This window comes from Pseudomonas sp. B21_DOA, assembly GCA_030544685.1.
GTDB classification, from domain to species: domain Bacteria; phylum Pseudomonadota; class Gammaproteobacteria; order Pseudomonadales; family Pseudomonadaceae; genus Aquipseudomonas; species Aquipseudomonas fluorescens_AO.
On sequence record CP086683.1, the window covers coordinates 5756301 to 5940484 of the forward strand.

Here is a 184184-nt window from a genome sequence, read left to right on the forward strand (position 1 = left end):
TCGATGAACGGCATGTGTGATTCGCCGCCGACGAAGCGGTACGGCAGCTGTTCGCCCAATTGCTTGACGTCGGACAGGCCACGACCCATCAAGCGCTTGACCGAGAGCACGGTGTTCAGAGGATCGGAGGATGCCGCCAGCTTGGCGGACTCACCGACTTCAACGCGGTCGGCGTGATAACGCACGGCGGACGGCAGGATGACCTGCCCGTTGGCGTCGGCCAGCGGTTCGGAAAGACCACTGCGCAGCGCAGCGACCAGCGAATTGGTAGTACCCAAGTCGATGCCCACCGCCAGGCGACGCTGGTGCGGTTGAGGACTTTGGCCGGGTTCGGCGATCTGCAGTAGAGCCATGGTGATCAGGTCTTGTCTGTCTGTCAGCGTGCAATTCAGCGCAGCACTGGGTTAATCGTCGAGGCGCTCTTCCAGCTGGCGCACTTCGTAGGTGAGCTTGTCGAGGAACTGCATGCGCCGCATCAGGCGTTCGGCCTGTTCACGTTGCGCAGCATCATCCCAACAGGCTGCGAAGCTCTCATTGAGTTCTTCCTGAGCAGCTTTCAAGCGACGCTTGAATACCGCAACACCGTCGAGGTCGGCACTGTCCTGCAGATCTTCGAGCTCTTCGCGCCATTGCATCTGCTGCAGTAGAAACTCGGGATCGTGGACGGTGACCTCCATCGGCACTTCATGCCCGCTGATTTTCAGCAGGTAGCGTGCGCGCTGGGCCGGACTCTTGAGCGTCTGGTAGGCGTCGTTGAGCCGCGCCGATTGCTCGAGCGCCGAGCGCTGTTCGCGTTCGGATGCATCGGCAAAACGGTCAGGATGGACGCCGCGCGCCAACTCACGGTAGCGCGTGGCCAACTGCTCGAGATCCAGGCGGAAGCTCGGTTGCAGCTCGAATAAAGCGAAATGACAAGGAATACCCACGACCAGCCTCAGATGTTGAAGCTTTCGCCGCAGCCACATTCACCGCGCACGTTGGGGTTGTTGAACTTGAAGCCTTCGTTCAACCCTTCCTTGACGAAGTCGAGCTCGGTGCCGTCCAGGTAGGCCAGGCTTTTCGGGTCGATGATCACTTTTTCGCCGTGACTCTCGAACACCTGATCCTCCGCCACTACCTCGTCGACAAACTCCAGCACGTAGGCAAGGCCGGAACAGCCTGTGGTGCGAACACCCAGACGAATCCCTTCACCTTTGCCGCGCCCGTCGAGGGAGCGCCGCACGTGTCGAGCAGCCGCTTCTGTCATGCTGATAGCCATCGTTGACTCCTTACTCGTCGCCGAATCTTGAAATTCAGATCAAGCCTTTCTTCTGCTTGTAATCGCGAACAGCCGCTTTGATAGCGTCTTCTGCGAGCACGGAGCAGTGGATTTTCACTGGCGGCAAAGCCAGTTCTTCGGCCAGCTGAGTGTTCTTGATGGTTTCGGCTTCGTCCAGGGTCTTGCCCTTCATCCACTCGGTAGCGAGGGAGCTGGAGGCGATTGCCGAACCGCAACCGTAGGTCTTGAACTTGGCATCTTCGATAACGCCCTGATCGTTGACCTTGATCTGCAGACGCATCACGTCGCCGCACGCCGGAGCGCCGACCATGCCGGTGCCGACATCAGGATCTTCCGCGTTCATCTTGCCGACGTTGCGCGGGTTTTCGTAGTGGTCGATGACCTTTTCGCTGTAAGCCATGATTCTCAATCCTCACTCATCAGGGCCGCTCTTGAGACCCTGCAACTGCGCTGCGTTAACGCCGCGTCGCTACAGGATCTGTATCCGGCGGCTTCTATAGTTAGTGTGCCGCCCACTCGATTTTCGAGATATCGACGCCGTCTTTGTACATGTCCCACAGCGGCGACAGAGCGCGCAGCTTGGTAACGGCCTCGCAGACTTTCTGCGCGGCGTAGTCGATTTCTTCTTCGGTGGTGAAACGGCCGAAGGTAAAGCGGATCGAGCTGTGTGCCAGTTCGTCGTTGCGGCCCAGGGCGCGCAGTACGTACGAAGGCTCCAGCGACGCCGAGGTGCAGGCCGAACCGGACGATACCGCCAGATCCTTGAGCGCCATGATCAGCGACTCGCCTTCAACGTAGTTGAAGCTCAGGTTCAGGTTGTGCGGAACGCGGGCGGTCAGGCTACCGTTGACGTAGAGCTCTTCCAGATGCTCGACCTGCTTGTAGAAACGGTCGCTCAAGGCTTTGATGCGCACGTTCTCGGCAGCCATGTCTTCCTTGGCCACACGGAACGCTTCGCCCATGCCGACGATCTGGTGGGTCGCCAGGGTGCCGGAACGCATGCCACGCTCGTGACCGCCGCCGTGCATGGTCGCTTCGATGCGCACACGCGGCTTGCGGCTGACGTACAACGCGCCGATGCCTTTAGGGCCATAGGTCTTGTGGGCGGAGAACGACATCATGTCGACTTTCAGCTTCTGCAGATCGATTTCGACCTTGCCAGTGGACTGAGCGGCGTCAACGTGGAACAGCACACCTTTGGCGCGCAGCATCTCGCCAATGGCGGCGATGTCGTTGATGGTGCCGATTTCGTTGTTGACGTGCATCACCGACACCAGAATGGTGTCTTCGCGCAGTGCAGCATCAATCATCGCCGGGGTGATCAGACCGTCTTCGGTCGGCTCGAGGTAGGTCACTTCGAAGCCTTCACGCTCCAGCTGGCGCATGGTGTCGAGGACAGCCTTGTGCTCGATCTTGCTGGTGATCAGGTGCTTGCCCTTGGAGGCGTAGAAATGTGCCGCGCCCTTGATCGCCAGGTTGTCGGATTCGGTCGCGCCGGAGGTCCAGACGATTTCGCGCGGGTCGGCGTTGACCAGATCGGCCACCTGACGACGAGCGTTTTCGACGGACTCTTCAGCCTTCCAGCCGAACACGTGGGAACGGGACGCCGGGTTACCGAAGTTTCCGTCGACCAGCAGGCATTCACTCATTTTCTGCGCAACGCGCGGATCAACCGGGGTGGTTGCAGAGTAATCAAGGTAAATCGGCAATTTCATGGACTATCTCCTAAATCAGGGCTGGCGTGCCGCGGGTAGCTCTTCGGCTGTCATTCGACGGCGGACGCTTCAATCTTGTCCAGGCGTGGCGCCTTGCTGCTGCAACGGCGCTGGTCCTGACGCTGGGCCACTTCTTGTACCTCACGGCGAGTCACAAGGTCGGCCAAGCTGATACCGCTCAGAAATTCGTGAATCTGCAGGCTCAAGTCGCACCACAGATGATGGGTCAGGCAGGTATCACCGGAATGGCAATCGCCCTGGCCCTGGCACTTGGTGGCATCGACCGATTCGTTCACCGCATCGATCACCTGGGCGACCTGGATGCCCTGCATGTCGCGGGACAACTGGTAGCCACCACCCGGACCGCGAACGCTGGAAACCAGGTTGCTGCGGCGCAGCTTGGCGAACAGCTGTTCGAGGTAGGACAGGGAGATGCCTTGGCGCTCGGAGATATCGGCCAGAGACACCGGCCCGTGCTGCGCGTGCAACGCCAGGTCAAGCATGGCGGTCACGGCGTATCGGCCTTTTGTAGTCAGTCGCATGGACAGTTACCACGGAGTTCGGAATGGGCGGGAGTATGCAATTCCCGAGCATTTAAGTCAACTATAAGACCTAGTGCTTTAGTCGGGTTTACCCGCAAAAGAGCGCGCGCACTATAGCAAAGACGGGTTGCGGACAGCCAGCGCAACCGCGTGATCGTTCTTCGCGAGCAGGCTCGCTCCCACATTGGAATGCATTCATCTGTGGGAGCGAGCCTGCTCGCGAAAAGCAGCGCCGCGGTTCAGCCGGCTTTCGATTCGTCCTTGCCCTTGACGCATGCGAAGTCTTCTTCGCGCAGCTCAGGCAGATCTTTCGCACAGTAATTGCTGCCCAGATCCTTCAGCGCACCGCACATGCCCTCCAGACGGCCGTCCACCGCTTGCAGATGATCGAGCAACTGGCCGATGGCGCGGGCCACCGGGTCGGGCATGTCTTCGCTGACGCCGTAAGCGTCGAAGCCGATCTTTTCCGCCATGGCTTTGCGCTTGGCGTCCTGCTCTTCATCGGTCTTGACAATGATCCGCCCCGGAATCCCCACCACCGTGGCGCCGGGCGGCACTTCCTTGGTGACCACAGCGTTGGAGCCGACTTTGGCGCCTGCACCGACCGTGAACGGACCAAGAACCTTGGCCCCAGCACCAACTACAACGCCGTCTCCGAGAGTCGGGTGGCGCTTGCCCTTGTTCCAGCTGGTGCCGCCGAGCGTCACGCCTTGATAGATGGTGACGTCGTCGCCGATCTCGGCGGTTTCACCAATGACGATGCCCATGCCGTGGTCGATGAAGAACCGCCGACCGACCTTGGCACCCGGATGAATCTCGATCCCGGTCAGCCAGCGACCGAAGTTCGACACCAGCCGCGCCAGCCATTTAAGTTCGTTGCGCCAGAGCATGCCGGCCAGACGATGAATCCAGATCGCATGCATGCCGGGGTAGCAGGTCAGGACTTCAAAAGCGTTACGCGCCGCCGGGTCTCGATGGAATACGCTTTGGATATCTTCACGCAAACGCTCAAACATCATTCAATCCTTCCGCTTTAGAAGTTCGCCACGGGCCGCTTTCTGGGTTTCCGTGAGAATGCCACGCAAAATATTCATTTCCGCCCGGCTGACCGAGCTGCGTCCGTACAACCGGCGCAGGCGCGCCATCAAGTGCCGTGGTTTTTCCGGGTCGAGGAATTCGATGGCAACCAGCGTCTGCTCCAGGTGCTCATAAAAGCGCTCCAGCTCATCCATGGTCGCCAGCTCGGCGCTTTTCACCGAGGCCACTTCCTCTTTCTCGACTTTGCTCGGCTGACCCTGTGCGGCCAGCCAGGCCATGCGCACTTCATAACTCAACACCTGCACCGCCGCCCCGAGGTTCAGCGAACTGAACGTCGGGTCGGAAGGGATGTGCACGTGAAAATGACATCGCTGCAGCTCTTCATTGGTCAGGCCGGAGTCTTCACGACCGAACACCAAAGCAATCTCGGCGCCCTGCCCGGCTTCCTCGACCACCTTGTTGCCGCATTCGCGCGGATCCAGCAGCGGCCAGGGAATGCGGCGGTCGCGGGCGCTGGTGCCGAGCACCAGATTGCAACCGACCAAAGCATCTTCCAACGTGGCGACGACTTGCGCGTTTTCAAGGATGTCACCAGCACCGGAGGCGCGGGCGTCGGCCTCGTGGTGCGGGAAGACCCGCGGTTCGACCAGCACCAGTCTCGACAGACCCATGTTTTTCATGGCGCGCGCGGCCCCGCCGATGTTGCCGGGGTGGCTGGTGTTGACCAGGACGACACGAATGTTCTGCAGCAAGGGAGGCGCTCTCGGACACAGGAAAGGGGGCAAATCTTACAGAACAGCCTACCGTTAAGCTATGAAAGCGAACAGCGTCCTTCACCTGAAGAAAAGTTCTGATAGAATGCGCGGCTTTCTTTAACAACCTTAGGTGACACATCCATGCAGCCCATGCTGAATATCGCGCTGCGCGCCGCCCGCAGCGCCAGTGAACTGATCTTCCGCTCCATCGAGCGCCTGGATACCATCAAGGTCGACGAAAAAGACGCCAAGGATTACGTATCCGAGGTTGATCGCGCCGCTGAACAGAAAATCATCGATGCCCTGCGCAAGGCTTACCCGAATCACTCGATCCAGGGTGAAGAAACCGGCCTGCACGCCGGCACCGGCATCGAAGGCGAAGAGTACCTGTGGATCATCGATCCGCTGGACGGCACTACCAACTTCCTCCGTGGCATTCCGCATTTTGCAGTGAGCATCGCCTGCAAATATCGTGGCCGCCTGGAACACGCAGTGGTTCTGGACCCGGTTCGCCAGGAAGAATTCACCGCCAGCCGTGGTCGCGGCGCTCAACTGAACGGTCGTCGTCTGCGCGTCAGCGGTCGCACCAGCCTCGACGGCGCCCTGCTCGGCACCGGCTTCCCGTTCCGTGACGATCAGATGGACAACCTCGACAACTACCTGGGCATGTTCCGCGCCCTGGTTGGCCAGACTGCCGGTATCCGCCGCGCCGGCTCGGCGAGCCTGGACCTGGCCTACGTGGCTGCCGGTCGTTTCGATGCGTTCTGGGAGTCGGGTCTGTCCGAGTGGGACATGGCTGCAGGCGCCCTGCTGATTCAGGAAGCCGGCGGCCTGGTGAGCGACTTCACCGGCGGTCACGATTTCCTTGAGAAAGGCCACATCGTTGCCGGCAACACCAAGTGCTTCAAGGCAGTGCTGACGGCGATCCAGCCGCACCTGCCGGCCTCGCTGAAGCGCTAAGCTTTCCGCGAAACCAAAAGCACCCTCCGGGGTGCTTTTTTATGCCTGCAATTCCAAACAGCACAATTCCCTGTGGGAGCGAGCCTGCTCGCGAATGGGGCGTGTCAGCAAAGGAAATATCAACTGTTGGACCGTATTCGCGAGCAGGCTCGCTCCCACAGGTGAGAATCGCGTGTAGCCCTGAAACGCGGGTATAAAAAAGCACCCCACAGGGTGCTTCTTTTCACAACAGTAGCGCTTTACTGACCCGGCTCATTCTGCGACAGGATTAGCTTGCCTTCTTTGTCGACCGGAATCTGGTTGCCCGGATCACGATCCATCCGTACTTTGCCTTCCTTGCCATCGAGCGAGTAACGCACGTCGTAACCGACGACCTTGTCGCTGATGTCATTGACCGTGTTGCAGCGGGTTTGCGTGGTGGTGTAGGTGTCGCGGTTCTGCATACCTTCCTGCACCTTGTTACCGGCATAACCGCCGCCGACTGCACCGGCCACAGTGGCAATCTTCTTGCCGGTACCGCCGCCCACCTGATTACCCAACAGACCACCGGCTACGGCACCGATCGCCGTGCCGAGAATCTGGTGTTGATCCTTGACCGGCGCCTGCCGGGTCACGGTTACATCCTTGCATACTTCACGTGGAGTCTTGATCTGTGTCTTGACCGGCTCAACGGCTAATACTTGCGCATACTCAGGGCCGCTTTTAACCAGGCTGTAGGTGGCAACAGCACCCCCGGCTGTGACACCGACAGCACCCAATACCGCACCAACCAGCAACGACTTGTTCACATGAACCTCCTGACCATCACATGCGGGACGCGCCCGCGCTTCTCCCAGCCTTGGAGCACAAAAAAGGCGCGAGTTCAACTCGCGCCTTTTGTCAGCTGACAGCCGGGAAATCGCTAACCGTCATGGACGGTCGTCGACTTCCTTCTCGGTGTTGGCCGGAGGAATCAGATCCTCGGTGGTCAGGTTCAGCCAGATCAGCACCACGTTGGCGATGTAGATCGACGAGTAAGTACCCGCCAGTACACCGATGAACAGTGCGATGGAGAAGCCGAACAGGTTGTCGCCACCGAAGAACAGCAGCGCCGCGATCGCCAGCAGAGTGGAGATCGAGGTCGCCATGGTGCGCAGCAGGGTCTGGGTGGTCGAGATGTTGATGTTCTCGATCAGCGTCGCCTTGCGCAGCACGCGGAAGTTCTCACGCACCCGGTCGAAGACCACGATGGTGTCGTTCAGCGAGTAACCGATGATCGCCAGCACTGCCGCCAGTACTGTCAGATCGAAGGTGATCTGGAAGTACGAGAGGATCCCCACGGTCACGATCACGTCGTGGATCAGCGAGACAATCGCGCCGACCGCAAACTTCCACCGAAAGCGGAACGCCAGGTAGATCAGAATGCCGCCGAGCGCCAGCAGCATGCCGAGGCCGCCCTGGTCGCGCAGTTCTTCACCGACCTGCGGGCCGACGAACTCGACACGCTTGACCGTCGCCGGGTTGTCGCCGCCGACTTTCTGCAGTGCGTCTGCAACCTGATGGCCCAGCTGCGGATCTTCACCCGGCATGCGCACCAACAGATCGGTCGTCGCGCCGAAGTTCTGCACGATAGCTTCGTGATAACCGGAACTCGCCAGCTGCTCGCGCACCTTGGTGACATCCGCCGGACGCTCGTAGGTCAGCTCGATGAGTGTACCGCCGGTGAAGTCCAGGCCCCAGTTCATGCCCTTGGTGGCGACACTGAACAAGGCAATGACGGTAAGCAGCAATGTGACGCCGAACGCGAAGTTGCGAACGCCCATGAAGTTGATTGTACGTAACATGGCAGCCCCTTAAATCCACAACTTCTTGAAGTCACGTCCGCCAAAGATCAGGTTGACCATTGCGCGGGTCACCATGATGGCCGTGAACATCGAGGTAAAGATCCCGAGGGACATCGTCACTGCGAAACCCTTCACCGGGCCAGTGCCCATGGCGAAGAGAATACCGCCGACCAGCAAAGTGGTCAGGTTGGCGTCGAGAATCGCAGTGAATGCCCGGCCGAAGCCTTCGTTGATTGCCCGCTGCACCGTCATGCCGGCGGCGATCTCTTCACGAATCCGCGAGAAGATCAGTACGTTGGCGTCGACCGCCATACCCATCGTCAACACGATACCGGCGATACCCGGCAGGGTCAGCGTGGCGCCCAGCAACGACATCAACGCCAGCAGCAGCACCATGTTCACCGCCAGTGCGACGGTGGCGATGACGCCGAAGAAGCGGTAGATGGCGATGATGAACAGCGATACGAACAGCATGCCCCACAGGGAAGCGTCAATACCTTTGGTGATGTTGTCAGCACCCAGGCTCGGACCGATTGTGCGCTCTTCAGCGAAGTACATCGGTGCAGCCAGACCACCGGCACGCAGCAGCAGCGCCAGCTCGGACGATTCGCCCTGACCGTTCAGGCCAGTGATGCGGAATTGCGCACCCAGCGGCGACTGAATGGTCGCCAGGCTGATGATCTTCTTCTCTTCCTTGAACGTCTGTACCGGCACGTCTTTCTCGACGCCATCAACCACTTGCTTGGTGTAAGTGGTGACCGGACGCTGTTCGATGAAGATCACCGCCATGCTGCGACCGACGTTGGAACGGGTCGCGCGGCTCATCAGCTCGCCACCGTGGCCATCCAGACGGATGTTCACTTCTGGCGTGCCGTGTTCGCCAAAACCGGCCTTGGCATCGGTAACCTGGTCACCGGTGATGATCAGACCACGCTCGATCTGCGCCGGAGGACGATTGCCTTCGCGGAACTCGAACGACTCGGAAGTGGCTTTCGAAGCGCCCGGCTCGGCGGCCAGACGGAACTCAAGGTTGGCCGTCTTGCCGAGAATACGCTTGGCTTCGGCAGTGTCCTGCACGCCCGGCAGCTCAACCACGATGCGGTTGGCGCCCTGACGCTGCACGATCGGTTCGGCAACACCCAGCTCGTTGACGCGGTTACGTACCGTGGTCAGGTTCTGCTTGATGGAGTATTCACGGATTTCCGCCAGCTTGGCCGGGGTCATCGCCAGACGCAGCACCGGTTGACCGTTGAGGTCGGCCGGAACAATGTCGAAATCGTTGAAGTTCTTGCGGATCAGCGCACGGGCCTGTTCGCGGGAGTCTTCATCGCTGAAGCCCAACTGAATGGCACCGCCCAGTTGCGGCAGGCTGCGATAGCGCAGCTTCTCTTTGCGCAGCAGGCTCTTGACGTCGCCTTCGTAGACTTTCAGGCGCGCATCGAGGGCTTTATCCATGTCCACTTCGAGCAGGAAGTGCACACCACCGGACAAGTCCAGACCCAGCTTCATCGGGTGCGCACCGAGGTTGCGCAGCCATTGCGGGGTGGTCTGTGCCAGGTTCAGCGCGACGACGTAGTCATCACCCAATGCCTTGCGCACAACGTCTTTGGCCGGCAGCTGATCTTCAGCCTTGCTCAGACGGATCAGACCGCCCTTGCCGCCCGCCGTCAGCGTAGCCGCCTTGACGTTGATGCCGGACTCTTTCAGCGCTGTGCTGACGCGAGCCAGATCGGCGTCATTGACCTGCAAAGCCGTGCTGGCGCCACTGATCTGAATCGCCGGGTCATCGGGGTAAAGATTGGGAGCGGAATAAATCAGACCGATCGCCAGCACCGCCAGGATCAGAATGTATTTCCACAGAGGGTATTTGTTCAGCATCACGCCGCCCGTTATGAACGCGGGGCGCCTTGCGCGCCCCGTCGATTGAGTAGAAGTTGTTGCTCTTAGATCGCTTTCAGCGTGCCTTTTGGCAGCGTGGCGGCGATGGCGCCTTTCTGGAACTTCATTTCCACGGTGTCGGACACTTCCAGAACCACGAAGTCATCGGCAACCTTGGTGATCTTGCCGGCGATGCCGCCAGTGGTCACGACTTCGTCACCCTTCTGCAGGCTGCTCAGCAGGTTCTTCTGCTCTTTGGCGCGCTTGGCCTGTGGACGCCAGATCATCAGGTAGAAGATGACCAGGAAGCCGACCAGGAAAATCCACTCGAAGCCGCCGCCCATTGGGCTTGCAGCAGCCGGTGCAGCTGCGTCAGCCATGGCGTTAGAGATAAAAAAGCTCATTTAGCACTCCAGTTGCAAATGTTGAATCTTGGGGTCAGAAAACTCAGTCCAAAGGCGGGACGGGAAGTCCGCGTTTGGCGTAGAAGGCATCGACAAAGGCGGCCAATGTACCCTGTTGAATAGCCTCGCGCAAACCAGCCATCAGCACCTGATAATGGCGCAAGTTATGGATGGTATTGAGCATGCTGCCGAGCATTTCGCCGCACTTGTCCAGGTGATGCAGATAAGCGCGCGAGAAGTTCTGGCAGGTGTAGCAATCGCAGGTCGGATCCAGCGGCGATTCATCGTGGCGATGGAACGCGTTACGGATCTTCAGCACACCGGTATCGATGAACAGATGCCCATTGCGGGCATTACGGGTTGGCATCACGCAATCGAACATGTCCACCCCGCGGCGCACACCCTCAACCAGATCTTCCGGTTTGCCAACGCCCATAAGGTAACGAGGTTTGTCAGCGGGCATCTGACCCGGCAGATAATCCAGCACCTTGATCATTTCGTGTTTCGGTTCGCCCACCGACAGACCGCCGATGGCGAGGCCGTCGAAGCCAATCTTGTCGAGGCCCTCGAGCGAGCGCATGCGCAGGTTTTCATGCATGCCGCCCTGGACGATACCGAACAGCGCCGCGGTGTTGTCGCCGTGGGCATTCTTCGAACGCTGCGCCCAGCGCAACGACAACTCCATCGATACGCGCGCGACGTCTTCGTCAGCCGGATACGGCGTGCATTCGTCGAAGATCATCACAATGTCGGAACCGAGATCGCGCTGCACCTGCATCGACTCTTCCGGGCCCATGAACACTTTGGCGCCGTCGACCGGAGAAGCGAAGGTCACGCCCTCCTCCTTGATCTTGCGCATCGCGCCGAGGCTGAACACCTGGAAGCCGCCGGAGTCGGTGAGGATCGGGCCTTTCCACTGCATGAAATCGTGCAGGTCGCCGTGCTCCTTGATCACCTGAGTGCCGGGACGCAGCCACAGGTGAAAGGTGTTGCCCAGAATGATTTCCGCGCCCGTGGCGACAATGTCGCGCGGCAGCATGCCCTTGACCGTGCCGTAGGTGCCGACCGGCATGAACGCCGGGGTCTCGACGGTGCCACGGGGAAGGTCAGGCGACCACGACGAGCCTTGCCATCGGTGGCCAGCAACTCAAAGGACATTCGACATTCGCGACTCATTCTGTTTCCTCTGGGCCTGTCTGTTCAGGGGCAGTTGGAGCGGGATTGCGGGTGATGAACATCGCATCCCCGTAACTGAAAAAGCGGTAGCCGTTTTCAACGGCGGCCTTGTAGGCGGCCATGGTTTCGGGATAACCGGCAAACGCGGAAACCAGCATCAACAGCGTGGATTCCGGCAAATGGAAATTGGTCACCAGGGCATCGACCACATGAAACGGCCGGCCCGGGTAGATAAAGATGTCGGTGTCGCCACTGAACGGCTTGAGCACACCATCGCGCGCCGCACTTTCCAGCGAACGCACACTGGTGGTGCCGACCGCAATCACCCGACCGCCACGTGCACGGCACGCCGCCACCGCATCGACCACGTCCTGGCCGACTTCCAGCCACTCGCTGTGCATGTGGTGATCTTCGATCTTCTCGACACGCACCGGCTGAAACGTCCCCGCGCCGACGTGCAACGTCACGAACGCAGTCTCGACGCCCTTGGCAGCAATCGCCTGCATCAGCGGCTCATCAAAATGCAGCCCCGCCGTCGGCGCTGCGACCGCACCTAGACGCTGGGCATACACGGTCTGATAACGCTCGCGATCCGAGCCTTCATCCGGGCGGTCTATATAAGGAGGCAACGGCATGTGCCCGACGCGGTCGAGCAGCGGCAAGACTTCCTCGGCAAAACCCAGCTCGAACAGCGCATCATGACGCGCGAGCATCTCGGCTTCGCCACCGCCGTCGATAAGGATCTTCGAACCCGGCTTCGGCGACTTGCTGGAGCGCACATGAGCCAGCACGCGGTGCGCATCGAGCACGCGCTCGATGAGAATTTCCAGCTTGCCGCCGGACGCTTTCTGCCCGAACAGCCGCGCCGGAATCACCCGGGTATTGTTGAACACCATCAAATCGCCCGGGCGCAAATGCTCAAGCAAATCAGTGAATTGACGGTGTGCCAGGGCGCCGCTCGGCCCATCGAGGGTCAGCAGGCGACTACCGCGACGCTCGGCCAACGGATGGCGGGCGATCAGCGAATCAGGAAGCTCGAAAGTAAAGTCAGCAACGCGCATGATGGGGTTCGTCTAGCAGGGCCGGAAAGTCTAGCGGAAATATCAAAAATTGACCATGAAACGTGATTGACCAACGGTAATCACCTCTCTATACTTCGCCGCCATTGAGCCCTGATGGCGGAATTGGTAGACGCGGCGGATTCAAAATCCGTTTTCGAAAGGAGTGGGAGTTCGAGTCTCCCTCGGGGCACCACATAGCAGTATCTGAGAGTCTCTACCAGCCTCTCAGACCCAAAGAAACCGGCCACTTGGCCGGTTTTTTTGTGCCTGTCTGTCTACCCCTGTATCCCCTTATCCGTTGTATGCCTGTATCCCTGCTTGTATCCTGACTAAAATACCGAACTTTGGGATACAAGGATGAAGCGCGCAGACATCAAGCGCCGCCCTCTCGCTGACACGACACTTGCGGGATTGGAGCCGGAATTAAAGGAATACCGGGAGCTGGACGGAAACGGCCTCTACTTCAGGGTTAAACCTGATGGTGGTAAATCCTGGCAACTCCGCTACAAACGTCCGGCGGGCAATTGGGCTTGGATGGGGCTCGGGGGTTACCCGGAAGTAAGTGGCGCGCTGGCAAGGGACAAAGCTGCCGATCTACGCAAGGTAGTGAGTAGCGGTGCCGACCCCTAGAACAAAAGCGATCCGCAAAAGCTGCTATCGATGCGGCCAAGACCCGAACCTTTCGAGCTGCCGCTGATGCCTGGCTGAAGGCAAAAGAGGAAAAGGGTCTCGCACCCTCCACTCTCAACAAAATCCGCACCTACCTCGACAAAGACATACTCCCGGCACTGGGAGATAAGCCTTTAGACGAAATCACCCGTACCGACTGCGCGGAACTCCAAGCATCCATCGAAGCCCGGGATGCACACAACGTGGCGGAAAAATGTCGCACTTGGATCAATCAGATATTCGGGCGAGCCATCGGTTTGGGCCTCACGGAAAACGATCCGGGCAGTCGCCTACGAGATATTGCCGCTCAAGCCCCGAAGACTCAGCAGCATCCTCATTTGCTTGAGCCTGAGTTGGCAGAATTCCTCCAAGCACTCAAAAACACTCCCAGCAGGCTGACGGCCCGAACTGCTGCATGGCTCTGTATCTGGACCGCATCTAGACCGGGCATGGTTCGGTTAGCTGAATGGAAAGAGTTCGACCTTGATAAAGCGCTATGGACGACACCTGCCGCCAAGATGAAGATGCGCAGAGACTTCGTGTGTCCACTCCCTAAGCAAGCGCTTTCCGCTCTGAAAGAACTTCATTGCCTCACAGGTCGTAGTCGCTGGCTGTTCCCTGGGGTGGGCGCTAAGAACCCAACGATTAGCGAAAACACCATCAACAAGGTCTTCGCGACAGTTGGTTACAAAGGTCGCTTGGTTGGTCACGGTACTCGTCACACCGCCAGCACTCTGCTCAGGGAACACGGCTGGCCGAAAGAGCATGTCGAGGCGCAGCTAGCCCACAAAGAAGAGGGAATATCCGGGGTATACAACAAGGCTCAATACCTTGAGCACCGAGTGAAGATGATGCAGTGGTATGCAGATCACCTTGACGCCTTGGCAAGCGAGAAGGTGGTCAAGGGACAATTTGGAAAAGCGGTATGAATGCACTTATCCATACCACCTTCAAAATCCGTGTTACAGGTGTTACTCGTGTAACGGTGCCGGCCAAACACCCGGATTCATTGGCTTTTAACCCCGTTACACTCCAGCACGCCATTCCGTACACTCGATGTAACGCACGCCGATTGTGTAACGCTACAACAGGCCCCTCGCCTGCTGCGGGCCGACACTCCATCACACTTGGCCATAGCGCAAAGCCCGCTGGCTACGCTTCCAACTTGCAGGGCGCGGGACAGCGCGTTGCACGTCGAGAGCCATTCGCATGATTGATACCCACCCAATTTTGCACTCGGCGCTAACCGTTGGCCTGATCCAATATCTCTCAGAGCAGCCACTCTACGAGTTCTGCAATGAACAGATCACTGACGTGTGCGAACTGATAAATCAGTGTTGCATTCGCATCCAGACCGGCGACATCAGCAGCGACCTGAGCAGCATGTGCATCCAGACAACGATGCATGAGGAGGCTATTTTTCAGTACGCCTCAACCGACAAAAAAACCGTCTCGCGCATTGGGTTCGCCGATACAGCAAGTGTAATTCAGCATCGGAACGCGAGGCATATGCTGCCTACGTCATGGCATGCGCAGTAAAAGCGCTAAGCGCGCTAGCTGACTGGATGCGCTCCACCGAACAAGAGGCTTGGTCACATGTTGCCGAGCCTCCGACGGATTGGCCGTGGGACCTTTATTGTCAGGTTGTGGAAAGGCAGGTCGATCCTAACGAACGTATTGAGGCACTGGACCAGTACGTGCTGTTTTTGGAGCCCATAACATCCCTACCCTGCTTGATCAGTGACGAGCTGACCCCAATCGCTTACAGAGCCATCGAGAACGCCATCCGCACCAAGGGCGGCATCATCAGCGGGATGGAACGTAACGAAGAAATCGGCGCACGGAATACAGCAATTATTAGGCAAGGCCGACACTACGTCGCTAGCGGAATGTCACGGCGAGACGTGACCACGGCGGTTCACGCTTGGCTGAAACGGGAGGTATCCAAACCACTCAAACAGCGCGCTGAATGGGTGACACTGGAAACCGAAAAAGCACTAACCCGTAAAAGCGTGGAGGGAATCCTCAAGCGCAATTTTGTGGTGTGATCAATATTTCAATGTCATTTCAAATGGAAGTGAACTGCTCACCGCCGAGCAATCTCTAGACCATTGCTCTCGTTGTCCAAATCAATCGAGAGCAATACCTATGAACACCTCTGTCACCGATTTTCCCCGCAAGACTCCCGCCAACGCTGCCTCACTTTTTGATGCCGCTTCCACGTTAATCCGCATGCGGGAGGTGGAAGGCATCGTGGGGATAAAACGTTCGACCATCTACAAACTGATGCAGCGCACCGACTGCGGCTTTCCGCAGCCCGTCAAACTGAGCAACAGCAACGCACGCGGCGCCCCTGTCGCCTGGGTGCTTTCCGAAGTTCAAGCGTGGGCGCGCAGCCGCATCGAGGCACGTGATCAGGTGGCTGCATGAGCCACAAGACCGCAAACAACGCTTTGATGCACCCCTTTTCCGTGTTGCGTCGGATCGGTTTTTCGTCTCGCGTCATGCAGCGTCTTGAACGCTACCGCAGCCAGCAGGACAGGCAAGGTCGCGTTGTTAGCGTGCTCAGCTGGGCCGACGGTACCTGGTGCGCCCTCTCCCTCCATTGCGAAAAGACCGGGGCCGTTGTCGTCGACGAAGGCCAGCAAGTCGACGCCTACGAAGACGCCCGCTCCATGCTCAGCGGCGGATTTCTGCCCCTTCTTTCCCTGCGCTGGGAAGCCCATGCCTGAAACAAAAACGCCTCCGGGGACGATCCGGAGGCGTTGAGGTCAATCTACATGCACAAACAATTTATGCCGCACCTGAAAAATCCGCAAGCCATCAGCGCAGTTGCACTTTCGAAAAACGGACGTTACTCTCTGGCCGTCGCTGCAAAATCAGCGACCGGGTTTGGCGACCCGAGTTTAAGAAGGCGCACAGGCGCCCCCATCTCGATTGCAGGCGCTTTTTTGTGCCCGCATTCCTGCTTTATGGCGGCTGTGCGTGGGAGACCTTCGGGTCTGCCGGGTTCCTTCTTACCCGGTTCGCCAACCTGCGCACAGCTGCCACCCCAATTCGTTTGGCGACGAATCGTGGCAGTTCCCACTTAAGAAGGAGCTCCACCCATGCACGCCCTCAATCCGTCCAAAATTCGCGCTGCTGCACATCGTGCAATGGCTCTCGCCGCTTTACACGCCAACTCCAGTCTCGCTACACGCCTCTCCCGCTACAACGCTCACATAGCCAAAGCCCGCGCGCTCGAAACCGCAGGCGGTGCCCAATGAACAACGCCCTGAGTTTTGCCCTGCCCGAAGATCTGCTTTGCGTGAACCCAACTGCCGAAGCCGGTGTACCCATCGACGCCATCACCTGCGCCATTGACCGCGCTGACTCGGTACTCACGCTGCTTGAGGATCACTTCGAAAACGAATCCTCGCGCCTCGCCAATCACGTCATTGCCGCCGTCCTCTGGGACGTACGCGGCACCCTCGGCCTGATCAAAACACTGGCCATGCACGGTGACAACACTTCTACGCCTACAGTGCAGAAAGGTGGTGCGCTATGACCACCTCCACCACGCTGGGTCATGCCACCTTTTCCCGTGTCAATGCCACTGACCTCAAGCTGTTTCGCGTCAACGCCGGCGTGCCAGTCGAGGACGCACTAGAAATGGTGTCGTTGCTTCAGCATCACGCGAATCAACTCAATTTCGACGCTGCCATGAGTGACAACGGCGAGCGTTTCAGTTGGCCCGCCCTATACCTGGGCGAGATGGCCAAAGCATTGATCGACGACATCAACGACGCACTGTTTCTGCCGAGGGCTGACACATGAGCCAGCGCCCGAACAGCACTGCGAAACGTCCAAGCTTCGCCGACGTGAAAGCCGCCGCGCTGACAGACATTGATCGTGTCTTGTCGCATTGGCTGCCCAACGGCAAGCGCGTCGACGGCGGCAAGGAATACACGGCCCCGAATCCGACCCGCAGCGACAAGCGCGCCGGATCGCTCAAGGTCAGTTTGAGCAAGGGCACCTGGGCGGATTTTGCTACCGGCGACAAAGGCGGCGACCTGATCGATCTGGTGCGCTATCTCGACGGCGGCACCGACGTTGAAGCCTGCCACAAACTGGCCGACTGGCTGAACGTTGCGCCCGGCGTCGCCAAGACGAAAGCAGCACCGAGCAATCCCAAGGCAGCAACATGGAACGCCATCCAGCCGATCCCTACCGAGGCCATGAACAAGTGCCCGGCCAAGCACCGTGATCACGGTGTGCCGTCCAAGGTGTGGATCTACCGTGACGCGCAGGGGCAGCCCCTCATGGCGTTGTATCGCTTCGACCTTGGTCCGGATGAAGACGGCAAGCCGAAGAAGGTCTTTGCGCCCCTGACGTGGTGTCAGCGTGCCGATAGCCAAACCAAACAATGGCGCTGGCAGGGTCTGCCGGATCCGCGTCCGCTGCTGCGCCTTGATGAACTGGCCCAGCGCGCTGACTCACCGGTGGTTCTGTGCGAAGGCGAGAAAGCTGCGGATGCCGCCGCCGAGTTGCTGCCGGACTACGTGGCCACCTGCTGGCCGAACGGCTCCAACTCTTGGCACAAAGCCGACCTGACGCCGCTCAAGGGACGCGACGTTTTTGTGGCCGGACAACGACGACAGCGGTAAAGCCTGCATGGTCACCGTTGCCGAAAAGCTGCGCGAAATCGGCGCCGCCTCGGTCCGGGTCATCGCGCTGGAGGTGTTCAAACGCAAGCCGACGCTGAAGAACGACCGCGCCGCGTTCGCAAAAGGTGGTCAATGGGATGACGGCGACGATGCCGCCGATGCGCTCGCAAAAGGCTGGACCGCCGGCCACTTCACCGCGCTGGAAAACGGCGGCGAGCTGTTCGGTGTGATCGAGGAAAAGCCGGTAGTTGCCCAGGTGAAACCCGAGTCGGAACCGCAGCCGGAAGCGAAACCCAAAGCAGCGGCCAAGCGACCGGCAAAATCGAAAAACGACCTGATGCCCGGTGGCTTTCGCCTGACACCCGAAGGCGTGTTTTATGCCGGCGATGACGGCGAAGCACGCCCTGTGTGTTCGCCGCTGGCAATCCTTGCGCGCACCCGTGACGAGAAGGGCCACAACTGGGGTTTGCTGGTTGAGTTCGACGACCCCGACGGCACCAAGAAACGCTGGAACATCCCGGCACGCACCATGACCGGCGACTTCGGTAAGGACGTGCTAGGCCCGTTGGTGGATATGGGATTGCGTCTGGCCGGCAGTCGTTCGGGGCGTAACGCACGCAACGATTTGCAGAGTTACCTGGGCGGCTTCGACAGTGCTCAACGTGCGCGACTGGTCACCCGTTTGGGCTGGCATGACAACGCCTTTCTGTTGCCTGAGCAGCAGGTCGGCATGCACGCGGAACACCTGCACTTTTATGAAGCCGGCGCGCAGCTTCCGCCGATCAGCGAAGCGGGCACGCTCGAACAATGGCAGCAGCAGATCGGCGCGCTGTGCATCGGCAATCATCGCTTGGCGTTTGTCGTCGGTGTGGCCTTCGCCGGCCCCCTGCTGCACATGCTCGGCCACGAATCGGGAGGTTTTCACCTGTACGGCGACAGCTCGGGCGGCAAGACCACGCACCTGCAGGTTGCCGCCTCGATCTACGGTGGGCCCCGTCTGGTGCGCTCGTGGCGCTCGACCGACAACGCGCTGGAGTCGATCGCTGCCGCACATTCCGACGGGCTTCTGGTGCTCGATGAAATCGGCATGTGTGATGCCCGCATCATCGGCGAGACGGTGTACATGCTCGGCAACGGCACCGGTAAGGCCCGCGCCAATGATCGAGGCCAAGCAGGCCGGCAGGTGCAGGAATGGCGCCTGCTGTTTCTCTCTACCGGCGAGAAGACCTTGGCCCAGCACATGGCCGAAGCCAACAAGGAACTGAAAGCCGGTATGGAGGTGAGGATGCTCGCCGTCCCGGCCGATGCCAGCAAAGGCCTTGGCATGTTCGACACGCTCAACGGTTTCGAGGATGCCGCCGCCCTGTCCGACGCGCTCAAGGCGCGGGTAGCGAACTACTACGGCACCCCGCTCACCGCGTTCCTGTCTGCGCTGTGCGAACCCGGCAAGCGCCACGGCTGGGCGGCAATCCTGCGCCGCACATTGGAAGGCTTTATTGCCCAAGCGCTACCCGCCTCTGCCAGTGGTCAGGCACACCGTGCTGCGGCCCGCTTCGGCCTTGCAGCGGCCGCCGGCGAGTTGGCCACCGCGATGGGAATCACCGGCTGGCCGGACGGCACGGCCACCACCGCCGCACGTGTGTGCTTGAACGCCTGGCTCCACGAGCGCGGCGGCGCCGGTAACTTCGAAGGCGACGCGATCTTGGCGCGGCTGCGCCAGGTCATAGAGCGCTTCGGTGAAAGCCGTTTCACTCGCTGGGAATCGGCAGCGGCCAAGATCGATGAACACGGTCCGCGCACCATCGACCGCCTAGGTTTTCGCAAGACGCTGGAGCACGGCATGGGCGACACCATGCACACCACCAACACCTATTACGTGCTGCCGGAGGCATGGCGCTCCGAAATCTTCCGGGGCATGAACATCAACGCCGTGAACAAGGAGTTGTTGCAGCGCGGCGTGCTGGAGCCGGCCAGCGATGGCAAGGCATCGAGTCTGGTCCGATTGCCCGGACTTGGGCCCCAGCGCTGCTACATCGTGAAGAGGATTCCGGGAACGGATGAGAGCGAGGCTCGGGCTGCCTGAAGGCACGTCCGCTGATCGAGGTAGCGCCGGCTTATTCCCGGCCTCGCCAGCCGCTCATTCAACCCAAACCCATTTTTGAAGGAACAAGACAGATGAACGAATTCCACGCTTCTACCGAAAAACACGAACTGCTCAGCCGCGAGACCACCGGGCTGGCACGGCCGGTTTCGGACGACGCTGCCGCGACCGGTCATTGTGACAAGAAACAACGGTTGATCGACGAGATCAACCATCTGACCGCCCAACGCGATAAACACCTGAGCGTCGCTGAACAGCACCACACCAAGATGGCGCCGTTGGAGGCGCTATTGGAAGGCGACGAAGTCATCGAGGAGGAACGGCTGACCGAAATCCGCAAGGAGCACAGCAGCCTGAAAGTTCCTTACGACGCCAGTAAGCACCGTGCCTGGCTGCTCGATGCGAAGATCACTCGCCGCGAGAAACTGCTCAATCATGAAACCCTGATGGCGGGTTACACCGAGTCGATGGCGAACTGGAAAGCCGACGAACAAGAACTCAATGAAAAACGCGACAGCCTCAGCACCCGCTTGGCGCAGATCCAGCAGCAAGCGGAGGACGACATGACCAAGGCCCGGCAAGCCGAAACCGATGCCGCCACCGCCTACGCGCAGGCCGTGGCCTGGGGCGATACCGAGGGCGAAAAGAACGCCAATGCCGACGCGCAGAAGGCCGCGAAAAACCTCGCAACGGCGACCGAACTCAATCGTCGCCAGCACCTGATCATCACTGCGTTGGAACAGGAACTGGCCATCGTCGACCAGCACATTGCCGAGGCGCAGAGGGAATACAGTTCGACCCAAAAAACAGCGATGTACCTTGCCCGCACTGTGCTTGAAGAACAGTGGAACGAACAAGCGCAAGCGCTGATGGAGCTGGGCGGTAAGCTGTGGGCTACCGAAGGGATGCTTGGAGGCGAACACCTAAGCCTGATGAAGCTGGTACTTCCAAAAGAAGGCGAAGACTTCCACAGCTGGAACTGGCGCGAACTGTTGGAGCGATCCCGCCAATACAGCGTACAAGACGTCCTTTCACTGTAACTCGCTGAGCCACCGAAACAGCCTACGCAGGTAGGCTGTTTAAACCTCCACAGGCTACAAAATGATCATTCAAATAGACCTCAGAAACACTCCCAACTGGAAAGACCTACTGAAAGCACGAATAGACGCCTTAAAGGAAATTCTGGAATTCGTGGACAAACCCCGCATAAAAACGAAAGTCGAGATTCTCACCGTAAAATTGATCAAGGCCGAGATCATTAGCATACGAGAGTATCTGAAACTGTCAGAATAGCGCTGAACTTATGAGCCGCATGAACATTCAAACCTTCATCAAACAAACATAGGAAACAAACATGTCCAAACTTGCCGAATACCGTCAGTTGGAAAAACACCTCGCCGAGCAGCTCCAGGCACTGGAAGCGCTGAAGGGCGATTCCGGCTTGAAGAAAGAAATTGAGTTCGAAACCAAGCTGCGCGAACTGTTGGATCAGTACGGCTTTAGCCTCAAGCACATCATCAACCTGCTGGACCCACAGAGCACGAAGCGAAATCAAACGCCGGTTGCTGCACCAGGCAAACGCAAGCCTCGCGAGCTGAAAGTCTACAAAAACCCGCACACCGGTGAAGTGGTGGAGACAAAAGGAGGCAATCACAAGATGTTGAAGGAGTGGAAAACCAAGCACGGTGTCGATGAGGTCGAAAGCTGGCTGAGTAAATAATGCTAGTTTGATAAAAGGCCTCTTCTGAGGCCTTCTTCAATATTCGAATGTTATATTTTCTTATCCGCTGCCATTTCCACAGTAGCGCCCGACTGAAGTGATTGCCACAACATCATAGCACCTAAAAATTAGCCGATTGCTTATTCGAATCAAGCCCGAAATCGCTCACTCGTACGCCAATTTAAAAATCACCCCTTCGAACTGATTTTATCAACAATTTTCGATAGAAGCCTTAAAGTAGTTTCTGGCTTCACCGTGTCATACTTTAACTGCCTTACGACGAAGGCATAAGCGCCAGCCAATACAGACTCATCATTGGGTCCCAAGTCATGAGCCCATTCCCTACAGTATTCTATTACTTCTTTCAAAGGATTGGATTCGACATAGGCATCCATATTTGGCCATTTATCAATTACCTTCTCCAACTCTTGAGCGATACCCAAACTTTGACCATCAGGATGAAATAACATGCTTAGCTCAAGCGTGATCGGATCAAGGCAAGTATACCCAGGACCAACGTCCCCGAAGTCGATAAGTACCGGTGAAAATTTATCATCCACCAGAATATTCCCGCCGTGTAAATCCCCATGTGTACAAGATGACGATATCGCTACAGTAGCGAGTTCCAACTCAATTAAATGTTCCAATTTAAATTTTTTTACAATACTAGCAAAACCCTCATCAGAAAGGACTCTCCGCCTCACATCAGAAAGAAGAATCTTTTCGACCTTGCGAGCATCTGACCAGCGACTCAAGGCCTCGCGAACTTTAATTAACACCCCTGGCGCAGCAGATGGCTTCTTTATGAGCACATCAAAAAAGTTAACTTATACTCATCCGCCAGGAGTAAAAAATCCCCGAAAAACCTCTCAACCCCATGCAATGGTAACTTAACACCGGAGCAAACGCTCCCAGCCTCAAGTGCTTTACTTCAGCCTCATAAGCTGCTATTTCCTTATCTACATGTTTAATCAAACCAAGCTTACCAACACACTCCAATCTCACATGGCCAGCACCATCATAAACAGCAATCTTTAAAACAATTGCATCAGACAAGCCACCTAACCGATGGATCTTACACGAAACACCGCCATTTGATCGGGTAAAGACCTTTAAGGTTCTTTTTTGCTCGTCGGAAAGATCAATCTGCTTTCCACCTTTATTTATAATTACTTCGTCAGTCTCAGTAATCTGCGCCGCGAAGGTTTTTATTTTGTTGAATAAGGCTAAAGCATCCTCCTTAAGAAAATAATCAACTGTCGGTACCGACTGACCTGTGCCCCACAAATCAATACTTTGACCTTGGCGCACCAAATTAATTAAAAAAACACCCGGCTCAGAAGCAGTCAATATATAAACCGGCGTACCCGGAGCCACACTACGAGCGTGATAAAAAACTGATTGACCATGCTCCAACTCAAGATCAAACGCATCATCTATTGTTGGAATCTCTAAATCCAAAATTACAACATCAAAGAATTGCTCATTCAGAAAATCAACTGCACTCTTGCGACTTTCCGCGATTTCTACAAACGTATTCCCCAACTTTAAAATAGTGTCCCGCAATGTAGCAGCATAAGATTTATTATCTTCAACCAGTAGAATTCTCATATTCCCTATACCATCTCAATTCAAATATGGCGCCGCCTTCGAGGCTGTTAGAAACCAGCAGCTCTCCTCCATAGCTCGCATCGCATATTGAGCAGTTGCCAAACCATACCCCATATGCTGCTCGCCCCCGTGCTATGTTCATTCTTTTTACTACTGACCCCTACTCGAAGGGCGTCTGAGGGATTACCGGTGAACCCTGGACCTGAGTCCAATATAACCAAATAATTCTCATTTCCCGCCCTACCCCAATTTACTACGATTTCTGGAGGTTCTAACTTGCTGCCCTGGGCAACCGCTTCTCGAGCATTCCTCAGACCGTTAACGATGGCAAGTAATAGTGACCCTCGATCAGCCACAATCTGAAAGGTATCTGGGCCTGCAAACTGCACATTTATGTTGGCAAATTCTTTTCGATCAGCCGAGTAAATCTCGCTGATTAGCTCGGGCAAATCAAATTCGGAATAATTAGGTTTAGCAGATGCTTTTTTCAAATTCCTGATAGCTTTTAAAAGATCTGTCAACCTAGTGACTACTTTGTTTGTATCAGAGCTTTCGAAATCGGAAAATTCAATACTTGCTGACAATTTTAACTGGCCAATAACTGCTCCGAACTCATGCAGGATAGTACTCGTTACATCTTCAACGGCCCTAGCCATGATGCTTCGCACCATGCGTTCGGAAGGTTCGGATTGCTCGGCCTCCACATCGGAGTCTTGATTTACTACTGAAACCTCTACAGCCTTGATAGCCGTGAGTAGAGCCAACTTAGTCCATGAAACGGTCTCTCTTTGGAAAGCTGCCCTCAAGAAAGAGGGGCTTACTGAGTGAGGATTTGCTGCGAAAAATCTCGCGGCCCGCAAACGGACGTCAGGATTTTTCGATAAGATACTTATTTCGGCCTCATCGAGATTCATTAAAATTCATGACTCTGATAGAAGGAAGCTCTACTCTGGAATGCTTTCTTTCCGCCTTCCATGACATTTGTAATAGCCTGTACAGCTTCTTCGTCATTTAGCGATTTACACACCTGAACATAACCATGACGTCCATCCGAAGTCATCTCTATTATCAAGTCCGCTTCTCCCAGCACAGGTATATTTGCATTGTGAGTCGATAAAATAACTTGCCCCGAACCTCGTCTTTCCAGCAATGCCTTAATGACAGTGCTAGCTATAAACGCGTTATCCAGATGATCTTCAGGCTGATCAATAATCAACGTACGATCTCTGTGCTGCAATACAATCGATAAAATCACGGTACAACGCTGACCAGCTGAAAGCGACGCGACATCTTTATAAGACGTGCCATCTAAAAGTTGCAACTTAATGCTATCTTCGATCTCGCACGTAACAATTCCTGCGACACCGTATTCATTTAGGTGAGTCAATAGCCTTGCAGCACGATCGACCGGAATACCCACTATTTCTGAAAGAGTGATATAGTCGTAATCATCCACAAACTCCATAAGCTCTCGTGGACTCACCTTTCCTGATAAGCTAGCGGCAAGCTCGTTATATTTCATCCCGCTACCTCTTAGAGCGTCAGCAATTTCCCTCGTATATTCTAAATACTGTGCAGATCGCTCTAACTCAACTCGTATATGAGGCGACAAGGACAGATTTATTCGATCAATAATCTGCTGTCGCAGCGATGCTTTACGATCTTGCAGAGCTGCAAGCTCATCAAGTTTCTCGTTTCTTTTAGAACGCAGCGATAAAAGCCTGTTTTTGCGTTCAGTTAAAAGTTTTTGCCGCGACTGAATTTGAGCCGTATTTGCTTTAAGAATATTAATTTGACGTGCGAGCGTACCAGCGCCTTCTGCGTTTTTCTCAAGCTCCGCTCTAAGAGCTCGAGATCGCTTCTCAGACTCCATCTGATCAACACGTACTTTATCAACCTTTTCAGATGCTCGCTTTCGCATCAAATCAAATTTGCTTAGAGCACTATTCAGTTCATTTATAGCATCTAAATAATTCGGACGAAGGTCAGCTAGCGGATCCGAACCTGAACCATTATCCCAAGCTTCTAATCCAAAATCCTCAAATAGTCTATCTTCTAGAGCTCGAAACCAGTCTTCCGCCAACTCATTAAACCTCACCAGCACATCTTCTTGGACGGCGAGATTAGATACATGCACACTTAACGCACTCAGCTGAACTTGCTTAGCAACAACATCGTCGGTCGCACCCTCATATTGTTTTTGTTCTTGCTCCAGAAGTAAGATTTTCTTTGCAATTGACTCGTACTGTTCGACACCCTCGCTCAAACTCGAAAGTTCTCCTTCCAGGGCTCCGATCTCTTTATAAAGAGACTTTACAACACTTGCAATAGCTGCCTGTTCGTTACGTATAGAATTGCGATCAGTAATAAAACCGTCTATTAAACTAAGGCGCCCGCTATCACTCAAGCCAACTGTTTCGATCTCTGTTTGGGATAGAATAATAGGCATTGTGAATGTCGAGCTGGCACGAGACTCCTCTTCACCAGCGCCTCGTGAGATCGTGACATCATCCACCAAGTCAGACATTGTTACAGTTACTTCACCATCCTTTAGTACTTCACGAGCGTGCTCCAACGACCTTTTTTTGATTCCACCGTCAAACTTTTTGTACTTAAAGCATAACGAATTAGCTCAATGACAGAGGTTTTACCTGTTCCCCTGGCGCCTATTAATACGTTTAACCCCGGAGAGAACGGAATATCAACCCCATCGAGAAATCCGCCTTCAATTTGAATTCGATTAATATCCACTTCCTCTCCTTTGCATTAATCACTGTAAACGAGAAGGCGCATTGATTACGCTTCTGAACCGATCTGTATCATAGCCGCTTAACTAGCTCTGCCGCATTCAAAAACTGCCACTCGAAGCCCGTTGACGCTAGCGATACGATTTTCTACGCCAGCGCTATCTTCAGTCTGCATAAAATGCCAAGGGAATAGCTCCTCTTTCGGCCAACGTCATCCCTACCAGGTGGTGAGATGAGAGGCTAGGGCCGGGCAGCTAATGAGAGTTGAAGCTCAGCCTCTCTACCTTACAGTCCCAGCGGGCCTGCTGAAGGATCTCAGAGCTTCCCACTCTCCCTCATCCAACAACCCGTACCCACGTACTCTCTATAGCCGTCCCCGATGGTTGTAAAGATTTTCTAGCGGGGTGCGACGTACGTAAAAACCCGTCAAAGAGACTCGAACCTGTACCGCATTCAATTTCTTCGGACCTCCTAAGCTCTATCTCCGGTGTTAGCACCAAACAAAATCCGAGACTAGCTCCCTTTTTCTTCGCGTAACACAGACCGCCCCAGTAACACAGACATCTACCGCCTGAAAAAGGCGTGTTACTAGGAGAATAGTCAATGATTACAGATAGTTATCTTCTTTTGATACACCTGTAACCTGCGTTACACGGGTTTTCAGCGGGCTCCCCCTACTCCCCGGAGAGGGCCTGTTCCCCCAGCGAGGAAAGGGCAATCAATGGTAAGTCTTAGGCCTTCCCTAGACTTACCATTGATACGCGGAGTCGACCATCCGGTGAACCTTTTTGGTGGATGGGCGAACCGGGTAACCCCACAATTTATTAGTTAAATGCGCAGTGCAGGATGTTGGGGGACAGATAGGGCCCCTGAGTATTTCTGGATGACACGTGGCATGAAAACCGCGTGATCTCGGTAGATGACATTTTTTACATTGGTTGACAGCCGACTTGGTTGACGGCCCAAAGCCAGCACAATCAGCAACACCAACGGCATTGATACAAATCAGGTAACTACGCCCTTTTTTCAACGAATCCTTTCGATTTCAATGACTGAAATTTCAGTAAGCTGGGGAGCTTGCCGCTAACAAGATCCCGCGGGTTTCCGACCCCGTGTGCGCCAGATAACCACAGGGTCCCCAGTGGTTTTTTCCATGCATACCGGCACATCACCTGGAGGCCGGCCGGACAAATTTCCTTGAGACCCATCCCTCGATCTCTAGCCCTTCATGCTTGTAGGTAACGAGCAACCAGTCCCGGTTAGCCGAATCGATTACCTCGAGAGCAGCAAACTTCGGAAGGGTTAAAATTACATCGGATCTCATGCCAGGCTCCTCGCGGAGATTTACCGCTTCTACCTTTGTCAGACGAAAGCTGCGCCTCAAGTCTGCAGGCATATCGCACATCGCACTACGCACTACCTTGCGCGCCTGCGCTAATGACTCGAACGCTTGGAGCCGTTCCTGCACATCGCATACTGATTCGCGAAAATCATTCCACTTTGCCATTTCGGTATAGAACGTATGTAGGGCAGCAAGAAACAAAATCAAAAATGCCATCGCTTGGACGGTCAGTTTTTGATTACTACCTTCGTTCTGCAGCGACTGAACAATTTCAGCCTCAACGTCCTTTGAAGCAGAAAGAGCTCCAGCACTACCATATTCCGCTTGGCCGAGACCATCGAATGTGGTTGTACCGTCGCCCTCACACTCACCAATAAGGGACTCAATTTTTTCGGATCAGTTGCTACCAGTAAATTGAAAATTGGAGAAGCCTGGAGGGTCTCAAAGCTTCCTAGAATTGACCTCAAAGAGAGAGAAGAGGCGCTTGTATCTACCACCGCCATCATCGCTTTTAGCGAGTCCGACGGTTGTAGCATTCTTTCTATAGCTGTCAGTGCTGCCTGATATTTGCGGGTAGGAGCTATCGCTTTCTCATAGGCGTCGAGCGCTGCCTGATACTTGCGAGTAGGAGCCATCGCTTTCTCCATCGCGTCCAGTGCTGCCTGATACTTGCGTGCAGGAGCCATCGCTTTCTCATAGGCGTCGAGCGCTGCCTGATACTTGCGGGTAGGAGCCATCACTTTCTCGATCGCGTCCAGTGCTGCCTGATACTTGCGTGTAGGAGCCATCGCTTTCTCATACGCGTCGAGCGCTGCCTGATACTTGCGGGTAGGAGCCATCGCTTTCTCAATCGCGTCCAGAGCTGCCTGATACTTGCGTGCAGGAGCCATCGCTTTCTCATAGGCATCGAGGGCTGCCTGATACATGCGGGTAGGAGCCTTCGCTTTCTCCATCGCGTCCAGTGCTGCCTGATACTCGTGAGTGGGAGGAAGTTGCGGCTCATCCTCCAGCTGCTTACCGTATTCCTCGCCCGTCATCGAATCGCTCCCTAGTGAAAAAAGTAGATGTCGCAGAGCAGAAACGAGCCGTGCTGATGCGAAGCTTGCGTAGTATATGCAAGGTGGTGAGGAGCAAGTCCTTATGCAGAAACAAGCATTTTGTATCCCTACTTGTATCCCTTCGTTTAAAACAGCTCTACAGACCACAGCCCTTATGGAACACTCGAGTCTCCCTCAGGGCACCAACACAAGGAAAAAGGTCTTGCGAAAGCAAGGCCTTTTTTCGTCTGGACGAAAGTGGTAGGTGCAATGCCTACTACTAAAACGCCCGCCTGACGATTGAGCTTGAAGCGACCTGAATCACCGCATCGCTGAAACAAAAGGTGGCTTTTACCATCGAGGAATGCCAAACCGCGTGAAACCGTCCTCATAGCCTAGAGGCTATCTCCTTCCACATGTAGTCATAATTGTATTCCAGCCAACGTACCAACAGTTTGTCGTACTGCCTGCGAAACCAATTGCGCCGTCGCGCCGCGAGCCTCTCCTCTATCTGGGATCTGAGCCAATCAGGGTCGAACCCAGTCCATACAGTGGGCAGAACTGCAGCAATGTTTGTGAAACACACTGGTGCTACTTCTGAATAAAAAATCTTGTAGAGCACCGCTGGATCAACGCCCTTGAGCTGACGAACGACGTAGTCGTAATCAGTGGGGAAATGATTGAAAGGCTCTGATAAGGCATCTCTGACTCTAGTCAGTTGTGGTTCATTCAGAAGATGTCCCAATGCAAAAATCCTCCGATTCCTTATCCAGTAACTCGCTACCGTTTCGCCTGCAGATCTGCGTGTAACCGCACCGACGACAATCGTATGCATATCGCCATGGCGAGCCATGGCCAAAACTGACGTCATCTTGCCGAGCAACAGCTCAAGTCCAGAATCGGGCGCTTGCCCAACCTACTCCTTAGCCCCAAACATCCGCTCAGCAATCTCCCGCCCCCGCTCCACCCCTTCCTTCGTCAACCATATCGACTTGTTCCTGTTCACCGGATTACTGATCAAACCCTGCGCGTGCAAGCGGTTCATGATTTCGAAGTCATAGCCCTTCCACGCATTGCCGTCGTCGGAGCTATAGGCTGCCAGGAGAGCAAGGACGGCGTCGTCGATCAGTTTCATGTCGTATTCCATGATGGTCACTCCGCTGATGTTCAGTGTTTGTAATCAAAGCGTCGTATCAAAGTGGATGTCAATGCTGCGCGAGCTTGTAGGTTTTAGATGCCCGATTGCTGGTTGCCTCGCATGCGATCCCCGCCCGTATAATCACGTCCGCACGTCAAACCTCCTCTGGCGTTTCGCGCATTGGTTTCAAGCCCTCCACTTCACTGACAGACATCCCCATGGAAACCTCACTGGAAACCGTCGCCCTTTTCTCCCTCAAACTCGCCTACGAAGAAGAGGGCCTGAGCCCGATCCTGCGCGATGACATGGTCATGGGCGATTACCAGAAAGATGTTTTCGAGTTACTGGTGAAACGCGGCGATGTCGAGGCCATTCAGTTCAAGATGAACGAATGCCTGAACCTGGCGCTGAATGCTTTGGGCGGGGTCGAGAAGCCGTTGGGGCGGGAGTTGCGCAAGTTGTCGGCGGAGTTGGCTCAGGCGCGGTCGCTGGAGCAGTTGGGTCAGCCGCTGCTCGCGCTGAAGCTGTATTTGCGCGACATTCTTTGAGTGCCGCGCAATCGATGCTTACAGCAGATAGCTCGAGATGTACTTGGAAATTTCCACCATCGAGGTCTTGCCGGTGAATTCGAATTTCACTTTGCCCAGCGACGAAAAGTAGATCTCGAGTTCCGAATCCAGATCGAAGGTGCCCGAAGTTTCCACGGAGTAGGCGACGATGTTTTTGTAGGGCAGTGAGGTGAAATCCTTTTTGCTGCCGGTGATGCCCTGGACGTTGACGGCGATGATGCGTTTGTTGGTGAAGACCACGCCGTCACGCATCGCTTTGTAGGAATCGATGACTTGTTCGCCTTCCAGTAGCAGCGCGGTGACGCGCTCGGCGTACTCATCGTTCTGCTTGAGTTTGAAGAAGCCTTTGTTATTGAAGTCGATCATGTGTCCATCCTCTTGCTTGAGAAAATATCCTGGTATTTCTTTAAATCAGCGACGTGCCTTCAGCACTCTAATATCCGTTGGAAAGCCGTCAGCGCCAGCCAGTTTTTTCAAGCCCATGTATTGAAACTCACCATTGGGATCAATGTAGTCGCCCTTCTCTGCTTGCCCGCCGCCAACTATCGCAACACGCTTCACTTCGCCGCAGCCGCCATCCGACGGTCGCACCGTGTAGATCACATAGGGCTTCACGTATTGCGTGGCGCGGAAGTATTGGCCGCAGATTTCGTCGACGGTGATCAGCATGGTTTTCAGGCGGGCTTCGCCGTCGGTGTCTTCGTGCAGTTTCAGAAAGGAGATGTCGCCGACGTCGCTGTAGCCGAGGGAACGGGCGCGTTGGTAGGCGGGGAGTTCTTGTGCGCAATACGGCCCTCCTCCACACCCCGTTGCATTTGCGCGGCGAACTCGGCTTTGCCTTGGGCCAGGGTTGCCTCGGCGTGGGCGGCGACGTTTTCGCAGTGGGTGTACTCGCTGGAGTCGAGGTGTTGCGGTAGAAGGTTAAGGCGACGCTCGTTCATGGAGGCGAGGCTGTCTTGCAGGCCCGACGTGGCTGCATAGGCAGCGGAGACGCGACCGCTCTGGACGTCGGCGATTGTCTCCTGCATCCGCTGGCAATTGGCGAGGTAGTAATTCCAGCTGGCTTGCGGGTGTTCTTGCGCGAAGCTGAAGGTCGGGGTGATGACGGCGACAAGGGTGAGGGCGCCGAGCAGTGGCAGCAAACGGGCTGTGGAAAACATGGGTAGTCCATTACAGAGAAGGCATGGCGCGACGCTACTATTTTGCTATCTTGCCGTCCACTCTCAACAGGCGAACAAGTTGGTCGCCTCTGGCTCGTGGCAAGGAAAGAAATCCGATGGATGCTGTGTTGTGTTTGGTAGTCATGGCTGCAATGTGGTTCTGGGTGGTGCGCCAGCGCGGGCGATGGAATCTGTGGTTGGCGAACCTTGCCGGAGCGGGCAGCGCTGTGGTGATTGGCATTGTCTTCACACTGCTTTATAACGCGCTGTTCGGCACCACCATGGCAGCGCCCGGACTGCATAACAGCCTGGTGGTGTTCATGACCAGCGCGGGCGTTCTGGCGGGCGTGTGGTTGTGGATCGCCAAGCGTCGTCAGCCGGCGCATCCGGTTGCGCGTCAACTGCTCGCGGGGGTTTGTGGCTTCGCCGCCGGCATGATCACGTTGATGTTTCTGGCGGCGAATTATTTTCCGCAACCGTAGCCGGACGGCGCGTCTATTTTGCTATCTTGCCGCGCATCGTCGGCGCTTGCTGATCGTCTCGCGCCGCGCTTGGATTGTTGAAAGTTAAGGAAAGGACCAAATGGAGTTTCTGCGTTTTCTGGCGTTCGTCGCTGTCTGGGGTTTCATGTGGCGCTGGGTGGTGAAGAACCGCGGCAGCTGGAATATTTTCTACGGCAACATCGTTGGCGCGGCGGGCAGCTTCATAGTCGGGCTGGTGATGTTGTCGATCACGTTTTCGCTGTTTCCTTCGTCGTTCGATCACGAGGCGGCGCAGGCGCAAAACACGCCAGTCGTCGAGTCGACCTCTGTACTGCCTGAAGCCGAGGCAGTCACGCCCGCCACCGAGCTGAAAGATGCGCCGGTTTTTGCTGCCATCGAAGCGGATGACAAGCCTTCCCCGCCGGACTCCGCACTGTTGCCGAATAACGTCAGCCGAGCGCCGAAATCAATGGCGGTACAAACGGTGCTGAATCAGAGCGACTACGAGGGTCGCATGGCCCTGGCCGCGCTGAACAAGAAGTTGCGCAGTGACGCACAAGCCGACAAGTCGATGATCGCGTATGTCATGTGCAGCCCGTTTGTGACCAGCACCCTGCGTTATCCCGCTTCGGCGCGCTTTGCCGACAGCAAAGCGCTGGTCAGCCATCGCTACAAGGATCAGATCTACAGCTTCAGCAACAGCGTCACCGCGCGCAACATGAATGGCGACGATGTGACCTACCGTTTCGATTGTTCTGTACAAGAGCTGCCACGGGTTGATGCGACGGCCGGGGAATGGCGTTTGCTGGCGCTGACACTGCAAAAAGCCGACTCTTAAGGCTGATTTAAGGGATCAAGGCGCCGGCTGCGCTATCATCGCCGGCCTGTGCGCCTTGAGCTTTGCCCTCGATGTTTTCAACACCTGCTGACCTGATCTCGCTGCCTCCTGTCCTGGCCGGCCCGCTGCTGCGGCGGCTGGAGCCGACACGCGTGGTGCTGTGGCTGGTGGGCTCGCGTGAACTGGCGCTGACCTTGCGCCTGCAAGGTGTAGGAGATATTCCGCTCGATGCGCAGAAATGCACGGTCATTGCCGTAGGCCGTCATGCCTTCGTGCATCTGATCGACGTCCAACTTGAAAGCGCCCTGCCCTGCGACACGTTTATCAATTACGACCTGCTGATCGATGACGCCATCGGTATGGCTGAGTGGGCGCCTCATCTGCTTTACCCCGGCGCTACCTGCGCGAACCTCGTCGTGCGTTCGCGGATCGACCAATTGCTCCACGGCTCCTGCCGCAAGCCGCATCATCCGGCAACTGACGGTTTGCTCTGCGTCGACCAATTGCTGGCCGACGAAACCCAGCCCCAACACCGTCCTGCGCTGCTGATGATGAGTGGTGATCAGGTCTATGCCGACGATGTTGCCGGGCCGATGCTGCGGGCGATTCATGCCTTGATCGAGCGTCTGGGTCTGTTCGACGAGCACCTTGACGGTGCCGTGGTCAGCGACAGCGCCAAGCTCTATGAGCACCCGGCCAGTTACTACCACCGTGCGGATTTGTTACCGGCGCTGGAGAGCAACGAGACGTTGCGCGAGCGATTTTTCGGCGGTGCGCGTAAGCCGATTTTCACCAGCAGCAGTGCCGACAATCACCTGGTGACGTTCGCCGAAGTCATGGCCATGTACATGCTGGTGTGGTCGCCGACGCCGTGGTCGCTGATCAATCCGGGCGCTCCGACACTGACCCCGGAACGCCGCAAGCGCTACAACGCCGAGCACACGCGCATCGATGCCTTCAAGGCTGGCCTGGGCAACGTCGCGCGGGCGCTGGCGCATCTGCCGAGCCTGATGATTTTCGATGATCACGACATCACTGATGACTGGAATCTTTCTGCGCAGTGGGAGGAAACCGCCTACGGCCATCCGTTCTCCAAGCGCATCATTGGCAACGCGCTGATTGCTTATCTGTTGTGCCAGGGCTGGGGCAACAATCCGGACGCTTTCAAAGGAATGCTGGAGCAGACCGCGCAACTGAGTGCCAGCGGTGATGACGGCTATCTGGACATGCCGGTGCAGGATGATCTGATTGATCAGTTACTGCGTTTTCAGCAGTGGCATTTCGTGTTGCCGAGCACTCCGGCACTGGTGGTGATCGACACGCGCACCCGGCGCTGGCGTAGCGAGATGGCTCTCAAGCAACCGTCGGGCCTGCTCGACTGGGAAGCCTTGAGCGAACTGCAACAGGAACTGCTCGATCACCCGTCGGCAATCATCGTTTCGCCGGCGCCGATCTTTGGCGTGAAGCTGATTGAAACCGTGCAGAAGGTGTTCAGTTGGTGCGGTTACCCGCTACTGGTCGACGCGGAAAACTGGATGGCCCATCGCGGCGCAGCGCAGGTGATCCTGAACATTTTCCGACACTCGCGCACGCCCGGGAACTACGTGGTGCTGTCCGGCGATGTGCATTATTCCTTCGTCTACGAAGTCCTGATCCGCCACCGCAAGGCCGGCCCACGGATCTGGCAGATCACCAGCAGCGGCATCAAGAACGAATTCCCGCCAACGCTGCTGGAATGGTTCGACCGCCTCAACCGCTGGCTCTACTCACCGCGCTCGCCGTTGAACTGGTTCACCAAACGCCGGCTGATGCGCATCGTCCCGTACACGCCGGAACATGCCGAGGCCGGGGAACGGCTGTGGAACTCGGCGGGGATCGGACAGGTGTATTTCAATGAACAGGGGCAGCCGAGCGAGATTGTTCAGCACAACTCGAATGGGGCGGAGAAGACGAGGATGCTGGCGCCGGAGTTGGGAGATGGGCCAGACTGAAACCAGATCTGAGCATAGGTGGAGGGCCCGGCAACGGGCACTCCACCTGCTGACAATTACAGCAGATAAGGATTACAAGCCTCTCGGAAACGTCTCCGAAGTGCTTAAGTGATACTGGGCGCAATCACAGTCGACCTCGCTGTGTACCAACCTCTCGCAGGCCCACATCATGCAAACCATCACCTTCAGCAAAACCACAGCTCACCTGGCCTTGTCGATGGACCAAGCAACCAATGATCGCGAACCGTTGCTGATTACCAGGCGCGGTGCCGAACCGGTTGTGATGATAGGTCTGACTGACTATGAGTCACTTTTGCGGACAGTCAATTCGCCGTCCTTACCAGACACTCCGCAGCAGTGATTATGCAGATAGGGCTGACGACAACGTCCGCCCGACCCCTCTGACAATCATCCCTACCTCGCGCTCATCAATCGTCAACGGCGGCAGCAACCTGATGGTCTTGCCACGAGTGACGTTGATCAACAAGCCGTGATCCCGCGCAGCGATCAGCGTCAGGTCGCGCACCGGTTGTTTCAGCTCGATGCCGATCATCAGGCCCTGCCCCGGATTGCCAGCACGTTCGGGTTGTCTGCCAGTTCGGCGCGCAGGCGTTCCAGTAACCGTGCGCCCTGCACCCGCGCATTCTCCAGCAGGCCTTGCTCTTCGATGATGTCCAGCACCGTGCAGCCGACCCGGCAGGCCAGTGGATTACCGCCGAAAGTGCTGCCGTGGCTGCCCGGGGTGAACAGGTCGGCCGCGCGGCCACGGGCCAGGCAGGCGCCGATCGGCACGCCATTGCCGAGGCCTTTGGCCAGGGTCATGACGTCGGGCACGAAGCCTTCGTGTTGAAAGGCGAACCACTGCCCGGTGCGGCCGATGCCGGTCTGGATTTCATCGAGCATCAACAACCATGCGTGGCGATTGCACAGGTCGCGCAGGGCTTTGAGATAACCCGGCGGTGCGATTTGTACGCCACTTTCGCCCTGAATCGGCTCGACCAGAATCGCCACGATGCGCGTGCCGTGTTTGCGCTGTATTTGCTCCAGCGCCGGGAGATCGCCGAACGGCACTTTGACGAAGTCCCTGGCAGTTCGTTGAATCCCAGGCGCACTGCCGGGCCATCGCTGGCAGACAGCGTGCCGAGGGTGCGGCCATGAAACGCGTTGGCCATGACCACCACCAGCGGCTGCTCGATGCCTTTGCGCCAGCCGTAAAGACGCGCCAGTTTCAGTGCCGTCTCGTTCGCTTCGGCGCCGGAGTTGTTGAAGAACGCGCGCTCCATCCCCGACAACGCCGTCAGGCGTGTGGCCAGTTGTTGCTGCCAGTCGATGCTGTACAGGTTTGAGGTGTGCAGCAGCAGCCCCGCTTGCTCGCTGATCGCCGCGACGATGCGCGGATGCGAGTGCCCGACATTGGTCACTGCCACACCGGCAACGGCATCCAGATATTCGCGCCCCGCCTGATCCCACAGGCGCGTGCCCAGGCCCTTGGTGAAACTCAGGGCCAGTGGTTGGTAGGTGTTCATCAGGGCGGCGGTCATGACGTGAAACTCCATTGCAGGTCGGTGTTTTTGCAGTATGGTTAGCCACCTGAGCTGGATAAACCCGGGAAAACTTCAATCATTTAACAGCCGAGCTTGATAATGGATTTGTTTCAGTCGATGGGCGTCTACGTCAAAGTGGTCGAAACCGGGAGCATGACGGCCGCCGCTGCGAAGTGCGAAATGTCGACGACGATGGTGGGCAATCATTTGCGCGCGCTGGAGCAACGGCTCGGCGTGCAACTGCTGCAACGCACCACGCGCCGCCAGCGCCTGACCGAATTCGGCAGCGTCTATTATCAGCGCTGCCTGGAAGTGCTCGGCCTGGTGGCCGACTCTGAACGCCTTGCCGAACAAGCGTCGGACGAGCCGCGCGGCTTGCTGCGTATCACCGCGCCGCTGACCTTCGGCGTCGAACGACTGACCCCGGCTCTCAGCGAATACTCCTTGCTCTATCCGCAAGTGAAGCTCGACGTGGTGCTGACCAACAGCCGCCCGGATCTGCTGGAGAACGGCCTCGATGTCGCATTCCGCCTGGGCAATTTCGACCAATCCAACCTGATCGCCCGCCCCCTGATCGACTACACCCTGACGGTCTGCGCCTCCCTGAATACATCGCGCGGCGCGGCATGCCGCACACGCCACAGGATTTGCAGCAACACGATTGCCTGTCCTTCGCCTACCCGGCTGGCGATGACTGGCAATCGGTGGAAAAACGCTGGCGTCTGAGCGGCCCGGAAGGTGAAGTCCTCGTCGACGTCAGCGGGCCGATGCTGATCAACAGCTCCGCCGGTCTGCACCAGGCAGCGCGCAACGGCATGGGCATCATGATGCTGCCCGACGCGCTGGTGGAGCAGGATCTGCGCGACGGCAAACTGATCAGGGTAATGACGGACTACCAACCGCCGAGCAGGCCGATGCATTTGTTGTATGCGCAGGATCGCTATCGGTTGCCGAAGCTGAGACGCTTTGTCGAGTTTGCGATGCGTACTTGGGGAAACCCGCTGACGCCATGCTCGGAAAATAACGCACGCCGGGAAAAACCCCGACCACCAGACCGTTGCTCCGTGACAACGCCGCCCCGCTCCCCTAAATTAGTCGGCCTGAAAAAGACCTCGTGCTTTCTCGCCCCAACTCAAGTTAAAAAGTAGTGAAATTTCAATGTCCGATTTCAACACCGCTGAATCCGTAGTCACCCAGTCGTCCAAAGCGGAATACGAAAACTCCATCAATCTTTCACAACACCTGCCTCAAGCCAAAATCATCAGCGAGATGGTCCTCGACGCGTTCCAGTCGACCCGCGAGAGCGACCAGATCCGCGAATTGCGTGCGGCGATCCGTCAGGCGCATGACAGCTTTGATGACGACAAGGCGTACGAGCTGATGGGCGAACTCAAGCGCCTGAAAGACGCCGAGGCAGCCGACATTGCCGCGCTGGAAGATCTGAGCAGCAAGTTCTCGATCGGGCGCATTCTGTCCAGCTTCAAGGACGATCCGGCGTTTCAGGAAATCGTTTACGGTCTGGCGCTGAAAGTGCTGAATCAGACCCATCAGGCGATCAGCAACCCGAGCGGCGGCAAGAGCAAGGCCGCCAAAAAGAAAGAAGTGGAAATCTTCACCATCAGCAAGGACGGCGCCAGCGTAACCCTGCCGATGCGCACCCCGCGTTCACGTCTGAACGTTGATCGTGAGGCACTGGAATTCCTCGGCTTCACCTTCGTCGGTGAAGGCGATGAAGCCGAGCTGGAGAGCGAAACCTTCATCGATAACGCCGGCACGGAACAGGCGGTGAACCGCAAGAACATCATCACTGCCCTGCAGCAGCAGACCGCGTTTAATGGTTACAGCATCGCGGCGCAGTAATCTGCCAAGCGCTTGCGAAAAAGCCCCGCACTGAGATTCAGGCGGGGCTTTTTGTTGTCCGGCTTGTGATTCGTGAGGAGGCGAAAATCGTCGCCCCTCACCCCAGCCCTCTCCAGAGGGAGAGGAGCCGACTTGTGTGATTTTCAAACCTGAGTTCGGCCCGGTATTTCAGGTCGGCGTATATCTTGAGAGCCCCTCAGTCAGTCCCCTTTTCCCTCCGGGAGAGGGTCAGGGTGAGGGCAAACCGCTACCCCCTCAAGCCGAAGGATGCAACGCCGCAATCATGTCCACTTCAATCGCCGCATTCTTCGGCAACTGATAGACGCCAATGGTCGTGCGCGTATGCCGTCCGGCATCGCCCAGCACATGGTTGAACACGTCCGAAGCGCCGTTGGCCACTTCGCTCAGGTCGACAAAGTCCGCCGTCGACTTCACATACACCGTGACCCGCAACAACGCGCGGATCTTGTCCAGTGAGCCGACCGCATCGACGATCAGCGCCAGGCAACGCATGGCGCTGATGCTTGCGGCGGCTTGCGCATCCTTGAGGTTCAATTCCAGCCCCACGCGACCGGGATAGAGAATCTTGCCATTGACCCGCGGCACCATGCCGCTGATGTAGAGCTCGTCGTGCTGACGGATCAGCGGCGCGTAATTGCCACCGGCGGTGTTCTCGCCATAGATGTCGTAGTTGAGTTCTTCGGCCAGGGCGATAAAGCGCTCATCGCAGGTCATCCGTTCGGTCATTGCGCCCAGCCTTTTGATCAATGCACGGGTTGAGACAGTCGAGCACCGAAGGATGGCTTGGAGCTACTACTGTCGGGGTTGGATCCGAATCTAGGTCTTTTACCGAAGGGCCGCAACCGCAAACTGTGGGAGCGAGCCTGCTCGCGAATGGCAGCACCCCGAACGAGCATATTTCAGCCAACAAAAAACCCCGCACATCTCTCAACGTGCGGGGTTTTTCTGAAGCTTGCAAACCTTACGGCGCGTACGTCAGCAACAGCTCTGTCGGCACCTTGAAGTCCAGGGACATCATGACGCTCAACGCAGTGATGGTGAAGATCGAGAACACGAACAGCTTGCGTGCCCAGACGGTGTCATCGACTGCCTTGTAGCCGGTCCAGGCCATGTACAGCCAGTACATGCCCATGGCGGCGGCGACGGCGAGGTAGCTCATGCCGGCGTAGCCGCTGAAGGTCAGCATCAAGGTCGCCACGAGGAACGCCAGGATGTAGAGCAGGATGTGCTTCTTCGCCACTTGAATGCCGCGTTTCACTGGCAGCACCGGAATCGATGCGGCCAGGTAATCATTGAAACGGAAAATCGCGATGGCGTAGGAATGCGGCATCTGCCACAGGCTGAACATCACCAGCAGGGTCAGTGCGGCCATGTCGAAGCTGTTGGTCACGGCAACGTAACCAATCACTGGCGGCATGGCGCCCGACAGACTGCCCACCAGCGTGCCGTGAACCGACTTGCGCTTGAGGTACAGGCTGTAGAAGCCGACGTAGATGATGAAGCCGATTACCGCGAACAAGGCAGCCAACGGGTTGGCCACCTTGTACAACAAGGCAACGCCGAGAACACCCAGAATGGTCGCGTAAACCAGGGCCAGTTTCAGGGAGATGAGGCCCTGGACCAGCACACGATTCTTGGTGCGTTCCATCTTCAGGTCGATGTCGCGGTCGATGCAGTTGTTGAACACGCAACCGGAGGCCACGACCAGGGAAGTACCGATCATGGCGGCCAGAAACACCGCCAGATCGACATGCCCTTTCGAGGCCAGGAAGAACCCGCCTGCCACAGAAAGCACGTTACCGAAAATGATCCCCGGTTTGGTGATTTGGATAAAGTGCTTGAGCGACATCGGGTCTACCTCACTTCGCCATCATGTACGTGTGGATGCTGAACATGATCCACAGCGACAGGCCAACCAGCAGCACGATCACGATCGCCGTAAAGACGAATGCGATCACGTTGTTACGCTGTGCAATGGAACGGTCCAGGTGCAGGAAGTAATACAGGTGAACGATCACCTGGATCACTGCGAACAGCAGAACGATTGCCAGCGTCGTCGACTTCGGCAGGGTCGGGTACATCACCAGACCGAACGGAATGACGGTCAGGATTACCGACAGGATGAAGCCGATGGCGTACGACTTGACGCTGCCGTGGCCAGCATCGTGGCTGTCATGGGAGTGTGCATTAGCCATTACAGAGTCCCCATCAGGTAAACAACGGTGAAGACGCAAATCCAGACCACGTCCAGGAAGTGCCAGAACAGGCTCAGGCAGCTCAGACGGGTCTTGTTGGTCGACGTCAGGCCATGCTTGTTGACCTGATACATCATGATGCCCATCCAGATCAGACCGGCCGAAACGTGCAGACCGTGGGTACCGACCAGGGTGAAGAACGCCGACAGGAAGCCCGAACGGCTAGGACCGAAGCCCTCGGAGATCAGCAGGTGGAACTCGTTGATCTCCATGGCGATGAAGCCCGCGCCGAGCAGGAAGGTCATGAACAACCAGCCCAGGACCGCCTGCTTCTTGCCCTTGTACAACGCCAGCATGGCGAAGCCGTAGGTGATCGAACTGAACAACAGCAGAGCGGTTTCGCCCAGCACGTATGGCAGTTCGAAGATGTCGTGGCCCGACGGGCCACCGGCAACGTTGTTTACCAGTACTGCGTACACCGCGAAGATCGACGCAAAGAGAATGCAGTCGGTCATCAGGTAGAGCCAGAAACCGTATACGGTCATCTCGCCCGAGTCGTGGTGATGGTCATCGTGCCCATGGTCACCATGGGCGTGTCCAACATTGGTCACTAAGTTCGACATGGTTTAAGCCTGTTCCAACGAGGTTTCAACACGGGTGGCATTGGCCGGGATTTTCCTGCCGCGACCAGACGCTTGTGCTGCTCGGCTTCGATACGCTCGATAGTTTCAACCGGAACCATATAGCCCTGGTCGTCACGTGCAGCGTGAATCACGAAGTAAACGACGGTGCCCACCAGGCTCGCGATCGCCAGCCACCAGATGTGCCAGATCATCGCGAAACCGAAGACGGTCAACAGCGCGCCCATCACCACGCCAGTGGCGGTGTTGTTCGGCATGTGGATCGGCTCGTACTTGGCCGGACGCTGGTACGCAGTACCGTTTTCCTTGGCTTCGGTGAACGGGTCGATGCAGTCAGCCTTAGGCAGCACAGCGAAGTTGTAGAACGGTGGTGGCGACGAGGTCGACCATTCCAGGGTGTGTGCATTCCACGGGTCACCGTGATCGCAAACGTTCTCTGGCTTGTTGCGGTCACGCACACTGACGTACAGCTGGATCAGTTGGCAGGCGATACCGGCAGCAATCATCACCGCACCGAACATGGCAACGTACAGGTACGGTACCCACTCAGGGTTGGTGGTGGCGTTCAGACGACGGGTCATGCCCATGAAGCCCAGTGCATAGAGCGGCATGAACGCGACGAAGAAGCCCGAGATCCAGAACCAGAACGCTGCTTTACCCCAGCCTTCGTGCAGCTTGAAGCCGAACGCTTTCGGGAAGTAGAACGCGAAGCCAGCGATGTAACCGAATACCGCACCGCCGATGATCACGTTGTGGAAGTGCGCGATCACGAACAGGCTGTTGTGCAGCACGAAGTCAGCACCCGGGATGGCCAGCAGTACGCCGGTCATGCCGCCGATGGCGAAGGTCACCATGAAGCCCAGCGTCCACATTACCTGGCTGGTGAAGCGCAGACGGCCCTGGTAAATGGTGAACAGCCAGTTGAACAGCTTCACACCCGTCGGGATGGAAATCAGCATCGTCGCCAGACCGAAGAAGGCGTTGACGCTTGCACCCGAACCCATGGTGAAGAAGTGGTGCAGCCAGACCATGAAGCCCAGTACCGAGATCGCGCCCGAGGCGTAGATCATCGAGTGGTGGCCGAACAGTTTCTTGCCGGTGAACGCCGAGATCACTTCCGAGAAGATGCCGAATGCCGGCAGGATCAGGATGTAAACCTCAGGGTGGCCCCACGCCCAGAACAGGTTGACGTACATCATCGGATTGCCACCAAGTTCATTGGTGAAAATGTGGAAATCCATGTAACGGTCAAGGGTCAGCAGTGCCAGGGTAGCGGTCAGGATCGGGAACGAAGCCACGATCAGAACGTTTGCCCAGGTGCAGGTCCAGGTGAAGATCGGCATGTCCATCAGTTTCATGCCAGGGGTACGCATTTTCAGTACGGTCGCGAGGAAGTTGACCCCGGTTAACGTCGTACCCAATCCGGATAGCTGTAGCGCCCAGATGTAGTAATCCATACCCACGCCAGGACTGTATTGCAGACCCGACAGCGGCGGATACGCAACCCAACCGGTCTTGGCGAATTCACCGATACCCAGCGACAGGTTGATCAGCACAACGCCGGACACCAGCAGCCAGAAGCTCAGGGAGTTCAGGAACGGGAACGCAACGTCACGCGCACCGATCTGCAGCGGCACTGCAAGGTTCATCAGGCCAGTGAAGAATGGCATCGCCATGAAGATGATCATGATCACACCGTGAGCGGTGAAGATCTGGTCATAGTGTTCAGGTGGCAGGTAGCCAGGCGAACCCTCGGTGGCCATGGCCAGCTGGGTACGCATCATGATCGCATCGGCAAAGCCGCGCAGCAGCATGACCATGGCGACGATGATGTACATCACGCCGATTTTCTTGTGGTCGACCGAAGTCAGCCACTCGGTCCACAGGTACGTCCACTTCTTGAAGTAAGTGATCGCAGCGAACAGCGCCAGACCGCCGAGGGCGATCATGGCGATGGTCACCATCACGATCGGCTCGTGGAATGGGACTGCTTCCCAACTTAATTTACCAAACATCGTTTACTCCTCTGCCCCGGCAGCTGAATGCGAACCCGCGTCAATATCCGTGGCCGCCACTTCTTTCTCTTTCTTCTCGTGCTTCAGCGGCTTGCCCGGCTTCATACCTTCGTACTTGTCGACGATGATCTGGAACTGGTTCGGCGTGACCGACGAGTAGAGTTCGACTGGGTTGTTCTGGCTCGGTTTGGCCAGGGCCGCGTATTCAGCCTGATCAAGCTGTTTAGGCGACTTCTTGACTTCACTTACCCAGGCGTCGAAATCTTCCTGAGTGGTGGAGATAGCCTTGAATTTCATACCGGTGAAACCGGCACCGCTGTAGTTGGCGGAGATACCGTCCATTTCAGCGTTGCGGTCAGCGATCAGGTGCAGCTTGGTCTGCATGCCCGCCATCGCGTAGATCTGGCCGCCCAGGCCCGGGATGAAGAACGAGTTCATCACGGCGTCGGAGGTGATCTTGAAGTTGATTGGCGTGTGCGCCGGGAACACGATCTTGTTGACCGTGGCAATGCCTTGTTCCGGGTAGATGAACAGCCACTTCCAGTCCAGCGCGACGACTTCGATGGTCACCGGCTTGACGTCAGACTCGATCGGACGATACGGGTCCAGCTCGTGAGTCGAGATGTAAGTGATGTAACCCAGGGCGATGATGATCAGCACCGGGATGGTCCATACGGCCACTTCGATCTTGGTCGAGTGCGACCACTTCGGCGTGTAGACGGCGTTCTTGTTCGAAGCGCGGTACTTCCAGGCAAACAGGAAGGTCATGACGATGACCGGCACGACGACCAACAGCATCAGCAGCGTGGCGGTGATGATCAGGTTGCGCTGTTCCAGGCCGACCTGGCCCGTTGGATTGAGCAAGGTCATGTTGCAGCCTCCCAGCAACAACGTGCCGAGCAGCGGCACTAGGCCTAGTAATCTGGGGTACCTGTTTTTACTCATCTCACGACCTCTAAAGCAGCTTGCGCAATGCAGTTGGGTTTTGATCGCCAACACTTCACCCTGCCAAGGGTTGGCATTTTCTTTGGATTGAATAAGGGCCGCCCGTCGCGCGTCACACGCTCGACAAAACCTTGGGACAGCGTTCAGTTCTTATTCGAATTCGTGGTCAAAGGCCTTGTTACAGACCAATTCCATTTGGTGCGGAAAATTGGAAAGGCACCGACACCAGGGTGTCTTGAAAACCTCGCGGCTCGCTCGACACCCGACCTCCTGATCAGTTCCTTGATAAAGGCTGAACAGCGCCGGGAATTCAGTGCGGGCGATTGTAGATAGGTAGCGCCCTATACACCATGTCTTATCCCGAAATAATTTTTATCACTCAGAGCAACAATCCATCGCCATTTTTGCAAAAGTTGCGCAAGTTATCGAAAGCGTTTCTCAATAAAAGCGGCAAAATCTGCCAGCGTAACCGCCTCAAATCAGACAGCTCTGCACTCGATCTACAAACGCTGGAGCGGCGCAAAGCCCGATGTTCCAAGGGCTTCGCCCATCTGCCGGCGCCTGTTAAAACTGCCTGCTCTGGTACGTCCGTGCTCAAGCCGAAAACACTAAAACTGGCCAATGTTTTTATGTAACAGGCGGCCAATCCGCTGCATCCCGAGTCCCTGCGACAGCTCCTGTGTGACAACATGTCGCACATTTGCCGCACGCTCCATTGCCGTTCGTCACGGTGTTTTCACAAACGCTCTGAAATGCAAAACGCCTCGATTTTCATCAGCGAAAATCGGGGCGTTTTGTTTATCGGCAGCTCTGCCGAGAAGTTGACTCAGCGCAGCGCTTTTCGATTACGCGAAGTCAGCAACGGCACCAGAATGACCACCAGCACGAACGCCACCAGCGCCCATTGCGCCAGCGACAGACCGAGGATCGGCGGATACGGCGTCGAGCAGAAACCGTCAACCTGGAAGCCCAGCGGGAAGATCTTTGCCAGCGGCAAATCATCGACAATTGGCTGCAGCACATCGACGCCACAACTTACCGCCGGATAGAACTGCGTATAGACGTGATGCCCGGCCACCGCGACCCCGGCCAGCGCACAGATCACCACCAGCGTCTCGAACACGGTGATGCTGCGACGGCTGCGCATGCCCGCGCCGATGAAGGCGAACAGCGCAATCAGCAACAACGCATAGCGCTGCAGAATGCAGAGCGGGCACGGTGCCTCATCCAACACGACCTGCATGTACAACGCACCGCCGATCAACGCCAGGCAGATGATCCCCAGCAGCACCAGATAGCGCCGCTCACGTCCCAACCGCATCGTTTCCTCGCTCATTGCCTTTCCCTTGTAAGTCCATGGTCCAGCCGGCCGGCGGCTGGAATTGTCGCAAGTCTACACCGGGGCAATAAACGAAAGAGCGGTTAAGGAATGATTAACCAACATGGCTTTGCGGCGCGCAGGAGATTCGCGAGCAGGCTCGCTCCCACAATGGATCTGCGTCGGGCGCAAATCCTGTGGGAGCGAGCCTGCTCGCAAACGAGACAACTCGGTTTCAGATCACTCCAGAGCAGCAGCCGGCCCGAAGAATTCGTAGCGGCTCTGTTTCTCCGGCACGCCCAAGGCTTTCAGGTGCCGCTTGATCGCGCCCATGAATCCTTTAGGGCCAAGGAAATAGGCATCGACATCACGCTGCGCCGGCAGCCACTCGCCAAGCAATTCCTCGCTGAGCATACCGACCCTGTCCGCCGCCGGGCTCACGCCGTCTTCTTCGGCGTAGCAATAGAAGCGCTTGAGTTGCGGATGACGCGCCGCCAGCCCATCGACCCAATCACGGAACGCATGGACGCTGCCATTGCGCGCGCAGTGGATAAAGTGCACCGGACGTTCGGTCGCCAGCGCGGCTTCCAGCATCGCCAGCGTCGGGGTGATGCCGACGCCGCCGCTGATCAGCACCAGCGGCTTGTCGCTGGCCGCCAGGGTGAATTCGCCCGACGGCGGGAACAGCTGAATGCTCGAGCCAACGTGCAGTTGATCATGCAGATAGTTGGACGCGCGACCATTCGGTTCACGCTTGACGCTGATGCGATACTGGCCGTTACTGGCCAGGGCCGACAGCGAATAGTTGCGACGGATTTCTTCGCCGTTGAGGATCAGTTTCATGCCGATGTACTGACCCGGTTCGGCCGCAAGAATCGGCCCTTTGTCTGCCGGTTCGAAGTAGAACGAGGTGATTTCCGCGCTCTCTTGCACTTTCGCCGCGACGATGAATTCCCGCGCACCGCGCCAGCCGCCGACGGCGTGTTCCTTCTGGTCGTAGATCGCGGCTTCCGCGCCGATCAGGATGTCGGCCAGTTGCCCGTACGCAGCGCCCCAGGCACTCATCACTTCAGGCGTGGCGATCTCGTCGCCGAGCACTTCGGAAATGGCGCGCAGCAAGCAAGTGCCGACGATCGGGTAATGCTCCGGCAGAATCTGCAGGGCAACGTGCTTGTTGATGATCTTCGCCACCAGGTCGCCCAACTGGTCGAGCTGATCGATGTGCCGGGCATACATCAGCACGCCGTTGGCCAAGGCACGGGGCTGATCGCCACTGGCCTGGTGCGCCTGATTGAACAGCGGGCGTACTTCTGGGTATTCGGAGAGCATCATGCGGTAGAAATGCGTGATCAAGGCCTCGCCGCCGCTTTCCAGCAGAGGCACGGTGGATTTGACGATGGCACGATCCTGGACGCTAAGCATAAGGGTGACTCCTGCGCTTTCTTGAAAGATTGCCTTAGGGATATCAGCTTTCGTGCCAACTAATTAATCATTTAGATTCAACGACTTGAGATCTGCATAGTCATTTCGACATAGATCAGCGTATAGTCATCGCGACTACACCTTGTCTCTTTGACTACAAAAAACCATGACCGCCAAATCCCTGCTTACCGCCCTGCTGCCCCTGGTCGCCGACCTGTCCCGCGAACTGCCCGAAGGCGAGCGCTACCGGCGTTTGCTCGAGGCAATGCGCGCCTTGTTGCCCTGCGATGCCGCCGCGTTGTTGCGTCTGGACGGCGAATCATTGGTGCCGCTGGCGGTGGATGGCTTGAGTACCGATACCCTCGGCCGGCGCTTCAAAGTCAGCGAACACCCGCGCTTTGAAATATTGCTCGCCGGCACCGGGCCGACGCGCTTCGCCGCCGACAGCGACCTGCCCGATCCCTATGACGGTTTGGTCGATGGCCTCGACGATCACCTCGAAGTACACGACTGCCTCGGCTGTCCTTTATTCGTCGATGAAAAACTCTGGGGCCTGATCACCCTCGATGCGCTCGATCCCGAGCGTTTTGAACCGATCGAACTTGACGCCCTACAAGCCTTCGCCAGCCTCGCCTCGGCCACGGTCAACGCCGCCGAACGCATCGAACGTCTGGCCACCCGCGCCGAAGATGAACATCAACGCGCCGAGGTTTACCGCCAGGCCAGCGGCCAGCAGCACCGCGAAATGATCGGCCAGAGCAAAGCGCATAAACGTCTGGTGGAAGAAATCAATCTGGTCGGCGGCAGCGATCTCACCGTACTGATCACCGGCGAAACCGGTGTCGGTAAAGAACTGGTGGCCCAGGCCATCCACGCCGCCTCCCCGCGCGCCGACAAACCGATCATCAGCCTCAACTGCGCTGCCCTGCCCGACACGCTGGTGGAAAGCGAACTGTTCGGCCACGTGCGCGGCGCCTTTACCGGCGCCACCAGCGACCGTCGCGGCAAGTTCGAACTGGCCAACGGCGGCACGTTGTTCCTCGATGAAGTCGGCGAGCTGTCGCTGACGGTCCAGGCCAAGTTGCTGCGTGTATTGCAGAGCGGGCAGTTGCAGCGCCTGGGCTCGGACAAGGAGCATCAGGTCGATGTGCGCCTGATTGCGGCGACCAATCGCGATCTGGCCGAAGAAGTGCGCAGCGGTCGCTATCGTGCCGACTTCTACCACCGTTTGAGCGTGTATCCGCTGCGGGTGCCGGCGCTGCGCGATCGTGGACGTGATGTGTTGCTGCTCAGTGGCTTCTTTCTCGAGCAGAACCGCTCGCGCATGGGTCTCAATAGCCTGCGTTTGAACAGTGATGCACAGGAGGCGCTGCTCGCTTACACCTGGCCGGGCAATGTCCGTGAGCTGGAGCATTTGATCGGCCGCAGTGCGCTGAAGGCGCTAGGTAATTGCAAGGTGCGGCCGAAGATTTTGAGTTTGAGTGCGGCGGATCTGGATTTGCCCCGTGAGGTTGTGGATAACGTGGCTGCGCCTGCCAATGCAGACTTGGCGAATGTGATGCCGATGATCGGTGGTGACTTGCGCACCGCCACCGACGAGTTTCAGCGGCGGTTGATCAGCGCAGCGCTGGAGCGTCATCAGAATAACTGGGCGAGCGCGGCGCGGGAGTTGGGGGTGGATCGAGCGAATCTTGGCCGGATGGCGAAGCGCCTGGGGATGAAAAGCTGAAGCGCCAATAGCCTAAAGCCCACCCCATTCACGCCGATAACCCGGCATCAAAGGTTTCTGGCGATTTCCACTCTCGCCCATTCACAGAAGGTTCTTATGTCCTCCACCAAAGCCCGCGCAGATTCACTTTCGCTTCTGCTGTTTACCTTGCGCAGCGGCAAGCTGATGGCGATCAACCTGCTGAAAGTCAGTGAAATCATCCCCTGCCCGCCGCTGACCAAGCTGCCGGAGTCGCACCCGCACGTCAAAGGCATCGCCTCGCTGCGCGGTGCATCGCTGTCGGTGATCGACCTCAGCCGCGCGATCGGCGAGCGGCCGCTGGAAGATCCTAACGGTGGCTGCCTGATCGTTACCGATGTCAGCCGTTCCAAGCAGGGTCTGCACGTGCAGGCGGTGAGCAAGATCGTCCATTGCCTGACCACCGACATCAAGCCGCCACCGTTCGGCTCCGGCGGCTCGCGCGCCTACATCACCGGCGTGACCTCGGTGGACGGCACATTGGTGCAGGTGCTGGATATCGAAAAAGTCATCCACAGCATCGCCCCGGCGCAGATCGAAATGGCGCCGACCGACCTGACCATGGAAGACGCCGAAGTGCTCGGCAACGCCCGCATTCTGGTGGTCGACGACAGCCAGGTTGCCCTGCAGCAATCGGTGCACACCCTGCGCAACCTCGGCCTGCAATGCCACACCGCGCGCAGTGCCAAGGAAGCCATCGACTGCCTGCTCGACCTGCAGGGCACGGCGCAGCAGATCAATCTGATCGTCTCCGACATCGAAATGTCCGAGATGGACGGCTACGCCTTCACCCGCACGCTGCGCGAAACCCCGGATTTCGCTCACTTGTACGTCTTGCTGCACACCTCCCTCGACAGCGCGATGAACAGTGAAAAGGCCCGACTGGCCGGTGCCAACGCGGTGCTGACCAAGTTCTCCTCGCCGGAACTGACCCAACGCCTGATCGAAGCCGCCAAGCACGTCGCGGCCAACGGGCACTGAGTCTTGGCCGAAGCGTTTTGCTTTCTGCTGCGCCGCGATTTGAGTGAAGCGGTGCCGGATGCGCAGTGGCCTGCCGGGACTGAGTGGTCCGCCTACCGCGAGGAACTGGCGCCGGCAGTGCATCAGTTGATGCAGCTCGGACAGCTGGAAGGTGGCGGTCGAGTGCCGCCGCTCGAGGAATGGCAGCAGCGGTTTGTCAGCGATCCCGAATACGATCCCTCGTTGTGTTTCGTTGCCTGCGATGCCGGTGGCGTGGTCGGCGTGGCGCAATGCTGGACCAGTGCCTATATCAAGAATCTGGTGGTGCACCCGCGACTGCAGGGCCTGGGGCTTGGGCGGGCGTTGTTGCTGCATGCCTTCAGCGTCTTTCAACAGCGGCGCGAGGGGTTTGTCGATTTGCGGGTTCTGGAGGACAACCTGCGGGCGCGGCGGTTGTATGAGAGTGTCGGGATGGACTTGGTTCGGCGGGAGTTGGTCGCCGACTGATCCTCCGTTATCGCGAGCAGACTCACTCCTACATTTTAGAACGCATTTCAATGGTAGGAGTGAGCCTGCTCGCAATGGCGCCGGCACAGGCAACTTCCATCCTTCAGGCATACTCCAAGCTTGGCCATAACCAAGGATGCCCCAACCATGAAAGCCATCACCCTGGCCCTGCTCACCCTCTCCGCCCTCGCCTCCCAAGCCCACGCCTCCAGCCCCGACGCTTGGGCCGCCTACGACAAGACTGTCCTCACCAGTTGCACCAAGGCCAGCGGTCTGAAAAACGTCAAACCGGTCGGCACCCCCGCGCAATTCGATGACCGCGTCGGCTACACAGCCGTTCTGCTGCAAGGCCAATACCCGCAAAAACACATGAAAGGCCAACAAGGCAGCGAGCTGTGCCTGTACAACAAACAGTCGAAAACCGCGTACGTCACCGAGTGGGATTCGATTCGTCCGGTCGCCAAATCCCAGTGAGTGGCGCAGTCCTTGCTTCGATCCGGTTCTGTGCGATGGTTTTCCGCCGTCGTCTCACGTCCTGATTGAAGAAAGATCGCTCAATGAATACGAGGTTTTCCTGCGTAGGTTGCGGCAAGTGCTGCACCGACCATCATGTCCCGTTGACGCTGGCCGAAGCCCGTATGTGGGCGGCGGATGGCGGTCAGGTAATCGTGCTGGTCGAGGCTTTTCTCGGCAATGGTCTGGGCCTGCCGGCGCAGCAGCGCGAACATGCCGAGCGCCGTTCCGCGGTAGTCCGCAGTGGCACGACTGATGCGCATGTGGCGATCACTTTTGCCGCGTACAACGTCGGCCCCTGCCGGAATCTTGACGACGATCAGCGCTGCCGGATCTACGAGCGGCGTCCACTGGTGTGCCGGATTTACCCGGCGGAAATCAATCCCCACATCCCGCTCAATCCGGCTGCCAAGGATTGCCCGCCGGAGTCCTGGGAACAGGGGCCAGAGCTCATCGTGGGGGTGAGTTGGTTGATCGGGAACTGGTTGAGCTGATCCAGCGTTCGCGTCAGGCGGATCGGGATGACATCAGACTCAAGGATGTGATCTGCGCAACGCTGGGGATACGCACCACGGCGCTCAAGGGCGACGGGTTTACCGCGTACTTGCCGAACATGGATGCGTTTGCAGCGGTGATCGACCAGGTGAGCGCGCAACCGCTGGCGGCGCGAACCAGTGAATGGCTGTTTCATTTGTCCGGCGATGATGTCGCCGGGCAAGTGCTGGCAGCCGGGGGCAGGTGGTGACGGAACCGGCGCAGACATATGCGTTTATTTCATTGCGCGCGGCTTGATCTGATATTTGTGCTGTAGCGGATGTCGCTTTCGCGAGCGGGCTCGCTCCCACAGGTTTGGGTTCTACACAAATCCAATGGGGAGCGAGCCTGCTCGCGAAGAGGCCAGCACAAGCACCATCACTTTCCGATGTCAGCGCTTGCCCATCGACCGACGCGTGCCCGGCGGCGCCATGCCCGGGGTTTTGGTGTGGCCATTCTTCGCGCCATTCTTGTACCACGGCTGATTCGAGCCTTTCGCCGAAGCCAGCTCGCCCGGTTTGAACGGGAACTTGAACGCCGGGATCTCAGCCTTGGTTTCGCTGGCGTCAGCCACTTCAGCCGGGACGTCGCTCACAGCGTCGTCTACCGGCGGTTGGGTCGAGGAAGTCATAAAAGCTCCGGGAACAAAAAGTCGGCCCGATCAGTGAGCCGCAAAGGCGCGCAGTATACCTGTGCGCTCTGGCTCGGCATCTGAAGATTTGCGGGATGCGCTGAACGGCTGCCAGGCACTGTCACTGCGTGATGATATTTCAGTTCATGCGTTGTTGAACGTCACTCAACAATTGCGAGGTGCTCTCCAGCAACTGCTCAAGAAGCGCGTCATCTTCATCCATATAGCCTTCGTATTCGGCGAGATTGCGCCGGTCATGGCACAGCGCAAACAATCGCACCTGAACCTTGCTGCTTTGAGTGGTATGGATCAGACACTGGAATACCAGATAGCGCTTGTCCGATCGATAGCCACTCAGGCGAAGAGCTGTCAGCGCCAGCGCGTGAGCGGCGTTGTAGGCCAAATCGAACCGGCTGGAAAACGACAGTGTGCAAGTGTGCGCATCCTTGAGCCTGTCCAAAGCCGAGCGCATCAGACCTTCACACTCCTTCCGGTCAGGTGGCTCCGCTTTCAGTACACCGCTACGTAGAAGATTCTCCAGACTCTCGTTGCTGCCCATCCTTGGACTCCAAAGGGTTTGCCCCCGACAGATCGATTTTTTCCTGCTGCATCACTCGCATGACAAAACTGTTCTGTGCCGCCAGCTTACTGGCCCAGTCTTGCGGGGTGTACAGCGTCGGGTTTATGGGACGCCCCAATTGCTCCTCCAACGGCATGAGTCGCTCCATCAACTCACTGTAGTGCAGGCCTTCGCCAATCAGCATGAGATCTATGTCACTGAGTGTGTTCGCCGAGTTTTTGGCGATGGAGCCATACACGAACGCCCACGTGATCTGTTCGGCAAACGGTTCTAATGCCTGACGAAGAGGCTCGGCAACACCGAATGTCTTGCGCGTGATGCCCAGAAGCTCCGCGTAGATAGGACATGCGGGGTTGGCCTGGTAATGGGTCTGGTTACCCACTCGAGTCATACTGAGGATCCCGGCTCTTTGCAATCGATCAAGTTCACGCATCAGGCCGCCTTTGCCAACCTGTGCCCAGCGCACAATTTCGTTGGCGTAGAACGTCTGGTCAGGCTTGCCGAACAACAATCCCAACACTTTTTGCTGGGTGGCGGTGAACAGGGCTTCGCTTAAAGAAAAGTTTTCCACTTGGCCCGCCAAAGAGTCTCAAAAAGGGAACGATAGGTCCCTTTTAGGGACTTATCAACTCAACGGCAATCGCAGCCAGTGCAATTAACGTCGGAAACTGACAATCCTGACAGCCAGCCGTCACCCTGCCGACCGCCTGACCGGTTTATAACTGGCCAATCTGCCCAAACTCCAGACTTCGGCGCCGCGCATGTCCATCCAGAAAAACAAAATCCTGCTGGCCACTCTCCTGATTCTGCTGGCAGCCGCCGGCCTGTGGTTCGCGCTCAAACCAGCGCCGGCCAAACTGGCCAGTCCGACCGCCATCCCGGTACGCGTCGTAACGGTCAGCGCCAAAGACGTGCCGCGCTATACCAGCGGCATCGGCTCCGTACTCTCGCTCCACAGCGTAGTGGTGCGCCCGCAGATCGACGGGATCCTGACGAAGATCCTGGTCAAGGAAGGCCAACTGGTCAAAGCAGGCGACCTGCTCGCCACCATCGACGACCGCTCGATCCGCGCCAGCCTTGACCAGGCAAGGGCGCAGTTGGGCGAGAGTCAGGCGCAGTTGCAGGTCGCGCTGGTCAATCTCAAGCGCTACAAATTGCTCAGCGTCGACGACGGCGTGTCGAAGCAGACCTTCGACCAGCAGCAGGCCTTGGTCAATCAGCTCAAAGCCACGGCGCAAGGCAATCAGGCCTCGATCGATGCCGCGCAGGTGCAGCTGTCCTACACGCAGATCCGCTCCCCGGTCACCGGGCGCGTCGGTATTCGTACCGTCGATGAAGGCAACTTCCTGCGCATGACCGACACCCAAGGCCTGTTCACCGTGACGCAGATCGACCCGATCGCCGTCGAGTTTTCCCTGCCGCAGCAGATGCTGCCGACCCTGCAAAGCCTCATAAGCGATCCGCAACGCGCACCGGTCAAGGCGTACATCGGTGCCGACACCGACGGCGAAACCGGCAATCTGCTCGGCGAAGGTCATCTGACCCTGATCGACAACCAGATCAACGCCAACACCGGCACCATCCGCGCCAAGGCCGAGTTCGCCAATGCCAGCCAGAAGCTTTGGCCGGGCTTGCTGGTAACGGTAAAAATTCAGACAGCGGTAGATAAAGATGCGCTGGTGGTCCCGCCGACCGTCGTACAACGCGGACTCGAACAACACTTCGTTTACCGCGTGCAGGACGACAAGGTCGAGGCGGTGCCGGTGCAGATGGTTTATCAGGGCAGCGGTCAGGACATCATCAAAGGCGTCAACGCCGGTGACGTGCTGGTAACCGACGGCCAATCGCGGCTCAAACCGGGATCGAGCGTGCAAGTCATGAGCGAACCGCCGCAAGTGGTGCAGGCGGAGCCCAAGCCATGAGCTCGCACAAGGGCATTTCGACCTGGTGCATCGACCACCCGGTGGCGACAATCTTGCTGACCATCGCGCTGGTACTGGTCGGCGCAATTGCCTTCCCTCGCTTGCCGATTGCGCCACTGCCGGAAGCGGAATTTCCTACGATCCAGGTCTCGGCACAGTTGCCCGGCGCCAGCCCCGACACCATGGCTTCCTCAGTGGCCACGCCGCTGGAGGTGCAATTCAGCGCCATCCCCGGCATGACCCAGATGACCTCCAGCAGCGCGCTGGGCTCAACCCTGCTGACCTTGCAGTTCACTCTCGACAAAAGCATCGACACCGCCGCCCAGGAAGTGCAGGCGGCGATCAATACCGCCGCCGGCAAGTTGCCCAAAGACATGCCGACGCTGCCAACATGGAAGAAGGTCAACCCGGCCGACAGCCCGGTGTTGATTCTCAGCGTCAGCTCGACGCAAATGCCCGGCACCGAACTCAGCGACCTGGTGGAAACCCTGCTCTCGCGTCAGATCAGTCAGATCGACGGCGTCGGCCAGATCAACATCACCGGTCAGCAACGCCCGGCGATTCGCGTACAAGCTTCGGCGGACAAACTCGCGGCGATTGGCCTGACGCTGGCCGACATTCGGCTGGCGATCCAGCAAACCAGCCTCAATCTGGCCAAAGGTGCGCTGTACGGCGAATCGAGCGTCTCCACGCTGTCGACCAACGACCAGTTGTTCCACCCCGAGGACTACAGCCAGCTCATCGTTTCCTACAAGGATGGCGCCCCGGTTCACCTGCGCGATGTCGCCAAAGTCGTCAACGGTGCGGAAGATGCCTACGTGCAGGCCTGGGCCGGTGATCGTCCGGGGTGAATCTGGTGATCTCGCGCCAGCCCGGCGCCAATATTGTTGAAACCGTCGACCGCATTCAAGCCGCTCTGCCTGGTCTCGAAGCGATGCTGCCGGCCTCGGTACAGGTGAAAACCCTGATCGACCGCACCCAGACCATCCGCGCCTCACTGCATGAAGTCGAGATCACCTTGCTCATCGCGATCTTGCTGGTGGTCGCGGTGATGGCGCTGTTCCTGCGCCAGTTGTCGGCGACGCTGATTGTCTCGGCGGTGCTCGGCGTCTCGCTGATCGCCAGTTTCGCCCTGATGTACGTGCTCGGCTTCAGCCTGAACAACCTGACGCTGGTGGCGATTGTCGTCGCGGTCGGCTTCGTCGTGGACGATGCGATCGTGGTGGTTGAAAACATCCATCGCCATCTCGAGGCCGGCGACGATATGCGCGAGGCGGCGATCAAGGGGCCGGTGAGATTGGTTTCACCGTCGTTTCGATCAGTTTCTCGCTGGTGGCGGCATTCATTCCGTTGCTGTTCATGGGCGGTGTGGTCGGGCGCCTTTTCAAGGAGTTCGCCCTGACCGCGACTTCGACGATCATGATTTCCGTGGTGGTGTCGCTGACGCTGGCGCCAACCCTTGCCGCGCTGTTCATGCGTAAGCCGGTACATCACGCCAATGCTAAACCCGGTTTCAGTGAGCGCTTGCTCGGCTGGTACGAAAAGGGCCTGCGTCGCGCCCTCGACCATCAGAAACTGATGATCGGTGTGTTCGGGCTTTCGCTGGCGTTGGCGGTCGCCGGGTACATTTTCATTCCCAAGGGTTTCTTCCCGGTACAGGACACCGGGTTTGTCCTCGGCACCACCGAAGCCGCTGCGGACATTTCCTACGGCGACATGGTGAAAAAACACTTGGCGATGGCCGAAATCGTTGCAGCCGATCCGGCGGTGCAGGCGTTCTCGCACTCGGTCGGGGTGTCCGGCAGCAACCAGACCATCGCCAACGGGCGCTTCTGGATTGCTCTGAAAAAACGTGGCGATCGCGATGTCAGCGCCAGCCAGTTCATCGATCGCATCCGCCCGCAGTTGATGAAAGTGCCCGGCATCGTCCTGTATCTGCGCGCAGGCCAAGACATCAACCTCAGCTCCGGGCCGAGCCGTGCGCAATACCAATACGTTCTCAAGAGCAACGACGGCGCGACCCTCGCTACCTGGACCCAGCGCCTGACCGAAAAACTGCGCAGCAATCCGGCGTTCCGCGACATTTCCAACGATCTGCAACTGGGCGGCAGCATCACCCACATCAGCATCGACCGCAGCGCCGCCGCGCGTTTCGGCCTGACCGCCAGCGATGTCGACGAGGCGCTGTACGATGCATTCGGCCAACGGCAGATCAATGAATTCCAGACCCAGGTCAACCAGTACAACGTGATTCTCGAGCTGGACACCAAACAGCGTGGCAAGGCCGAAAGCCTCAACTATTTCTACCTACGCTCACCGCTCAGTGGCGAGATGGTGCCGCTGTCGGCCCTGGCCCGATTTGACGCGCCAACCATCGGCCCGCTGTCGATTGCCCATGACGGCATGTTCCCGGCGGCGAATCTGTCGTTCAATCTCGCCCCCGGCGTGGCGCTGGGCGATGCGGTGATTCTGCTCAATCAAGCCAAGGCCGAGATCGGCATGCCCACCGCGATCAGCGGCAATTTCCAGGGAGCGGCGCAGGCGTTCCAGAGTTCGCTGGCCAGCCAGCCGTGGCTGATTCTGGCGGCGCTGGTGGCGGTGTACATCATTCTCGGCGTGCTTTATGAAAGCTTCGTGCATCCGCTGACGATCATTTCGACCCTGCCGGCAGCAGGCCTCGGTGCGGTGATCATGCTGTGGATCTGCGGCCAGGACTTTTCGATCATGGCGTTGATCGGGCTGGTGCTGTTGATCGGCATCGTCAAGAAGAACGGCATCCTGATGATCGACTTCGCCCTTGAGGCGCAGCGCCAGCGCGGTCTGCCGGCGCAAGAAGCGATTTTCGAGGCGTGCATCACCCGGTTCCGGCCGATCATCATGACCACCCTCGCCGCCCTGCTCGGCGCATTGCCGCTGATGCTCGGCTACGGCACCGGCGCCGAACTGCGCCAGCCGTTGGGCATTGCCGTGGTCGGCGGTTTGCTGGTCAGCCAGATGCTGACGCTGTTCACCACGCCGGTCATATACTTATGGCTCGAGCGGCTGTTTCACCGGCACTCACACCCACCAGCCCCAACGCCCGCAACGGCACTGGCGACCACAGACTGAGGCGGTCATGCGCGTTCTGATTATCGAAGACGAAGAAAAAACCGCGGATTATCTGCACCGCGGCCTGACCGAACAGGGCTACACCGTCGACCTTGCCCGCGACGGCGTCGAAGGTCTGCATCTGGCGCTGGAATGCGACTACGCGGTGATCGTCCTCGACGTCATGCTGCCGGGGCTCGATGGCTTCGGCGTACTGCGCGCATTACGTGCGCGCAAGCAGACCCCGGTGATCATGCTCACCGCCCGCGAGCGCGTCGAAGACCGCATCAAGGGCCTGCGCGACGGCGCCGACGATTACCTCGGCAAACCGTTTTCCTTTCTCGAACTGGTCGCCCGCCTGCAAGCGCTGACCCGCCGCAGCGGCGGCCATGAGCCGGTGCAAGTGACCATCGCCGACCTGTGGATCGACCTGATCAGCCGCAAGGCCACCCGCGCCGGCACGCGCCTGGACCTGACGGCGAAAGAGTTTTCCCTGCTCAGCGTCCTCGCCCGGCGTCAGGGCGAAATCCTCTCGAAAACCGCCATCGCCGAGATGGTCTGGGACATCAATTTCGACAGTGACGCCAACGTCGTCGAAGTCGCGATCAAACGCCTGCGCGCCAAGCTCGACGGGCCATTCAACGAAAAACTGCTGCACACCATTCGCGGCATGGGTTATGTGCTGGAGAGCCGTGGTGTCCAGTAACTCGATTGCCCTGCGACTCAGCGGAATGTTCACGCTGGTGGCGCTATTGGTGTTTCTGCTAATTGGCGGCGCGCTGTATCAGCAGGTCGACAAGGGCCTGGGATTGTTGCCCGAAGCCGAGCTGGATGCGCGTTACAGCGTGCTCGAATCCACCGTAGGCCGTTACGGCACGCCGGAGCATTGGGTGAAGATCAACAACAAGCTCAAGCTGCTCGGCGAGGAAGACAAGCGCATCAGCTTCTGGATCAGCAGCGGTGATCCACGCTACGAATACGGCAACCTCACCCCGCAGATTCGCGCCGCCATCAATGGCCCGTTGGGCATGCACGATCTGCAACTGCCCGATCAACCCTACCCGCTGAAAGTACTGGTCAGTCAGTTCCCCGCCAAGGATCAGCGCCCGCCGCTGCGTTTCATGATCGGCATCGACACCGAGACGCTGCATCAGACCCAGCATCACTTGCTCATCGCCCTGATCAGTCTGGCGATTCTCGGCGTGCTGCTGGCCTCGGCATTGGGCTATTGGGTCGCAAGAATCGGTCTGAAGCCGTTGATCAAACTGTCGCAGGAAGCCCAGCGACTGGCACCACCGCTGCGCGCCGGACGCTTGCGCCTGTCGCCGCTGCCGCCGGAACTGGAACAGTTTGTCGAGTCGTTCAACTCGACCCTGGAACGGGTCGAACTGGCCTATTCGCGGCTGGAATCGTTCAACGCCGACGTCGCCCATGAACTGCGCTCGCCGCTGACCAACCTGATCGGCCAGACCCAGGTCGCGCTGACTCGCGGGCGCTCCGCCGAACACTATTTCGAAGTGCTGCAATCCAATCTCGAAGAGCTGGAACGGCTGCGTTCGATCATCAACGACATGCTGTTTCTGGCCAGCGCCGATCAGGGCAACAAGGCAACCAAACTGACCTCGACGTCATTGGCTGATGAGGTGGCAACGACGCTGGACTATCTGGATTTCATCCTTGAAGACGCGCAGGTTGAAGTGCAGGTCAGCGGCGATGCGCAGGTGCAGATCGAGGTCGCGCATCTGCGTCGCGCGCTGATCAATTTACTCAGCAACGCGGTGCAGCACACCGAACCGGGTCAAGTGATCGAGGTGCACATCGAAGTTGAAGAACATCAGGTGAGCATTGGCGTGGCCAATCCCGGGACGCCGATTGCCAGTGAGCATCTGCCGAGGTTGTTCGAACGGTTTTATCGGGTCGATGCCTCGCGCAGCAACAGCGGCAATAACCACGGGCTGGGGCTGGCCATCGTCAAGGCGATTGCGCTGATGCATGGCGGGGATGTGTTTGTGCGCAGTGATCGGGGCATGAACACCTTCGGCATTCACCTTCCGGTCTGAATGCTGCGCCAAGCCCTGTGGCGAGGGATTTATCCCCGCTCGGCTGCGCAGCAGTCGCAAAATCCTGTGCACAAGCTCTAAGAATCTTTGAGGCTGGAATTCTTGGGGCCGCTTCGCAGCCCAACGGGGATAAATCCCCTCGCCACAGGCCACCATCACGCACAGACCGGGTTGTTACCCGTGCCGATCTTTGCTTTAGCTGTAACAGTCATTTATGAAAATCATGCTGTTTCCCAACCTTCGGCAACCTTATCTTTGCCCGCACCAAACAGCACTCGCCAAGCGAGAAGGTTTTCAAGATGTCCAACAGTATGGGTATTGCCAGCGCATTCGTTTTGTCCTCATTGATCCTGTCGCCGATGGCGATGGCTGAAGAATCGCAAACGTTCGTTGCGCAAAAAGTCGCCCGCGCGCAGGCATTCGATCAGCATCAGGCCGAGGTGATGGCCAAGGCGCAAGACGCGACGCAGTCCCCGCAGGCCGCTAATTCCCAGACTCAAGCGCTCGAGAAAGACAGCTGAGTCGCACCGCGAAAGGTTTCCCTCGACGCGGTTGTTTGGCTCTTCCCGTTCAACCGTCGTCACTCCAGGCCGCTGCCGTTCAGCGGCCTTTTTCGTTGTGGTCTGAAAGCTGTCTGGTGCGTCTGTAACAACAAGAAACATCAAAGTCGCTCAAGAAACAGAGCGGCCCGCTGACCCAAGGAGCTCCACCGCACGTGTTTTACCCTGCCCGCCTCACCCCGCTGTTCATTGCAATTGCCGCAAGTATTGCCCCCGCCGTCCACGCCGATGAGTCAGCCCAACAGGGCTTCGTCGCAGGCTCGAGCCTCAATCTCAACGCCCGCAACTACTACATGAATCGCAACCGCCTGCAGAAGGCGGACGACAATATCGAGTGGGGCCAGGGTTTTCTCGGAGTGTTCCAGTCTGGCTATACAGAAGGCACGGTCGGCTTCGGCGTCGATGCTCACGCCATGCTCGGCCTGAAACTCGACGGTGGTGGCGGTACCGACGGTTCGAGCATCCTGCCGATCAGCGATGGCAGCGGCAAAGCGCCGGGCTCCTTCTCCACTGCGGGTGGCACGTTGAAGCTGCGCGCCTTCGATACCGAGCTGAAGGCCGGTGATCTGTTTCTCACCAACCCGGTGATTGCCGGCGGCGACACGCGCATGCTGCCGCAGACCTTTCGTGGCATCAGCCTGAGCAACCACAGCTTCGACGGCTGGCTGATCGAAGGTGGCCAGGCCAGCTTCACCAAGCCGTATAACCAAAGTGGCCACACGCGAATCGGCACGTCCTACGGCACGCTGGCCGATGGTGATGACAGCCAACACCTGAACTGGGCCGGTGTGGCCTGGAGCGGTGTTGAAGGCCTGACCAGCAGCCTTTATGCCTCTGAGCTGAAAGACATCTGGAACCAGTACTACTATGACCTCGACTACACCTGGCAACTGAACGATCTGGTCAGCCTCAACCCGGGCGTGCACTTCTATCACACGCAAGACACCGGCGAGGCGCTGCTCGGCGACATCGACAACAACGCTTACAGCGTGCATCTCACCGTCGGCATTGGCAGCCACAGCGTTACCGCCGCGTACCAGCGGGTCAACGGCAATACGCCGTTCGACTACATCAGCCAGGGCGACAGCGTTTATCTGGACAACTCTCAGCAATACTCGGACTTCAACGGCCCGAACGAACGCTCGTGGAAGCTGAAATACGCTTACGACTTCACCGGTGTCGGCATCCCCGGCCTGACTTCGGCGCTGTCCTATTCACGCGGCACGGTGGATCTGACCAAAGCCGATCCGGACAGCACAGCCTATGCCAACTGGTACAGCGCCGATGGCCGCAACGCCAAGCATTGGGAACGCGACATCGATTTGCAGTACGTCGTGCAAAGCGGCCAGGCCAAGAACCTGGCGGTGCGCCTGCAATGGGCGACCAACCGTGGCGGCAACGGCTACGGCGCGATTGATTCGGATACAGATGAATACCGCGTGATCATCGACTACCCGGTCGACGTCTTCTAAGATCGGCGCTGCGTTTTTCAGATCCTGTGATCTACCCTGTGGGAGCGAGCCTGCTCGCGAAAGCTGATTGTCAGTCAACATCTGTGTTGAATGACACACCGCTTTCGCGAGCGGGCTCGCTCCCACAGGTTCGTCCGGCGTCAGCCCAACTAAGCTTATGAAACCACTCCAACCGGCTCCCCATCATGATCGCCAGCCGCACGCCCTCCATCACAGGCCAGACCGGTCGCCCCGAGCGTCTGCTGATCCTCGGCAGTCTGCTGACCGTGATCGCGATGGTGTGCATCGTCACCTTCCTGCTGATCCGCGAGTACGCCAGTGCGCAGGAAACCGCCACCCGTCGCGCCACCACGATTGCGCAATTGATCGACGCCGACGTGCTGCGCACCGTCGAGCTTTACGACCTGACACTGCAAGGCCTGATCGCCGCCGCCCAGCGTGACGACCTGCAGAATGTCTCGCCGCAGATCCGCCATCTGGCGCTGTTCGATCGCTCGACCACGGCGCGCTTCAAGGGCGACATTCTCCTGCTCGACAAGCATGGCGAGGTGATCGCCGACTCCTCGCGCATTGAACCGAAACCGGGCAGTTTCGCCGACCGCGATTATTTTCTCGCCCACGCCTTCAACCGCGATATCGGCATGTTCATCAGCCGACCGTTCAAGACTCGCTGCGATTGTGAAGAGGCCGATCAGTGGCGCATCAGCTTCAGCCGGCGCATCTCCTCGCAGACCGGTGAATTCCTCGGCGTTGCCGTCGCTTCGTTGAAACTCGACTACTTCGACGACCTGTTCAAGAGCCTCGACATAGGCACTGACAGCACATTGAACATCATTAATAGCGATGGCGTGCTGCTCGCGCAGAAGCCGTACCTGCAAAGCGATTCAGTAGGCAAGAGCTTCGGCAATCGGCCCAACGTCGTGCGCATTCTCAATGACCGCGATGGCAGCGGCAGTTTCACCAGTACCTCAAGCATGGATGACCAGCGCCGGCTCTACACCTATTCGCGGGTGGGCAACCTGCCGTTGACGGTGATGGTGGCGCTGTCCAGCGAGGAGGTGTTTGGCACCTGGCGGCGCACGGCGATCCTGATCAGCGGCGCCACCGGCGTGTTGTGCCTGGGGCTGTTGTGGCTGACCTGGCTGCTCGCCCGGGAACTGCGTTTGCGCCATCGCGCCGAACGCGAACTGGCGCAACTGGCTGCAACCGATGATCTGACCGGTGTGGCCAACCGGCGCATGCTCGATCAGACCCTGCGCCACGAATGGTTCCGCGCCCAGCGCTCGGGCCAGCCGCTGTCGGTGATGATGATCGATGCTGACCACTTCAAAGCCTTCAATGACCGGCATGGCCATCAGGCTGGGGATCAGGTCTTGCGTGAACTGGCCAAGGTAATCACCGCGAACGTGCGGCGTCCGGCGGATCTGGTCGCGCGGTATGGCGGTGAAGAGTTTTCGGTGATCCTCGCCGAGACCGACAGCGCAGGAGCGCAGCAGATCGCCGAGCAGATTCGCCAGGCTGTGGAAAACTTGCCCTGGGTCGAAGGCGCTGAGCGGGCGATGACCGTGAGTATCGGCATTGCCACATGGACATCGGCGAGGGAGATGACGCTGGAGCAGCTGTTGTTCGCGGCGGACAAGGCGCTGTATCAGGCCAAGGAAGGCGGGCGTAATCGGGTGGTGGTATCAACCTGAAGTCTTGCAATGGAGGTAATGGCCCCATCGCTGGCAAGCCAGCTCCCACAAGGATTTGAGGTGCGCTGCAAATTTTTGTCTCACCCGTAAACCTGTGGGAGCTGGCTTGCCAGCGATGAGGCCGATAGAGACAAAACAAAAATCACAGGCATAAAAAAAGGCCATCCGAGGATGGCCTTCAAAAAACTAGAGAGGTTTTTACTTACACGGCCGCAACAGGGCGCATGTAAGAGATTGGTGCGGTGCTGGCGTCTTCGAACGTCACCACTTCCCACGCATCTGTCTGCTCAATCAATTTGCGCAGCAGCTGGTTGTTCAGTGCATGACCGGACTTGAAGCCTTTGAACTCACCAATCAGGCTGTTGCCCAGCAGGTACAGGTCGCCAATCGCATCGAGGATCTTGTGTTTGACGAATTCGTCTTCATAACGAAGACCGTCTTCGTTCAACACGCCATCAGCGTCGACCACGATCGCGTTTTCCACGCTGCCGCCGAGTGCGAGGTTGTGCTTGCGCAGGTACTCGATGTCACTCATGAAACCAAAGGTACGGGCGCGGCTGACTTCTTTTACGAACGAAGTGCTGGAAAAATCCACGCTTGCACTCTGGGTGCGGTCCCGGAATACCGGGTGATCGAAATCGATCTCGAAGCTCACCTTGAAGCCTTCGAAAGGGACGAAAGTGGCGCGCTTGTCGCCGTCTTCCACTGTCACTTCACGCAGGATGCGGATGAATTTCTTGGCGGCGTCCTGCTCTTCCAGGCCAGCCGATTGAATCAGGAATACGAAGGGTCCAGCGCTGCCATCCATGATCGGGACTTCGGACGCGGAGAGCTCGACGTAGGCGTTATCGATGCCCAGGCCAGCCATGGCCGAGAGCAAGTGCTCTACCGTGTCCACTTTGACGTCGCCATTGATCAGCGTCGTCGACATAGTGGTTTCACCGACGTTTTCCGCGCGGGCAGGAATCTGCACCACAGGGTCGAGGTCAGCGCGACAAAACACAATGCCAGTGTCGACAGGCGCAGGCTTGAGGGTCAGATAGACCTTCTCACCGGAGTGCAGGCCTACACCTGTGGCACGGATAATATTTTTCAGTGTGCGTTGTTTAATCATGGCTTGGGCCGCTTCAGCGCAAATTGCGAACTGGTATCAACAAAGGCTGGCGATGATAGCAGACCATGCCTTTGCTGAACACCAATCACCTTCATAGCCCTGATACATTCCATCAATCGGCCTGACGACGCAGGAATGCCGGAATGTCCAGGTAGTCCAGGTCATCCTGCGGATTCATCTTCGCGGCAGCCGCAGCACCGGCCTGAGCCTGATTGCGCATGACGGTCGGACGGTCCAGATCACGGTAGTTCACCGCTGGCTGCTCCTGACGGGCCGGAGCTGGTTGTTGCACCTGCGCCGAAGCCATCGAGGTGTGAACGGTGTTGTCGATGACCTTCACAGGCTTCTCGATTTTCGCGCCCAGACCGGTGGCAACCACGGTGACGTGCAGCTCGTCGCGCATGTCCGGATCGATAACGGTACCGACCTTGACCATCGCGTGCTCGGAAGCGAAGGCTTCGATAATCGAACCAACGTCGGAGTACTCACCCAGGGACAGGTCAGGACCGGCGGTGATGTTCACCAGAATGCCGCGCGCGCCTTGCAGGTTGACGTCTTCCAGCAGCGGGTTGCGGATTGCCGCTTCGGTGGCTTCACGTGCACGGTTCGGACCGCTGGCGCAGCCAGTGCCCATCATCGCCATGCCCATTTCGCTCATCACGGTGCGAACGTCGGCGAAGTCGACGTTGATCATGCCCGGACGCTTGATGATGTCGGAGATACCGCGAACGGCACCGGCCAGAACATCGTCAGCCTTGGCGAAAGCCGACAAGAGGCTTGCGTCCTTGCCGAGGATGGTCAGCAGTTTTTCGTTCGGAATGGTGATCAGCGAGTCGACGCTTTCCGAAAGCATGCGGATGCCTTCGTCGGCGATCTGCATACGCTTGCGGCCTTCGAACGGGAACGGACGGGTCACGACCGCAACGGTCAGGATGCCCATTTCCTTGGCCACTTCGGCAATGATCGGCGCTGCACCGGTACCGGTACCGCCGCCCATGCCGGTGGTGATGAACACCATGTTGGTGCCGGCCAGCACCTCAGCGATGCGCTCGCGGTCTTCCAGAGCGGCTTGACGGCCGACCTCAGGGTTAGCGCCTGCGCCCAGGCCTTTGGTCACGCCAGTGCCCAGTTGCAGGATGGTCCGCGCGCCGATGTTTTTCAGCGCTTGAGCATCGGTGTTGGCGCAGATGAACTCAACGCCTTCGATGTTGCTCTTGACCATGTGATTGACAGCGTTGCCGCCGCCACCGCCGACACCGATAACTTTGATTACCGGGCTTGCGGGGATGTTGTCTACGAGTTCGAACATTTTCCCTCTCCTTACATTCTCTAGTTTTTTCGCCTACTGCTGTTTGTAGCGGTGTATCTACTGCAGTTGCTTGCCGCTTGAAGCTTGTCGCTCCAGGCTGCTTTTAAAAATTGCCCTGAACCCACTTTTTCAGTCGGTCCAGCAGCGGCGCCTGAGGCTCTTCGCTGCTGTAGCTGTCGCGGCTGCCGATGCCGGAGAACGAAACTCCGTCGGACTGCTTCTGCAGGCCGTACATCAACAAACCGACGCCAGTGGAATAAATCGGGTTGCGCACCACGTCATCCAGACCTTTCACGCCATGCGGCACACCGAGGCGCACCGGCATGTGGAAGATCTCTTCGGCCAGTTCAGTGGCGCCTTCCATTTTCGACGTACCGCCGGTGAGCACGATGCCCGCCGGGATCAGGTCTTCGTAGCCGCTGCGACGCAGCTCGGCCTGGATCAGGGTGAACAGTTCGTCGTAACGCGGCTCGACCACTTCGGCCAGGGCCTGACGCGACAGTTCGCGCGGTGGACGGTCGCCAACGCTCGGCACCTTGATGGTTTCGCCGGCACCGGCCAGTTTGGCCAGGGCGCAGGCGTAACGGATCTTGATCTCTTCGGCGTACTGGGTCGGGGTGCGCAACGCCATGGCGATGTCGTTGGTCACCTGATCACCGGCAATCGGGATTACGGCGGTGTGACGGATCGCGCCTTCGGTGAAGATCGCGATGTCGGTAGTGCCACCACCGATGTCGACCAGGCACACGCCCAGCTCTTTCTCGTCGTCGGTCAGCACCGAGTAGGCCGAGGCCAGTTGCTCGAGGATGATGTCGTCGATTTCCAGACCGCAGCGACGAACGCATTTTTCAATGTTCTGTGCAGCGTTGACGGCGCAGGTGACCACGTGAACCTTGGCTTCCAGACGCACGCCGGACATGCCCAGTGGCTCACGCACGCCTTCCTGGTTATCGATCACGTAATCCTGCGGCAGGGTGTGCAGCACGCGCTGGTCAGCCGGGATCGCCACGGCTTGGGCGGCGTCGAGTACACGCTCAAGGTCCGCCGAGCTGACTTCGCGATCACGGATCGCGACGATGCCGTGGGAATTCAGGCTGCGGATGTGATTGCCGGCCACGCCGACAAAAGCCGAGTGAATGCGGCAGCCGGCCATGAGCTGGGCTTCTTCGATCGCGCGCTGGATCGACTGCACGGTGGATTCGATGTTGACCACCACGCCCTTCTTCAGCCCGCGGGACGGATGCGTGCCGATCCCGACGATTTCCAGCTGGCCGTCGTCCGCGACCTCGCCTACCAGCGCCACCACCTTGGAGGTGCCGATATCGAGACCGACGATCATTTTGCCGCTTTGCACGTTTGCCATGGGTCCTGCCTCTTCTTAATTCTTCGCAACAGCGGGTTGGGCTGTCGTCGGCGCTACGGGTTCCCGCCAGCCAACAGCGAGGCCGTTGGCGTAGCGCAGATCGATGCGCGCAATGTTCGTAATCTGCTCTTTCAGCGTCTTGTCATAGATGGCGATGAAGCGGCGCATCTTTTCCACCAGGTTGCCGCGTCCCAGCAGCAACTCGATGCCGGGGCCGGAACTGCCGGCACCGGTGGTCAGGAACCAGCTGCCGCGTTCACGCAATTCCAGGCGTGCAATCGAAAAACCCAGCGGGCGCAACATCTGGCTCAGCACCTGATACTGCTGCATCACCTGCTGCTGAGCCCGTTGTGGGCCGAACAGCTGTGGCAGGTGTTCGTAGTTCGCCAGTTCCTTGGGCGTAAACGCCTGACCCTGGTTGTTGAGCAACGACTCGTCGCCCCAACGCGCCACCGGCAATTGCTCTTCGAGGCGGATCACTACCTGATCCGGCCATACCCGCCGCACTTCGGCGTGGGCGATCCAGGGCATCTGCTCAAGCTCGGTACGCATACCGGCCAGGTCGATGGTGAAGAAGCTCGACGCCACGAACGGCGCGATCCGCTGCTGCACCGCCTGCTGGCTGATGTAGCTCAAGTCGCCCTGCACCGCGATCTTGCTGATCGGCCGGTCAGCGTACGGCAGCAAACGCTGCGCGCCTTCATAAGTACCAAAGCCCAGCGCCACCAGCAGCACCGGCCAGAACAGGCTTTTCAGAAAGCTGAAATTGGCTTTCGGCAGGCGCGCGGACATCGGCTCTTTCGCCACCATTCGACTGGCACCCCGCGGCACCGGCTTGCGGCCGGGTGCGGGTGGCTGATGTCTGAGATGAGCGCCTTGCATGGTCTTAACCTCGCGCCTCTGTTGCGCCTGCGTCTTCGACGCTGGCGGCCAGAATGGCCAGAACCAGTTGCTGGAAATCCAGACCGGCAGCCCGCGCCGCCATCGGCACCAGGCTGTGATCGGTCATGCCCGGTGCGGTATTGACTTCGAGGAACCAGAACTGCCCGTCGGCGTCTTGCATCACGTCCGCCCTGCCCCAACCGGCGATACCCAGCGCCTCACAGGCCTTGGCCGTGAGTTCCATGAGTTCCTGTTCCTTGGCCGCGTCCAGGCCGCACGGAATGCGGTACTGGGTATCGTTGGCGATGTACTTGGCGTCGTAGTCGTAAAATGTGTGCGGTGTACCCAGGGCGATAGGAGGCAACACCTGGTCACGCAGGGTGGCGATGGTGAACTCCGGACCTTGAATCCATTGCTCAACCAACACTTGCGAATCGTAGGTACTGGCCGCTTTCCATGCGTCGATCAACTCGGACGCAGAATTCACTTTGGCCATCCCGATACTTGAACCTTCATGCGCCGGTTTGACGATCAAAGGCAAGCCCAGTTCCGTCGCTGCCGAAATACAATCGGCTTCGCTGCACAGCACGGCGTGACGCGGCGTCGGAATCCCGAGGCTGTGCCAGACCTGCTTGGTGCGCAGTTTGTCCATGGCCAGGGCCGAGGCGAGGATGCCGCTGCCGGTGTACGGAATACCCGCGCATTCGAGCAGGCCCTGCATGCTGCCGTCTTCACCGCCGCGACCGTGGAGAATGATGAACGCACGGTCGATCTTTTCGCTGAGCAGACGCTGCAGGAAGTCTTCGCCTACATCGATACCGAACGCGTCAACGCCAGCGCTTTGCAGCGCCTCAAGCACCGCGTTGCCGGATTTCAGCGAAACCTCACGCTCCGCGCTCAGGCCGCCGAAGAGCACGGCGACGCGGCCGAAGTCTTTCGGCGCGATGGTGGAGAACAGCTTGGCGTAGGCAGCAGTCATTTCAACTTCCCTCGACCGGCGCCGCCACGGCGCCGGCGAACAATTCACTTTTCAACAGCTTCGGCGCGAGACCGCCGATATCACCCGCGCCCTGGCACAACAGAATGTCGCCGGCGCGCAGCAGCGGCTTGACCAAAGGCGCCAGGTCGACGCCACGCTCGATGTAGATCGGGTCGAGCTGACCGCGCTGGCGGATGCTGTTGCACAGCTTGCGGCTGTCGGCGCCCGGGATCGGCTCTTCGCCGGCCGGATAGACTTCCATCAGCAGCAGCACGTTGGCGTCGGCCAGTACATTGACGAAGTCGTCGTACAGATCACGGGTGCGGCTGTAGCGATGCGGCTGGTAGACCATCACCAGACGACGCTCCGGCCAGCCACCGCGTACGGCTTTGATCACCGCAGCGACCTCGGTCGGGTGGTGACCGTAGTCGTCGACCAGCATCACGTTGCCGCCGTCCACCGGCAGTTCGCCGTAGACCTGGAAGCGTCGACCGACACCCTGGAAGCCCGACAGGCCCTGAACGATGGCTTCATCGCTGACGCCTTCGTCGGTGGCGATGCAGATGGTCGCCAACGAGTTGAGCACGTTGTGGTTGCCGGGCATGTTCACCGACACGTCCAGCGGCTCGCGATCCGGGCGCAGCACGGTGAAGAAGGTCTGCATGCCTTGCTGGCGCACATTGATTGCGCGCACGTCGGCATCTTCGCTGAAGCCATAGGTCACGGTCGGACGTTTCACCAGCGGCAGGATTTCGCGCACCACCGGATCGTCCAGGCACATCACCGCCAGCCCGTAGAACGGCAGGTTGTGCAGGAATTCGACGAAGGTCTTCTTCAGTTTGTTGAAGTCACCGTCGTAGGTCGCCATGTGGTCGGCGTCGATGTTGGTGACCACGGCCACCAGCGGCTGCAGATGCAGGAAGCTCGCATCGCTTTCGTCGGCTTCGGCGATCAGGTAACGGCTGGTGCCGAGCTGGGCATTGGTGCCCGCTGCATTCAGACGACCACCGATCACGAAGGTCGGGTCTAGACCACCGGCCGCGAACACCGAAGCGATCAGGCTGGTGGTGGTGGTTTTGCCGTGGGTACCGGCGACGGCAATACCGTGGCGGTAGCGCATCAGCTCGGCGAGCATTTCGGCACGCGGCACCACGGGAATGCGGCGCTCAAGGGCAGTCGCCACTTCCGGGTTGGACGTGTTCACAGCGCTCGACACCACCAGCACATCGGCGGTAGCGGCGTTCTCGGCACGGTGACCGATGAAGATCTGCGCGCCAAACGATTCCAGGCGTTCGGTCACCGGCGACGCTTTCAGGTCGGAACCGGAGACTTGATAGCCCAGGTTCAACAACACTTCAGCAATACCGCACATGCCCACGCCGCCAATGCCGACGAAGTGGATGCGACGGATGCGGCGCATTTCCGGTTGTGGCATGGCTTTCTGATTCTCAACCATGGGCCACCTCCAGACAGGTATCGACCACGCTACGGGTGGCATCGGGTTTGGCCAGTCGGCGGGCCGCTTGGGCCATTGCTTCGAGTCGTTGCGGTTGCATCAAGACCTCTGTCAGGCGCGCGGCAAGATCCGCGGCACCAGTCGTTCTTTGCGGCATCAGGAAGGCTGCGCCTTCGCGGGCCAAATAATCGGCGTTGCGGGTCTGGTGATCGTCGATCGCATGGGGCAAAGGCACCAGCATCGAGGGCAGACCGGCGGCCGCCAGCTCACTGATGGTCAGCGCGCCGGCGCGGCACACCACCAGGTCAGCCCAACCATAGGCCTGGGCCATGTCTTTGATGAACGGCTGCACCTGCGCGTCCACGCCCGCGGCGCGGTAACGCTCGGCAGTCACTTCATCGTGATTTTTGCCGGCCTGATGAAACACTTCCGGGCGCAGGTCGGCAGCGACTTGGGCCAGGGCTTCAGGCAGCAATTTGTTCAACGGTTCTGCGCCGAGGCTGCCGCCAAGGATCAGCAAACGCGCTTTGCGCCCGGTCAGCGCCGGTCGCGATGTGTCGAGGAACAGCTCGCTGCGCACCGGATTACCGGTAGTACGGCGGCTGTCCGACAGAGTAAAGGTGTCGGGGAACGCTTCACACACTCGGGCGGCGAACGGCACCAGCAACCGATTGGCGGTGCCGGCGACCGCGTTCTGCTCGTGAACGATCACTGGCACGCCGGCCAGTTTCGCAGCAAGGCCGCCAGGGCCGGTCACATAACCGCCGAAGCCGACCACGCACACCGGCTTCAGGCGGCGCATGATCGCCCGCGCCTGCCATACCGATTTGAGCAGCATCAGCGGCGCCTTGAGCAGCGACAGCTTGCCCTTGCCGCGCAGTCCGCTGGCGTTGATCCGGTGCAGTTCAAGCCCGGCCGCCGGAACCAGTTCGTTTTCGATCCCGCGTGGCGTGCCGAGCCAGTGCACGGTGTAGCCGCGCGCCTGAAACTCGCGGGCACAGGCCAGCGCCGGGAACACGTGGCCGCCGGTACCGCCGGCCATGATCAATACGTTAGCGCCCATGAGTCGGCTCCTCGGCGAAGTCGCTCTCCTGGAATTCCATCTCTTCGCTGCCCAGGTGGGTTCGACTCTCCCATTCGATGCGCAGCAACAGGCCCAGACAGGCGCAGCAGATCACCAGCGAGCTGCCGCCGTAACTGAGGAACGGCAAGGTCAGACCCTTGGTTGGCAGCAGGCCGACGTTCACACCGATGTTGATCAGGAACTGACCAATCCACAGGAACGACAAGCCGTAAGCCACGTAAGCGGCAAAGAACTGCTTGGCCTTCTCCGCCCACAAGCCGATATACATGCCGCGAATACACACGAACACGAAGAGCGCGACGGTGCACAACGAACCGACCGCACCGAGTTCTTCGGCGAGTACCGAGAACACGAAGTCGGTGTGCGCTTCCGGCAGGTAGAACTGTTTCTGCACGCTGTTGCCCAGGCCGACGCCCAGCCACTCGCCGCGACCGAAGGCGATCAAGGCTTGCGACAACTGATATCCGGCTCCGAACTGGTCGGCCCACGGGTCAGCGAAGTTGGTCAGACGCGCCATTCGATAGGGCTGCATCTGAATCAGCAAAACCACCGCGCCGACCGCCAGCACCACCATCAGCGAGAAACGGAACAGCCCGACCCCGCCAAGGAACAGCATCGCCGCCGCCGCGCCCATCATGACTACGGTGGCACCGAAGTCCGGCTCCATCAGCAACAGACCGGCCATCGGCAACAGGACGATGAACGGCTTGAAGAAGCCCATCCAGCTCTCGCGCACTTCTTTCTGTCGGCGCACCAGATAACCGGCGAGGTAGATCACCACGAACACCTTGGCGATTTCCGACGGTTGCACGTTGAAGAAGCTGAAACCGATCCAGCGCATCGAACCGTTCACTTCGCGGCCGATGCCGGGGATGATCACCATCACCAGCAGGCCGAACGCACCGATCAGCATCATCCAGCCGAGGCGCTGCCAGGTGGCGATCGGGATCATCATGGTGACGATGCACGCGCCCAGGCCCAGCACCACGTAAATAAGGTGGCGAATCATGTAATACAGCGGGCTGCCCGACTGCGCCGCCGCCACTTCGGTGGACGCCGAGGCGATCATGATCAGGCCAAGCCCCAGCAGCGCCAGGCAACCGGCGAGCATCGGGAAATCGAGGTCGATGCCACGCCCGGTGATCAGCGGCGACGGGTACGGCTTGATGATGTTTCTCAGGTTCATGCCAGTTCCTCCACAGCGCGGACGAACTGGTGACCACGGTCTTCGTAATTCTTGAACATGTCGAAACTGGCGCAGGCCGGCGACAGCAGCACCACATCGCCCGGTTGGGCAGCGGCGCGGCATTGCGCAACAGCGTCGATCAGCGAGCTCGCGCGAATCAGCGGTACGGCATCGCCAATGGCTGCGCCGATGTTGTCGGAGTCACGGCCCATCAGCACCACGGCGCGGCAGTTGGCCGCCACCGGATCGCGCAAATCATTGAATTCGGCGCCTTTGCCGTCACCGCCGGCGATCAGAATGATCTTGCCGTCGATGTCCGCACCGAGGCCTTCGATGGCGGCCAGAGCAGCGCCAACGTTGGTGGCTTTGGAATCGTTGTAATAAGCCACGCCATCCAGATCGCGCACCCACTGGCAGCGATGCTCGAGACCAGCAAACGCGCGCAGCGCTGCGAGCATGGCGTCGAACGGCAGGCCCACAGCGTGACCCAGGGCCAATGCGGCGAGCGCGTTGGACTGGTTGTGCGCGCCGCGAATCTTCAGATCACGCACCGGCATCAGGTTCTGGAATTCGAAGGCCAGGTACTTCTCGCCATCTTCTTCGCGAATGCCGAACGCCTTGAAATCCGGCTTGCTCAGGCCAAAGGTCCAGCATGGCTGACCTTCGCCGATCAACGGACGGCTGAGGGCGTCCTGACGGTTGACCACAAACTGCTTCGCGCCACGGAAGATCCGGTGCTTGGCCAGGTGATAGGCCGGCAGACCGCTGTAGCGATCCATGTGGTCTTCGCTGATGTTCAGTACGGTGGCCACTTCGGCGTTGAGCTGGTCGGTGGTTTCCAGCTGAAAACTCGACAGCTCCATCACGTAAAGCTCGACATCATCGCTGAGCAGATCCAGCGCCGGGGTGCCGAGGTTGCCGCCAACAGCGACGCGTTTGCCAGCCGCAGCCGCCATTTCGCCAACCAGCGTGGTGACGGTGCTTTTTGCGTTGGAACCGGTGATCGCGACAATCGGCGCCCGCGCGTTACGCGCGAACAGCTCGATGTCGCCGGACATTTTCACGCCACGGGCCGCGGCGGCTTGCAGGGCCGGGGTCGCCAGCGCCAGGCCGGGGCTCACGTAGAGCTCGTCGGCACGGCAGAGGAATTCGACGTCCAGCTCGCCACAACGCACTTCCACGTGCGGATAGTCACGCTTGAGCGTGGCCAGTTCCGGTGGATTGTCCCGCGTGTCGGCGACGGCAAACGACGTGCCCCGGTTCGCCAGGAAGCGAACCAGGGACATGCCGCTCTTGCCGAGGCCGACAACGATGCGGAAGTGGTCAGAAGCGATCAGAGACACTCGTTCTACCTCAGCTTCAGGGTGGCAAGGCCGACCAGGACGAGAATCACGGTGATGATCCAGAAACGGACGATCACGCGCGGCTCGGGCCAGCCCTTGAGTTCAAAGTGGTGGTGAATCGGCGCCATGCGGAACACGCGGCGACCGGTCAGCTTAAAGGAGGCAACCTGAATGACCACTGACAGGGTTTCCATCACGAACACGCCGCCCATGATGAACAGGACGATTTCCTGGCGGACGATCACGGCGATGGTGCCCAGGGCCGCGCCGAGTGCCAGGGCACCGACGTCGCCCATGAACACTTGCGCCGGATAGGTGTTGAACCAGAGGAAACCAAGGCCGGCACCGATCAGCGCGCCGCAGAACACAATCAGCTCGCCCGCGCCAGGCACGTAAGGAATCAGCAGGTATTCGGCAAATTTCACGTTACCCGACAGGTAGCAGAAAATCCCCAGGCCGCCGCCGACCATCACGGTTGGCATGATCGCCAGGCCGTCGAGGCCGTCAGTCAGGTTGACCGCGTTGCTCGAACCGACAATCACGAAGTAGGTCAGCACGATGAACCCGGCGCCCAGCGGAATGCTGTAGTCCTTGAGCATCGGCAGGATCAGGGTGGTTTCCACCGGCGTCGCGGCAGTCATATAAAGGAAGATCGCTGCGCCGAGGCCGAACACCGATTGCCAGAAATACTTCCAGCGGCTCGGCAGGCCACGGGAGTTCTTCTCGATGACTTTGCGGTAATCGTCGACCCAGCCGATGGCACCGAACAGCAGGGTCACCAGCAGCACCACCCAGACGTAGCGGTTGCTCAGGTCAGCCCAGAGCAAGGTGCTGACGCCGATCGACGACAGGATCAACGCGCCACCCATGGTCGGCGTGCCGGATTTGGACAGGTGCGATTGCGGGCCGTCGTTACGTACCGATTGGCCGATCTGACGGTTCTGCAGAGTACGGATCATCCACGGGCCATAGCACAGCGACAAAACCAGCGCGGTCAGCACACCGAGAATCCCGCGCAGGGTCAGGTACTGGAAGACCGCGAAGCCTTTGTAGAACTGTTGCAGATACTCCGCTAGCAGCAGCAGCATTAATGTTTCTCCAGACTGGACCCGCACAGAGCCGCAACGATGTTTTCCATCGCTGCGCTGCGCGAACCCTTGATCAAAATGGTGGTGTTTGTGTCCTGCTCGGCGGCGAGGGCCTGGATCAGCTCGGCCTGTGTGCCGAAGTGCTGCGCCTGCTCACCGAAAGCGTTTACCGCGTGGACCATGTTCGGCCCGACCGCGTAAAGCGCGGAAACCTTGCCTCGGGCGTACTCGCCCACGTCGCGGTGCCCCTGCTCCGCCCAGTCGCCCAACTCGCCGATATCTCCGAGCACCAGGACGGTGCGGCCGGAAAAGCCGGCGAGTATATCAACGGCCGCGCACATCGAGGTGGGGTTTGCGTTGTAGGTGTCATCGATCACGCGCATGCCGTTTTTCGCCAGTTGCGCGACGGTGCGCCCCTTGACCGGTTGCACCGCGCCGAGGCCGGTGGCGATGCCGAACAGCGACACGCCCAAGGCGTGAGCAGCGGCGGCGGCAGCCAAGGCATTGGCGACGTTATGGGTACCAAGCAGGTTCAGTTGCACGCGCTCGCTACCCTCAGGCGTGTGCAGGTTGAACGCTGGGCAACCGCGGGCATCAGTGGCCAGATCACTGGCGTGAAAATTCGCTTCGCTGTTGCTCAGGGCGAAGGTCAGCACTTGGCGGCCAGCCGCACGGGTCTTCCAGATGCCGAAAGCCTTGTCATCGAGGTTGAGCACGGCGATGCCATCGGCGGCCAGGCCTTCGATGATTTCGCCTTTGGCTTCGACGATTTTTCCGGGCCGCCGAACTCACCGACGTGAGCGGTGCCGGCATTGTTCAGGATCGCCACGTGCGGCTTGGTCAGGCCGACGGTGTAGGCGATTTCGCCAAGACGCGAAGCGCCCAGTTCGATCACGGCCGAGGTGTGCTCCGGCGCCAGTTCGATCAGGGTCAGCGGTACGCCGAGGTCGTTGTTCAGATTGCCACGGGTCGCCAGCACCGGGCCGCGGGTGCGCAGAATGCTCGCGAGCATTTCCTTGACCGTGGTCTTGCCGCTGGAACCGGTCACCGCCGCCACTGGCTGGGTGAATGCAGCACGGTTCAAGGCGCCGAGTTGGCCCAGCGCCTGACGGGTGTCCTTGACCAGCAACTGCGGCAGCGCGCTGTCGGCGACTTCGCGCTCGACCAGTGCCGCCACGGCGCCTTTGCCGGCAACGTCGTTCAGATAATCATGACCGTCGAAACGCGGGCCGGTCAGGGCGATGAACAACTGGCCCGGCTGGATCGCGCGGCTGTCGATGCTCACGCCATTGAAACTGGCGTCGTCGCCAATCAGTTGGGCGTCGAGCGCGTTGATCAATTCGCTGAGTGCCAGGGCCTTAAGCATGGGCCACCTCCCACGCGGTCAGGGCATGATCGGCCTCGACCAGATCGGAAAACGCATGGCGCACGCCGTTGATTTCCTGATAGTCCTCGTGACCTTTGCCGGCGAGCACAATCACGTCGTCAGCGGTTGCGCCGGCAATCAGTTGCGCAATGGCCTGACCGCGACCGGCGACGAAGGTGACTTTATCCACAGCGGTGAAACCGGCGCGGATGTCGTCGAAGATCACAGCAGGATCTTCGGTGCGCGGGTTGTCGTCAGTGACCAGCACCTGGTCAGCCAGACGCTCGACCACTTCGGCCATCAATGGACGCTTGCCACGATCGCGATCACCGCCGCAGCCGAACAGGCACAGCAGTTGACCTTTGACGTGCGGGCGCAATGCTGTGAGAACTTTTTCCAGCGCATCCGGGGTGTGGGCGTAATCGACCACTACCAGCGGCTGCGTACCGCCACCCAGACGCTGCATACGCCCGGCCGGACCTTCGAGCTTCGGCAGCACTTTGAGAATTTCGTCGAGGGCGTAATCCAGGCCGAGCAAGGCGCCGACTGCCGCCAGAACGTTGCTCAGGTTGAAGCGCCCGAGCAATGTGCTGCGCAGGTGATGCTCGCCCTGCGGCGTGACCAGCGTGGCGCGCACGCCGTGGTCGTCGAACTGCGCTTCGCGACAAAACAGGTAAGCGCTGCTGTCGAGCAGGCTGTAGGTGATCAAACGCGACTCGCGTTTTTCCGCCGCCAATTGCCGGCCGAAATCGTCGTCGAGGTTGACCACGCGGCACTTCAGGTCATTCCAGGCGAACAGCTTGGCCTTGGCCTCCGCGTACGCCTGCATGGTGCCGTGATAATCCAGATGATCACGTGACAGATTGGTCATCACCGCCACGTCGAACGCCAGCGCTGTCACCCGCCCCTGATCCAGACCATGAGACGACACTTCCATGGCCACGGCTTTCGCGCCGGCCTTTTTCAGGTCGCCCAGCGTCGCTTGCACGGCAATCGGATTCGGCGTGGTGTGCAGGCCGCTTTCCAGCGCGCCGTAGAAACCGGAACCGAGCGTGCCGACGATGCCACAATGCTGGCCGAGCAGATCCAGCGCCTGCGCGACCAGTTGGGTCACGCTGGTCTTGCCATTGGTGCCAGTGACGCCGATCAGGTTCAAGTGATGACTCGGCTCACCGTAAAAACGCCCGGCAATGTCCGACAGCTGCGCCGCCAGACCCTTGACCGGAATCAGCGGCACGTCAGTGATCGGCAGCACGGTGGCGCCTTCGACTTCATAAGCCACGGCAGCCGCGCCGCGTTGCAAGGCATCGGCGATGTGCGCACGGCCATCGAAACGGCCGCCAGGTACGGCGAGAAACAAGTCGCCGGCGCGCACGTTACGGCTGTCCAGCGCCAGTTCACGGATCAACAGATCGTGGCCGGCGTGGGGAATATCTTGTTCAGACTTAATGACATCAGCCGCGCCCTCCATTGGCTTTCAGCGGAACGACCGGGGTGGCGTTGGCCTGCTGGGTGGTCGGCAGGTTGTCCGGGGTGACGTTCATCAGGCGCAGGGTGCCGGACATCACACGGCTGAATACCGGCGCCGACACCAGACCACCGAAGTAACCAGCCTTGGTCGGTTCATCGATCACCACAACGATGGCGTAACGCGGGTCGCTCATCGGACCGAAACCGGCGAACAGCGAACGGTAAGAGTTTTCTGCGTAACCCTTGGTGCCGACCGAAGTCTTGCGCGCGGTACCCGACTTGCCGCCCACGTGGTACGCCGGCACCTGCGCACGGAACACGCCGCGCGGTGCTTCGATCACTTGCTGCAACATGCCCTGCATGGTTTTCGCCACGGCTTCCGGCAGCACTTGCGTGGTCTGCGGCATCTTGTCGGTTTTGATCAGGGTCAGCGGCGCGAGGCGACCGTTGTTGGCCAGCGCCGAGAATGCATGCACCAACTGGATCGCGGTCACGGAAATACCGTAGCCGTAAGACAAGGTTGCAGTTTCAGCCTTGCGCCATTCGCGGTAGTTGGGCAGATTGCCGACACGTTCGCCGGGGAAGCCCAGGCCGGTGTCCTGACCGAGGCCGACTTTCTGCGCCAGACGGAAAATGGTTTCGCCGCCGATATCGAAGGCGACTTTACTCATGCCGACGTTACTGGAATTGATCAGGATGCCGGTCAGATCGAGCACCGGACCTTCGGTCTTCGACACGTCTTTGATGGTGTACTTGCCGATCTGCAACGAGCCCGGGTACACCTCGACGGTGTCGCTCGGTTTCCAGCGGCCGGTTTCGATCGCAGCGCTCATGGAAATGGCTTTCATGGTCGAACCCGGTTCGAACACGTCGATCATCGCGCGGTTGCGCATCATCGCCGGTTGCAGGTTGCGACGGTTGTTCGGGTTGTAGGTCGGCTGGTTGACCATGGCCAGAATTTCGCCGGTCTTCACGTCCATGATCACCAGACTGCCGGCCTTCGCGCCGTTCTCGATGATCGCGTTGCGCAGCTCGCGGTTGGCCAGGTATTGCAGACGCAGGTCAATCGACAACGCCAAGGGCTTGCCGGCCTTGGCGTTCTTGGTGACCTGAACATCCTTGATCAGCCGGCCCCGGCGATCCTTGATGACTTGTCGTTTGCCCGGCACCCCGGCCAGCCACTCGTCATAGGCCAGCTCGACACCTTCGCGACCGTGATCGTCGATATCGGTAAAGCCGACCATGTGCGCGGTGACTTCACCGGCCGGGTAGAAGCGGCGGAATTCTTCGATGCCATAAACGCCCGGCACTTTCAGATCGAGCACAGCCTGACCCTGCTCGGGGTCAGCCCGCGCACCAGGTAAATGAATTCTTTGTTGGCCTGGGCTTCAAGGCGTTCGCTCAGGGCTTTCGGGTTCTGGCCCAACGCGGCGGCGAGCGCTGGCCACTTCTCTTTGGCCGTCTGCATTTCCTTGGCGTTGGCCCACAACGTGGTCACTGGCGTACTGACGGCCAGAGGTTCGCCATTACGGTCGGTGATCAGGCCACGGTGCGCCGGAATCGGAATGTGCCGCAGGCTGCGCGCGTCGCCCTGACCTTTGAGGAAGTCACGGTCGACCACTTGCAGGTCGATGATGCGCCAGCAGATCGCCGCGACCATCAGGCCAAGCAGCGCCACCATCAAGCGGAAGCGCCATGGGAACAGTGCGCCTTCGAGTTTCATCATGGCGCCACCATTTTCACGTCAGCCGCGCCAGGGATGTGCATCTTCAGTTGTTCGGTGGCCAGCACTTCGATGCGGCTGTGCGCAGTCCAGGTGCTCTGCTCGAGAATCAGCCGGCCCCATTCGGCCTGCGCCTTGTCGCGCACGCTGAGTTCGTTATAAAGCGTGTTGAGCAATTGCCGGTTCCAGTGCGCGCTGTACGACACGGCAATGGCCGAAAACAGCACGCCGATAAACAGCAACAGCATCAGAAAGCTGCCGCCGGGCAGGGGTTTGGCGAAAAGCTTGCTCACCGCAACTTCTCCGCGACACGCATGACGGCGCTACGGGAACGTGGGTTGGCTTTGAGTTCGGCGTCGGAGGCCGTCTGCGCTTTGCCGTGGATTTTGATTTTCGGTTCGAAGGCGACGTGGCGAACCGGCAGATTGCGCGGCAGATTATCCGCCTCGCCTTTCACCAGTTTGCGCATGAACAGTTTGACGATGCGGTCTTCCAGCGAGTGGAAGCTGATGACCACAAGACGGCCGCCAACTTCCAGCGCGTCCAGCGCGGCGTCGAGGCCGGCTTCAAGATCGCCGAGTTCGTTGTTGACGTGAATGCGCAAACCCTGAAATGCGCGGGTGGCCGGGTTCTTGCCCTTTTCCCACGCCGGGTTGGCGACTTTCAGCACTTCGGCCAGATCGGCGGTGCGCTCGAACGGCTTGATGTCACGGCGCTCGGCGACGGCACGGGCCATACGCCCGGAGAAACGTTCTTCGCCGTATTCCTTGAACACCCGGGCAATTTCTTCCACCGGCGCGGTGTTGACGAATTCGGCAGCGCTGATGCCACGGGACGGGTCCATGCGCATGTCCAACGGCCCGTCATTGAGGAAACTGAAGCCGCGTTCGGCATCGTCGAGCTGCGGCGACGACACGCCGAGGTCGAGCAGAATGCCGCTGACCTTGCCGGCCAGCCCCTGCTCGGCAACCACCGAACCGAGCTCGGCAAAGCTGCGCTGCACAACGACAAAGCGGCCGTCTTCGGCCGCTAGCGTTTGCCCGGTGGCAATCGCTTGAGGATCCTTGTCGAATCCGATGAGTCGACCGTCCGGCCCGAGCTGGCTGAGGATCAACCGGCTGTGCCCGCCGCGCCCGAACGTGCCGTCCAGATAGCAGCCATCAGGACGTACGGCGAGAGCCTCGACGGCTTCGTCAAGCAGTACGGTGATGTGGTTAAAGCCGCTATCAATAGTCACAGGATCAAATCACGCAGTTCATCAGGCATCGCGCCCGGTTGTTGAATAGCAGCAAGGTCAGCGGCAGATACCGCATTCCATGCATCCTCGTCCCACAATTGGAACTTGTTCAGTTGGCCGACCAGCATCGCGCGCTTATCGAGCTTGGCGTATTCGCGCAAACGCGGCGGAACCAGAAAACGACCACTGCCATCGAGTTCGAGGTCGACGGCATTACCAATCAATAAACGTTGCAGGCGACGGTTCTCTTCGCGAAGCGAAGGAGTGCGCGCAACTTGGTTTCAATAATTTCCCACTCATCGAGCGGATAGACACACAGGCATGGATCAACGGCATCAATGGTCACGATCAATTGGCCGGAACTACGCGAATCGAGCTCGTCACGGTACCGGCTCGGCATGGCGAGACGGCCCTTTGCGTCGAGACTGATAGCGTTAGCTCCGCGAAACACGTCAGCGTTTCTCCAATTTTTATCGTTTTGAGCTCAAAAAACCCACTTCATGCCACTTTTCGCCACTTGCGCACACTATAGGAATGCGCCCACCACACCGTCAAGGCGCGGATTAAAGGAAAAGCCTTACAGAACGGAGATTTAGCGACGTAAAAGGAGGCTCAACGAGAATCTGACGTGAAGTTTTGGTCAATAACTTGATGCAGCACTGAAAGCTGCGCTCGAAAGTTAAAGTAGTTTGTTAAGAGTAAGATTTTTTCGGTATTACAAAGGCGCTTCGGCTGTTGATTGAAGCAGGGTGGGAAAAGGCTATTACCGCGTTTGCCGCTGCCGGAGTTTCAGACCAGGCCGGCTGATATTACACAGCCGCGTCTTCTTTGTTTCAAGCAGGGAAAGAAAAAGGTGGAGAGTCGATCTGTAAGCCGGGTTCTGTCTTGAACAGTCATTCGTCTACGATGGCCATCACTGGACATCTTTAGCAACCTACCCGGTCCCAGCGCGGGCCACGCCTTGGGACCCTATTTGGTCTTGCTCCAAGTGGGGTTTACCTAGCCACGAACTGTTGCCAGACGTGCGGTGCGCTCTTACCGCACCTTTTCACCCTTACCGGCGCTTGCGCGCTTAGGCGGTTATTTTCTGTGGCACTTTCCGTAGGCTCACGCCTCCCAGGCATTACCTGGCACTTCGCCCTATGGAGCCCGGACTTTCCTCCCCCTAATTTTCATAGAGGGCAGCGACTGTCCGATCGACTCTCCGCCGCGAAGGTTAACGGCAGAGCGCCGGAAGAACAAGCGCTAAAACCCTCCAGAGCGCCATGGGCGAAGGCTTACACGCCTTTCTGTTTATCCAGCGCCACCTGATACAGCACGTTTTTGCGCTCGCCAGTGATTTGTGCTGCCAGTGCCGCGGCGCGCTTGAGTGGCATTTCTTCGAGCAACAGATCGAGGATGCGCATAGCTTCGCTGCTGACCGCGTCTTCCGACTCCGGCGCGGTCCAGCCGGCCACCAGCACCACGCACTCGCCGCGCTGCTGATTGCTGTCGGACTCGACGAACCCACGCAGCTCGCTGAGCGGCAAGCCTTTGAGGGTTTCGAAGGTCTTGGTGATTTCCCGCGCCAGCAGAGCCTGACGCTCGCCGCCAAACACCGCTTCCATATCCTGCAGGCATTCGAGAATGCGATGCGGCGCCTCATAGAAAATCAACGTGCGCGGTTCTTTTTAACTGCCTCCAGACGCGCCTTGCGCCCGACCGACTTGGCCGGCAGAAATCCTTCGAAGATGAAACGGTCGGACGGCAAGCCCGCCGCCGACAGCGCCGCGATCAACGCGCAGGCACCCGGCACAGGCACCACGTTGATGCCGGCCGCACGGGCCTGACGCACCAGGTGATAGCCCGGATCGGAGATCAGCGGCGTGCCGGCATCGGAAATCAGCGCGACGTTGTCGCCCGCCAGCAACCGGGTAATAAAGCGGCTACCCTCATCCCGTTCGTTGTGTTCGTGACATGCGGCCAAGGGCGTGCCGATGCCGAAGTGCTGCATGAGGCGCGCCGAATGCCGCGTGTCTTCCGCTGCAATCAATGCCACTTCACGGAGGATCTTCAAGGCCCGGGCGCTGATGTCGTCCAGGTTGCCGATGGGCGTCGCCACCACATAAAGCGAGCCAGCAGCGGAATTCAAAGGACCTGGAGCAGTCAAAGCGCACACCTCGTGATCGGTAAAAGCGGCCATTGTAGCGCGTCACGAGGCTTGCGATACGCTCCGGCCGAGCGCGGTTTTTCGTCCGGTTGTGCGCTGCCGCAACATTTACTCCAGCTAAATTGACCGATTCACGCCAGTAACATCGCGCCCCGGCCAGTGCTTGGGTACAATTCCACGCTAATTTGATCGAGTATCAGGAACACTTACATGATCGCTTGCCTGCGGCTGTTCACTGCCCTCTGCCTCGCTGCCTTGTTGGCCGCGTGTGCCAGCTCCCTTCCTCCAGCCTTGGCGAACTTCCACGGACTCCGGACGCCAGCATCGAGCAACTGCTCGAACAGGCTGCCCAGGCTAAAACCCCGGAACAAGCTGCCCTGCTGCGCCTGAGCGCGGCGGACCAGGCTTACCGCCAAGGCAATGCCGGCCAGTCCGCGCAAATCCTGCAACAAGTGCCGGTGGAGCAACTCAAGCCAGGCCAGCAGATTTTCGCCAACACGCTGTCCGCCGAACTGGCCATGACGCGCAATCAGCCGAAAGCTGCGCTGACCGCCCTGAGCCATCCGAGCTTCCAGAAGCTCGGGGAAATGCCGGAAGAGCAGCAAGTGCGCACCGGCACCGTTCACGCCCGCGCCCTTGAAGCCGATGGCCAGACCCTGGCCGCTGCCCGCGAGCGTGTGTTCATCGCACCGATGCTCGAAGGCGAAGCGGCGAGCAAGAACCACGAAGCGATCTGGACCCTGATCGCCTCGCTGCCGACCGATCAACTGCAACCGAACACCACCGACGATCTCGGCGGCTGGATGGCACTGGCGCAAGCGGTGAAAACCGCCGGCACGCTGGAGCAGCAGCAAGCCGCGATCGACAACTGGCGCGCGCAGAATCCAAAGCACCCGGCGGCTGTCAACCTGCCGCTGCCACTGACCAAGCTCAAGGAACTGGCCAGCCAGCCACTGAGCAAAATCGCCCTGCTGCTGCCACAGGACGGCCAGCTGGCGTCGGTCGGCAAAGCGCTGCGTGAAGGCTTCATGGCCGCGCATTATCAGGCGCAACAGGCCGGCCAGAACCCACCTGCCATCGAGTTCTACGACAGCTCGAAGCTGACCTCGATGGACGAGTTCTATCGCAAGGCCCAGGCTGACGGCGTGCAACTGGTAGTCGGCCCGCTGGAAAAACCACTGGTCAAGCAACTGAGCACTCGCCCGCAACTGCCAATCACCACCCTCGCGCTGAACTACAGCGAAGGCGAACAAGGCCCGGCGCAACTGTTCCAGTTCGGTCTCGCTGCTGAAGACGAAGCTCGCGAAGTTTCCCGTCGCGCTCGTGCCGACGGCCTGCATCGCGCCGCGATCATGGTGCCGAAGGGCGAATGGGGCGATCGCGTCCTGCGTGCCTTCAGCCAGGACTGGCAAGCCAATGGCGGCAGTATCGTTGCCACCGAACGTGTCGATCAGCCGGTGCAACTGGCCCAGCAGATCGCCGACATGTTCCAGCTGCGTCAGAGCGAAGCCCGCGCCAAGAGCCTGCAGAATGTTGCCGGCACCAATGTCGCCGCCCAGCCTTCGCGTCGTCAGGACATCGAATTCATCTTCTTGGCCGCGACGCCGCAACAGGCACAGCAGATCAAGCCGACCCTGAACTTCCAGTACGCCGGTGACGTGCCGGTCTACGCGACTTCCCACGTGTACAGCGCCAGCGGCGACGTCAACCAGTACAACGACATGAACGGCATTCGCTTCTGCGAAACCCCATGGCTGCTGGAAACCAGCGATCCGCTGCGCCAGCAAGTGGCTGCGCAATGGCCGCAAGCCAATGGCAGCCTTGGTCGCCTGTACGCCATGGGCGCCGATGCCTATCGCCTGGCACCGCGCCTGGGTCAACTCAAGGCCCTGCCGGACAGCCGCATCGAAGGCCAGTCCGGCAGCCTCGGCATGACCCAGACCCAACGCGTTGTGCGCCAGCTGCCGTGGGCACAGTTCGTCAGCGGCCAGGTGCAGCGTCTGCCGGACACCCCGCGCTGATGCCCGACAGGTCACGCTCGCAAAGCGGCAAGGATGCCGAGCGCCAAGCGCTCGAACATCTGCAACAACAAGGTCTGCGCCTGTTGGCGCAGAACTGGTTATGCAAACGCGGCGAGCTTGATCTGGTCATGCTTGATGGCGATACAGTAGTATTCGTTGAAGTTCGCTACAGAAAAAACACTCAATGGGGTGGCGCGCTCGCCAGTATCGACGAGCGCAAGCAGCAGAAACTGATCTTTGCAGCACAGTATTTTCTTCAGCGCGAGTCGCGTTGGGCCAATTCCCCTGCCGCTTCGATGTGGTGGCGATCGACAGCCACCCGAATCAGCTGAACTGGTTGCAGAATGCTTTCGACAGTTGATCGCCTGCACCCTGCCCTGTTTTCGTCCGACACATTTTGCTCTTTGCTTTGCCGGCTGCACATTCACGTGCCGAACAGCCGCGCCACTTAAGGTCACACAGATGGACATGCAATCCCGAATTCGCCAGCTTTTCCAGGCCAGTATCGACACCAAGCAACAGGCGATGGACGTACTTGCACCGCACATCGAGCAAGCCAGCCAGATCATGGTCAACGCCCTGCTCAACGAAGGCAAAATGCTCTCGTGCGGCAACGGTGGCTCGGCCGGCGATGCCCAGCATTTTTCTTCGGAGCTGCTCAACCGCTTCGAGCGCGAGCGTCCGAGCCTGCCGGCGATTGCGCTGACCACCGACACTTCGACGATCACCTCGATCGCCAACGATTACAGCTACAACGAAGTGTTCTCCAAGCAGATCCGCGCGCTCGGCCAGCCGGGCGATGTGTTGCTGGCGATTTCGACCAGCGGCAACTCGGCGAACATTATTCAAGCGATCCAGGCCGCACATGATCGCGAAATGATTGTCGTAGCTTTGACCGGACGCGATGGCGGCGGCATGGCGTCGCTGCTGTTGCCCGAGGACGTCGAGATTCGCGTACCGGCCAACGTCACTGCACGTATTCAGGAAGTCCACTTGCTGGCGATCCATTGCCTTTGCGATCTGATCGACAGCCAACTGTTCGGGAGTGAAGAATGACCCCTAATCGCCTTGGCCTTCTGGCCTTGACCCTGTGCCTCGGCATCAGCGGCTGCACCTCGGTGGTGAATGCCAGCCGTGAAGCGCCGATTGAAGACGACCGCGGCACGCGTACCTTCGGCAGCAAGATCGACGACTCGCTGATCGAAACCAAAGCTGGCGTGAACATCGCCAAGGCCGATCCGGCCTTGGACAACGATTCGCACATCGTCATCACCAGCTTCAACGGCGTCGTCCTGCTCGCCGGCCAGACTCCGCGCGAAGACCTCAAGGCCAAAGCCGAACAGGCCGCAGCCAACGTCCAGCGCGTGAAGAAGGTGCATAACGAACTGCAAGTGCTGCAACCGTCCTCCCTGCTCGCCCGCCAGAACGATGCGTGGCTGACCACCAAGATCAAGACCCAGATGCTCACCGACGCCAGCATTCCTGGCTCGCGCATCAAAGTCGTGACCGAGAACGGCATCGTCTACCTGCTGGGCCTGCTGACCAAACAGGAAGCCACTCAGGCAACCAATCTGGTTCAGGGTGTGTCCGGTGTGCAGAAAATCGTGAAGCTGTTCGAATACATCGACTGACCGTAAAAGGCAGACACAAAAAGGCGATCCATCCGGATCGCCTTTTTTTATTTCACAACCTTCAAACTCGGCCGGCCACTCGGGCGTGGTGGCTCGCTGCTTGGTGGCGGCGAGTCGTCATCCGGATCGATGTCTTCCTCGTCGTCCATCGGCAACTCGAGGTCAAACACCATGCCCTGGCCGTTTTCCCGGGCGTAAATGCCCAGGATCGCGCTGATCGGCACGTAGAGACTGTGCGGAACACCGCCGAAGCGGCCTTCGAACGTCACCACGTCGTTGTCCATGTGCAGATGACGCACCGCACTCGGCGAGATGTTCAGGACGATCTGGCCGTCACTGGCGAAGCCTTGTGGCACCTGCACCGCCGGGTATTCAGAGTTGACCAGCATGTGCGGGGTGCAATCGTTATCCACAATCCACTCGTAGAGCGCGCGGACCAGATAAGGTCGACTGGAGTTCATAGCGGCTCCTTAAGCCTTAGCGCATATCGCGTTCGACACCAGACAGACTCGCCTGGAAAGCCTCACGCGCAAACTGACGCTCCATATAATCAAGCAGCGGCTTGGCCGGCCGCGGCAGTTCAATACCCAGAATCGGCAAACGCCAGAGTATGGGTAATAGGCAGCAATCCACCAGACTTTGTTCCTCACTGAGGAAGAACGGTTTGTCGGCGAACAGCGGCGAAACGCCGGTCAGGCTTTCGCGCAATTCCTTGCGCGCCACGACCCGTGCGGCCTCTTTGCTCTTGGGATCCAGAATCAGATCCACCAGCCCGCACCAGTCACGCTGAATCCTGTGGATCAGCAGACGGCTGTTGGCCCGCGCCACCGGATAAACCGGCATCAGCGGCGGGTGCGGGTAACGCTCATCCAGATACTCCATCACCACGGTCGACTCCCACAACGCCAGGTCACGATCGACCAGCGTCGGCAGACTGCCGTAAGGGTTCACCTCAATCAGTTTAGGCGGCTGGCGGCCGGCTTCCACGTAAATGATTTCGGCGCTGACACCCTTCTCTGCAAGCACGATGCGCACTCGGTGGGAATAGTGGTCGGCGGGGTCGGAGTAACAGGCCAACCGATTGGTCACGCCCATGGCGATCCTCCTCGCTTGTTGAGTTTGTCGGAACCGGAAAAACGCGCGCGCCCAGAGGGCACCTCCCGCAGGGTCTGACTGAGCAGACCCTGCTTTATCGGAGGCGCCCTTGGGCGCGCGCGATTAACAGCAATGCTTGAAGCGTATCAGTGCACGTCTTTCCAGTACTCACGCTTGAGCAGGTAGGCGAACACAAAGAAGAACGCCAGGTACAGCAAGACATAAGTACCGATGCGCTGATGTTGCAGCTTAACCGGGTTAGCCGAGTAAGCCAGGAAGGTTACCAGATTCTTGACCTTCTCATCGAACTGCTCTTCGTTCAGAGCACCGGACTTCGGCACGATGGTCAACTGATCGCACGCTTCATGAGTCAGCGGCGTGCCGGTCAGCGGATCGTATTGCTTCTTGCCGTCCTCGACGATCTGCACCTGTTTGCAGCCGACGACCTGGCGCCCCTGCAGGCCGACCAGCACGTTAGGCATGCCGACGTTCGGAAAGACCTTATTGTTCACGCCCCACGGACGCGCCGGATCTTCGTAGAACGACTTCAGGTAACCGTAGAGCCAGTCGGTGCCGCGCACGCGTGCAACCAGCGTGAGATCTGGCGGCGCTGCGCCGAACCAGGTCTTGGCGTCGGCCGGCTGCATGCCGATGTTCATGTGGTCGCCAATCTTGGCACCGGTGAACACCAGCTTCTCCAGCATCAACTCGTGCGGGATGCCGAGGTCATCGGCGACACGCTCGTAACGCTGGAACTTGGCGCTGTGACAGCCCATGCAATAGTTGGCGAAAGTCCGCGCACCATCCTGCAGGGCGGCTTTGTCGGAGACATCGATATCGACACTTTCCAGTTCCGGACCATGAACCTCAGCAGCAAAAACCAAGGAAGGCAGCGCAGCAAAAATCAGAGCAAGAAATAACTTTTTCATCAGCCAGTCACCCTTTCCGGAACCGGTTTGGTCTTCTCGAGCCGGGTGTAGAACGGCATCAGAATGAAGTAGGCGAAATAGAGGAAGGTGCAGACCTGCGACAGCAATGTGCGCCCCGGTGTCGGCGCCAGGACGCCGAGAATGCCGAGAATCACGAAGGAAATGCAGAACACCACCAGCCAGATTTTGCTCAGCCAGCCTTTATAGCGCATCGATTTCACCGGGCTTCGATCCAGCCACGGCAGCACGAACAGCACCGCAATCGCCGCGCCCATGGCGACAACGCCCAAGAGTTTGTCCGGGATCGCCCGCAAGATCGCGTAGAACGGTGTGAAGTACCAGACCGGCGCAATGTGCTCAGGTGTCTTGAATGCGTTTGCCTGCTCGAAGTTCGGTTTTTCGAGGAAGTAGCCGCCCATTTCCGGGAAGAAGAACACAATCGAGCAGAAGATGAACAGGAACACTACAACGCCGACAATGTCCTTCACCGTGTAGTACGGGTGGAACGCAATGCCATCCAGCGGGATGCCGTTTTCGTCTTTGTGCTTCTTGATATCGACGCCGTCAGGGTTGTTAGAACCGACTTCGTGCAGCGCCAGAATGTGCAACACCACCAGACCAAGAATCACGATTGGCAGCGCGACAACGTGCAAGGCGAAGAAGCGGTTCAGGGTGATTCCGGAGATCAGGTAGTCACCACGAATCCACTGGGTCAGGTCATCGCCGATCAGCGGAATCGCGCCGAACAGCGAGATGATCACCTGAGCCCCCAATAAGACATCTGGCCCCACGGCAGCAGGTAACCCATGAACGCTTCGGCCATCAGCGCCAGGTAGATCAGCATGCCGAACACCCAGACCAGCTCGCGCGGTTTCTGGTACGAACCGTAGAGCAGGCCGCGAAACATATGCAGATAAACCACGATGAAAAACGCCGAGGCGCCGGTCGAGTGCAGCAGTCGCAGGATCGAGCCGTACTCGACGTCGCGCATGATGTATTCGACGGAAGCAAAGGCCTCTTCCGCCGACGGCGTGTAGCTCATCGTCAGCCAGACACCAGTGACGATCTGGTTGACCAGCACCAGCAGCGCCAGCGAGCCGAAGAAATAGAAGAAGTTGAAGTTTTTGGTGCGTAATATTTGCTGAGATGGTCTTCCCACATTTTGGTCGCGGGAAAGCGCGCATCAACCCAATCCATGAACTTGCTCATCACGCTTTCTCCGTATCGACGCCAATGACAATCAGGTCATCGGTCTCATAGGAATGCGGGGGAACTGGCAGGTTCAAAGGCGCAGGTTGCGACTTGTAGACGCGGCCAGCCAGATCGTAGTGGGAACCGTGGCACGGGCAGAAATAGCCACCTACCCAGTCTTTGCCCAGATCCGCAGGTGCCACTTCGGGACGGAAAGTCGGTGAGCAACCCAGGTGCGTACAGATCCCGATCAGCAGCAGAATTTCCGGCTTGATCGAGCGTACTTCCGGGTCGACATAAGTGGGTTGCGTGGAGTTTTTGGAGGTCGGATCGGAGAGCTGACCCTCGATCTTCTTGAGATTCCCCAGGATTTCCTCGGTACGGCGGACAATGAACACCGGCTGGCCGCGCCATTCAGCAATCATCTGCTGGCCTGGCTCGATTTTGCTGACATTCACTTTCACCGGTGCACCGGCAGCTTTCGCCTTGGCACTGGGAAACCATGACCCCACGAACGGGACCGCAGCCCCCACCGCTCCTGCAGCACCCACCACGGATGTGGCTGCCACCAGGAAGCGACGCCGGCCTGCATTCACGCCGTCATTGCTCATTCAGTCCTCTCCCATCAGCTTTTTTGGCCTGTTAAATCAGGCGTCTACTAAATAAATCAAATGTTACTTATAAAAATTTTGCCCGAATGGTAATGAAAACCCCCAATTCTGACAAGGTTAATTCCCCGGGGCTCAGCCCCTTAAGCCTTGGAGTATAGGGGGTCTACGGCTGTGGCAAGTTGTCACAACGCAATTCTTTGATAAATCGCAGACATAAAAAAACGCCCGCTTCCGTGAGGAGGCGGGCGTTCTTTTGAACGCGGAAGCGGAATTAACGCTTCGAGTACTGCGGACGCTTACGCGCTTTACGCAGACCAACTTTCTTACGTTCAACTTCACGGGCGTCGCGGGTAACGAAGCCAGCTTTGCGCAGAGCGCTACGCAGGGTTTCGTCGTAGTCCATCAGAGCGCGAGTGATGCCGTGGCGGATTGCGCCAGCCTGACCACTTACACCACCGCCGATCACGGTGACGTAGATGTCGAACTTCTCGACAGTCTCGGTCAGCTCCAGCGGCTGACGAACTACCATGCGGGCAGTTTCGCGGCCGAAGAAGTTATCCAGCGAACGGTTGTTGATGGAGATGTTACCAGTACCCGGACGCAGGAAAACGCGTGCGGTTGCGGTCTTGCGACGGCCAGTGCCGTAATTTTGAGTCGCCGACATAATGAACTATTCCGTTAAATCTTCAGTTCTTGGGGCTGCTGAGCAGTATGAGGGTGTGCAGCGCCCGCATAGACTTTCAGCTTACGGTACATGTCGCGACCCAGTGGGTTTTTAGGCAGCATGCCTTTAACCGCGGTCTCGATCACGCGCTCAGGGGCCTTGGCGATCAGCTTTTCAAAGTTGATCGACTTGATGCCGCCCGGGAAACCGGAGTGGGAGTAGTACATTTTGTCAGTGGTTTTAGCGCCGGTAACACGGATCTGCTCGGCGTTGATGACGACGATGTAGTCGCCGGTGTCAACGTGAGGAGTGTACTCAGGCTTGTGCTTGCCACGCAGACGGCTCGCGATTTCGGTGGCCAGACGACCCAGGGTCTGACCAGCAGCGTCGACGACAAACCAGTCGCGCTTTACTGTTTCCGGTTTAGCAGTAAAAGTTTTCATTCTTTATAGCCTCAGGGGCCGCCTGTAAATAAGACGGCGGATCTTACTGAATAGTGCGTACTTTGACAAGTCAAAGGCAGCCGGATACAGACGCTTTCGGGGGCTCGGGTCGGCGCGTCCGTTCAACGGCAAGATTCTTCGGCGGCGGCGCATCACTTCCACTGCAGAAAGAGGTCGGCAATTATGCAGATTGCGAAAAATTTTTCAACCTGCTTTTATGATTGTTTTGCCCAAGGAGCACCCGATGGACTATCGCCAGCTAGGCCGTACCGACCTGAACGTGAGTGCAATCTGCCTCGGCACCATGACCTGGGGCGAGCAAAACACTGAAGCTGAAGCCTTCGCCCAGATCGAGCGGGCCAAAGAAGCGGGGATCAATTTCCTCGACACCGCCGAAATGTATCCGGTGCCGCCAAAAGCCGAAACCTACGCCACCACCGAGCGCTACATCGGCAATTACTTCAAGAGCCGCGGCGATCGCGCCGACTGGATCCTCGCCAGCAAGATCGCCGGCCCCGGCAATACCATCGACTACATCCGCGATAAAAACCTGCGGCACAACCGCCAGCACATCACCGAGGCACTGGACGGCAGCCTCAAGCGCCTGCAGACCGATTACATCGACCTGTACCAACTGCACTGGCCGGAACGCAGCACCAACTTTTTCGGACAGCTGGGCTACAAGCACAAGATCGAAGCCAACCTGACTCCGCTCGAAGACACGCTCGAAGCTCTCGACGAACAGGTGAAGGCTGGCAAGATCCGCCATATTGGCCTGTCCAATGAGACGCCGTGGGGCACCATGCGCTTTCTGGCTTTGGCCGAAGCCCGTGGCTGGCCGCGTGCGGTGTCGATCCAGAACCCGTACAACCTGCTCAACCGCAGCTTCGAAGTCGGCCTGGCGGAAATCGCCATTCGCGAACAGTGCGGCCTGCTCGCCTATTCGCCGCTGGCGTTCGGCTTCCTCTCCGGCAAGTACGAGGGCGGCGCTCGTCCACCAAAAGGCCGCCTGAGCCTCTACAGCCGCTTCAGCCGCTACTTCAACCCGCAATCGGAAGCGGCGTGCAGCCGTTACGTGGCCCTGGCCCGAGAACATGGCCTGGATCCGGCGCAAATGGCCCTGGCCTTCGTGACCCAGCAACCGTTCGTGACCAGCAACATCATCGGCGCAACGACGCTGGAGCAGCTGGACAGCAACATTGCCAGTTTTGATCTGAAATTGTCCGATGAAGTGCTGGCCGGGATCGAGGCGATTCACAAGGATCATCCGAATCCGGCGCCATAACTGACCGCCAAAAGCTTCGCGAGCAGGCTCGCTCCCACAGTGGAATACTGTACCTGTGGGAGCGAGCCTGCTCGCGAAGGGGCCAGTCGGATTACCTTGACAGCGGAACGCGGAGCGTCCCCGGCGGCATTCCCACGCAGAGCGTGGGAACGATCATCACAGCGACCGCGCAATAATCTCCTTCATGATTTCATTGGTGCCGGCATAAATCCGCTGCACCCGCGCATCCGCCCACGCCCGGGCCACCGGGTATTCCCACATGAAGCCGTAGCCGCCATGCAACTGCACGCACTCGTCGAGCACTTTGCATTGCAGGTCGGTGCCCCAGTATTTGGCCATCGCCGCCGTCGGCACATCGAGTTTGCCCTGCAGATGCAACTCCAGGCAGCGATCGACGAAGACCCGGCCGATCTGGATCTCGGTGGCCATTTCGGCCAGTTTGAAGCGGGTGTTCTGGAAGTCGGCAATCGCCTTGCCGAACGCCTTGCGATCACGGGTGTAATCCAGCGTCCATTGCAGCGCCGCCTCGGCCGAGGCCAGCCCGCCGATGGCCACGGTCAGACGCTCCTGCGGTAATTCCTGCATCAGATAGGCAAACCCAGCACCTGCCTGGCCGAGAAGGTTTTCTTTCGGCACGCGCACGTCCTGGAAGAACAATTCCGAAGTGTCCTGCGCCTTCATGCCGACCTTCTCCAGGCGCTTGCCCTTCTCGAAGCCTGGCGTGTTCGCCTCCACCAGAAACAGACTGGTGCCCTTGGCCCCTGCCTTGGGATCGGTCTTGGCCACCACGATCACCAGGTCAGCCAGAAAGCCATTGGTGATGAAGGTTTTCGAGCCGTTGATCACATATTCGTCACCGTCCAGCACTGCCGTGGTTTTCACCCCTTGCAGATCGGAACCCGCGCCAGGCTCGGTCATGGCAATTGCCGTGACCATTTCTCCCGAGACCAGTTTCGGCAGGTACTTGTGCTTCAGCGCTTCGCTGCCGTAATGCAGGATGTACGGCGCGACGATGTCCGAGTGCAACGAGAATCCGATGCCGGTCAAACCAAGACGACCGACCTCCTCAATCACCACGGCGCTGTACAAAAAATCCGCGCCCAGCCCGCCGTACTCCTCCGGCAGGTGCGAGCACAGCATCCCCGCCTCCCCGCCTTGTTCCACAGCGCGCGATCGATGTGCCCCTGCTTCTCCCACTGCGCGTGATACGGCACGGCCTCTTTTTCGAGGAACGTTCGCACGCTGTCGCGGAACAATTCGTGCTCGGGGCTGAACAGGGTTCTGGGGATCATGCGGCACCTTTCTTTGTTGTTGGAGGTATTCGGCTCACAGAGACTAAGCCCGACTCCTGCTACGGGACACTGGACACATCCGACAAAAAATAAGACGATCCAGCCGTCTGGTGACCACTTTCCCTTATAAAAACAAAACAAAAGTTGAATTATGTCTAAGCACGTCTCCCCGCCCTTGCGGCGCGTCAGCATCCTGGCCATCGACCGGGTTTTCGCTTACACCCTCATGCAGGCCAAGGATTTTTTCCATGTGGCCAGCCTGCGTTACGGCAAACAACTGGGCCACGGCCTGACGCCGGCGTTCGAAACGCGCCTGGTCAGCCCCGATGGCAAACCGGTGAAAAGCTTCAGTGATGTGATGATGCCGGTCGACGGCGGCCTGGAAAACGCCGACGTAATCATCCTTCCGGCGTTCTGGGACGATTTCGACACGCTGTGCAGCCGTTACCCGCAAATCCTGCCGTGGCTGCGCGAACAGCATGCGCGCGGCGCGGTGTTATGCGGCGAAGCCACCGGGGTGTTCTGGCTCGCCGAAGCCGGGCTGCTTAACGGCAAGGAAGCGACCACCTACTGGCGTTTCTTCAACGCCTTCGCCGAGCGCTTCCCCAAGGTCTATCTGAATCAGGACAAGCATCTGACGGACGCCGATAACCTCTATTGCGCTGGCGGCACCACCTCGGCCTGCGACTTGTATATCTATCTGATCGAACGCTTCTGCGGCTCGAACGTAGCGCAAGCGGTGGCCCGCGACATCCTTTACGAAGTGCAACGCAGCTATTCGCCGGGGCGTATCGGTTTCGGCGGGCAAAAGCTGCATCAGGACGTGATCATCCTGCAGATCCAGCACTGGCTCGAAGAACATTTCGCCGACAAGTTCCGCTTCGAAGACGTCGCCCGCGAGCACGGCATGAGCATCCGCAACTTCATGCGTCGCTTCCAGACCGCCACCGGCGACAAACCGCTGCACTACTTGCAGCGCCTACGCATCGAGACGGCCAAGGGTTTGCTTTCGGGCACGCGCAAGAGCATCAAGACCATCAGTTATGAGGTCGGTTACGACGATGCGAGCTTCTTCGCGCGACTGTTTCGCCAGCACACCGAACTGTCGCCGAACCAGTATCGGCAGCAGTTCCAGCAGGCTGCATAGCCCCCGAAGCAAATACAAAACCTGTGGGAGCTGGCTTGCCAGCGATAGCGGTTTGTCAGAGAAAGAAATATCACCTGACACGACGCCATCGCTGGCAAGCCAGCTCCCACAGGGATTGAAGTGCGTTCGAGTTTTTCTTCAGCGCATAAAAAGGGCCTGCAATCGCAGGCCCTTTTTGTTTGCCGAAAGCGGTTTAAGGCTTGTGCGCCCGCGACAGGAATTCGTGAGATTGCATCTCCAGCAGTCGGCTCAGCGTGCGCTGGAACTCGAAGGTCAGGCGTCCGCCGGTGTACAGATCCTTCAGCTCGACTTCGGCAGAAATGATCAGTTTGACGTTGCGATCGTAGAATTCGTCGACCATGTTGATGAAGCGCCGCGCGATGTCGTCGGTGGTGACACTCATCTGCTCGACGCCGCTGAGCAGCACGGCGTGGAAGATCTTGCCCAGTTCGATGTAATCGTTCTGGCTGCGCGGGCCGTCGCACAGTTCGCGGAAGTCGAACCAGGCCACGTCGTCGCAGGTGCGCAGAGCGCGGATTTCGCGGTTCTCGATGATCAGCACATCGTTTTCCACCGCCGCCGTGCACTCCGGCGTCAGTGCCTTGAAGCTCTTGCGCAGGCTTTCGTGGGCAGCTTCGTCGAGCGGATAGTGGAACAGCTCGGCTTGCTCGAGGTGACGCAGACGATAATCGACGCCACTGTCGACGTTGACGATCTCGGTGTTCTGCTTGATCAGGGCGATGGCCGGCAGGAAGCGCGCACGTTGCAGGCCATCCTTGTACAGACCGTCCGGAACGATGTTCGACGTCGCGACCAAGGTCACGCCGTTCTTGAACAGTTCTTCCATCAGCGTGCCGAGGATCATCGCGTCGGTGATGTCAGAGACGAAGAATTCATCGAAGCAGATCACTCGCGACTCGGCCGCGAAGCGCTTGGCGATGATGGTCAGCGGGTTCTTCTCGCCGCCCAGGGTTTTCATTTCCTCGTGCACACGCTTCATGAAGCGGTGGAAATGCGTGCGGGTCTTCTCCTTGAACGGCAGCGCTTCGAAGAAGGTGTCGACCAGGTAAGTCTTGCCGCGACCGACGCCGCCCCAGAAATACAGGCCCTTGACCGGTGCCTGATCTTTTTTGCCAAACAGCTTGCCGAGGAAGCCCGGCTTGTTCTGGTCGGCAGCGATCAAGTCGTCATACAGACGCTGCAGGTGACGCACAGCAGTTTCCTGCGCGGCGTCATGGAAGAAGTCCGGGCGTTTCAGATCAGCTTGATATCGTTCTAGGGGCGTCATAATTCGTTAGCAAGGCAACAAAAACGGGCCGTCACTGTAGCGACGGCCTGTGGGAATGGCAATCGGCCCTTGGTCGGGTCGCGCCGCCAATTAGTCCTGAGCCGGAGTCAGCGCGACGCGCAACGCCTCGATGGCGGCGTCCCGCGCGGCAGCGTCGGCGAAGGCCGGGCTGTCGCCCATGCACTCACCGGCCAGCCAGACGCTGAAGCTCAATTCTTCAGTGCGTACGTCCAGCGGCTCGCCGGACTGCAACTGTTTGGTCACCTGCCCGGCGGTTTTGCCGTCGGCGAAGTTGCGCGACAGCAGCAATTGCTCGCCATCGGCCGCCAGCAGACGGAAACGGAAGCTGCCGTCGTCCTCGCGGAAGCTGACGAAACGCGCGGCTTTCGCAGCTTTCTTCTTGGTGGTCGCGGCGACCTGAACCTGACTGACAAAAGAACGCAGGCCAACGGCTTCGCGCAGTTCGTTGAGGAACGGCGTGGCCACGGCGCGGGCCTTCTTCGCACCGATCTGCAGAATGTCTTCCAGATCCGCAGGACGTTCGATCAAATGGTGATACTTCTCGCGTGCTTCGCCCAGCTCGTTGTCGAGCAACTGGAACAGGCGATTCTTCGCCTCGCCCCAGCCCAGACCACCAAGCAATTCGCTGCGGAATTCGTCAGCCTGCGCCGGTGTGGCGAAGGCCTGGAACAGGGTGAACAGGTGCGAGTTGTCCGGATCTTTCGCTTCGCCCGGGGCCTTGGAATCGGTGACGATCCGCGAGATCGCGTCTTTCATCTCTTTGGCGCTGGAGAACAGCGGGATGGTGTTGTCGTAGCTCTTCGACATCTTGCGACCGTCGAGGCCCGGCAATGTCGCCACGCTTTCTTCGATCAGCGCTTCGGGCATGGTGAAGAACTCTCTGCCCTGGCCGAACAGATGGTTGAAACGCTGACCGATATCACGGGCCATTTCCACGTGCTGAATCTGATCGCGGCCGACCGGCACCTTGTGCGCGTTGAACATCAGAATGTCCGCCGCCATCAGCACAGGGTAGCTGTAGAGGCCCATGGTGATCCCGGCATCCGGGTCTTCACCCGCTTCAACGTTCTTGTCCACCGACGCCTTGTAGGCGTGCGCGCGGTTGAGCAGGCCCTTGGCGGCGACACAGGTCAGCAGCCAGGTCAGCTCGGGGATTTCCGGAATGTCGGACTGGCGGTAGAAGGTCACGCGGTCAACATCGAGGCCACCGGCCAGCCAGGTCGCGGCGATTTCCAGACGCGAGCGCTGGATGCGCAGCGGGTCATCGCATTTGATCAGGGCGTGGTAGTCGGCCAGGAAATAGAACGAATCGGCCTGGCTGTCGCGGCTGGCGAGGATTGCCGGGCGGATCGCGCCGGCGTAGTTGCCCAGGTGCGGCGTGCCGGTGGTGGTGATGCCGGTGAGAATGCGGGTACGGTTGGTCATGGGTAATCGCTTGTCAGACTGCAATCAATTCGAGAGACGCGGCAGCAGCAGATCCTTGAGATCGGTCAGCTTGCCGTGAAAAAGTGTCCGCATTCTGCCACTTTCAGCAGCTCATGGGGGCGCTGGAGTTGTTCCGACCACTGGTAGACCAGTTGCGGATCGATGACTTCATCGGTTTCTGGCTGGATCACAGTCAACCCGCCGTGCTGCGGCAGTTGATCCTGCTCACCCAGACGCATCACCGCCGGGGCGACCATGAACAAGTGCTCAAGCTGCACGCCCTGGGCTTCGAGACGGCCGCCGAGACTTGCTGCAACAAATCCGCCGAAGGAGAAACCGAACAGGGTCAGCGGCAGATCCGGGTGTTTTTCCCGCAGCCATGTGGCGGCTGCCTCGGCATCATCGACTTCACCAGTGCCCATGTCGTGCGTGCCCTGACTGGCGCCGACGCCACGATAGTTGAAGCGCAAGGTGATCAGGCCGGCGTCGCGCGCGGTGCGCTGCAGGGTCGAGACGACCTTGTTGAGCATGGTGCCGCCCTGCACCGGGTTCGGATGACAGATCAGCGCGATGCCACGCGGCTGCTCGTTATCCAGATAAAGGCTTTCCAATTGACCCACCGGGCCGTCAATCACTACAGGGGTTTCGCGCATCAGCAAGGGAGGAACTCCGTGACCTCGAATCGGGTCGACTCGTCTAGCAAATTGTCTGTGCCAATCTATTGCGAGTGAATCGCGGTATACAGCGCAGGTTCGAGCCGTTAACGTAAAGCAAAGCCGTTTATAGAGGAAGGACTCGTGGAACACTCGCTCTTAGTTTGGTTGTTACCGACTCTTGCCCTGGTTGTGGGTGTCGCCATTGGATTCCTGATCGCGCGCGTTGCGCCGAACGCCGCACCGAGCCGCACGCAGCGTCAACTGGATGATATCCAGGAGCGTTTCGACAGTTATCAAAACGAAGTGGTCACCCACTTCAACAGCACCGCGATGCTGGTCAAGAAGCTCACTCAGAGCTATCAGGAAGTGCAGGATCATCTCGCCGAGGGCGCCAACCGTCTGGCCCTGGACGAGCAGACCCGCCAGCGCCTGATCGCCGCCCTGCATGCGGATGCCGCGCAGGCACCGCGCGAACGCCTGACGCCACCGCGCGATCAAGAGCCGCCGCGCGACTACGCGCCGAAAAGCCCGAACTCGCCGGGCATGCTCGATGAGCATTATGGGTTGAAGAAATAATCGGGTTTCGCGCCCAACAAAAAGCCCCCGGACAATGCTGTTGTCCGGGGGCTTTTTTGTATCGGCTGATTTTGCGGTGACAACACTGGCCTCTTCGCGGGCAAGCCCGCTCCCACAGGGTCAGGTGTGGAACACAGATTTTGGGTACACCACCAATACCTGTGGGAGCGGGCTTGCCCGCGAAAGGGCCGGCACTGATGACACAAAAAAATGCCCGATCACAAGACCGGGCGTTTCTTCATCCAGGCAGTCGCTTATGGATACTGCTGCACGGTACCCGGCTGTTGCTGCTGACCACCATACTGCTGGCCCGGAATCGCTTTCAGGTTGACCTCGACCCGGCGGTTCTGCGCGCGGCCGTTGACGTCACCGTTACTGGCAATCGGGTTATCCGGGCCGGCGCCACGGGCCGACAGGTTGGCACCGCTGACGCCTTGCGAGGTCAGGTAGGTCGCCACGCTCTGCGCACGACGTTGGGACAGGTCCATGTTGTGCTGGCGGCTGCCGGTGCTGTCGGTGTAGCCGACGATTTCGATCTGGTTCTGGTTGAACTCTTTCAGCGAGTTGGCCAGGTTGTTCAGCGGCTGGTAGAAACTCGGGGCAATGTTCGCCGAATCGGTGGCGAAGGTGATGTTGCCCGGCATGATCAATTTGATCTGATCGCCCTGACGCTGCACTTCAACGCCAGTGTTGGCCATGCTCGCGCGCAATTTCTTTTCCTGCTGGTCGGCGTAGTAGCCGTAGCCTGCTGCGGAAGCACCGACAACGGCGGCGCCGATCAAGGCGCCCTTGCCACGGTTGTCGTGACCGATGGCGGCACCGGCGAGAGCGCCAGCGAGCGCACCGAGGCCACCGTATTTGGCGGTTTTGCTCATGCCTTGCGAGCCACCGTCGGCCTGACCCTGATTGTCATACGGGTTGGGCGAGGCGCAGCCGGACAACACGGCCACGGCAGTAGCGACAATAATCAAACGACGCGTGGTGAACATGGAGAGCTCCTGGTTTTTGCATTCTGTTGGTGCAGCGGCCACTGCTTAACTAATGGACCTGCGCCGGCGTTGGATCATGACAATGCGCAAAAATTCCACCGCACACCCGTGACAAAAAATTCAGGCACGCACAAACGGGTTCTCGCGCATCTCATCACCCAGGCGCGTATCCGGCCCGTGCCCGGTGACCACCGTCGCGTCCTCGTCCAGCGTATACAGCCGCTGCTTGATCGAACGCACGATGGTCGCCTGATCGCCGCCCCACAAATCCGTACGCCCTACCCCGCGACGAAACAGCGTGTCGCCGGCTATCAACAGCTTAGCCTCGGAAAACCAGAAGCTCATGGAACCGGGTGTATGCCCCGGCGTGTGCAGCGCGACGCCGCAACCACAGGCCAGTTCTTCATCATCGCTCAACCAGCGATCCGGCGAAGGCACGGGCGTATACGGCACACCGAACATCTGGCATTGCATTTCCAGGTTGTCCCAGAGGAATTGATCTTCCTTGTGCAGATGCAGGGTCGCACCGGTTTTCTCTTTCATCTGCCCGGAAGCCAGAAAGTGATCGAGATGCGCGTGGGTGTGGATGATGCTGACGACTTTTAGGCCATGGGCATCGAGGCGCGCCATGATCAGGTCAGGGTTGCCGCCCGGGTCGACGACGATGGCTTTTTTCGTGATCGGGTCGCCGATGATCGTGCAGTTGCACTGCAAAGGGCCGACGGGGAAGGTTTCGCGAATGAGTGCTGAATTCGGAACGGTCATAGGAATCCTGAGCTTAAAGCATGGCGGTGACATCAAGATTCTACGTCACACGCCGATACATATCGCCCGAACAGTTTTTTGACGCCATCAATCGGAAAATAGTGGCCATATAATGTCAAAGCTGTTTTTTTTCGTGCAAAATCAAACCTTGTAGCGGCCACATTTTGGGAAGGGCCGCAGCCTACCTCAGGAATTCTTCATGCCACGCCCTACTGGTTATACCGACACCTGGTCCGCTTCATTGACAGGGCTAGCTCCTGTTGACAGCCTCATTTCCGGCTATAAATGGGAAAGCACCAAGTGGTACTCCCCTGCGGCAGTGACCAGTCTTACCTACAGTTTCATCGTCCCTGGTGTCTCGGTCTTCGCACCGAACTACAGCGCTGACAATGAACCAAAGGCCGCCTACGCGCTGACAAACACACAGAAATTGGCGGTAATGGGCGCGCTGGATAGTTGGGCCGCGGTGGCGAATATCACCTTTCAGTTGACCGGTGAATCCTCGACGAGCGTGGGCGACCTGCGTTTCGGCGGTTACTCATTACTGGACAACGATGCAGCAGCCTGGGCTTACACTCCTTCCGAAAAGCCTAATGGCGGCGATGTCTGGATCGGACCGAACACTAGTGAAGCATTTCCGGACAAGGGCACTTATGACTTCATGACATTCGTTCATGAAATCGGTCATGCCATTGGCCTGAAGCATTCATTCGCACCATCAGCCAACAATGCCATCACGCTCGCTCCGGCGCTGGATGACGTCGCGTTGACCGTCATGAGCTATAACAACAATTACTCGTACCTGCCGACCACTCCGATGGTGCTCGACATATTGGCGATCCAGAGCCTGTATGGCGCCAATACCCAGTGGATGACTGGCAACAACGTGTACTCCTGGGCGCCGACACAATCTGTGTTTGAAACCATCTGGGATGCCGGCGGAGTCGATACGATCGATGCGAGCAACCAATTGGCAGCCGTCAGCCTTAACCTTAACGAAGGACAGTACAGCACGATCGGTCAGGCCTTTACTGACCAGGCCGGCAATGCCTTCAATCAAGGTCTGGCGATTGCATACGGCGCGAAGATAGAAAACGCTACAGGTTCGGTTTTCAATGACACGCTGATCGGCAACGCGCTGGACAATCAACTCAATGGCATGGCGGGTGCCGACAGAATGGAGGGTGGTGCTGGCAACGATATTTATATCGTCGAGAACGTCGGCGACGTGGTCGTCGAAACCGGTACTTCGCTCTCGGAAATCGACATGGTCTACTCCTACGTCGACTACACCTTGGGCAATAACGTCGAGATATTGAATCTGGTTGGTAGCGCAAATCTCAGCGGTACCGGCAACGCGTTGAATAACACCCTGTCCGGCAACGATGGCAACAACGTACTGGACGGCGGCCTGGGCGCCGACTTCATGGCTGGCGGCGCTGGCAACGATACTTACATCCTCGACAACGTCGGTGACGTGGTCAGCGAGACCAGCACCCTGGCCAGCGAGATCGACACCGTCCGCGCCTCGATCAGCTACGCACTTGTCGCCAACGTAGAAAACCTCACGCTCACCGGCACTGCCAATAACTACGCCGTCGGCAACGCGCTGAACAACGTATTGATCGGCAATGACGGCAACAACCAACTGGTCGGGGGCAGGCCTCGACACCATGATCGGCGGCAAGGGCAACGACGGCTATGGCGTCGATCAGGCGGGAGAACTGGCGCTGATTCAGGAATATGCCAATGAGGGTAACGACACCATCGTCATTGAGTACAGCGCCACCGCGCAGACCAGCACCGTCAGTCTGGACCAGAGCAATCTGCAAAACGTCGAAAATCTCATCATCAGCGGCGCAGGGGCGTTCAACCTGACGGGCAACGTGCTGAACAACACCCTGACGGGCAACAGCGACGCCAACTTCATCGATGGTGGCTGGGGCGCAGATACCATGATCGGCGGCGCCGGTAACGATACTTACATCGTTAACGACATCGCGGATGTGGTGGTCGAGACAGGTACCTCACTCTCGGAAATCGACATGGTCTATTCCTACGTCGACTACACCTTGGGCAACAATGTCGAAATCCTCGCTCTGGCAGGTGCTGCAGACCTCAAGGCTACCGGTAATGCCTTGAACAACACCCTTTACGGCAACGATGGTAATAACGTACTCGACGGTGGCCTGGGTGCCGACTTCATGACGGGCGGCGCTGGCAACGATACTTACATCCTCGACAACGTCGGTGACGTGGTCAGCGAGACCAGTACCCTGGCCAGCGAGATCGACACCGTCCGCGCCTCGATCAGCTACGCACTTGTCGCCAACGTAGAAAACCTCACGCTTACTGGCACTGCCAATAACTACGCCGTCGGCAACGCGCTGAACAACGTATTGATCGGCAATGACGGCAACAACCAACTGGTCGGGGGCAGGCCTCGACACCATGATCGGCGGCAAGGGCAACGACGGCTATGGCGTCGATCAGGCGGGAGAACTGGCGCTGATTCAGGAATATGCCAATGAGGGTAACGACACCATCGTCATTGAGTACAGCGCCACCGCGCAGACCAGCACCGTCAGTCTGGACCAGAGCAATCTGCAAAACGTCGAAAATCTCATCATCAGCGGCGCAGGGGCGTTCAACCTGACGGGCAATGCCCTGAACAATACTCTGACCGGCAACAGCGGCAACAACGTACTGGACGGCGGCCTGGGCGCCGACTTCATGGCTGGCGGCGCTGGCAACGATACTTACATCCTCGACAACGTCGGTGACGTGGTCAGCGAGACCAGCACCCTGGCCAGCGAGATCGACACCGTCCGCGCCTCGATCAGCTACGCACTTGTCGCCAACGTAGAAAACCTCACGCTCACCGGCACTGCCAATAACTACGCCGTCGGCAACGCGCTGAACAACGTATTGATCGGCAATGACGGCAACAACCAACTGGTCGGGGGCAGGCCTCGACACCATGATCGGCGGCAAGGGCAACGACGGCTATGGCGTCGATCAGGCGGGAGAACTGGCGCTGATTCAGGAATATGCCAATGAGGGTAACGACACCATCGTCATTGAGTACAGCGCCACCGCGCAGACCAGCACCGTCAGTCTGAACCAGAGCAATCTGCAAAACGTCGAAAATCTCATCATCAGCGGCGCAGGGGCGTTCAACCTGACGGGCAACGTGCTGAACAACACCCTGACGGGCAACAGCGACGCCAACTTCATCGATGGTGGCTGGGGCGCAGATACCATGATCGGCGGCGCCGGTAACGATACTTACATCGTTAACGACATCGCGGATGTGGTGGTCGAGACAGGTACCTCACTCTCGGAAATCGACATGGTCTATTCCTACGTCGACTACACCTTGGGCAACAATGTCGAAATCCTCGCTCTGGCAGGTGCTGCAGACCTCAAGGCTACCGGTAATGCCTTGAACAACACCCTTTACGGCAACGATGGTAATAACGTACTCGACGGTGGCCTGGGTGCCGACTTCATGACGGGCGGCGCTGGCAACGATACTTACATCCTCGACAACGTCGGTGACGTGGTCAGCGAGACCAGTACCCTGGCCAGCGAGATCGACACCGTCCGCGCCTCGATCAGCTACGCACTTGTCGCCAACGTAGAAAACCTCACGCTTACTGGCACTGCCAATAACTACGCCGTCGGCAACGCGCTGAACAACGTATTGATCGGCAATGACGGCAACAACCAACTGGTCGGGGGCAGGCCTCGACACCATGATCGGCGGCAAGGGCAACGACGGCTATGGCGTCGATCAGGCGGGAGAACTGGCGCTGATTCAGGAATATGCCAATGAGGGTAACGACACCATCGTCATTGAGTACAGCGCCACCGCGCAGACCAGCACCGTCAGTCTGGACCAGAGCAATCTGCAAAACGTCGAAAACCTCATCATCAGCGGCGCAGGGGCGTTCAACCTGACGGGCAACGTGCTGAACAACACCCTAACGGGCAACAGCGACGCCAACTTCATCGATGGTGGCTGGGGCGCAGATACCATGATCGGCGGCGCCGGTAACGATACTTACATCGTTAACGACATCGCGGATGTGGTGGTCGAGACAGGTACCTCACTCTCGGAAATCGACATGGTCTATTCCTACGTCGACTACACCTTGGGCAACAATGTCGAAATCCTCGCTCTGGCAGGTGCTGCAGACCTCAAGGCTACCGGTAATGCCTTGAACAACACCCTTTACGGCAACGATGGTAATAACGTACTGGACGGTGGTGCGGGCAAAGACACGCTCATTGGAGGTAACGGAGCGGACACCTTCGTCTTCCGCGCAGTCAACGACATGGGCGTGGGCGCCAGCCGTGACGTGATCACCGATTTCAGCAGCCTGCAGGGCGACAAAATCGACCTGACGAAATTCGATGCGAACCTGCTGCAAGGCGGCATGGACGGTTTCACCTTCATCGGTGCCAATGACTTCACCGGTGCCGGGCAACTGCGCTTCGTCGACCACGTACTGTCGGGCAATGTCAGCGGCAATGCCGGCGCGGACTTTGAAATCCAGCTGGTGGGTGTGAACAGCTTCAGTGCCAACGATCTGGTGGCCTGACGCCCTGTTCAATTGCCAGGCCAGCAACCCCGGCAGGTGAACTGAAAACAAACGCCCCGACTGGTTCGGGGCGTTTGTTTTTCTGCCGGGTCATGGCGCGATCTCAATAGAGCAATCCCAGTTCCTTGGCGCGCGCCACTGCCTGGGTACGCCGCTCGACGCCCAGTTTGCTATTGATGTGGCTGGCATGGGTTTTCACGGTGTGCAGGGAAATGAACAATTGCTCGCTGATCTCCTGATTGGAACAGCCCTGAGCAATCAGGCGCAGCACCGCCAATTCACGGCTGCTGAGTTGTTCGGTGACAGAACTTTCCACGGTCGGGCGCAAGGCTGCTGTGGGAAAATGTGTAAGCAATTGCTGGCTGACCGCGTTGCAAGTGAGCGCCTGCAGTTGTCCTCGCAACCAGCCGGGATGAATCTTCAGCAACGCATCAAAAGGTTGAAAGGCGCCGCCGGCAGCAGCTTCCAGCGCCAGATTCAAGGTTTTGCGCGCTTCGGGCTCGCGTCCACCCGACAGCAATAAGGCCACTTTCTGTGTCAGTGCCATCACGCTGAGCAACTGCCGCCCAGTACGCTGACCATTCTCATGCAACACGTTCAAACGTCCTTCGGCAAGCATCGGCTGCCCTTGAATCATGTCGAGCAGTGCCTGCTGCAATTCGACGTGCAACGGCAATTGCGGATGGAATTCCGGCGGTGCCGCGGCGCGTTCACCGGTGTAGGTCTGCCCCAGTCGCGCCAACCAGGCTTCGGCCAGATCGGTGCGCCCCTGCGCCAGCCACAGTTCGCATTTGACCAGCGTGATCATCGCCAGATAGTAGATCGGCGGCACGTCCCAGATGTGCATCAGGCGTTCGGCTTCGGCGAGTTCGGCGAAGGCCTTGGCGAACTCGCCACAGGCGCCGTCCAGGCGGGCGATCACGCAGTGACCGATCAGCACGCTGATGTCGCGACAGGCGCGCGCCTCGCCGATGCCGGCCAGCAGACGCACGCGTGCGGCCTGCGGCTGCAAACGCATCGCCAGCAGGAAACCTTCATACAACGTCAGCCGCGCGCGTACGGCGTACAGTCGTTGCGGCGACAGACCGCGCAAGCGCTCCAGCCCCTGATGCACTTCATCCAGCGCACGCAGAATCTCGCCCCGCGATTGCAGAACCCGCGCCCTGTCGTAATGCGCCAGTGCTTCGAATAATGGATTGCCGACGCGTTGCGCCAGCTCGAGGGATTCGCGATTCAGGCCACGGGCGCGCCACAGATCGCCGTCGGCGATCGCCAGATTGGACAAGGTCGACAGGCACATCAGCCGCTGGCCGTAACGCTTGGCCGGCAGGCTCTCCAGCGCCTCGCCGCAATAGCGCAGGGTCAGTTCGCGATGGCCGCGCCCGCGAGCGATGATCCCGCTCAACGCCAGCCACTGCGCCAGCATCGACTTCTGCGCAGTGGCCGAAGGCGCCGGCAGGAAGCGGCTCAAATGGCTGGCCAGTTCTTCGGCGGCATCGAGCTGACAGGCCAGCCCCAGCGCCCAGCTATAGAGCACGATCAGCCGTGGCGTGCTGATCAGCAGGCTGTCGGGCAAGTCCATTTTCCAGCGCAGCAGCATGCCGACGTTCTGTTCGGCGAGCAGCTGCTCTTCGGACAGGTTCTGTACCAGATTCGCCGCAACATCGAGATGCCCGGCACGCAGTGCCTGCTCAACCGCTTCGTCGAGCAGGCCTTGTGCATTGAACCAGCGGCAGGCGCGCAAATGCAGCGTGGCGTTGGGCACCATCGCCCGGGCGATTGGCCGGCTGCGCAGCAAGTCAGAGAACAAATGGTGATAGCGATACCAGTGGCCGTGCTCGTCCAGCGGCACCAGAAACACTTGGTGGGCGAGCAGAAAGCGCAGGATCTCCGCGCTGTCATGAGCTTCGCGGACCGCATCGCACAGCTCGCTGCAAAAGCGTTCCTGCGGGGCGGTTTCGTAGAGAAACGATTGCACTTCGGCCGGCAGGCAATCGATGACTTCTTCGAGCAGATAATCGCGGATCAGCCCTTCCCCGCCGTTCAGTGCTTGCGGCAGCGCGGCATCGTTGCCCGCCTCGGCCACCGCCAGCAGCCAGAAGCGCAGGCCGGCAACCCAGCCTTCACTGCGCTGGATCAGGCTCTCCAGTGCCTCGCCGCGCAGTGAGCTGCTGTGGCGATCGAGCAAGGTCAGCGCTTCGTCGTGGGTCAGGCGCAAATCCTGTTCGTGCAGTTCTAGCAACTGCCGCGACAGGCGCAGACGCGCCAGATGCCAGTCCGGGCGCTGGCGGCTGGTGACCATCACCAGCAAGCCATCGGGTAAATGATTGAGGAAAAATTGCAGGCAACGATCCAGCACCGGCCCCTGGGCGAGGTGGTAGTCATCGAGAACCAGCAGCAACGGCGCGGCAGGATCGAGATGCAGCGCCAGCTCATCGAGCAGACCGTCGAGCCATTCTTCAAAAGCAAATGGCTGATGGCGCTGACGCATTTTCAGCAGGCCAAGAGCACCGGCGCCCAAGGCTGGAAAATAGTCCTGGAGACCTTCAAGCAAGCGCTCAAGAAAACGTCCGGGATCGCTGTCCCGTGGACTCAAGCCCAACCAGAGACTTTGCCAGTGCGACGGCAGGCTCTGACAGAACTCCACGGCCAGCGAGCTCTTGCCGAACCCGGCCGGGGCGCTGACCAGCAGCAACCGACCACCGAGCCCGGCCTGCAGACGCTGGCACAAACGCGGCCGCAAGACATAGCCATCAGGCAGCGGCGGGCGGAAAAAACGCCCGTCCAGTGCTGCGACGGTGATGCTTGCGGGACCCGGAAGTGGGGACAGATCAGTCATGGCCGGCTCTTGTTCGAAGGCGATTGGCGGCGTTGCAGATGTCCGCAGCCTAGCCTTAAACGAAGAGGTAATGAAGGTCGCTGCTACAAATGGCTACAAAAAGGCTACAGACACAAAAACGCCCCGAACCGGTCGGGGCGTTTTCACGAGGATGCGGCCTCGGGTTTACCCAGGTTTAGCGAACGCCATCCTGACGCAGAGCGGCCGGGGTGAAGTCGCTGGTGGTGGCGGTGAAGCCGAAGTCATAGGCCTGCTTCTCTTCGTTCTTCATGCCCAGTGCCAGATAGCGGCCGGACTGCAGGTCGTAGAGAGTTTCGAGGGCGTACCACGGCACTTGCTTGTCGTAGTAGTTCTCGGCATGCGCCTCGGCTACGCGCCACAGTTGACCACGACCGTCGTAGTGGTCGATGACCGCTGCCTGCCAGGTGTCCTCGTCGATGTAGAAGTCACGCTTGGCGTAGATGTGGCGCTGGCCTTCCTTCAGGGTCGCGACGACGTGCCAGACGCGGCGCAGCTCGTAGCGAGCCAGGTCCTGGTTGATGTGGCCGGCCTTGATGATGTCCGAGTACTTCAGTTTCGGATCGTCGAGCTTGTAGCTGTCGGAGGCGATGTACATCTCTTTCTTGCCTTCGAGCTTCCAGTCGTAACGATCCGGCGCACCGTTGTACATGTCGAGGTTGTCCGAGGTACGCAGGCCGTCGGCGGCAGTACCCGGGCCGTCATACGACACTTGCGGTGCACGGCGCACACGACGCTGACCGGCGTTGTAAACCCACGCCGAACGCGGCTCCTTGACCTGATCGAGCGTCTCGTGCACCAGCAGTACGCCACCGGCCAGACGCGCCGGCGCGGTCACTTTCTGCTTGAAGTAGAACAGGATGTTGCCCGGGTTCGCCGGATCGTAATCCTTCATCTTGTCGCGGAACACAAACTGGTCCTGGAAGTACACCAGGCTGTACGAGCCGTTCGGTTGCGGCGTGGCCTGGGTCACCAGACGGGTCACGCTGCCACCGCGATAGCGGGTGATGTGGTTCCAGATCACTTCCACGCCGGTTTTAGGAATCGGGAACGGCACGGCGGTATCGAAGTTTTCCAGACCGTTGCCGCCGGACACCAGATTGGTGCTGGTGGCGTTCTTCTTGATGGCGGCGAACACGTCATCCGGCACGGTGGCGCCGCGATGGGACGGATAGACCGGCATCTTGAAGGTTTCCGGGTAGCGCTTGAACATCGCGTACTGACCCGGGGCGAGCTTGTCCTTGTACTTGTCGACATCCTTGGCGGTGATGGTGAACAGCGGCTGCTCACTGGCGTAAGGGTTGGACAGGAAGCCCTTGCTGTCGACGCTGCCGGCGTTTTTCGGCAGTGGTTTCCAGGCTGGGATCGAGCCGTCGGCATTACCGGCCATTTCTGCGCCCATCGGCGTCAGGCTTTTGCCCAGCTTATCCGCTTCGGCAGCAGGCACCGCCGCCATGACGCTGGTCGCCAGCAGCGACAGGCCCAGAACACCGGCGTGGAACAGACTCTTTGTTATTTTCATAAATTCGTTCGTCCTGAAATGCAGTGCTTAGAAGTTCACGCCGAAGCTGAGCGCCACGAAGTCGCGGTCATCCACGGTGGTGTACTTGCCGTCGAAGAAATTGGTGTAGGCCAGGCTCGCGGTGTAGGTGTTCTGGTATTCGGCATCGACGCCCAGGCTGACCGCTTTGCGACCTTCCTCGAAGTTGCCGCCAGGGCCTGGCGAGTAACCGCTGACGTCGTGGGACCAGGCCACGTTCGGCTTGAGGTTCACGCCGGCAAACACGTCGTTGTATTCCCAGATTGCCCGGCCACGATAGCCCCACGACATCGAAGTGGTAAAACCATCGTTGTCGCAATTGCGGCTGCGGTTGTTCTGAGGCGAACCCGGGCCGGCGCCGTTGATGGTGCTGTTGTTGAGAATGTTGGCGCAGGTATTGATCCCACCGGTGGCTGGCAACTCACCCGGGCCGTAGACCGGATCGCGGCCATAACGCTTGTCGGAACGGCTTTCCAGGCCACCGACGTAGGTCGCGCCGACTTCACCAACGAGGGTCAGACGGCTGGCGCCCATGACCTGATCGAAGAAGTGCGTGAAGGTCGTTTGCAGTTGGGTGATTTCCTTGCGCTCGTAACCATGCAGGTCCTGGCCTGGCACGCCAGTGAGCAGCGAAGCGTTGGTCAGCGCTCCGCCCAATGGGCGTACGCCGGCAAACAGGATGTCGGTGGAGTTCAGTTGTACCGGCGCGTTCGGACGGTAGCTGATCTCACCGCTCCACGCCGTACCGGTAGGCAGGGTGGTGGAGAAGCTCAGACCGTAGAGACGAATGTCTTCCGGGTATTCGATGAAGTAGTTCGAGTTGCCCGCAACCAGCAGCGGTGCGAGCGCGGCAAACGGCCCTGGCAGACCGGCGGCGGTGTTGTACACCGATTGCGGTGCACCGGTGGCGCTGAAGATCGGCGCACGGCTGTGATAGTTCATGAAGTAGGCGCCGAACTCGGTGTCGAGTGGCTCGAACATGTATTTGAGGGACGCGCCCCACTGACCGCTGTCGCGCGCGTCACGGTCCGGCCCACGGCGCACCAGCACGCCCTCTTCGTCGACGTTGACACCGTTGGCGGCCAACGGCCCCAAAGCGATCGCCGGAATCTGCGAACGCTTGTTCAGTACGCGCAGATTGCTGTCGCAACCGTCGGCTACGATGTCCGGCTGGGAGAAGAAGGTGCCGCAGTTGTCGACGACGGTCTGGTCCCATTCCAGTTGGTAGAACGCTTCGGCCGAGAGGTTATCGGTAAGGCTCTGGGACACGTAGAACATGTTGACCGGAATCAGGCCTTCCTTGATCTCGGCGCCCGGACGACGGAACGCGGAGACGTCGATCGGGTTGATCGAGTTGATGCCGCCACCGATGAAGGTACTTTCACCCCAGCTCACTACCTGCTTGCCCAGACGCACGGAACCCGGCTGATCGGCAATCGCGTAGTTGTGGTAGACGAAGGCGTCGAGGATCTGTCCGCCGGAGGACTTGGCGCCCTCTTTGCGGTTGCTGTCGCTGATGTCCTTGAACTGGCGGCTCTCGTCCTTCAGTTCGAAGTCGTACCAGTACTTGCCACGGACGAACACGCCGGTGTCGCCGTATTTCAATTCAAGGTCATGGATACCCTTGAAGATCTTCGAGAAGGTCTCGCCGCTCTTGAAGTTGGCGTGACCGTCATCGGAAGTCTGCGACAGGCCACGGCCGCCGTTGTTGACGCCGATAAGGTTCTTGTTCGGGCTCTGAGTAGACCAACTGGCGCCGATCGACAGGGACGAGTCGAACTGGCCTTCGATTTCACCGACGTTGAAACTGACGCCGAATGCAGGCCCGGCGAGCGAGGAGGCAAGACTGACCGCCAGAGGCAGTTTCGCCCGGCGCCAGAACTGGTTTACTGAGGTCATCGACGCTACTCCATGTGCATTATTGTTATGGCAGTGAGTACTTTTAAAAACGCTGTGGAGGACCGGGCGCCAAGGCTGCCCGAAATCGTTCCAGAGTTGCTCGCCCCGATCAGTGCGTGTGCTCCGTTTTCAAAAAGTCCTTGAGCGGACTATAGCCAGCGGGTGGTAGTGCTTGATCCCTCTAAAGTGTGATTTGCAGCCGCCAACCACTCTGGAACAGTCCTTTCGCCAGTCCGACACACGTCGGCACGGCAAGGATGGCTGATTTTTCGATTTCACAAGCCAAGCGCTTGCTTGGTGGGTCTGGCGCGCCGGTTTCGGCGCGCCAGCAGACACTCAAAGTGTCGAAAGGAAGGTGCTGTTGTTGGCCTGCCATTCAGTGATGTCGAGGCGGATGCGCTTCTTGTCGAGCTTGCCGACACTGGTCTTGGGAATTTCGGTAACAAGGGCGATCTGACTGGGAATCGCCCACTTGCTCAGGTGCCCCAGCTCGACGAACGGCTTGAGGTGTTCCTTGAGCTCGCGTGCACCAATCACCTGCCCTTCGCGCACCACCAGCAAGGCAAACGGGCGCTCGCCCCACTGCGGATCGGCGATGCCCACCACTGCTACTTCGCGTACCGCCGCGTGACGGCTGATGAGGTCTTCGAGGTCGAGGGAGGAGATCCACTCGCCGCCGGTCTTGATCACGTCCTTGATGCGATCACGGATGTCGATCACGCCCATGCTGTCGAGCGTGGCGACGTCACCGGTGTGCAACCAGCCACCGGCCCAGAGCTCGGCGCCCTTCTGCGGCTCGTTGAAATAACCTTCGGTCAGCCATGGCGCGCGCAGCACCAGTTCGCCCTGGGTTTCGCCGTCGGCCGGAAGGAAATTGCCATCGCCGTCGACAATCGCCGCTTCGACCAACGGCCCTGGCACACCGGCCTTGATCCGGTAAGTGGTGCGCTCGTCTTCGCTGCCGGCCATCAGTTCGTCGTTGAGGTGCGCGCAGGACACCAGCGGCCCGGTTTCCGACATGCCGTACGCGGCCGTCAGCTGAATGCCACGGGCCTTGGCATTTTCATAAAGACTGCGATTGAGCGCGCTGCCGCCGATGACGATTTTCCAGCCGCCGAAGTCGGCACCCTGCGCGGCCTTGGCGTTGAGCAGCATCTGCAGGATGGTCGGCACGCAATGGGAAAAGGTGACCTTCTCCTTGCGCCACAACTCCACCAGATACTCCGGGTCGTAGCGCCCCGGATAAACCTGCTTGAGCCCGAGCATGGTCGCCACGTACGGCAACCCCCAGGCGTGGACGTGGAACATCGGCGTGATCGGCATGTACACATCGTTGGTGCCGAGCAGCCGCACGCTGTCGATCGAACCCATGATCGTCGCCACGCCGATGGTGTGCAGCACCAGTTGCCGATGGGTGAAATACACGCCTTTCGGATTGCCCGTGGTGCCGGTGGTGTAGAACGTGGTGGCCACCGAGTTTTCGTCGAAGTCCTGGAAATCGTATTGCGCACTCGCAGCGGCCAGCAGTTGCTCGTATTCGCCGACGAGGTTGGGCAGCTCTGCGGTTTTCTCCGGGAGATCGGTCAGCAGCAGGGTTTTCTCGACCGTGGTCAGCTGCGGCGCGATGGCCTGGTACAGACCGACGAACTCGCTGTTGACCAGCACGAAGCGGTCCTCGGCGTGGTTCATGGTGTAGAGGATCTGCTCGGGCGACAGGCGCACGTTGATGGTGTGAATCACCGCGCCGATCATCGGAATGGCGAACATGCATTCCAGGTAACGGTGGCTGTCCCAGTCCATCACCGCCACGGTGTCACCGGCCTTGACCCCGGCAGTCGTCAGCACATTGGCCAGCCGCGCGACGCGTTCGATCAGAGTTGGATAACTGTAGCGCAACTGGTCGCGGTAGATGATTTCGCGGGTTTTCTCGTAACGGGCGCCGGACATCAGCAGCCGTTTGATCAGCAATGGATACTGGTAGGCCCCATCGGCCGGCGGAATGACCCGAGTCTGCAACATAAGAATCCCTTTTCTGACTGCACGGTGTTGGCGGAGAGATTCGTACTCTAGTGCGCCTGCATGACAGTCAAATCAGCCAAAGGAATGATTTGCAGAGCCGTACAAATGCTAGCTTTGCGCCAGCATTTCGGGCCGAAGTTGAAGAAAACACGACCTGTGCGAGCGAGCCTGCTCGCGAAGGCGTCGGGTCAGTCGACATTTTTGTCGACTGGACTGGCGCTTTCGCGAGCAGGCTCGCTCACACAGGGATTGATGTGTTCCAGTTCTCAATGCATCTCGGTGAACGCGATTTTCACACCGAGAGCAATCAGCACCGCGCCCATGGTGCGGTCGAACCAGTGCCCCATGCGGGCGAAGCCGGCGCGCACGCGTTGTTGGCTGAACAGCATCGCCACCAGGCAGAACCAGATCGCCGTTGCCAGCGCCAGGTACACGCCATAACCGGCCTGCACCGCCAGCGGCGTGTGCGGGTTGATCACCACGGTGAACAGCGAGAGGAAAAACAGCGTGGCTTTCGGGTTCAGGCCGTTGGTGACGAAGCCCGAGGTGAACGCACCCCGCGCAGTTCGCACGCCGGCTTCCTTGTGCAAGTCATCGGTGACGGTTTTCGCCGGTTGCGCGCGCAAGGCCTTGAAGCCGATGTACAGCAAGTAAGCCGCTGCCGCCCACTTCAACGCATTGAACAGCACAATCGACTGCGAGACGATCAGACCGATGCCGAGCAACGAATAGCCGACATGCAGGAAAATCGCCGTGCCCACGCCCAGCGCGGTCCAGGTGCCGGCGCGACGCCCATGGGTCACGCTCTCGCGCACGACCACGGCAAAGTCCGGGCCGGGACTGGCGACGGCGAGCAAGTGGATCAGGGCAACGGTCAAGAACTCGGTCCAGTACATGGGGGCTCCTCTTGGATTGATCGATCACATCGTTGCCATGCTGTAGACGCAACTTTTGTGGGAGCGGGCTTGCTCGCGAATGCGGTGTCCCATTCAACCTTTGCATTGACTGACACACCGCCTTCGCGAGCAAGCCCGCTCCCACACGAGACGGCACTACTTCAGGGCTGAGTAACCAATTGTTTCATCTGGTAGGCTCGGCAGAGTACGCCCTCCGCTCACAGCACAAAAGGTACAGTTGATGACGAACACGCGCCGCGCGGTATTCCTTGATCATCCTTCGCTGGATCTAGGCGATCTGGACCTCGGTCCGTTGCGCGAATGCTTCAGCGACTTGCAGCTGTTCGCCCAGACTCTGCCGGAACAGGTCAGCGAACGCCTGCACGGCGCCAGTGTGGCGATCACCAACAAAGTCGTGATCGACGCGGCCGCGATGGCTGCCAACCCGCAACTGAAACTGATCCTGATCAGCGCCACCGGCACCAACAATGTCGACCTCACTGCCGCCCGCGCCCACAGCATCACCGTGTGCAATTGCCAGGCTTACGGCACGCCGTCGGTGGCGCAACACACGATCATGCTGTTGCTCAACCTCGCCACGCGCCTGGCCGACTATCAGAAAGCTGTGGGCGAAGGCCGCTGGCAACAGGCGAAACAGTTCTGCCTGCTCGATTACCCGATCGTCGAACTGCAAGGCAAAACCCTTGGCCTGCTCGGCCATGGCGAGCTCGGTGGCGCCGTGGCGCGACTGGCCGAGGCGTTCGGCATGCGCGTGTTGCTCGGGCAGATTCCCGGGCGCCCGGCGCGGCCGGATCGTTTGCCGCTGAATGAACTGCTGCCGCAGATCGACGCGCTGACCCTGCATTGCCCGCTCAACGAGCACACCCGGCATTTCATCGGTGCCCGCGAATTGGCCTCAATGAAGCCCGGCGCATTTGTGGTCAATACCGCTCGCGGCGGCCTGATCGATGAGCAGGCGTTGGCCGACGCTCTGCGTATCGGCCACCTCGGCGGCGCGGCGACCGATGTGTTGAGTGTCGAGCCACCGACCCAAGGCAATCCGCTACTTGCGGCCGATATCCCGCGCCTGATCGTCACCCCGCACAATGCCTGGGGCAGCCGCGAGGCGCGCCAGCGTATCGTCGCCCAACTGAGCGAAAACGCCGAAGCGTTTTTAGCGGTGAGGCGCTGCGGGTCGTCAGTTGATAAACTGCGGCACTTTTTTCAAGGAGCAGTTATGGATCCGCGCAGTGAAGTACTGCTTCGTCAGGCCGAGTTATTCCAGGGTTCGCTGCTGTTGGCCGGCCTGCCCGCCGATGATTTGCTCGGGCGTCTGCCGAATGCGTTCGGCTGGTGCTGGCACGCTGGCGACCAAGCCGCACTGGACGCGCGTTTCGAGGGCCGCAGCCAGTTCGGCGTGAATGTCCCGGAGCGCGAGTTTGACAGCGCTGTGGTGTTCCTGCCCAAGTCCAAGGACCTCACCGATTACATCCTCAACGCCGTGGCGTCGCGTCTGGCCGGGCGCGAGGTGTTTCTGGTCGGGGAAAAACGCAGCGGCATCGAAGGCGCGTCGAAACAGCTCAACCCGTTCGGCAAGCCGCGCAAACTCGACAGCGCTCGCCACTGTCAGCTCTGGCAAGTCACCGTGGCCAATGCGCCTGAAGCGAAATCGCTGGAAAGCCTGGCGCAGACGTACGAACTGCCGCTGGCCGAAGGGCCGTTGAAGGTCATCAGCTTGCCAGGCGTGTTCAGCCACGGTCGTCTGGATCGCGGCAGCGCCCTGCTGCTGGAGCATCTGGACAAACTGCCGAGCGGCCATCTGCTTGATTTCGGTTGCGGTGCCGGCGTGCTCGGGGCTGCGGTGAAACGTCGCTATCCGCACAATCAGGTGACCTTGCTCGATGTCGACGCATTCGCTGCCGCCAGCAGCCGCCTGACCCTTGCTGCCAACGGCCTGGAAGCGGAAGTACTGACCGGCGATGGCATCGATGCCGCACCGATGGGTTTGAGCGCGATTCTGAGCAATCCGCCTTTCCATGTCGGCGTGCATACCGATTATTTCGCTACGGAGAGTTTGCTGCGAAAAGCGGCGAAACATCTGAAAAACGGTGGCGAACTGCGCCTTGTGGCGAACAGCTTCCTCAAGTATCAGCCGCTGATCGAGGAGCACCTAGGCGTGTGTGCGATCAAAGCCGAAGGCAACGGCTTCCGGATTTACCGGGCCAAGCGCGGTTGAAAATTTGTTCTTGCCCAATCGGATTTGCCTAGGCAGAATCCGCTCCGTCCTAGGGAGTAGTCTCCCACGAGCGCCATGCTCGTCCGGCATACGTCAACATACTTGATCCTCAGATCATGGCGTATGCGACCCAAGCGTCCGCACCAGACGGATCGCAGGGTTTGACAAGACCTATGACACGCACACCTTACCCGGGGCGGGAAGGCTGTACGTGTCATAGCCGTGTCGACCCGCCCCTTAGGAAAACCCTGATGCTGGACTCGTTACTCGTTCCCACCGCAATCGTTGCCTTGGCCGAAATCGGCGACAAGACGCAACTGCTCGCGCTGATTCTCGCCGCTCGCTTTCGCAAACCCTGGCCGATCATTGCCGGGATTGTCGCCGCGACCCTGGCCAACCACGCAGCAGCCGGTGCGGTAGGCGCCTGGTTCGGCAGTTTCTTCTCCGACGCCGTCCTGCACTGGATCCTCGCCGCCAGCTTCGCCGCCACGGCGCTGTGGACCCTGGTCCCGGACAAAATGGATGACGACGAAGCCAGCACGGCGCGCAAGTTCGGGCCGTTCCTGACCACGCTGATCGCGTTCTTCCTCGCGGAAATCGGCGACAAGACGCAGATCGCCACGGTGATGCTCGCCGCGCAATATCCGGAACTGTGGCTGGTGATTATCGGCACCACCGTGGGCATGCTGATTGCCAACGTGCCGGTGGTCCTGGCGGGTAACTTTGCCGCAGAGAAACTGCCGCTGACCCTGATCCGCCGCCTCGCGGCTTCGGCGTTCATGATTCTGGCGATTGTTGCGGTTTATAAAGCGATGCAGAGCAGCGGCTGGGTTTAACCCCGTCTACTGAACTACCCAAAACCTGTGGTGAGGGGATTTGAAGGATCGTTCCCACGCTCTGCGTGGGAACGATCATTGGCTCAGGACTTCGGGGCTTTTTCGTACAGCGGCATCACCTTCGGAATCGCTGCCTGCAACGCAGCAATGCGGCTGCTCGATGCCGGGTGAGTGCTCATGAATTCCGGCGGCGCGCCTTCGGAAGCCTTGCTCATCTTGTCCCATAGAGTGATCGCTGCGTTCGGGTTGTAGCCGGCGCGGGCGGCCAGTTCCAGGCCGATCAGGTCGGCTTCGTTTTCGTTGGCGCGGCTGTTGGGCAAGGTCATGCCGTAGTTGGCCACGGTGTCGGCCAGCGCCAGGCTGTCCTGACCCAAGCCGAACAAGGCACCGGCGCCCTGCTTGGCCATTTCCATACCATAGGCCTTGGACATCGCTTCACGACCGTGCTCGCGCAGGGCGTGGGCAATTTCATGGCCCATGACCGCAGCGATTTCGTCGTCGGTGAGTTTCAGGCTGTCGATCAGCCCGGTATAGAAAATGATCTTGCCGCCGGGACCGCAGTTGGCGTTGAGCTCATCGCTCTTGATCAGATTGACTTCCCATTGCCACTGCGCCGCGTCCGGGCGGAAGGTCGGCGCCTGGGCGATCAAGCGGTTGGCGATGGTCTGCACGCGCTTGGCTTCCGGGCTGGTCTTGTCCAGCACACCCTTGCTCGACGCCTCGCCGACAGTCTTCTGATACGACTGCGCGTACATCTGGTCGACCTCTTGCGAGGACAGCATGCTGAACATGTACTGCTTGCGCTCCACGCCCACAGCGCCGCCGCTGGTGGTGTTGACCGACTGACAACCGGCCAGCAACAGCGCTGCGCTCAGTGCACTTGTAACCAATGTCTTGTTCATTCAAAAGCTCCCTGAAAACCTGAGGCGTATCCTAGGCGGCTAATTGTATTGGCGCCAGATACAACGCACATTCACCTAAGGCCGCAAGACTGGCTGGAAATTCCTCAACGCGCATTGAATCCGCCGTGCACCGATCCATCAGCGACATCGCGCGGCGATTCCGACCAACGTCTCTCATGGCCCCGCACACCCCGCCGATAAATCCCTCGCAGATAGTCCTCTTGCGTGCGGAGCTCCCATGAAGTTCAAGTCGATCCAGTTTTCCGTCGCCGCCCTGGCCGGCGCCATCGTTCTCAGCGTGGTCGCGGCGCTGGTGCTGTACGCGCTGTTCTCCGGCGCTCGCACTCAAGAGATGGTGCAACAGCGCACCCAGGCGCAGTTCGAGCAAGTCATCGAGCAGCGCCTGACTTCGCTGGCGCAGACGCAGGTCAGCCAGATCCAGCGCGAACTCGAAGCGCCGCTGCTAATTGCCGGCGGTCTGGTGCGCGTCAACGCCCTGCTCGGCACAAACGGCGCGGATGGCCAGCCGCGCCTGAGCGTCAGCCGCGAGCAACTGATCAGCCTGATCAAGGAAAACGTCGAAAAAACCCGAAGATTCTCGGCACCTACATTGGCTGGGAAAAAACGCGCTGGACCACAATGACGCGGCTTACGTCGGCAGCTCTGTGGTCGGTATCGATCCTGCCAACGGGCGCTTTTTGCCGTGGTGGTTCCGCAATACCGACGGCAGCCTGGGCGTGGACAAACTGGCCGATGTCGACGATCAGAAAACCCTGTCCACCGGGGTGCGCGCCAGCGAGTACTACCTGTGCTCGAAAGAGACGAAGAAACCTTGTGTGATCGACCCGGCACCGTACAAGGTCGGCGACAAGATCGTCATGCTCGCCTCGTTCATCGAACCGATCATGGTCAACGGCGCGTTTCAGGGCATCGTCGGCGCCGACCTCTCGGTGAACTTCATTCAGGACATGCTCCTCGCCGCCAACCAGAAGCTTTACAGCGGCGCCGGTGAAATGGCGCTGGTCGGCGGCAACGGTCGGATCGTTGCCTACACCAAGGATTCGAGCAAATTCGGTGAAAAAGTCAGCGACATCCTCGACGCCGAACAGACCAGCAACCTGGCCAACCTCAAGCGCGACGAGGTGACTTATTCGGTCAATCAGGCCAAGGGCCGCATCGAGTTGTACCTGCCGTTCGGCATCGGCCAGACCGACGCACGCTGGACGCTGATGCTGCAATTGCCGCTCAACGCGGTCATGGCCGATCTGCAAAACCTCCAGGCCGATCTTGATGCCCAGCGCAAATCCGACACCTTCGGCATGGCCATGGTCGGCCTGGTCATCGCCGGCATCGGCCTGCTGGTGATCTGGCTGGTGGGCCACGGCATCGCGCGGCCACTCAAGCAAATGGTCGCCATGCTCGATGACATCGCTCAGGGCGAAGGCGACCTGACCCGGCGTTTGAGCAGTGACCGCAGCGATGAACTGGGCTCGATTGCCAAGGGCTTCAACACCTTCCTCGCCAAGTTGCAGGCGATGATCACCCAGGTGGTGACCTCGGTGCAGAGCGTCAGCGATTCCTCGGAACACACCGCTGACATCGCCATCCGCACCAACATCGGCGTGCAGAAACAAATGGCCGAGATCGATCAGGTAGCGACTGCGGTGCAGGAAATGACAGCCACCGCCCAGGACGTGGCACGCAACGCCACCCAGGCGGCGCAAGCGGCAAGCCACGCCGATCAGGCCGCCAGCCAAGGCATGCAAATCGTCCGCGACACATCCAATTCAATTGGCGTGCTGGCGGTGGAAATCGGCAAGGCTGTCGACGTGGTGCAGACGCTGGCCAAGGACAGCGAAAACATCAACGCCATTCTTACCGCCATTCGTGGCATCGCCGAACAGACCAACCTGCTGGCACTGAACGCCGCGATCGAGGCCGCGCGGGCCGGCGAGCAGGGTCGCGGTTTTGCCGTGGTTGCGGACGAAGTGCGCAATCTGGCGCAGAAAACCCAGAAGGCCACTGAAGAAATCCAGAGCATGATCCAGCAGTTGCAACAGGGCACCCGCGACGTAGTGCGTGTGATGGAAGACAGCCAGAACCGCACCGACGAAAGCGTGCAACACGCGGCAAAAGCGGCCGAAGCGCTGGAGACCATTACCCAGGCGGTGTCGGTGATCAACGACATGAACACGCAGATTGCCAGCGCGGCGGAAGAGCAAAGCGCAGTGGCCGACGACATCAACCGCAATGTGATCAACATCGGTCAGGTGGCGAATGAAGTGGCCGGCGGTGCGGATGAATCGAGTTCGGCGAGCGCCGGGCTGACCAAACTGGCCGAGCAGCAGCGGCGGTTGATCAATCAGTTCAAGGTTTGATCTTTAGATCCTCTTCGCGAGCAGGCTCGCTCCCACAGTTGGATTGCATTCACATGTGGGAGCGAGCCTGCTCGCGAATATGCCGGCACAGATCACTCATCAAGCCGGGGTGAGGCACTCCGGCCCATTCAACTTCGGATCATTCACCAGATTCGCCAGCACCCGCTCACGCAGCGCTGCCGGCTCACTGGCGAGCAAACCCTGCAAGACATGCAGCGGCGTCTCGGGATCGAGCCATGCCGCCTGCCCCGCCTCATCAAGAATCAATGGCCGCCGCTGGCTCGCCGCAGACTGAGTGATCACTGCCGTGCTCAGCCAGACCTGCTCCTGCACCGGATACGCTTCCCAGATCGCGGCGAAAAACAACGACGAGCCCTCCCCGGCGTCAACCAATACGGCCGCTTGCGCTGGGTGCCGCGCCATTCGTAGAAACCGTTGGCTGGCAGCAGGCAGCGGCGCAGACGCAGCGCCTCACGAAACATCGGTTGCTCGGCCACGGTTTCGGCACGGGCATGGGCCGGGGTTTTCGACAGATCGGTCAGCCACGGCGGCGTCAGGCCCCAGCGCGCACGGGCCAAGGTGCGTTGGCCGTCTCCGTCGGCACGCAGCATCAACACCGAATCATTGGGGAAATGTTCCACTGCGCCTGCTGATCGGCGGGAAAACCTGGCAGGGCCGCGAAATCGCGGTTCCAGCGAAACAGGGCATAACGTCCACACATGGGGCAACACAACTCTGAATAAAACCAACGTCAGCCTAACAGACCAGCGTCCCGGGGAAGCTTTCCGGTTCGTCGCCGGGCAGTGGCAGCGCGGCATTGTACGCGGTGATCAGCTCGCGGGCGTATTCGGCCTGATCGTTATCCACCGACAACCCGAGCAGTCCGAAAATCGGCAGTTCGCCCGTGCCGCCGACCAGATCACGGCCGATCAAGTGCGCTTCGATCCCTTCATTGGCGAGCATGCCCTTGAGCATTTCGCCTTCCATCAGGCTTGCCGGCTCGTAGATACGCTGCATACGCGGCCCTCACTCGTTTTCGCTGAAGACTTCAAGATGCCACTCTTCTTCGTGCACCTGCAGGACAAAGGTGATCGGACGACAGCACACCTGGCAGTCTTCGATATACGTTTGATCCCCACCGGACAAATCCAGAGTGGTCTCGACTTCCTCACCGCAATACGGACATTCATACACTGCATTTTCCAGCATCGCGGTCTCCCCAGTGACTTGTGCGTATAATCGCCGGTCTATTTGCAGGGCTATTTTTGTCTGACTACTTTTCAGACCATGCCCTGCGGGTTTTCGATCAAACCCTTTACTTACCCTAGCCGTTTCCAACAAGAGAGCATGATGGGCGAATTCGATGCCATCCGACCTTACGACGACAGCGAAGTACCTGCGGTACTGGCAAGGCTGCTCGGCGACAAGGCGTTTCTAGATATCCTCACCCACTTCCGCTTCCCGCGTTTTGCCGGTGCCTTCGGCTGGATGCTCAAACCTCTTATAGCCCATCGGCTGCGTCGTGAGTTTGCCGACGTGAATTCCGTGGCTACCTTACAGGACAAAGTCGAGTTCTACGTCGACCACACCATCGAGCGCGCCACCGACGGCGTGACCTATACCGGTGTCGAGCAATTCAAGTCCGGCAGCGCCTACCTGTTCATCGCCAACCACCGCGATATCGTCATGGACCCGGCCTTCGTCAACTACGCCGTGTACCATGCTGGCCTGCCGACGCCGCGCATCGCGATTGGCGACAACCTGCTGCAAAAGCCGTTTGTCAGTGACCTGATGCGCTTGAACAAGAGCTTCATCGTCCACCGTTCGATCACCGGCCGGCGCGAGAAAATGGCTGCGTATCAGCTGTTATCGGCATACATCAACCACTCGATCCGCAACGATTGCGCGTCGATCTGGATTGCTCAGGCGGAAGGCCGGGCGAAGGATGGCGATGATCGTACCGAGTCGGCGATCCTCAAGATGTTCCATATGAGCCGCAAGGACGAGCCGTTCGGCGAAGTGATCCGCTCGCTGAACGTCACCCCGGTGTCGATCAGCTATGAATACGACCCGTGCGACCAGGCCAAGGCCCGCGAGCTGTACATCCGCGCCACCACCGGCACCTACGCCAAGGCGCCGGGCGAGGATGACGTGAGCATTGCCAAGGGTATCACCGGCTACAAAGGCCGGGTGCACGTGAACTTCGCCGCGCCGATCACCGAGGTGTTTGAAGACACCAAGCAATTGGCGATCGAGATGGACAAGCAGATTCTCGGCGGCTACCGGTTGTTCCCGGTGCATTACCTGGCGTACGCGCAATGGGCGGATGCCGACCCGCAACTGAATGTGCCGAAGGCGGCCGAAGTGTTCCCGGCTGACGAACTGGCCAAGGCGCAGGATGAATGGCAAAGCAGACTGGATGCCTGCCCCGCTGAGCATCGCCCGTACCTGGTGCTGCAATATGCGACGCCGGTGCGCAATCAGTATCGGGTCAAGGCTGGGTTGCCGCTGTAGGCAACAGCGGTGGCGAGGGATTTATCCCCGCTGGACTGCGCAGCAGGCCCTGTTTTTCTCAGGTAAAAACTTGGGAGCGCTGCGCACTCCAACGGGGATAAATCCTCTCACCACAGGGTTTGCTTTTGCTTTTAAAAGCGGGTGCTGATCCAGGAGACGATCAGGGCCAGCCCCAGGCAAGCAAAACCAAAACGATAGAAAAACCGGTTCATGCGCAACGTCGCCCAATCGAGGATCGGCTCGGCATTCGGCTGCGCCTGACGCTGTGCCGCCAGGCTGGCCTGCGCGCGCTGCTCACGGCGGCGGGTCGCGTGCAGCAACCAACTGCCCGGAAAGGCCAGGAGCAAGGCCAGCAGATTGATCAATTTGGCGGGATGGGCGGTAAACAGCGTCATCAAGTGCAGCGACATCACAGACCTCGAACTTAACCGGTGTGGCAGACGCCAGACCGACGACCGCGGCGCGGATTCTACCCAAACCCTGACGCCCTGCCCCAGCCTTTGCGACAAATAACCTGAGAATCGACCGATGGCTGCCCTGTGTCATGGCATCGTCACGTGGATGCTTCACCCTGCGCGCCTCGAAACCCGAATGGAATGCGACATGCTGCACGCGGAAAACCAGGATCGCCTGTACCTCATCACCCCTTATGACGACCAGCAAAGCCTGGTCGGCAGCCTCGCCTTCAACGTGCAGGACCGGCACTGGCTGGTGTATTGCGCGCTGGGCGGGCATCAGCATGCGGATTTGCCTGAGACCGACTTGCTGACCGGCGTGAGCGTGCTCGATTTTTATTCCCAGGCTGCTTGAAGCACCGCAGATCCCCCTGTGGGAGCGAGCCTGCTCGCGAATGCATTGGGTCAGTCAACATTGCTTCGAATGAGCCAGCGCTTTCGCGAGCAGGCTCGCTCCCACAGGTTTCTGCGGTATTCAAAACATGCGGCCACAAAAAGCCCGTGCTCATCGCTGGCCCCGGGCTTTTTCACATTCGCTGCAAACTTACTCAGCGAGCACCTGACCCACAGTCGGGTCCTTGAACAGACGCGTCAGTGCGTCACTCAATACATCGCTGACCAGTTTGGTGTTGGTTTCCTGATTCGGCGCCATGCCGAAGCGCTGGTCCAGCGAAGCGCCATAACGGCCGCTGTAACGGCGGTTGGCGTTCTGCACGTCGGAACGGAAGGTCGCGCCGATGGTGGCCTCAGTCACGTACATGCCTTCTTTCGGCGACTGATATTTCAACTCGGCAAGGGTCACGGTCAGTTGCGGCGCGTTGGGTGCGCTGGTGGTCGGGGTGAAGCCGAGCAGGCGCACCGCGGCTTCGGCCTGGGCCTGCAGCTTGGGCAGGATCTGCTCGCGCTGCACGGTGATGGCGCTGGTTTCCGGGTACAGGCCGCCACGGGTGCCGAGGGTTGGCGACGGACGACCGTCGACCACACGCACGATGACCGGCTGCCCGCGACCGACCGCTGGCAGTTGCGTGGTCAGCTTCGGCTCCGGATTCAGTTGTTGCGGGCTGTGGGCGCAGCCGGCGAGGGTCAAACCGGCGACAGTGATCAAACCGAACAACAGGCGTTGCAACATGCTCTTCTCTCCAGAATCAGGCACAAACAGGCCGGCAGTATAGCGGTGGGCCACTGCGCGTAACCAGCGCCGCACAGTGAATACTGAAATGTCTGACAAACCACGCCGAAAGCGGTTCCTGTCACACATTCTTCACCGTCCATACACCCTGGCGTCATGGCTCGCCGACAAGCTTCAAAGCAGTCCTCTTTCAAGGAACTCTGCCATGCGTTATCTGATCTCGCTGTTCGCCCCACGCCCGCTGCATCGTAGCTTCGCCCTGCTCGACCGCAACGGCCATTGCCAGGCGTTCAAGCAGTGCAGCCTGCAACCGATGGGCGACGGCTGGGTGGAAATCGAAGAAATCCGCCTGACCTGGTTGAACCAGCCGCTGCCCGCCAGCGCCCGGGTCGTACCGCGACAAATGCGCGCACGCGGTCAGGTGCAGTTGAGCATCTGACCGGATGCCTAAGAAAAGTCATTAAACACGAGCAACTGCGCGCATTTCTTCGCTACAATCTCCCCCGATTATAAGGACGTCTCCTGATCGGGCCCCGCAACAGCGTCAATGCGCATGCATCGACATCAAAATCGCCCACAGAGAGCCGCCCACACAGATCGAGTGAAGTTGGCGCGCTTGCCTGTTCTTCCGGCAAAAACCCGCTTTTCGCGAATCTGCAGAGCTGTCAATCGCTCGGCCACCGCGTTGTTTCGCCCTTGCGGGCAGGTGCCAGGCCAAGGCAGCCCTTTTTGAGGTTCACGTCTTCAAAAGAGCGTGAAAAAAACGGGTTTTCACAACTTCACAAGAGTGTGGCGAGCAAATGAATAGTTTTGCGTCTGAACATGCACCATTAGCGTCTGAAACAGCCCAACGACACAGGACCGGGTACACCTCGAACATCGGAGCCTGAAGCCTGTCCGCTACGGATTTGGTTGCACGAAAACGGATGACTCGACCATAAGTCGAATTGCCAGCCCTGCGTGAAAATGCGTTCATGGAACGCTTGAAACCAGGCCGCACGCATCCGTCGAAGTTGCGAAAAATTGCGAAGATCCGGACATGGCCAACCTGACCACGGATAGCCCGGGCCCACTGACCTGCCCTGGAACGCCTGGCAGCCATGCCGACAATTTGGTGCTGCAGATTTGGGAGACGCGTTAAATGGCGCATAACGAAGCAGTCGACGTAGTTCTGGTAGGGGCCGGCATCATGAGTGCCACCCTGGCCGTACTGCTCAAAGAGCTCGACCCCGCGATCAAGCTGGAAGTCGTCGAGCTGATGGATTCCGGTGCTGCCGAGAGTTCCAATCCGTGGAACAACGCCGGTACCGGTCACGCCGGCCTGTGCGAGCTGAACTACACGCCGCAGGCCGCCGACGGCAGCGTCGACATCAAGAAAGCCGTGCACATCAACACCCAGTTCGAGGTGTCGAAACAGTTCTGGTCGTATCTGACCAAAAAGGGCACGTTCGGCTCGAGCAAATCCTTCATCAGCCCGGTGCCGCACCTGAGTTTCGTTCAGGGCGAGAGCGGCGTGTCGTTCCTCAAGGAACGCTTCAATGTCCTGAGCAAGCACCACGCATTTGCCGACATGGAGTACACCGAAGACAAGGGCAAGATGGCCGAGTGGATGCCGCTGATGATGCCGGGCCGCTCGCCCGACGAAGTCCTCGCCGCCACCCGCGTGATGAACGGCACCGACGTCAACTTCGGCGCCCTGACCAATCAGTTGCTCAAGCACCTGAGCAGTGCCCCGGACACCCAGGTCAAATACTGCAAACGCGTGACCGGCCTCAAGCGTAACGGCGCCGGCTGGACCGTCAGCATCAAGGACGTCAACAACGGCAACACGCGCGAAGTCGACGCCAAATTCGTCTTCCTCGGTGCCGGTGGCGCGGCACTGCCGTTGCTGCAGGCTTCGGGCATCGAAGAAAGCAAAGGCTTCGGCGGCTTCCCGATCAGCGGCCAGTGGCTGCGTTGCGACAACCCGGAAGTGGTCAAGCAGCATCAGGCCAAGGTCTACAGCCAGGCCGCTGTGGGTTCGCCACCGATGTCGGTGCCACACCTCGACACTCGCGTCGTCGACGGCAAGAAATCCCTGCTGTTCGGGCCGTACGCCGGTTTCACCACCAAGTTTCTCAAGCACGGCTCCTTCATGGACCTGCCGATGTCGGTGCGCGCCGGCAACATCGGGCCGATGCTGGCGGTGGCGAAAAACAACATGGACCTGACCAAGTACCTGGTCAGCGAAGTGATGCAGTCGATGGAACAGCGCCTGGAATCCCTGCGCCGTTTCTACCCGCAGGCGAAAGCCGAAGACTGGCGCCTGGAAGTGGCCGGCCAACGGGTGCAGATCATCAAGAAGGACCCGAAAAAGGGCGGCATCCTGCAGTTCGGTACCGAACTGGTCGCGGCGAAAGACGGCTCCCTTGCTGCTCTGCTAGGCGCTTCGCCAGGCGCGTCGGTGACCGTTTCGATCATGCTCGAGCTGATCGAGAAGTGCTTCCCGGCCAAGGCGTCGGGCGAGTGGGCAAGCAAACTGGCGGAAATCTTCCCGGCCCGCGAGAAGGTTCTGGAAACCGATGCTGCGCTGTATCGCAAGATCAACACGCAGAACAACATCGCCCTGGAACTGGTTGAAGAAAGCAGCGAGACGCCAAGCTTTGCTTGATCGCGCCGCATGAAAAAACGCCCCGTTCGGGGCGTTTTTTTGCCTGCGATCTTTTGATCCTAGCCGCGAGCCTTCTCGATCAATTCGATGTACTCAGCGGCGTTACGCTGATCCTTGATCAGTTCAACAAAAGTCCTGCCCTGCTCATCCTTGCCATCGACGTCATAACCGGCTTCGACGAAGAAACCCAGAAAGCGCTCAAAGTCATCGATACGCAAACCTCGATAAGCCTTGATCAGTTTGTGCAGCGACGGCGAAGTGGCGTCGACCGGCTCAAAATCGAGGAACAGCTTGATCTGCTCATCGCCGATCTCGTCACCAATCACTTGTTTCTTATCTTTACGCATTGCCGACTCCAGCTCGCAGACATGACACGGGGCGGGCAGTTTACCCCTGCCCGACCGCCCGGCTCAACGCGGACGAATCGCCCCGGTGTGCAAATCGGCCCAGATATGGCCGTTGGCATAACTGAGGAACTGCACATACACCGTGTCATTGCGCAGCAGATCCATCACCACGCGGTATTGAGCGAGCGGATAGAACAGCGTCAGGGTTTTGCTCTTGTCGTCGTAGGCCGGTTTTTTCAGGCTTTTGCTCTCACCGTCGAAACTCACCAGCACCTGAGAAATGCTCGCACCTTTGTTCAGCGACTTGCCTTTGAGGCGGATCAACAAGGATGAAGTGACCGGAATCGGCTGTTGATTGGACTGGCGCTGCGCACCGACCACCACCGAATACTCACCGACCTGCAGCAGTTGCTGTTGCTCGGGTTCAGCATCACGCAGGGTCAGATCGTCCGGCGGCAGGAATTGGCTGTGCATCGGCGCGGCGGACAGGGGCAGGCTGAGGGACAGCAACAGGGCGGCGAGGCTGCGGATCAAGAGGCGCATGACAGGCTCCGGGAGGCGGGGCCGAGCACTCTAGCATGGGTAACGCGGATGGATCAGCACACACAAAAACACTGTGGGAGCGAGCTTGCTCGCGAAGGCGGACTGACATTCAAAACAGATGTCGACCGATACACCGCTTTCGCGAGCAAGCTCGCTCCCACATTTAGATTGAGGCGCGGATTACATGCCTTTAACGGCGTAAATCCCGTTGGCATTGCGCCAGTAGCCTTTGTAATCCATGCCATAGCCGAAGATGTAACGGTCAATGCACGGCAGGCCGACGAAATCGGCTTTCAGATCAGGACGTGCCTTGCGGTCGTGGTCCTTGTCGATCAGCACGGCGGTATGCACCTTGCGCGCGCCGGCGTGTTTGCAGAAGTCGATGATCGCGCCCAGGGTGTGACCTTCATCGAGGATGTCGTCGATGATCAGCACGTCGCGGTCGATGAACGAGACTTCCGGCTTGGCTTTCCAGAACAGGTCGCCGCCGCTGGTTTCGTTGCGATAACGGGTCGCGTGCAGGTAGGACGCTTCCAGCGGGAATTGCAGATGCGTCAGCAATTTGCCGGAGAAGATCAGGCCGCCGTTCATCACGCAGAACACCACCGGATTGCTGTCAGCCAGTTGTTCGTTGATTTGTGCACCGACGCGGGCGATGGCCGCTTCGACTTCAGACTCGGTGTACAGGCAGTCAGCCTCTCGCATGATTTGACGGATATGCTCGAGATCAGCGGACATGGCGCTCTCCAAGGGGTTGGCGGAATTGGAAAAGCGGGCAAAGGTACGCATCCCGCGAGGTCGAATCAAGCTCTTATGGACTAACGTACAGAATGTCCTATAGGACATCACCCTCGGATAGATTAATCTAGGCCGGTTTTTTTGCCCGCCGCCGGAGCCTTTCCCATGCCCATCCTCGAGATCCGCCATCCGCTGATCCGTCATAAACTCGGCCTGATGCGCCGCGCTGACATCAGCACCAAGAATTTCCGCGAGCTCGCTCAGGAAGTCGGCGCCCTGTTGACCTATGAAGCTACAAAAGATCTGCCGCTCGAATCCTACGACATTGCCGGTTGGTGCGGCACCGTGTCAGTGGAGAAGATCGCCGGCAAGAAGATCACCGTCGTGCCGATCCTGCGTGCCGGTATCGGCATGCTCGAAGGCGTGCTCAGCCTGATCCCGGGCGCCAAGGTCTCCGCTGTGGGCGTTGCCCGCAACGAAGAAACCCTGCAAGCGCACACCTATCTGGAAAAACTGGTACCGGAAATCGATGAGCGCCTGGCGATGATCATCGACCCGATGCTCGCCACCGGCAGCTCCATGGTTGCCACCATCGACCTGCTGAAAAAGGCCGGGTGCCGCGACATCCGCGCGATGGTCCTGGTCGCCGCGCCGGAAGGCATTGCTGCCGTCGAACAGGCGCACCCGGACGTGACCATCTATACCGCGTCCATCGATGAGCGCTTGAACGAGCACGGCTACATCATTCCTGGGCTTGGCGACGCCGGTGACAAGATCTTCGGCACCAAGCAGAAGGACGCGTAACCATGCAGCAAGAGTTCAACGATCCGCTCTGGCGCACGGTGCTGTCCGGCGCGCAGATGCTGTTCGTGGCTTTCGGCGCCCTGGTGCTGATGCCACTGATCACGGGCCTGGACCCGAACGTGGCACTGTTTACCGCAGGTCTGGGGACAATCCTGTTTCAGATCGTCACTGGGCGTCAGGTGCCGGTGTTTCTGGCGTCGAGCTTCGCCTTCATCACGCCGATCATTCTCGCCAAGGGCCAGTTCGGCCTTGCCGCGACCATGGGCGGGGTGATGGCGGCCGGTTTCGTCTACACCTTCCTTGGCCTTGCCGTGAAGATCAAAGGCACCGGCTTCATTGACCGTTTGCTGCCGCCCGTAGTGATCGGTCCGGTGATCATCTCCATCGGCCTGGCCATGGCGCCGATTGCCGCGAACATGGCGATGGGCAAGGCCGGTGACGGCACCGAGCTGATCCACTATCAGACGGCGATGATGATTTCCATGCCGGCGCTGCTGACCACGTTGATCGTGGCGGTATTCGGCAAGGGCATCTTCCGTCTGGTGCCGATTATTTCCGGCGTGCTGGTGGGTTTTGCCATGTCGTTCTATTTCGGCGTGGTCGACACGGCGAAGATTGCTGCGGCGCCTTGGTTCGCCCTGCCGCATTTCACCGCGCCGGAGTTCAACTGGCAGGCGATTCTGTTCATCGTTCCGGTGGCACTGGCCCCGGCGATCGAGCACATCGGCGGCGTGATTGCCGTGGGTAGCGTGACCGGTCGCGATTACCTGAAAAAGCCGGGCCTGCATCGCACCCTGCTCGGTGACGGCATCGCCACCACCGCCGCCGGCCTGTTCGGCGGCCCGCCCAACACCACTTACGCTGAAGTGACCGGCGCGGTGATGCTGACCAAGAACTACAACCCGAAAATCATGACCTGGGCGGCGATCTTCGCCATCACTCTGGCGTTCATCGGCAAGTTCGGCGCGCTGCTGCAGAGCATTCCGGTGCCGGTGATGGGCGGGATTCTGTGCCTGTTGTTCGGTTCGATTGCAGCGGTGGGTATGAACACTCTGATCCGTCACAAGATCGACCTAGGCGAGGCGCGCAATTTGGTCATCGTCTCGGTGACGCTGGTGTTCGGCATCGGCGGCGTGCTGGTCGGCACCGGCACCGGCCCTGATGACTTCGGCCTCAAAGGCATCGCGCTGTGCGCGGTGGTGGCGATTGCGCTGAACCTGATCCTGCCGGGCAATGACGGCTGGAAGCAGAAGAAGGCGGATGAGCCGCTGATTTAACCCCCGCAATGATCGTTCCCACGCTCCGCGTGGGAATGCCTCAAGGGACGCTCCGCGTCCAGTGGCGCGGAGCGTCACGGGCTGCATTCCCACGCAGAGCGTGGGAACGATCACTGTGTGAGCGAGCTTGCTCAGAGGGCCAGCGGCGCTCGTTCGCAGAGCGTGGCCAACGCCTTGGCCCATTGCGGGTCGTCGTTCAGGCACGGCACCAGCAGCAACTCCTCGCCCCCGCTTCGCGGAACTGTTCCTTGCCGCGATCGCCGATCTCTTCCAGCGTCTCGATGCAATCGGCGACGAACGCCGGGCACATCACCAGAATCTTTTTCACCCCGCTTTTGGCCAGTTCATCCAGCCGCGCTTCGGTATACGGCTCGATCCATTTCGCCCGGCCCAGGCGCGACTGAAACGACACCGACCATTTGCCGTCCGCCAGCCCCATGGTTTTAGCGAAGGCGGCGGCGGTACGGAAACACTGCGCGCGATAACAAGTCGCCAATACCGCCGGCGAGGCGGTCTGGCAGCAATCGGCGCCCTTGAGGCAGTGATTGCCCGTCGGGTCGAGTTTGCTCAGATGCCGCTCAGGCAAGCCGTGAAAGCTCAGCAGCAGATGATCGTAATCCTGCTGCAGATGCGGACGCGCACTGGCGGCCAGTGCTTCGATGTATTCCGGCTGATCATAGAACGGTTGCAGGATCGACAACTGCACGTCGAGTTTCTTCTCGCGTAGCACGCGTCGGGCTTCTTCGATCACCGTGGTCGTGGTGCTGTCGGCGAACTGCGGGTACAGCGGCGCCAGCGTGATCTTCTTATGTCCCGCTTTGACCAGACGCAGCAGACAGGTTTCGATCGACGGCTCGCCATAACGCATCGCCAGATCCACCGGGCCGTGTTTCCAAGTGCGGGTCATCTGCTCCTGCAAGCGGCGGCTGATTACCACCAGCGGCGAGCCCTCTTCCCACCAGATCGAGGCATAGGCATGTGCCGATTGTTCGGGACGCTTGATCAGGATCAGCGACACCAGCAACCGCCGCAGCGGCCATGGCAGGTCGATCACGTAGGGATCCATCAGAAATTGATTGAGGTAGCTGCGCACATCGGCCACCGAGGTGGAGGCCGGAGAGCCCAGATTGACCAGAAGCAAAGCGTGATCGGTCATGCAACGTCCTATTTCAGAGGCGGCTGGAGAGGTCATCCAGGGCCGCGCGTAAATCCGTAAAGCGGAAGCTGAAGCCCGCTTCCAGCAAGCGTGCCGGCGTCGCGCGCTGGCCGCCGAGCAATAACAGTGACAGCTCGCCGAGCATGACTTTCAGCGCCAGGGTCGGCATCGGCATGAACGCCGGGCGGTGCAATACACTGCCCAGGGTCTTGGCAAATTCGCGGTTGCGCACAGGTTTCGGCGCGCAGGCATTATAAGGACCGCAGGCCTGATTCCGGTGCAGAAGAAAATCAATCAGGGCGATTTGATCGTCGATGTGAATCCACGGCATCCACTGCCGACCATTGCCCAAAGGCCCGCCCAGCCCGAGTTTGAACGGCAGCAGCAGGCGCGACAAAAGCCGCCCTCGGCCGACAGCACCAGACCGGTTCGCACCAGCACCACGCGAATGCCGAGGTTCTCGGCACGCAAAGCGGTTTCTTCCCAGGCGATGCACAACTGACTGGCGAAATCGTCGATGCCGGGCGGCGACTCTTCGGTCAATTCGCGCTCGCCACCGTCGCCATACCAACCGATCGCCGAGCCGGAAATCAGCAGCGACGGTTTCTGCACGCGAGTTTCCAGCCACACCAGCAGCGTTTCCGTCAGGGTGATGCGACTGCTCCACAGCAACGCCTTGCGTCGATGGGTCCAGGGACGGTCGGCAATCGGCGCACCGGCGAGATTGACGATCGCATCCAGCGGCTCGTCGCCGAGGTCCTCCAGACGGGCTATCCCGCGCACCTGCGCGCCGCAGATCTGCGCGACTTTTTCCGCGCGGCGACTCCACACCGTCAGGCGATGGCCCTGCTCCAGCCAGTGCCGGCAGAGCTGACGTCCGATCAAACCAGTACCGCCGGTCAGCAATATGTGCATGACATCTTCCTCGCGTGGCGTTTAACCCGGATCACTAGTCTATTTTTATAGGCAGGGATCTTTTCTATCGGGCAGGCTCTATGGTTTAACAATAGGCCAAGCTGTCAGAACGAGAACGCTAGAAGTTATACCAAAAAACAGAATTGTACAGGTTTCATCGACGGCGTAGTCTGTACAGAAAGGTAAACGAGGCCCCTATGACTGTACCTATCGCAATCATCGGCACCGGCATCGCCGGGCTCTCCGCCGCCCAGGCTCTGACAGAGACCGGGCATACCGTTCAACTGTTCGATAAAAGCCGCGGCAGCGGCGGGCGCATGTCGAGCAAGCGCAGCGACGCCGGCTCGCTGGACATGGGCGCTCAATACTTCACCGCGCGCGACCGCCGTTTCGTCACCGAGGTGCAGCGCTGGCAGAGTCAGGGCTGGGCCGCCGAGTGGACGCCGCAGCTGTACACCTTCCAGGGCGGGCAACTGAACATGTCGCCGGACGAGCAGACCCGCTGGGTCGGCACGCCGCGCATGAGCGCCATCACCCGTGGTCTGCTCGATGGCCTGGACGTGCAGTTTGCCTGCCGCATCACCGAGGTCTATCGCGGTGAGGAACACTGGCATTTGCAGGATGCCGACGGCGGCACCCACGGCCCCTTCAGCCATGTGGTGATCGCCACGCCGGCACCGCAAGCCACCGCGTTGCTGGCCGCCGCGCCGAAACTGGCCGGCGTCGCTGCCGGGGTGAAAATGGAGCCGACCTGGGCCGTCGCTCTCGCCTTCGAAACCCCGCTGGACACGCCAATCGAAGGCTGCTTCGTACAGGACAGCCCGCTCGACTGGCTGGCACGCAACCGCAGCAAACCCGGGCGCGACAGCACTCTCGACACGTGGGTGCTGCATGCAACCAGCGCCTGGAGCCGGCAGCATATCGACTTGTCCAAGGAAGCGGTGATCGAGCATCTGCACGGCGCGTTCGCCGAACTGCTGCACAGCGCCATGCCTGCGCCAACCTTCAGCCTCGCCCACCGCTGGCTCTACGCCCGGCCCGCCACTGGCCATGAATGGACCACACTGGCCGATGTCGATCTGGGCTTGTACGCCTGTGGCGACTGGTGCCTGTCGGGTCGCGTCGAAGGGGCCTGGCTGAGCGGTCAGGAAGCTGCACGTCGCTTGCACGAACACCTGCAATGAATCGCATCAATCCACGCAAATTGCTGCTGTCGAAATGGACAGCAGCCCACCCGCAAAACCGCGAAAAACATTTTCTGGTCACCGAACTGATCCGCGACGAGGAAGGTACGGTGCTGGAGGTTGAATTGCAGGCGGTGCTGACCCAGCGCAGCGAGCGACTGGATTGGCGAACGCTTCAGGACAATGAACACTGGCTATTGGGCTGGAAATAAATTCCCCTGTAGGAGTGAGCCTGCTCGCGATGCGGTATGTCAGGTAGAAAATGTTTTGGCTGACCCACCGCCATCGCGAGCAGGCGCACTCCTACAAAAAATCTTATACAAAACATTTGACTTGTACATCCATCGTTCTATGCTGAGGAAAAGTTGTACAGCGATAACTCTCTGTACAGGTATAGATTCGAGGTGCTCATGTCTACTGCTTCCCTGTCCAAGCCGAAGATCGCCATCAGCGCCTGCCTGTTGGGCGAAGAAGTGCGCTACAACGGTGGGCACAAGGAATCGCGGCTGTGCAGCCGTACCCTCGCCGAATATTTCGACTTCGTCCCGCTGTGCCCGGAGGTCGCGATCGGCATGGGCATTCCCCGTGAGCCGATTCGCCTGATCGGCGATCCTGAGCAACCCGAGGCAGTCGGCACCGTCGACCGGACCATCAATGTGACCAGGCCGCTGGCCGAGTACGGCGAGAAAATGGCCGCCGAGTTGCGGGACCTTTCCGGCTACATCTTCATGCAGCAGTCGCCCTCCTGCGGGTTGGAGCGGGTCAAGGTCTATCACGCCAACGGCGCGCCAGTGAATGGTGGCGGACGCGGCATCTATGCACAGGCATTCTGCGCACAACATCCAGACTTGCCGGTGGAAGAAGCTGGGCGCCTCAATGATCCGGTGTTGCGGGAAAATTTCATCACCCGTGTATTGGCCTACAGCGCCTGGCAGCAAGTGCTCGCCGAGGGCCTGAGCCGCCGCGCCCTCACCGAATTCCATTCGCGCTACAAGTACCTGCTGATGGCGCACAACCCGCTGCAATACAAAAACCTCGGCAAGATGCTTGGCAACATGGCCGACAGCGATCCCGCCGAACTCGGCCCGCGCTATTTCAGCGAACTGATGGCCGCGCTGAAGAAATGCGCCACCCGCGGCACCCATTGCAACGTGCTGCTGCACCTCAGCGGATATTTGAAACAATCGCTGAGTGCCGAAGACAAACAGGAAATGCAGCAGGTCATCGGCCAGTACCGCCAAGGCATTGTGCCGCTGGTGGTGCCGTTGACGCTGCTCAAACACCACTTTCGACTCCATCCGGATCCGTACATCGCGCAGCAGGTTTACCTGCAGCCGCATCCGGAAAACCTCAGTCTGCGAAACGCGATCTAATGAACGATAAAACCGACAGCAGCGCCCAGGAAGACCTCGGCGCCGACTTCAAGAAAGCCCTCGACGAAGGCTGGTTGCCGATCCGCGAAGTCGCGCGGCAGACCGGCGTCAACGCCATTACCCTGCGTGCGTGGGAACGCCGTTACGGGTTGGTGGTGCCGCAGCGCACGCCCAAGGGCCATCGACTGTATAGCGCCGAACATGTGCAGCGGATCATGGCCATCCTCACCTGGCTCAACCGTGGCGTTGCGGTCAGCCAGGTCAAGCCGCTGCTCGACGCGCCGCAGGCCTTTACGGAAACCGTGGAGAACGATTGGCAGCGTCTGCGTCAGACCTTGCTGTCGGCAGTCACCGCGCTCAATGAACGCACCCTGGATGACAGCGTCAATCAGGCTATTGCCCTCTATCCGCCCCGAACCTTGTGCGAGCAATTGCTGATGCCGCTGCTGGCCGAGCTCGAACAGCGCTGGCAGGGCCAGTTCGGCGCACAGATGGAGCGGACGTTTTTCTTTTCCTGGTTGCGCAGCAAATTCGGTGCACGCATCTACCATAACAACCGCCAGCTGCATTCGGCGCCGCTGCTGTTGATCAATCATTCCGACCTGCCGCTGGAGCCACATCTGTGGCTGTGCGCATGGCTGATCAGCAGTGCCGATTGCCCGGTGCAAGTGTTCGACTGGCCACTGCCGGCCGGTGAACTGGCGCTGACCGTGGAGCATCTGCAAGCCCGTGGCGTGCTGCTGTATTCGAGCAAAGCCATGCAACTGGCGCAGTTGCCCAAGCTGTTGGCGAACGTCAATTGCCCGACCTTGATTGCTGGCCCCACGGTGCACATTCACCACACCGAGTTGTCCGCACGCACCGCCCAGACCGCCGATCTGTTCCTGGCTGAAGATCCGCTTGCCGCACACCAGGCGCTGCTCGAGCGCGGATTGATTTGATGATGGGTTTAATCACATGCAACTGATCTGGCTGCGCAGCGACCTGCGCCAACATGACAACACCGCCCTCGCGGCCGCCGCAGCGCGCGGCCCGACTGTGGCAGTGTATCTGTTGAGTCCGCAGCAATGGCTGGAGCACGACGATGCGCCGTGCAAAGTGGATTTCTGGCTACGCAATTTGCGCGAACTGAGCCAGAGCCTCGGCGCGCTGAACATTCCGCTGTTGATTCGCAGCGCGCCGCACTGGGATCAGGCGCCAGCAGAACTGCTCAAGCTGTGCCGGCAATTGAAGATCGAGGCGGTGCACGTCAACGAGGAATACGGCGTTCACGAAAGCCGCCGCGATGAAGCCGTGGCCGAAACGTTACGAGCCGAGGGCATTGAGTTCCACAGCTATCTGGATCAGTTGCTGTTCAAACCCGGCACAGTGCTGACCAAGACCGGCACCTACTTCCAGGTGTTCAGTCAGTTCCGCAAGGTCTGCTACGAACGCCTGCATCGCTCGATGCCGGCGCTGGTCAAAGCACCGGGCAAACAGGCCGCGCTGGATATTGCCAGCGATGCGATTCCGGAGGCGGTCAAAGGCTTCGCCACGCCGAGCGAATCCCTGCGCGCCTTATGGCCGGCCGGCGAGCAAGAGGCGCGACGGCGGCTCGACACCTTCACCAATGCGCAGATCGACTACTACCGCAGCGAACGCGACTTCCCGGCCAAACCCGGCACCAGCCAGTTGTCGGCCTACCTCGCCGCCGGGGTGATCTCGCCACGCCAGTGCCTGCACGCCGCGCTGCAAAGCAATCAGGGCGAATTCGAAAGCGGCAAGGTCGGCGCGGTGACGTGGATCAACGAGCTGCTGTGGCGCGAGTTCTACAAACACATTCTGGTTGGCTACCCACGCGTCTCGCGCCATCGCGCCTTCCGCCCGGAAACCGAGGCGCTGGCCTGGCGCAATGCGCCGGAAGAACTCAAGGCCTGGCAGGAGGCACGTACCGGACTGCCGATCATCGACGCGGCAATGCGTCAACTGCTGGAAACCGGCTGGATGCACAATCGTCTGCGTATGGTCGTGGCGATGTTCCTGACCAAAAATCTGTTGATCGACTGGCGCGAGGGCGAACGCTTTTTCATGCGCCACCTTATCGACGGCGACCTGGCGGCCAACAACGGCGGCTGGCAATGGAGCTCATCGACCGGCACCGACTCGGCGCCGTACTTCCGTATCTTCAACCCGTTGAGCCAGTCGGAAAAATTCGATGCCGAAGGCGTGTTCATCAAGCACTGGTTGCCGGAACTGGCCGGGCTCAACAAGAAGGAAGTACACAATCCGGCGGCCACCGGTGGGCTGTTCGGCGTGGCCGATTATCCGGCGCCGATCGTCAATCTGAGCGCCTCACGCGAGCGTGCATTGAGCGCATTCAAGAACCTGCCATCGCGCCAGCCTGTCGGCGGCGGCGATGAGTGAATTCCTGCGCAGTTTCGCCCGCGAGTTTTCCGGGTTGAACAAAGACAACCTGCATCGCTTGGGCGAGCTGTACAGCGACGACATTCATTTCACCGATCCGCTGCACGAAGTTCAGGGCCTGGCACAACTGCAGGATTACTTCAGTGAGCTGTACGCCAACGTCAGCGGTCTGCGTTTCGATTTTCATGGTTTCGACCAGATCAGCGACGGTGAAGGTTACTTGCGCTGGGTCATGAGTTATCGCCATCCGCGTCTGGCCAAGGGCCGGGAAATCAGGGTCGGTGGCTGTTCGCACCTGCTCTGGCGCGACAAGGTTTATCGTCATCGGGATTATTTTGATGCCGGGGCGCTGCTGTATGAACACTTGCCAATATTGGGCCGGGTGATTGCCTGGCTGAAAAGGAGAATGGGATGAGTCGTACACCTCCACGGCGGTATTGGTTGACCGGCGCCAGCAGTGGCATCGGTGCAGCATTGTGCGAGGACATTCTGAAAAGCGGCGCGCATCTGGCGGTCAGCTCGCGCTCGACCGCGCCGCTCAAGGTCTTGTCCCAGCGCTATCCTGGCCAGGTGCTGGTGGTGCCCGGCGATCTGACCAACAGTCAGACCGTGCGTGAAATCGGTGAGCAGATCAGCGAAGCCTGGGGGCGCTGGACAGCGTGATTCTCAACGCCGGCACCTGTGAATATGTCGATGCGCGGCAGTTCGATTCGTCGATCATCGAGCACGTGGTGCGCACCAATCTGCTCGCCAGCAGCTACTGCATCGAAGCCGCCCTGCCGTTGCTGCGCAAAGGCACGGCGCCGCATCTGGTCGGCATGGCCAGTTCGGTGACTTACCTGCCGCTGCCTCGCGCCGAAGCCTATGGCGCATCGAAGGCCGGGCTGCGTTACCTGTTCGAATCGCTGCGCATCGATCTGGCGGATGAAGGCATTGAAGTCACCATTATCAGCCCGGGTTTTGTCGAAACGCCGCTGACCGAAAGGAACGATTTCCCGATGCCACTGAGCTGGCCTGCGGATAAAGCGGCGCGGCACATCTTCGCCAAACTCAAGGACCGGCCGCTGGAAATTGCCTTCCCGGGGCTGTTCATGGCCGCGCTGTGGCCGCTGTCCAAGCTGCCCGCTCGCGCGCAACTGGCGATCGGCAAACGCATGGTGCGCAAGAACCCTCCGCAGCGGGACCCGATATGAAAATCGCCGTAATTGGCAGCGGTATCGCCGGGCTCACCTGCGCCTACCTGCTGAACCGCCGCCACGACATCACCGTGTTCGAAGCGAGTGACTGGGTCGGCGGCCATACCCACACCGTACCGGTGAGCGTGGCCGGGCAATCGTTCGCCATCGATACCGGCTTCATCGTCTTCAACGACTGGACCTACCCGAATTTCATCCGCTTGCTCAACCAGCTTGGCGTGGCGTTCAAGCCGACCGAAATGAGCTTTTCGGTAACCGACCCCGACACTGGCGTGGAGTACAACGGCAACAACCTCAACAGTCTGTTCGCCCAGCGCAGCAATCTGTTGTCGCCGGGTTTCTGGGGCATGCTGCGCGATATTCTGCGTTTCAATAAAGAAGCCCAGCGCGATCTGATCGAACTGCGCATCGCCGCCGACACCACCTTGGATGATTACCTCAAGGCTGGCGGCTACGGCGAGCGTTTCATCCTGCATTACATCGTGCCGATGGGCGCGGCGATCTGGTCGATGCCGATGGCGGAAATGCTCAATTTCCCGCTGCAGTTTTTCCTGCGTTTTTTCAAGAATCATGGCCTGTTGTCGGTCAGTGATCGGCCGCAGTGGCAGGTCATCGAAGGCGGTTCCAGTGCCTATATCGCGCCGCTGACCGCTTCATTCAGCGACAGGATTCGTCTTAACTGTCCGGTCAGCCGCGTCGAGCGCAATCAGCACGGCGTGGTTATCCACAGCCCGGCGGGCCTCGAACATTTCGACAAAGTGGTGTTCGCCTGTCACAGCGATCAGGCGCTGAACCTGCTGGCCAACCCGAGCGACGCCGAGCGCTCGATTCTCGGCGCCCTGCTCTACGCCGACAACGACGTCGTGCTGCACACCGACACGCGCCTGCTGCCGACGCGCAAACTCGCCTGGGCCAGCTGGAACTATCGCCTCGGCGGCGCCGGCCATACGCGCGCGGCGGTCACCTACAACATGAACATTCTGCAGGGCATTGAGAGCGACACCACGTTCTGTGTCAGCCTCAACCAGACCGCAGGGATCAGCCCCGATAAAGTGCTGGCCCGCTATACCTACGCCCACCCGCAATACACCCTCGCCGCAGCGGCCGCGCAAAACCGTTGGGGCGAACTCGACGGCGAGCAGCACACGCATTATTGCGGCGCCTACTGGGCCAACGGTTTTCACGAAGATGGCGTGGTCAGCGGCTTGCGCGTCGCCGCCGCGTTCGGTGAAACCCTGTGAACAGCGCCCTGTACAGCGGCATCATCGGCCACCGACGTTTTTCGCCGCGCTGCCACGAATTCCGCTACCGCATCGGTTTGCTCTACCTCGACCTGAGCGAACAGGACGCCGTGCTGGCCTTGTCGCCGCTGGCGGGGCGCAGTCGTTTCGCGCCGTTCTCGTTTCGCGAAACCGATTACCTGAAAGCCTTCACCGGCAAGGGCATGCGCCTGATCGACGCGGTGCGCCAGCAGGTCGGTGCAGCCATCGGTCATGAGCCACAAGGCGCGGTGTGCCTGCTGACGCAGCCGCGCAGTTGGGGGCTGTCGTTCAATCCCGTGAGTTTCTTCTATTGCCATGAAGCCGACGGTCAACTGGCGGCGATCGTTTGTGAAGTGACCAACACGCCGTGGCGCGAGCGTTATCACTATGTGCTGCCGGCGCAGGTGCCGACCAGCCTGGTGGATTTCCATCAGCATTTCGCTGTGGCCAAGGCGTTTCACGTCTCGCCGTTTCTGCCCCGCGACCTCGAATACCGCATGAGCTTCAGCCCCGCTGCGCAAAGCCTTGGCGTGCACATGGCCGATTGGCAGGGCAACGAGAAACTGTTCGACGCCACGCTGAATCTGCGCCGCGAACCGCTCGATCGTCGCAGCCTGCATCGCTACCTGCGGCGCTTCCCGTGGATGACCGCAAAAACCGCTCTGGCGATTTATTGGCAAGCGCTGCGACTGCTGTTCAAGCGCGCGCCGATCTTCGCTCATCAGGCTGCCGACGGCAGCTTTAAAACCGCCACCGTGCCTCCGAAGGAGCCGCACCATGAAATCCTCTAGCCTGCCGCTCAGTCGCTTCAGCACCAACGGTTTGACCGGCACGCTGCTGCGGCGCGGCGTGTTGCGCCAATTGGCGCAGCTCAAACACGGACAACTGATGGTCGTTGAGGATGGCGAACAAATGCTTTTCGGCACCCCGGGCAGTGCCTTGCTCGGTGAGGTTCACGTGCTTGATCCAGCCCTGTGGGGCATGGTCGCCAGCAACGGCTCGATCGGCGCCGGCGAAGCATTCATCCACGGCTATTGGAGCTCGCCGGACCTGACGGCTGTGGTGCGCGTGTTCGTCAGCAATCTCGATGTACTCGATGCCATGGAAGGTGGCCTGGCGCGTCTGGGCCGGCCGTTCGTGCAAGGCTTGCACTGGCTCAATCGCAACACGCGTAAAGGCTCGCAGAAAAATATTTCGGCGCACTACGACCTCGGCAATGAACTGTTCGAACAGTTTCTCGACCCGACCATGATGTATTCCGCCGCCCAGTTCCTTTCGCCGAGCGACACCCTGGAACAGGCGCAACTGAACAAACTCGAACGCATCTGCCAGAAACTCGCGCTCAAGCCCAGCGATCACCTGCTGGAAATCGGCACCGGTTGGGGCAGCATGGCGTTGTACGCGGCGCAGCATTACGGTTGCCGCGTGACCACCACGACGCTGTCGAAAGAGCAGTTCGCGTTCACTGCCAAACGCATCGAACAATTGGGCTTGCAGGACCGCATCACCCTGCTGCTCAAGGATTACCGCGACCTCAGCGGCGAGTACGACAAACTGGTGTCGATCGAGATGATCGAAGCGGTCGGCCATCGGTTCCTGCCGACCTACTTCAAGCAATGCGCGCAGTTGCTCAAAAGCAACGGCCTGATGCTGCTCCAGGCGATCACCATTCGCGAGCAACGTTATGAACAGGCCAAGCGCAGCGTCGACTTTATCCAGCGCTACATCTTCCCCGGCGGCGCCCTGCCCTCGGTGCACAAGATGCTCGATGTGGTCAGCCGCGAAACCGACATGAACCTGCTGCACATGGAAGATTTCGGTCTGCATTACGCCAAGACATTGCGCCTGTGGCACGAGAACTTTCGCCTCGCCCATGGCCGCCTGAGCGAACTGGGCTACGACGATTATTTCCTGCGTTTGTGGGAGTTCTACCTGTGCTACTGCGAGGGCGGTTTTTGGAGCGCACCATCGGCACCGCACAACTGTTGCTGGCGAAACCGGCGGCAATGACCGCGCCGCTGCTCGGGCGCTTCGATGCGTGAGCGTGTCGCCAATGCCCTCTTGTTTCAGCTCGGCTGGCTCGCCTGCGTGCTCGGCGGCAACAGTTTGTGGCTGTTACTTGCACTGGCGACGCTGGTGATTCATCTGCGCTGGATCAGCAGTTGGGCGGAGGAAGGCCGTTTGATCTTGTGCGTGGTGATTGTCGGCACGGCGGTGGACAGCGTTTTGCGTCAGCTCGGCGTGTTCCGCTTTGCGGATGCGTCTCCGTTGATTCCGTTGTGGCTGATGCTGCTCTGGGCGCTGCTCGCCACCACATTGCGTCATTGTCTGGCCTGGAGCGCACGGCCATGGTGGCTGGCCAGCGCACTTGGTGCGGTGGGCGGTGCGTTGTCTTACTACGGCGGCGGACGACTGGCCGGCGTGCAATTTCCCTACGGCGAAGTGTCGACGCTGATCGTCATCGGGCTGCTCTGGGCAGGGTTGTTCCCACTGTTGCATTTGATGGGGCGGCGTCTGGTGCCGTGAGCGTCCGTCAGCGCTTTCACACCCACAGCGATCACTGCCTTACACTGCCGCCATGAAAACCATCCCCCTCACACAAGTCGAAGAACCGGCCGTCACCTGCTCGACCTGCGCGGCATGCTGCTGCCAGCTCGAAGTGATGCTGATCACCGACACCGGCGTGCCTGATCGCTTTATCGATACCGATGAATGGGGCGGTGAAGTAATGCTGCGTCTGGACGACGGCTGGTGCGCCGCGCTGGATCGCGACAGCATGATGTGCACGATCTACGAACGCCGCCCGCTGATCTGCCGCGAGTTCGAAATGGGCGCGCCGGAGTGCATCGAAGAACGCCGGGGTATTGCCACAGCCTACCGCTGATTTCTTTGACAACGCAGAAACAACTGTGGGAGCGAGCCTGCTCGCGAAGCGGTGTGTCAGCCACCATTTGAATTGACTGACACTCAGCTTTCGCGAGCAGGCTCGCTCCACGTTGGTTCCGCGTAGCGGCGGATTACAGCGGCATTGTGTAATGCAGCGCGTAGCTTTCTACACCATCGTTGTCGCTGGACAGGCCGGCGTTGGAGTAGTGCGTGGCGCGGATGCCGACTTCGTGGCCGCCATTGAAGCGCAGGCCGAAACCGATGCGGTCTTCGAACTGGAAGGAGCCGCCCAGTTTGTTGCTTTCGTATTCGGTGTTGGAGAAGAACGCCGCGCCGATACCCGCTTCAACGTAGGGTTTGACCGACTGACCGGCAAACTCGTAAACGAATACAGGCGAGAACGACAGGCTGTTGTTGCTGGAAGTCTTGTCACCTTCCCAGTACGTGTAGGCACCGCTCCAGTAGCCGGTCAGGCGACCGACGTCGCTCTGCAGCCAGCTCTTGTCCCAGTCGAAATTCATGCCCAGGCGATACGTCATTGTCGAATCGCTGGTACCGCCGACGGCGAATTCAACGCCAGCGGCTTGTGCAGAAATGCTTTGCCCCATCAGTGCGGCCGCAATCGCGGCCAAGCAGAATAGTCGCTTCACTTTGAAACTTCCTTTTCCGGAACGATCGTTTGGTTTTTAGTTGCTGCTGTCGCTATAGAAATCTGCGCGTGGTCAGAAGTTCAGCGTATTTCGAGTTATTTCACATTTTTTTACAAGTCGAAGTTTTGCACATTCGACGCAGTTTGGCCCAGCAGAGGTAGGATTTTTCTGAAGGATTGCGCATCAGCACTGGTCCAGAATTTCACTGGCACGCTCGGCCCCTGTGACAGCAGATCACGCTCGGCCAGCAGCCGTTGCAGCTGCCGGGCCACGGCAGCTCCGGTATCGATCAGGCTGATATCGTCGGCGATCATCGACCTTAGCAACGGCTTGAGAAAAGGATAATGGGTGCATCCGAGGATGATCGTATCGCAGCCATGAGCCAGTAAAGGCGTGACGTAACCCTGCAATAACGTGCGCAACTCGGGACTGTGCAGGTCGCCACTTTCAATCAGCTCGACCAGCCCCGGGCAGGGCTGAGTGATGACTTTTACGTCAGCCGCGAAGCGATCGAGCAAAGCGGCAAACTTGGCGCTCTGCAACGTACCTGTCGTTGCCAGCACGCCAACCACGCCGCTACGGGTCGCCGCTGCGGCCGGCTTGACCGCCGGTTCCATGCCGACAATCGGCCAGTCGGGAAAATCGCGACGCAAGTCGGCAACACCGGCCACGGTCGCGGTATTACACGCCAGCACCAGAGCCTTGGCGCCCTGCTCGCGGAAAAACCGGCCATCACACTGCAACGCTGGCGGATGAATTCCGGGGTCTTTTCGCCGTAGGGAATGTGTCCGCAATCGGCGACGTAAAGCAGCGATTCGTTGGGCAGCAAACGCTGGATCTCGCCGAGGACCGACAAGCCGCCGACCCCGGAGTCGAACACGCCGATTGGCGCTTCACGCATGGCGGGCGCCACAGACGCTGCAGCCCGGATCGCGCTTGACCCGCAGTTCACGGAAGCGCGAGCCCAAGGCGTCGATCAGCAACAGCCGCCCCACCAGCGGCTCGCCAAAACCGACCAGCACCTTCAACGCCTCCAGCGCCTGCAAGCTGCCGACCAGACCGACCAGCGGCCCGACCACACCCGCTTCGCTGCACGTGAGCTCGGCTTCGCTGCCGTGTCCGTACAGGCAGTGATAGCAAGGGCTCTCGGCACGCCGTGAGTCGAACACCGACAGCTGCCCTTCCAGACGAATGGCCGCGCCGCTGACCAATGGCTTGCGCTCGGCAACACAGGCGGCGTTAACCGCCTCACGCGTAGAGAAATTGTCCGAGCAATCGAGCACCAGATCCACCGCCGCCACCGCTGCGGCGAGAGAATCCTCGTCCAGCGCCTGGCGATGGGCGATCAATTGAATTTCGGGATTGATCGCACCCAGGCGCTTGAGCGCCGAGTCGACCTTGGACATGCCGACACTGTCGGTGTCGTGAATGATCTGCCGTTGCAGGTTGGTCAGATCGACCGTGTCGAAATCCGCCAGATGCAACTCGCCGACGCCCGCTGCCGCCAGATACAACGCCACCGGCGCGCCGAGACCGCCAAGGCCGACGATCAGCACGCGGCTGGCCTTGAGCTTCAGTTGCCCGTCGATGTCGACGTGTTGCAGCAGAATCTGCCGGCTGTAGCGCAGCAATTCCTGATCATTCAGCACGGCAGGCGCCCCAGACTGATGCGTTGATGGCCGCCCAGATCGGTGCGGCTGTGGACTTCTTCAAAGCCACGAGTGAGCAGCAGGTCACGCACGGCTTCGGCCTGATCATAGCCGTGTTCGAGCATCAGCCAGCCGCCGGCTTCAAGATGATCCGGCGCCTGCGCAACAATCAGACGCAGATCATCGAGGCCATCTTCACCGGCGATCAGCGCACTGGCCGGTTCGAAGCGTACATCTCCCTCGACCAGATGCGGATCGGTGGCGGCAATGTACGGCGGGTTGCTGATGATCAGTTGAAAGCGCTGGCCTGCAAGTGCGCTGAACCAATGGCTGCTCAGCACCGTAGCGTTGTTCAGGTGCAGACGCTGGCGGTTGCGTTCGGCCAGGGCCACGGCTTCAAGCACACGATCGACGGCGGTGACTTTCCACGCCGGGCGTTCGCTGGCCAAAGCCAAAGCAATCGCACCACTGCCGGTGCCCAGATCGAGGACCTTGGCCGGGGTTGCCGGCAGCAGCTCAAGGGCTGCCTCTACCAAAAGTTCTGTATCGGGACGCGGGATCAGCGTGTGCGGCGCGACTTCCAGATCGAGTTTCCAGAAGCCCTGCTGGCCGAGAATGTAGGCCACCGGCTCGCCGCTACGCCGCCGTTGCAGATATTCGGCAAAGGTCAGCGCAGCCTCGCTCGGCACGATGCGCTCGGGCCAGGTGTGCAGGAAGCTGCGCGACTTGCCCAGTGCGGCGGCCAGGAGCAATTCAGCGTCCAGACGTGCAGTCGGCGAGTCCGGCAACTCAGCAGCGCGCAACAGGCTGGCGATGATGGTCATTTATTCACCTATCGCTGCGAGTTGGTCAGCCTGATATTCGGCCAGCAACGGCTCGATCACGGCTTCGACGCCACCGGCGAGAATTTCATCCAGGGAATACAGGGTCAGGTTGACGCGATGGTCGGTGACCCGGCCCTGAGCGTAGTTGTAGGTGCGGATACGCTCGGAACGATCGCCGGAGCCGACCAGCAACTTGCGCTCACTGGCAATCGCGTTGGCTGCCGCTGCGTTCTGCTGATCGTTGAGTTTCGCCGACAGCCACGCCATCGCCCGGGCACGGTTCTTGTGCTGGGAGCGTTCTTCCTGACACTCGACGACGGTGCCGGTCGGGATGTGGGTAATGCGGATCGCCGAGTCGGTGGTGTTGACGTGCTGACCGCCAGCGCCAGAGGAACGGTAGGTGTCGACACGCAGATCCGCCGGGTTGATCTCGATGGCTTCGCGCTCGTCCGGCTCGGGCAATACCGCTACGGTGCACGCCGACGTGTGGATCCGGCCCTGGGATTCGGTGGCGGGTACACGCTGTACACGGTGCGCGCCGGACTCGAATTTCAGTTTGCCGTAAACGTTGTCGCCTTCGATGCGCGCGATGACTTCTTTATAGCCACCGTGTTCGCCTTCGTTTTCCGAGAGGATTTCGACACGCCAGCCACGCCGCTCGGCATAACGCGAGTACATGCGGAACAGGTCGCCAGAGAAAATCGCCGCCTCGTCGCCACCGGTGCCGGCGCGAATTTCGAGGAAGACGTTGCGCCCGTCATTCGGATCTTTCGGCAGCAGCATGCGCTGCAGGTCGGATTCCAGCGTGACCAGCAACTCCTTGGCTTCGCGGACTTCTTCCACGGCCATTTCGCGCATGTCCGGGTCGTTGTCCTTGAGCAGCGCCTGCGCGCCTTCGAGATCGCTTTGTACGCCGAGCAGCTTTTTATACGCGGCCACTACCGGCTCGAGTTCGGCGTACTCCTTGGAATAGGCGCGGAATTTGGCCTGATCGGCAATGACTTCGCCGTCGCCGAGCAGCGCGGTCAGTTCCTCGAAACGGTCCTGGAGAATGTCCAGCTTGTTGAGCAGTGACGCTTTCATTGCGGTTTTTTATCCGAAAAACTATCCGGTGAGCCCTCAAGGGCAAAGAGTTCCTGGGCCATGGCCAGCGCATCGAGGCGGCCTTCGGCAGACAGCTTTTTCAACTGCACGCTGGGCGCATGCAAGAGTTTGTTGGTGAGGCCACGGGCCAATTGCCCGAGCACCTCTTCGGCGTTGCCGCCGTTGGCCAGCAGACGCAGGGCCTTTTGCAATTCTTCGTCACGCAGGCGTTCACTCTGTTGACGATAGGCCTTGAGCACATCGACCGCCGCCAGTTCGCGCAGGCGCACCATGAAATCGTCGGCGCCGACCGAGACCATTTCCTCCGCCGCTTGTGCAGCGCCCTGACGGCTCTTGAGGTTCTCGGCGACCACTTCGTGGAGATCATCGACGCTGTACAGGTAAACGTCGTCGAGTTCGCCGACTTCCGGCTCGATATCGCGCGGTACCGCAATGTCGACCATGAAGATCGGCTTGTGCTTGCGCAGCTTCAGCGCACTTTCCACCGCGCCCTTGCCAAGAATCGGCAACTGGCTGGCGGTCGAACTGATGACGATATCGCTGCGCACCAGCTCCGCCGGAATATCCGAGAGCAGCACCGCGTGAGCGCCGAATTGCTCGGCCAACTGACTGGCGCGCTCCAGCGTGCGGTTGGCGACGACGATGCGCTTGACTCCCAGCTCATGCAAATGGCGCGCGACCAGCGTAATCGTCTCACCGGCACCGATCAGCAGCGCCTGGCTGCGTTGCAGATCGCTGAAAATCTGTTTCGCCAGGCTCACCGCAGCAAACGCCACCGACACCGGGTTCTCGCCGATTGCAGTATCGGTACGCACCTGTTTGGCGGCATTGAACGTTGCCTGAAACAGCCGCCCCAGCAGCGGGCCGATGGTGCCGGCCTCGCGGGCCACGGCGTAGGCCGACTTCATCTGGCCGAGAATCTGCGGTTCGCCCAACACCAGCGAATCGAGCCCGGAGGCGACGCGCATCATGTGACGAACAGCCGCATCGTCTTCATGCACATAGGCACTGGCGCGCAGTTCGTCGAGGCTCAGATGGTGATAATCGGCCAGCCAGCGCAGCACGACATCGGCCGAGAGCTGATCCTGTTCTATATAAAGCTCACTGCGATTGCAGGTGGAGAGGATCGCGGCTTCGCGGCTGTCGGTCAGTCGGCAGAGCTGCTGCAAGGCCTCCACCAGCTGCTCAGGGGTAAAGGCCACGCGCTCGCGGACGTCTACTGAAGCAGTCTTGTGGTTAATACCGAGTGCAAGGAAGGCCATTCAAGGTCGCTGGTGGTGACGTGAAGCCGGCAATTGTCCTACTTCGAAAGATTCAGAACAACTACCGCTGACTATTGTCCCAATCGTCAGCCCCTATAATGGCCACAATTGAGTCTCGGTTATGTTTGGCCGAAGGCTTGTGTCATGATGATCCGACCGCAGGTTAGTCGTCCTCTTCCTATATGAATAGATCTTCCGCGTTGCTCCTCGCTTTTGTCTTCCTCAGCGGCTGCCAGACCATGGCGCCCGTTGCGCCGAACGGCACCTCGCCGGCCGAAGACACCACGCCCGCGCCTGAAAAGCCCAAGGTTTACAGCTCGTTCAGCGAGGAAACCGTGTTCAGCCTGCTGAGCGCCGAACTCGCCGGCCAGCGCAATCGTTTCGACATTGCTCTGGACAATTACGTGACCCAGGCGATCAACACCCAGGATCCGGGCGTCTCAGAGCGTGCTTTTCGCATCGCCGAGTATCTGGGCGCCGATCAACCGGCCCTCGACACCGCGCTGATCTGGGCGCGCAATGCTCCGGACGATCTCGAAGCGCAACGCGCCGCCGCCGTGCAACTGGCCCGCGCCGGGCGTTACGACGATTCCATGGTCTACATGGAGAAAGTCCTGCAGGGCAAGGGCGACACCCATTTCGACTTCCTCGCGCTGTCGGCCGCCGACACCGATCAGGAAACCCGCAACGGCCTGATGAAAAGCTTCGACCGTTTGCTGCAGCGTCACCCGAACAACAACCAGCTGATTTTCGGCAAGGCTCTGCTGTTGCAGCAGGACGGCGACAATCAAGGTGCGCTGACTCTGCTTGAAGACAATCCGCCGGAAGATGGCGAGATCGCTCCGATCCTGCTGCGCGCGCGCCTGCTTCAGTTACTCAACCGTGGCGACGACGCGCTGCCGCTGTTGCAGAAAAACATCAGGAAGTACCCGGAAGACAAACGCCTGCGCCTGACCTACGCGCGCATGCTGGTCGAACAGGACCGCATGGACGACGCCAAGGCCGAGTTCTCCACCCTTGTTCAGCAATACCCGGAAGACGATGAACTGCGTTACTCGCTGGCGCTGGTGTGCCTGGAAGCCAAGGCGTGGGATGAGGCCAAGGGCTATCTGGAAGACTTGATCGCTCGCGAAAGCCACGTCGATTCGGCGCACCTGAACCTCGGTCGGATTGCCGAAGAGCGCAACGACCCGCAAGGCGCGCTCATCGAATACGCCCAGGTCGGCCCGGGCAATGACTATCTGCCGGCACAGCTGCGTCAGGCCGATATCCTGATGAGCAACGGCAAGACCGCCGAAGCGCAGAGCAAACTGGCGGCCGAGCGTGACGAGCAGCCGGACTACGCAATCCAGCTTTACCTGATCGAATCGGAAAGCCTGTCGGCCAATAAACAGGACGACAAAGCCTGGAAAATCCTGCAACAAGCGCTGCAGAAATATCCGGACGATCTCAACCTGCTTTACACCCGGGCCATGCTCGCGGAAAAACGCAATGACCTGGCGCAGATGGAAAAAGACCTGCGCCTGATCATCAAGCGCGATCCGGACAATGCCATGGCGCTGAATGCGCTGGGCTACACCCTGTCCGATCGCACTACCCGTTACGCTGAAGCGAAAACGTTGATCGAGCAGGCGCACCAGATCAACCCGGAAGACCCGGCAGTTCTCGACAGCCTTGGCTGGGTGAACTACCGCTTGGGCAATCTGGATGATGCGGAGAAATACTTGCGCCAGGCGCTCGAGCGTTTTCCTGATCACGAAGTCGCCGCGCACCTTGGCGAAGTCCTCTGGGCCAAGGGCAATCAACGCGAAGCCAAACAAGTGTGGGGCAAGTTCCTCAAGGACCAACCCGACAGCACCATTCTGCGCAGCACCATCAAGCGCCTGACCGGATCCGAGACTCTTTAACCCATGTTTTTGCGCCACGTTATTATTTTCAGCTTCATCGCCCTGCTCGCCGGCTGCTCGGGGTTCGGCACTCGCGAGTCGGTCGAGGGCCACGGCAGCCCGGCCCAGTGGGCGGCTAACAAACAGCAACTGACCGGCCTCGATGGCTGGCAGATCGACGGCAAGATCGGCATCCGAGCGTCGAAGGATTCCGGCAGCGGCACGTTGTTCTGGTTGCAGCGGCAGGACTATTACGACATTCGCCTCTCCGGCCCGCTGGGTCGTGGCGCGGCACGCCTGACCGGGCGTCCGGGCAAGGTGTCGCTGGAAGTTGCCAACCAGGGCCGCTACGAATCGCAATCACCTGAAGCGCTGCTCGAAGAACAGCTCGGCTGGAAATTGCCGGTGTCGAATCTGGCCTGGTGGGTTCGTGGCCTGCCAGCTCCGGAAAGTAAAAGTCGTCTGAACCTGGACGCCGACAGTCGTCTGGCCAGCCTTGAGCAGGACGGCTGGAAAGTCGAATACACCGCCTACACCGAACAGAATGGTTATTGGCTGCCCGAACGCATCAAGCTGCACGGCACCGACCTCGACGTGACGCTGGTGATCAAGACCTGGCAACCGCGCAAATTGGGGCAATAACGCATGACCGCTGCACGCCTGACCCTGCCCTCGCCGGCCAAACTCAACTTGATGCTGCACATTCTCGGTCGCCGTGAAGACGGTTATCACGAGTTGCAGACGCTGTTTCAGTTCCTTGATTACGGCGATGAAATCACTTTCGCCGTGCGCGATGACGGCGTGATTCAACTGCACACCGAGTTCGCCGGCGTGCCCCACGACAGCAACCTGATCGTGCGCGCAGCGAAGATGTTGCAGCAACAGTCCGGCTGCGCGCTCGGCATCGACATCTGGATCGACAAAGTCCTGCCCATGGGCGGCGGCATCGGTGGCGGCAGTTCGAACGCGGCGACGACCCTGCTCGGTCTCAATCATCTTTGGCAACTGGGCTGGGATGAAGATCGCCTCGCCGCACTGGGCTTGTCACTCGGTGCCGATGTGCCGGTTTTCGTCCGCGGCCACGCGGCGTTTGCCGAGGGCGTCGGTGAGAAACTGACCCCGGTCGATCCCGAAGAACCGTGGTATCTGGTGCTCGTGCCGCAAGTCGCTGTTAGTACGGCAGAAATTTTTTCCGATCCTTTGTTGACACGTAACACACCGCCCATTAAAGTGCGCCCCGTTCCCGAGGGAAACAGTCGAAATGACTGTTTGCCGGTGGTAGCAAGGCGTTATCCAGAGGTACGTAACGCATTGGATTTGTTAGGTAAATTTACCGAAGCAAAGCTCACCGGAACTGGAAGTTGTGTGTTTGGGGGCTTCCCAAGCAAAGCTGAAGCTGATAAAGTCTCGGCCCTTCTGACAGAGACCCTTACAGGGTTTGTAGCGAAAGGAAGCAACGTTTCGATGTTGCATCGCAAGCTGCAAAGTCTGCTCTAAAGGAATCAAGTGCCCGGCACTTGAAAGCAACAGATACAGGGGCGTCGCCAAGCGGTAAGGCAGCAGGTTTTGATCCTGCCATGCGTTGGTTCGAATCCAGCCGCCCCTGCCATTTTCTCTACTCATCCAGGTTACCCTCAGCCTCTAGGTACTGCGCGTGTCCAAGATGATGGTCTTTACGGGGAATGCCAACCCCGATCTGGCTCGGCGTGTCGTACGTCAGCTGCATATCCCTCTCGGTGACATCTCTGTCGGCAAGTTTTCCGACGGTGAAATCACAGCCGAGATCAATGAAAACGTTCGCGGTAAAGACGTCTTCATTATTCAGCCGACTTGCGCTCCGACCAACGATAACCTGATGGAACTGGTAGTGATGGCTGATGCCTTCCGCCGCTCCTCGGCTACTCGTATCACTGCTGTTATTCCTTATTTTGGTTATGCCCGTCAGGATCGCCGTCCGCGTTCCGCACGTGTGGCTATCAGCGCGAAAGTCGTCGCTGACATGCTTACCGTAGTCGGCATCGACCGTGTCCTCACGGTTGATCTGCATGCTGACCAGATTCAGGGTTTCTTCGATATTCCGGTAGATAACATCTACGGCTCCCCGGTTCTGGTGGATGACATTGAAGATCAGCGCTTCGAAAACCTGATGATCGTGTCCCCGGACATTGGTGGCGTCGTGCGTGCACGGGCTGTTGCCAAGTCGCTGGGCGTCGATCTCGGGATCATCGACAAACGCCGTGAGAAAGCCAATCACTCTGAAGTGATGCATATCATCGGTGATGTCGAAGGGCGTACCTGTATTCTCGTCGATGACATGGTCGATACCGCCGGCACCCTGTGCCACGCGGCCAAGGCCCTGAAAGAGCATGGCGCAGCCAAGGTCTTTGCCTACTGCACACACCCTGTGCTGTCGGGCCGGGCCATCGAGAATATCGAAAATTCCGTGCTGGACGAGCTGGTGGTCACTAATACCATCCCGCTGTCCGCTGCAGCACAAGCCTGTGCACGTATCCGTCAACTGGATATCGCACCGGTTGTTGCCGAAGCGGTTCGCCGCATCAGCAATGAAGAATCGATCAGCGCGATGTTCCGTTAAGGGCCCTGCCCTTCACGAAATGTCTCGTTGACGAAAAGCGCCCCGCCCCGGCATTCCTGTCGGGGCGGGGCTTTTTGCCCATACCGTGTTCGGCGCTGGTCGCAAACGCCACTCGGTCATGGCTATTTTGGAGATACAAAATGAACGATTTTACTCTGAATGCTGAAGTGCGTTCCGACCTGGGAAAGGTGCGAGCCGCCGCCTGCGTCGTCTCGCAAGCCTGGTTCCAGCTGTAGTTTACGGTGGCGACAAAGCCCCTGAATCCATCAGCATGCTGGCCAAAGAAGTTGCCAAACTGCTCGAAAACGAAGCGGCTTACAGCCACATCATCGAGCTGAACGTTGGTGGCACCAAGCAGAACGTCATCATCAAGGCTCTGCAGCGTCACCCGGCCAAAGGCCACGTGATGCACGCTGACTTCGTACGCGTTGTCGCCGGCCAGAAACTGACCGCCATCGTGCCTGTGCACTTTGTTGGCGAAGAAGCTCCAGTCAAGAAAGGCGGCGAAGTTTCGCACGTTGTTGCCGAGATCGAAGTTTCCTGCCTGCCAAAAGATCTGCCTGAGTTCATCGAAGTCGACCTGTCGAAAGCAGAAATCGGCACCATCATTCACCTGTCGGACCTCAAAGCTCCTAAAGGTGTTGAGTTCGTTGCTCTGGCACACGGCGATGACAAGGCTGTTGCCAACGTCCACGCTCCACGTGTAGCTGCAGAACCTACCGAAGAAGGCGCAGCAGAGTAATTCACTCTGTCATGCCGGAGTGAGCAAGTAACATCGCGGACTGGAACGTAGCGAGAAAGCGGGCGAGAACGCGGAGTTTACATCCATGGTAAATGAGCATTTTTCGTCCACTTTCGCCGCTTTCCCTGATCGCGGCGATGTTATCCACCACTCCAAGGAAGGGCCCCTATCGTGACTGCCATCAAACTGATCGTTGGCCTGGGAAATCCAGGCGCTGAATACGAACAGACCCGGCATAACGCAGGGGCCCTTTTGTTGAGCGCATCGCCCACGCACAAAATGTGACTCTTGTGGCCGATCGCAAATATTTCGGCCTGACCGGGCGCTACTCGCATCAGGGTCAGGATGTTCGTCTGCTGATTCCCACCACCTACATGAACCGCAGCGGCCAGGCCGTGGCGGCACTCGCCGGTTTCTTCCGCATCAAGCCTGAAGAAATCCTCGTGGCGCATGACGAACTCGACTTGCCTCCGGGCGTTGCCAAGCTCAAGCAGGGCGGCGGCCATGGCGGTCACAACGGGTTGCGCGACATCATTGCGCAACTGGGCAATCAGAATACGTTCTACCGCCTGCGGCTTGGCATCGGCCACCCGGGCGTTGCCAGTATGGTTTCAAATTTCGTCCTGGGTCGTGCGCCACGCGCCGAACAGGAAAAACTCGATGCCAGCATCGACTTTGCCCTCGGCGTGCTGCCGGATATCCTCGCCGGGGAATGGAACCGCGCGATGAAAAACCTGCACAGCCAGAAGGCCTGACTTTTACCCGAGGGGAAACACCATGGGATTCAATTGCGGCATCGTCGGCCTGCCTAACGTCGGCAAGTCCACCCTGTTCAACGCCCTGACCAAATCCGGTATCGCGGCCGAGAACTTCCCCTTCTGCACCATCGAGCCGAACAGCGGCATCGTGCCGATGCCGGATCCGCGCCTGGAAGCTCTGGCAGCCATCGTCAATCCGAAGCGCATCCTGCCGACCACCATGGAATTCGTCGACATCGCCGGCCTCGTCGCTGGCGCCTCAAAAGGTGAAGGCCTGGGCAACAAGTTCCTGGCCAACATCCGCGAAACCGATGCTATCGCTCACGTGGTGCGCTGCTTCGAAGACGACAATGTGATTCACGTTTCCAACAGCGTCGACCCGAAACGCGACATCGAAATCATCGACCTGGAACTGATCTTCGCCGACCTCGACAGCTGCGAGAAGCAACTGCAGAAAGTCGCGCGCAACGCCAAGGGCGGTGACAAGGACGCCGTGGTTCAGAAGGCGCTGCTCGAGCAACTGATCGCGCACTTCACCGAAGCCAAGCCTGCACGCAGCCTGATGAAGAACATGAGCGCGGATGAGAAAGCCGTTATCAAGGGCTTCCACCTGCTGACCACCAAACCGGTCATGTACATCGCCAACGTTGCCGAAGACGGTTTCGAGAACAACCCGCACCTGGACGTGGTCAAGGCCATCGCCGAAGAAGAAGGCGCCATGGTCGTTCCGGTGTGCAACAAGATCGAAGCGGAAATCGCCGAGCTCGATGACGGCGAAGAGAAGGACATGTTCCTCGAGGCCCTGGGCCTGGAAGAGCCTGGCCTGAACCGCGTGATCCGCGCCGGCTACGAAATGCTGCACCTGCAGACCTACTTCACCGCCGGTGTCGAAGAAGTCCGCGCCTGGACCGTCAAGGTCGGTGCCACCGCACCACAGGCCGCTGGCGTGATCCACACCGACTTCGAAAAAGGCTTCATCCGTGCCGAAGTCATCGCCTACAACGACTTCATCCAGTACAAGGGCGAAGCCGGCGCCAAGGAAGCCGGCAAATGGCGCCTGGAAGGCAAGGATTACATCGTCAAGGACGGCGACGTGATGCACTTCCGTTTCAACGTCTAAGCAACAGCCGGGCAAGAAAAAGCCGCGTTTGATACGCGGCTTTTTTGTGCCTGAAATTCAGTGACTGCGTACATCTCCTGTGGGAGCGAGCCTGCTCGCGAATGCGGCGTGTCAGCTAAGCATTCGTCAACTGACCCACCCATTCGCGAGCAGGCTCGCTCCCACAGTTCGATTCGTCTAATCAGGCCTTTTTAGTACGCGGCAGGAAGATCGCCAACACACCAAACAACGGCAGGAACGAGCACAGGAAATACACGTACTCAATCCCGTGCACATCCGCCAGATGCCCGAGCAGCGCTGCGCCAATCCCGCCGAAACCAAACATCAGACCGAAGAAGATCCCGGCAATCATCCCGACATTACCCGGCACCAGTTCCTGCGCGTACACCACGATCGCTGAGAACGCCGAGGCGAGAATGAAGCCGATCACCACGCTGAGAATGCTGGTCCAGAACAGATCGACATGCGGCAGGATCAAGGTGAACGGCGCGACGCCGAGGATGGAAAACCAGATCACTGCCTTGCGTCCGATCTTGTCGCCAATCGGCCCGCCGAAGAACGTCCCCGCTGCCACTGCGCCCAGGAAAAGGAACAAGTGCAGCTGCGAGCTGGCCACCGACAGGTCGAACTTCTCGATCAGGTAGAAGGTGAAGTAGCTGGTGAAACTGGCCATGTAGAAATATTTGGAGAACACCAGCAGCCCTAGCACCACCAGCGCACAGGTCACCCTGCCCTTCGACAAGCCGTGCGTCGCCGCCTGGCCGGCCTTGAGCTTGAACAGGTTGAGGTGATTGGCGTACCAGCGGCTGATGCGGTACAGCACGAACAGCGCAAACACCGCGAACAGACCGAACCACGCCACATTGCCTTGGCCGAAGGGAATGATGATCGCTGCCGCCAGCAACGGGCCGAACGCGGAGCCGGCATTGCCGCCGACCTGAAAGGTCGATTGCGCCAGACCAAACCGGCCGCCCGAGGCCAGTCGCGCAACACGCGAGGCTTCCGGGTGAAAGGTTGACGAGCCAATGCCGATCAGCGCCGCCGCCAGCAGAATCAATGGGAAGCTGCCGACCACCGACATCATCAGAATGCCGATCAACGTACACACCGTGCCCGCCGGCAACAGCCACGGTTTGGGGTGGCGATCAGTGTGATAACCGACCCACGGCTGCAACAGCGACGCGGTCAACTGGAAGGTCAAGGTGATCAGGCCGACCTGGGTGAAGGTCAGGCCATAATTGGCTTTGAGCATCGGGTAGATCGACGGCAGCACCGACTGGATCAGGTCATTGATCAGATGCGCCAGCGCCACCGCGCCGATGATGCGCATCACCAAGGGGCTGCTTTGCGGAGCAGCGGTCGCCGAGGCAGCGGCGGTCTGAACGTTGCTGATAGCCATGGAAAATTCCGGACAGCAGATGGGTGCCCGCAGGCAGGTGCGCCAATGTGCCATTTTTCGGTGCGCTCGCGCTATCCCCTTAGGCAGCTAACTAACTGACTGGTCGTCGAGCGAACGGTGATAGCGCAACGCCATGGTCTGAATCTTGCCTTGCTTCTGCCCTTGAACACGATCGCCTTACAAAGGCGCTCGACAATGGGAAGTTTCGCTACAGAGCCGGCCTACAGAGCGGGCATGGGTGAACTTTCGAGGCCTTTTAGAGGGCACAGGTCGCAGCCGCAAGGTTCGCGATGCACGCCAATGGTGCGTGGTGTCCAGAGGAGTCATGAGGCATGCAGGCTTTCCTTTCACCGGGGATCAAATTGCTGGGGCGGTTTGGCTTCGCAGGTAAATTCCAATTATTGTTTCTGCTGTTCATTCTGCCGCTGGCCGGCAGCCTGTTGATGATCGGCCATGACTATCGCGAGAAGCTCAATCTGATCTCCGGCGAACGTGCCGGTGTGCGTCAATTGCTCGCGCTGGATGCGCTGGACAACCTGCTCGCCGCGCAACGCGACCGCGCCGCCCGCTGGCGCGCCACCGAGACCAATCGTCAGCCGACACCGGCCACCCTCGCCGCCATGGCTGCCTTCGATGGCGTGCAACCGGCGGTGCTGCAAGCCACCACCGAGCTGGGCAATGCCCTGAACCAGCAAGGCGCCGACGGCGCAATCCTCGAGCGCTATCAGGCGCTGCAAACCGCACTCAATGGTCTGGATTCGAAAAGTCTCAGCAGCGTTGGCTGGTGGCCGGACGGTTACGACCGCTTCACCAATGCCCTGGGCGCGCTGCAAGCCTTGCGCGAACAGATTGTCATGGACAATCGCCTGACTCTCGCACCGTGGCTGGAAACCTACCTGCTGACGCACATTTCCACGCAACACGCACCGGACCTGATCGAGCGGGTCGGCCGTCTCGCCGCGGTCGGCCAGGCTTCGGTGGTCTCCGGGCAGTTCACCCTGCAGAGCCGCTTGCAGTTGCGCGACCTGCGCAGCCGCATCGGCGACGCCCGCGAGCAACTGGTGAAAACCGCCGGCCTGCTGGAGGCGCGTCTGCCAGCCGAACTGCAAGCCTGGGCCGGTCAGTATCACGACAGCCTGAAACACCTCGACAGCGGCCTGAAAGTCCTCGACGACGGTGTGTTTGGCGGCAGCATCAACCTCAAGCCAGAGGACTTCGAACGCAGCCTCGACGCGCTGCTCACCGACCTCGCGTCCCTGCGCCAGCAATCCCTGGTGGCGCTGGATCAGCGGCTCGATGCTTATTACAGCTCGGCGATTCGCCAGTTCATTCTTGTCGCTGCAATCTTCGGTTGCTTGCTGTTGGCCGCGTTATACCTGTTTGTCTGCCTGCAAGCCTCGATCCGCCGCAGCGCCAGCGGCATCACCCTACTCGCCGAAGCTTTGCGCGACGGCAACCTGAGCCTGCAAGTGCCGGTGGTGGGGCGCGATGAGCTGGCAGCGATCAGCACCGCGCTCAACGTCGCCGTGGTGCAACTGCGCAGCAGCATGCTCGGCGTCGACCACGAGACCTCGCAGTTGAGCAACGCGGTACGCAGCCTCAACCAACACTCCAGCGGCGCCCTGAGCGAAGTCGAGGCGCAGCAGTTGCAGATCAGCCAGATTGCCGCTGCCGCCACGCAATTGGCCGCCACCTCGCAAGGCGTCGCGCAGAGTTGCGAACAGGCCTCCGGCAGCGCCCAGCACACCCGGCGCATCGCCGCCGACAGCAGCCGCGACAGCCAACGCACCACGGCCAGCATTCAGCAGCTCAATCAGCGCCTGAACGACACCGCCGCCGCGCTTGGCCGGGTCAGCGAGCAAGGCCAGCAGATTCAACTGGTCGTGGACACCATTCGCGGCGTCGCCGAGCAGACCAACCTGCTCGCACTCAACGCCGCCATCGAAGCCGCCCGCGCCGGCGAACAGGGTCGCGGTTTTGCCGTGGTCGCCGACGAGGTGCGCAGCCTCTCGCAACGCACGCAATCGTCCACCGCGCAGATCGCCGGCACTGTCGACAGCCTGCGCGCCACGGTCAACGAAGCGGTGAGCCTGATGGAAGCCGCCTGCGGCCAGGCGCAATCGGATGCCGAAGCGGTCACCGGACTCGGAGAGCGCCTGGGAGAAATCGCCAGCGCCGTACAGAGTGTCACCGACACCCTGGCGCAAATCGCCACGGCGGTTGAAGAACAGGCCAGCACCGCCGACGAAGTCAGCGGCAATATCCAGCAGGTCGACCAAGCGGCGGTGCGTTTGCTTGAAGGCGCACGCGCGGTTAACCTCGCGGCGGACACCTTGAGCCAGGGCAGCGAGGCCCTGAGCGCCAATACCGCCAGATTCCAACTGCGCTGACGCCCTCCCCGGCCCCGATTTTCGGGGCTGGAGGATAAGCGGTTGAAAACAGGAAGAAATATTTTCGATTTACGCTTGACGCTTTGCCATTTCAGGGGAATAATGCGCGCCACTTGGCTACATAGCTCAGTTGGTTAGAGCATAGCATTCATAATGCTGGGGTCCGGGGTTCAAGTCCCTGTGTAGCCACCAAGTACTAAAAACGGCTTACCGAAAGGTAGGCCGTTTTTTTATGCCTGCAATAATTCCCCTCCGGTTCCCCACCCACAGAAGGTCTATCTTCAGCCCTTTCGATTGATCAGTGGGCTCGCAGCCGCTCATCCGTCAGACTTTCTTACAGTTTGCACTGCGCCTTTTTTCATATAAGCCACATATCAAATTCAAGATAATGCCTTCCTCCCAACCAGGCTTTTAGCCAGGTATTACGAGCCCCGCCCGCCATAAAACTTTAGATAATCAAGAGCGCTATATGAGAAAAAACGCCGCTATTCTTTGAGGGTTAGCGGCGTTTTTCCTACGCAACTGGCGTTGCGGCTGTACTTGGACGATTCATCTATTCCGCTGTAATCACCAGACACCCTTTCATCACACGCACTTTGACGTTCTCGTTCACCTCGAATCCTGCCTGCCGTAGCCACAGGCCGCGCAGTCTGATCCAGGGTACGGGTTTGGCGAGGCTGTAGGTTTTTTCCTTGGTGTGGACCGGGTAAAAATCAGCGGCGATTTTCAACCGGCGTTCAGTGATGGGGGTTGATGTCGTATGATTGGCTTTAGCCATGATTAGCTCCTGTTTAGCTGCTTGTGGTTAGCGGGGCCTGGGTGTTCGCGCACCTTGGTTCCGCGTTCTTTGGGTTACTTCAAACTTCTTTTTCTTCGTTGCTTGTTTTGCTCGCTGCCTGTGCGATCAGCGCGTCAAGCATCTGCGCAATTACCTTCTGTTGGACCTTCGAAAGCTCATTGATGGACTGCAGCCGTCGATACCACGTCGAGGTCAAGCTGCGCCTGGTCGTCTCCGTGTACGAGGGAACCCCGAGCAGGTCTTCAACGGGAACGCGAAGCGCAAATGCCATCTTCACCAGTGTCGTGACCGGCATGCTGCGCGTGCCCTCCTCGTAACCCTGAAAGGTCTGCCGGGAAAGACCTAAAGCCCTTGCAAACCGCGTCTGTGTGATCTCGTGCACCGTGCGTAAATGTGCAATGCGACTGCCCAACGCCACCAGAAAATCACGATCCTCATTGGAAATGCTCATGACAGCGGCCAACTGAAAATAAAATCGAATGGCAACGGACTCATCCTCTTCATCTGATATCCATCCTGGAAAAACTACAGAAACCATCCTCAGGCAACGCCGCGTAGGCTGTCGACCTGAAAGTTCTGTAGGAGAAATGTACGAAAATTACTCCAGCCGGGGCGAAGAACCACAACCAAAGACACCATTGATTCAACTGAATCCATCGCAACCAACCGGGTTTGGAACGCACCGTCGAGGACGATTGACATAGCACCAAATCCCCACCGGTTTGCACCCCGCCCGCCCGCTCGATAAAGTCCCCCAAGACTTCTACCCCACGGACGGAGAGCCCGCGTGTTTCCAGCCCAGCCTTTGAAGCGCTTTCGCCTGCCAGCCCTGACACTGCTTGTCAGCGCTCTGACCCTCACCGCATGCAACGCCCCGCCCTCTTCTTCGTTGCCGCTGGCACCGGAAGCTGCATCCGGCTATCGCACTGATCTGCAAACCCGTCACGCCAACAGGCACATGGCCGCTGCTGCCAATCCACTCGCGGCCGAAGCCGGGCGGGAGATGTTGCGTGAGGGTGGTTCGGCGATTGATGCGGCGATTGCGATGCAGGCGGTGTTGACGCTGGTTGAGCCGCAGTCTTCCGGGATCGGTGGCGGGGCGATGATTGTGTTGTGGGATGGCAAGCAGGTGCGCACCTATGACGGCCGCGAAACGGCGCCGGCCGGGGCCACCGAGAAGCTGTTCCTGAAGGCTGACGGTAAACCGATGGCCTTTACGCAAGCGCAGATCGGCGGGCGCTCGGTCGGTACGCCCGGGGTATTGCGCGCGCTGGAGCTGGCGCATCGGCAGCATGGTCGCTTGCCATGGGCGAAGCTGTTTGAGCCGGCGATCAAACTGGCCGAGCAAGGCTTTGCAATTTCCCCGCGTCTGCATTCGCTGCTGACTGCCGATCCACTGATACGCCAGTCGCCAGACATGGCTGCGTACTTCCTGAATGAGGATGGCAGCGTCAAAGCCGTCGGCACGCGCCTGCACAACCCGAAGTTGGCCGCCGTATTCAAACGTATCGCCAGCGAAGGTGCCGATGCCCTGTACAAAGGTCAGATCGCCGAAGAGATCGTCGCCAAGGTTCAACAGCACGCCAACCCCGGCAGCCTGTCGCTGAACGATTTGCAGCGTTATCAGGCCAAGGAGCGCGCGCCGCTGTGTACCGACTACAAGCGTTGGCAGGTCTGCGGCATGCCGCCACCGTCGTCGGGCGGGATCGCCGTGGCACAGATTCTCGGCACGTTGCAGGCGCTGGAGACTCGCGATCCACGCCTGTCGCTGACCCCGCTCAAACCAGTGAACAGCAATAAGCCGGCCGGCATCGAACCGGCGCCGCAAGCGGTGCATCTGATCGCCGAGGCTGAACGTCTGGCCTATGCCGACCGTGCGCAATACGTGGCCGACACCGACTTCGTCCCGGTGCCGGTCAAAGGTCTGCTCGATCCTGCCTATCTGGCCAGCCGCGCCAGCCTGATCGGCGAGCGCAGCATGGGCAGCGCCAAACCGGGCACACCGCCGGGCGTACAGGTTGCCTACGCACCGGACCGCTCGCCGTTGCGCATCTCGACCTCGCAAGTGGTCGCGGTGGATGATCTCGGCGGCGCCGTGTCGATGACCACCACCATCGAAGCCGCGTTCGGCTCGCACCTGATGGTTCAAGGTTTTCTGCTGAACAACCAGATGACCGACTTCTCGTTCATCCCCGAAGAGAACGGGCAGAAAGTCGCGAACCGCGTCGAACCGGGCAAACGCCCACGCTCGTCGATGGCGCCGACGCTGATCTTTGATCGCAACACTGGCGAATTCGTCGCCACGGTCGGCTCACCCGGCGGCTCGCAAATCATCGAATACGTGGCGAAAACCACCATCGGCCTGCTCGACTGGAACCTCGATGCACAAAGTGCGATCAACCTGCCCAACTTCGGCAGCCGCAATGGCCCCACCGAACTGGAACAGGGACAGTTCAGCCCGGCGCTGATTCAGGCACTCAAGGACAAGGGCCACGCGGTCAGCGAAATCGACATGACCAGCGGTACCCAGGCGATCGTGCGGGTGAAGGATGCGCAGGGCAAAGCGACATTGACGGGGGTGCCGATCCTCGGCGTGAGGGAGAAGCGTTGGGGGACTGAAACACTGCATTGAAAAAGGCCTGCCGAGCAGCAGGCCTTCTCCTGGAGTAAATCAGACCGCCAACGTCTTGCCATCCACCCCATCCCCAATCGTCAGAAAATGCCCGCCCGCAACGTGATGCAGCGTGCGCAATCCATCCTGCCCTTCGAAATGCCAGCGGCCGTCGCTGAACACTCGCTCGTCGGCCTGGGCGGCGATGACTTCGGCGAGGAACAGGTCGTATTGCTCGTGATTGCGCGGCTCCGGCAACAGGCGGCATTCGAGCCAGGCGACACAGCCGTCGAGCAGCGGCGCTTCAACCTGTTCGCCAGCGAAGGTTTGCAGACCGTACGCCTGAAACTTGTCCTGACCCTGGGCGCGGGTGATTTCCAGGCCGGAGGTGTTGCCGACGGTTTGCACGATATCGGCCTGATTGACGCAAGGCACGTTCAGCACAAAGGTGCCCGAGGCTTCGAGCAACTGGCGGGTCCAGGTGGATTTGTCGAGGACGACGGCGACTTTCGGCGGCTCGAAATCCAGCGGCATGGCCCATGCGGCGGCCATGATGTTGCGTTGGCCGTCGTGAGCGGCGCTGACCAGCACGGTCGGCCCGTGGTTGAGCAGGCGGTAGGCTTTGTTCAGAGGCACCGGACGGCGGTGGGAGGCGCTCATGGGATCTGCTCCGGAGGAAAAGGAGCCGATTGTAGCGCTGCCACTGGAGAAACACAGAACCTGTGGGAGCGAGCCTGCTCGCGAAAGCGGTGTATCAGCCAACATTAACGTTAAATGTTGAATCGCCTTCGCGAGCAGGCTCGCTCCCACACTTGGTCAGTGTCGATCAGTGAGAAAGCTGATTGGCAAACTGCCCCACCGCATCCACCACTTTCTGCGCACCGTCCTGAATCTCGACAATCACCGTGCCTGCCTCCGCCGCCAGCGCCAGGCCCTGTTCAGCCTGGAGCTTGCCGTCGGTCATCAGCGTCACGGCATTGCGGGCCATTTCCTGATTCTGCCGTACCACGCCAACGATTTCATCGGTCGCCTGGCTGGTGCGCGAGGCCAGTTGCCGGACCTCGTCCGCGACCACGGCAAAACCACGGCCCTGCTCGCCGGCGCGAGCGGCTTCGATGGCGGCGTTGAGCGCCAGCAGGTTGGTCTGTTCGGCAATGCCGCTGATGGTTTTGACGATGGTGCCGATCACCAGCGACTGCTCGTTCAGCGCCTCGATACCTTCGCCGGCGGCTTGCATGTGCCGCGACAAATCACGCATCACATTCACCGCTTCGGTGACGACCGTGGTGCCCCGTTGCGCGGTGCTGTCGGTTTGTTGCGAAGTGCTGTAAGCGATGCTGGCCGCGTCGGCAACCGCCTGCTCGCGGTTGACCTGATCAGTAATCACCGTGGCGAACTTCACCACTTTGTACAGTTTGTCGTTGGCATCAACCACCGGGTTGTAGGACGCTTCCAGCCACACCGTACGACCATGGCTGTCGATACGCTTGAAGCGGCCAGCGACGAACTCACCGCTGTTCAAGCGCCGCCAGAAGTTCTGGTACTCGGCGCTGTTGTACTCATCCGGGGCGCAGAACGTGCGGTGATGTTTGCCTTTGATCTGCGCCAGGCTGTAACCCATGCCGTTGAGGAAGCGATCATTGGCGCTGAGCACATTGCCGTTGAGGTCGAACTCGATCACGGCGGTAGAGCGCACCAGCGCGCCGATCAGGTTCTCATGCTCGCGGGAGGCTTCGATGGTGCGGGTCAGGTCGCTGGCGTAGAAGGAGATGTGTCTGATCCGGCCATCGGACGAGCGCACCGGTTGCACGATGGAACGCAGCCACGCCTCGTCGCCATTGCCGCGCAACAGGCGCACGGCGCCGGCAAAATGCTCGCCACGGCTCATCGAGTTTTTGAAGCGCTGATGGAATTCGTCGGTTTTGACGTGGGCCGGCACGATGTCTTCAATTGCCCGGCCGACCAGGTCCTGGCTCTTGTAGAGCATTTCATCGAGAAAATTCTGGTTGACCGAACGAATCCGCCCGTCGGGCTCAAGGGTCAGCGCGAGCATTTCGCTTTCCAGGCTTTCCTTCACTTGTACAAGGCTGGAGAGTTCTTCGCGCAGAGCGGCCAGCTCTTGTTTCAAGCGTTTATTGAACATGGGAAAGCACCGATGGCAGGGTAGTTAGCGGATACAACCTAGCCATCGGCCTTGCGCAGCTTTTCTGAAGCCAGCTTCAGACCCGTCAGTCGAAAATAATCCGGCGCTTGCGGTTCAGGCAGCGCCGGCAGCCTGACACGGTCCGGTACGTGGCATGCGCGCACCGAAATACGCCGCCGTCACAATCCCCACCGCGCCCATCACTGCACAGAAGAACACGCAGATCCATGGGCTCCACGGCATCAGACCAATCAGCAACAGCGGCGTGATACTTGCCCACGCCGCGTACGCAATGTTGTAGGTGAAGGAAATGCCCGACACGCGAATCCGCGCCGGGAACAACCCGACCATCACCGAAGGCACCGCACCCACTACCCCACAAGCGAGACCGGCGACCGCATAGGCCATGCCGATCCAATGGCCGCCCATGATCAGACAGCCATACAACACGCCAATGCCCAGCGGCAGCAACAGGCTGTAGAGCATGACCGTGCGCCAGGCGCCGATGCGGTCGACCAGCAGACCGGCGATCACGCAGCCGATATTCAGAAAAACGATGCCCAAGGCACTGAGGCCGAAGGTGTGGCTGGCGGTCATGCCGAAGGTTTTCTGCATCATGGTCGGGGTGATGACCACGAAGACCACCACCGCCGAGGTGAGTACGCAGGTGAGCAACATGGCCGGGAGCATGGCCAGACGATGTTCACGCAACACCGTGCGCAGCGGCAGTTCGACTCGCGCCTCGCGTTGCGCCTCCATGGCCATGAACACCGGGGTTTCGCTGAGCCAGCGGCGCAGATAAACGCCCACCACGCCGAACACGCCACCGAGCAGAAACGGATAGCGCCAGGCGTAATCGAGAATTTCGGCAGGCGTGAAAACCTGCGCCAGGAAGGTCGCCGTGAGTGCGCCGATCAAGTAACCGAAGGTCAGGCCGGCCTGCAGAAATCCCAAGGCGTAACCACGATGGCCGACAGGCGCATGCTCGGCGACAAACACCCAGGCACTCGGCACTTCACCACCCACCGCCGCCCCTTGCAGGATGCGCAGCGCCAGCAACAGCAAGGGTGCGAAATAGCCGATCTGTGCGTAGGTCGGCATGATCCCGATCAGCAGGCACGGCAGGGCCATCATCAGGATGCTCAGGCTGAACACCTTTTTGCGGCCCAGACGGTCGGCGAAATGGGCCATCAGAATCCCGCCCAGCGGCCGCGCCAGATAACCGGTGACGAAGATGCCGAAACTCTGCAGCAAACGCAGCCACTCGGGCATTTCCGGCGGGAAGAACAGCTGGCTCAGGGTCAGCGCGAAGAACACGAAAATGATGAAATCGTAGATTTCCAGCGCCCCGCCGAGCGCCGCAAGGCCGAGGGTCTTGTAGTCGGCACGGCTGAATGGCGCCGGTCGGGCTGGAGAATTGGCAGTCATGACAAAGAACTCAGGCATCGGCAAAAACCAAGGCGCTCATGGTCTACGCAAAAGCGCGGATCGACAACCCGTCAGACCATAGTCTCGGTTTGCGAAAACCTGCTCAACAAAAGGGCGGCGCTTGATTTACTGTTAGTGCCTGTCTGCTGGGCCACAGCTTACAAACCACCATCAATCCCTGTGGGAGCGAGCTTGCTCGCGAAGAGGCCGGTATATTCAACATCACTGTTGACTGACCTGACGCCTTCGCGAGCAAGCTCGCTCCCACAAGGGCGCTGACCATGTTGAGATTGTGGCCAGAGATCAAAATAACCATAAAAAATCCGAGGTACTTCCCGTGGCCGTTGATATCGAAGATAGCCGCTCCGCGCGCTTTGCCCTGCGCTGTTCCAGTTTTGCCGAACGCTGGTTTCCCGACTCCTGGGTGTTCGCCGCGTTGGCCGTCATCATCGTTGCGCTGGCCACGTTGGCCATGGGCGCCAAACCCACCGCTGCAGCGATGGCCTTCGGCGACGGGTTCTGGAGCCTGATCCCGTTCACCATGCAGATGGCCTTCGTGGTGATCGGCGGTTATGTCGTCGCCAGCTCTCCGCCCGCAGTCAAACTGATCGACAAACTGGCACGCATCCCGAAGAACGGCCGCTCCGCCGTGGCCTGGGTGGCGTTGATCTCGATGGTCGCATCGCTGCTCAATTGGGGTCTGTCGCTGGTATTCGGCGGACTGCTGGTACGCGCCCTCGCCCGCCGCACCGACCTGAAAATGGATTATCGCGCCGCAGGCGCTGCGGCGTATCTGGGCCTCGGTGCGGTGTGGGCGCTGGGCTTGTCATCGTCGGCCGCCCAGTTGCAGGCCAACCCCGGCAGCCTGCCGCCGTCGATCCTGTCGATCACCGGCGTGATCCCGTTCACCGAAACCATTTTTCTCTGGCAGTCCGGGGTCATGCTGCTGGCACTGATCGTGATTTCGATCATCATCGCCTACGCCACCGCCCCGGGGCCGAACTCGGCACGCGACGCCAAGGCCTGTGGCATCGACCCGGCGTTCAATCTGCCACCGCTGCAACCGCGCACTCGCCCCGGCGAATGGCTGGAACACAGCCCGTTGCTGATCATCGTGCTGGTACTGCTGGCGGCGGGATGGCTGTTTCACGAGTTCTCGACCAAACCGGCGATCACTGCGATTTCCGGCCTGAACACCTACAACTTCCTGTTCATCATGCTCGGCGCGCTGTTGCACTGGCGCCCGCGCAGCTTCCTCGATGCGGTGGCCCGTGCGGTGCCAACCACCACTGGCGTGTTGATCCAGTTTCCGCTGTACGGCTCGATCGCCGCGCTGATGACCACAGTCAAAGGCGCCGATGCGCAAACCCTCGCGCATCACATTTCGACTTTCTTCGTCAGCATCGCCTCCCACGACACCTATGCGCTGCTGATGGGCGTGTATTCGGCGATTCTCGGGTTCTTCATACCGTCCGGCGGCGGCAAGTGGATTATCGAAGCGCCCTACGTGATGCAAGTCGCCAATGACCTGCAATACCACCTCGGCTGGGCAGTGCAGATCTACAACGCCGCCGAAGCTCTGCCGAACCTGATCAACCCGTTCTATATGCTGCCGCTGCTGGGCGTGCTCGGGTTGAAGGCGCGGGACCTGATCGGTTTCTCGTTCGTGCAACTGCTGGTGCACACGCCGCTGGTGCTGCTGTTGTTGTGGGCGTTGGGGACGACATTGGCGTATACGCCGCCGGTGATGCCGTAGGTAGACTTTAATTCGCCTGTCTGCGGACAGGCGTATTCAACCTTGAGCGGTCGGAAGGGACTTCAACAGTGCAGGCAACGCAACCTGAACGGTTTCCCAGACAACGTCCAGATTGATATCGAAATAACCGTGAGCAATTCGATTACGCATCCCACGCATGCTGCGCCACGGCACCTGCGCGTTTTCAACAGTGAACTCAGGGTAACGATCCATGATCTTGGTCGCTGCCTCTCCAATGATGATCAGGCTCATGATCACCGCTTGTTGCGTTCTCTTATCTTCAGCGAATTCATCTTTGTTCAGGCCCTCGACGAAGATAAGCGCATCGCTCGCGGCCTGACGAATATGTTCAAGATAATCATCTCGCCGGTTCTCGTTCATACGGGTCGCGCCTGATCAAGCACCTGCTGACGAAATTTCACTGGCAGGTCGCCGGGGGTCAGCACCTCGACCGCAACACCCAACAGGTCTTCAAGCTCAACCTGAAGTCCGCCCAGATCAAAAAGCGTCGTGCCGGGCAGCGGGTCAACCAGCAGATCGAGATCGCTACCGTCCAGATCCGTCCCCAGCAATGCTGAACCAAATACACGCGGGTTGGCCACACGAAAGCGCCTGATGACTTCGCGGACGGCGGACCTTTGCATGTCGAGAGCAGTAGAAGGCTTCATGACTCACCCTTGGAAAATTCGATGTCGCTGCAGTCTAGCAGTGCGGACGCGCACCAGGCAGCGTGCTTGTTGGCACAGCCGTAACAATATGTGCGCTGCTTGGGTAATACCGCATTCAGGCAAGAATCCATACTCAACCGCTTTTCTGTCAAACACCGCTGATCCACTATGAAGCGCCCCCAAACTCGAGGGGAACCCACGCTGAAAAGGATCTGAGCATGTTCAAACTCGCAGGACTTACCCTCGTTGCACTGACGCTAAGCGCCGCCGTCCACGCCGATGTCGACGTGAAACTGGGCAGCACCGAGCGCGTCACCCGCCTCTTCGCCTACCCCAACAATTGCAGCGTGATCTGCTTTCGCAACTGGACGCTGGAGCAGACCGTCGCTCATTACCTGAGCCAGAGTGTGCAACGCGACGGTTATGCCAACGCCAAGGTGCTGGTGAAAACCGACAACGATCAGCTCTACGCCGAGATCAGCGGTGTCCCCGACGGCTACGACAAGCCGCTGTCGGCGTTGCTCGACGCCGGCGATCTGGCTTATGCCGGCGCCAGCAAGCTCAATGCCGATGGCAAATGGGCCTATAGCTGGTATCTGTTCCTGCCGCTGGGCATGGCGCTGGAAAACCGCAAAACTGTCGAGCTACTGCACTTCCCGCCGGATTATTCGCTGACGCAGGCGCAGGACTATTTGCGCTCGAATACTACCGATCGCTGGGCAACCTTGCTGACCGATAACGGCATCCCCGCCGAGCAGACGCCGGCTTACCAGACCATCATCGACATCGCGCCGATCGCCGCACCATCCAATGCCGGCGGGGATCTGGAGGACGTCTACGACTACTTCAAGGATTACCAGACCACACTGGTCAAGCAGTTCAGCCAGACCGCCAGCGGCACGACGCTGCCGATGGTTGCGTTCGGGGCGCCAGTGCGCAACTGGATCAAGGAACAATATGGACCGACGGTTGGCGTTTTGGGGCTGGCGAGCATCAGTCCGAGCGAAGGGGTGAGTGTGCCGGTGCTCGGCTCGAATCATCCGAGTTACATCTGGTACGCCGCCGACCCGAAGAGCTACACCGGCGACGATGCCCAGGCCAAGGCAGACGCGGCGGGCCTGAAAGTCATGGGCCAGGATTTGAGTGCTGCCTGCTGGCAGGCGGCGATGGGCAGCAAACCGGGCAGCGATGCCAAGACCACGCTGAACAGTTGCACGCAAACATGGCAGGTGACGCAAAAGGTCAAAACCTGCGAGTTGTTCTACACCTCGATCCGCGATCTCAGCGCCGAAGAAGCGGCTGCCAAGTGCGCCACGCCACGGGTAAAGACACAACTGCAGCAGTTGAAAGCGCCCTTGCCTGCGGCCGCTGTGCCCGCACCCGCTCTGTAGTCGCTGCCGGAGCCCCCGTGTCAGCCAATGCTGACGCGGGATAACGGTGATCGCGCCTGTCAGGTTTGACAGTAGACCGGTAGCTTCAAATACGCGAGGCTTGGATCCAATCATGTCCCGCAGACGAGGCATGGGCACAACCCGGAGGCAACACTTACCAACAAGGATCGTTATGAACAACCAAGCCATGGGCCGGCATCCGCCCCGCGACACCGAAGGCATCTATCCCTTCGCCGGACTTCCCGTGCGGCTGGGCTTTCCATCCTGCGACGACTTCCAGATCATCCACAACGAACGAGGCGTTGCCGCGGCAGTGGTCGCGCGCCGCGAATTTCTGCGTATCAGCCGAATGTGTCGGGTATCAGGGCAATTGCTGCCCTACCGCGGTCGACAGACCCGTCAGTTGCAAACCGGTATCCATGTTTACGATCCGCGCTTTTGCGGAGTGCTGGAACACGCCTGCGACCCGAATGCCTTTCTCGACATGAGCGAACTGTGGCTGTGGGCCTTGAAGGATATCCATAGCGGCGAGCGCCTGAGCATCGATTACGCATCGACCGAAGACAAACTGCTGCACCAGTTCGCCTGCGATTGCGGCTCGCCGCGCTGCCGTGGCTGGATCACCGGTTACGATGAGCACCCCACGCCTGAAGGCCAGCACTTTTACAGCGCTGGCGTCACGCGGGGCGGGGTTGAGAGCGACGGTTACGGCGCGCCGACCGGGCGCAGACGATATTGCGGCGGCAATTGCTCGAAACCACTGATGGTGGTGTTCAGACTTTTCCAGCGGCCATCCTTGATCCCGTAGATGCAGCCGTGGATCGACAGCGGCTGTCCGCGATGCCAGGCGTTCTGGATGATGCTGGTGTGCGCGACGTTGGCCACTTGCTGGATCACGTTGAGTTCGCACATGCGGTCGACCTGCTCTTCTTCGGTCGCCAGCTTGGCCAGCTCTTCGCGTTTCTCGTAGTACAGATCGCGGATCGACCGCAGCCAGCCGTCGATCAAGCCGAACTGACGATCCTGCATCGAAGCACGCACGCCGCCGCAGCCGTAGTGGCCGGTGACGAGGATGTGTTTGACCTTGAGCACATCAACCGCGTACTGGATCACCGACAGGCAATTGAGGTCTGTGTGCAGCACGACATTGGCGACATTGCGGTGTACGAACAGATCGCCCGGCAGCATGCCGACGATTTCGTTGGCCGGTACGCGTGCGTCGGAGCAGCCGATCCAGAGATATTCCGGGGTCTGCTGGCGCGCCAGTTTGGCGAAGAAGTCCGGGTCTTCCTTGGTGATCGCGTCAGCCCAACGCTCGTTGTTATCAATCAGGTCTTGTAGATCGTGCATGGATAAGGCCTCAAGAAAGATGCGCAGGTTTGATAGACGACCACCCGTCGAAGTCACGCCACCAGCGCAAAGTGTTTCCGTTGGAATTCTCGCGCGCCCGGTGAGTCCACTCAGTAAGGCCCACACTATGAGGAATTGCCATGACTGATTCACGACGCCCTTATGATGCGGTGCAACCGGAACCCATCGATGATAACGAAGACCGCATGGGCTCGGTGCACGAGCTGGATTTTGACGACGAAGAACCCAGTGCGAAAATCGGTGATGAGCTGCCCGAGCGCGAACGCGACCAGTTGATGCCGGCTGAGCGGGTGCGTGAGGCGGGTATGACCGGGGCTTCGGTAGATGATCATCAGCCGACCGACGATGACCTGAGCCCGGAAACGTTGATTCGCGAGGACGGCGCGCGCGATGCCGATGAAATCGGCGAGGGCAATCCGGCGGATTGGGATTTGAGCGAGGTCGGTGAAAACGACATCGGCGGCGGTGACGGGCTGGATGAAGCGGAACTGGCGGATCTGGATCCGCTGAATGGCAAGCGCTGACCAGCTGATTTGAAGTTCGCCCCCTGTAGGAGCTGCCGAAGGCTGCTCCTTGTATGTTCCCCAGACACCAGCATGAATGAGATCTAAGCTCGCTGGTGCGACATACGAAGATGTGTTTCTGGGGAGACCGATCGCTCCTTAAGGCAGGACTTGCTCCTGACCTTGTCTGTAGAGAGGTCCCCCGCCTCATTGCCCACCACGAAGAGTATCGAGAAGCCGACGAGTCGGACTTCGCATTACAAGGTTGCAGTGGCATGAAGTTCGAGGTCAGGGGAACCAGGAAGCATTTTTAACTCAGTTCTCTTGGAGTTGAAAGCATGAACATGCACGTCGGTTTGGATGTGGGATCTCGCACTACAGCGATGGGCTGGCGCAATGGCGGCCGCTTTGCAGGTCAGTGCAATATCGACCAGACGCCGGCGGGGCGCAAGGCTGCTGTCGGCAAATTGCTTGAGCTCAAGCCGATATCTGTGGTGATGGAAGCCACCGGTATCTACTACCTGGACTTGGCCATGGAGCTCGCTGCGGCGGGTTTGCCAGTCTCGGTTATCAATCCGAAGAGTTTTCACAACTTTGCAAAGCTGATGCTGAAAAACAGCAAAACGGACGCAATCGATGCCCAATTATTAGCTGAATACGGCGAACGGATGAGCCCAAGGTTGTGGACGCCGCCCACTTCAATACAGCTTGAGCTGCGTGCTATCGGCCGCCACATCAATCGTTTGACAGGTCACCGCACCCGCGCCAAAAACGAGCTGCATGCGCTAAAAGCTACTCAAACAACACTCCCGATGCTGATTGAGGATGAAGAAGAGGCCATCAACGCCTTTGACAAACGAATCGAGCGTTTCCGTGTCGCTGGTCGGGCATTGATCGACAACTGCCCAATGTTGAGCGCCCAGTTTGGACACATGATTGCCGCTCCAGGCATGGGTGAGATCTCAGTATTTGCAGCGCTGGCTGAACTGACGACCTTACCGGTGACGCTTAAATCCGCGCAGGTTAGCCGCCATGCCGGACTCGATGTCCGACTCACGCAATCAGGAAGCAGCATTGATAAACCCGGCCGGATAAGTAAGGGCGGCAATGCCTATTTGCGCTCAGCGATGTACATGCCTGCGCTGACCGCCATACGTTGCGACCCGAACGTGAAAGCGTTTTACGAAGCGTTGGTGGCCCGAGGAAAGAGGAAGATGCAAGCTATCGTCGCAGTCATGCGCAAATACCTGACCGGACTATGGGCCTGCATGCAGGCCGGAGAAGACTTCGACACGGCCAAGCTTTTTAGCGGTAAACACGTCCAAAAAGCTTGACCGTGAACAGAGTATCTACAGGGTCTCAGTCAACAAGGGTACAGGCCATCACCACCGCATCCTCACGCCCACCCACCGCCGGATAATAATCGCGACGCCGGCCGATCTCGTTGAAGCCATACCGCTCATACAACTTGAACGCAGCCGTGTTGCTGTCGCGCACTTCGAGAAAGCATTCCCGAGCCTCGGCCGCATACGCCCGCGACATCAAATGCTCAAGCAACGTCAGGCCCAACCCGCGCCCCTGATTTTCCGGCTTGACGGTTATATTGAGCAGGTGCGCCTCATCAAGAATGATCTGCACCACACCGTGGCCCACCTGCTGCTGCCCTTCGAACATCAGCCAGATCTGGTATTTGCCCAAGCCATCGAGAAAGATGCCCCGGGTCCACGGATGGCTGTACGCGGCGTATTCGATCTTCAACACAGCGTCCAGGTCCGCCTCGGTCATCGGGCGAAAGGTTACAGCCTCACTCATCGGATTGTTTCCAGCGCGCCATCAGCCGACGCATGGCTTGCCAGACAGCGGCCTTGCGCTGTGGCTCTTCCATTAACAGTTCCAGACCGGGAATCGCCCAGGCCAGGCCCAGACCTTCGATCTGCAATTCACTATTGAACGCTTCGGCGTCCGCTTCCCCGGCAAATTTCACCGCCGGCAGGCCGATCAGCCACAGACAGGCGCAGGGCGCCGCTTCCATCTGCACCGAGAGAAAACCCTGCACGAAGTCGCGCGCCGCTTCCGGGCCTTGATCCAGCGTGCCGCGATTGAGCCACGGCCAGCGCACCGGTTCGCCGACGATTTGCGGCGCATCCGGCAGACCAGCGGCGCGCAGCATGTCCTTGAGCAGCAGGTAGGCCGGATCGCGACTCTGAAACGCTTCGCCTGTGGGTAACTCGACCAGCAGAAGGCAACGCCCGGCGCGCAGCAGTTGCAGGGCGAAACGCGGTGGCGGCACTGGCGCTGGCTTGACCACCACCGGCGTCTCGTCGACTTCTTCCACCGGTTTGGCGCCGTTGCGGGTGCTGGCCAGCGACGGGCGCGGCACTTCGACTTTCGGCCGTTCGGCCTGACGCACGGCAGGCTGCGCCGGTGCTTCGGCCTGGGGCGCCGGAGCGACCGGCAACTCAAGCTCAGGCTCGGGCATCTCCAGCAGCTCGGGCCGCGACGGTGCGGCGAAAGGCAGTTCGGTGCGCGGCAGCCAGTTGACCACCTGCATGGCGTTCAAACAGGCGCGGCGGCGGGACTCGATAAGCAAAGGTCGGCCACTTGTGGATAACGAAAAGTGCGCTGATTCTACCGCCCTTCGCACAAGATCGCTTGCTGTTGATCGCTAGCCTGCGCCACTGCGCTTCGAGCAAAGAATGCGACAGCCCGTCCCGAGAGTGAATCGCCACGCCTGTGATGCAGTACAATCGCCGCTTTTAACCGCCAACCAGCCGGCCATTCCGATGATCGAACCCAAGCGCGTCTTGCGCGCCCTCGCTGAACACTGGGCACTTCTGGAGCCACTGTGCGAGCACTTCGACCAAGGCACCCTGAGCCTCAACGAACTGCGCACGCAACTGGCCGCCCAACAACTCGACAGCACGCCGCAGGACATCACCAGCCTGCTCGACGTGTGGATTCGCCTCGATATTCTGGTTCCGGTGGCGAAAAGCCCGAACCGCTTCGAGCTCAACGCGCAGATCCACGACTTCCTCGCCTATCTGCGCCGCGAACACCGCCTCGGTCTGTGCCTGGAAATCGAAGCCTACCTGCGTCACCTCGAACGTCTGGCCGGTTACATCCAGGACGCCTTCGACGTTCGCGACGGCAACGATCTGGCGCGCCAGCTGCGTTTGCTCGACATGCGCGTGCGCGACGTACTGAAAAAACTCGACAACGATGAACAGGCCTTGGTGGCAGTCGCCGAACGGGCGAAGACCAGCGACCGGCAGATTCCATTGCGTCAGCGTTACGCCGAAGTGCTGGCGACGTGGGACGAATACGTCGAGCCGATGATTGATCTGGTCAACGCCGACGGCGCCTTCGAACAAGGCGTGCGCAAGGTCGAAACCGTGCTGCTGAAGATGCTCAGCGAACAGCAGCGCCTCGGCCATCTGGTCGATGACGACATGCTCCTGCGCACCCACGCGCGCATTCTCGAAATGCAGACCAGCGCGCAGTTGACTCTGCGTCATGCCCGCGAACTGTTGCTGCCGTTGCGTGAAGAAGCGCGTCGGCACAACGCCGTGACCCGTGGCGCCGCACTGGCACTGGCGGCAATTCGCCGCAAAGGCATCGACGCCGTGCCGCAAGCCGCAATGCCGCTGTTCACCCGCCCACAGAGCACTTTCCTGGGCAGCGCCAGTCAGGTCGAAGCCTACGTCTACGCGCTGGCGCGTTTCGAGCCGAAACCGGCGCGCTTCCCCAAGGCGCACAAAACCCAGAAGGCTGGCGACGCTCCACGTGCACCGCGCACCGTGCGCGAGATGGTCGATCGCTGCGAAGAATCGCTGCCGATGCCGGATCTGATGACCTGGCTGCTGGAGCAGGAACCGGACGGCGCCACCGACGAATTGCTTTATTGGTTCTCGCGCCTGTCGCGGGAAAAACGCTTCAAGCGCGAGCGTCTGGAACGTCGCGAATATCACACTCACGAGCATCAGGTCAGCCTGCGCTCCTTCGCCCTGCTCTCGGCCAGCGACACCGCCGCCGAGAATTCTGCGAGCATCCCAAATGCATCTTGATCTTTCCGAACTGTCGCAACTGGCGCCGATCTTCCGCGAGTTGTTCAAGGGTTACCACGTCAGCCGTCGTGATCCCGAGCTGTACGCGCAATTGTCGAATTTCCAGGACCAGTACCGCACGCTGTTCAAGGCGCTGGGCTTTGAACTGGTCTGCGACACCCGTGGTTTCTACTACTTCGTGCCGGACATGGCCGCCGCAGCGGTGAACAAGACCGCCCAGCGACTGGCGCTATTCACCTTCATCCTCGTCGAGCACCTGGCCGATCAGGGCCGCGACCCGATTGCCGTGCTCGACGGCGGCAGCCTTGGCCGCGAAGAGTTGCCGTCGCTGCTGGACAAGTACCGCGATCTGTTCATTCAGGCCGAAGTGCAGACCGTCGAAGAACTCGAAGAAAAAATCATGCGCCGCATGACTCAGCTCGGTTTTGCCGGCGAAGAAAACGGTGTCTACCGCTTCCTGCCGCCAATGCACCGTTTCCTCGACGTGTGCCTGTCGGTACAGCAGGACCGCGACCTGGCGGCCAGCGTGCACAGCGTTCTGCCGCTGCCGGCGCCGGTGCTGATCGACGAAGAAGCCGAAGCGAAATTCCTCGAAACCGACGATCCGCTCGATCTTTCCGAATTTGAAGAAGAAAGCGAAGAAGACGCACTGGCCCGCGCCATTGCCGAAGAACAGGAGTCCGATGCATGAGCCAGGAACGCTACGGCATCCGCCGCTTTGCCCTTTTGAACACCGCCGGTTACAGCCTTGGCCTGTTCCCGCTGGAAGAACCGCTGTCGGTTTATGGCGCGAACAACCTCGGCAAGTCGGCGTCGATCAACGCCTTGCAGTTTCCGATTCTGGCGCGCATGTCGGACATGAGTTTCGGCAAGTACAGCCTCGAGCAATCGCGGCGTTTCTACTTCGCCTCCGACACCAGTTACATCCTCGTCGAAGTCAACCTGCCCCACGGCCCGCACGTGATCGGCGTGGTCGGTCGCGGCCCGGGGGCGGTTTCGGGCACCAGTTCTTCGCCTACGCCGGCAAGCTCGATCTGGCCCACTACCAGAAAAACGACACCTGCCTGCGCCAGAAAGAACTGTTCAGCAATCTCGAAAAAGAAGGCCTGAAGGCTTACGAGCTCAAGCCGGACGAACTGCGCCGCTTGCTGGTTGGCGGCCACACGTCGATCCCGCTCGACCTGACGCTGATCCCGCTGCGCTCCACCAGCGAGCAGAGCCTGAAGACCTTCCGCGCGCTGTTCATCAACCTGCTGCACATGCGCGAAATCACCGCGGCCAAGCTCAAGCAACTGTTCCTCGATGCCTTCGAGCACAGCCTGCGTTCGGGCAGCGTCGATTACATCGCCGCGTGCGAAGAAGCCTTCCGCGACGTGCGGCGCATGGAACAGGACTACAACTCGCTGGTCGCCGCCGGCCCATTGGTCGAAGCCTTGGCCAACGGCGTGAAACAGCGCGACGTGCTGCGCGGCAAACTGCATCGCCTGTCGCCGCTACTCGATTCCCTGCTCGGCACCTGGTCGGACTACGCCACGGCGCGTAAGGAAGAGCTGACCATCCAGGCCGAGCACTACCGTCGCGAGCAGGACGATCTGCAAAACGATCAGCGCGGCGGCACTCAGGAATTGATGCGTCTGGAGCGGGAAATTTCCGGCATTCAGCGCTGGCTCGGTGAGCTGTCGGTATTAAAGAACCGCTTCGCCCTGGTCGATGACGTCAAAGTGCTCGAGCAACAATTGCTCGCCGCCAAGGACGCTCACGACGAACTGGCCGGTGCCTTGGCGCAGTCGCGTCAGTTCAGCGCCGAAGATCTGGAAGAGCGTCTGCGCGATCTGGAAAAACGCCTGAAGTCGGTGAAGCAGCAACTCGATCACGCTGATAACAACAGCTACGCCCGCCTGCGCGAAGAGTTCTCGCAACAGGACGTCGAACGCCTGATGCGTCTGTTCAATAGCGCGCTGTTCAGCCTGCCGCTGGGCGAGCACGGCATCACCCTCGACGAGAACGGCGAGTGGGTCAAATCGGTCGAGCTGATTCTTGACGGCTTCAAAGGCGAGCGTTTCGAAGTGCCGGGCCTGTCGATCGACATCTCGCACATCGAGCCGCCGGCCTTGCAAGCGCTGGCTGACCGCGCCGCGCTGCGCGATCAGAAAGAGCGTCTGGAAAAAGAACTCAAGCAACTGAAAACCCAACAAGCCGTGGCCGCCGACCGCGCCGCGAGCAAGACCCAGACCGAAGCGCTGTACCAGCAGGTGCTGGACGCACAGAAGGCGCTGGAAGATTTCCGTCGCACCCAGACGCTGAGCGCCGAAGAAGGCGACAAGCTCGAGCAACTGGCGCAGATGGAAGCCGCGCAGGACGAACTCAAGCGCTCCAGCGATGCGTTCACCGAGCGCGTCCAGCAACTGTCGGCCAAGCTGCAACTGGTCGGCCGACAGATTGCCGACATGGAAGCCAAGCAACGCACCCTCGACGATGCCTTGCGTCGTCGTCAGTTGCTGCCGGCGGATCTGCCGTTCGGTACGCCGTTCATGGATCCGGTCGACGATTCGATGGACAACCTACTGCCGCTGCTCAACGACTATCAGGACAGCTGGCAGGGTCTGCTGCGTGCCGATGGCCAGATCGAGGCACTGTACGCGCAGGTGCGTCTCAAAGGCGTGGCCAAGTTCGACAGCGAAGACGACATGGAGCGGCGTCTGTCGCTGCTGATCAACGCTTACGCGCACCGCACCGATGAGGCCCTGACCCTCGGCAAGGCGCGGCGCGCGGCGGTCACCGACATCGCCCGCACCCTGCGCAACATTCGCAGCGACTACGACAGCCTCGAGCATCAACTGGCGCTGTTCAACCGCGAGATCAACAAGCGTCAGGTTTCCAACCTGCAGAGCTTCCGCATCGTCCTCGCGCCGAACAAGGAAGCGCTCAAGCACATCGACCAGATCATCCACAGCGCCGGGCAGTATGAGGAAGGCGAAACCCTGTCGGTGTTTGACCTCAGCCAGAGCGCCGAGCAGGACAACAAGAACGAAGAGGCCAAGGAATATCTGGCACGGCTGGTGGCGGCCAACCACAACCAGCTCGGTCTCAAGGACTTGTTCGAACTCGCCTTCGAGATCACCAAGGTCAACGGCCAACCGGTCATCCACACCGACATCGACGGCGCGGCGTCCAACGGTACGACCATGACCATCAAGGCGCTGACCAACATGTACTTGTTGCTGCATTTGATGGATCGCGATCTGGCCGGTCGCGTGCGTCTACCGTACTACCTCGACGAGGCGGCGGATATCGACGAGAAGAACCAGGCGGCGCTGCTTGAAACCAGTCTGCAACTGGGCTTCGTGCCGATTCTGGCGAGCGTGAAGCCGCAGGTCTGCGCCAGTGTCGCGATCGACCTGGAAGGCGGCAGCGGCCCGGCCGGGATCTACATCGATGAGGCGGACTGGAAGTACATCCGCCGCCACGATGTGGTCAAGGCCACGCTGAATGTGCAGGCGGATGAGCCGGAGCTGGATGCGGTTTGATCGGCTTTAGCTGAAGGCAAAAAAGGGCCGCGATCTGCTGGGATCGCGGCCCTTTTTATCGTCTGGGATTTGGGTTGAATCAGAGGGCCTCTTCGCGAGCAAGCTCGCTCCCACATAGAAACGCATACAAAATGTGGGAGCGAGCTTGCTCGCGAAGGCGTCTTGATAGACGCCCCATAAACTTCAGGTTACTTACCGAGCTGAATCCTCGGCGCCCACGTCAGCCATTCATCCTCGAACTTGTCGAACAACGGGAACGTCTGCTCGGCCCGCGCCGGGTTGCCCATGCGTTCACCGTCCGGGGTGGCGAAGGCAATACCACCTTGAATCAGCGTCTCCAGCGACTCGGTTCGCACCGTCACGCCTTTAAATAAACCGTAATCGAAGCCCACACCGCTGGTGTTCCAGAAGCGGCTGCCGCTGCGCACCAATGGCGCATACTTCGGCTCGATCAGGATGTGCACCAATACACGGTCAGCGGTCTGGCCCAACTCATAACCGGTCACCTTGCCGACGGTGATTTCACGATAGGTGACTGGTACGCCGGGCTTCAGCGAACCACGACGTGCAGCGCTCAACACCAGACTCAAACCGGCTTCCTGTTTGGTGACTTCCGGCACCTCGGCCAAAGCAACGAAGTTTTTTGCGGCCCGAGATTTTCGCCGCTGGCTGGACTTCGATGTATTTGCCGGTGACCAGGGTTTCCAGATTCTGCGTCTTGATCAGGCCCAGCTCCGGCTTGACCACCCAGAACTGACTGCCGACCCGCGCAATTTTCTCCGGCACTTCGGTGATGCGTGCGGTGAGGATCACCGACTGCATGTCGTCGGTGAGATCCACGCTCTCGATCTTGCCAACATCCAGCCCCTTGAAACGCACCGGCGTGCCGCTGCTCAAACCGTCAGCGCGATCGACTTTAATAGTCACTACCGCACCTTTCTTGTTCGCCTCGTCATGATCGGCGAACAGACGGAAGCGCGGGATGCGTTTCTTCAACGGCGCATTGGCTTGCGGTGTTTCGAATGCAATACCGCCGGCCATCAGGGTTTGCAGGGATTCACTCTTCACCTGAATGCCGCCGGTCAAGCCACCGGTGAGGGTAATGCCGCTGACGTTCCAGAAGCGCGTCGAGGCGTTGACCAGGTTTTCGTATTCCTTCTCGATGTGTACGCCGATGACCAGTTGCTTCTTGGTTCGGGAGAACTGGTAGCTCTGCACCGAACCGACCTTGACCTGCTTGTACAGAATCGGGCTGCCGACATCGATCGAGCCGAGCGAATCGGTGAACAGCACCAGATGCAGGCCCGGCGATCGCAGGTCCAGCGGCGGAGCTTTTGGTCGTGCTTCGAATTCCCGCTTTGGCGCGGCGCCTTTGTCACCCGGACGCACGGCGATGTAGTTACCTTTTACCAGCGCTTCCAGGCCGGTAATACCGGCAAGGGAAATCGACGGTTTGACCACCCAGAACTGCGTGCCCTCCACCAGATAGTCTTCGGCCAACGGATCAAGGGTCAGCTCGGCGGTGGCGCTGTTCAGGTCCGGATCGACCTTCAACGCTTTCAGGTTGCCGACCTGAATACCTTTGTACATCACCGGCGTGCGACCCGCCTGCAGACCTTCGAAATCGCTGAGCTTGACCTTCACGCGAATCCCGGCAGCGGCAGCGTCAAAGTCTTCATAGAGACGGAACGGGAGGCTCGGATCGGTTGCCGGACTGTCCTTGCGATTCTCCGGCGTCGCGAACGCGATACCACCGGCGACGATGCTGGCCAGGGATTCGCTGCGCACTTTCACGCCGGACAGGTTGGCGTCGATGCTGATGCCGCTGGCGTTCCAGAAACGCGTGTGCTTGCGCACCAGTTTGGCGTAGGTCGGCTCGATGAACACTTTCAGCTCAACAGTGCTCTGATCCTCGGAAAGCACATAGCTTTTGACTTGGCCAACTTTGATCTGCTTGTAGAACACCGGGCTGCCACGATTCAGAGAACCGAGGCGATCGGCCTTGATGGTCAGGTGCAGACCGGGCTTGGCGTCGGACAGCGGCGGCTCTTCGGCCAATGCCTTGAATTTGCGCACCGGCTCGCCTTCACCGGGACTGATGGCAACGTAGTTACCCGAGACCAATGTCTCCAGACCGGTGATACCGGCCAGGGTCACGCTCGGCTTGACCAGCCAGAACCGTGTGCTGGTCTTCAGGTACTGCTCGACGTCCTTGTTCATTTCGATGGTGGCGATCACGCCTTTGGAGTTGCCTTCATCGTCGAGCTTGAGCGTTTTGACCTTGCCGACCGGCATGCCTTTGTAGACCACTTCAGTCTTGTTGGCCTGGATGCCTTCGCCGCTTTCGAAGCGCACCTGAATCTCTATACCGGTCTCGGAATAAGCACGCCAGCCGAGCCAGCCGCCGATGATCAGCGCGATCAGAGGCAGCACCCAAATGGCCGACCAGTTCGAAGCGGGTCGGGTTTTCGCTACAGGCAAATCAGTCATGGTCGTCGTCCGACTCCGTGTTATCCCAAATCAGTCGGGGATCGAAAGTAACTGCCGCGAGCATCGTCAGAATCACCACAGAGGCGAAGGCGACGGCGCCCAGGTTGGCTTCGACACTGGCTATCCGGCCGAAGTTGACGACCGCCACGAGAATGGCGATCACAAAAATATCGAGCATCGACCAACGGCCAATGAACTCGATGAAACGGTACATCCAGATACGCTGGCGGGCCGATAATGGTTGCCGACGCTGCACAGAAAACAGCAACAGCGCGATGCCGACCAGTTTGAAGGTCGGCACCAGAATACTGGCGATGAACACCACGGCCGCGATCGGAATCATGCCGTGCTGCACCAGTTGAATAACCCCGGACATGATGGTGCTCGGATCACCCTGACCCAGAGAGCTGACCGTCATGATCGGCAAGACATTCGCCGGAATGTAGATAATTGCTGCCGTGATCAACAGCGCCCAGGTACGGGTCAGGCTGTTCGGGCGGCGAGCGTGAACCTGCGCGCCACAACGGGTGCAGTTCTGCTCGTCGACGTCAGCTTCCTGCTTGTTCAGCTCGTGACATTCGGTGCAGACCAGAATGCCCGCATCAATCGCCCGCATGGGCATCCTCTCCTGATAATGCCTGCCAGATCTGATGCGGTGACATCACCACCTCCAGCCAGACTTGTACCAACAACAAGCCAATGAAACATGCCAGCCCGAGGCCGACGGTGATGGCTGCCATGTCCGCAAGCTTCACGATCGCGACGAGGACGCCCATGAGGTAGACCTCGAGCATGCCCCAGTCTCTGAGGTGGTGGTAAATACGATAGAGCAGCAAACCGTAGCTTCGGCCGACTTCGAAACGAATCGTCAGTAACACAAACAGCTGGCACAACAACTTGAGTAACGGTATGGCCATGCTGCAAAGGAAGACGACAATCGACACTCCTTGCATGTCGGTGTTGAACAGACCGACCACGCCACTCCAGACCGTATCCTGCGACGATTGCCCGAGGATATTGAGTTGCATGATGGGTAAAAAGTTTGCCGGTACGTAAAGTAATAACGCCGCGATCACCAGGGCGAGGCTGCGCTGCACCACGTTATGGCGGTGGGCGTATAACTCATAACCACAACGCGGGCAGAGCGCTTTCTCACCATGGGCAAGTGTCGGCTTGCGCATCAGCAGGTCGCACTCGTGGCAGGCTATCAAGTCTTCCAGCGGTAAATCTGACAGCCCGGGGGCGTCAACCGATTCTGACATACAGGCTCTGGCTCCGATAAAGATGGGGCTATTCTAGTGTTCTGATTCGAAAATAACTGTGCAATTTTGTTCGCCGTAACGCTGAAAACTTTCTCGCAGGC

156 protein-coding genes, 3 tRNA genes, 1 other RNA gene and 32 pseudogenes (1 of these 192 only partly in view) are annotated in these 184184 nt (G+C 59.4%); 88 read left to right on the forward strand and 104 right to left on the reverse strand.

Annotated features, from left to right (window positions below):
- From hscA to trmJ, 8 genes are all read right to left on the reverse strand, one after another.
- On the reverse strand, positions 1-353 hold the start of the coding sequence (gene hscA, locus LJU32_26610) for a Fe-S protein assembly chaperone HscA (protein ID WKV88833.1). It extends 1513 nt beyond the left edge of the window; the window shows 353 of its 1866 coding nt (coding positions 1-353); it begins with the start codon at positions 351-353; its stop codon lies off the left edge, out of view.
- A gap of 51 nt (positions 354-404) precedes the next feature.
- Positions 405-926: a co-chaperone HscB gene (gene hscB, locus LJU32_26615; GenBank protein ID WKV88834.1), complete on the reverse strand. Its 522-nt coding sequence runs from the start codon at positions 924-926 to the stop codon at positions 405-407.
- 8 nt (positions 927-934) lie between these two features.
- Positions 935-1258, reverse strand: a complete 324-nt coding sequence (gene iscA / locus LJU32_26620; protein WKV88835.1) for an iron-sulfur cluster assembly protein IscA — start codon at positions 1256-1258, stop codon at positions 935-937.
- 34 nt (positions 1259-1292) lie between these two features.
- A complete protein-coding gene (iscU, locus tag LJU32_26625; GenBank protein ID WKV88836.1) occupies positions 1293-1679 on the reverse strand; it encodes a Fe-S cluster assembly scaffold IscU in 387 nt (128 codons plus the stop codon).
- A 100-nt stretch (positions 1680-1779) separates the two neighbouring features.
- A complete protein-coding gene (locus tag LJU32_26630) occupies positions 1780-2994 on the reverse strand; it encodes an IscS subfamily cysteine desulfurase (GenBank protein ID WKV88837.1) in 1215 nt (404 codons plus the stop codon).
- 50 nt (positions 2995-3044) lie between these two features.
- Positions 3045-3536 (reverse strand): Fe-S cluster assembly transcriptional regulator IscR, encoded by a 492-nt coding sequence (gene iscR / locus LJU32_26635; GenBank protein WKV88838.1) that lies wholly within the window; start codon positions 3534-3536, stop codon positions 3045-3047.
- Between the two features lie 239 nt (positions 3537-3775).
- Positions 3776-4552 carry a serine O-acetyltransferase gene (cysE, locus tag LJU32_26640; GenBank protein WKV88839.1) on the reverse strand — a complete coding sequence of 259 codons (777 nt, stop codon included), beginning with the start codon at positions 4550-4552 and terminating at the stop codon, positions 3776-3778.
- Between the two features lie 3 nt (positions 4553-4555).
- On the reverse strand, positions 4556-5326 hold the full coding sequence (trmJ, locus tag LJU32_26645; protein ID WKV88840.1) for a tRNA (cytosine(32)/uridine(32)-2'-O)-methyltransferase TrmJ: 771 nt from the start codon (positions 5324-5326) through the stop codon (positions 4556-4558).
- A 144-nt stretch (positions 5327-5470) separates the two neighbouring features.
- Between trmJ and suhB the strand changes: the two genes are divergently transcribed.
- Positions 5471-6289, forward strand: a complete 819-nt coding sequence (gene suhB, locus LJU32_26650; GenBank protein ID WKV88841.1) for an inositol-phosphate phosphatase — start codon at positions 5471-5473, stop codon at positions 6287-6289.
- A gap of 239 nt (positions 6290-6528) precedes the next feature.
- On the opposite strand, the gene LJU32_26655 is transcribed toward suhB, so the two are convergent.
- From LJU32_26655 to queA, 6 genes and pseudogenes are all read right to left on the reverse strand, one after another.
- Entirely contained in the window at positions 6529-7077 is a 549-nt protein-coding gene (locus LJU32_26655; GenBank protein WKV88842.1) for a glycine zipper 2TM domain-containing protein, read from the reverse strand.
- 120 nt (positions 7078-7197) lie between these two features.
- Entirely contained in the window at positions 7198-8112 is a 915-nt protein-coding gene (gene secF, locus LJU32_26660) for a protein translocase subunit SecF (GenBank protein WKV88843.1), read from the reverse strand.
- Between the two features lie 9 nt (positions 8113-8121).
- Positions 8122-9990 (reverse strand): protein translocase subunit SecD, encoded by a 1869-nt coding sequence (secD, locus tag LJU32_26665; protein WKV88844.1) that lies wholly within the window; start codon positions 9988-9990, stop codon positions 8122-8124.
- Between the two features lie 65 nt (positions 9991-10055).
- Positions 10056-10394: a preprotein translocase subunit YajC gene (gene yajC, locus LJU32_26670; protein WKV88845.1), complete on the reverse strand. Its 339-nt coding sequence runs from the start codon at positions 10392-10394 to the stop codon at positions 10056-10058.
- 43 nt (positions 10395-10437) lie between these two features.
- Positions 10438-11552 (reverse strand): annotated as a pseudogene (tgt, locus tag LJU32_26675) (tRNA guanosine(34) transglycosylase Tgt).
- A gap of 14 nt (positions 11553-11566) precedes the next feature.
- Positions 11567-12631 (reverse strand): tRNA preQ1(34) S-adenosylmethionine ribosyltransferase-isomerase QueA, encoded by a 1065-nt coding sequence (gene queA / locus LJU32_26680; GenBank protein ID WKV88846.1) that lies wholly within the window; start codon positions 12629-12631, stop codon positions 11567-11569.
- 108 nt (positions 12632-12739) lie between these two features.
- Between queA and LJU32_26685 the strand changes: the two genes are divergently transcribed.
- The 13 genes and pseudogenes from LJU32_26685 (at position 12740) to LJU32_26745 (ending at position 21767) form a co-directional block, all read left to right on the forward strand.
- Positions 12740-12824, forward strand: a tRNA-Leu gene (locus LJU32_26685).
- A 164-nt stretch (positions 12825-12988) separates the two neighbouring features.
- Positions 12989-13261, forward strand: coding sequence for an Arm DNA-binding domain-containing protein (locus LJU32_26690; GenBank protein WKV88847.1), 273 nt, complete (start codon positions 12989-12991; stop codon positions 13259-13261).
- A gap of 26 nt (positions 13262-13287) precedes the next feature.
- Positions 13288-13476, forward strand: a pseudogene (locus LJU32_26695) (integrase).
- Positions 13477-13557: 81 nt separating this feature from the next.
- Entirely contained in the window at positions 13558-14229 is a 672-nt protein-coding gene (locus LJU32_26700) for a site-specific integrase (GenBank protein ID WKV88848.1), read from the forward strand.
- 280 nt (positions 14230-14509) lie between these two features.
- Positions 14510-14839, forward strand: coding sequence for a hypothetical protein (locus LJU32_26705; GenBank protein ID WKV88849.1), 330 nt, complete (start codon positions 14510-14512; stop codon positions 14837-14839).
- A 26-nt stretch (positions 14840-14865) separates the two neighbouring features.
- Positions 14866-15348 carry a primase C-terminal domain-containing protein gene (locus LJU32_26710; protein WKV88850.1) on the forward strand — a complete coding sequence of 161 codons (483 nt, stop codon included), beginning with the start codon at positions 14866-14868 and terminating at the stop codon, positions 15346-15348.
- Positions 15349-15448: 100 nt separating this feature from the next.
- Positions 15449-15730 (forward strand): AlpA family phage regulatory protein, encoded by a 282-nt coding sequence (locus LJU32_26715; GenBank protein WKV88851.1) that lies wholly within the window; start codon positions 15449-15451, stop codon positions 15728-15730.
- The gene (locus LJU32_26720; protein WKV88852.1) at positions 15727-16032 is read left to right on the forward strand and encodes a hypothetical protein; all 306 of its coding nucleotides are present in this window, start codon (positions 15727-15729) and stop codon (positions 16030-16032) included. Before LJU32_26715 ends, LJU32_26720 begins: the two co-directional genes overlap by 4 nt.
- A 530-nt stretch (positions 16033-16562) precedes the next feature.
- A complete protein-coding gene (locus tag LJU32_26725; GenBank protein ID WKV88853.1) occupies positions 16563-16847 on the forward strand; it encodes a hypothetical protein in 285 nt (94 codons plus the stop codon).
- Complete coding sequence (locus LJU32_26730; protein ID WKV88854.1) at positions 16844-17116, forward strand: DUF3077 domain-containing protein; 273 nt, start codon at positions 16844-16846, stop codon at positions 17114-17116. Before LJU32_26725 ends, LJU32_26730 begins: the two co-directional genes overlap by 4 nt.
- Positions 17113-20029: pseudogene (locus LJU32_26735) on the forward strand (DUF927 domain-containing protein). Before LJU32_26730 ends, LJU32_26735 begins: the two are co-directional and overlap by 4 nt.
- Positions 20030-20244: 215 nt before the next feature.
- Positions 20245-21087, forward strand: a complete 843-nt coding sequence (locus LJU32_26740; GenBank protein WKV91212.1) for a chromosome segregation protein SMC — start codon at positions 20245-20247, stop codon at positions 21085-21087.
- Positions 21088-21401: 314 nt separating this feature from the next.
- Positions 21402-21767, forward strand: a complete 366-nt coding sequence (locus LJU32_26745; GenBank protein WKV88855.1) for a DNA binding protein — start codon at positions 21402-21404, stop codon at positions 21765-21767.
- Between the two features lie 188 nt (positions 21768-21955).
- On the opposite strand, the gene LJU32_26750 is transcribed toward LJU32_26745, so the two are convergent.
- The 8 genes from LJU32_26750 to LJU32_26785 form a co-directional block, all read right to left on the reverse strand.
- Positions 21956-22522 carry a phosphotransferase gene (locus tag LJU32_26750; protein WKV88856.1) on the reverse strand — a complete coding sequence of 189 codons (567 nt, stop codon included), beginning with the start codon at positions 22520-22522 and terminating at the stop codon, positions 21956-21958.
- 67 nt (positions 22523-22589) lie between these two features.
- Positions 22590-23378, reverse strand: a complete 789-nt coding sequence (locus LJU32_26755) for a response regulator (protein ID WKV88857.1) — start codon at positions 23376-23378, stop codon at positions 22590-22592.
- Between the two features lie 47 nt (positions 23379-23425).
- A complete protein-coding gene (locus LJU32_26760) occupies positions 23426-24292 on the reverse strand; it encodes a hypothetical protein (GenBank protein WKV88858.1) in 867 nt (288 codons plus the stop codon).
- Positions 24292-25905: a hypothetical protein gene (locus LJU32_26765; GenBank protein ID WKV88859.1), complete on the reverse strand. Its 1614-nt coding sequence runs from the start codon at positions 25903-25905 to the stop codon at positions 24292-24294. The genes LJU32_26760 and LJU32_26765 overlap by 1 nt, the downstream gene beginning before the upstream one ends.
- A gap of 23 nt (positions 25906-25928) precedes the next feature.
- Positions 25929-26129: an AAA family ATPase gene (locus LJU32_26770; GenBank protein ID WKV88860.1), complete on the reverse strand. Its 201-nt coding sequence runs from the start codon at positions 26127-26129 to the stop codon at positions 25929-25931.
- 1565 nt (positions 26130-27694) lie between these two features.
- Complete coding sequence (locus LJU32_26775) at positions 27695-28504, reverse strand: hypothetical protein (GenBank protein WKV88861.1); 810 nt, start codon at positions 28502-28504, stop codon at positions 27695-27697.
- 388 nt (positions 28505-28892) lie between these two features.
- On the reverse strand, positions 28893-29249 hold the full coding sequence (locus LJU32_26780) for a hypothetical protein (protein WKV91213.1): 357 nt from the start codon (positions 29247-29249) through the stop codon (positions 28893-28895).
- A 171-nt stretch (positions 29250-29420) separates the two neighbouring features.
- Complete coding sequence (locus LJU32_26785) at positions 29421-29639, reverse strand: DUF6429 family protein (protein ID WKV88862.1); 219 nt, start codon at positions 29637-29639, stop codon at positions 29421-29423.
- 221 nt (positions 29640-29860) lie between these two features.
- Between LJU32_26785 and LJU32_26790 the strand changes: the two genes are divergently transcribed.
- Positions 29861-30190 (forward strand): hypothetical protein, encoded by a 330-nt coding sequence (locus tag LJU32_26790; GenBank protein ID WKV88863.1) that lies wholly within the window; start codon positions 29861-29863, stop codon positions 30188-30190.
- Between the two features lie 18 nt (positions 30191-30208).
- On the opposite strand, the gene LJU32_26795 is transcribed toward LJU32_26790, so the two are convergent.
- The 3 genes from LJU32_26795 to LJU32_26805 are packed head-to-tail and all read right to left on the reverse strand — an operon-like array spanning position 30209 to position 31371.
- The gene (locus LJU32_26795; protein WKV88864.1) at positions 30209-30577 is read right to left on the reverse strand and encodes a PH domain-containing protein; all 369 of its coding nucleotides are present in this window, start codon (positions 30575-30577) and stop codon (positions 30209-30211) included.
- A 45-nt stretch (positions 30578-30622) separates the two neighbouring features.
- Positions 30623-30880 (reverse strand): hypothetical protein, encoded by a 258-nt coding sequence (locus LJU32_26800; GenBank protein ID WKV88865.1) that lies wholly within the window; start codon positions 30878-30880, stop codon positions 30623-30625.
- A gap of 41 nt (positions 30881-30921) precedes the next feature.
- On the reverse strand, positions 30922-31371 hold the full coding sequence (locus LJU32_26805; GenBank protein ID WKV88866.1) for a hypothetical protein: 450 nt from the start codon (positions 31369-31371) through the stop codon (positions 30922-30924).
- Between the two features lie 23 nt (positions 31372-31394).
- Between LJU32_26805 and LJU32_26810 the strand changes: the two genes are divergently transcribed.
- The 4 genes from LJU32_26810 (at position 31395) to LJU32_26825 (ending at position 35043) form a co-directional block, all read left to right on the forward strand.
- Positions 31395-31853, forward strand: coding sequence for a hypothetical protein (locus tag LJU32_26810; GenBank protein WKV88867.1), 459 nt, complete (start codon positions 31395-31397; stop codon positions 31851-31853).
- Between the two features lie 100 nt (positions 31854-31953).
- On the forward strand, positions 31954-32691 hold the full coding sequence (locus LJU32_26815) for a hypothetical protein (GenBank protein ID WKV88868.1): 738 nt from the start codon (positions 31954-31956) through the stop codon (positions 32689-32691).
- 71 nt (positions 32692-32762) lie between these two features.
- Positions 32763-34682 (forward strand): alkaline phosphatase family protein, encoded by a 1920-nt coding sequence (locus LJU32_26820; protein ID WKV88869.1) that lies wholly within the window; start codon positions 32763-32765, stop codon positions 34680-34682.
- A 169-nt stretch (positions 34683-34851) separates the two neighbouring features.
- The gene (locus tag LJU32_26825) at positions 34852-35043 is read left to right on the forward strand and encodes a type II toxin-antitoxin system Phd/YefM family antitoxin (GenBank protein WKV88870.1); all 192 of its coding nucleotides are present in this window, start codon (positions 34852-34854) and stop codon (positions 35041-35043) included.
- Here the strand turns inward: LJU32_26825 and LJU32_26830 are convergent.
- Positions 35044-36223: pseudogene (locus LJU32_26830) on the reverse strand (aspartate aminotransferase family protein).
- A 102-nt stretch (positions 36224-36325) separates the two neighbouring features.
- Between LJU32_26830 and LJU32_26835 the strand changes: the two are divergent.
- Positions 36326-37221: pseudogene (locus LJU32_26835) on the forward strand (LysR family transcriptional regulator).
- 163 nt (positions 37222-37384) lie between these two features.
- Complete coding sequence (locus tag LJU32_26840; protein WKV88871.1) at positions 37385-38086, forward strand: hypothetical protein; 702 nt, start codon at positions 37385-37387, stop codon at positions 38084-38086.
- A gap of 255 nt (positions 38087-38341) precedes the next feature.
- Here the strand turns inward: LJU32_26840 and LJU32_26845 are convergent, their stop codons facing one another.
- From LJU32_26845 to cyoA, 6 genes are all read right to left on the reverse strand, one after another.
- Positions 38342-38833, reverse strand: a complete 492-nt coding sequence (locus LJU32_26845) for a RidA family protein (GenBank protein WKV88872.1) — start codon at positions 38831-38833, stop codon at positions 38342-38344.
- A 235-nt stretch (positions 38834-39068) separates the two neighbouring features.
- The gene (gene cyoE / locus LJU32_26850) at positions 39069-39956 is read right to left on the reverse strand and encodes a heme o synthase (protein WKV88873.1); all 888 of its coding nucleotides are present in this window, start codon (positions 39954-39956) and stop codon (positions 39069-39071) included.
- A 10-nt stretch (positions 39957-39966) separates the two neighbouring features.
- On the reverse strand, positions 39967-40302 hold the full coding sequence (cyoD, locus tag LJU32_26855; GenBank protein WKV88874.1) for a cytochrome o ubiquinol oxidase subunit IV: 336 nt from the start codon (positions 40300-40302) through the stop codon (positions 39967-39969).
- A complete protein-coding gene (gene cyoC, locus LJU32_26860) occupies positions 40302-40925 on the reverse strand; it encodes a cytochrome o ubiquinol oxidase subunit III (protein ID WKV88875.1) in 624 nt (207 codons plus the stop codon). Before cyoC ends, cyoD begins: the two co-directional genes overlap by 1 nt.
- Positions 40913-42958 carry a cytochrome o ubiquinol oxidase subunit I gene (gene cyoB / locus LJU32_26865; GenBank protein WKV88876.1) on the reverse strand — a complete coding sequence of 682 codons (2046 nt, stop codon included), beginning with the start codon at positions 42956-42958 and terminating at the stop codon, positions 40913-40915. Before cyoB ends, cyoC begins: the two co-directional genes overlap by 13 nt.
- A 3-nt stretch (positions 42959-42961) precedes the next feature.
- A complete protein-coding gene (gene cyoA / locus LJU32_26870; protein WKV88877.1) occupies positions 42962-43903 on the reverse strand; it encodes a ubiquinol oxidase subunit II in 942 nt (313 codons plus the stop codon).
- Between the two features lie 350 nt (positions 43904-44253).
- Between cyoA and LJU32_26875 the strand changes: the two genes are divergently transcribed.
- Positions 44254-44538 carry a hypothetical protein gene (locus LJU32_26875; protein ID WKV88878.1) on the forward strand — a complete coding sequence of 95 codons (285 nt, stop codon included), beginning with the start codon at positions 44254-44256 and terminating at the stop codon, positions 44536-44538.
- 191 nt (positions 44539-44729) lie between these two features.
- Here the strand turns inward: LJU32_26875 and LJU32_26880 are convergent, their stop codons facing one another.
- Positions 44730-45239: a disulfide bond formation protein B gene (locus tag LJU32_26880; protein ID WKV88879.1), complete on the reverse strand. Its 510-nt coding sequence runs from the start codon at positions 45237-45239 to the stop codon at positions 44730-44732.
- Between the two features lie 222 nt (positions 45240-45461).
- Positions 45462-46643 (reverse strand): NO-inducible flavohemoprotein, encoded by a 1182-nt coding sequence (hmpA, locus tag LJU32_26885; GenBank protein WKV88880.1) that lies wholly within the window; start codon positions 46641-46643, stop codon positions 45462-45464.
- 166 nt (positions 46644-46809) lie between these two features.
- Between hmpA and norR the strand changes: the two genes are divergently transcribed.
- The 5 genes and pseudogenes from norR (at position 46810) to LJU32_26910 (ending at position 51162) form a co-directional block, all read left to right on the forward strand.
- Positions 46810-48372 carry a nitric oxide reductase transcriptional regulator NorR gene (norR, locus tag LJU32_26890; protein WKV88881.1) on the forward strand — a complete coding sequence of 521 codons (1563 nt, stop codon included), beginning with the start codon at positions 46810-46812 and terminating at the stop codon, positions 48370-48372.
- A 96-nt stretch (positions 48373-48468) separates the two neighbouring features.
- Positions 48469-49371 (forward strand): chemotaxis protein, encoded by a 903-nt coding sequence (locus LJU32_26895; GenBank protein WKV88882.1) that lies wholly within the window; start codon positions 48469-48471, stop codon positions 49369-49371.
- A 3-nt stretch (positions 49372-49374) separates the two neighbouring features.
- Entirely contained in the window at positions 49375-49857 is a 483-nt protein-coding gene (locus LJU32_26900; protein ID WKV88883.1) for a GNAT family N-acetyltransferase, read from the forward strand.
- 147 nt (positions 49858-50004) lie between these two features.
- The gene (locus LJU32_26905) at positions 50005-50331 is read left to right on the forward strand and encodes a hypothetical protein (protein ID WKV88884.1); all 327 of its coding nucleotides are present in this window, start codon (positions 50005-50007) and stop codon (positions 50329-50331) included.
- A gap of 83 nt (positions 50332-50414) precedes the next feature.
- A pseudogene (locus LJU32_26910) lies at positions 50415-51162 on the forward strand (YkgJ family cysteine cluster protein).
- A gap of 133 nt (positions 51163-51295) precedes the next feature.
- On the opposite strand, the gene LJU32_26915 reads toward LJU32_26910, so the two are convergent.
- The 3 genes from LJU32_26915 to LJU32_26925 form a co-directional block, all read right to left on the reverse strand.
- Complete coding sequence (locus tag LJU32_26915; GenBank protein ID WKV88885.1) at positions 51296-51535, reverse strand: hypothetical protein; 240 nt, start codon at positions 51533-51535, stop codon at positions 51296-51298.
- A 139-nt stretch (positions 51536-51674) separates the two neighbouring features.
- The gene (locus LJU32_26920; protein ID WKV88886.1) at positions 51675-52094 is read right to left on the reverse strand and encodes a hypothetical protein; all 420 of its coding nucleotides are present in this window, start codon (positions 52092-52094) and stop codon (positions 51675-51677) included.
- The gene (locus tag LJU32_26925) at positions 52057-52686 is read right to left on the reverse strand and encodes a nucleotidyltransferase domain-containing protein (protein WKV88887.1); all 630 of its coding nucleotides are present in this window, start codon (positions 52684-52686) and stop codon (positions 52057-52059) included. The genes LJU32_26920 and LJU32_26925 overlap by 38 nt, the downstream gene beginning before the upstream one ends.
- 190 nt (positions 52687-52876) lie before the next feature.
- Here LJU32_26925 and LJU32_26930 point away from each other — a divergent pair, with 190 nt between their 5' ends.
- From LJU32_26930 to LJU32_26965, 8 genes and pseudogenes are all read left to right on the forward strand, one after another.
- On the forward strand, positions 52877-54037 hold the full coding sequence (locus LJU32_26930; protein WKV88888.1) for an efflux RND transporter periplasmic adaptor subunit: 1161 nt from the start codon (positions 52877-52879) through the stop codon (positions 54035-54037).
- Positions 54034-57145: pseudogene (locus tag LJU32_26935) on the forward strand (multidrug efflux RND transporter permease subunit). Before LJU32_26930 ends, LJU32_26935 begins: the two are co-directional and overlap by 4 nt.
- Before the next feature lie 7 nt (positions 57146-57152).
- Complete coding sequence (locus tag LJU32_26940; protein WKV88889.1) at positions 57153-57830, forward strand: heavy metal response regulator transcription factor; 678 nt, start codon at positions 57153-57155, stop codon at positions 57828-57830.
- Positions 57820-59184, forward strand: a complete 1365-nt coding sequence (locus tag LJU32_26945; protein ID WKV88890.1) for a heavy metal sensor histidine kinase — start codon at positions 57820-57822, stop codon at positions 59182-59184. The genes LJU32_26940 and LJU32_26945 overlap by 11 nt, the downstream gene beginning before the upstream one ends.
- 299 nt (positions 59185-59483) lie before the next feature.
- Positions 59484-59705, forward strand: coding sequence for a hypothetical protein (locus tag LJU32_26950; GenBank protein ID WKV88891.1), 222 nt, complete (start codon positions 59484-59486; stop codon positions 59703-59705).
- Between the two features lie 194 nt (positions 59706-59899).
- Complete coding sequence (locus LJU32_26955; GenBank protein ID WKV88892.1) at positions 59900-61216, forward strand: OprD family porin; 1317 nt, start codon at positions 59900-59902, stop codon at positions 61214-61216.
- A gap of 8 nt (positions 61217-61224) precedes the next feature.
- Positions 61225-61347, forward strand: a pseudogene (locus LJU32_26960) (metal ABC transporter ATP-binding protein).
- Positions 61348-61401: 54 nt separating this feature from the next.
- On the forward strand, positions 61402-62910 hold the full coding sequence (locus tag LJU32_26965; protein WKV88893.1) for a sensor domain-containing diguanylate cyclase: 1509 nt from the start codon (positions 61402-61404) through the stop codon (positions 62908-62910).
- A gap of 202 nt (positions 62911-63112) precedes the next feature.
- Here LJU32_26965 and lpxC read toward each other — a convergent pair whose 3' ends face one another.
- The 18 genes and pseudogenes from lpxC to rsmI form a co-directional block, all read right to left on the reverse strand.
- Entirely contained in the window at positions 63113-64024 is a 912-nt protein-coding gene (lpxC, locus tag LJU32_26970; protein WKV88894.1) for a UDP-3-O-acyl-N-acetylglucosamine deacetylase, read from the reverse strand.
- A gap of 112 nt (positions 64025-64136) precedes the next feature.
- Positions 64137-65333, reverse strand: coding sequence for a cell division protein FtsZ (gene ftsZ, locus LJU32_26975; GenBank protein WKV88895.1), 1197 nt, complete (start codon positions 65331-65333; stop codon positions 64137-64139).
- 103 nt (positions 65334-65436) lie between these two features.
- Positions 65437-66696, reverse strand: coding sequence for a cell division protein FtsA (ftsA, locus tag LJU32_26980; GenBank protein WKV88896.1), 1260 nt, complete (start codon positions 66694-66696; stop codon positions 65437-65439).
- Positions 66697-66711: 15 nt separating this feature from the next.
- Positions 66712-67578, reverse strand: a complete 867-nt coding sequence (locus LJU32_26985) for a cell division protein FtsQ/DivIB (protein ID WKV88897.1) — start codon at positions 67576-67578, stop codon at positions 66712-66714.
- 4 nt (positions 67579-67582) lie between these two features.
- Positions 67583-68557 (reverse strand): D-alanine--D-alanine ligase, encoded by a 975-nt coding sequence (locus tag LJU32_26990; GenBank protein ID WKV88898.1) that lies wholly within the window; start codon positions 68555-68557, stop codon positions 67583-67585.
- A 1-nt stretch (position 68558) separates the two neighbouring features.
- The gene (gene murC, locus LJU32_26995; protein ID WKV88899.1) at positions 68559-70013 is read right to left on the reverse strand and encodes a UDP-N-acetylmuramate--L-alanine ligase; all 1455 of its coding nucleotides are present in this window, start codon (positions 70011-70013) and stop codon (positions 68559-68561) included.
- The gene (gene murG / locus LJU32_27000) at positions 70006-71076 is read right to left on the reverse strand and encodes an undecaprenyldiphospho-muramoylpentapeptide beta-N-acetylglucosaminyltransferase (protein ID WKV88900.1); all 1071 of its coding nucleotides are present in this window, start codon (positions 71074-71076) and stop codon (positions 70006-70008) included. Before murG ends, murC begins: the two co-directional genes overlap by 8 nt.
- On the reverse strand, positions 71066-72277 hold the full coding sequence (gene ftsW, locus LJU32_27005; protein ID WKV91214.1) for a putative lipid II flippase FtsW: 1212 nt from the start codon (positions 72275-72277) through the stop codon (positions 71066-71068). The genes murG and ftsW overlap by 11 nt, the downstream gene beginning before the upstream one ends.
- A gap of 2 nt (positions 72278-72279) precedes the next feature.
- Positions 72280-73626 carry a UDP-N-acetylmuramoyl-L-alanine--D-glutamate ligase gene (gene murD / locus LJU32_27010; GenBank protein ID WKV88901.1) on the reverse strand — a complete coding sequence of 449 codons (1347 nt, stop codon included), beginning with the start codon at positions 73624-73626 and terminating at the stop codon, positions 72280-72282.
- Positions 73627-73631: 5 nt separating this feature from the next.
- Entirely contained in the window at positions 73632-74714 is a 1083-nt protein-coding gene (mraY, locus tag LJU32_27015) for a phospho-N-acetylmuramoyl-pentapeptide-transferase (GenBank protein WKV88902.1), read from the reverse strand.
- Positions 74714-76080 (reverse strand): annotated as a pseudogene (locus tag LJU32_27020) (UDP-N-acetylmuramoyl-tripeptide--D-alanyl-D-alanine ligase). Before LJU32_27020 ends, mraY begins: the two are co-directional and overlap by 1 nt.
- Positions 76073-77535 (reverse strand): annotated as a pseudogene (locus tag LJU32_27025) (UDP-N-acetylmuramoyl-L-alanyl-D-glutamate--2,6-diaminopimelate ligase). The pseudogenes LJU32_27020 and LJU32_27025 overlap by 8 nt, the downstream one beginning before the upstream one ends.
- Positions 77535-79276: pseudogene (locus tag LJU32_27030) on the reverse strand (penicillin-binding protein 2). The pseudogenes LJU32_27025 and LJU32_27030 overlap by 1 nt, the downstream one beginning before the upstream one ends.
- Positions 79273-79566: a cell division protein FtsL gene (gene ftsL, locus LJU32_27035; protein ID WKV88903.1), complete on the reverse strand. Its 294-nt coding sequence runs from the start codon at positions 79564-79566 to the stop codon at positions 79273-79275. The pseudogene LJU32_27030 and the gene ftsL overlap by 4 nt, the downstream one beginning before the upstream one ends.
- Positions 79563-80504, reverse strand: coding sequence for a 16S rRNA (cytosine(1402)-N(4))-methyltransferase RsmH (gene rsmH, locus LJU32_27040; GenBank protein WKV91215.1), 942 nt, complete (start codon positions 80502-80504; stop codon positions 79563-79565). The genes ftsL and rsmH overlap by 4 nt, the downstream gene beginning before the upstream one ends.
- A 2-nt stretch (positions 80505-80506) precedes the next feature.
- A pseudogene (mraZ, locus tag LJU32_27045) lies at positions 80507-80961 on the reverse strand (division/cell wall cluster transcriptional repressor MraZ).
- 402 nt (positions 80962-81363) lie between these two features.
- Positions 81364-81714: RNase P RNA component class A (gene rnpB, locus LJU32_27050), an RNA gene on the reverse strand.
- Between the two features lie 73 nt (positions 81715-81787).
- Positions 81788-82692: pseudogene (gene rsmI / locus LJU32_27055) on the reverse strand (16S rRNA (cytidine(1402)-2'-O)-methyltransferase).
- Positions 82693-82869: 177 nt separating this feature from the next.
- Between rsmI and LJU32_27060 the strand changes: the two are divergent.
- From LJU32_27060 to LJU32_27075, 4 genes and pseudogenes are all read left to right on the forward strand, one after another.
- Positions 82870-84680, forward strand: a pseudogene (locus LJU32_27060) (penicillin-binding protein activator).
- A pseudogene (locus LJU32_27065) lies at positions 84680-85041 on the forward strand (YraN family protein). Before LJU32_27060 ends, LJU32_27065 begins: the two co-directional pseudogenes overlap by 1 nt.
- A gap of 101 nt (positions 85042-85142) precedes the next feature.
- Positions 85143-85736 (forward strand): phosphoheptose isomerase, encoded by a 594-nt coding sequence (locus LJU32_27070; GenBank protein ID WKV88904.1) that lies wholly within the window; start codon positions 85143-85145, stop codon positions 85734-85736.
- Positions 85733-86311 (forward strand): BON domain-containing protein, encoded by a 579-nt coding sequence (locus tag LJU32_27075; GenBank protein ID WKV88905.1) that lies wholly within the window; start codon positions 85733-85735, stop codon positions 86309-86311. The genes LJU32_27070 and LJU32_27075 overlap by 4 nt, the downstream gene beginning before the upstream one ends.
- Before the next feature lie 47 nt (positions 86312-86358).
- Here LJU32_27075 and LJU32_27080 read toward each other — a convergent pair whose 3' ends face one another.
- The 7 genes and pseudogenes from LJU32_27080 to rplM all read right to left on the reverse strand — a co-directional run bounded on the left by LJU32_27080 (position 86359) and on the right by rplM (position 91244).
- Entirely contained in the window at positions 86359-86772 is a 414-nt protein-coding gene (locus tag LJU32_27080) for a ClpXP protease specificity-enhancing factor (protein ID WKV88906.1), read from the reverse strand.
- Positions 86773-86788: 16 nt separating this feature from the next.
- Positions 86789-87406 carry a glutathione S-transferase N-terminal domain-containing protein gene (locus LJU32_27085; GenBank protein WKV88907.1) on the reverse strand — a complete coding sequence of 206 codons (618 nt, stop codon included), beginning with the start codon at positions 87404-87406 and terminating at the stop codon, positions 86789-86791.
- A 146-nt stretch (positions 87407-87552) separates the two neighbouring features.
- Positions 87553-88335: a cytochrome c1 gene (locus LJU32_27090; GenBank protein ID WKV88908.1), complete on the reverse strand. Its 783-nt coding sequence runs from the start codon at positions 88333-88335 to the stop codon at positions 87553-87555.
- Positions 88335-89544: pseudogene (locus LJU32_27095) on the reverse strand (cytochrome bc complex cytochrome b subunit). Before LJU32_27095 ends, LJU32_27090 begins: the two are co-directional and overlap by 1 nt.
- Positions 89544-90137, reverse strand: a complete 594-nt coding sequence (petA, locus tag LJU32_27100) for a ubiquinol-cytochrome c reductase iron-sulfur subunit (GenBank protein ID WKV88909.1) — start codon at positions 90135-90137, stop codon at positions 89544-89546. Before petA ends, LJU32_27095 begins: the two are co-directional and overlap by 1 nt.
- A 271-nt stretch (positions 90138-90408) precedes the next feature.
- Positions 90409-90801, reverse strand: a complete 393-nt coding sequence (gene rpsI / locus LJU32_27105) for a 30S ribosomal protein S9 (protein ID WKV88910.1) — start codon at positions 90799-90801, stop codon at positions 90409-90411.
- Between the two features lie 14 nt (positions 90802-90815).
- Positions 90816-91244, reverse strand: coding sequence for a 50S ribosomal protein L13 (gene rplM / locus LJU32_27110; GenBank protein WKV88911.1), 429 nt, complete (start codon positions 91242-91244; stop codon positions 90816-90818).
- 244 nt (positions 91245-91488) lie between these two features.
- On the opposite strand from rplM, the gene LJU32_27115 reads away from it, so the two are divergent.
- Entirely contained in the window at positions 91489-92529 is a 1041-nt protein-coding gene (locus tag LJU32_27115) for an NADP(H)-dependent aldo-keto reductase (protein ID WKV88912.1), read from the forward strand.
- A 156-nt stretch (positions 92530-92685) separates the two neighbouring features.
- Here the strand turns inward: LJU32_27115 and LJU32_27120 are convergent.
- Positions 92686-93821: pseudogene (locus LJU32_27120) on the reverse strand (acyl-CoA dehydrogenase family protein).
- A 250-nt stretch (positions 93822-94071) separates the two neighbouring features.
- On the opposite strand from LJU32_27120, the gene LJU32_27125 reads away from it, so the two are divergent.
- A complete protein-coding gene (locus LJU32_27125) occupies positions 94072-94968 on the forward strand; it encodes a GlxA family transcriptional regulator (protein WKV91216.1) in 897 nt (298 codons plus the stop codon).
- 193 nt (positions 94969-95161) lie between these two features.
- Here LJU32_27125 and LJU32_27130 read toward each other — a convergent pair whose 3' ends face one another.
- The 3 genes and pseudogenes from LJU32_27130 to LJU32_27140 all read right to left on the reverse strand — a co-directional run bounded on the left by LJU32_27130 (position 95162) and on the right by LJU32_27140 (position 98355).
- Complete coding sequence (locus LJU32_27130) at positions 95162-96256, reverse strand: cell division protein ZapE (protein WKV88913.1); 1095 nt, start codon at positions 96254-96256, stop codon at positions 95162-95164.
- 90 nt (positions 96257-96346) lie between these two features.
- Positions 96347-97702, reverse strand: coding sequence for a tryptophan--tRNA ligase (locus LJU32_27135; GenBank protein ID WKV88914.1), 1356 nt, complete (start codon positions 97700-97702; stop codon positions 96347-96349).
- Between the two features lie 24 nt (positions 97703-97726).
- Positions 97727-98355 (reverse strand): annotated as a pseudogene (locus tag LJU32_27140) (alpha/beta hydrolase).
- Positions 98356-98499: 144 nt separating this feature from the next.
- Between LJU32_27140 and LJU32_27145 the strand changes: the two are divergent.
- Entirely contained in the window at positions 98500-98934 is a 435-nt protein-coding gene (locus LJU32_27145) for a DUF1043 family protein (protein WKV88915.1), read from the forward strand.
- 254 nt (positions 98935-99188) lie between these two features.
- Here the strand turns inward: LJU32_27145 and LJU32_27150 are convergent, their stop codons facing one another.
- Complete coding sequence (locus LJU32_27150; GenBank protein WKV88916.1) at positions 99189-99923, reverse strand: OmpA family protein; 735 nt, start codon at positions 99921-99923, stop codon at positions 99189-99191.
- A gap of 120 nt (positions 99924-100043) precedes the next feature.
- Positions 100044-100688, reverse strand: a complete 645-nt coding sequence (locus LJU32_27155; GenBank protein ID WKV88917.1) for an MBL fold metallo-hydrolase — start codon at positions 100686-100688, stop codon at positions 100044-100046.
- Positions 100689-100887: 199 nt separating this feature from the next.
- Here LJU32_27155 and LJU32_27160 point away from each other — a divergent pair, with 199 nt between their 5' ends.
- Genes LJU32_27160 through LJU32_27180 form a run of 5 tightly spaced genes read left to right on the forward strand, consistent with a single transcriptional unit; the run spans position 100888 to position 105295 of the window.
- Positions 100888-102441 (forward strand): M10 family metallopeptidase C-terminal domain-containing protein, encoded by a 1554-nt coding sequence (locus LJU32_27160; GenBank protein WKV88918.1) that lies wholly within the window; start codon positions 100888-100890, stop codon positions 102439-102441.
- Positions 102362-103219, forward strand: a complete 858-nt coding sequence (locus LJU32_27165) for a hypothetical protein (GenBank protein ID WKV88919.1) — start codon at positions 102362-102364, stop codon at positions 103217-103219. The genes LJU32_27160 and LJU32_27165 overlap by 80 nt, the downstream gene beginning before the upstream one ends.
- On the forward strand, positions 103140-103748 hold the full coding sequence (locus tag LJU32_27170) for a hypothetical protein (GenBank protein ID WKV88920.1): 609 nt from the start codon (positions 103140-103142) through the stop codon (positions 103746-103748). Before LJU32_27165 ends, LJU32_27170 begins: the two co-directional genes overlap by 80 nt.
- Positions 103669-104526 (forward strand): hypothetical protein, encoded by an 858-nt coding sequence (locus LJU32_27175; GenBank protein ID WKV88921.1) that lies wholly within the window; start codon positions 103669-103671, stop codon positions 104524-104526. Before LJU32_27170 ends, LJU32_27175 begins: the two co-directional genes overlap by 80 nt.
- Positions 104447-105295 (forward strand): hypothetical protein, encoded by an 849-nt coding sequence (locus LJU32_27180; GenBank protein WKV91217.1) that lies wholly within the window; start codon positions 104447-104449, stop codon positions 105293-105295. The genes LJU32_27175 and LJU32_27180 overlap by 80 nt, the downstream gene beginning before the upstream one ends.
- A 103-nt stretch (positions 105296-105398) precedes the next feature.
- Here the strand turns inward: LJU32_27180 and LJU32_27185 are convergent, their stop codons facing one another.
- The 5 genes from LJU32_27185 to LJU32_27205 all read right to left on the reverse strand — a co-directional run bounded on the left by LJU32_27185 (position 105399) and on the right by LJU32_27205 (position 114506).
- Positions 105399-108134: a LuxR C-terminal-related transcriptional regulator gene (locus LJU32_27185; protein ID WKV88922.1), complete on the reverse strand. Its 2736-nt coding sequence runs from the start codon at positions 108132-108134 to the stop codon at positions 105399-105401.
- 175 nt (positions 108135-108309) lie between these two features.
- Positions 108310-109674: a DUF1329 domain-containing protein gene (locus LJU32_27190; GenBank protein ID WKV88923.1), complete on the reverse strand. Its 1365-nt coding sequence runs from the start codon at positions 109672-109674 to the stop codon at positions 108310-108312.
- A gap of 27 nt (positions 109675-109701) precedes the next feature.
- Positions 109702-111591 carry a DUF1302 domain-containing protein gene (locus LJU32_27195; GenBank protein WKV88924.1) on the reverse strand — a complete coding sequence of 630 codons (1890 nt, stop codon included), beginning with the start codon at positions 111589-111591 and terminating at the stop codon, positions 109702-109704.
- Between the two features lie 336 nt (positions 111592-111927).
- Positions 111928-113610, reverse strand: coding sequence for a fatty acid--CoA ligase (locus tag LJU32_27200; protein WKV88925.1), 1683 nt, complete (start codon positions 113608-113610; stop codon positions 111928-111930).
- A gap of 266 nt (positions 113611-113876) precedes the next feature.
- Entirely contained in the window at positions 113877-114506 is a 630-nt protein-coding gene (locus LJU32_27205; protein WKV88926.1) for a LysE family transporter, read from the reverse strand.
- Between the two features lie 241 nt (positions 114507-114747).
- Between LJU32_27205 and LJU32_27210 the strand changes: the two are divergent.
- From LJU32_27210 to LJU32_27220, 3 genes and pseudogenes are all read left to right on the forward strand, one after another.
- Positions 114748-115680: pseudogene (locus LJU32_27210) on the forward strand (2-hydroxyacid dehydrogenase).
- Between the two features lie 63 nt (positions 115681-115743).
- Positions 115744-116742: a class I SAM-dependent methyltransferase gene (locus tag LJU32_27215; protein WKV91218.1), complete on the forward strand. Its 999-nt coding sequence runs from the start codon at positions 115744-115746 to the stop codon at positions 116740-116742.
- Between the two features lie 251 nt (positions 116743-116993).
- Positions 116994-117578 carry a TMEM165/GDT1 family protein gene (locus LJU32_27220; protein WKV88927.1) on the forward strand — a complete coding sequence of 195 codons (585 nt, stop codon included), beginning with the start codon at positions 116994-116996 and terminating at the stop codon, positions 117576-117578.
- Positions 117579-117661: 83 nt separating this feature from the next.
- Here the strand turns inward: LJU32_27220 and LJU32_27225 are convergent, their stop codons facing one another.
- Complete coding sequence (locus LJU32_27225) at positions 117662-118480, reverse strand: M48 family metallopeptidase (GenBank protein ID WKV88928.1); 819 nt, start codon at positions 118478-118480, stop codon at positions 117662-117664.
- Positions 118481-118718: 238 nt separating this feature from the next.
- On the opposite strand from LJU32_27225, the pseudogene LJU32_27230 reads away from it, so the two are divergent.
- Positions 118719-120858 (forward strand): annotated as a pseudogene (locus LJU32_27230) (methyl-accepting chemotaxis protein).
- 99 nt (positions 120859-120957) lie between these two features.
- Here LJU32_27230 and LJU32_27235 read toward each other — a convergent pair.
- The 3 genes and pseudogenes from LJU32_27235 to LJU32_27245 all read right to left on the reverse strand — a co-directional run bounded on the left by LJU32_27235 (position 120958) and on the right by LJU32_27245 (position 122067).
- Positions 120958-121579, reverse strand: a pseudogene (locus LJU32_27235) (SOS response-associated peptidase).
- Positions 121580-121614: 35 nt separating this feature from the next.
- Positions 121615-121875, reverse strand: a complete 261-nt coding sequence (locus LJU32_27240; GenBank protein WKV88929.1) for a DUF2007 domain-containing protein — start codon at positions 121873-121875, stop codon at positions 121615-121617.
- A gap of 9 nt (positions 121876-121884) precedes the next feature.
- The gene (locus LJU32_27245) at positions 121885-122067 is read right to left on the reverse strand and encodes a CPXCG motif-containing cysteine-rich protein (GenBank protein ID WKV88930.1); all 183 of its coding nucleotides are present in this window, start codon (positions 122065-122067) and stop codon (positions 121885-121887) included.
- A 141-nt stretch (positions 122068-122208) separates the two neighbouring features.
- Here LJU32_27245 and LJU32_27250 point away from each other — a divergent pair, with 141 nt between their 5' ends.
- Positions 122209-123372 (forward strand): 1-acyl-sn-glycerol-3-phosphate acyltransferase, encoded by a 1164-nt coding sequence (locus LJU32_27250; protein ID WKV88931.1) that lies wholly within the window; start codon positions 122209-122211, stop codon positions 123370-123372.
- 131 nt (positions 123373-123503) lie between these two features.
- Here LJU32_27250 and LJU32_27255 read toward each other — a convergent pair whose 3' ends face one another.
- On the reverse strand, positions 123504-123782 hold the full coding sequence (locus LJU32_27255; GenBank protein WKV88932.1) for a hypothetical protein: 279 nt from the start codon (positions 123780-123782) through the stop codon (positions 123504-123506).
- 193 nt (positions 123783-123975) lie between these two features.
- Between LJU32_27255 and LJU32_27260 the strand changes: the two genes are divergently transcribed.
- Positions 123976-124182 carry a hypothetical protein gene (locus LJU32_27260; GenBank protein WKV88933.1) on the forward strand — a complete coding sequence of 69 codons (207 nt, stop codon included), beginning with the start codon at positions 123976-123978 and terminating at the stop codon, positions 124180-124182.
- Between the two features lie 189 nt (positions 124183-124371).
- Here LJU32_27260 and LJU32_27265 read toward each other — a convergent pair whose 3' ends face one another.
- Positions 124372-124956: a YajG family lipoprotein gene (locus tag LJU32_27265; protein ID WKV88934.1), complete on the reverse strand. Its 585-nt coding sequence runs from the start codon at positions 124954-124956 to the stop codon at positions 124372-124374.
- Positions 124957-125161: 205 nt separating this feature from the next.
- Between LJU32_27265 and LJU32_27270 the strand changes: the two genes are divergently transcribed.
- Together LJU32_27270 and mqo are read left to right on the forward strand one after the other, a co-directional pair.
- Complete coding sequence (locus LJU32_27270; GenBank protein ID WKV88935.1) at positions 125162-125395, forward strand: hypothetical protein; 234 nt, start codon at positions 125162-125164, stop codon at positions 125393-125395.
- Between the two features lie 702 nt (positions 125396-126097).
- A complete protein-coding gene (gene mqo, locus LJU32_27275) occupies positions 126098-127606 on the forward strand; it encodes a malate dehydrogenase (quinone) (protein WKV88936.1) in 1509 nt (502 codons plus the stop codon).
- 59 nt (positions 127607-127665) lie between these two features.
- Here mqo and LJU32_27280 read toward each other — a convergent pair whose 3' ends face one another.
- The 3 genes from LJU32_27280 to LJU32_27290 all read right to left on the reverse strand — a co-directional run bounded on the left by LJU32_27280 (position 127666) and on the right by LJU32_27290 (position 129234).
- Complete coding sequence (locus LJU32_27280; protein WKV88937.1) at positions 127666-127953, reverse strand: PA4642 family protein; 288 nt, start codon at positions 127951-127953, stop codon at positions 127666-127668.
- Between the two features lie 63 nt (positions 127954-128016).
- Positions 128017-128496 carry a hypothetical protein gene (locus tag LJU32_27285; GenBank protein WKV88938.1) on the reverse strand — a complete coding sequence of 160 codons (480 nt, stop codon included), beginning with the start codon at positions 128494-128496 and terminating at the stop codon, positions 128017-128019.
- Between the two features lie 180 nt (positions 128497-128676).
- The gene (locus tag LJU32_27290; protein ID WKV88939.1) at positions 128677-129234 is read right to left on the reverse strand and encodes a hypoxanthine-guanine phosphoribosyltransferase; all 558 of its coding nucleotides are present in this window, start codon (positions 129232-129234) and stop codon (positions 128677-128679) included.
- A 165-nt stretch (positions 129235-129399) separates the two neighbouring features.
- Between LJU32_27290 and upp the strand changes: the two genes are divergently transcribed.
- Entirely contained in the window at positions 129400-130038 is a 639-nt protein-coding gene (gene upp, locus LJU32_27295) for a uracil phosphoribosyltransferase (GenBank protein WKV88940.1), read from the forward strand.
- Positions 130039-130040: 2 nt separating this feature from the next.
- Positions 130041-131315: a uracil-xanthine permease family protein gene (locus tag LJU32_27300; protein WKV88941.1), complete on the forward strand. Its 1275-nt coding sequence runs from the start codon at positions 130041-130043 to the stop codon at positions 131313-131315.
- A gap of 131 nt (positions 131316-131446) precedes the next feature.
- Here LJU32_27300 and hemH read toward each other — a convergent pair.
- Positions 131447-132471: pseudogene (gene hemH / locus LJU32_27305) on the reverse strand (ferrochelatase).
- Positions 132472-132484: 13 nt separating this feature from the next.
- Positions 132485-133386: pseudogene (locus tag LJU32_27310) on the reverse strand (TIGR01777 family oxidoreductase).
- Positions 133387-133583: 197 nt separating this feature from the next.
- On the opposite strand from LJU32_27310, the gene LJU32_27315 reads away from it, so the two are divergent.
- The 12 genes and pseudogenes from LJU32_27315 (at position 133584) to LJU32_27370 (ending at position 143688) form a co-directional block, all read left to right on the forward strand.
- On the forward strand, positions 133584-134570 hold the full coding sequence (locus LJU32_27315; GenBank protein WKV88942.1) for an NAD(P)/FAD-dependent oxidoreductase: 987 nt from the start codon (positions 133584-133586) through the stop codon (positions 134568-134570).
- Entirely contained in the window at positions 134567-134782 is a 216-nt protein-coding gene (locus tag LJU32_27320; GenBank protein ID WKV88943.1) for a TIGR02450 family Trp-rich protein, read from the forward strand. Before LJU32_27315 ends, LJU32_27320 begins: the two co-directional genes overlap by 4 nt.
- Before the next feature lie 198 nt (positions 134783-134980).
- Positions 134981-135943, forward strand: a complete 963-nt coding sequence (locus LJU32_27325) for a DUF523 and DUF1722 domain-containing protein (GenBank protein ID WKV88944.1) — start codon at positions 134981-134983, stop codon at positions 135941-135943.
- Positions 135943-136884: a MerR family transcriptional regulator gene (locus LJU32_27330; protein WKV88945.1), complete on the forward strand. Its 942-nt coding sequence runs from the start codon at positions 135943-135945 to the stop codon at positions 136882-136884. Before LJU32_27325 ends, LJU32_27330 begins: the two co-directional genes overlap by 1 nt.
- 16 nt (positions 136885-136900) lie before the next feature.
- Entirely contained in the window at positions 136901-138346 is a 1446-nt protein-coding gene (gene phrB, locus LJU32_27335; GenBank protein ID WKV88946.1) for a deoxyribodipyrimidine photo-lyase, read from the forward strand.
- Positions 138339-138761, forward strand: a complete 423-nt coding sequence (locus LJU32_27340) for a nuclear transport factor 2 family protein (GenBank protein ID WKV88947.1) — start codon at positions 138339-138341, stop codon at positions 138759-138761. Before phrB ends, LJU32_27340 begins: the two co-directional genes overlap by 8 nt.
- Positions 138758-139539: pseudogene (locus LJU32_27345) on the forward strand (SDR family NAD(P)-dependent oxidoreductase). The gene LJU32_27340 and the pseudogene LJU32_27345 overlap by 4 nt, the downstream one beginning before the upstream one ends.
- Positions 139536-140783 carry an FAD-dependent oxidoreductase gene (locus LJU32_27350; protein WKV88948.1) on the forward strand — a complete coding sequence of 416 codons (1248 nt, stop codon included), beginning with the start codon at positions 139536-139538 and terminating at the stop codon, positions 140781-140783. The pseudogene LJU32_27345 and the gene LJU32_27350 overlap by 4 nt, the downstream one beginning before the upstream one ends.
- Positions 140780-141595, forward strand: coding sequence for a DUF1365 domain-containing protein (locus LJU32_27355; GenBank protein ID WKV88949.1), 816 nt, complete (start codon positions 140780-140782; stop codon positions 141593-141595). Before LJU32_27350 ends, LJU32_27355 begins: the two co-directional genes overlap by 4 nt.
- Positions 141582-142846: pseudogene (locus LJU32_27360) on the forward strand (cyclopropane-fatty-acyl-phospholipid synthase family protein). Before LJU32_27355 ends, LJU32_27360 begins: the two are co-directional and overlap by 14 nt.
- Entirely contained in the window at positions 142839-143330 is a 492-nt protein-coding gene (locus LJU32_27365) for a DUF2878 domain-containing protein (protein WKV88950.1), read from the forward strand. The pseudogene LJU32_27360 and the gene LJU32_27365 overlap by 8 nt, the downstream one beginning before the upstream one ends.
- 52 nt (positions 143331-143382) lie before the next feature.
- On the forward strand, positions 143383-143688 hold the full coding sequence (locus tag LJU32_27370; protein WKV88951.1) for a YkgJ family cysteine cluster protein: 306 nt from the start codon (positions 143383-143385) through the stop codon (positions 143686-143688).
- A 133-nt stretch (positions 143689-143821) separates the two neighbouring features.
- On the opposite strand, the gene LJU32_27375 is transcribed toward LJU32_27370, so the two are convergent.
- The 6 genes and pseudogenes from LJU32_27375 to hemA form a co-directional block, all read right to left on the reverse strand.
- Positions 143822-144340, reverse strand: coding sequence for an acyloxyacyl hydrolase (locus LJU32_27375; GenBank protein WKV88952.1), 519 nt, complete (start codon positions 144338-144340; stop codon positions 143822-143824).
- 110 nt (positions 144341-144450) lie between these two features.
- Positions 144451-145241, reverse strand: a pseudogene (murI, locus tag LJU32_27380) (glutamate racemase).
- Positions 145234-145989: a molybdopterin-synthase adenylyltransferase MoeB gene (locus LJU32_27385; GenBank protein ID WKV88953.1), complete on the reverse strand. Its 756-nt coding sequence runs from the start codon at positions 145987-145989 to the stop codon at positions 145234-145236. Before LJU32_27385 ends, murI begins: the two are co-directional and overlap by 8 nt.
- Positions 145983-146813, reverse strand: coding sequence for a peptide chain release factor N(5)-glutamine methyltransferase (gene prmC, locus LJU32_27390; GenBank protein WKV88954.1), 831 nt, complete (start codon positions 146811-146813; stop codon positions 145983-145985). Before prmC ends, LJU32_27385 begins: the two co-directional genes overlap by 7 nt.
- The gene (prfA, locus tag LJU32_27395; protein WKV88955.1) at positions 146814-147896 is read right to left on the reverse strand and encodes a peptide chain release factor 1; all 1083 of its coding nucleotides are present in this window, start codon (positions 147894-147896) and stop codon (positions 146814-146816) included. It abuts the gene before it with no gap.
- Positions 147893-149179: a glutamyl-tRNA reductase gene (gene hemA, locus LJU32_27400; protein WKV88956.1), complete on the reverse strand. Its 1287-nt coding sequence runs from the start codon at positions 149177-149179 to the stop codon at positions 147893-147895. Before hemA ends, prfA begins: the two co-directional genes overlap by 4 nt.
- Positions 149180-149361: 182 nt before the next feature.
- On the opposite strand from hemA, the gene LJU32_27405 reads away from it, so the two are divergent.
- The 8 genes and pseudogenes from LJU32_27405 (at position 149362) to ychF (ending at position 156281) form a co-directional block, all read left to right on the forward strand.
- On the forward strand, positions 149362-151086 hold the full coding sequence (locus LJU32_27405; protein WKV88957.1) for a tetratricopeptide repeat protein: 1725 nt from the start codon (positions 149362-149364) through the stop codon (positions 151084-151086).
- 3 nt (positions 151087-151089) lie between these two features.
- Entirely contained in the window at positions 151090-151707 is a 618-nt protein-coding gene (gene lolB / locus LJU32_27410; GenBank protein WKV88958.1) for a lipoprotein insertase outer membrane protein LolB, read from the forward strand.
- 3 nt (positions 151708-151710) lie between these two features.
- Positions 151711-152562 carry a 4-(cytidine 5'-diphospho)-2-C-methyl-D-erythritol kinase gene (gene ispE / locus LJU32_27415; protein ID WKV88959.1) on the forward strand — a complete coding sequence of 284 codons (852 nt, stop codon included), beginning with the start codon at positions 151711-151713 and terminating at the stop codon, positions 152560-152562.
- A 37-nt stretch (positions 152563-152599) separates the two neighbouring features.
- A tRNA-Gln gene (locus tag LJU32_27420) sits at positions 152600-152674 on the forward strand.
- Positions 152675-152719: 45 nt separating this feature from the next.
- The gene (locus LJU32_27425; protein ID WKV88960.1) at positions 152720-153661 is read left to right on the forward strand and encodes a ribose-phosphate pyrophosphokinase; all 942 of its coding nucleotides are present in this window, start codon (positions 152720-152722) and stop codon (positions 153659-153661) included.
- A 140-nt stretch (positions 153662-153801) separates the two neighbouring features.
- A pseudogene (locus LJU32_27430) lies at positions 153802-154403 on the forward strand (50S ribosomal protein L25/general stress protein Ctc).
- A gap of 171 nt (positions 154404-154574) precedes the next feature.
- Positions 154575-155158, forward strand: a pseudogene (pth, locus tag LJU32_27435) (aminoacyl-tRNA hydrolase).
- Between the two features lie 22 nt (positions 155159-155180).
- A complete protein-coding gene (ychF, locus tag LJU32_27440) occupies positions 155181-156281 on the forward strand; it encodes a redox-regulated ATPase YchF (GenBank protein WKV88961.1) in 1101 nt (366 codons plus the stop codon).
- 181 nt (positions 156282-156462) lie between these two features.
- On the opposite strand, the gene LJU32_27445 is transcribed toward ychF, so the two are convergent.
- Positions 156463-157680 carry an MFS transporter gene (locus LJU32_27445; protein WKV88962.1) on the reverse strand — a complete coding sequence of 406 codons (1218 nt, stop codon included), beginning with the start codon at positions 157678-157680 and terminating at the stop codon, positions 156463-156465.
- 332 nt (positions 157681-158012) lie between these two features.
- Between LJU32_27445 and LJU32_27450 the strand changes: the two genes are divergently transcribed.
- Both LJU32_27450 and LJU32_27455 read left to right on the forward strand, forming a co-directional pair.
- Positions 158013-160070 (forward strand): methyl-accepting chemotaxis protein, encoded by a 2058-nt coding sequence (locus LJU32_27450; protein WKV88963.1) that lies wholly within the window; start codon positions 158013-158015, stop codon positions 160068-160070.
- Positions 160071-160185: 115 nt separating this feature from the next.
- Positions 160186-160262, forward strand: a tRNA-Met gene (locus LJU32_27455).
- Positions 160263-160623: 361 nt separating this feature from the next.
- Here LJU32_27455 and LJU32_27460 read toward each other — a convergent pair.
- Both LJU32_27460 and LJU32_27465 read right to left on the reverse strand, forming a co-directional pair.
- On the reverse strand, positions 160624-160848 hold the full coding sequence (locus tag LJU32_27460) for a type I toxin-antitoxin system SymE family toxin (GenBank protein ID WKV88964.1): 225 nt from the start codon (positions 160846-160848) through the stop codon (positions 160624-160626).
- 79 nt (positions 160849-160927) lie between these two features.
- Entirely contained in the window at positions 160928-161320 is a 393-nt protein-coding gene (locus LJU32_27465; GenBank protein ID WKV88965.1) for a helix-turn-helix domain-containing protein, read from the reverse strand.
- Positions 161321-161656: 336 nt separating this feature from the next.
- On the opposite strand from LJU32_27465, the pseudogene ggt reads away from it, so the two are divergent.
- Positions 161657-163488: pseudogene (gene ggt / locus LJU32_27470) on the forward strand (gamma-glutamyltransferase).
- A gap of 52 nt (positions 163489-163540) precedes the next feature.
- On the opposite strand, the gene LJU32_27475 reads toward ggt, so the two are convergent.
- The 3 genes from LJU32_27475 to LJU32_27485 all read right to left on the reverse strand — a co-directional run bounded on the left by LJU32_27475 (position 163541) and on the right by LJU32_27485 (position 167051).
- A complete protein-coding gene (locus LJU32_27475) occupies positions 163541-164140 on the reverse strand; it encodes a flavin reductase family protein (protein WKV88966.1) in 600 nt (199 codons plus the stop codon).
- A 166-nt stretch (positions 164141-164306) separates the two neighbouring features.
- Positions 164307-165623, reverse strand: a complete 1317-nt coding sequence (locus tag LJU32_27480) for a PAS domain-containing methyl-accepting chemotaxis protein (GenBank protein ID WKV88967.1) — start codon at positions 165621-165623, stop codon at positions 164307-164309.
- A gap of 114 nt (positions 165624-165737) precedes the next feature.
- Positions 165738-167051 (reverse strand): MFS transporter, encoded by a 1314-nt coding sequence (locus LJU32_27485; GenBank protein ID WKV88968.1) that lies wholly within the window; start codon positions 167049-167051, stop codon positions 165738-165740.
- Between the two features lie 337 nt (positions 167052-167388).
- Between LJU32_27485 and LJU32_27490 the strand changes: the two genes are divergently transcribed.
- Positions 167389-168807: a TIGR00366 family protein gene (locus LJU32_27490; GenBank protein ID WKV88969.1), complete on the forward strand. Its 1419-nt coding sequence runs from the start codon at positions 167389-167391 to the stop codon at positions 168805-168807.
- 36 nt (positions 168808-168843) lie between these two features.
- Here LJU32_27490 and LJU32_27495 read toward each other — a convergent pair whose 3' ends face one another.
- Both LJU32_27495 and LJU32_27500 read right to left on the reverse strand, forming a co-directional pair.
- Positions 168844-169188, reverse strand: coding sequence for a DUF86 domain-containing protein (locus LJU32_27495; protein ID WKV88970.1), 345 nt, complete (start codon positions 169186-169188; stop codon positions 168844-168846).
- Complete coding sequence (locus tag LJU32_27500; protein WKV88971.1) at positions 169185-169475, reverse strand: nucleotidyltransferase domain-containing protein; 291 nt, start codon at positions 169473-169475, stop codon at positions 169185-169187. Before LJU32_27500 ends, LJU32_27495 begins: the two co-directional genes overlap by 4 nt.
- 218 nt (positions 169476-169693) lie before the next feature.
- On the opposite strand from LJU32_27500, the gene LJU32_27505 reads away from it, so the two are divergent.
- Together LJU32_27505 and LJU32_27510 are read left to right on the forward strand one after the other, a co-directional pair.
- On the forward strand, positions 169694-170866 hold the full coding sequence (locus tag LJU32_27505) for a hypothetical protein (GenBank protein WKV88972.1): 1173 nt from the start codon (positions 169694-169696) through the stop codon (positions 170864-170866).
- Positions 170867-171038: 172 nt separating this feature from the next.
- Positions 171039-171562 (forward strand): annotated as a pseudogene (locus LJU32_27510) (lysine methyltransferase).
- Positions 171563-171571: 9 nt separating this feature from the next.
- Here LJU32_27510 and can read toward each other — a convergent pair.
- Positions 171572-172216, reverse strand: coding sequence for a carbonate dehydratase (can, locus tag LJU32_27515; GenBank protein WKV88973.1), 645 nt, complete (start codon positions 172214-172216; stop codon positions 171572-171574).
- Positions 172217-172356: 140 nt separating this feature from the next.
- Here can and LJU32_27520 point away from each other — a divergent pair, with 140 nt between their 5' ends.
- Positions 172357-172761: a serine kinase/phosphatase gene (locus LJU32_27520; GenBank protein ID WKV88974.1), complete on the forward strand. Its 405-nt coding sequence runs from the start codon at positions 172357-172359 to the stop codon at positions 172759-172761.
- A gap of 317 nt (positions 172762-173078) precedes the next feature.
- Positions 173079-174074 carry an IS110 family transposase gene (locus LJU32_27525; protein WKV88975.1) on the forward strand — a complete coding sequence of 332 codons (996 nt, stop codon included), beginning with the start codon at positions 173079-173081 and terminating at the stop codon, positions 174072-174074.
- Between the two features lie 25 nt (positions 174075-174099).
- Here the strand turns inward: LJU32_27525 and rimI are convergent, their stop codons facing one another.
- Positions 174100-174552 (reverse strand): ribosomal protein S18-alanine N-acetyltransferase, encoded by a 453-nt coding sequence (gene rimI / locus LJU32_27530; GenBank protein WKV88976.1) that lies wholly within the window; start codon positions 174550-174552, stop codon positions 174100-174102.
- Entirely contained in the window at positions 174545-175291 is a 747-nt protein-coding gene (locus LJU32_27535) for an energy transducer TonB (GenBank protein ID WKV91219.1), read from the reverse strand. The genes rimI and LJU32_27535 overlap by 8 nt, the downstream gene beginning before the upstream one ends.
- 232 nt (positions 175292-175523) lie before the next feature.
- Here LJU32_27535 and LJU32_27540 point away from each other — a divergent pair, with 232 nt between their 5' ends.
- The 3 genes and pseudogenes from LJU32_27540 (at position 175524) to LJU32_27550 (ending at position 180331) form a co-directional block, all read left to right on the forward strand.
- Positions 175524-176804, forward strand: a complete 1281-nt coding sequence (locus tag LJU32_27540) for a hypothetical protein (protein WKV88977.1) — start codon at positions 175524-175526, stop codon at positions 176802-176804.
- Positions 176794-177495 (forward strand): chromosome partitioning protein, encoded by a 702-nt coding sequence (locus LJU32_27545; protein WKV88978.1) that lies wholly within the window; start codon positions 176794-176796, stop codon positions 177493-177495. The genes LJU32_27540 and LJU32_27545 overlap by 11 nt, the downstream gene beginning before the upstream one ends.
- Positions 177492-180331, forward strand: a pseudogene (locus tag LJU32_27550) (chromosome partitioning protein ParA). Before LJU32_27545 ends, LJU32_27550 begins: the two are co-directional and overlap by 4 nt.
- A 188-nt stretch (positions 180332-180519) precedes the next feature.
- On the opposite strand, the pseudogene LJU32_27555 reads toward LJU32_27550, so the two are convergent.
- The 3 genes and pseudogenes from LJU32_27555 to LJU32_27565 all read right to left on the reverse strand — a co-directional run bounded on the left by LJU32_27555 (position 180520) and on the right by LJU32_27565 (position 184083).
- Positions 180520-182821, reverse strand: a pseudogene (locus LJU32_27555) (MlaD family protein).
- Entirely contained in the window at positions 182814-183437 is a 624-nt protein-coding gene (locus LJU32_27560; GenBank protein WKV88979.1) for a paraquat-inducible protein A, read from the reverse strand. Before LJU32_27560 ends, LJU32_27555 begins: the two are co-directional and overlap by 8 nt.
- On the reverse strand, positions 183424-184083 hold the full coding sequence (locus LJU32_27565; protein ID WKV88980.1) for a paraquat-inducible protein A: 660 nt from the start codon (positions 184081-184083) through the stop codon (positions 183424-183426). The genes LJU32_27560 and LJU32_27565 overlap by 14 nt, the downstream gene beginning before the upstream one ends.
- Positions 184084-184184 lie beyond the last annotated feature (101 nt).

Coding starts and splice junctions, on each gene's coding strand:
- LJU32_27540 (WKV88977.1), top strand. CDS start 175,524: ATGATCGAACCCAAGCGCGTCTTGCGCGCCCTCGCTGAACACTGGGCA.
- LJU32_27195 (WKV88924.1), bottom strand. CDS start 111,591: ATGACCTCAGTAAACCAGTTCTGGCGCCGGGCGAAACTGCCTCTGGCG.
- LJU32_27340 (WKV88947.1), top strand. CDS start 138,339: ATGAGTGAATTCCTGCGCAGTTTCGCCCGCGAGTTTTCCGGGTTGAAC.
- LJU32_27475 (WKV88966.1), bottom strand. CDS start 164,140: ATGAGCGCCTCCCACCGCCGTCCGGTGCCTCTGAACAAAGCCTACCGC.
- LJU32_27485 (WKV88968.1), bottom strand. CDS start 167,051: ATGACTGCCAATTCTCCAGCCCGACCGGCGCCATTCAGCCGTGCCGAC.
- lolB (WKV88958.1), top strand. CDS start 151,090: ATGTTTTTGCGCCACGTTATTATTTTCAGCTTCATCGCCCTGCTCGCC.
- LJU32_27320 (WKV88943.1), top strand. CDS start 134,567: ATGAATCGCATCAATCCACGCAAATTGCTGCTGTCGAAATGGACAGCA.
- LJU32_26930 (WKV88888.1), top strand. CDS start 52,877: ATGTCCATCCAGAAAAACAAAATCCTGCTGGCCACTCTCCTGATTCTG.
- LJU32_27090 (WKV88908.1), bottom strand. CDS start 88,335: ATGAAAAAGTTATTTCTTGCTCTGATTTTTGCTGCGCTGCCTTCCTTG.
- LJU32_27315 (WKV88942.1), top strand. CDS start 133,584: ATGACTGTACCTATCGCAATCATCGGCACCGGCATCGCCGGGCTCTCC.
- LJU32_26840 (WKV88871.1), top strand. CDS start 37,385: ATGTCCGATTTCAACACCGCTGAATCCGTAGTCACCCAGTCGTCCAAA.
- LJU32_27185 (WKV88922.1), bottom strand. CDS start 108,134: ATGACTGATCTGTCCCCACTTCCGGGTCCCGCAAGCATCACCGTCGCA.
- LJU32_27170 (WKV88920.1), top strand. CDS start 103,140: ATGATCGGCGGCAAGGGCAACGACGGCTATGGCGTCGATCAGGCGGGA.
- iscU (WKV88836.1), bottom strand. CDS start 1,679: ATGGCTTACAGCGAAAAGGTCATCGACCACTACGAAAACCCGCGCAAC.
- rimI (WKV88976.1), bottom strand. CDS start 174,552: ATGAGTGAGGCTGTAACCTTTCGCCCGATGACCGAGGCGGACCTGGAC.
- mqo (WKV88936.1), top strand. CDS start 126,098: ATGGCGCATAACGAAGCAGTCGACGTAGTTCTGGTAGGGGCCGGCATC.
- LJU32_27535 (WKV91219.1), bottom strand. CDS start 175,291: ATGCAGGTGGTCAACTGGCTGCCGCGCACCGAACTGCCTTTCGCCGCA.
- cyoE (WKV88873.1), bottom strand. CDS start 39,956: ATGTCGCTCAAGCACTTTATCCAAATCACCAAACCGGGGATCATTTTC.
- LJU32_26985 (WKV88897.1), bottom strand. CDS start 67,578: ATGCAAGGCGCTCATCTCAGACATCAGCCACCCGCACCCGGCCGCAAG.
- LJU32_26845 (WKV88872.1), bottom strand. CDS start 38,833: ATGACCGAACGGATGACCTGCGATGAGCGCTTTATCGCCCTGGCCGAA.
- cysE (WKV88839.1), bottom strand. CDS start 4,552: ATGTTTGAGCGTTTGCGTGAAGATATCCAAAGCGTATTCCATCGAGAC.
- LJU32_27075 (WKV88905.1), top strand. CDS start 85,733: ATGACCCCTAATCGCCTTGGCCTTCTGGCCTTGACCCTGTGCCTCGGC.
- can (WKV88973.1), bottom strand. CDS start 172,216: ATGCACGATCTACAAGACCTGATTGATAACAACGAGCGTTGGGCTGAC.
- lpxC (WKV88894.1), bottom strand. CDS start 64,024: ATGATTAAACAACGCACACTGAAAAATATTATCCGTGCCACAGGTGTA.
- LJU32_26990 (WKV88898.1), bottom strand. CDS start 68,557: ATGACTGCTGCCTACGCCAAGCTGTTCTCCACCATCGCGCCGAAAGAC.
- LJU32_26920 (WKV88886.1), bottom strand. CDS start 52,094: ATGGGCAGCAACGAGAGTCTGGAGAATCTTCTACGTAGCGGTGTACTG.
- LJU32_27165 (WKV88919.1), top strand. CDS start 102,362: ATGATCGGCGGCAAGGGCAACGACGGCTATGGCGTCGATCAGGCGGGA.
- LJU32_26905 (WKV88884.1), top strand. CDS start 50,005: ATGAAAGCCATCACCCTGGCCCTGCTCACCCTCTCCGCCCTCGCCTCC.
- LJU32_27525 (WKV88975.1), top strand. CDS start 173,079: ATGAACATGCACGTCGGTTTGGATGTGGGATCTCGCACTACAGCGATG.
- rplM (WKV88911.1), bottom strand. CDS start 91,244: ATGAAAACTTTTACTGCTAAACCGGAAACAGTAAAGCGCGACTGGTTT.
- LJU32_26760 (WKV88858.1), bottom strand. CDS start 24,292: ATGAATCTCGATGAGGCCGAAATAAGTATCTTATCGAAAAATCCTGAC.
- LJU32_27480 (WKV88967.1), bottom strand. CDS start 165,623: ATGTTCAATAAACGCTTGAAACAAGAGCTGGCCGCTCTGCGCGAAGAA.
- LJU32_27445 (WKV88962.1), bottom strand. CDS start 157,680: ATGGCTATCAGCAACGTTCAGACCGCCGCTGCCTCGGCGACCGCTGCT.
- ychF (WKV88961.1), top strand. CDS start 155,181: ATGGGATTCAATTGCGGCATCGTCGGCCTGCCTAACGTCGGCAAGTCC.
- LJU32_27495 (WKV88970.1), bottom strand. CDS start 169,188: ATGAACGAGAACCGGCGAGATGATTATCTTGAACATATTCGTCAGGCC.
- LJU32_26775 (WKV88861.1), bottom strand. CDS start 28,504: ATGACGGGCGAGGAATACGGTAAGCAGCTGGAGGATGAGCCGCAACTT.
- LJU32_27085 (WKV88907.1), bottom strand. CDS start 87,406: ATGGGCGTGACCAATCGGTTGGCCTGTTACTCCGACCCCGCCGACCAC.
- LJU32_26950 (WKV88891.1), top strand. CDS start 59,484: ATGTCCAACAGTATGGGTATTGCCAGCGCATTCGTTTTGTCCTCATTG.
- LJU32_27250 (WKV88931.1), top strand. CDS start 122,209: ATGGGCGAATTCGATGCCATCCGACCTTACGACGACAGCGAAGTACCT.
- ftsZ (WKV88895.1), bottom strand. CDS start 65,333: ATGTTCGAACTCGTAGACAACATCCCCGCAAGCCCGGTAATCAAAGTT.
- LJU32_26880 (WKV88879.1), bottom strand. CDS start 45,239: ATGAGCGAGGAAACGATGCGGTTGGGACGTGAGCGGCGCTATCTGGTG.
- LJU32_26720 (WKV88852.1), top strand. CDS start 15,727: ATGAGCCACAAGACCGCAAACAACGCTTTGATGCACCCCTTTTCCGTG.
- queA (WKV88846.1), bottom strand. CDS start 12,631: ATGCGCGTTGCTGACTTTACTTTCGAGCTTCCTGATTCGCTGATCGCC.
- upp (WKV88940.1), top strand. CDS start 129,400: ATGCCCATCCTCGAGATCCGCCATCCGCTGATCCGTCATAAACTCGGC.
- petA (WKV88909.1), bottom strand. CDS start 90,137: ATGAGCAATGACGGCGTGAATGCAGGCCGGCGTCGCTTCCTGGTGGCA.
- LJU32_27260 (WKV88933.1), top strand. CDS start 123,976: ATGCTGCACGCGGAAAACCAGGATCGCCTGTACCTCATCACCCCTTAT.
- LJU32_26965 (WKV88893.1), top strand. CDS start 61,402: ATGATCGCCAGCCGCACGCCCTCCATCACAGGCCAGACCGGTCGCCCC.
- suhB (WKV88841.1), top strand. CDS start 5,471: ATGCAGCCCATGCTGAATATCGCGCTGCGCGCCGCCCGCAGCGCCAGT.
- cyoD (WKV88874.1), bottom strand. CDS start 40,302: ATGGCTAATGCACACTCCCATGACAGCCACGATGCTGGCCACGGCAGC.
- iscA (WKV88835.1), bottom strand. CDS start 1,258: ATGGCTATCAGCATGACAGAAGCGGCTGCTCGACACGTGCGGCGCTCC.
- mraY (WKV88902.1), bottom strand. CDS start 74,714: ATGCTGCTGCTGCTAGCGGAGTATCTGCAACAGTTCTACAAAGGCTTC.
- LJU32_27450 (WKV88963.1), top strand. CDS start 158,013: ATGCAGGCTTTCCTTTCACCGGGGATCAAATTGCTGGGGCGGTTTGGC.
- LJU32_27465 (WKV88965.1), bottom strand. CDS start 161,320: ATGAGCATTTCCAATGAGGATCGTGATTTTCTGGTGGCGTTGGGCAGT.
- yajC (WKV88845.1), bottom strand. CDS start 10,394: ATGAGCTTTTTTATCTCTAACGCCATGGCTGACGCAGCTGCACCGGCT.
- LJU32_27300 (WKV88941.1), top strand. CDS start 130,041: ATGCAGCAAGAGTTCAACGATCCGCTCTGGCGCACGGTGCTGTCCGGC.
- LJU32_27265 (WKV88934.1), bottom strand. CDS start 124,956: ATGTTGCAACGCCTGTTGTTCGGTTTGATCACTGTCGCCGGTTTGACC.
- LJU32_27330 (WKV88945.1), top strand. CDS start 135,943: ATGAACGATAAAACCGACAGCAGCGCCCAGGAAGACCTCGGCGCCGAC.
- LJU32_27505 (WKV88972.1), top strand. CDS start 169,694: ATGTTCAAACTCGCAGGACTTACCCTCGTTGCACTGACGCTAAGCGCC.
- LJU32_27160 (WKV88918.1), top strand. CDS start 100,888: ATGCCACGCCCTACTGGTTATACCGACACCTGGTCCGCTTCATTGACA.
- LJU32_26800 (WKV88865.1), bottom strand. CDS start 30,880: ATGCTGATCACCGTCGACGAAATCTGCGGCCAATACTTCCGCGCCACG.
- LJU32_27350 (WKV88948.1), top strand. CDS start 139,536: ATGAAAATCGCCGTAATTGGCAGCGGTATCGCCGGGCTCACCTGCGCC.
- LJU32_26725 (WKV88853.1), top strand. CDS start 16,563: ATGAACAACGCCCTGAGTTTTGCCCTGCCCGAAGATCTGCTTTGCGTG.
- LJU32_27290 (WKV88939.1), bottom strand. CDS start 129,234: ATGTCCGCTGATCTCGAGCATATCCGTCAAATCATGCGAGAGGCTGAC.
- rpsI (WKV88910.1), bottom strand. CDS start 90,801: ATGTCGGCGACTCAAAATTACGGCACTGGCCGTCGCAAGACCGCAACC.
- LJU32_26785 (WKV88862.1), bottom strand. CDS start 29,639: ATGAAACTGATCGACGACGCCGTCCTTGCTCTCCTGGCAGCCTATAGC.
- ispE (WKV88959.1), top strand. CDS start 151,711: ATGACCGCTGCACGCCTGACCCTGCCCTCGCCGGCCAAACTCAACTTG.
- LJU32_27325 (WKV88944.1), top strand. CDS start 134,981: ATGTCTACTGCTTCCCTGTCCAAGCCGAAGATCGCCATCAGCGCCTGC.
- prmC (WKV88954.1), bottom strand. CDS start 146,813: ATGACCATCATCGCCAGCCTGTTGCGCGCTGCTGAGTTGCCGGACTCG.
- hmpA (WKV88880.1), bottom strand. CDS start 46,643: ATGCTTAGCGTCCAGGATCGTGCCATCGTCAAATCCACCGTGCCTCTG.
- LJU32_26875 (WKV88878.1), top strand. CDS start 44,254: ATGTCTTATCCCGAAATAATTTTTATCACTCAGAGCAACAATCCATCG.
- murG (WKV88900.1), bottom strand. CDS start 71,076: ATGGGCGCTAACGTATTGATCATGGCCGGCGGTACCGGCGGCCACGTG.
- LJU32_26715 (WKV88851.1), top strand. CDS start 15,449: ATGAACACCTCTGTCACCGATTTTCCCCGCAAGACTCCCGCCAACGCT.
- LJU32_27070 (WKV88904.1), top strand. CDS start 85,143: ATGGACATGCAATCCCGAATTCGCCAGCTTTTCCAGGCCAGTATCGAC.
- murC (WKV88899.1), bottom strand. CDS start 70,013: ATGGTTGAGAATCAGAAAGCCATGCCACAACCGGAAATGCGCCGCATC.
- LJU32_26915 (WKV88885.1), bottom strand. CDS start 51,535: ATGACTTCCTCGACCCAACCGCCGGTAGACGACGCTGTGAGCGACGTC.
- ftsA (WKV88896.1), bottom strand. CDS start 66,696: ATGGCAAACGTGCAAAGCGGCAAAATGATCGTCGGTCTCGATATCGGC.
- phrB (WKV88946.1), top strand. CDS start 136,901: ATGCAACTGATCTGGCTGCGCAGCGACCTGCGCCAACATGACAACACC.
- LJU32_27240 (WKV88929.1), bottom strand. CDS start 121,875: ATGCAGCGTATCTACGAGCCGGCAAGCCTGATGGAAGGCGAAATGCTC.
- LJU32_26730 (WKV88854.1), top strand. CDS start 16,844: ATGACCACCTCCACCACGCTGGGTCATGCCACCTTTTCCCGTGTCAAT.
- LJU32_26940 (WKV88889.1), top strand. CDS start 57,153: ATGCGCGTTCTGATTATCGAAGACGAAGAAAAAACCGCGGATTATCTG.
- LJU32_26790 (WKV88863.1), top strand. CDS start 29,861: ATGGAAACCTCACTGGAAACCGTCGCCCTTTTCTCCCTCAAACTCGCC.
- LJU32_27205 (WKV88926.1), bottom strand. CDS start 114,506: ATGTACTGGACCGAGTTCTTGACCGTTGCCCTGATCCACTTGCTCGCC.
- LJU32_27365 (WKV88950.1), top strand. CDS start 142,839: ATGCGTGAGCGTGTCGCCAATGCCCTCTTGTTTCAGCTCGGCTGGCTC.
- LJU32_27565 (WKV88980.1), bottom strand. CDS start 184,083: ATGTCAGAATCGGTTGACGCCCCCGGGCTGTCAGATTTACCGCTGGAA.
- LJU32_26630 (WKV88837.1), bottom strand. CDS start 2,994: ATGAAATTGCCGATTTACCTTGATTACTCTGCAACCACCCCGGTTGAT.
- LJU32_26795 (WKV88864.1), bottom strand. CDS start 30,577: ATGATCGACTTCAATAACAAAGGCTTCTTCAAACTCAAGCAGAACGAT.
- LJU32_27270 (WKV88935.1), top strand. CDS start 125,162: ATGCGTTATCTGATCTCGCTGTTCGCCCCACGCCCGCTGCATCGTAGC.
- prfA (WKV88955.1), bottom strand. CDS start 147,896: ATGAAAGCGTCACTGCTCAACAAGCTGGACATTCTCCAGGACCGTTTC.
- cyoB (WKV88876.1), bottom strand. CDS start 42,958: ATGTTTGGTAAATTAAGTTGGGAAGCAGTCCCATTCCACGAGCCGATC.
- LJU32_27190 (WKV88923.1), bottom strand. CDS start 109,674: ATGAAAATAACAAAGAGTCTGTTCCACGCCGGTGTTCTGGGCCTGTCG.
- LJU32_26825 (WKV88870.1), top strand. CDS start 34,852: ATGCAAACCATCACCTTCAGCAAAACCACAGCTCACCTGGCCTTGTCG.
- cyoA (WKV88877.1), bottom strand. CDS start 43,903: ATGAGTAAAAACAGGTACCCCAGATTACTAGGCCTAGTGCCGCTGCTC.
- LJU32_27255 (WKV88932.1), bottom strand. CDS start 123,782: ATGTCGCTGCACTTGATGACGCTGTTTACCGCCCATCCCGCCAAATTG.
- LJU32_26710 (WKV88850.1), top strand. CDS start 14,866: ATGCGCTCCACCGAACAAGAGGCTTGGTCACATGTTGCCGAGCCTCCG.
- LJU32_26810 (WKV88867.1), top strand. CDS start 31,395: ATGGCGCGACGCTACTATTTTGCTATCTTGCCGTCCACTCTCAACAGG.
- LJU32_27520 (WKV88974.1), top strand. CDS start 172,357: ATGACTGATTCACGACGCCCTTATGATGCGGTGCAACCGGAACCCATC.
- hemA (WKV88956.1), bottom strand. CDS start 149,179: ATGGCCTTCCTTGCACTCGGTATTAACCACAAGACTGCTTCAGTAGAC.
- LJU32_26690 (WKV88847.1), top strand. CDS start 12,989: ATGAAGCGCGCAGACATCAAGCGCCGCCCTCTCGCTGACACGACACTT.
- norR (WKV88881.1), top strand. CDS start 46,810: ATGACCGCCAAATCCCTGCTTACCGCCCTGCTGCCCCTGGTCGCCGAC.
- LJU32_26820 (WKV88869.1), top strand. CDS start 32,763: ATGTTTTCAACACCTGCTGACCTGATCTCGCTGCCTCCTGTCCTGGCC.
- LJU32_27080 (WKV88906.1), bottom strand. CDS start 86,772: ATGAACTCCAGTCGACCTTATCTGGTCCGCGCGCTCTACGAGTGGATT.
- LJU32_26745 (WKV88855.1), top strand. CDS start 21,402: ATGTCCAAACTTGCCGAATACCGTCAGTTGGAAAAACACCTCGCCGAG.
- LJU32_27175 (WKV88921.1), top strand. CDS start 103,669: ATGATCGGCGGCAAGGGCAACGACGGCTATGGCGTCGATCAGGCGGGA.
- LJU32_27405 (WKV88957.1), top strand. CDS start 149,362: ATGAATAGATCTTCCGCGTTGCTCCTCGCTTTTGTCTTCCTCAGCGGC.
- LJU32_27155 (WKV88917.1), bottom strand. CDS start 100,688: ATGACCGTTCCGAATTCAGCACTCATTCGCGAAACCTTCCCCGTCGGC.
- LJU32_26895 (WKV88882.1), top strand. CDS start 48,469: ATGTCCTCCACCAAAGCCCGCGCAGATTCACTTTCGCTTCTGCTGTTT.
- cyoC (WKV88875.1), bottom strand. CDS start 40,925: ATGTCGAACTTAGTGACCAATGTTGGACACGCCCATGGTGACCATGGG.
- LJU32_27285 (WKV88938.1), bottom strand. CDS start 128,496: ATGCGCCTCTTGATCCGCAGCCTCGCCGCCCTGTTGCTGTCCCTCAGC.
- LJU32_27200 (WKV88925.1), bottom strand. CDS start 113,610: ATGTTGCAGACTCGGGTCATTCCGCCGGCCGATGGGGCCTACCAGTAT.
- LJU32_27150 (WKV88916.1), bottom strand. CDS start 99,923: ATGTTCACCACGCGTCGTTTGATTATTGTCGCTACTGCCGTGGCCGTG.
- LJU32_26765 (WKV88859.1), bottom strand. CDS start 25,905: ATGTCTGACTTGGTGGATGATGTCACGATCTCACGAGGCGCTGGTGAA.
- LJU32_26705 (WKV88849.1), top strand. CDS start 14,510: ATGATTGATACCCACCCAATTTTGCACTCGGCGCTAACCGTTGGCCTG.
- LJU32_27220 (WKV88927.1), top strand. CDS start 116,994: ATGCTGGACTCGTTACTCGTTCCCACCGCAATCGTTGCCTTGGCCGAA.
- LJU32_27280 (WKV88937.1), bottom strand. CDS start 127,953: ATGCGTAAAGATAAGAAACAAGTGATTGGTGACGAGATCGGCGATGAG.
- secD (WKV88844.1), bottom strand. CDS start 9,990: ATGCTGAACAAATACCCTCTGTGGAAATACATTCTGATCCTGGCGGTG.
- LJU32_27545 (WKV88978.1), top strand. CDS start 176,794: ATGCATCTTGATCTTTCCGAACTGTCGCAACTGGCGCCGATCTTCCGC.
- LJU32_27370 (WKV88951.1), top strand. CDS start 143,383: ATGAAAACCATCCCCCTCACACAAGTCGAAGAACCGGCCGTCACCTGC.
- LJU32_27500 (WKV88971.1), bottom strand. CDS start 169,475: ATGAAGCCTTCTACTGCTCTCGACATGCAAAGGTCCGCCGTCCGCGAA.
- LJU32_27215 (WKV91218.1), top strand. CDS start 115,744: ATGGATCCGCGCAGTGAAGTACTGCTTCGTCAGGCCGAGTTATTCCAG.
- LJU32_27245 (WKV88930.1), bottom strand. CDS start 122,067: ATGCTGGAAAATGCAGTGTATGAATGTCCGTATTGCGGTGAGGAAGTC.
- LJU32_27135 (WKV88914.1), bottom strand. CDS start 97,702: ATGACCAACCGTACCCGCATTCTCACCGGCATCACCACCACCGGCACG.
- LJU32_27180 (WKV91217.1), top strand. CDS start 104,447: ATGATCGGCGGCAAGGGCAACGACGGCTATGGCGTCGATCAGGCGGGA.
- LJU32_26755 (WKV88857.1), bottom strand. CDS start 23,378: ATGAGAATTCTACTGGTTGAAGATAATAAATCTTATGCTGCTACATTG.
- LJU32_27225 (WKV88928.1), bottom strand. CDS start 118,480: ATGAACAAGACATTGGTTACAAGTGCACTGAGCGCAGCGCTGTTGCTG.
- LJU32_27115 (WKV88912.1), top strand. CDS start 91,489: ATGGACTATCGCCAGCTAGGCCGTACCGACCTGAACGTGAGTGCAATC.
- LJU32_27460 (WKV88964.1), bottom strand. CDS start 160,848: ATGGCTAAAGCCAATCATACGACATCAACCCCCATCACTGAACGCCGG.
- LJU32_27130 (WKV88913.1), bottom strand. CDS start 96,256: ATGACGCCCCTAGAACGATATCAAGCTGATCTGAAACGCCCGGACTTC.
- LJU32_26815 (WKV88868.1), top strand. CDS start 31,954: ATGGAGTTTCTGCGTTTTCTGGCGTTCGTCGCTGTCTGGGGTTTCATG.
- secF (WKV88843.1), bottom strand. CDS start 8,112: ATGTTACGTACAATCAACTTCATGGGCGTTCGCAACTTCGCGTTCGGC.
- LJU32_27560 (WKV88979.1), bottom strand. CDS start 183,437: ATGCGGGCGATTGATGCGGGCATTCTGGTCTGCACCGAATGTCACGAG.
- iscR (WKV88838.1), bottom strand. CDS start 3,536: ATGCGACTGACTACAAAAGGCCGATACGCCGTGACCGCCATGCTTGAC.
- LJU32_26805 (WKV88866.1), bottom strand. CDS start 31,371: ATGTTTTCCACAGCCCGTTTGCTGCCACTGCTCGGCGCCCTCACCCTT.